The organism is Diaphorobacter caeni, from assembly GCF_015354245.1.
Classification (GTDB): domain Bacteria; phylum Pseudomonadota; class Gammaproteobacteria; order Burkholderiales; family Burkholderiaceae_C; genus Diaphorobacter_A; species Diaphorobacter_A caeni.
In genome coordinates this window covers 115343-343017 of the sequence record NZ_JADKYZ010000005.1, presented here as the reverse complement: position 1 = coordinate 343017, position 227675 = coordinate 115343, and the positions used below count along the sequence as shown (strand labels likewise).

Annotated in this window: 208 protein-coding genes, 1 pseudogene and 1 CRISPR repeat array (1 of these 210 cut by a window edge); of the genes and pseudogenes, 108 read left to right on the top strand and 101 right to left on the bottom strand. The window is 64.8% G+C overall.

The window, feature by feature from the left end:
• Window positions 1-59: 59 nt before the first annotated feature.
• From rpsG to ISG32_RS14785, 7 genes are all read right to left on the bottom strand, one after another.
• On the bottom strand, window positions 60-533 hold the full coding sequence (gene rpsG / locus ISG32_RS14815) for a 30S ribosomal protein S7 (RefSeq protein ID WP_194771791.1): 474 nt from the start codon (window positions 531-533) through the stop codon (window positions 60-62).
• Window positions 534-702: 169 nt separating this feature from the next.
• Window positions 703-1080 carry a 30S ribosomal protein S12 gene (rpsL, locus tag ISG32_RS14810; protein WP_003059441.1) on the bottom strand — a complete coding sequence of 126 codons (378 nt, stop codon included), beginning with the start codon at window positions 1078-1080 and terminating at the stop codon, window positions 703-705.
• 297 nt (window positions 1081-1377) lie between these two features.
• On the bottom strand, window positions 1378-2541 hold the full coding sequence (locus tag ISG32_RS14805; RefSeq protein ID WP_194771790.1) for a D-alanyl-D-alanine carboxypeptidase family protein: 1164 nt from the start codon (window positions 2539-2541) through the stop codon (window positions 1378-1380).
• A 76-nt stretch (window positions 2542-2617) separates the two neighbouring features.
• Complete coding sequence (locus tag ISG32_RS14800; RefSeq protein WP_194771789.1) at window positions 2618-3265, bottom strand: alpha/beta hydrolase; 648 nt, start codon at window positions 3263-3265, stop codon at window positions 2618-2620.
• Window positions 3266-3349: 84 nt separating this feature from the next.
• On the bottom strand, window positions 3350-3721 hold the full coding sequence (locus tag ISG32_RS14795) for a (2Fe-2S) ferredoxin domain-containing protein (RefSeq protein ID WP_194771788.1): 372 nt from the start codon (window positions 3719-3721) through the stop codon (window positions 3350-3352).
• A gap of 10 nt (window positions 3722-3731) precedes the next feature.
• Entirely contained in the window at window positions 3732-4829 is a 1098-nt protein-coding gene (locus ISG32_RS14790) for a VanZ family protein (protein WP_194771787.1), read from the bottom strand.
• 24 nt (window positions 4830-4853) lie between these two features.
• On the bottom strand, window positions 4854-5276 hold the full coding sequence (locus ISG32_RS14785; RefSeq protein ID WP_166309926.1) for a CopD family protein: 423 nt from the start codon (window positions 5274-5276) through the stop codon (window positions 4854-4856).
• Window positions 5277-5498: 222 nt separating this feature from the next.
• Between ISG32_RS14785 and loiP the strand changes: the two genes are divergently transcribed.
• The 3 genes from loiP (at window position 5499) to ISG32_RS14770 (ending at window position 8977) form a co-directional block, all read left to right on the top strand.
• The gene (gene loiP / locus ISG32_RS14780; protein WP_194771786.1) at window positions 5499-6269 is read left to right on the top strand and encodes a metalloprotease LoiP; all 771 of its coding nucleotides are present in this window, start codon (window positions 5499-5501) and stop codon (window positions 6267-6269) included.
• A gap of 371 nt (window positions 6270-6640) precedes the next feature.
• The gene (gene hemB, locus ISG32_RS14775; RefSeq protein WP_194771785.1) at window positions 6641-7651 is read left to right on the top strand and encodes a porphobilinogen synthase; all 1011 of its coding nucleotides are present in this window, start codon (window positions 6641-6643) and stop codon (window positions 7649-7651) included.
• 63 nt (window positions 7652-7714) lie between these two features.
• A complete protein-coding gene (locus tag ISG32_RS14770; RefSeq protein ID WP_194771784.1) occupies window positions 7715-8977 on the top strand; it encodes a magnesium transporter CorA family protein in 1263 nt (420 codons plus the stop codon).
• Window positions 8978-9012: 35 nt separating this feature from the next.
• On the opposite strand, the gene ISG32_RS14765 is transcribed toward ISG32_RS14770, so the two are convergent.
• Complete coding sequence (locus ISG32_RS14765) at window positions 9013-9705, bottom strand: dienelactone hydrolase family protein (RefSeq protein WP_194771783.1); 693 nt, start codon at window positions 9703-9705, stop codon at window positions 9013-9015.
• A gap of 155 nt (window positions 9706-9860) precedes the next feature.
• On the opposite strand from ISG32_RS14765, the gene ISG32_RS14760 reads away from it, so the two are divergent.
• The 6 genes from ISG32_RS14760 to ISG32_RS14735 all read left to right on the top strand — a co-directional run bounded on the left by ISG32_RS14760 (window position 9861) and on the right by ISG32_RS14735 (window position 15386).
• Entirely contained in the window at window positions 9861-10607 is a 747-nt protein-coding gene (locus ISG32_RS14760; protein WP_194771782.1) for an SDR family oxidoreductase, read from the top strand.
• Window positions 10607-11254 carry a MarC family protein gene (locus tag ISG32_RS14755; RefSeq protein WP_194771781.1) on the top strand — a complete coding sequence of 216 codons (648 nt, stop codon included), beginning with the start codon at window positions 10607-10609 and terminating at the stop codon, window positions 11252-11254. Before ISG32_RS14760 ends, ISG32_RS14755 begins: the two co-directional genes overlap by 1 nt.
• Window positions 11255-11273: 19 nt before the next feature.
• Window positions 11274-11978 (top strand): response regulator, encoded by a 705-nt coding sequence (locus tag ISG32_RS14750; protein ID WP_194771780.1) that lies wholly within the window; start codon window positions 11274-11276, stop codon window positions 11976-11978.
• Between the two features lie 6 nt (window positions 11979-11984).
• Window positions 11985-13424, top strand: a complete 1440-nt coding sequence (gene creC / locus ISG32_RS14745; protein ID WP_194771779.1) for a two-component system sensor histidine kinase CreC — start codon at window positions 11985-11987, stop codon at window positions 13422-13424.
• Window positions 13425-13644: 220 nt separating this feature from the next.
• Window positions 13645-15129, top strand: coding sequence for a cell envelope integrity protein CreD (gene creD / locus ISG32_RS14740; protein ID WP_194771778.1), 1485 nt, complete (start codon window positions 13645-13647; stop codon window positions 15127-15129).
• Window positions 15126-15386 (top strand): hypothetical protein, encoded by a 261-nt coding sequence (locus ISG32_RS14735; protein ID WP_228529829.1) that lies wholly within the window; start codon window positions 15126-15128, stop codon window positions 15384-15386. The genes creD and ISG32_RS14735 overlap by 4 nt, the downstream gene beginning before the upstream one ends.
• Window positions 15387-15389: 3 nt before the next feature.
• Here the strand turns inward: ISG32_RS14735 and ISG32_RS14730 are convergent, their stop codons facing one another.
• From ISG32_RS14730 to ISG32_RS14690, 9 genes are all read right to left on the bottom strand, one after another.
• Window positions 15390-15911 carry a hemerythrin domain-containing protein gene (locus tag ISG32_RS14730; protein ID WP_194771777.1) on the bottom strand — a complete coding sequence of 174 codons (522 nt, stop codon included), beginning with the start codon at window positions 15909-15911 and terminating at the stop codon, window positions 15390-15392.
• Between the two features lie 193 nt (window positions 15912-16104).
• On the bottom strand, window positions 16105-16914 hold the full coding sequence (gene map / locus ISG32_RS14725; protein WP_194771776.1) for a type I methionyl aminopeptidase: 810 nt from the start codon (window positions 16912-16914) through the stop codon (window positions 16105-16107).
• Window positions 16911-17153, bottom strand: a complete 243-nt coding sequence (locus tag ISG32_RS14720) for a ParD-like family protein (RefSeq protein ID WP_194771775.1) — start codon at window positions 17151-17153, stop codon at window positions 16911-16913. The genes map and ISG32_RS14720 overlap by 4 nt, the downstream gene beginning before the upstream one ends.
• Window positions 17154-17411: 258 nt before the next feature.
• Window positions 17412-18071, bottom strand: coding sequence for a phosphoadenosine phosphosulfate reductase domain-containing protein (locus ISG32_RS14715; RefSeq protein ID WP_194771774.1), 660 nt, complete (start codon window positions 18069-18071; stop codon window positions 17412-17414).
• Window positions 18072-18147: 76 nt separating this feature from the next.
• The gene (locus ISG32_RS14710) at window positions 18148-18831 is read right to left on the bottom strand and encodes an ABC-type transport auxiliary lipoprotein family protein (protein WP_228529828.1); all 684 of its coding nucleotides are present in this window, start codon (window positions 18829-18831) and stop codon (window positions 18148-18150) included.
• A gap of 23 nt (window positions 18832-18854) precedes the next feature.
• Window positions 18855-19847: an MlaD family protein gene (locus ISG32_RS14705; RefSeq protein WP_194771773.1), complete on the bottom strand. Its 993-nt coding sequence runs from the start codon at window positions 19845-19847 to the stop codon at window positions 18855-18857.
• Window positions 19847-20719 (bottom strand): ABC transporter ATP-binding protein, encoded by an 873-nt coding sequence (locus tag ISG32_RS14700; RefSeq protein ID WP_407645064.1) that lies wholly within the window; start codon window positions 20717-20719, stop codon window positions 19847-19849. Before ISG32_RS14700 ends, ISG32_RS14705 begins: the two co-directional genes overlap by 1 nt.
• A 27-nt stretch (window positions 20720-20746) precedes the next feature.
• Window positions 20747-21868: an MlaE family ABC transporter permease gene (locus tag ISG32_RS14695; RefSeq protein ID WP_194771771.1), complete on the bottom strand. Its 1122-nt coding sequence runs from the start codon at window positions 21866-21868 to the stop codon at window positions 20747-20749.
• Window positions 21869-22292: 424 nt separating this feature from the next.
• Window positions 22293-23555, bottom strand: coding sequence for a pyridoxal-phosphate-dependent aminotransferase family protein (locus ISG32_RS14690; protein WP_194771770.1), 1263 nt, complete (start codon window positions 23553-23555; stop codon window positions 22293-22295).
• Window positions 23556-23657: 102 nt separating this feature from the next.
• Here ISG32_RS14690 and ISG32_RS14685 point away from each other — a divergent pair, with 102 nt between their 5' ends.
• Window positions 23658-24416, top strand: a complete 759-nt coding sequence (locus ISG32_RS14685; RefSeq protein ID WP_407645060.1) for a GntR family transcriptional regulator — start codon at window positions 23658-23660, stop codon at window positions 24414-24416.
• A gap of 71 nt (window positions 24417-24487) precedes the next feature.
• Here the strand turns inward: ISG32_RS14685 and ISG32_RS14680 are convergent, their stop codons facing one another.
• The 3 genes from ISG32_RS14680 to ISG32_RS14670 form a co-directional block, all read right to left on the bottom strand.
• Window positions 24488-26011 carry a tripartite tricarboxylate transporter permease gene (locus ISG32_RS14680; RefSeq protein ID WP_194771769.1) on the bottom strand — a complete coding sequence of 508 codons (1524 nt, stop codon included), beginning with the start codon at window positions 26009-26011 and terminating at the stop codon, window positions 24488-24490.
• A gap of 222 nt (window positions 26012-26233) precedes the next feature.
• Window positions 26234-26752: a tripartite tricarboxylate transporter TctB family protein gene (locus ISG32_RS14675; protein WP_194771768.1), complete on the bottom strand. Its 519-nt coding sequence runs from the start codon at window positions 26750-26752 to the stop codon at window positions 26234-26236.
• A gap of 23 nt (window positions 26753-26775) precedes the next feature.
• Window positions 26776-27774: a Bug family tripartite tricarboxylate transporter substrate binding protein gene (locus ISG32_RS14670; RefSeq protein WP_194771767.1), complete on the bottom strand. Its 999-nt coding sequence runs from the start codon at window positions 27772-27774 to the stop codon at window positions 26776-26778.
• Between the two features lie 234 nt (window positions 27775-28008).
• Between ISG32_RS14670 and ISG32_RS14665 the strand changes: the two genes are divergently transcribed.
• Window positions 28009-31077 (top strand): FAD-binding and (Fe-S)-binding domain-containing protein, encoded by a 3069-nt coding sequence (locus ISG32_RS14665; protein ID WP_194771766.1) that lies wholly within the window; start codon window positions 28009-28011, stop codon window positions 31075-31077.
• Between the two features lie 156 nt (window positions 31078-31233).
• Window positions 31234-32904 carry a GMC family oxidoreductase gene (locus ISG32_RS14660; RefSeq protein WP_194771765.1) on the top strand — a complete coding sequence of 557 codons (1671 nt, stop codon included), beginning with the start codon at window positions 31234-31236 and terminating at the stop codon, window positions 32902-32904.
• Window positions 32905-32925: 21 nt separating this feature from the next.
• On the opposite strand, the gene ISG32_RS14655 is transcribed toward ISG32_RS14660, so the two are convergent.
• Genes ISG32_RS14655 through ISG32_RS14645 form a run of 3 tightly spaced genes read right to left on the bottom strand, consistent with a single transcriptional unit; the run spans window position 32926 to window position 34729 of the window.
• Window positions 32926-33114 (bottom strand): hypothetical protein, encoded by a 189-nt coding sequence (locus tag ISG32_RS14655; RefSeq protein ID WP_194771764.1) that lies wholly within the window; start codon window positions 33112-33114, stop codon window positions 32926-32928.
• Between the two features lie 9 nt (window positions 33115-33123).
• The gene (locus ISG32_RS14650) at window positions 33124-33429 is read right to left on the bottom strand and encodes a hypothetical protein (protein WP_194771763.1); all 306 of its coding nucleotides are present in this window, start codon (window positions 33427-33429) and stop codon (window positions 33124-33126) included.
• A 19-nt stretch (window positions 33430-33448) separates the two neighbouring features.
• A complete protein-coding gene (locus tag ISG32_RS14645; RefSeq protein WP_267254030.1) occupies window positions 33449-34729 on the bottom strand; it encodes an ammonium transporter in 1281 nt (426 codons plus the stop codon).
• A gap of 676 nt (window positions 34730-35405) precedes the next feature.
• Between ISG32_RS14645 and ISG32_RS14640 the strand changes: the two genes are divergently transcribed.
• The 6 genes from ISG32_RS14640 to ISG32_RS14615 all read left to right on the top strand — a co-directional run bounded on the left by ISG32_RS14640 (window position 35406) and on the right by ISG32_RS14615 (window position 40904).
• Complete coding sequence (locus ISG32_RS14640; protein WP_194771761.1) at window positions 35406-36164, top strand: sulfite exporter TauE/SafE family protein; 759 nt, start codon at window positions 35406-35408, stop codon at window positions 36162-36164.
• A 116-nt stretch (window positions 36165-36280) separates the two neighbouring features.
• A complete protein-coding gene (rocF, locus tag ISG32_RS14635) occupies window positions 36281-37198 on the top strand; it encodes an arginase (RefSeq protein WP_194771760.1) in 918 nt (305 codons plus the stop codon).
• Window positions 37199-37385: 187 nt separating this feature from the next.
• Window positions 37386-38150 (top strand): ABC transporter substrate-binding protein, encoded by a 765-nt coding sequence (locus ISG32_RS14630; RefSeq protein ID WP_194771759.1) that lies wholly within the window; start codon window positions 37386-37388, stop codon window positions 38148-38150.
• Window positions 38151-38214: 64 nt separating this feature from the next.
• Window positions 38215-38997 carry an amino acid ABC transporter permease gene (locus tag ISG32_RS14625; protein ID WP_194771758.1) on the top strand — a complete coding sequence of 261 codons (783 nt, stop codon included), beginning with the start codon at window positions 38215-38217 and terminating at the stop codon, window positions 38995-38997.
• Window positions 38994-39755, top strand: a complete 762-nt coding sequence (locus ISG32_RS14620) for an amino acid ABC transporter ATP-binding protein (protein ID WP_194771757.1) — start codon at window positions 38994-38996, stop codon at window positions 39753-39755. Before ISG32_RS14625 ends, ISG32_RS14620 begins: the two co-directional genes overlap by 4 nt.
• 252 nt (window positions 39756-40007) lie before the next feature.
• Window positions 40008-40904, top strand: coding sequence for a DMT family transporter (locus tag ISG32_RS14615; RefSeq protein ID WP_194771756.1), 897 nt, complete (start codon window positions 40008-40010; stop codon window positions 40902-40904).
• A 13-nt stretch (window positions 40905-40917) separates the two neighbouring features.
• Here the strand turns inward: ISG32_RS14615 and ISG32_RS14610 are convergent, their stop codons facing one another.
• From ISG32_RS14610 to ISG32_RS14590, 5 genes are read right to left on the bottom strand one after another with little or no spacing between them, the layout of a single operon-like run.
• Window positions 40918-41295 carry a hypothetical protein gene (locus ISG32_RS14610; RefSeq protein WP_194771755.1) on the bottom strand — a complete coding sequence of 126 codons (378 nt, stop codon included), beginning with the start codon at window positions 41293-41295 and terminating at the stop codon, window positions 40918-40920.
• 28 nt (window positions 41296-41323) lie between these two features.
• Window positions 41324-43279: a penicillin-binding protein 2 gene (gene mrdA / locus ISG32_RS14605; RefSeq protein ID WP_194771754.1), complete on the bottom strand. Its 1956-nt coding sequence runs from the start codon at window positions 43277-43279 to the stop codon at window positions 41324-41326.
• Between the two features lie 51 nt (window positions 43280-43330).
• The gene (gene mreD, locus ISG32_RS14600; protein WP_194771890.1) at window positions 43331-43849 is read right to left on the bottom strand and encodes a rod shape-determining protein MreD; all 519 of its coding nucleotides are present in this window, start codon (window positions 43847-43849) and stop codon (window positions 43331-43333) included.
• A 49-nt stretch (window positions 43850-43898) separates the two neighbouring features.
• A complete protein-coding gene (gene mreC / locus ISG32_RS14595) occupies window positions 43899-44870 on the bottom strand; it encodes a rod shape-determining protein MreC (RefSeq protein WP_194771753.1) in 972 nt (323 codons plus the stop codon).
• Window positions 44871-44926: 56 nt separating this feature from the next.
• Window positions 44927-45970, bottom strand: coding sequence for a rod shape-determining protein (locus tag ISG32_RS14590; RefSeq protein ID WP_194771752.1), 1044 nt, complete (start codon window positions 45968-45970; stop codon window positions 44927-44929).
• Window positions 45971-46466: 496 nt separating this feature from the next.
• On the opposite strand from ISG32_RS14590, the gene gatC reads away from it, so the two are divergent.
• From gatC to gatB, 3 genes are all read left to right on the top strand, one after another.
• Window positions 46467-46766, top strand: coding sequence for an Asp-tRNA(Asn)/Glu-tRNA(Gln) amidotransferase subunit GatC (gatC, locus tag ISG32_RS14585; protein WP_194771751.1), 300 nt, complete (start codon window positions 46467-46469; stop codon window positions 46764-46766).
• A 131-nt stretch (window positions 46767-46897) separates the two neighbouring features.
• Window positions 46898-48376 carry an Asp-tRNA(Asn)/Glu-tRNA(Gln) amidotransferase subunit GatA gene (gene gatA, locus ISG32_RS14580; RefSeq protein WP_194771750.1) on the top strand — a complete coding sequence of 493 codons (1479 nt, stop codon included), beginning with the start codon at window positions 46898-46900 and terminating at the stop codon, window positions 48374-48376.
• A 24-nt stretch (window positions 48377-48400) separates the two neighbouring features.
• The gene (gene gatB / locus ISG32_RS14575) at window positions 48401-49855 is read left to right on the top strand and encodes an Asp-tRNA(Asn)/Glu-tRNA(Gln) amidotransferase subunit GatB (RefSeq protein ID WP_194771749.1); all 1455 of its coding nucleotides are present in this window, start codon (window positions 48401-48403) and stop codon (window positions 49853-49855) included.
• Window positions 49856-49958: 103 nt separating this feature from the next.
• On the opposite strand, the gene ISG32_RS14570 is transcribed toward gatB, so the two are convergent.
• Entirely contained in the window at window positions 49959-51068 is a 1110-nt protein-coding gene (locus tag ISG32_RS14570) for a GGDEF domain-containing protein (protein ID WP_194771748.1), read from the bottom strand.
• A gap of 207 nt (window positions 51069-51275) precedes the next feature.
• Between ISG32_RS14570 and ISG32_RS14565 the strand changes: the two genes are divergently transcribed.
• From ISG32_RS14565 to ISG32_RS14550, 4 genes are all read left to right on the top strand, one after another.
• Entirely contained in the window at window positions 51276-51797 is a 522-nt protein-coding gene (locus ISG32_RS14565; RefSeq protein WP_194771747.1) for a YcxB family protein, read from the top strand.
• Window positions 51798-52342: 545 nt separating this feature from the next.
• Window positions 52343-53623: a SorA family sulfite dehydrogenase catalytic subunit gene (sorA, locus tag ISG32_RS14560; protein ID WP_194771746.1), complete on the top strand. Its 1281-nt coding sequence runs from the start codon at window positions 52343-52345 to the stop codon at window positions 53621-53623.
• Window positions 53624-53643: 20 nt separating this feature from the next.
• Entirely contained in the window at window positions 53644-54003 is a 360-nt protein-coding gene (sorB, locus tag ISG32_RS14555; RefSeq protein ID WP_194771745.1) for a SorB family sulfite dehydrogenase c-type cytochrome subunit, read from the top strand.
• A gap of 384 nt (window positions 54004-54387) precedes the next feature.
• The gene (locus ISG32_RS14550; RefSeq protein WP_194771744.1) at window positions 54388-56532 is read left to right on the top strand and encodes a putative bifunctional diguanylate cyclase/phosphodiesterase; all 2145 of its coding nucleotides are present in this window, start codon (window positions 54388-54390) and stop codon (window positions 56530-56532) included.
• A 77-nt stretch (window positions 56533-56609) separates the two neighbouring features.
• Here ISG32_RS14550 and ISG32_RS14545 read toward each other — a convergent pair whose 3' ends face one another.
• Together ISG32_RS14545 and pyrE are read right to left on the bottom strand one after the other, a co-directional pair.
• Window positions 56610-57242: a DUF4124 domain-containing protein gene (locus tag ISG32_RS14545; RefSeq protein ID WP_323745940.1), complete on the bottom strand. Its 633-nt coding sequence runs from the start codon at window positions 57240-57242 to the stop codon at window positions 56610-56612.
• Between the two features lie 99 nt (window positions 57243-57341).
• Window positions 57342-58043, bottom strand: coding sequence for an orotate phosphoribosyltransferase (gene pyrE, locus ISG32_RS14540; RefSeq protein ID WP_194771889.1), 702 nt, complete (start codon window positions 58041-58043; stop codon window positions 57342-57344).
• A 10-nt stretch (window positions 58044-58053) separates the two neighbouring features.
• Between pyrE and ISG32_RS14535 the strand changes: the two genes are divergently transcribed.
• Together ISG32_RS14535 and ISG32_RS14530 are read left to right on the top strand one after the other, a co-directional pair.
• Window positions 58054-58860, top strand: coding sequence for an exodeoxyribonuclease III (locus tag ISG32_RS14535; RefSeq protein WP_194771742.1), 807 nt, complete (start codon window positions 58054-58056; stop codon window positions 58858-58860).
• Between the two features lie 146 nt (window positions 58861-59006).
• On the top strand, window positions 59007-59846 hold the full coding sequence (locus tag ISG32_RS14530; protein ID WP_194771741.1) for an alpha/beta hydrolase: 840 nt from the start codon (window positions 59007-59009) through the stop codon (window positions 59844-59846).
• Between the two features lie 5 nt (window positions 59847-59851).
• On the opposite strand, the gene ISG32_RS14525 is transcribed toward ISG32_RS14530, so the two are convergent.
• From ISG32_RS14525 to ISG32_RS14510, 4 genes are all read right to left on the bottom strand, one after another.
• On the bottom strand, window positions 59852-60688 hold the full coding sequence (locus ISG32_RS14525; RefSeq protein ID WP_194771740.1) for a hypothetical protein: 837 nt from the start codon (window positions 60686-60688) through the stop codon (window positions 59852-59854).
• 163 nt (window positions 60689-60851) lie between these two features.
• Window positions 60852-61898, bottom strand: coding sequence for a phosphotransferase (locus ISG32_RS14520; RefSeq protein ID WP_194771739.1), 1047 nt, complete (start codon window positions 61896-61898; stop codon window positions 60852-60854).
• On the bottom strand, window positions 61895-62668 hold the full coding sequence (locus ISG32_RS14515) for an SDR family NAD(P)-dependent oxidoreductase (RefSeq protein WP_194771738.1): 774 nt from the start codon (window positions 62666-62668) through the stop codon (window positions 61895-61897). The genes ISG32_RS14520 and ISG32_RS14515 overlap by 4 nt, the downstream gene beginning before the upstream one ends.
• Window positions 62665-63852, bottom strand: coding sequence for an acyl-CoA dehydrogenase family protein (locus ISG32_RS14510; protein ID WP_194771737.1), 1188 nt, complete (start codon window positions 63850-63852; stop codon window positions 62665-62667). Before ISG32_RS14510 ends, ISG32_RS14515 begins: the two co-directional genes overlap by 4 nt.
• Window positions 63853-64076: 224 nt before the next feature.
• On the opposite strand from ISG32_RS14510, the gene ISG32_RS14505 reads away from it, so the two are divergent.
• Window positions 64077-64772, top strand: a complete 696-nt coding sequence (locus ISG32_RS14505) for a GntR family transcriptional regulator (RefSeq protein WP_194771736.1) — start codon at window positions 64077-64079, stop codon at window positions 64770-64772.
• On the opposite strand, the gene ISG32_RS14500 is transcribed toward ISG32_RS14505, so the two are convergent.
• A complete protein-coding gene (locus ISG32_RS14500) occupies window positions 64769-66175 on the bottom strand; it encodes an aminotransferase-like domain-containing protein (protein WP_194771735.1) in 1407 nt (468 codons plus the stop codon). The two genes, ISG32_RS14505 and ISG32_RS14500, sit on opposite strands and share 4 nt — an antisense overlap.
• Window positions 66176-66372: 197 nt before the next feature.
• Here ISG32_RS14500 and ISG32_RS14495 point away from each other — a divergent pair, with 197 nt between their 5' ends.
• The 5 genes from ISG32_RS14495 (at window position 66373) to ISG32_RS14475 (ending at window position 71896) form a co-directional block, all read left to right on the top strand.
• Complete coding sequence (locus ISG32_RS14495; RefSeq protein ID WP_194771734.1) at window positions 66373-67662, top strand: hydroxymethylglutaryl-CoA reductase, degradative; 1290 nt, start codon at window positions 66373-66375, stop codon at window positions 67660-67662.
• Between the two features lie 183 nt (window positions 67663-67845).
• Window positions 67846-68325 carry a hypothetical protein gene (locus ISG32_RS14490; RefSeq protein WP_194771733.1) on the top strand — a complete coding sequence of 160 codons (480 nt, stop codon included), beginning with the start codon at window positions 67846-67848 and terminating at the stop codon, window positions 68323-68325.
• 24 nt (window positions 68326-68349) lie between these two features.
• Window positions 68350-69732, top strand: coding sequence for a tripartite tricarboxylate transporter permease (locus ISG32_RS14485; protein ID WP_194771732.1), 1383 nt, complete (start codon window positions 68350-68352; stop codon window positions 69730-69732).
• Window positions 69733-69813: 81 nt separating this feature from the next.
• On the top strand, window positions 69814-70074 hold the full coding sequence (locus ISG32_RS14480; RefSeq protein ID WP_194771731.1) for a VF530 family protein: 261 nt from the start codon (window positions 69814-69816) through the stop codon (window positions 70072-70074).
• 283 nt (window positions 70075-70357) lie between these two features.
• Window positions 70358-71896: a reverse transcriptase family protein gene (locus tag ISG32_RS14475; protein ID WP_194771730.1), complete on the top strand. Its 1539-nt coding sequence runs from the start codon at window positions 70358-70360 to the stop codon at window positions 71894-71896.
• Between the two features lie 230 nt (window positions 71897-72126).
• On the opposite strand, the gene ISG32_RS14470 is transcribed toward ISG32_RS14475, so the two are convergent.
• The 3 genes from ISG32_RS14470 to ISG32_RS14460 are packed head-to-tail and all read right to left on the bottom strand — an operon-like array spanning window position 72127 to window position 76794.
• Window positions 72127-73419: a cytochrome c gene (locus tag ISG32_RS14470; protein ID WP_194771729.1), complete on the bottom strand. Its 1293-nt coding sequence runs from the start codon at window positions 73417-73419 to the stop codon at window positions 72127-72129.
• A complete protein-coding gene (locus ISG32_RS14465; RefSeq protein WP_194771728.1) occupies window positions 73412-73987 on the bottom strand; it encodes a (2Fe-2S)-binding protein in 576 nt (191 codons plus the stop codon). The genes ISG32_RS14470 and ISG32_RS14465 overlap by 8 nt, the downstream gene beginning before the upstream one ends.
• Window positions 73987-76794, bottom strand: coding sequence for a xanthine dehydrogenase family protein molybdopterin-binding subunit (locus ISG32_RS14460; protein ID WP_194771727.1), 2808 nt, complete (start codon window positions 76792-76794; stop codon window positions 73987-73989). The genes ISG32_RS14465 and ISG32_RS14460 overlap by 1 nt, the downstream gene beginning before the upstream one ends.
• Before the next feature lie 419 nt (window positions 76795-77213).
• Between ISG32_RS14460 and ISG32_RS14455 the strand changes: the two genes are divergently transcribed.
• Window positions 77214-77852: an MBL fold metallo-hydrolase gene (locus ISG32_RS14455; RefSeq protein ID WP_194771726.1), complete on the top strand. Its 639-nt coding sequence runs from the start codon at window positions 77214-77216 to the stop codon at window positions 77850-77852.
• A gap of 28 nt (window positions 77853-77880) precedes the next feature.
• Here ISG32_RS14455 and ISG32_RS14450 read toward each other — a convergent pair whose 3' ends face one another.
• The 3 genes from ISG32_RS14450 to ISG32_RS14440 form a co-directional block, all read right to left on the bottom strand.
• On the bottom strand, window positions 77881-78738 hold the full coding sequence (locus ISG32_RS14450) for a M48 family metallopeptidase (RefSeq protein ID WP_194771725.1): 858 nt from the start codon (window positions 78736-78738) through the stop codon (window positions 77881-77883).
• A gap of 52 nt (window positions 78739-78790) precedes the next feature.
• Window positions 78791-79783, bottom strand: a complete 993-nt coding sequence (locus tag ISG32_RS14445; RefSeq protein ID WP_194771724.1) for a DMT family transporter — start codon at window positions 79781-79783, stop codon at window positions 78791-78793.
• A 63-nt stretch (window positions 79784-79846) separates the two neighbouring features.
• On the bottom strand, window positions 79847-80542 hold the full coding sequence (locus tag ISG32_RS14440) for a helix-turn-helix domain-containing protein (RefSeq protein WP_194771723.1): 696 nt from the start codon (window positions 80540-80542) through the stop codon (window positions 79847-79849).
• A 96-nt stretch (window positions 80543-80638) separates the two neighbouring features.
• Between ISG32_RS14440 and ISG32_RS14435 the strand changes: the two genes are divergently transcribed.
• The 3 genes from ISG32_RS14435 (at window position 80639) to ISG32_RS14425 (ending at window position 84128) form a co-directional block, all read left to right on the top strand.
• Entirely contained in the window at window positions 80639-82018 is a 1380-nt protein-coding gene (locus ISG32_RS14435; protein WP_194771722.1) for an AmpG family muropeptide MFS transporter, read from the top strand.
• Window positions 82019-82163: 145 nt separating this feature from the next.
• Complete coding sequence (locus tag ISG32_RS14430; protein ID WP_194771721.1) at window positions 82164-82880, top strand: response regulator transcription factor; 717 nt, start codon at window positions 82164-82166, stop codon at window positions 82878-82880.
• A 9-nt stretch (window positions 82881-82889) separates the two neighbouring features.
• Window positions 82890-84128, top strand: coding sequence for an ATP-binding protein (locus tag ISG32_RS14425; RefSeq protein ID WP_194771720.1), 1239 nt, complete (start codon window positions 82890-82892; stop codon window positions 84126-84128).
• Window positions 84129-84289: 161 nt separating this feature from the next.
• Here ISG32_RS14425 and ISG32_RS14420 read toward each other — a convergent pair whose 3' ends face one another.
• Window positions 84290-85597: a YbfB/YjiJ family MFS transporter gene (locus ISG32_RS14420; RefSeq protein ID WP_407645059.1), complete on the bottom strand. Its 1308-nt coding sequence runs from the start codon at window positions 85595-85597 to the stop codon at window positions 84290-84292.
• Window positions 85598-85709: 112 nt separating this feature from the next.
• Between ISG32_RS14420 and ISG32_RS14415 the strand changes: the two genes are divergently transcribed.
• A complete protein-coding gene (locus tag ISG32_RS14415; RefSeq protein ID WP_194771718.1) occupies window positions 85710-86606 on the top strand; it encodes a LysR substrate-binding domain-containing protein in 897 nt (298 codons plus the stop codon).
• A gap of 19 nt (window positions 86607-86625) precedes the next feature.
• Window positions 86626-87702, top strand: coding sequence for an NAD(P)H-dependent flavin oxidoreductase (locus ISG32_RS14410; protein WP_194771717.1), 1077 nt, complete (start codon window positions 86626-86628; stop codon window positions 87700-87702).
• A 629-nt stretch (window positions 87703-88331) separates the two neighbouring features.
• Here ISG32_RS14410 and ISG32_RS14405 read toward each other — a convergent pair.
• The 11 genes from ISG32_RS14405 to ISG32_RS14355 form a co-directional block, all read right to left on the bottom strand.
• Entirely contained in the window at window positions 88332-89009 is a 678-nt protein-coding gene (locus ISG32_RS14405) for a hypothetical protein (RefSeq protein ID WP_228529826.1), read from the bottom strand.
• A gap of 110 nt (window positions 89010-89119) precedes the next feature.
• Window positions 89120-90091, bottom strand: coding sequence for a glycosyltransferase family 32 protein (locus tag ISG32_RS14400; RefSeq protein ID WP_194771715.1), 972 nt, complete (start codon window positions 90089-90091; stop codon window positions 89120-89122).
• Window positions 90088-91155 (bottom strand): glycosyltransferase family 2 protein, encoded by a 1068-nt coding sequence (locus ISG32_RS14395; RefSeq protein WP_194771714.1) that lies wholly within the window; start codon window positions 91153-91155, stop codon window positions 90088-90090. Before ISG32_RS14395 ends, ISG32_RS14400 begins: the two co-directional genes overlap by 4 nt.
• The gene (locus ISG32_RS14390; protein WP_194771713.1) at window positions 91152-92330 is read right to left on the bottom strand and encodes a glycosyltransferase family 4 protein; all 1179 of its coding nucleotides are present in this window, start codon (window positions 92328-92330) and stop codon (window positions 91152-91154) included. Before ISG32_RS14390 ends, ISG32_RS14395 begins: the two co-directional genes overlap by 4 nt.
• Before the next feature lie 172 nt (window positions 92331-92502).
• On the bottom strand, window positions 92503-93798 hold the full coding sequence (locus tag ISG32_RS14385) for an O-antigen ligase family protein (protein ID WP_228529825.1): 1296 nt from the start codon (window positions 93796-93798) through the stop codon (window positions 92503-92505).
• A 188-nt stretch (window positions 93799-93986) separates the two neighbouring features.
• Window positions 93987-94193, bottom strand: coding sequence for a zinc-finger domain-containing protein (locus tag ISG32_RS14380; RefSeq protein ID WP_166311083.1), 207 nt, complete (start codon window positions 94191-94193; stop codon window positions 93987-93989).
• Window positions 94194-94198: 5 nt separating this feature from the next.
• A complete protein-coding gene (locus ISG32_RS14375) occupies window positions 94199-95137 on the bottom strand; it encodes a branched-chain amino acid transaminase (RefSeq protein ID WP_194771712.1) in 939 nt (312 codons plus the stop codon).
• 43 nt (window positions 95138-95180) lie between these two features.
• On the bottom strand, window positions 95181-95627 hold the full coding sequence (locus ISG32_RS14370) for a glycerate kinase (protein ID WP_194771711.1): 447 nt from the start codon (window positions 95625-95627) through the stop codon (window positions 95181-95183).
• Window positions 95628-95857: 230 nt separating this feature from the next.
• Window positions 95858-96604 carry an SAM-dependent methyltransferase gene (locus ISG32_RS14365; RefSeq protein ID WP_194771710.1) on the bottom strand — a complete coding sequence of 249 codons (747 nt, stop codon included), beginning with the start codon at window positions 96602-96604 and terminating at the stop codon, window positions 95858-95860.
• Window positions 96605-96783: 179 nt separating this feature from the next.
• Window positions 96784-98172, bottom strand: coding sequence for a DNA repair protein RadA (gene radA / locus ISG32_RS14360; protein ID WP_194771709.1), 1389 nt, complete (start codon window positions 98170-98172; stop codon window positions 96784-96786).
• Between the two features lie 161 nt (window positions 98173-98333).
• A complete protein-coding gene (locus tag ISG32_RS14355) occupies window positions 98334-99083 on the bottom strand; it encodes a GntR family transcriptional regulator (RefSeq protein ID WP_194771708.1) in 750 nt (249 codons plus the stop codon).
• A 53-nt stretch (window positions 99084-99136) separates the two neighbouring features.
• Here ISG32_RS14355 and ISG32_RS14350 point away from each other — a divergent pair, with 53 nt between their 5' ends.
• From ISG32_RS14350 to hpaH, 11 genes are all read left to right on the top strand, one after another.
• Window positions 99137-100840, top strand: coding sequence for a thiamine pyrophosphate-binding protein (locus ISG32_RS14350; protein ID WP_407645058.1), 1704 nt, complete (start codon window positions 99137-99139; stop codon window positions 100838-100840).
• A gap of 63 nt (window positions 100841-100903) precedes the next feature.
• Complete coding sequence (locus tag ISG32_RS14345) at window positions 100904-101893, top strand: tripartite tricarboxylate transporter substrate binding protein (protein ID WP_407645057.1); 990 nt, start codon at window positions 100904-100906, stop codon at window positions 101891-101893.
• 13 nt (window positions 101894-101906) lie between these two features.
• A complete protein-coding gene (locus ISG32_RS14340) occupies window positions 101907-102686 on the top strand; it encodes a VOC family protein (protein ID WP_194771707.1) in 780 nt (259 codons plus the stop codon).
• A 180-nt stretch (window positions 102687-102866) separates the two neighbouring features.
• Window positions 102867-103298: a homoprotocatechuate degradation operon regulator HpaR gene (gene hpaR / locus ISG32_RS14335; protein ID WP_194771706.1), complete on the top strand. Its 432-nt coding sequence runs from the start codon at window positions 102867-102869 to the stop codon at window positions 103296-103298.
• Window positions 103295-103987, top strand: a complete 693-nt coding sequence (locus tag ISG32_RS14330; RefSeq protein ID WP_194771705.1) for a fumarylacetoacetate hydrolase family protein — start codon at window positions 103295-103297, stop codon at window positions 103985-103987. Before hpaR ends, ISG32_RS14330 begins: the two co-directional genes overlap by 4 nt.
• Window positions 103984-104745 (top strand): fumarylacetoacetate hydrolase family protein, encoded by a 762-nt coding sequence (locus ISG32_RS14325; protein ID WP_194771704.1) that lies wholly within the window; start codon window positions 103984-103986, stop codon window positions 104743-104745. Before ISG32_RS14330 ends, ISG32_RS14325 begins: the two co-directional genes overlap by 4 nt.
• A 37-nt stretch (window positions 104746-104782) precedes the next feature.
• Window positions 104783-106240 (top strand): 5-carboxymethyl-2-hydroxymuconate semialdehyde dehydrogenase, encoded by a 1458-nt coding sequence (hpaE, locus tag ISG32_RS14320; protein WP_194771703.1) that lies wholly within the window; start codon window positions 104783-104785, stop codon window positions 106238-106240.
• Between the two features lie 2 nt (window positions 106241-106242).
• Window positions 106243-106569 carry an aromatic ring-opening dioxygenase subunit LigA gene (locus ISG32_RS14315; protein ID WP_194771702.1) on the top strand — a complete coding sequence of 109 codons (327 nt, stop codon included), beginning with the start codon at window positions 106243-106245 and terminating at the stop codon, window positions 106567-106569.
• Complete coding sequence (locus ISG32_RS14310; RefSeq protein ID WP_194771701.1) at window positions 106566-107384, top strand: DODA-type extradiol aromatic ring-opening family dioxygenase; 819 nt, start codon at window positions 106566-106568, stop codon at window positions 107382-107384. Before ISG32_RS14315 ends, ISG32_RS14310 begins: the two co-directional genes overlap by 4 nt.
• Entirely contained in the window at window positions 107384-107821 is a 438-nt protein-coding gene (locus ISG32_RS14305; RefSeq protein WP_194771700.1) for a 5-carboxymethyl-2-hydroxymuconate isomerase, read from the top strand. The genes ISG32_RS14310 and ISG32_RS14305 overlap by 1 nt, the downstream gene beginning before the upstream one ends.
• Before the next feature lie 11 nt (window positions 107822-107832).
• Complete coding sequence (hpaH, locus tag ISG32_RS14300) at window positions 107833-108666, top strand: 2-oxo-hept-4-ene-1,7-dioate hydratase (protein WP_194771699.1); 834 nt, start codon at window positions 107833-107835, stop codon at window positions 108664-108666.
• A 9-nt stretch (window positions 108667-108675) separates the two neighbouring features.
• On the opposite strand, the gene ISG32_RS14295 is transcribed toward hpaH, so the two are convergent.
• From ISG32_RS14295 to ISG32_RS14280, 4 genes are all read right to left on the bottom strand, one after another.
• Window positions 108676-109428 (bottom strand): ABC transporter ATP-binding protein, encoded by a 753-nt coding sequence (locus tag ISG32_RS14295; protein WP_194771698.1) that lies wholly within the window; start codon window positions 109426-109428, stop codon window positions 108676-108678.
• A complete protein-coding gene (locus ISG32_RS14290) occupies window positions 109425-111260 on the bottom strand; it encodes a branched-chain amino acid ABC transporter ATP-binding protein/permease (protein WP_228529823.1) in 1836 nt (611 codons plus the stop codon). The genes ISG32_RS14295 and ISG32_RS14290 overlap by 4 nt, the downstream gene beginning before the upstream one ends.
• 11 nt (window positions 111261-111271) lie before the next feature.
• Complete coding sequence (locus ISG32_RS14285; RefSeq protein WP_194771696.1) at window positions 111272-112303, bottom strand: branched-chain amino acid ABC transporter permease; 1032 nt, start codon at window positions 112301-112303, stop codon at window positions 111272-111274.
• Window positions 112304-112484: 181 nt separating this feature from the next.
• The gene (locus tag ISG32_RS14280) at window positions 112485-113633 is read right to left on the bottom strand and encodes an ABC transporter substrate-binding protein (protein ID WP_194771695.1); all 1149 of its coding nucleotides are present in this window, start codon (window positions 113631-113633) and stop codon (window positions 112485-112487) included.
• A 346-nt stretch (window positions 113634-113979) separates the two neighbouring features.
• Here ISG32_RS14280 and ISG32_RS14275 point away from each other — a divergent pair, with 346 nt between their 5' ends.
• A complete protein-coding gene (locus ISG32_RS14275; protein ID WP_194771694.1) occupies window positions 113980-114594 on the top strand; it encodes a glutathione S-transferase family protein in 615 nt (204 codons plus the stop codon).
• A gap of 97 nt (window positions 114595-114691) precedes the next feature.
• Here the strand turns inward: ISG32_RS14275 and ISG32_RS14270 are convergent, their stop codons facing one another.
• From ISG32_RS14270 to alr, 3 genes are all read right to left on the bottom strand, one after another.
• Window positions 114692-115720 (bottom strand): cytochrome-c peroxidase, encoded by a 1029-nt coding sequence (locus ISG32_RS14270; protein ID WP_194771693.1) that lies wholly within the window; start codon window positions 115718-115720, stop codon window positions 114692-114694.
• 221 nt (window positions 115721-115941) lie between these two features.
• A complete protein-coding gene (locus tag ISG32_RS14265; protein WP_194771692.1) occupies window positions 115942-116682 on the bottom strand; it encodes a hypothetical protein in 741 nt (246 codons plus the stop codon).
• Between the two features lie 42 nt (window positions 116683-116724).
• The gene (gene alr, locus ISG32_RS14260; RefSeq protein WP_194771691.1) at window positions 116725-117819 is read right to left on the bottom strand and encodes an alanine racemase; all 1095 of its coding nucleotides are present in this window, start codon (window positions 117817-117819) and stop codon (window positions 116725-116727) included.
• Between the two features lie 268 nt (window positions 117820-118087).
• Here alr and lplT point away from each other — a divergent pair, with 268 nt between their 5' ends.
• The 3 genes from lplT (at window position 118088) to ISG32_RS14245 (ending at window position 120943) form a co-directional block, all read left to right on the top strand.
• Complete coding sequence (gene lplT / locus ISG32_RS14255; protein ID WP_194771690.1) at window positions 118088-119365, top strand: lysophospholipid transporter LplT; 1278 nt, start codon at window positions 118088-118090, stop codon at window positions 119363-119365.
• Window positions 119366-119516: 151 nt separating this feature from the next.
• Window positions 119517-120455 carry a DMT family transporter gene (locus ISG32_RS14250; protein WP_194771689.1) on the top strand — a complete coding sequence of 313 codons (939 nt, stop codon included), beginning with the start codon at window positions 119517-119519 and terminating at the stop codon, window positions 120453-120455.
• A complete protein-coding gene (locus ISG32_RS14245) occupies window positions 120452-120943 on the top strand; it encodes a glutathione peroxidase (protein ID WP_194771688.1) in 492 nt (163 codons plus the stop codon). Before ISG32_RS14250 ends, ISG32_RS14245 begins: the two co-directional genes overlap by 4 nt.
• A gap of 9 nt (window positions 120944-120952) precedes the next feature.
• Here the strand turns inward: ISG32_RS14245 and ISG32_RS14240 are convergent, their stop codons facing one another.
• The 3 genes from ISG32_RS14240 to ISG32_RS14230 form a co-directional block, all read right to left on the bottom strand.
• The gene (locus tag ISG32_RS14240) at window positions 120953-121642 is read right to left on the bottom strand and encodes a helix-turn-helix transcriptional regulator (RefSeq protein ID WP_194771687.1); all 690 of its coding nucleotides are present in this window, start codon (window positions 121640-121642) and stop codon (window positions 120953-120955) included.
• Window positions 121643-121677: 35 nt separating this feature from the next.
• Window positions 121678-122061, bottom strand: coding sequence for a VOC family protein (locus ISG32_RS14235; RefSeq protein ID WP_194771686.1), 384 nt, complete (start codon window positions 122059-122061; stop codon window positions 121678-121680).
• 312 nt (window positions 122062-122373) lie between these two features.
• Window positions 122374-123213, bottom strand: a complete 840-nt coding sequence (locus ISG32_RS14230) for a ProQ/FINO family protein (protein WP_194771685.1) — start codon at window positions 123211-123213, stop codon at window positions 122374-122376.
• A 180-nt stretch (window positions 123214-123393) separates the two neighbouring features.
• On the opposite strand from ISG32_RS14230, the gene ISG32_RS14225 reads away from it, so the two are divergent.
• Window positions 123394-125709, top strand: a complete 2316-nt coding sequence (locus tag ISG32_RS14225) for a molybdopterin-dependent oxidoreductase (protein ID WP_194771684.1) — start codon at window positions 123394-123396, stop codon at window positions 125707-125709.
• A gap of 212 nt (window positions 125710-125921) precedes the next feature.
• Here ISG32_RS14225 and glcF read toward each other — a convergent pair whose 3' ends face one another.
• From glcF to ISG32_RS14200, 5 genes are all read right to left on the bottom strand, one after another.
• Window positions 125922-127163, bottom strand: a complete 1242-nt coding sequence (gene glcF / locus ISG32_RS14220) for a glycolate oxidase subunit GlcF (protein ID WP_194771683.1) — start codon at window positions 127161-127163, stop codon at window positions 125922-125924.
• A 53-nt stretch (window positions 127164-127216) separates the two neighbouring features.
• Window positions 127217-128359 (bottom strand): glycolate oxidase subunit GlcE, encoded by a 1143-nt coding sequence (glcE, locus tag ISG32_RS14215; RefSeq protein ID WP_194771682.1) that lies wholly within the window; start codon window positions 128357-128359, stop codon window positions 127217-127219.
• Between the two features lie 120 nt (window positions 128360-128479).
• The gene (locus ISG32_RS14210) at window positions 128480-129025 is read right to left on the bottom strand and encodes a hypothetical protein (protein WP_194771681.1); all 546 of its coding nucleotides are present in this window, start codon (window positions 129023-129025) and stop codon (window positions 128480-128482) included.
• A 21-nt stretch (window positions 129026-129046) separates the two neighbouring features.
• A complete protein-coding gene (locus tag ISG32_RS14205) occupies window positions 129047-130021 on the bottom strand; it encodes an SMP-30/gluconolactonase/LRE family protein (RefSeq protein WP_194771680.1) in 975 nt (324 codons plus the stop codon).
• A 289-nt stretch (window positions 130022-130310) separates the two neighbouring features.
• Window positions 130311-131258 carry an IS481 family transposase gene (locus tag ISG32_RS14200; RefSeq protein WP_194771679.1) on the bottom strand — a complete coding sequence of 316 codons (948 nt, stop codon included), beginning with the start codon at window positions 131256-131258 and terminating at the stop codon, window positions 130311-130313.
• A 254-nt stretch (window positions 131259-131512) separates the two neighbouring features.
• Here ISG32_RS14200 and ISG32_RS14195 point away from each other — a divergent pair, with 254 nt between their 5' ends.
• Window positions 131513-132301, top strand: coding sequence for a hypothetical protein (locus ISG32_RS14195; RefSeq protein WP_194771678.1), 789 nt, complete (start codon window positions 131513-131515; stop codon window positions 132299-132301).
• Window positions 132302-132763: 462 nt separating this feature from the next.
• On the opposite strand, the gene amt is transcribed toward ISG32_RS14195, so the two are convergent.
• The 3 genes from amt to ISG32_RS14180 form a co-directional block, all read right to left on the bottom strand.
• Complete coding sequence (gene amt, locus ISG32_RS14190) at window positions 132764-134173, bottom strand: ammonium transporter (RefSeq protein WP_194771677.1); 1410 nt, start codon at window positions 134171-134173, stop codon at window positions 132764-132766.
• A 52-nt stretch (window positions 134174-134225) separates the two neighbouring features.
• Window positions 134226-134564: a P-II family nitrogen regulator gene (locus ISG32_RS14185; protein WP_166311021.1), complete on the bottom strand. Its 339-nt coding sequence runs from the start codon at window positions 134562-134564 to the stop codon at window positions 134226-134228.
• A 65-nt stretch (window positions 134565-134629) separates the two neighbouring features.
• On the bottom strand, window positions 134630-135358 hold the full coding sequence (locus ISG32_RS14180; protein WP_194771676.1) for a TorF family putative porin: 729 nt from the start codon (window positions 135356-135358) through the stop codon (window positions 134630-134632).
• Between the two features lie 222 nt (window positions 135359-135580).
• Between ISG32_RS14180 and ISG32_RS14175 the strand changes: the two genes are divergently transcribed.
• Window positions 135581-137140, top strand: a complete 1560-nt coding sequence (locus ISG32_RS14175; RefSeq protein WP_194771675.1) for a YifB family Mg chelatase-like AAA ATPase — start codon at window positions 135581-135583, stop codon at window positions 137138-137140.
• A gap of 77 nt (window positions 137141-137217) precedes the next feature.
• On the opposite strand, the gene ISG32_RS14170 is transcribed toward ISG32_RS14175, so the two are convergent.
• The 4 genes from ISG32_RS14170 to ISG32_RS14155 form a co-directional block, all read right to left on the bottom strand.
• The gene (locus ISG32_RS14170; protein ID WP_194771885.1) at window positions 137218-137955 is read right to left on the bottom strand and encodes an ABC transporter ATP-binding protein; all 738 of its coding nucleotides are present in this window, start codon (window positions 137953-137955) and stop codon (window positions 137218-137220) included.
• A 5-nt stretch (window positions 137956-137960) separates the two neighbouring features.
• Window positions 137961-138731, bottom strand: coding sequence for an ABC transporter ATP-binding protein (locus tag ISG32_RS14165; protein ID WP_194771674.1), 771 nt, complete (start codon window positions 138729-138731; stop codon window positions 137961-137963).
• A complete protein-coding gene (locus tag ISG32_RS14160; protein WP_194771673.1) occupies window positions 138728-140626 on the bottom strand; it encodes an ABC transporter permease in 1899 nt (632 codons plus the stop codon). Before ISG32_RS14160 ends, ISG32_RS14165 begins: the two co-directional genes overlap by 4 nt.
• A gap of 77 nt (window positions 140627-140703) precedes the next feature.
• The gene (locus tag ISG32_RS14155; protein ID WP_194771672.1) at window positions 140704-141246 is read right to left on the bottom strand and encodes a MarR family winged helix-turn-helix transcriptional regulator; all 543 of its coding nucleotides are present in this window, start codon (window positions 141244-141246) and stop codon (window positions 140704-140706) included.
• Window positions 141247-141377: 131 nt separating this feature from the next.
• Between ISG32_RS14155 and badH the strand changes: the two genes are divergently transcribed.
• The 4 genes from badH to aliA all read left to right on the top strand — a co-directional run bounded on the left by badH (window position 141378) and on the right by aliA (window position 145936).
• Window positions 141378-142145, top strand: coding sequence for a 2-hydroxycyclohexanecarboxyl-CoA dehydrogenase (gene badH, locus ISG32_RS14150; RefSeq protein WP_194771671.1), 768 nt, complete (start codon window positions 141378-141380; stop codon window positions 142143-142145).
• 28 nt (window positions 142146-142173) lie between these two features.
• Complete coding sequence (gene badI / locus ISG32_RS14145; RefSeq protein ID WP_194771670.1) at window positions 142174-142956, top strand: 2-ketocyclohexanecarboxyl-CoA hydrolase; 783 nt, start codon at window positions 142174-142176, stop codon at window positions 142954-142956.
• A gap of 36 nt (window positions 142957-142992) precedes the next feature.
• Window positions 142993-144141, top strand: coding sequence for a cyclohexanecarboxyl-CoA dehydrogenase (gene aliB, locus ISG32_RS14140; RefSeq protein ID WP_194771669.1), 1149 nt, complete (start codon window positions 142993-142995; stop codon window positions 144139-144141).
• 148 nt (window positions 144142-144289) lie between these two features.
• The gene (gene aliA / locus ISG32_RS14135) at window positions 144290-145936 is read left to right on the top strand and encodes a cyclohexanecarboxylate-CoA ligase (protein ID WP_194771668.1); all 1647 of its coding nucleotides are present in this window, start codon (window positions 144290-144292) and stop codon (window positions 145934-145936) included.
• A gap of 209 nt (window positions 145937-146145) precedes the next feature.
• Here the strand turns inward: aliA and ISG32_RS14130 are convergent, their stop codons facing one another.
• Entirely contained in the window at window positions 146146-147381 is a 1236-nt protein-coding gene (locus ISG32_RS14130) for an ABC transporter substrate-binding protein (RefSeq protein ID WP_194771667.1), read from the bottom strand.
• 213 nt (window positions 147382-147594) lie between these two features.
• Here ISG32_RS14130 and ISG32_RS14125 point away from each other — a divergent pair, with 213 nt between their 5' ends.
• Complete coding sequence (locus tag ISG32_RS14125; RefSeq protein ID WP_194771666.1) at window positions 147595-148368, top strand: ferredoxin--NADP reductase; 774 nt, start codon at window positions 147595-147597, stop codon at window positions 148366-148368.
• A gap of 182 nt (window positions 148369-148550) precedes the next feature.
• On the opposite strand, the gene ISG32_RS14120 is transcribed toward ISG32_RS14125, so the two are convergent.
• On the bottom strand, window positions 148551-148886 hold the full coding sequence (locus tag ISG32_RS14120) for a hypothetical protein (protein ID WP_194771665.1): 336 nt from the start codon (window positions 148884-148886) through the stop codon (window positions 148551-148553).
• Window positions 148887-149070: 184 nt separating this feature from the next.
• Window positions 149071-150048, bottom strand: a complete 978-nt coding sequence (locus ISG32_RS14115; RefSeq protein ID WP_194771664.1) for a YihY/virulence factor BrkB family protein — start codon at window positions 150046-150048, stop codon at window positions 149071-149073.
• A 101-nt stretch (window positions 150049-150149) separates the two neighbouring features.
• Between ISG32_RS14115 and ISG32_RS14110 the strand changes: the two genes are divergently transcribed.
• On the top strand, window positions 150150-150671 hold the full coding sequence (locus tag ISG32_RS14110) for a shikimate kinase (RefSeq protein ID WP_194771663.1): 522 nt from the start codon (window positions 150150-150152) through the stop codon (window positions 150669-150671).
• On the opposite strand, the gene ISG32_RS14105 is transcribed toward ISG32_RS14110, so the two are convergent.
• Window positions 150672-151334, bottom strand: coding sequence for a GntR family transcriptional regulator (locus tag ISG32_RS14105; RefSeq protein WP_194771662.1), 663 nt, complete (start codon window positions 151332-151334; stop codon window positions 150672-150674). It lies immediately after the preceding gene.
• Window positions 151335-151568: 234 nt separating this feature from the next.
• On the opposite strand from ISG32_RS14105, the gene ISG32_RS14100 reads away from it, so the two are divergent.
• The 3 genes from ISG32_RS14100 (at window position 151569) to ISG32_RS14090 (ending at window position 155375) form a co-directional block, all read left to right on the top strand.
• Entirely contained in the window at window positions 151569-152999 is a 1431-nt protein-coding gene (locus tag ISG32_RS14100; RefSeq protein ID WP_194771661.1) for an aldehyde dehydrogenase, read from the top strand.
• Window positions 153000-153250: 251 nt separating this feature from the next.
• Entirely contained in the window at window positions 153251-154156 is a 906-nt protein-coding gene (locus ISG32_RS14095; protein ID WP_194771660.1) for an NAD(P)-dependent oxidoreductase, read from the top strand.
• 241 nt (window positions 154157-154397) lie between these two features.
• A complete protein-coding gene (locus ISG32_RS14090; protein WP_228529821.1) occupies window positions 154398-155375 on the top strand; it encodes a Bug family tripartite tricarboxylate transporter substrate binding protein in 978 nt (325 codons plus the stop codon).
• A gap of 39 nt (window positions 155376-155414) precedes the next feature.
• Here the strand turns inward: ISG32_RS14090 and ISG32_RS14085 are convergent, their stop codons facing one another.
• The gene (locus ISG32_RS14085; protein ID WP_194771658.1) at window positions 155415-156314 is read right to left on the bottom strand and encodes a LysR family transcriptional regulator; all 900 of its coding nucleotides are present in this window, start codon (window positions 156312-156314) and stop codon (window positions 155415-155417) included.
• 210 nt (window positions 156315-156524) lie between these two features.
• On the opposite strand from ISG32_RS14085, the gene ISG32_RS14080 reads away from it, so the two are divergent.
• Window positions 156525-156959 (top strand): sel1 repeat family protein, encoded by a 435-nt coding sequence (locus ISG32_RS14080; protein ID WP_194771657.1) that lies wholly within the window; start codon window positions 156525-156527, stop codon window positions 156957-156959.
• Between the two features lie 200 nt (window positions 156960-157159).
• Entirely contained in the window at window positions 157160-159094 is a 1935-nt protein-coding gene (locus tag ISG32_RS14075; RefSeq protein WP_228529820.1) for a sensor histidine kinase, read from the top strand.
• Between the two features lie 20 nt (window positions 159095-159114).
• Here ISG32_RS14075 and ISG32_RS14070 read toward each other — a convergent pair whose 3' ends face one another.
• Both ISG32_RS14070 and ISG32_RS14065 read right to left on the bottom strand, forming a co-directional pair.
• Window positions 159115-159813: an LrgB family protein gene (locus ISG32_RS14070; RefSeq protein ID WP_194771656.1), complete on the bottom strand. Its 699-nt coding sequence runs from the start codon at window positions 159811-159813 to the stop codon at window positions 159115-159117.
• 5 nt (window positions 159814-159818) lie between these two features.
• A complete protein-coding gene (locus ISG32_RS14065) occupies window positions 159819-160286 on the bottom strand; it encodes a CidA/LrgA family protein (RefSeq protein WP_194771655.1) in 468 nt (155 codons plus the stop codon).
• Between the two features lie 84 nt (window positions 160287-160370).
• Between ISG32_RS14065 and ISG32_RS14060 the strand changes: the two genes are divergently transcribed.
• The 4 genes from ISG32_RS14060 (at window position 160371) to ISG32_RS14045 (ending at window position 164279) form a co-directional block, all read left to right on the top strand.
• A complete protein-coding gene (locus ISG32_RS14060) occupies window positions 160371-161270 on the top strand; it encodes a LysR family transcriptional regulator (protein WP_194771654.1) in 900 nt (299 codons plus the stop codon).
• A gap of 317 nt (window positions 161271-161587) precedes the next feature.
• Window positions 161588-162790: a helix-turn-helix transcriptional regulator gene (locus ISG32_RS14055; protein WP_194771653.1), complete on the top strand. Its 1203-nt coding sequence runs from the start codon at window positions 161588-161590 to the stop codon at window positions 162788-162790.
• 67 nt (window positions 162791-162857) lie between these two features.
• Complete coding sequence (locus ISG32_RS14050) at window positions 162858-163616, top strand: SDR family NAD(P)-dependent oxidoreductase (RefSeq protein WP_228529819.1); 759 nt, start codon at window positions 162858-162860, stop codon at window positions 163614-163616.
• A 6-nt stretch (window positions 163617-163622) separates the two neighbouring features.
• Complete coding sequence (locus ISG32_RS14045) at window positions 163623-164279, top strand: pseudouridine synthase (RefSeq protein ID WP_194771652.1); 657 nt, start codon at window positions 163623-163625, stop codon at window positions 164277-164279.
• A gap of 23 nt (window positions 164280-164302) precedes the next feature.
• On the opposite strand, the gene ISG32_RS14040 is transcribed toward ISG32_RS14045, so the two are convergent.
• On the bottom strand, window positions 164303-164569 hold the full coding sequence (locus tag ISG32_RS14040; RefSeq protein WP_194771651.1) for a hypothetical protein: 267 nt from the start codon (window positions 164567-164569) through the stop codon (window positions 164303-164305).
• A gap of 159 nt (window positions 164570-164728) precedes the next feature.
• On the opposite strand from ISG32_RS14040, the gene ISG32_RS14035 reads away from it, so the two are divergent.
• On the top strand, window positions 164729-165259 hold the full coding sequence (locus tag ISG32_RS14035; protein WP_194771650.1) for a DsbA family protein: 531 nt from the start codon (window positions 164729-164731) through the stop codon (window positions 165257-165259).
• Between the two features lie 4 nt (window positions 165260-165263).
• Here ISG32_RS14035 and ISG32_RS14030 read toward each other — a convergent pair whose 3' ends face one another.
• Complete coding sequence (locus ISG32_RS14030; protein WP_194771649.1) at window positions 165264-166847, bottom strand: DUF3482 domain-containing protein; 1584 nt, start codon at window positions 166845-166847, stop codon at window positions 165264-165266.
• 69 nt (window positions 166848-166916) lie between these two features.
• Window positions 166917-168398 carry a DUF2868 domain-containing protein gene (locus ISG32_RS14025; protein ID WP_194771648.1) on the bottom strand — a complete coding sequence of 494 codons (1482 nt, stop codon included), beginning with the start codon at window positions 168396-168398 and terminating at the stop codon, window positions 166917-166919.
• Window positions 168399-168695: 297 nt separating this feature from the next.
• Between ISG32_RS14025 and ISG32_RS14020 the strand changes: the two genes are divergently transcribed.
• From ISG32_RS14020 to ISG32_RS27895, 9 genes and pseudogenes are all read left to right on the top strand, one after another.
• A complete protein-coding gene (locus tag ISG32_RS14020; protein ID WP_194771647.1) occupies window positions 168696-169733 on the top strand; it encodes a LysR family transcriptional regulator in 1038 nt (345 codons plus the stop codon).
• Window positions 169730-171223, top strand: a complete 1494-nt coding sequence (locus ISG32_RS14015) for an NAD(P)-binding domain-containing protein (RefSeq protein ID WP_228529818.1) — start codon at window positions 169730-169732, stop codon at window positions 171221-171223. Before ISG32_RS14020 ends, ISG32_RS14015 begins: the two co-directional genes overlap by 4 nt.
• The gene (locus tag ISG32_RS14010) at window positions 171220-172194 is read left to right on the top strand and encodes an ABC transporter permease (RefSeq protein ID WP_194771646.1); all 975 of its coding nucleotides are present in this window, start codon (window positions 171220-171222) and stop codon (window positions 172192-172194) included. Before ISG32_RS14015 ends, ISG32_RS14010 begins: the two co-directional genes overlap by 4 nt.
• Window positions 172191-173117 carry an ABC transporter permease gene (locus ISG32_RS14005; RefSeq protein WP_194771645.1) on the top strand — a complete coding sequence of 309 codons (927 nt, stop codon included), beginning with the start codon at window positions 172191-172193 and terminating at the stop codon, window positions 173115-173117. The genes ISG32_RS14010 and ISG32_RS14005 overlap by 4 nt, the downstream gene beginning before the upstream one ends.
• Window positions 173114-174115: an ABC transporter ATP-binding protein gene (locus ISG32_RS14000; RefSeq protein ID WP_194771644.1), complete on the top strand. Its 1002-nt coding sequence runs from the start codon at window positions 173114-173116 to the stop codon at window positions 174113-174115. Before ISG32_RS14005 ends, ISG32_RS14000 begins: the two co-directional genes overlap by 4 nt.
• On the top strand, window positions 174112-175143 hold the full coding sequence (locus ISG32_RS13995; RefSeq protein ID WP_194771643.1) for an ABC transporter ATP-binding protein: 1032 nt from the start codon (window positions 174112-174114) through the stop codon (window positions 175141-175143). The genes ISG32_RS14000 and ISG32_RS13995 overlap by 4 nt, the downstream gene beginning before the upstream one ends.
• A 50-nt stretch (window positions 175144-175193) precedes the next feature.
• Window positions 175194-176762, top strand: coding sequence for an ABC transporter substrate-binding protein (locus tag ISG32_RS13990; RefSeq protein WP_194771642.1), 1569 nt, complete (start codon window positions 175194-175196; stop codon window positions 176760-176762).
• Window positions 176762-178075, top strand: coding sequence for an acyl-CoA thioester hydrolase/BAAT C-terminal domain-containing protein (locus ISG32_RS13985; protein ID WP_194771641.1), 1314 nt, complete (start codon window positions 176762-176764; stop codon window positions 178073-178075). The genes ISG32_RS13990 and ISG32_RS13985 overlap by 1 nt, the downstream gene beginning before the upstream one ends.
• A 21-nt stretch (window positions 178076-178096) precedes the next feature.
• A pseudogene (locus ISG32_RS27895) lies at window positions 178097-179244 on the top strand (CMD domain-containing protein).
• Between the two features lie 54 nt (window positions 179245-179298).
• Here ISG32_RS27895 and ISG32_RS13970 read toward each other — a convergent pair.
• On the bottom strand, window positions 179299-179913 hold the full coding sequence (locus ISG32_RS13970) for a LysE family translocator (protein WP_194771881.1): 615 nt from the start codon (window positions 179911-179913) through the stop codon (window positions 179299-179301).
• Window positions 179914-179982: 69 nt separating this feature from the next.
• On the opposite strand from ISG32_RS13970, the gene ISG32_RS13965 reads away from it, so the two are divergent.
• Entirely contained in the window at window positions 179983-180948 is a 966-nt protein-coding gene (locus tag ISG32_RS13965) for a LysR family transcriptional regulator (RefSeq protein WP_194771638.1), read from the top strand.
• Between the two features lie 7 nt (window positions 180949-180955).
• On the opposite strand, the gene ISG32_RS13960 is transcribed toward ISG32_RS13965, so the two are convergent.
• Entirely contained in the window at window positions 180956-181441 is a 486-nt protein-coding gene (locus tag ISG32_RS13960; protein ID WP_194771637.1) for an NUDIX hydrolase, read from the bottom strand.
• 170 nt (window positions 181442-181611) lie between these two features.
• Here ISG32_RS13960 and ISG32_RS13955 point away from each other — a divergent pair, with 170 nt between their 5' ends.
• On the top strand, window positions 181612-184092 hold the full coding sequence (locus tag ISG32_RS13955) for a penicillin acylase family protein (protein WP_194771636.1): 2481 nt from the start codon (window positions 181612-181614) through the stop codon (window positions 184090-184092).
• Between the two features lie 202 nt (window positions 184093-184294).
• Here ISG32_RS13955 and ISG32_RS13950 read toward each other — a convergent pair whose 3' ends face one another.
• The 4 genes from ISG32_RS13950 to ISG32_RS13935 all read right to left on the bottom strand — a co-directional run bounded on the left by ISG32_RS13950 (window position 184295) and on the right by ISG32_RS13935 (window position 187786).
• A complete protein-coding gene (locus ISG32_RS13950) occupies window positions 184295-184810 on the bottom strand; it encodes a GNAT family N-acetyltransferase (RefSeq protein ID WP_194771880.1) in 516 nt (171 codons plus the stop codon).
• Between the two features lie 2 nt (window positions 184811-184812).
• A complete protein-coding gene (locus ISG32_RS13945; RefSeq protein ID WP_194771635.1) occupies window positions 184813-185517 on the bottom strand; it encodes a riboflavin synthase subunit alpha in 705 nt (234 codons plus the stop codon).
• Between the two features lie 70 nt (window positions 185518-185587).
• Window positions 185588-186055 (bottom strand): bacteriohemerythrin, encoded by a 468-nt coding sequence (locus ISG32_RS13940; protein ID WP_194771634.1) that lies wholly within the window; start codon window positions 186053-186055, stop codon window positions 185588-185590.
• Between the two features lie 390 nt (window positions 186056-186445).
• Complete coding sequence (locus tag ISG32_RS13935; RefSeq protein WP_194771879.1) at window positions 186446-187786, bottom strand: esterase-like activity of phytase family protein; 1341 nt, start codon at window positions 187784-187786, stop codon at window positions 186446-186448.
• Between the two features lie 579 nt (window positions 187787-188365).
• Between ISG32_RS13935 and ISG32_RS27765 the strand changes: the two genes are divergently transcribed.
• Complete coding sequence (locus ISG32_RS27765) at window positions 188366-190954, top strand: hypothetical protein (RefSeq protein WP_194771633.1); 2589 nt, start codon at window positions 188366-188368, stop codon at window positions 190952-190954.
• 99 nt (window positions 190955-191053) lie between these two features.
• Here the strand turns inward: ISG32_RS27765 and ISG32_RS13925 are convergent, their stop codons facing one another.
• From ISG32_RS13925 to ISG32_RS13905, 5 genes are all read right to left on the bottom strand, one after another.
• Entirely contained in the window at window positions 191054-192769 is a 1716-nt protein-coding gene (locus tag ISG32_RS13925) for an FAD-dependent oxidoreductase (RefSeq protein WP_194771632.1), read from the bottom strand.
• A gap of 40 nt (window positions 192770-192809) precedes the next feature.
• A complete protein-coding gene (locus tag ISG32_RS13920; RefSeq protein WP_194771631.1) occupies window positions 192810-194378 on the bottom strand; it encodes a polyamine aminopropyltransferase in 1569 nt (522 codons plus the stop codon).
• Window positions 194379-194629: 251 nt separating this feature from the next.
• Window positions 194630-194851, bottom strand: coding sequence for a DUF350 domain-containing protein (locus ISG32_RS13915; protein ID WP_194771630.1), 222 nt, complete (start codon window positions 194849-194851; stop codon window positions 194630-194632).
• A gap of 41 nt (window positions 194852-194892) precedes the next feature.
• Entirely contained in the window at window positions 194893-196398 is a 1506-nt protein-coding gene (locus ISG32_RS13910) for a DUF4178 domain-containing protein (protein WP_194771629.1), read from the bottom strand.
• Between the two features lie 107 nt (window positions 196399-196505).
• A complete protein-coding gene (locus ISG32_RS13905) occupies window positions 196506-197567 on the bottom strand; it encodes an SPFH domain-containing protein (protein ID WP_194771628.1) in 1062 nt (353 codons plus the stop codon).
• A 215-nt stretch (window positions 197568-197782) separates the two neighbouring features.
• On the opposite strand from ISG32_RS13905, the gene ISG32_RS13900 reads away from it, so the two are divergent.
• Window positions 197783-198067, top strand: a complete 285-nt coding sequence (locus ISG32_RS13900) for a DUF2061 domain-containing protein (RefSeq protein WP_228529817.1) — start codon at window positions 197783-197785, stop codon at window positions 198065-198067.
• Window positions 198068-198192: 125 nt separating this feature from the next.
• Here ISG32_RS13900 and ISG32_RS13895 read toward each other — a convergent pair whose 3' ends face one another.
• On the bottom strand, window positions 198193-198939 hold the full coding sequence (locus ISG32_RS13895; RefSeq protein ID WP_194771627.1) for an IclR family transcriptional regulator: 747 nt from the start codon (window positions 198937-198939) through the stop codon (window positions 198193-198195).
• A gap of 309 nt (window positions 198940-199248) precedes the next feature.
• Between ISG32_RS13895 and ISG32_RS13890 the strand changes: the two genes are divergently transcribed.
• The 10 genes from ISG32_RS13890 to ISG32_RS13845 all read left to right on the top strand — a co-directional run bounded on the left by ISG32_RS13890 (window position 199249) and on the right by ISG32_RS13845 (window position 209301).
• Complete coding sequence (locus ISG32_RS13890) at window positions 199249-200250, top strand: Bug family tripartite tricarboxylate transporter substrate binding protein (RefSeq protein WP_323745938.1); 1002 nt, start codon at window positions 199249-199251, stop codon at window positions 200248-200250.
• A 112-nt stretch (window positions 200251-200362) separates the two neighbouring features.
• Window positions 200363-201910: an acyl-CoA carboxylase subunit beta gene (locus ISG32_RS13885; protein ID WP_194771626.1), complete on the top strand. Its 1548-nt coding sequence runs from the start codon at window positions 200363-200365 to the stop codon at window positions 201908-201910.
• Between the two features lie 10 nt (window positions 201911-201920).
• Window positions 201921-203318, top strand: a complete 1398-nt coding sequence (locus ISG32_RS13880) for an acetyl-CoA carboxylase biotin carboxylase subunit (RefSeq protein WP_194771625.1) — start codon at window positions 201921-201923, stop codon at window positions 203316-203318.
• A 41-nt stretch (window positions 203319-203359) separates the two neighbouring features.
• The gene (locus ISG32_RS13875) at window positions 203360-203575 is read left to right on the top strand and encodes an acetyl-CoA carboxylase biotin carboxyl carrier protein subunit (protein WP_194771624.1); all 216 of its coding nucleotides are present in this window, start codon (window positions 203360-203362) and stop codon (window positions 203573-203575) included.
• Entirely contained in the window at window positions 203572-205713 is a 2142-nt protein-coding gene (locus tag ISG32_RS13870; protein ID WP_194771623.1) for a 3-hydroxyacyl-CoA dehydrogenase NAD-binding domain-containing protein, read from the top strand. Before ISG32_RS13875 ends, ISG32_RS13870 begins: the two co-directional genes overlap by 4 nt.
• A complete protein-coding gene (locus ISG32_RS13865; protein ID WP_194771622.1) occupies window positions 205710-206120 on the top strand; it encodes a Zn-ribbon domain-containing OB-fold protein in 411 nt (136 codons plus the stop codon). Before ISG32_RS13870 ends, ISG32_RS13865 begins: the two co-directional genes overlap by 4 nt.
• On the top strand, window positions 206117-207289 hold the full coding sequence (locus ISG32_RS13860) for a thiolase (protein WP_194771621.1): 1173 nt from the start codon (window positions 206117-206119) through the stop codon (window positions 207287-207289). The genes ISG32_RS13865 and ISG32_RS13860 overlap by 4 nt, the downstream gene beginning before the upstream one ends.
• 28 nt (window positions 207290-207317) lie before the next feature.
• Window positions 207318-208016 (top strand): 3-oxoacid CoA-transferase subunit A, encoded by a 699-nt coding sequence (locus ISG32_RS13855; protein ID WP_194771620.1) that lies wholly within the window; start codon window positions 207318-207320, stop codon window positions 208014-208016.
• Window positions 208013-208663 (top strand): 3-oxoacid CoA-transferase subunit B, encoded by a 651-nt coding sequence (locus ISG32_RS13850; RefSeq protein ID WP_228529816.1) that lies wholly within the window; start codon window positions 208013-208015, stop codon window positions 208661-208663. Before ISG32_RS13855 ends, ISG32_RS13850 begins: the two co-directional genes overlap by 4 nt.
• A gap of 80 nt (window positions 208664-208743) precedes the next feature.
• Entirely contained in the window at window positions 208744-209301 is a 558-nt protein-coding gene (locus tag ISG32_RS13845) for a PAS and helix-turn-helix domain-containing protein (RefSeq protein WP_194771619.1), read from the top strand.
• A 33-nt stretch (window positions 209302-209334) separates the two neighbouring features.
• Here the strand turns inward: ISG32_RS13845 and ISG32_RS13840 are convergent, their stop codons facing one another.
• The 3 genes from ISG32_RS13840 to ISG32_RS13830 all read right to left on the bottom strand — a co-directional run bounded on the left by ISG32_RS13840 (window position 209335) and on the right by ISG32_RS13830 (window position 212085).
• Complete coding sequence (locus ISG32_RS13840) at window positions 209335-209883, bottom strand: TlpA family protein disulfide reductase (RefSeq protein WP_194771618.1); 549 nt, start codon at window positions 209881-209883, stop codon at window positions 209335-209337.
• A gap of 20 nt (window positions 209884-209903) precedes the next feature.
• Complete coding sequence (locus ISG32_RS13835) at window positions 209904-210998, bottom strand: transglutaminase-like domain-containing protein (RefSeq protein WP_194771617.1); 1095 nt, start codon at window positions 210996-210998, stop codon at window positions 209904-209906.
• Window positions 210999-211203: 205 nt separating this feature from the next.
• Window positions 211204-212085 carry a LysR family transcriptional regulator gene (locus ISG32_RS13830; RefSeq protein ID WP_228529839.1) on the bottom strand — a complete coding sequence of 294 codons (882 nt, stop codon included), beginning with the start codon at window positions 212083-212085 and terminating at the stop codon, window positions 211204-211206.
• 249 nt (window positions 212086-212334) lie between these two features.
• Here ISG32_RS13830 and ISG32_RS13825 point away from each other — a divergent pair, with 249 nt between their 5' ends.
• From ISG32_RS13825 to ISG32_RS13770, 12 genes are all read left to right on the top strand, one after another.
• Window positions 212335-213699, top strand: a complete 1365-nt coding sequence (locus tag ISG32_RS13825) for an aspartate aminotransferase family protein (RefSeq protein ID WP_194771615.1) — start codon at window positions 212335-212337, stop codon at window positions 213697-213699.
• 252 nt (window positions 213700-213951) lie between these two features.
• A complete protein-coding gene (locus tag ISG32_RS13820; RefSeq protein WP_194771614.1) occupies window positions 213952-215469 on the top strand; it encodes a CoA-acylating methylmalonate-semialdehyde dehydrogenase in 1518 nt (505 codons plus the stop codon).
• Window positions 215470-215648: 179 nt separating this feature from the next.
• Window positions 215649-215798: a hypothetical protein gene (locus ISG32_RS13815; protein ID WP_194771613.1), complete on the top strand. Its 150-nt coding sequence runs from the start codon at window positions 215649-215651 to the stop codon at window positions 215796-215798.
• A gap of 359 nt (window positions 215799-216157) precedes the next feature.
• On the top strand, window positions 216158-216571 hold the full coding sequence (locus tag ISG32_RS13810; RefSeq protein ID WP_194771612.1) for a hypothetical protein: 414 nt from the start codon (window positions 216158-216160) through the stop codon (window positions 216569-216571).
• Between the two features lie 20 nt (window positions 216572-216591).
• Window positions 216592-217068, top strand: a complete 477-nt coding sequence (locus ISG32_RS13805) for a helix-turn-helix domain-containing protein (protein ID WP_194771611.1) — start codon at window positions 216592-216594, stop codon at window positions 217066-217068.
• Window positions 217069-217086: 18 nt separating this feature from the next.
• Window positions 217087-217665 (top strand): RES family NAD+ phosphorylase, encoded by a 579-nt coding sequence (locus ISG32_RS13800; RefSeq protein ID WP_194771610.1) that lies wholly within the window; start codon window positions 217087-217089, stop codon window positions 217663-217665.
• Between the two features lie 544 nt (window positions 217666-218209).
• Window positions 218210-219526, top strand: coding sequence for a C4-dicarboxylate transporter DctA (locus tag ISG32_RS13795; RefSeq protein ID WP_194771609.1), 1317 nt, complete (start codon window positions 218210-218212; stop codon window positions 219524-219526).
• Window positions 219527-219548: 22 nt separating this feature from the next.
• Complete coding sequence (locus tag ISG32_RS13790) at window positions 219549-220244, top strand: GntR family transcriptional regulator (RefSeq protein WP_194771608.1); 696 nt, start codon at window positions 219549-219551, stop codon at window positions 220242-220244.
• 150 nt (window positions 220245-220394) lie between these two features.
• Complete coding sequence (trpB, locus tag ISG32_RS13785; RefSeq protein ID WP_194771607.1) at window positions 220395-221603, top strand: tryptophan synthase subunit beta; 1209 nt, start codon at window positions 220395-220397, stop codon at window positions 221601-221603.
• Between the two features lie 269 nt (window positions 221604-221872).
• On the top strand, window positions 221873-222430 hold the full coding sequence (locus ISG32_RS13780) for a peroxiredoxin family protein (RefSeq protein ID WP_194771606.1): 558 nt from the start codon (window positions 221873-221875) through the stop codon (window positions 222428-222430).
• A gap of 212 nt (window positions 222431-222642) precedes the next feature.
• On the top strand, window positions 222643-224007 hold the full coding sequence (locus ISG32_RS13775) for a glycerophosphodiester phosphodiesterase family protein (protein ID WP_194771605.1): 1365 nt from the start codon (window positions 222643-222645) through the stop codon (window positions 224005-224007).
• A 215-nt stretch (window positions 224008-224222) separates the two neighbouring features.
• On the top strand, window positions 224223-224882 hold the full coding sequence (locus ISG32_RS13770; RefSeq protein WP_228529815.1) for a HEPN domain-containing protein: 660 nt from the start codon (window positions 224223-224225) through the stop codon (window positions 224880-224882).
• Between the two features lie 11 nt (window positions 224883-224893).
• A CRISPR array of direct repeats spans window positions 224894-227675; the repeat unit is 36 nt; unit sequence GTTCCGACCAGTGCACATATCCCAGTGAACTAAACT; it runs 2333 nt beyond the window's last position.

Sequence of the window (227675 nt, the reverse complement as noted above, 5' to 3'; positions counted from 1 at the left end):
AAACACGGCGGCCTTTATGGCATCGGGAGATGACCCCCCGATGACTTCCGATCGAATAATTAGAAGCGGAAGTGGCTGAATGCCTTGTTGGCTTCGGCCATGCGGTGCACTTCGTCACGGCGCTTCATCGCGCCGCCACGGCCTTCGGTCGCCTCGACCAGCTCGTTGGCCAGACGCTGAGCCATGGACTTCTCACCACGCTTGCGAGCGGCTTCCTTGATCCAGCGCATCGACAGCGCCAGACGACGCACAGGGCGCACTTCCACTGGAACCTGGTAGTTCGCACCGCCAACGCGACGCGACTTCACTTCGACCATCGGCTTCACATTGTTGATGGCCGTGACGAACACTTCCAGAGGATCCTTTTCTGGAGACTTCTTGGCGATCAGGTCGAGAGCACCGTAAATGATGCGCTCTGCAACAGCCTTCTTGCCGCCTTCCATGATCACGTTCATGAATTTGGACAGCTCTACGTTGCCGAACTTTGGATCCGGCAGAATTTCACGTTTGGGGACTTCGCGACGACGTGGCATTTTTTCACCTCTATCTTTGCTTCAGTTGGCGTCTTTTCAGACACCGCGAGAGCCAAAACTGGACTCCCACTTACTCGACCCACACAAAACATTTGCGCTTCGGGTCACTACGCTCTATCTCGCGCCACGCGGGATACAGCACCTACTAATTCGTTCAAAAAACCAGGGCTTACTTGGCCTTTGGCTTCTTGGCACCGTACTTCGAACGGGCTTGCTTGCGATCCTTGACGCCTTGCAGGTCAAGCGAACCGCGCACGATGTGGTAACGCACACCTGGCAAGTCCTTCACACGGCCGCCGCGCACCAGCACGACGCTGTGCTCTTGCAGGTTGTGGCCTTCACCGCCGATGTACGAGATGACCTCGAAACCATTGGTCAGGCGAACCTTGGCAACCTTACGCAGAGCGGAGTTTGGCTTCTTAGGCGTCGTGGTGTACACGCGGGTGCACACGCCACGGCGCTGTGGGCAGTTTTCCATAGCAGGGCTCTTGGATTTAACAACTTCGACCGTGCGGCCCTGACGCACGAGTTGGTTAATGGTTGGCATTAAAAATGTCCCTAAACGTGAATTTGCTTCGTGAAAGCAAAAGGTTTATCCGCCCAGTTTCCCTCGTCAAAGGACTGAAAGCGAAAACGTGAATCCCTTCGGAATTTCCGAAAAGCCTTCTAATGTATCAGCTTGGCGATTTTCAAGCAATCGTTGTTGCATTTCACCCCCGCATCCCATTCGCTGCTGGCACCGCGAAAACAACAATGCCCACCGGTTTCGCGGTGGGCATAGGCTTGCAGGCTGCTTGCCCGCCTGTTCTCTTGCTCCTCCATCAGGAGCAAACAAGTCTCGGGGTCACTTGATCCACAGCCGGATCGCATCCCAGGCACGGCCGAAGATGCCTGCCTGCGGCACGTCTTCCAGAGCCTCCAGAGGCACGGAGCCGACCTGCTGATCACCCAGCATGACCTTGAGTGTACCGATCTTCTGGCCCTTGGTGAACGGGGCGATCAGTGGATCCTGACGCTCGATCTGCGTCGTCACCTTGCCGGCACTGCCCGATGGCACGGTGATCACGATGGCTTCCGGACGGCCGATCTTGATCTTGTTGAGCGTGCCCTTCCAGACGTCCGGCGTCGCTGCGGGAGCGCCGGCGTCGAACAGCTTGACGGAGTCGAACGCGGTGTAGCCCCAGTTCAGCAGTTTCTGCGATTCGTTGGCACGGGCGGATTCGCTGTTGGTGCCGAGCACGATGGAGATCAGGCGACGCTGGCCGACATTCGGAAAGTCGCGCTTGGACGTGGCCACCAGGCAATAACCGGCGGCGGCGGTATGACCGGTTTTCAGGCCATCGACGGTCGGGTCACGGAACAGCAGCGAGTTGCGGTTGTAGCTGTTGGACTCGGGCGTGCCGGGATAGCGGTAGTTCTTGGTCGAGTAGTAGTGCATGTACTCCGGGAAGTCCTTCATCAGCCGCTGCGAGAGCGTCGCCAGATCGCGCGCGGTGGTGAGGTGACCGGGGGCGGTCAGGCCTTCCGGGTTCATGTACTTGGTGTTGGCCATGCCAAGCGCCTTGGCCTGCTCGTTCATGAGGCGCACGAAGTTCTCTTCGCTGCCGCCCACGCCTTCGGCCAGCGCCATCGAGGCGTCGTTGCCGGACTGGATGATCATGCCGCTGATCAGGTCGTTGAACTTCACCTGCATCTTGGGGTCGATGAACATGCGCGAGCCGGGCATCTTCCAGGCCTTGACGCTCACCGGCAGGGTCTGCTCGAGGCTGACCTTCTTGGCGCGCAGCGCGTCGAACACCACGTAGGCCGTCATCAGCTTGGTGAGCGAAGCGGGCTCGATCTGCGCATCGATGTCCTTGGCGGCGAGCACCTGGCCGGCGGTCACGTCCACCAGCAGGTAATTGCGCGCGGCGATTTCCGGTGGTTGGGGGACCTGGGCCAGCGCCAGCGTGGGGACCAGCAGGGCAGCGCATGCGAGGTTTCGCATCGTGGACAGAACAGACTTCATGGGATCAGGCAATCGGAAACAAAAACAAAAACGAAATGGAGTGAGCCTGGCCCGCGGCAGGCACGGGCCGCAGTGCTCACAGCGCAGAAGCGGAACGCAGATGCCTCAGCACCAGCCCCTTGAGAAGCGGCAATTGTCCGTGAAAGAAATGACCGCCCCCGGGAACGACGGTAACCGGGAGTATCTGAGGCCGCGCCCAGTCCATGACCGAGGACAGCGACACGGTATCGTCCGCCTCTCCATGAACGATCAGCGAGCGCTCGTGAAGTTCCTGCGGAATCGGCGCCACCTTGAATCGGCTTGCGGCCGTGCCGACGAACACGATCTGCTCGATCCGGCGCGAAGTGGCCAGCTTTTCGACCGCGTGGCTGGTGACGAAGGAGCCGAACGAGAAACCGGACAGCGCAATCGGCCCTTCGGGCGCCACCTGTTCGATAACGGCCAGCAGATCGTCAAGCTCTCCCGCGCCGTTGTCGTGCACACCCTCGGTCGCGCCGACGCCGCGGAAATTGAAACGCACCGTCGTCCAGCCGCTTTGCACGAAGGCGCGCGCCAGCGTCTGCACGACCTTGTTGTCCATGGTGCCGCCGAACAGCGGATGCGGATGGGCGACGATGGCGATGCCGCGCGGCGCGGCATCCGCAGCCAGAACGGCCTGATCGCGCAGGGCTTCAATGGAGCCCATGGGGCCGGTCAATGTCAGGCGTTCGGTTTGAGCGTTCACGTCAAGCTACCGTTGAGAGAGGGCCACGCCGCGCGTTGGGCGTGACAAAACACAGAATCGGGGCGGGTGCGACGGGCGGCGCGGTCAGCGGCCGACATCGGGCGGGGTCAGAAGTCGCTCGACCACCTTGCCGTTCTTGAGATGCGATTCGACGATCTCGTCGATGTCGCTCTCGTCGACGTAGGTGTACCAGGTCTCTTCGGGGTAGACGACCGCGATCGGCCCACCTGCGCAGCGGTCCAGACAGCCCGCCTTGTTGACCCGCACCTTGCCGGGGCCCGCGAGGCCCGCGGCCTTGACGGCGGACTTGCAGCGGTCGAACGCGCCCTGTGCACCGTGGTGCGCGCAGCTCTCCTCGCCGTTCTGACGGTCGTTCAGGCAAAAGAAGATGTGACGCTGGTAGTAGCCAGCCTTGGAGCCCATCTTCGCGTCCGTTGTCTTGGTGCTGTCGGTCATGCGGGGAATTCTAGGCCTCATCACTGCGCCGCGACACTCTCATCACCACATACACCAGTGCAGCATAAGGCCAGATCCAGCCCAGCCATTGCGCCACGCCGTAGAAACGGATGAAGCGCCCCTGCTCCCAGGCCTGCAGCATCTGCGCGAAATAGGCGCTCGCGGGGGCCTGGTTGAGCAGATTCAGATGCAGCATCAGCGCCAGCAGCAGCAGCGCCGCGCAGACCCGGCGCGGCACGAGCACCAGTGCCATCGCCAGGGTGATTCCAAGGCCCATGCCGATACGCGTCGGCATGCTCTGCCATTCCCATGCATGGCTTGGTCCGTAGCTGAGCAGGAAGGTGAGCGCGGTGACCCCGACGCCCACCACCGCCGTCACGAGCGTGAAGATCGCACGCCGCGCCACGCCGCGAATGATGCAGTAACCCAGCAGGCAGGGAATCAGAATGCCCAGCATCACGGCCAGCAGCTCCCGCCCCGGCGACAGCGGCTCCAGCACGTCGTCGGTGACGGGCAGCCATTCGATGAAGGGCGTGTCGGAAAACCATTCCGTGAGCGCCATCTCGAGCCGCTCCCACATCTGCCCGAGCCCGAACGGCACCGACGCCGGAAACAGCAGCGCGATCGGCCACATCGCGAGCAGCACCAGCGCGCCGCGCGCCTGCGGCACGAACCAGCGCTCGCGAAAACGACTCCAGCGCGAGATCGCACCGAGCTTCTCCAGCAGCGCGGCGAGCAGCGCACCGATCAGCGTACCCGCCGCGTTGAGCACCAGATCCATGTTGGACGGCACGCGGCGCGGCAGGTAGATCTGGGTGAACTCCATGGCGAGCGACAGCAGCGTGCCCGCCAGAAACGCCACGGGCACTGCCGAGCGCGTCCAACCGGTGCGCAGCAGCGCCAGCGCCAGCAAAAAACCGAGCGGCGCATAGCCCGCGATGTTGGTGTTGACGTCAAACCAGGTCCAGTACGGCGGCGGAATTCGGGCGAACAGAAAGACCCGTGGATCCACGCCCTGCGAACGCCAGCCGTCGAACGGAAACAGGCTCGCAAAGACAATCAGCGCCGCATAGATCAGCGCAAGAGGCCAGGCGGATGTCTTGTGCATGTCCGTGAATGCCCGGCTGCGTCGTCAGAACGGCTTGAGCACCACCAGCAACACGGCACCGAGCAGCAGGAACACGGGCACCTCGTTGAACCAGCGGAACCATACATGCGAACGTGTCGACTGACCGCTCGCGATCTTGCGCAGCAGCACGGCACAGGCGTGGTGATAGCCGATCACCAGCAGCACGATGAACAGCTTGGCGTGCATCCAGCCCTGCCCCCGCCCGATGCCGTAACCCAGCCAGAGCCACAGCCCGAGGCCCAGCGCCGGAACGGCGATCATCGTGGTGAAACGCAACAGCTTGCGCGCCATGAGCAGCAGCCGCTCACGCTCGGCCAGCGAGCCGGGCGTGACCATCGCGAGATTCACAAAGATGCGCGGCAGATAGAACAGCCCCGCAAACCAACTGGCGATAAAGACGATGTGAAAGGCTTTGACCCAGAGCATTGGAGCAGTGTAAGCCAGCCCGGGTTTGCATTTGCACACTTTCAGATGCGAAAAGTCATGTCAGCAGCCGCCGGAACGCGCCCGCCATTGCCCCTCGGTGCCGCCCACGGCATTCAAGGCCTCACGGACGAAGCGATATCCGCGATAACAATTGGAAACCACAATGGAATAGACAACGGCTATGATTTATTACATCGATTCACATCAAGGCGGAGATAGCAGATGAAAAAACGTTTGATCACAGCACTGGCACTGACCAGCGGTCTGGCTCTCACGGGTTGCGACACCCTGAGTTCGGGCAACCTCGGCGGCATGATCGAAGGCGGCTCGTCGGCCATGAAGGCCATGAGCCTGTCGGATTCCGACATCGTCACGCTCTCCAACGAGTCGTGTGAAGCCATGGACGCGAAGAGCCAGATCGCGCCCGCCGGCAGCAAGTACACCCAGCGCCTGAATAAGGTGATCTCGGGCATGCCCGGCACCATCAATGGCAAGAAGGCCGTCTACAAAGTCTACATGACCAACGACGTGAACGCCTGGGCCATGGCCAACGGCTGCATCCGCGTCTACAGCGGTCTGATGGACCTGATGAACGACGACGAACTGCGCGGCGTGATCGGCCACGAAATCGGCCACGTCGGCCTCGGCCACAGCAAGGCCCGCATGCAGACCGCCTACGCCGCGTCGGCGGCCCGCACCATCGCCGCCAGCTCGGGCGGTGCCGTGGCGGCGCTGTCGCGCTCGCAGGCGGGTGATCTGGCCGAAAAGGTCATCAACGCCCAGTTCTCGCAATCGCAGGAATCGGCGGCTGATGATTACTCGTTCGACCTGCTGACCGAAAAGAAGATGAACCGCCAAGGCCTCGTGACCGCCTTCCAGAAGCTGGCCAAGCTGAGCGGCGGCAGCAGCGGCGCCAGCTCCATCATGAGCTCGCACCCACCATCCGAAGCACGCGCCAAGCGCATGCAGGATCGTCTGGACGGCAAGAAGTAAAAACGCCGAACTGACCGGAATTTGATTGCGGCGCATTCCTGACCGGGAATGTGCCGAAACCGTTGCACAGCACTACAGCCCTGTTTCGATTTCTACGGATTGGATTGAGCGAGGTAGTGACTCCTTTGGCGTCCCCAATTGCTTGGGGACGCCATTTTTTTGTTTTCGCTTTTGTTGTGCGAGGCTTTGGGCTTCGATGGCTGGTCTTGCCTTTGGCGTATTGGTATGGACCAGAGAGCTCAGCTCGCTTCATTGGTCTGCGGTTGAATGCGGGAGAAGAAGCCCTCTTTTGCCTTTGTTTTGAGTGCTGCTTTCCACAGGTCAAAACATCGTGCCGACACCCTCTACTCAATGTGGAGCACAATTTCGGCATGCATCTCTCCAATCCGACTCCATTTCCGATCAACCGTCCGCGCCGTCTGCGCCGCGACGCCTTCACCCGCAACCTGGTGCGCGAGAACGCGCTTTCGCCGCATGATCTGATCTATCCGGTGTTCGTGCATGAGGGCACGAACAAGCGCGTGGCTGTGCCGTCCATGCCGGGAGTGGATCGCCTGAGCCTGGATCTGCTTCTGCCCGTGGCCGAGGAGTGCGTGAAGCTCGGGATTCCGGTGCTGTCGCTGTTTCCCTCGATCGAGCCGGAACTCAAGACGCCCGACGGCAAGGAAGCGCTGAACCCCGACGGCCTGATTCCGCGCGTGGTGCGCAAGCTGAAGGCTGAGTTCCCCGATCTGGGCGTGCTCACCGACGTGGCGCTCGACCCCTACACCAGCCACGGCCAGGACGGTCTGCTGGACGAAACCGGCTACATCATCAACGACGACACGGTCGAGATCCTCGTCGGCCAGGCGCTGGCGCACGCCGACGCGGGCGTGGACATCGTCGCGCCCAGCGACATGATGGACGGCCGCATCGGCGCGATCCGCGAGGCGCTCGAGTCGCATGGCCACATCCACACCCGCATCATGGCCTACAGCGCCAAGTACGCAAGCGCGTTCTACGGCCCGTTCCGCGACGCGGTGAACACGCGCGGCGCGCTGGGCAAAGCCGACAAGAACGTCTACCAGATGGACCCCGGCAACTCCGACGAGGCGCTGCGCGAGGTGGCAATCGATCTGGCCGAAGGTGCGGACATGGTGATGGTCAAGCCCGGCATGCCGTATCTGGACATCGTTCGCCGCGTCAAGGACGAATTCCACGTGCCCACCTTCGCCTACCAGGTCAGCGGCGAATACGCCATGATCAAGGCCGCCGCCGCCAACGGCTGGCTGGACCACGACAAGGTGATGATGGAAGCGCTGCTGGCCTTCAAGCGCGCCGGTGCAGACGGCGTCCTGACCTATTTCGCGATTGACGCCGCGAAGCTGATGAAGAGCGCCTGAGTCAACACGGTCTTCAGGCGTGTTGTCGATCTCCACACGCTCTCAGCGCCTTCCCGGGCCACAATGGGGGCTGCGCATTTATTGCCGGAGCCCCCGTTGTCTGAACAGAATCCCGCAGCCTTCCGCGTTTTCCATGTCCGTCCCGGCATGCCCGCGCACGAGCTTTTCGAGTTGCCGACCGCAGCGCCGGAGGGCGGATTCTTCTGGATCGCCTGCACGCGCAGCTTTCTGAGCGAACACCTGCAGCGCGCCCAGACCACGGTGCAGGCCGTCACCGGACAACAGATCGTGGATCTGCACGTCTCCGACCTGCTCAACGCGCAGCTCCCCTCCCACTACGACTACACCTCGCAGTACGACATGCTGGTGTTCCGGCGGCTGGCGATGAACAGCAAGCAGACGACCGCCGTCCCGGCCGATCCTCACGACCGGCAGGGCGAAACACCCGGCCCCGCCACGCCGGCGCTGCGCCGCATCCGCACCAGCGCCGTGGGCTTCGTCGTTTTCGATCAGCTGCTGTTCTCGGTGCATCCGGACGACTGCACGGTGCGCGACGCCTATGCGACGCGGCTGCTGGCACTCCAGACGAATGGCGTGGCCAATGGAACAGCGCCGCCGCCCGTGGCCGACGCCCCCATCAGCAACCTGCCGCAGGAAACCCGGCAGCGCGACCTGCGCGCCGGCCCGATCACCGCGCCGCGCATGCCCACCAGCCCCGCCGACGTCATGCTGCGCGTGGTGAATCTCATCGTCGACGGGTATCTCGACCTGCGCCGCGAACTCTCGCGCCAGCTCGATCACTGGCAGGTCGAGCTGCTGCGCCCGAGGGCCCGGGGCATCAACTGGACCGCGCTGCTCGAATCGCGTCTGGCATTGCACCAGCTCGACGAAATCTGCGAAGACCAGCGCACCGCCGTGCAGGACTGGATCGACGCTCTGGAAGGCTGGCCGGTGCCGGAAACCTCCGTGGCCGTGCGCGAAGTCGAGCTGCTCAAGGTCCGCAGCCGGGACGTGCTGGAGCACATCGAGCGCGTGGTCCACCACGTGCGCCGCCTCGAGCAAAGCGCGGAGACGGCCGTGCAGATGCATTTTTCGCTGCAGAGCAACCGCACCAACGACATCATGCGCACGCTCACCGCGCTGACCGCCGTGTTCCTGCCGCTGAACCTGATCGCGGGCATCTTCGGCATGAACTTCGAGTTCATCCCGTTCCTGCACGTCAAACAGGGCTTCTGGTGGGCGATCAGCACCATGGCGCTGATCGCCCTCGGGCTCACGCTGCTGTTCTGGCGCAAGCGCTATCTGGCACGCACCGGACAAGGCTGAACGGGCGGCGCCGTGCCTGCCGACGCGAAAGCGCTTCAGCCAACGTGCTTGGCGAAGAACGCCTGCGTGCGCTCGTCGGCCAGCTTCGACGCCGCCGCATCGAACGAGCCGCGTTGATCGCAATTGAAACCGTGGTCGGCCGCGTACAGATGCACCTCGATCTCGGGGTGCGCCTGCTCGAGCGCCTTCACGCTGCCCACCGAAATGTGCGCATCCTTGTCGCCAAAGTGCGCAAGCAGCGGCACCTTGGGCTGGCGGGCGATTTCGGCGGGAGTGGTCACTCCGCCGCCGTAGTAGGGCACGGCTGCCGAAAGGCCGTTCAACGTGGCCGCCGCGCGCCACGTCAGCAGGCCGCCCCAGCAGAAGCCGAAGAGGCCGACCTTCTTGCCGCCCGATTCCTTGGCGGCGTAGTCAATGGCGGCCTGAATGTCAGGCATCACGCCCGGTGCCGGAAGCGCCTCGGTACGGGCCTTGAGGTCCATGCCGGCCTTCATGTCGTCGCCGGTATAGCCCAGTTCCACGTCCTTCTGCACGCGGGTGAAGGTGGCCGGCGCGACCACCAGATAGCCGCGCGCGGCCCAGCGGTCGGCAACCGAGCGGATGTGCGAGTTCACGCCGAAGATTTCCTGCAGCACCACCAGCGCCCCGCGCGGCGCGCCCTCGGGCTTGGCGACGTAGGCTGGAGCGGTAAAGCCATCGGCTGACGTGAGATTGGTGAAAGCGCCCATTTGGCAAGTCTCCGGATGATTGAAAAATAGGGGGGCGATGCGCGTGAGTCGATAAAACCACACATGCGACCGCACAAGCATGCAGCAGATGCGCCAGCCCTTGGGATTTGACGACAATCTGGCGGAACCGATATTGGCATAAACGGAGACTTGCTTTGAACAAGATCGCACTCATCACTGGCGGCAGTCGCGGCATTGGAGCGGCAACGGCGTTGCTCGCGGCAAGCCAGGGCTGGGCCGTGGCGATCAACTACGTGCGCCATGCCCACGCGGCCGAAGACCTCGCCCGCAAGATCCGCGGCGCGGGCGGTACGGCCATCACCATCCAGGCCGACGTCTCGGTCGAGGCCGACGTGATCACCATGTTCGACACGCTCGACCACGAACTCGGCCGCATCACCGCGCTGGTCAACAACGCGGGCGTGGTGGACCACGCCTCGCGCGTCGACCAGATGCTCGGCGACCGCCTGCGCCGCATGTTCAGCATCAACGTGCTGGGCAGCTTCTACTGCGCGCGCGAGGCGGTGCGCCGCATGAGCACCCAATACGGCGGCGAAGGCGGCAGCATCGTCAACGTCTCGAGCGCCGCGTCGCGTCTCGGCTCTCCCCATGAATATGTCGACTATGCGGCCGCCAAGGGCGCCATCGACGTGATGACCATCGGCCTTGCCAAGGAAGTGGCCGCCGAGGGCATTCGCGTGAACGCCGTGCGCCCCGGCTTCATCGAGACCGAGATCCATGCGAGCGGCGGTCGCCCCAACCGGGTGAACGACCTGATTCCCGGCGTTCCCATGGGGCGCGGCGGCACGCCCGAGGAAGTGGCCGAGAGCATCGTCTGGCTGATGTCCGACGCCTCGCCTTTCACCACCATGTCCTTCCTCGAAATCTCCGGGGGCCGCTGATGGATCTGAAACCGCTCATCTCGCTGCTGGCCATCGTCAATCCGCTGGCCATCGTGCCGTTCTTCATCCACTACACGCAGGGCTTCAGCGACGAGCAGAAACGCCAGACGGTGCGCACCGCCGCGTTCAGCACGTTCCTCGTGATCTCGGGCTGTGCGCTGCTGGGCCTGCAGGTGCTCGATTTTTTCAACATCTCGCTGCAGAGCTTCCAGGTCGGCGGCGGCATGCTGCTTTTGATCAGCGCGATCAACATGCTCAACGCGCGCCCTGCCGAAGACAAGCCGAACAGCGAGACGCTGGAAGCCGGCGCCGAAAAGGCCGCCATGGGCAACAGCATCGCCGTCGTGCCGCTGACGATCCCGCTGCTGACCGGCCCGGCCGCCATGTCCACCGTGGTGATCTACGCCAATCAGGCGCACACCATCTGGCAGCATGTGGTGCTGCTCGGCTACGGCCTGGTGCTCGCGGGCGCGGTGTGGGTCTGCTTCTCGCTCGCCGAGCCGATCTCGCGCGTGCTCGGCAAGACCGGCATCAACGTGATGACGCGACTCATGGGCCTGATCCTCGCCGCGCTGGCCGTGGAGGTCATGGCCGTCGGTCTGCAGAAGCTGTTCCCGATTCTGACCACCCGCTACCCGCCGCTGTGAAGCAAGATTGAACCGCCGCATGCCCGCACGACTCCTCCTCGTCGAAGACGATCCCGCGATTGCCCGCACCGTGATCTACACGCTGGAGCGCGAAGGCCTGCAGGTCAGCCACAGCCTGCTGCTGGGCGACGCGCGCGCGCAGCTCGTCGCCACGCGCTTCGATGCGCTGATCCTCGACGTCGGCCTGCCCGACGGCAACGGTCTCGAACTGCTGCGCGAGCTGCGCCAGCACCCGCAGCACCAGTCGACGCCGGTGCTGGTGCTGAGCGCCCATGGCGAAGAGATCGACCGCGTGCTCGGCCTCGAACTCGGCGCCGACGACTATGTCGCCAAACCGTTCAGCCCGCGCGAACTTGCGGCCCGCGTGAAGGGCCTGCTGCGCCGCGCCGCGCCGATTCCGCCCGCATCCGCGCCGCAGCCGGACGGGCGCGGCCCGTTCCATGACGACGCGGTCGGCCAGCGCATGCGCTTCAACGGTCAGCCGCTGGCGCTCACCCGGCGCGAATACCGGCTGCTGTCCACGCTGCTCGCCGGAGCCGGCCGCATCCACTCGCGCGACCACCTGCTCACCGCCGCCTGGGGCGACGACAGCGAGAGCACCGACCGCACCATCGACACCCACATCAAGACCCTGCGCGCCAAGCTGCGCGCGGTGGACGCGAGCTGCGACTACATCAGCACGCATCGCGGCATGGGCTATTCGCTCGAAGTGCCCAAGGGCTGATCCGCCATGCGCCTCGGCCTGCGCCTGCTGTTCGCTTTCTTTCTGATCAACGGCATCGCCGCGTTCTTCGTGCTGCGGGTGTTCACCGCCGAGATCAAGCCGAGCGTGCGCGAAGTGATGGAAGACATGATGGTGGACACCGCCAACATCCTCGCCGAACTCGCGAGCGAAGAAGTGGCGAGCGGGCACATGAGCCTCGCCAATCTGCGCACGCAGGACAGCACGTTCGCGCGCAGCGTCAAGCGCTATGCGATGCGGCCGGTGGACGCGAGCATCTGGGGGCTCTCCAAGCAGTCGCTGGACTACCGCATCTACGTGGTGGACGCGACCGGCCACGTGATCTTCGACAGCGAGGGCCGCGCCGAAGGCATGGACTACTCGCGCTGGCGCGACGTGGCGCTCACGCTGAAGGGCCAGTACGGCGCCCGCGCCTCGCGCGACGTGGCGGACGACGATTCGAGCGGCGTGATGTACGTGGCCGCGCCGATTCTCGTCAACGACCGGATCATCGGCGCGCTCACCGTCGCCAAGCCCACGCGCACGGTGCAGCGCTTCATCGAGCGCGCCGAGCGCAAGGTGCTCAAGGGCGGCGTGCTGCTGCTCTCGCTCTCGGCGCTGGTCGGCATCGCGATCACGCTGTGGATCGTCTGGCACGTGCGGCGGCTGCGCGACTACGCGCTGAGCGTGCAGGCGCCCACCAGCACCTCGAGCGCCACGCCGCCCGTGCCCGAAGTGCCGGGCGAACTGGGCGATCTCGCGCGCGCCATGGACCACATGCGCGAGCGGCTTGAAGGGCGCGACTACATCGAGGGCTATGTGCGCGCGCTCACGCACGAGCTCAAGAGCCCCGTGGCCGCCATTCGCGGCGCGGGCGAGCTGCTGCAGGACGATCTGCCGCCAGCCGACCGCGAACAGTTCGCGGCGCAGGTGGTCGAGCAGAGCGAGCGTCTGCAGCGCCTGATCGACCGGCTGCTGGAGCTCAGCAAGCTCGAGCAGCGCCAGCACGCCGATCCGGCCAAACCCGTGTCCCTGCATGGCTGCGCCGAGCACGCGCTCGCGCAATGCTCGGCCCGCGCACGTCAGCGCCGTGTTCAACTGGTTCTTTCAGGCGCAGGCGCGAGCGGCCCGTGGGAGGCCGATCTCGTCACCCTTGCCATCGGCAACCTGATCGACAACGCCATCGACTTTTCGCCCGAAGGCGGCACCGTGCGCATCGAGGTGCAGGGCAACCACGTCAGCGTCAGCGACGAAGGTTCCGGCGTGCCCGAGTACGCGCTGCCGCGCCTGGGCGAGCGCTTCTTCACCACCGCGCGGCCCGACGGCACGCGCAGCGGCTCGGGTCTCGGCCTCGCCATCGTGCGCCGCGTGCTCGACCTGCATGGCGGCGACTGGCAGCTCAGCAACCTGCATCCGGGCTTCCGCATCCGCCTGCAATTCGGGCATTGACCAAATACGCCCCCTGAGTCGCTTGGGGCCGCGCCAGTTTCATGCGCTGCAGGAAGCGCGACGCCTCACTGATCACTGGTCACTGGTCACTGGTCACTGGTCACTGGTCACTGATCCGTGATTGAGAGAGTGACTTCACCCTCGCTTCACAAACTTCATTTCGTCATCACGCCACGCGCAAAAACTGCGCTCCATGAAACACCCATCATGGAGCCATATCTTGAGATTCCCCCTCCTCACCAAACTGACGGCGCTGCTGCTCGTCATCGTGCTGTTGATGTTCGGTCTGTCGATGATCGAAGGCGTGGTGCGCGACCGCCAGTACTACCGCAGTGAAACCGAGCGCAGCGTGGTGCAGAGCCTCGCGGGTTCGCAGACGCTCGTTGGCCCGATCATCCACAGTTCCTGCGTCGAGAGCTGGGATGTGGTCAGCGGCACCGGCAAGGACCGCAGCGTGCAGGAGCATCGCCGCGAGTTCATGCTCACGGCCCTGCCGGAGAACCTCAAGGTGCGCACCGGCGCGGTGATGGAGGAGCGCGCACGCGGCCTGCACAAGGTGAACGCGTACACGCTCAAGGCCCACGTGACCGCCGAATGGCCGGGCCTGGCGCAGCTGCAGCCCCAGCGTTCGATGAAAGAGTCGCGCATGCAGTGCGGCGCGCCGATCCTGATGATGGGCGTGGGCGACGCGCGCGGCATCCGCACCGCGCAGATGGAACTCGACGGCAAGAGCGTTTCGCTCAAGCCCGGCACCTTCCACCCGATCTACACGCGCGGCCTACATGCCTCGCTGCCCGATTCCATCCGCAGCGACAAGGACCCCGTGAACGTCTCGCTCGACCTCGAACTGGTGGGCACGCGGAACGTCTCCTTCGTGCCGATCGCGGGCAACAACGACGTGCAGATGCAGAGCGGCTGGCCGCACCCCTCGTTCGCGGGCCGGTTTCTTCCGTCCGAGCGGGACGTGAGCGACGAGGGCTTCCAGGCCAACTGGCGCGTGTCGTCCCTCGCCACCACCGCGCAGCAGGACGTGCGCCTCGGTCGTCGCGTCTGCAATGCGGGAGCGGATCCGGAAGACCAGTACGGCGCACGCACCTACAGTCCCCAAGAGGCCGCTGTCGCAGCCAACGAGGTCTCGACGATTCCAACCCAGCCCGCCCCGGGCTGCGCCGACAGCTTCAGCGTCTCCTTCGTCGATCCGGTGAACCCCTATTCGCTGTCCGACCGGGCGATCAAATACGGCGTGCTGTTCATCGCCCTCACCTTCGTCGCCGTGGGTCTGTTCGAGCTGATGAAAAAGCTGCGCGTGCACCCGGTGCAGTACCTGCTCGTCGGCGCCGCGTTGTGCAGCTTCTTCCTGCTGCTGGTGAGCCTTTCCGAGCACCTGTCGTTTGGCCTGTCGTACGCGATGGCCTCGGGGGCCTGCGTGCTGCTGCTGGGCTACTACGCGAGCCACATCCTCGGGGGCTGGAAAATGGGCTTTCCGTTCGGTCTCGGCATCGCGCTGCTCTACGGCATGCTCTATGTGCTGCTGCAACTCGAGCAGACCGCGCTCGTCGTCGGTGCGATCGCGCTGTTCGTGGTGCTGGGTGCGGTGATGGTGCTGACGCGCAAGGTGAACTGGTACGAGCTCACGGCGCGCAACAACGGAAGCGGCAACAACAACAGCAACATCAACAAGCCACACGAAGGAGCCGCAGCATGATCACCCTCGCCCGCCCCGAGTGCAGCGGCCCATCGCTGTCGCATGACGAAGTCCAGCGCGTGCAGCGCTACCACGACCGCCTGACCCGGGCGCTTGCCGCGCGCGACCAGCAGTCGCTGCGACGCGCCAAGCAGCGCGTGCTGGCGGCCGCCTACGCCCCGAGGCGACGCATCGGCTCACCCGCGTTCCGCAACGCGCTGCGGCAGCTCTCGTGGCACATGGCGGCCATGCTGCTCACGCGGGACCGGGCCCGTTGACGATCAGTGAACGGCAGCGGCGTGCGCCTCATCGCGCTCTTGCGCTTCGTCCTCACCCGAGGAGCACGCGCCGCCGCAGCCATGGATGGGCTCGCTGGGCAGGAGATCCGGAGAGGTCACCTCGCCCGTGAGCGGGTTGTAGCCCACGCGGCGCAGGTGCAGCGCGAGCGCCGCGTCCATCATCTGCGTGTGCTGCACCACCCAGACCGCGAGCTCGCGGCCCATCTCGCGCAGCACGAACAGTTCGCCCTTTTCCGCACGCACCAGCCCCTCGCGCATCACCTGCAGCACCACCTTGTGCTGCACGCTGTGGCAGTTGCCCGAGGCAAAGTGCGTCGCCTCCATCCAGCGGTCTTCCTGGCCGAAGTGATGTTCCGTATGGGTGATCAGGTCCTCCCACACAGGAATCAGCTCGACGTCCTCCGCCGCGTCCACCGCCTGCAGCAGCTCGACGAATTCCCTGTGCGTGTCGTCCATCATCGGCAGGTCCAGCGCCAGCTCCTCGGACCATCTGAGAGTGCTCATTGCTTGTAGCTCCTTTTCGGTTGAGCCTGAAGCAAGCATCGCCATATGCCATGGATTTGTTTCAGGTGTTGCCGAAGGTTAGAAGCCCAAGAGTGCATACACTTTGATATACATCAGCGCCTGACGGCACCGACATGCAGGCCGCAAGCGACGGCTCCATCAGCCACCGCATTCGGAGCCGGCACGGCCTGGGTTAGATGGCCGGATAGCTGCCCGTGCCATCGGGCCACGGCGTGAGCACTTCAAACCCTGTCTCCGTCACCACCACCATGTGCTCCCACTGCGCGGAGAGCGACTTGTCATTGGTGATGACCGTCCAGCCGTCGCTGAGCTCGCGCGTGGCCGCCTTGCCCGCGTTGAGCATCGGCTCGATGGTGAAGATCATGCCCGGCTCGAGCACCAGCCCCTGGCCCTGCACGCCGTAGTGCAGCACCTGTGGGTCATCGTGATAGACCGTGCCGATGCCATGACCGCAGTACTCGCGCACCACGCCAAAGCGCTCGCGCTGCGCGATGCTCTGGATCGCATGGCCGATGTCGCCCAGCGTCGCGCCCGGCTTCACGGCACGGATGCCCGCAAGCAGCGCTTCGTACGTCGTCTCGACCAGCCGCCTCGCCTGATTGCCCGGCTGTCCCACGTAGTACATCCGGCTCGTGTCACCGATCCAGCCGCGCGGCGTGGTCACCGCCACATCCACATTGATGATGTCGCCATCCTTGAGGATCTCCGTCGCCGACGGAATGCCGTGGCACACGACGTGGTTCACCGACGTGCACACCGTCTTGGGAAACCCGCCATAGCCGATGTTCGTGGCCACGCACTGCAGCTCGTTCACGATGTAGTCGTGGCACAACCTGTCGAGATCATCCGTGCTCACGCCAGGCTGCACATGCGGCGTGAGCATCGCCAACACCTTCGCCGCCAGCCCCCCCGCCTCGCGCGACAGGTCAATCTCGTCCGCACCCCGAATCGGCACGGAGCGCACTTTTCCGCGACGACTCATGCCTTGCTCCCCACCAGACGCACTGGCGCTGCGGCGGCGCTCAGCCCCTCTTCGTCCGCCTTGCGCGCATGGGCCAGCAACAGCGCGCAGATGCCCGCGTAGTTGAGGTGTGGATGATTCTCCGCCAGCTGCCCCACGCGCAGCCAATGTTCGGCCTGTGCGTTGATGGAGCGGCTCATGGCTGAGCTGGAAAGACGGATCTGATCGTGCAGATCGTCGGAGATTTTGACGATTCCCATCCAGAAATTATACGATCCATATACAAACCATATATCCATCAAGGAAACCCACCGAGGCACGAGCGCAGCAAAGTGCCGAGCACACCTCTTCAGATCTGACTTCCGGCGGTTGTCCGAGCGGAGCGCGCAGCGCGAAGTCGAGTTCCGCCGGAGGACTTCAAAGCGCGTTTTTGATTACTTTTTGCGCGCCGAGCAAAAAGTGATTGCCCCGCCGGGGGCAGTCCCGGCCTCCGCCCTCCACCCCAAGACAACAGCGAATCAATGCGAAAGATGCAACCCGCACTCGCGGTTGTCTTCCCCCTTGGTAGGGTCCACGTAGTCAAAGTTGTTGGGCAGACCATGCTCGACGAGGTATTCATAGAGCTGCTTGGACGACCAGTGCAGCAGCGGCGCCACCTTGATCAGCCCATCCGGGTTGATGCTCACCGGCTCCATCGCGGCCCGCACCGCCGTGTCCGTCGCGCGCAATGCAGTGAACCAGACCTGCGGCGCCGTCTCCCGCAGCGCACGCGCAAATGGCTCCAGTTTCACCTCGGCGGTGAAGGCCTCGTGGCGCGGATCATCCAGCGCGGGCACCGGCCCATCCACCGCCTCGCGGTGTGCGCGTGAACGCAGCGGCAGGTAGATGCTCAGGTTCAGCCCGAGTTGCTTGGTGACTTCATCGGCGAACCGGTACGTCGCCTCGGTGTTGTAGCCGTTGTCCATCCAGATCACGCGCATGTCGGGCTGAGCCTTGGCGCACATGTGCAGAATCACCGCCTCGAACGGGCGGAAGTTCGTGGTGACGATGTTGATCTTGCCGAGGCCCACGGCCCAGTCGACGAGGCCCTGGGCATCGTGGCCAAGCGTGGCGTTGACGTGGGCGAGATCGATGCTGCCGTGATGGGGGTTGCTGCTGCTGTCTTGTGCTGGGCTCATGGTGCTCGGCTTCAGGTCAATTCAAAAAAACAAAAAACGCAAAAAACAAAGACTCAAATCGCGTTGGCGGCTCGGTTCAGCGCCCGGATTGTTCGACCCACTTGGCGATGTCTTCCGCCACCTGCGCCGCCGCATCGGCCAGCGCCTTGGCTCCGCCCGCTGCGTTCGGCGAGGCCGCAGGGCGCTGGGCCACGAACAGGCGCTGCGCGACCAGTTCGTCACCCGCCTTGAGCGAGTCGACGAGCGAGGCGCGCACGCGCACCAGACCGACGCTTTCGCGCTCGGAGCTGAACACCTGGCTGAACTCCTCGACCTCGGCACGCAGCACCGTCGGCGACTTGCCGCCCTTGACCTGCTGGTCGATGTTGGTGTCGCCATAGATCACGGCACGCTGCGGGCTCAGGCGGTCGCGCACGGCCTGCTGCATCAGCGTGGCCGGAGTCTGGCTCCAGCGCGCGAGCGTGTAGGGGTGCAGCAGTTGGCCGTTGGAATAGGCCAGACGATAGAACACCGCCGTGCGTCCGTCAGGCAGGCCGGTGGAGTTGAAATCGCTCAGCGCGATCGGCGGCAGAGTGAGCTTCTGCACGGCCTGATCGGAAGGCAATTGCTGCAGGCCGGGGCCGAAGTCATACACATCGGCGCGCTGCGGCGGCGTGGGCAGGATCGAGCCGCAACCAGTCACGGCCAGCACACCGAGCATCAGCACTGCTGCGGCCAGACCTTTCGTGGAACGCTTCGTCGGGAAGATGGCGGTGTTCATGAGCGGATGCCTCGTTCGTTGGTTCATTTCGTCGCCGCTGGTGCGGTGGGGGCCGGCGCGACGAAGCCGACTTCGCCTGGACCCGCGGAGCCCTTGCCGTTGCCGTAGATCAGCGACTGCGGGTTGTCGCTGATGTTGTCGGCCGTGCGGCCAAGGCGGTGCGCGGCGCGGCCCGTCTCTTCGGCGGCGCGGTTCAGGCGCGGCAGGGTCACGCGGCCGAAGCGATCGGCCGCTGCGGCCAGCGACTGCGCGCTGCTCGCGATTTCCTTGACCGGGCCGCCCTCCTGGCTCAGGCCCTGCACGGTCTTGCCGATGTCGTTGGCGGCCGCCGCGGCGCTGTTGCCAGCGGCGCGCAGCGAGGCCAACGTCTGCTGTGCGTCCTTGGCCAGAACCGGCATGGTGGCGAGCGCCGGATCCAGCTTGGTGGCCACCGTGTTGTCAAGGCGCTTGACCAGCACGTTCACATTGCCCGCCGCCTCGCCGAGCTGGGCGATGGCCGTGCTGAAATTCTTCTGGTTCTCTTCGCCCAGCAACGTGTTGAGCTTTCGCGTCGCCTCGTTCACCTGCACCATGATGTTGGGAATCTGCTCGGCGATCTGGCTGAACTGCGAGGACTGCAGCGGCAGGCGCGGAATGCCGTCTTCACCCGGCGCAATCGGCTCGATGGGCGCATCCGCGTCGTCGAGCTGCACATGGGCCAGACCCGTCACGCCCTGATAGCCGAGCGTCGCGAAAGTGGTGTTGCTGATCGGCGCGTTCTCGTTCACCGCGATGCGGATCAGCACGTTGCCGGTGGCCTCGCGGTCAAAGCCGACCGAGGTGACCTTGCCGACCGCCACGCCCTTGTAGCGCACGGCGGCCTGCGGCTGCAGACCCGTGACGCTTTCCTTGCTCGAGAGCTCGAAGACCTTGTAGTCGGTCTTGTCGCGCGAAAGCCAGAGACCGAGGCCGGCGAGCAGGGCCGCCACCACGATCACGAAGATGCCCGCAGCCAGTGCGTGAGACTTGTTTTCCATCAGCTTTCCTTGACCGGAAATCCAGCCAGCTCAGGAGGCAGCGCCTCCATGGCTCTGCGGCCGCGATCTCCGAGAAAAAAGTGGTGAATGAAGGGGTGGTCGAAATGCACCACCTCGGCCGGAGTGCCGGTGACGATCACGCGCTTTTCGGCAAGCACGGCGACCGTGGTCGAGAGCGCAAACAGCGAATCCAGATCGTGCGTGACCATGATGACGGTGAGTCCGAGCGTCGCGTGCAGTTCCTTGAGCAGCTCGCAGAACTCGTCCGAGCCGTTCGGGTCGAGCCCGGCCGTGGGCTCGTCGAGCAGCAGGAGCGGCGGATCCATGATCAGCGCGCGCGCCAGTGCCACGCGCTTGATCATGCCGCCCGAGAGGTCGGCAGGCATGCGCGTGGCGACTTCGGGCTTGAGGCCGGCCATCTGCAGCTTGACCAGCGCCGCGTCGTGAATCACGTCCTGCGGCAGCGTGCCCTGCTCCTTGAGCGCGAAGCCGATGTTGTCGAGCACGTTGAACGCCGAGAACAGCGCCCCGTGCTGGAACAGCATGCCGACGCGGCTGGTCGCCCCCTCGGTGGTGAGGTCGCTCGCCGGATGACCGAGCACGGTGACCGCGCCGGTCGTCGGCCGGGTGAGCCCCAGAATGTGGCGCAGCAGCACCGTCTTGCCCGTACCCGAGCCGCCCACGAGCGAGACGATCTCGCCCTTGCGCACCGTGAGGTCCAGGTCCTTGTGCACGGTGAAGGCGTCCGCGCCCTCGCCGAACACGGTCGAGAGATTCCTGATCTCCACCACCGCCGGCGCATCGAGCGGCGGCGGTGCGGGAGCATGCGACGGCGCCGGTGACGTCGGGGCTGGGGCCGCGCCGGCCATCATGGACTGTTTGGTCGATGCGTTCATCGCTCAGAACCCCACATTCTTGAACGCGATGGCGAACAGCGCGTCCACGATGATGACCATGGTGATCGCGCTCACCACCGAGGCCGTCGTGCCTTCGCCGAGGCTCTGCGTATTGGGCTCCACTGACAGGCCCCAGTGGCATCCGATCAGCGCGATGAACACGCCGAACACCACCGACTTCCCCATCGCCAGCCACAGGTTGGACACGTTCACCGCCGCAGGCAGGGCCTGCACGAAATACGCGGGCGAGATGTTCATCGCCAGGTCGGCGGCAAGCATGCCGCCCGCGAGCGCGGCGAGGGTGGTCCACAGCGCGACCAGCGGCATCGCGATGCCCAGCGCCAATGCGCGCGGCATGACAAGGCGAAAGCCATGCGGAATGCCCATCACGCGCAGCGCGTCGAGCTCTTCGGTCACCCGCATCACGCCGATCTGCGCGGTGATCGCCGAGCCTGATCGACCTGCCACGAGAATCGCGCCGAGCATCGGCCCGAGTTCGCGGATCAGCGAGATGCCGAGAATGTTGACGATGAACGCCTCCGCGCCGAACTGCCGCAGCTGCAGCGACATCAGATAGGCCAGCACCACGCCGATCAGAAACCCCACCAGCGCGGTGATCGGCAGCGCCGTCGCGCCCATGCGGTACAGATGCGCGGAGATGTCGCGCCACGGGCCCTTGCGCGGGTTCACGGCGAGCCGCCCGAGATCGAACACCAGTTGCCCGATCAGCGCGACCAGATCCTTGAAATGCACGAACGCGCCGAACAGCAACACGCCCAGATGGCACATCTGCGCATAGAGCCACGGCGTGGTTCTCGGCGGCGCCTCGACCTTGCTGAAGCGCTCGAGCTGCTCGAACACCTCCTGCTGCGCGGGCGTGAGCCGCCAGCTGGCAGGAGGCCGCTTGCCCCAATGGTTCCAGAGAATCTGCGCGCCCACGTGGTCAAGGCGCTCGATTTCCTGCAGATCCCATTCGGCCTCGCCGCCCGCGCTCTCGAGCTGCGCATCCAGCCGCTTCCACACCTGCCGGTCGGCAAAGGCCGCGGACACCCACTCCCCTTGCGCCTTGACGCTGGAGCGGTTGCCTCTTTCGGACAGTATCGAAGGCGGGTTGGTAATCTGCATGGCAATGTATTGGCGGCCAGATCCGACGGATCATGGCTCAAGGGAACCTCTGCACGAAAGTCACTGATTTTGCACTCTTGGCGGCCGCAGGGGCGCCTGCACGGCAAAACCCGTCAACCGAGCAGGCCCTGCCCGCCTCCGCCCTGCGCGCACCCGTCGCATCATTCCACAAAAAGAAAAGGCGCTTGCGCGCCTTTGCTCCCGAATGCTGTCGGACAAGTGCCTGTAAGAGCGTGTTTACGATCTTCACACGGTCTTGCAGGCGCGGCCTCGGGCGGTCTGCCGCGTTGCAAATCCTCGCAATAGCCCGAGCTATTGCTGCGGTTTGCGCCTTGCAGAGCATCCCGATCCGCATCCTGCAAGCCTCGCGCCAAGATCGCAAACACGTTCTTAGAGCGCATTTGCGCTCTAAAACTTCCCGAAACTATGCCACACGCAGCTTGGCTGCGCCGTCCGCCGAAGATAAAGATTGCGACGCGTCGGCGGCGAAGTGCTGCATGATCGCCTCGACTCCGCTGCCCGCGAGCTTCACGCCCGCCAGCTTGAGCCCCATTTCCACGCCGGCGACCATGGCAACCAGCGTGAGATCGTTGCTGTCGCCCAGATGCCCCAGACGGAACATGCGCCCGCGCAGCTTGCCCAGACCCTGACCGAGCGAGAGGTCGAAGCGGTCGTAGATCAGCTTGCGCACAGCGTCCGCATCCACGCCCTCGGGCAAGATCACGCCCGTCAGCACCGGCGAATACACGGCCGGGTCGGCGCACTGGATCGGCAGCCCCCAGGCGTTCACCGCCGCACGCACGCCCGCAGCCCAGCGCTGGTGGCGCGCGAACACCACGTCCATGCCCTGCCCGAGGATCATGTCCAGCGCCTCCGACAGGCCATACAGCAGGTTCGTGTTCGGCGTGTAGGGCCAGTAGCCGCCCTTGTTGATCTCGATGATCTCGTCCCAGGCCCAGAACGCCTTGGGCAGCTTCGCCGTCTTGGAGACCTCGACGGCCTTCGGCGACACCGCATTGAAACTGATGCCCGGCGGCAGCATCAGACCCTTCTGAGAGCCCGACACCGTCACGTCGATGCCCCAGGCATCGTGCTCCAGATCCGCGCAGGCCAGCCCCGAGATCGAGTCCACCATCAGCAGCGCAGGATGCCCCGCCGCGTCGATGGCCTTGCGCACCGCGAGGATGTCCGAGGTGACGCCGGTCGAGGTTTCGTTGTGCACCACGCACACCGCCTTGATCTTGCGCTCCGTGTCCTTGCGCAGCCGCGCCTCGATCATGTCGGCCTGCACGCCACGACGCCAGCCCGGCGCGTTCGGCAGATGCTTGTCGGTGCCCTCGTAGGTCAGCACCTCGGGCTTCAGTCCGAGCCGCGTCGCCATCTTGATCCACAGCGATGCAAAATGCCCCGTCTCGTACATCAGCACCTCGTCGCCGGGGCTCATCACGTTGGCGAGCGCGGCTTCCCAAGCGCCCGTTCCCGAGGCAGGATAGATCACCACCGGCTGTTTGGTCTTGAAGATCTTGCCGATGTCGCCCAGCACCTTCTTGCCCAGAGCACCGAACTCCGGACCGCGATGATCTATCGTCGGCAGGCTCATCGCCCTCAGAATGCGATCGGGCACGGGACTGGGTCCCGGAATTTGCAGAAAATGGCGGCCAGTGGGGTGAAAATCAAGTTGCAGCATGTCGTCTTCCTTTCAGGCTACATTTTGAATGCAAAATACAAAAACTGATGATCGTTAACCCTAGTCATTAGAACACGAAGCGTCAAAATTGAATTCATTTCCATGAACAACGCCAAACCGACGACCCCCATGACCAGCAAGACCGTGGACAACATCCCGCGCAAGGCGCTTCACGAACAGGTCGCCGACCGCCTGCGCCACATGCTGGTCGAAGGCGTGATCGAGCCCGGAGCCAAGCTCAACGAGCGCGAGATCTGCGAGGTGCTCAACGTCTCGCGCACGCCGCTGCGCGAGGCCATCAAGCTGCTCGCGGCCGAGGGCCTCGTGGAGCTGCTGCCCAACCGCGGCGCGGTCGCCGCGAGGCTCGACGAGAGCGACATCGTCAGCACCTTTGAAGTGCTGGCCACGCTCGAGGGCATGTCGGGCGAACTCGCCGCGCAGCGCATCACCGAAGACGAGCTCTCGGAAATCCAGGCCATGCACTACGAAATGATGGCCTGCTTCGCCCGCAAGAACCTCGCCGGGTACTACGACCTCAATGCCCGCATCCACGCCGCCATCAACGCGGCCGCCAAGAACCCGGTGCTCTCGCAGATTTACCGCAGCGTGAACACCCGCGCCCATCCCGTGCGGTTTCATACCAATCATGACGAGAGCAAATGGAAGCTCGCGGCCGCGGAGCATTCGGAGATGCTCGAAGCGCTCGCCGCACGTGACGGAGCCAAGCTCAAGCGGATTCTGGTGGGGCACCTGGACAACAAACGGGATGCAGTGCTGTCGCAGTTGAGGAAACAATCCGCCCCTCCCGCCGCACCCAAGGCCAAAAAGGCCAAGCCAGCAGAAGCCGCGCGCGATCTTTGAACATCGCGGGCCCCGTACAGGGCCCGCAGGAACAATCGATCCGAGGCCCATCGGGCCTCGGCGAACCGAGGTCAGGCCAGATCAGTGGCGGGCACCGACTTCTTCTCGCCCCTGAGCTTGGCCAGCACCGCACCGATCACCGGCCAGAACAGCAGAATCAACGCCAGCGTGATGATCGTCCCCGACAGCCCGTTGTGCCAGAACACGCCGATGTTGCCGTTGCTGCCCAGCATGCTCTGGCGGAAGGCGTCCTCCATGCGGTCGCCGAGCACGATGGCGAGCACCATCGGAGCGAGCGGATAGTCGAGCTTCTTGAACACGTAGCCGACCACGCCGAACAGCAGCATCATCCAGATGTCGGAGGCCGAGCCGTTCACCGTGAACGCGCCGATCGCGCAGACCATCAGAATCATCGGCGCGACGATGGAAAACGGGATGCGCAAAATCGCGGCGAACAGCGGCACGGTGGAGAGCACGATGATCAGCCCCGCGAGGTTGCCCATGTACATGCTGGCGATCAGGCCCCAGACGAAATCCTTCTGCTCGGTGAACAGCAACGGGCCGGGCTGCAGGCCCCAGATCATCAAACCACCCAGGAGCACGGCCGCCGTGGCCGAGCCGGGGATGCCCAGCGCGAGCATGGGCAGCAGCGCCGCCGTGCCTGCGGCATGCGCTGCGGTCTCTGGAGCGAGCACGCCCTCGGCCTCGCCCTTGCCGAAGTTGTCGCCCTTGCGAGAGAACTTCTTGGCAAGACCATAGCCCATGAAACTTGCGGCCACCGCGCCGCCCGGGGTCACGCCCATCCAGCAGCCGACAGCGGACGAGCGCAGCATGGTGAGCCAGTAGCGCGGCAGGCTCGCCCAGGTCTTCAGCACCACCTTGAGATCGATCTGCGCTTTCTTGCCTTTGAAGGCGAGCCCTTCTTCGATGGTGACAAGGATTTCGCTGATGCCGAAAAGGCCGATCACCACGACGAGAAAATCAAAGCCGCGCAGCAGCTCGCTGGAGCCGAACGTCATGCGCAATTCGCCGGAAATCGTGTCCATGCCGACGGCGGCGAGCAGCAGGCCCACGCCCATTGCGGCGACGATCTTGGCTTTGGATTCCTTGCCCATGCCGATGAAGCTGCAGAACGTGAGAAAGAACACCGCAAAGAATTCCGGCGGACCGAATTCGAGCGCGAACGACGCGACAAGTGGCGCAAGAAAGGTGATCAGCAGCACGCCCGAAATCGCGCCGATGAACGAGCCTGTGAACGCCAGCGTGAGCGCCTCGCCCGCCTTGCCCTGCTGGGCCATCGGGTAGCCGTCGAACGTGGTGGCGACCGACCACGCCTCGCCCGGTATGTTGAACAGCACCGAGGTGATCGCGCCGCCGAACAGCGCACCCCAGTAGATGCAGCTCAGCAGGATGATCGCCGAGGTGGGACTCATGCCGAAGGTCAGCGGCAGCAGAATGGCGACCCCGTTGGGGCCGCCGAGACCGGGAAGCACGCCGACGACGATGCCAAGCAGGATGCCCACCAGCATCAGCCCCATGTTGTTCCACGACAGCACGACGCTGAAGCCGTGCATCAGAGCGCCAAAGTCTTCCATTATCTGACTCCAACTTTCACGAAGCCTTCCGGCTTCGATTGGTCATTCGTTTTGAGGCGGCAATATCGCCCTTGATACTTTGTTGCGCAGCCTTGCCGTATGGACATACTGTCTGCGGCTGCGCGTCGCGTCTCAAGGGCGATCTTGCCGTTGTGGTGGGTGATCATGTGGCCGCCAACGCTTCAAAAAATGGCTGGCCACTTCGTGGCTTCTGTTGCGTTTTCAGTAACCCAGCCATGCTTCCAGGGGGCCCTTTGGCAACGGCACCTTGAACTGGATTTCAAACACCACGAACACGATCACGTTGGTGACCACGCCGAGCGCGACCGACTTCCACCATGGGTAGCCCCCTGCGAAGCGCATGAAGGCCGCGATGAACAGCGCGGAGGCGACATAGATGCCCAGCGTGCCGATCAGGGCGATGTAGATGGTGAGCGGCACCAGCACCTGGGCCACGCTCTTGAGCTGCGACCAGGTGACGAACAGCTCGTCACCCTTGTGCCGGAACGCCTGCCATGCCGCGCAGAGTGCGGCGATGGCGACGGCGATGCCGATGCGCATCGGGAAGTAGCCCGCCTGTGGCCCGGTGGACTCGTCCCAGCCCGCGCCGATGCGCTGGTTGTCCCAGATGACCAGCGCGGCCAGCACGAACAGGATGAGTGCCACGGCCCATTCGACCGAGCGCCTGCTGATGCCGCGCTCCGCGCCGTGGCCGTCCATCGTTTGACTTGAATCGGACATGCTGCGTCAACCTCTTGTCGCGATTACTTCATGAACCCGGCGGTCTTCATGATTTCGGCATGTCTTGCTTCGTCCTGCTTGAGAAAGTCGGCGAACTTCTGACCGACCATGAAATCCGGGCGCAGCGCGTTCTTTTCGAGGTATTCCTTGAACTCGGGCGTCTCCACGACCTTGGTGAGCAGGTCCTGATAGAACTTCGATTGATCCGCGCTCACGCCACCGGGCAGGAAAAAGCCGCGCAGCATGTTGTACGACACGTCGAGGCCCTGCTCCTTGCAGGTGGGGATGTCGGCCCAGCTCTGCGCATCGGTCACCTTGGTGGTGTAGCTGCTGCGCTTGTCGGAGAACAGGCAGAGCGCACGCACCTGACCCGCGCGCCACTGGGCGATGGATTCGCTCGGGTTGTTGGGGTTGGAATCGATGTGCTTGCCCACGAGCTGGGTGCTGGCCTCGCCACCGCCCTTGTAGGGGATGTAGGTGAACTTGGCGCCGCTCTTGTGCTCGACCTCGGCGGTGATCACCTGGTCTTCACGCTTGGAGCTGGTGCCGCCCATCTTGAACTTGCCGGGGTTCTTCTTCACGTCGGCGAGGTAGTCGGCCGAGGTCTTGTAGGGCGTCGTGGCATTCACCCACAGCACGAACTCGTCCTGCGCGACCATGCCGATGGGCGTGAGGTCCTTCCAGTTGAACGGCAGGCCCGTGGCCATCGGCACGGTGAAGATGCCGGTCGACGCGACCAGCACCTTGTGCGCGTCCTTGGCCGCGCCCTTCACGTCAAGAATGCCTTCTGCGCCCGAAGCGCCCGCCTTGTTCTGGATGACGATGGGCACCTTCACCAGCTCGTGCTTGGTAATGGCGGCCTGGATCACCCGCGCCATCTGGTCGGACGCGCCGCCCGGCGAGAACGGCACGACGAATTCGATGGCCTTGGTGGGCGCCCAGTCGGCATGTGCGGCTCCGGCGAGCGCCAGCAGAGAGATTGCGGCGGCGGCTACGGCGCGGACGGGTTTGTTTGCGGGCATGGTGAGTGTCTCCTTCATCTCTTGGGGGTGAGTGGCTCTGTTCGGCCATTGATGTTTATCGCAGTTACTGCAGTTTTGCATTCAAAAGACAAACACGAATCATGGATTTCCCTGAAACACAGGAGAAATCCGTGACAAATAATGAATGCAAAATTGAAAACGTCGCTGATTTCGGCTCGAGCGGACAAAAACCGCACCTTGGCGAGCCCCGCAGCGCCTCACCTGAAAGCCCCCATGCAGATCGATCCACAGCACCGCCTCGCCCCCGCCGGCACCGTTCTTCCGCCCAACGAGGTCTGCCAGCAGCTTGAGCGGCGCCTGCGCGCGGAAACCGAGGCCGAGGTGATGTTCGACGCCGCGTCGCGCGGGCGCTATGCGACGGATGCGTCGATCTACCAGATCATGCCGGTGGGCGTGATGGTGCCGAAGTCAGAGCGCGACATCACGACCGCGCTCGACATCGCGCGCGAGCTCAAGGTGCCCGTGCTGCCGCGCGGCGGCGGCACCAGCCAGTGCGGCCAGACCACCGGCGCGGCGCTGGTGATGGACAACACCAAGCATTTCCGCAAGGTGCTCGACGTGGATGTGGCGCAGCGCACGGCCACCGTCGAACCCGGCATCGTGCTCGACCATCTCAACGCGCAGCTCAAGGCCCACGGGCTCTGGTATCCCGTCGACGTGTCGACCAGCGCGCAGGCCACGCTCGGCGGCATGGCGGGCAACAACTCCTGCGGCTCGCGCTCGATCGCCTACGGGAACATGGTGCACAACGTGGTCGGCGCAAGCGCCTGGCTGTCCAATGGCGATCTGCTGAACTTCGGGCCGGTGTCGCAACTGGGCGCAAGGGAGGCCCAGCTCGCGGACTTCGTGCGCTCGCTCGCACAGCAGCATCAGGCCGAGATCGAGGCACGCTGGCCCAAGGTGATGCGCCGCGTGGCGGGCTACAACCTCGACATCTTCCACAACCAGAACGAGAAGCCGTACACCGACGACGGATCGGTGAACCTCGCGCATCTGCTGATCGGCTCGGAAGGCACGCTGGCCTACACCAAGAGCCTCACGCTCAGACTCTCCGAGCTGCCGAAGTCCAAGGTGCTCGGCGTGATCAACTTCGAATCGTTCCACCGCGCGATGGACTCGGCGCAGCACATCGTCAAGCTCGGCCCCTGCGCGGTCGAGCTGGTGGATCGCACGATGATCGACCTCGCGCTGAGCAATCCGGCCTTCCGCCCGACCATGGAAACCGCGCTGATCAACGGCACGCCCGCGGCGATCCTGCTCGTGGAATTCGCGGGTGCGAACAAGGCCGAGCTGCTGCCCAAGCTCAAGCAACTGGTCGAGCTGATGGGCGACCTTGGCCTGCCCGGCACCGTGGTGGAAATGTCCGACGACGCGCCGCAGAAGAACCTCTGGGAGGTGCGCAAGGCAGGCCTCAACATCATGATGAGCCTGAAGGGCGACGGCAAGCCGGTGAGCTTCATCGAAGACTGCGCCGTGCCGCTCGAGCACCTGGCCGAATACACCGACGGGCTCACCGAAGTCTTCGCCAAGCATGGCACGCGCGGCACCTGGTATGCGCACGCCTCGGTGGGCACGCTGCATGTGCGGCCGATTCTGGACATGCGCGTCGACGGCACCGAGGGCGGCGCGGCCAAGATGCGCGCCATCGGCGAAGAGGCGGCGGAACTCGTGCGCAAGTACAAGGGCGCGTTCAGCGGCGAGCACGGCGACGGTCTGTGCCGTGGCGAGTGGATCGAATGGCAGTTCGGCCCCGCGATCAACGAGGCCTTCCGCGCGATCAAGCAACAGATGGACCCGCTCAATCTGTTCAACCCCGGCAAGATCATCGACACGCCGCGCATGGACGACGGCACGCTGTTCCGCTTCGCCCCGCCCAGCAGCGGCAAGCCGTACAAGCGCATTCCGATCCAGCCCGCACTCGACTGGTCGGCATGGAACGTGAACGCCGATCCCGTCACCGAGGAGGTGAGCGCGCCCGGCACCGGCGGTGACGTGACCGGCGGCTTCGCCAAGGCCGTGGAGATGTGCAACAACAACGGCACCTGCCGCAAGTTTGACGCGGGCACCATGTGCCCGAGCTACCGCGTCACGCGCGACGAGCAGCACCTCACGCGCGGACGCGCCAACACGCTGCGGCTCGCGCTCTCGGGCCAGTTGGGCCCCGATGCCTTCACCAGCGAGGAAATGCACGAGACCATGGACCTGTGCGTGGGCTGCAAGGGCTGCAAGCGCGACTGCCCGACCGGCGTGGACATGGCGAAGATGAAGATCGAGTTCCTGTCGCAATACAAGGCCCGGCACGGCCACACGCTCAAGGACAAATTGATCGCAAAGCTGCCCGACTACGCCGCGTCGGCCAGCCAGCTCTCCTGGCTCATGAACCTGCGCAACACCGTGCCCGGCGCGGCCTGGCTCGGCGAGAAGGTGCTGGGCCTGTCCGCCAAGCGCAGTCTGCCCGCATGGCGCAGCGACACGTTCTGGCGCAAGCGGGACGAGAACCGCACGCTGTTCTCCGACCTCGAATCCACGCTCGCCGCCGCCCGCTCGCACCAGAAGGCGGCCGTGCTGTTCGTCGACACCTTCAACGGCACCTTTGAAACCGAAAACGCACTCGCCGCCGCACGCGTGCTCAAGGCCGCAGGCTACGTGATCCACACCGTCGAAAAAGGCAACGGCAGCCACCACTGCTGCGGCCGCACCTATCTCGCAAGCGGCATGGTCGACGAGGCCCGCGAGCGTGCCGGCGCGCTCATCGACGCGCTGCTGCCGCTCGCGCAGGCCGGCGTCGCGGTGGTCGGCCTCGAGCCCTCGTGCCTGCTCACGCTGCGCGACGAAGCGCTGGTGCTCGGTCTGGGCGACAAGGCCGTGACAGTCTCCAAGCAGGCGCTGCTGTTCGAGGAATTCATCGCCAAGGAAATCAAGGCCGGCCGCTTCGCGCTCAAGCTGCGCCCTGCGGGGCAGCAGATCCTGCTGCACGGCCACTGCCACCAGAAGGCGTTCGGCGCTGTCACGCCGATCATGGAGGTGCTCAAGCTGATCCCGGAAACCAAGGCCGAGCTCATCGAAAGCAGCTGCTGCGGCATGGCCGGCAGCTTCGGCTACGAGGCCAAGCACCACGAGGTCTCCATGCAGATGGCGGAGGCCGCGCTGCTGCCCGCGATCCGCAAGCAGCCCGACGCCATCGTCGTCGCCGATGGCACCAGCTGCCGCCATCAGATCGCCGACGGCGCACAGCGCGAGGCCGTGCATGTGGCGCGGCTGCTGGACTCGCTGATGGTGTGAGAAAACTTCAATAAATCGCTAGCAAGCGCTGATTGCATGAACCTTACGCCACAAATTTCATAGCGATTCAGCGCTTCCCCTCTCGACACCCGGATGCCGTTGCGCACAATGACCGCAAGAGACACAAAACCGGTCAGGCAAGGCATTCGGGCATCCATGAGCGACAACACAGAATTCGACTACATCATCATCGGCGGCGGCACCGCTGGCGCGCTGCTCTCCAACCGCCTGAGCGCGGACAAGCAAAAGAGCGTGCTGCTGATCGAGGCCGGACGGCGCGATGACTACCACTGGATCCACATTCCGGTCGGCTATCTCTACTGCATCGGCAATCCCCGCACCGACTGGCTCTACAACACAGAACCCGATCCGGGCCTCAACGGCCGCACGCTGCGCTACCCGCGCGGCAAGACGCTGGGGGGCTGCTCGAGCATCAACGGCATGATCTACATGCGCGGCCAGGCACGTGACTACGAGCACTGGGCCGACGTCACCGGCGACGACGACTGGCGCTGGGACAGCGTGCTCTCGGCCTTCCGCCGCCATGAAGACCACTGGCGCCTTGACGATCCCGCCAAGGCCAGCGATGCCTTCAAGCAGCTGCACGGCAGCAAGAGCACAGGCGGCTCGGGCGAATGGCGCGTGGAAAAGCAGCGCCTGCGCTGGGACGTGCTCGACGCCTTCGCCAAGGCCGCGACCGAGGCGGGCGTGCCCGCGACGGATGACTTCAATCGCGGCGACAACGAGGGCGTGGGCTACTTCGAGGTCAACCAGAAATCCGGCTGGCGCTGGAACACGGCCAAGGCCTTTCTGCGCCCCACCTGCTACGGCCGCCCGAACTTCGAGATGTGGACCAATGCGCACGCCGCAAAGCTCATCGTCGAGCCCCAAGCCGATGGCAGCAAGCGCTGCACCGGCGTGCAGGTGTGGACCGGCAAGGAGATGATCACCGTGAAGGCGCACAAGGAGGTGATCCTGAGCGCGGGCGCGGTGAACTCGCCGCAGCTGCTGCAGCTCTCGGGCATCGGCCCTGCGGCGCTGCTGCAGCAGCACGGCATCGACGTGGTGCACGAGCTGCCGGGCGTCGGCGCCAACCTGCAGGACCATCTGCAGATCCGCGCGGTCTACAAGGTCAAGAACGTGCCCACGCTCAACGTGCTGGCCAGCAGTCTGGCTGGCAAGGCGAAGATCGGTCTCGAATACGCGCTCAAGCGCAGCGGCCCGATGAGCATGGCTCCCTCGCAGCTCGGCGCGTTCACCCGCAGCAGCGCGGAGCATCGGCACCCCAACATCCAGTACCACGTGCAGCCGCTGTCGCTCGACGCGTTCGGCGAGCCGCTGCACAGCTTCCCCGCCTTCACCGCGAGCGTCTGCAATCTGAACCCGACGAGCCGGGGCTCGGTGACGATCAAGAACGCCGATTTCAGGACGGCTCCGGCCATCGCGCCCAACTACCTCTCGACCGACGAAGACCGCAAGGTCGCCGCCGACAGCCTGCGCGTGACGCGCCGCATCTGCGCGCAGCCGGCGCTCGCCAAGTACGCACCGGAAGAATGGAAACCCGGCCCGCAGTACCAGACCGATGAAGACCTCGCGCGGCTGGCGGGCGACATCGCCACCACCATCTTCCACCCCGTCGGCACCACCCGCATGGGCCGCGCCGACGACCCGATGGCCGTGCTCGACTCGCACCTGCGCGTGCGCGGCATCGCGGGACTGCGCGTGGTGGACGCCGGCGCGATGCCCACCATCACCAGCGGCAACACCAACTCGCCGACGCTGATGCTCGCTGAAAAGGCAGCGGAGTGGATCCGCAAGGGAGGCTGAACGCCGCCTGCGAATCTCCGCTCAGGGCTTGTTCAGCGATCCGCTCACCACGCCCGCGCGGTCCACAATGCGCTGCACCGACGTGCGAAGGTGATCGCCGGTCTCTCTGACCTTGCCCGAGGAATCCATGGCCATGGACCAGCCCACGCTCGCGCCATCGTTGTAGGCGGGGGTGAAGCGATACTCCCCCACCCCGTCCGTGCAGCGCACGGTTCCCTGTCAACGCAGCGAACCGACGTACTTCTTCGCCTCCCCCCTCTGCCTGAGCAGGTCCGACGCACGCTGCACCAGCGGCACGCGCTGCTCGCGCTGGAGATGATCGAGCCAGGCCCGCTCCAGCCTGCCCGCCCAATCCAGCAGATCGGCCACCGAGTTGCGCTCGGCATGTTGACGCGCAAAGGCGATGACGGCCTCTGCATATTCGGCGTTCACCGCCATCCACTCGGTATCGGTCACCCTGCCGGTGTTTCTGCGCAGCAGCACATGCAGATGCGCGGCGATGGCCACAAGATCAGCTTCGGGCATGTCGGGTTCTCCTTCAGATTCACGTGTTCGCGCGCTCTCCGTGCAGCGCGATGTCCAGGCCCACGAGTTCGGCCTCGTCGTCCACGCGCAGGCCGATCAGCGCGTTCACCAGCCAGAACAGCAGCGCCGTGACGATCACCGTGAAGACGCCCACGGCCAGCACGCTGATGGCCTGGATGGACACGCTCCCCGGGACGCCCGCGATGTCCGCATCGGCAAACACGCCGGTGAGCAGTGCGCCCACGATGCCTCCAACGCCGTGCACGCCGAACACATCGAGCGAATCGTCCGCACCGAGCATGCGCTTCAGCCGGGTCGCGCCCCAGTAGCAGGCGACTCCGGCGATCCCTCCCATCAACAGCGCGGAACGGGGAGTGACGAACCCGGCCGCGGGCGTGATCGCCACCAGTCCGGCCACCAGCCCCGAGCACAAACCCAGCAGGGTGACCTTGCTGCGCACAAGGTACTCGGCCAGCGCCCAGCCCAGCGCCCCCGCGCAGGCCGCAATGTGCGTCACCGACAGCGCCAGCGCCGCGCGCCCATCGGCCGCAAGCGACGAGCCCGCGTTGAAGCCGAACCAGCCGATCCACAGCAGCGCCGCGCCCACCATCGTGAAACCCAGATTGCCTGGCTCGAGCGGCTCGCGTCCATAGCCACGACGCGGCCCGAGCATCCAGGCGCAGACCAGCCCCGCCAGCCCCGCGTTCACATGCACCACGGTGCCGCCCGCAAAATCCAGCGCCCCCATCTTCGCGAGCCAGCCGCCCGGCTCCCAGACCCAGTGCGCAATCGGCGAATAGACGACGAGACTCCACAGCCCCACGAACACCAGCATTCCCCCGAAACGCATGCGCTCCACCCACGCGCCCACCAGCAGCGAGGCGGTGATCACCGCAAACGCCAGCTGGAACATCGCGAACGCGGCTTCCGGAACGTGTGGCGCAAGATGGCTTACGGCCACCTTCTGCTGCACGGCGCTGAAATCCAGACCCGCAAACCAGAACCGCTGATCCGAACCGATCCAGCCATTGCCGGGCGTGAACGCCAGCGAGTAGCCCCAGGTGAACCAGAGAACGCTCACCACCGCCGCAATGCCGATCACGCTCGCCATGGTGTTGAGCACGTTCTTGCGCCGCACCATCCCCGAATAGAACAGTGCGATCCCCGGCAGCGTCATCAGCAGCACCAGAATCGTCGCCGTCATCAGCCACGCGGTATCCACCGCACTGATGTCCTGCACACCCGTGAGAGAAGGCCGACTGATCGTGGCCGCCGCAGCCCCTGCCGACCACGTACCCAAAACACAAGCCGCGAAACTCACCAAAGCCGGGCGTGCAACGCCAAATTTCTTGCGCTCCGTCATAGCTCTCCGCGTATCAATGACTACTATATGTAACCACTGACGCACGAGTCATGCCAATGACATCTCCTCGGCGCTGCCACAAAAAGGGGCGACGCCTGTAGTCCTGCGCTCCAAAATAGGGTGGGGAAATCACCAATGCACTATCAATGTGCAACGATTACAGTCACCTTACTCGAAAGCGCGCCTCGGCACGCAGCGAGGGGACCGAGGAGACGCCACAACTCAAACAACATATTCAAAATATTCCGAGCGTCCCCACAAGATGCCAACTTTCCCAAAAGCGCCGCTACTGCGGCGCTTTTTTTTCGCCACGAGCGAAGCGAAGTGCCGAACACACCTCTTCCCAACTGATTTCCGGCGGTTGTCCGAGCGAAGCGCGCAGCGCGCAGTCGAGTTCTGCCGGAGGTATTGAAGGCGCATTTTTGATTACTTTTTGGGCAAGACCAAAAAGTGATTGCCCCGCCGGGGGCAGTCCCGGCCTCTGCCCTCTACCCCAGAGCAGAAGAAATCCAAATACCAGCCCCTACCCCCGCCCTCCCCCCCGCAAGCGGGAGAGGGAGCAATACAGAAGCCAGGCCGCGCAGTCTCACCCCCGGTGAGACAATCCACCCCCATGGAATGGATCATCATCTCAGTAGCCTCCGTCCTCGCAGGCTTCGTGGACGCCATCGTCGGCGGCGGCGGCCTGATACTCGTCCCCGCTCTCTTCGCCACGTTCCCCACGGCCCCGCCGGCCACCCTGCTCGGCACCAACAAGAGCGGCTCCGTCTGGGGCACGGCCATCGCCACCTGGCAATACAGCCGCAAGGTGCAGATCCGCTGGCGCGCCATGCTGCCCGCGGCGGCGGCGGCGGTGATCGGCTCGTTCCTCGGGGCCTGGGCCGTCACGCTGATTTCGGGTGACTTCCTGCGCAAGCTGCTGCCGTTCGTGCTGATCTGCCTGCTGCTCTACACGCTCGCCAAAAAAGACCTGGGACGCCACCACACGCCGCTCTACGACGGCAACCGGGAAGTGGCCATCGCGTGCGCGATCGGGCTGACCATCGGCGCATACGACGGTTTCTTCGGGCCGGGCACGGGCAGCTTCTTCATCTTCATGTTCGTGCGCCTGCTCGGCTACGACTTTTTGAACGCATCCGCCTCGGCCAAGCTCATGAACCTCGCGAGCAACTCCTCGGCGCTGGTGCTGTTCGCCCTGAAGGGCCACATCTGGTGGCACTACGCGCTGATGCTCGCGGTCTGCAACGTGATCGGCAGCGTGGCAGGCACGCATCTGGCGCTCAAGCATGGAGCGGGCTTCGTGCGAGGGATCTTCATTCTGGTGGTCTCCGCGCTGATCCTGAAAACCGGCTACGACGCCTTCCTGCGCTGATGGCAACAACGGGTGCGGCGCGCCTGCAAACGGCGCGCGCTTCGCTTACATTCTGCTCGCGGCAGGCAGGGCTATATTCGCCGACAAAGACCACCGGTCCGCAAGGGAGCAGGAACATGCGAGGCATCACGTTGATTGGTGCGCCCACCGATGTGGGCGCGAGCGTTCTGGGGGCCAGCATGGGGCCCGAGGCGCTGCGGATTGCAGGCATCACCCAGGCCCTTCGGGGGCGTGATCTCAAGGTGCTGGATTTCGGCAATCTGGTCGGCCCGGGCAATCCACAGGCCCCGGCGCAGGATGGCTTTCGGCACTTGAACGAGGTCATCACGTGGAACAAGACGCTCTTCGCCGCGACGCTGGACACGCTGACCGCCGGGCGGCTGCCGCTGTTGATGGGCGGTGACCATTGCCTCGCCATCGGCTCGATCAGCGCCGTCGCCCAGCACTGCCGCGCGCGGGCCAAGCGCCTCAAGGTGCTGTGGTTCGACGCCCATGCCGACTCCAACACCCCGGAGACCAGCCCCAGCGGCAATCTGCACGGCATGCCCGTGGCCTGCCTGCTGGGCCATGGACCGGCGGCGCTCACCCGTCTGGCGGAAGCCTCTCCCGCCCTGAAGCCGAGCGAGATCACCCTGATCGGCATCCGCAGCGTGGACGCGAGCGAAAAGCACTTCGTGAACGAGCACCACATCGACGTCTACGACATGCGCACCATCGACGAGATGGGCATGCGAGCGGTGATGCAGTCGGCGCTCGCGGACGTGGATGACAACACCCATCTGCACGTGAGCTTCGACATGGATTTTCTCGATCCGGGCGTCGCCCCCGGCGTGGGCACGCCGGTGCGCGGCGGGCCGACCTACCGCGAGACCCAGCTGTGCATGGAAATGCTGGCGGACAGCGGCGCGCTGGCGTCGGTCGATCTGGTGGAGCTCAACCCGGCGCTCGACATCCGCAACCAGACGGCCGAGCTCGCGGTCGAATTGCTCGAAAGCCTCTTTGGCAAGTCAACGTTGATGCGCGAAAAACGTTGATTTTGTTGTCTTCATGCGCATTCGGGTTAATCCCCGCACATGACGACCACAGGAAGACCCCGTTTTTTTATAATGTGGCTGCTTTGTGACACCGCCCCATTACGAGAGGGGGGTCGAATGAATGGTTCCGGCTTGTGATCTGCAATGCCGGATTTTTTGTACCTGATGCGATCCCGCAGGAACACACATGAAGAAGATCTTTGCAACCGTCGCCACCGCCGTGGCTCTGTGCGCCGCCGTTTCCGTGCAAGCGCGCCCGTTTGACGCCATCCAGAAGGCCGGCAGCATCAACATGGGCTCGGAAGGCCAGTACGCGCCGTTCAACTTCTTCAAGGGCAAGACCCTCACCGGCTACGAAATCGACGTCGCCGAAGCCGTGGCGAAGAAGATGGGCCTGAAGTACGAATGGAAGGCCGTCGGCTTCGACGCGCTGCTCACCGGGCTGGCGCAAGACCGCTGGGATCTGGTGATCGCCTCGCACGGCATCACCCCCGAGCGCGAAAAGGCCGTGACCTTCACCGTGCCGCACTACTGCTCGGGCGGCCAGATCGTGTCGCTCTCGCCATCCATCAAGACCGCCGCCGATCTGGCTGGCAAGGTGGTGGCCGTGCAGACCGGCACCAGCTATCTGGATCACGTGAAGAAGGTTCCCGGCGTGAAGGAAGTGAAGAATTTCCCGACCGACGAAGCCGCCCGCGCTGCGCTCGGCTCCAAGCGCGTCGACGCATGGGTGACCGACCGTTTCGTGGCCAAGGAAATGCTCTCCAAGACGCCCAAGGCCGGTTTCATCACTGGCGACATGCTGTTCATCGAACAAGTGGCGGCCGCTGTCTCCAAGGGCAATACCGGTCTGGCCGACGCCTACAACAAGGCTTTCAACGAGCTGAAGGCCGACGGCACGATCGGCAAGATCTCGCAGAAGTACTTCCAGGAAGACGTGACCTGCAAGTAAGCCGGCCACGTTGATTCTTCACCCCCACCACTGACGCCGGGCCCCGCGCCCGGCGACGTATCTCATGCTTCTTGCACTCTGGCCCGCACATTGGAGCCGCAACCAACGCAGCAATGCGACGCTGGTTGCGGCTTTGGTGTTGATGGTGCTGGTCCTCGCACTGCTCGGCCAGTTCCTCTCGTTCTTTCCCGAGCCCATCGGCTCCAATGCCGCCTTCTTCGCTGAAGGCGCGCTGACCACTCTGTATCTCACGCTGGTGAGCGGCGTCGTCGGCCTCATTCTCGGTACCGGCTCCGCGCTCGCGCGCACCTCTCGCCATGCCTGGCTGCGCTGGATTGCCGGTATCTACATCTGGGCGATCCGCGGCACCCCGCTGCTCGTGCAGATTCTGTTTGTCTACTTCGCCCTGCCGGTGCTGGTGCCCGGTCTGAACCTGCCCGACTTCGCCGCCGCCGTGGTCGCGCTTGGCCTGAACGTGGGTGCCTACAACTCCGAAGCGATCCGCGCCGGATTGCTGGCCGTACCGCGCGGCCAGACGGAAGCCGCACGCGCGCTCGGTCTGCCCAAGAGCCGGGTGTTCTTCGACGTGGTGTTTCCGCAGGCCTTCAAGATTTCGCTGCCGCCGCTGGTGAGCAACTTCGTGGCGCTGCTCAAGGATTCATCGCTGGCCTACGCGATCGGCGTGGTGGAACTCACCAACGTGGGCAATCGCATCCAGTCGGCCACATTCCAGCCGGTGCAGACACTGGTCACCGTGGCCATCACCTACCTGATTCTCACGACGCTGGTCACCCAGGTGGCCGCCGCCATCGAGTACCGCTTCGACGTGGAGGGCCGCGTCAAATGAGCGACTCCGAAAAGAACCCGCAGAAGTGCTACATCGTCGTGGACAAGGTGTGCAAGTCGTTCGGCTCGCACCAGGTGCTCAAGGACGTGTCCACTGCCTTCAACACCGGCGAAGTCACCGTGATCATCGGCGCATCGGGCTCGGGCAAGAGCACGCTGCTGCGCGCGCTCAACCGGCTGGAGCCGCATGACAGCGGCACCATCACGATCGACGGCAAACCCGTGACCGACGATGAACGCACGCTGCAGGCGCAGCGCTGCGAAGTGGGCATGGTGTTCCAGCAGTTCAACCTGTTCGGCAACATGACGGTGCTGGACAACATCTCCCTGGCCCCACGCCGCATCCGCGGCCTCTCGCGCGAACAGGCCAACGCCAAGGCGATGGCGCTGCTCACCCGCGTGGGCCTCAAGGACCACGCGCACAAGTACCCGTGGCAGCTCTCCGGCGGTCAGCAGCAGCGCGTGGCGATCGCCCGCGCGCTGGCGATGGAGCCCAAGGTGATGCTGTTCGACGAGCCCACCTCCGCACTCGACCCCGAAATGGTTCAGGAAGTGCTCGACGTGATGCGCGAACTCGCCAAGGGCGGCATGACGATGATCATCGTGACCCACGAAATGGGCTTCGCCCGCGAAGTCGCCGACCGCGTGATGTTCTTCGACCAGGGCCGCATCGCCGCCGAAGCGCCACCCGCAGAGTTCTTCGGCAACCCCGCCAATGACCGCATCCGGGCTTTCATCGGCCGCATGACGAAACATTGAGCCCTCGGCGACAATGGACCTGTGAGCCGGTATTCAAGCGCCCGCAGCGCAGCGGACGCTTGAAACACCAGCCCCAGTGACGAGACAGGTCCTCAGGCTAGGCGCGAAGCCGCAGACAGTACTTCGGTACGGCAAGGCTTCGCAACGACGCATGAGGGCCTGTATCGTCATCCCAAAACGAAGACTCTTCAAACCCCGCAACATCACCCATTCGTCGAAGCACCTGCACGCCCGACGAACAAACCAATTTCTATGCGCTCCGAACGTCGTGGGCTGGTGGCCCTTTTGATTGTCACTGTGGTGTGGGGAACTACGTTTCCTGCGATGAAACTGCTCTCGGGCCACCTCGACGCCCTGCAGATCATCTGGGCCCGCTTCGCCATCGCGCTGGCCGTGCTGCTCCCCCTCTGGCACGGCATGCGCAGCAACGAGCGCCGCTGGGGCATCGCCCTCGGCGCGCTGCTCTTCATCGCGTTCTGGCTGCAGATCGAGGGACTTGCGCGCACCACCAGCAACCGCAACGCCTTCGTCACCGGCCTCAACGTGCTGGTGGTGCCGATTCTCGCGATGCTGGTGCTCGGCAAGCGCTACGGCCTTGCGCTGTGGGCAGCCTGCGGCATGGCGCTCGTCGGCATGACGCTGATGTTCCACGAGAACGATCCCTGGAATCTCGGCGACACGCTCACGCTCGCCAGCACTTTCTTCTACGCGGTCTACATCCTCGCGCTGGAAGAATGCGCGCGCCGCACCGCCAGGCAGCCGCTGCGCGCCACGCGCATGGCGGCGGCGCAGGCGGCGGTGATGTTCGTGGCCGCCAGCATTCTGGTGGTCCTGCGTCACGGTGACATCGAGAGCGCGCTCGGCCCGCTGCTGGATCTGCCGACCTCCTCGTGGATCGCCCTCGCCTACCTCGGCGTCTTCGCCAGCGTGATGGTCGTGACCCTCCAGGCCTGGGGCCAGCAGCGCGTGGACGCCATGCGCAGCGCCATCATCTACGGTCTCGAGCCGGTGTTCGCCGCCACCATGGGCTGGTTCCTGATCGGCGAGAGCCTCGGCCTCAACGGGCTGCTGGGCGCGGCGCTGATCGTCGGCGCTCTGATCGTGAGCCAGCTCCAGCCCCCCAAGGACGTCGCAGCGACCACGGCCTGACCCGCCCCTGTTTTCACAGATTCCCGCGCGTGCTCTCGGGCGGGATTGCGTCTGACGCTTCAGGCCGCCGATACCGCTGCCAATCGCGCAAATGGAACTGCTCGACATAGATCGACACCAGCGCGAACGCCACCCAGCAGCCGATCAGCGCCACCATCGCCCATTGGGGTGATGACATGCCGTCCTTCAGCAGAAAAGCGCCTGCCAGCGCCAGCACCAGCCACGTCTGCCAGCGCTCGGCGGGATGCGGATTGTGCTGCAGCGTTCCGCCGCAGTCCGGACACAATGAAACCGCCTTGCCAGGCAGAAACCGGCGCTCACCTGGCGCGGGTGCGGAACGGATCAGCCGGCGCTTGAGCGAAATGCCGCAGTGGGGGCAGTCGTGGAGCATGGTCAATGATGCCTGCGCCGGTCGCCACTCAAGGCACGGGCGGCTCGTTGGTCTGGATCGGAATGTCTTCGACCCGGCGCGGCGTGCCCGTCGGCGCGGTCGCCTGCCCCCTGGACACGGCCGCGAGGTCTGACTCGCTGGGGTACTGGCCCATGAGCCAGTAGTCGAACACGCGTCGCACGATGGGGCCTGCGGCGGCGGCGCCGAAGCCCGCGTTTTCCACGATCACCGCGACGGCGATGCGTGGCTCCTCCAGCGGCGCGAAGGCGGAGAACAGCGAATGGTCGCGCTTGTGTTCTTCGAGCAGGCGCGCGTTGTATTTGACGTTCTGCCCCATGCTCACGGCCTGTGCCGTGCCGGTCTTGCCGCCCGAGGTGTACTGCGCGCTCGCGAACAGGCGTGCGCCCGTGCCGACCTTGTTCACGAGGCCCAGCGACTTGTGGATGATCTCGATGTTCTTGTGGTCATAGCCGAGCGACACGCCGGGCGGCTGCACGATTTCGGTGATCTGGCCGGTGACCGAGTCCTTGGTCGCCTTGGCGATGTGCGGCGTGTAGCGGGTGCCGCCATTGGCGAGCGTGGCCTCGGCCGCAGCGAGCTGCAGGATGGTGAAGTTGTTGTAGCCCTGGCCGATGCCCAGCGACACCGTCTCGCCCGAGTACCAGCGCTTCATTTCCGGGCGCTTGTAGGTGTTGCGCTTCCACTCGGTGCTCGGCAGCGTGCCGCGCACTTCACCGTTGAGATCGACGCCGGTGATCTGGCCGAAGCCCAGCGGTTTCATGAAGTCGTGGATCATGTCCACGCCCATGTCGACGGCGAGCGAATAGAAATACGTGTTGCTCGAATGCTGTATGGCGCGGTACATGTCCACGCCGCCGAGCCCGCCCTCGTGGCTGCGGAAGGTGCGGCCGCCGTAGTTGAAGAAGCCGGGGTCGTTGTAGACCTGCGTGGGCGAGCGCTTGTTGAGCTGCAGAGCGGCCAGCCCCATGAAGGGCTTGTAGGTCGAGCCCGGAGGGTAGGTGCCGCGCAGGGCGCGGTTGAGCAGCGGCTTGTTGATCGACTCGTTGAGCGCGGCCCAGTTCTCCTGGTCGATGCCTTCAACGAACAGGTTGGGATCGAACGTGGGCTTGCTCACCAGCGCGAGAATTTCGCCGTTGCGCGGATCCATGGCGACCAGCGCGCCACGGCGATCGCCGAACATGTCCTCGACCAGTTTCTGCAGCTTGATGTCCACCGAGAGCATCACTGTGTCGCCAGGCGTCGCGGCGTAGCTTGCGAGGCGGCGGATGGCGTGGCCGCCGGCCGAGGTCTCGAGCCGCTCCACGCCGGTGTGGCCATGCAGCGTCTTTTCATACGAGGACTCGACCCCGAGCTTGCCGATGTAGTCGGTGCCACGGTAGTTGGCCGCGTCGTCGGAATCCTCGATGCGCTCCTTCTCGCGCTGGTTGATGCGGCCGATGTAGCCGATCAGGTGCGCGCCGGTGTCTCCCAGCGGGTAGTTGCGGAACAGGCGTGCCTTGATGTCCACGCCGGGGAAGCGAAAGCGCTGCGCCGCGAAGCGCGCGACTTCCTCGTCGGTCAGGCGGGTGCGGATCGGAATCGACTCGAAGCTCTTGGAGTCCTCCATGAGGCGCTTGAACTTGCGACGGTCCCGCGCGCCGATCTCGACGATCTGACCGAGCTCGTCGATGGTGTCTTCCAGATTGCGCACCTTGGCGCGCGTGATTTCCAGCGTGTAGGCCGAATAGTTGGACGCCAGCAGCACGCCGTTGCGGTCAAGAATCAGGCCGCGATTGGGCACGATGGGAACGACCGCCGTGCGGTTGCTCTCGGCCTGCTCGGCCAGATCGTCGTGGCGCACGACCTGCAGCACGACGAGGCGCGCCACGATCAGGCAGAACGCCAGCATCACCACGAAGCCGATGACGATCACCCGCAACTTGAAGCGGGAGACATCGGCCTCCACATTCCGCAGTTCAGTCATGATGAGCGTCGCAGTCCATAGAGGGCCAACGGGAAATGCCGCGCAGCCGCGTCACAGCGGACGGTTCTCGTCCGGATCCGGCGGGCGGCGCTGCGGAGCCAGCAGAATCCACGAAGCGATCGGCCACAGCACCGCTTCCAGCGCAGGTGCGATCAGACCTTCGACCCCCGGCAAAGTTCCGCCCGAGATCACCCGCAGCAGCAGCTCGATGGCGTGGGCGCCAAGGAACAGCGGCACCATCTGAAGCGCCTGCAGCCACACATTGAACCACAACATGCGGCGGCTGGACATCTGCGCCGCGAACATCAGCAGGCAGTAGACCAGCGCGTGCTGGCCCATGAGCGCCGACTGGCTCACGTCCATGCACAGACCGAGAATGAAGGCCACGCTCATGCCCACGCGCTGCGGCTGGTGAATGCCCCAGAACGCGAGCAGCACCATGAGCCAGTCGGGCGTCCACACGACGCGCCCGAGCGGCAGAATATTGATGGCGAGCCCGATGATGAAGCTCGCCACGATGAACACCGGACTGACCGGAAGCAGCAGCTGCTGGCCCTTGGGCATCATGATGGACGGCCCTCCAAAAGCCACGCGGGCGATGGCGACATCAGGTTCCGCTTCATGGACGGCCCCCCGCTGCGGGACGGCCCGGCAGGTCCTTGGACTTGGTCGGCTTGTCCACCTTGCCGGACTTCGGTGCGGGCACCTCGGCCTCGACCTCGGCGCGCACACCGTCCGTGAGCGGCTGCAGCACCGTCACGTACTGCGCGCCCGTCATCTGTGCGAGCGGCTCGCAGTAGATGCGCGAGAACGAGGAATCGGCACGCTTCTCGACCTTGATGACCTTGGCCACCGGCAGACCCGCCTGATAGACGCCGTCCATGCCGCTGGTGCTGAGCATGTCGCCCTCCTGCACATCGGCGTTGCTCGGCATGAAGCGCAGCTCCATGCCGCCGCCGTGCATCATCACCGGATCGCCGTAAGCCACGCCGCGCGTGCCCGTGCGCATGTTGCGCACCGGAATCGCCTGGTCACGGTCGATCAGCAGAGTGACTTCGGAGGACAGCGGAAACACCCGCGTGACCTGCCCCAGCACGCCCGAGGCGTCGATCACCGGAGAGCCCGGCTGCACGCCCGCCACCTGACCGCGGTCGATCACCACGCGGCGCGTGTACGGATCGGCCGCGTCGTAGATCACCTGCGCCGCCATGCCCGGCGCCTTGACGCGGTCACGCAGCTCAAGCTGCTTGCGCAACTGGGCATTTTCCTGAAGCAGCAGCTCGACCTGATTGGCCTGCTGGGACATGGCCGCCATGCGCGACTGCGCCTCGTCGCGGCCCTGCTGCGCGTCTTCAAGCGACTGGAAATAGCCCGCGCCGCCGCGAGCGAACTCGACCGGCTTGAGCATCAGCCACTGGATGGGCATGAGCACCGTGCCGATGGCCTTGCGCACCGGCTCGGTGACGTGAAAACGCGCATCCGCCACCATCAAAAACAGCGCCAAGGCGCTGTAGAGGGTCAGGCGAGCGAGGGGGGAGGGGCCATGCTTGAAAAGCGATGGCGCCTTTCGGTCGAGTGTGCCTAGTGGCATGACCTGCTCCGTGCTCCTGCGCTTTCAGCCACCGCCACGCTCGTCCGCTCTTTCGATCACTCGTTGGTGAAGATGCCGCCGTGGCGATCCATGCGCTCCAGCGCAATGCCGCAGCCGCGCACCACGCAGGTCAGCGGCTCTTCGGCGACCAGCACCGGCAGGCCGGTTTCCTCGGCCAGCAGACGGTCGAGGTCGCGCAGCAGCGCGCCGCCACCGGTCAGCATCATGCCGCGCTCGGCGATGTCCGCGCCCAGCTCGGGAGGGGTCTGCTCCAGCGCGTTCTTCACGGCGGAGACGATCTGGTTGAGCGGCTCGGTCAGCGCTTCCAGCACTTCGTTGCTGGAGATGGTGAAGCTGCGCGGCACGCCTTCGGAGAGGTTGCGGCCCTTGACTTCCATCTCCTTGACTTCGGAGCCAGGGAACGCGGAGCCGATCTGCTTCTTGATCGCTTCGGCAGTGGGTTCGCCGATCAGCATGCCGTAGTTGCGACGGATGTAGTTGATGATGGCTTCGTCGAACTTGTCGCCGCCCACGCGCACGGAGCCCTTGTAGACCATGCCGCCCAGCGAGATCACGCCCACTTCGGTGGTGCCGCCGCCGATGTCGACGACCATGGAGCCCGATGCCTCGGACACCGGCAGACCCGCGCCGATGCCGGCGGCCATGGGTTCTTCGATCAGATCGACGCTGGTGGCGCCGGCCGCTTCGGCCGCGTCGCGGATGGCGCGGCGCTCAACTTGTGTGGAGCCGCAGGGCACGCAGATGATGATGCGGGGGCTGGGAGTCAGCACCGAGCGCGGATGCACCATCTTGATGAACTGCTTGATCATGTTCTCGGTGATCACGAAGTCCGCGATCACGCCGTCCTTCATCGGGCGGATGGCCTCGATGTTGCCGGGCACCTTGCCGAGCATGGCCTTGGCCTCGCGACCCACGGCCTGAATCACTTTCTTGCCATGCGGTCCGCCTTCGTGGCGGATGGCGACCACGGAAGGTTCGTCGAGGACAATGCCCTTGTCACGGGCGAAGATCAGGGTGTTGGCAGTGCCCAGATCGATGGCGAGGTCGGTGGAGAAGTACCGACGGAAAGCTCCGAACATTCAAGAATCCTCTCAGGCACGGCAAGCACATCGGCGTGTCGTCGCCAGGAAATACGGGGTGGATATTGGCCTTTTTCGCACAATGACCAACAGTGCGGAGGGTATTGCGGCAAAGCCGGAATAATACCGCAACACCTGTGAATAACTTCTGTCAAAACTGCTCCGAACCGAGGTTTACACACAGTTTCTTTGCAGATGTTGGGCCCTGTAGTTGTCATCAATTGTGTCAAACAACTACCAAACACACTCCGCGGGACTAACCGGCCCGTCCATGCGCGAAAGCAAGGACTCTCCGAATGGACCGAGGAGTTCCCACGCTTTCGCGGGGTTTGCGGGTTTGCCCAGTGCGCCAAAACGGCCTTGGCAGACATGGCTGCGGGTCTCGCCCGCAAAGGCGGGATAATAGACAACTTCCCCTACACGCATCCGTCGTCTGGCCTTTGCGCACCGCAGCCTGACCTCCCGATGCACGGGTCGACTTCCCTCACAGATTTCTATGGCACTGACACACGAAGACATTGCCCGCATTGCCAATCTGGCGCGGCTGGAACTCAACGCAACCGAGAGTGAGCGCATGCTCACTGGACTCAATCAGTTCTTCGACGTGGTCGAGCAGATCTCCGCCGTGGACACCTCGGGCGTGACCCCGCTGTCCCACCCCGTCGCGGCGATCCAGGCCATCGAGCTGCGCCTGCGCGATGACGTGGTGAGCGAGCCCAACAACCGCGAAGCCAATCAGAAGAGCGCTCCCGCCGTGGAAAACGGCTACTTCCTCGTGCCCAAGGTGATCGAGTAACGCCGCCTGCGTCACTCGCGCCATTCGCCCGGACCCTTTCCGATTCCGGCGCGGCGCGGCAGACCGCCCACAAGCACAGCAACAAACAGCGTCCTGCCCGCCCGCCACTCACCCGAACGAGATTCTCAAGCATGAGTACATCCACCACTGATCTGCACGACCTGAGCCTCGCGCAACTGGCCGCCAGGCTCAAGGCCCGCGAGGTTTCCTCCGTCGAGGCCGCGCAGCACTTCCTCGCCCGCGCCAAGGCACAGAGCGATCTGGGCGCATTCGTCCACATCAACGAGGACGTGACCCTCGCCCAGGCCAAGGCCGCCGACGCGGCGATTGCCGCCGGCAGCACGGCCAAGCTCGCAGGTGTGCCGATCGCGCACAAGGACCTGTTCGTCACCAAGGAATTCCCGACCACCGCCGGCTCGAAGATGCTCACCGGCTACCAGTCGCCCTTCGACGCGACGATGGTGGCCAAACTGGCAGAAGCGGGCTGCGTCACGCTTGGCAAGCTCAACATGGACGAATTCGCCATGGGCTCGGCCAACGAGAATTCCGCCATCGGCAAGGTGCTGAACCCGTGGGACAAGACGCGCGTTCCGGGCGGCTCCTCGGGCGGCTCGGCGGCGGCGATCGCTGCACGTCTGGCGCCCGGCGCCACCGGCACCGACACCGGTGGCTCGATCCGCCAGCCCGCATCGTTCTGCGGCGTCACCGGCATCAAGCCCACGTATGGCCGCGCCAGCCGCTACGGCATGATCGCGTTCGCCTCCAGCCTCGACCAAGCGGGCCCGATGGCCCGCACCGCCAAAGACTGCGCGCTGATGCTCTCCGCCATGTGCGGCCCGGACGCTGACCGCGACTCCACCAGCCTGGATACGCCCGCCGAAGATTTCACGCTCAAGCTGAACGACTCGCTCGCCGGTCTGCGCATCGGCATCCCCAAGGAATTCTTCGGCGATGGCCTGTCCGCCGACGTGCGCGCCGCCATTGACGGAACGCTCAAGGAATACGAAAAGCTGGGCGCCAAGCTGGTGCCGATCAGCCTGCCGCGCACCGAGCTGTCGATTCCGGTGTACTACATCATCGCGCCCGCCGAAGCCTCATCCAACCTGAGCCGCTTCGACGGCGTGAAGTTCGGCCACCGCGCCAAGGAATACACCGACCTGCTCGACATGTACAAGAAGACCCGCGCCGAAGGCTTCGGCGACGAGGTCAAGCGCCGCATCATGATCGGCACCTACGTGCTGAGCCATGGCTACTACGACGCGTACTACCTGCAGGCGCAGAAGATCCGCCGCATGATCGCCGACGATTTCCAGGCCGCGTTCAAGGAATGCGACCTCATCGCCGGCCCCACCGCGCCGACCGTGGCATGGGCTCTGGGCGGCAAGAGCGACCCGCTCGCAGCCTACCTCGCCGACATCTACACCCTGCCCGCCTCGCTGGCCGGTCTTCCCGGCATGAGCGTGCCCGCCGGTTTCGGCGAAGGTGGCATGCCCGTGGGCCTGCAGCTCATCGGCAATTACTTCGGTGAAGCGCGCCTGCTGAATGCGGCGCACCAACTGCAGCAAGCCACGGATTTCCATCTGCGCCAGCCTGCGGCCGCCGCACAGTAAATCAGCAGGAAGGACTACAAGAACATGACCGAAAAGACCATCAAGCTGATCAACGGCTACGAAGTGGTGATTGGCTTTGAAACCCACTCCCAGCTCGCCGCGCAATCCAAGATCTTCAGCCGCGCCAGCACCGCCTTCGGTGCGGAGCCCAATACGCAGGCCTGCCCCGTGGACTTGGCGCTGCCCGGTACGCTGCCGGTGATGAACAAGAAAGCCGTGGAATGCGCGATCAAGCTGGGCCTGGCGCTCGGCTCGCACATTGCGCCCGTCAGCATCTTCGCGCGCAAGAACTATTTCTACCCCGATCTGCCCAAGGGCTACCAGATCAGCCAGTTCGAGATTCCCGTGGTGCAAGGCGGCTCGGTGAGCTTCTTCGTCGGTGACGAAAAGAAGACCGTGCGCCTCGTGCGCGCGCACTTGGAAGAAGACGCGGGCAAGTCGGTGCACGACGAATTCATTGGCCAATCCGGTATCGACCTGAACCGCGCGGGCACGCCGCTGCTGGAGATCGTGACCGAGCCGGACATGAGCAGCACCGAAGAGGCCGTGGCCTACGCCAAGGAGCTGCACAAGATCGTCACCTGGATCGGCATCTGCGACGGCAACATGCAAGAAGGCTCGTTCCGCTGCGACGCCAACGTCTCCGTGCGCAAGCCCGGCCAGCCGCTGGGCACACGCCGCGAGATCAAGAATCTGAACTCGTTCAAGAACATGCAGATCGCGATCGACTACGAGATCCGCTGGCAAATCGAAGAAATCGAAGACGGCCGCAAGATTCAGCAGGCCACCGTGCTGTTCAACCCCGACACGGGCGAAACCCGCGCCATGCGCACCAAGGAAGACAGCGCCGATTACCGCTACTTCCCCGACCCCGATCTGCCGCCGCTGCATGTCGCAGCCGAGTGGATCGAGCGCGTGAAGGCCGACATGCCCGAGCTGCCCCGCCACCGCGCCGACCGCTTCGTCGAGCAATACGGCCTGCCCGAATACGACGCCACCACGCTCACGCAGAGCCAGGGCATGGCCGACTATTTCGAAGTGGCCGCCAAGGTGTGCGAGCAGCCCAAGCTGGCATCCAATTGGGTGATGGGCGAAATCTCGCGCCGCCTGAACATGGAGGAAATCTCCATCGATCAGGTGAAGGTGAGCGCCGAGCAACTGGGCGCGCTCATCAAGCGCATTCAGGATGGCACGATCAGCAACAACGCTGCCAAGCAGGTGTTTGAAGTGCTGTGGACCGGCGAAGGCTCGGACGTGGACGCCGTGATCGAAGCCAAGGGCCTCAAGCAGATGAACGACACGGGCGCGCTCGAAAAAATCATCGACGAAGTGATCGCCGCCAACCCCGCGAACGTCGAGCAGTACCGCGCAGGCAAGGACAAGGCGTTCAACGCGCTGGTCGGCCAGGTGATGAAGGCTTCGAAGGGCAAGGCCAACCCTGGCCAGGTGAATGAACTGCTGAAGGCAAAGCTGGCCTGACGCCACTCCATTCGACATCTCCAAAGGCCTCGTCACGAGGCCTTTTTCATGGGCGCTGCGAATTGCGCTTCGCTGCCAGCATCCATGTGCCGGGGCTCCCGGATCACCCGAACGCCGCCACCTGATTGCGCCCCGCGCGCTTGGCCTCGTACATGGCCTTGTCGGCCAGTGGCTGGATCTGGTGGATGGTGGCAGCGGCGGCGGTGGCGTCGGCACTCGACCACATGAGGCCGATGCTGGCCGTCACGTGCAGCGAGTGGCCATCGAAGCGCATCTCCTGTTCTTCGATGCTGGCGCGGATGCGCTCCGCCACCGCATGGCAGCCCTCCAGCGTGGGGTCCGTCAGGAAAATGGAGAACTCCTCGCCCCCCACACGACCGAGCAGATCGCTTTCGCGCAGACAGTCGCGCAGGATCCGGGCGACCTGCACGAGCACATCGTCGCCCGTGGCGTGGCCGTAGTTGTCGTTGACGGACTTGAAATGGTCCAGATCGACGAACAGCACGGCGTAATTCATCCGGTGGCGACGGCACAGGGCCAGTTGCCGGTTGCACTGCTCGTAGAACGCTGCTGCGTTGAGGGTGCTGGTCAGGCCGTCGTGCGTGGACAGCCACAGCAGGCGCTCGTTGTAATAGGCCATTCGGCTGAAGAAATGGTCGAAGCGCGCAACATAGATATGCCCCAGTACGGCACTGCCCCCCAAGGTGAACCACAGGGTGAGCACCGCGTTCGGGAAGGCCGTCAGATCGATGCGGGACAGCAGGAAATGCGATGAGGCGAGGGCCACCACGAAGGCCAGCCAGCCCCAGCGCCTGCCGGTCATCATGAACACGCCGACGATCAGCAGCATCGACCACATCGGCAGCAGCGGGTCTGGCGGCAGGAACATTCCGCCGATGCAGAGGGTCAGCCAGAACAGTGCGGCCGTGAGCAGGCTGCCGAGCTGCACACGCCGGGGATGGCGCCTGAGCCACTGCCACAGCAGCAGGTTGGCAACGATGGCGCAGAACCAGCAGGTGACGACGTAGACCAGAAAGTCGGCGCCCTGCGAAGTGATGCAGAACACCGCGATGAGCGCGGCATTGAACACCACCGATGAGAGTGCAATGGAAATCAGAAAGCGATGCTGAAATGCCAGCAGGCCCTCGTCTTCGGCATGGACGGAGTCGCCGTAGAGAAATCGCTGCAGAGTTGCTCGGGAGGCACTGGGCATGGACGGTGGAATGGGCGTACTTTCGGTTGCGCCAGACCCCTCTCGTGACCGGCAAGTCCCGGCCTTTGCTGGCCCGATGATTGGATCAGAAAGTCAGGAGAGACATAAATATGTAATCAAATAATCAACAAAGCATTGATAGCAATCACCTACTTTAAAGATAAATCGATATCGATCCCTATCATCCTCTCCCAGCCATAATGGGCCATGCCAGTGATCACCTATCAAATTACCGAGAACGATTACGCCACCGCTCAGCGGCTCTTCGCGCAATGCGGCTCACGCGCGGGCCACTTTGTGAAGTTCGCCATCGTGGGCATTGGAGCGCTGCTGTTCGGCATGGGCCTGTACCTGAAGCATTGGGGGCTGATTCTGGGCAGCTTTGTGTATGCGGCGATGCCATGGTGGATCGGCCGTCTGATCGGCGAGCCGCTGGCGCGGCGCCAGTACAGGCGCTACCCGGCCATGCACATGCCGCAGACTCTGTCACTGCTGGACGATGAAAGCGGCGCGCTGCTCACCTCAAGCCTCGGCGAATCCCGCGTGGCCTGGAACCTGATCATCCATTGGGGCGAGAACGACAGCTATCTGCTGCTCTTCCTGCAGCCGCGCATGTACTTCATCGTGCCCAAGCGCGCAGACCCTGAACAGCTGGTGATCGGGCGGCTGCGCACGCTGCTGCGCGAGCGGGTGGGCGAACCACGGCATACGACGGACAAGCAACGCTGAGTCGACGGCGCCGAACGGCACGTCCGTGCGGAGAGCCCGCACGCACATCCGCACCGAGCCCCAAAAAGAAGAGAGTGCCGCTGTCGCGCCCCGCGTCAGGCGGAGCGGGCGCATGGGCCGCAGCAGCACTGCAATTCAAACCGTCACCTCTCCCCAGGACACCCAATGCGCCTGCGGCTGCTCCCGGTCGCTCGTATCGATGAGATACGCGACCACGCATAAGACAATTTAAATCACAACACTGATTGTAGAAAACTATTCATCGAATAGCCGTATCAAAGGGTTACGTCGTGGGTTGTTGACCGTCTGCGCTGCACAGGAGGCGGCATGAAATCAAGCGATTGGCTCAATAACGCCTACCTAGATTTTCCAAATTCATCCATGTTCCAAGTCAATAACTGCATGCTATCTTGCACGAGTCGGGTGCGGCAAACGGCGTGAGCAGTGCGTTTGCGGCCCGGCGAGGTCCGTGAAGCGGTCGCGACCCGAAGTCGCACGCTGATCGTCCAATCCACAAAAAATCATTCCAACAACGGAGACCCGCGATGAATCCATCCGACCGACCGCGCGCCATTTCCCGCAGCGACTCCAGCCCGCGATCCAGCCGCCGCACCCTGCTCAAGACGCTGGGCGCGGCAGGGGCAGGTGCCGGACTGCTGAACACCACCCTGCGCGCCTGGGCCGCCGACGCACCCGCCCCCAAGACGACGCGCCTGCCGTTCGCCAATGGCGAGCGCGAAATGGTGACTTTCCCCCAGAAGCGCCCGCTGATCCTGCAGACCAGCCGTCCGCCGCAACTCGAGACGCCCTTCGAAGTGTTCAACGAAGGACTGCTCACGCCCAATGACGCGTTCTTCGTGCGCTATCACTGGAGCGGCATTCCCACCGACATCAAGGCCGAGGATTTCCGCGTGAAGGTCAGCGGCCTGGTGGACACCCCGCTGGATCTGTCGCTCGAGGCGCTCAAGCAACTGGGCGATCCCGTCAGCCTCGTGGCCGCGCACCAGTGCTCGGGCAACAGCCGGGGCTTCTTCGAGCCGCGCGCCAACGGCGGCCAGCTCGGTCATGGCGCCATGGGCAATGCCAAGTGGACGGGCGTTCCGCTCAAGCGCGTGCTCGAGAAGGCCGGCGTGAAGAAGGGTGCTGTGCAGGTGAGCTTCAACGGCATGGACAAGCCGCCCATCGACGGCGGTCCGGACTTCGTGAAAGCGCTGGACATCGACCACGCGCTCGACGGCGAGGTGCTGCTGGCCTGGGCGATGAACGACAAGGATCTGCCCATGCTCAACGGCTACCCGCTGCGCCTCGTCGTGCCGGGCTACTACGGCACCTACTGGGTCAAGCATGTGAATGACATCCAGGTGCTCGACAAGGTGTTCGACGGCTTCTGGATGGCGACGGCCTATCGCATCCCCGCCAACCCTTGCGCCTGCACTCCCGCAGGCAAGGGGCCGACCAAGACCGTGCCGATCAACCGCTTCAACACGCGGTCGTTCATCACCAGCGTGCAGGACGGTGCGAAGCTCAAGGCGGGCAGAGAAATCGTGCTGCGCGGCATCGCGTTTGACGGCGGCCAGGGCATCGCCGAGGTGTCCGTATCCACGGATGGCGGCAAGACATGGCAGTCGGCCACGCTAGGGGAGGAGCTGAGCCGGTACTCGTTCCGCGAATGGAAGGCTGCGTTCAAGCCGGCGAAGAAAGGGACCTACGAACTCAAGGTGCGCGCCGTGAACCGCGCCGGACAGGGCCAGCCGCTCGAGGCGCTCTGGAATCCCGCAGGCTACATGCGCAACGTGGTGGAAACCGTCCGCGTGACGGCGGCGTAAGAGAGCAGGAGCAGTACATCATGAACACATCCAGCCGACTGAAAAACCTCTTCCGTGCCACCGCCCTGCTCGCCTCCGTCTGCGGCACCGCGCTCCCCGCGCTGGCGCTCGAGATCGACCTGCCCGCCGAAACCGCGCTCTACCAGCAGAGCGACATGCCGGGCTACACGCTGACGCTGCAGAACTGCCTGATGTGCCATTCGGCCCAGTACGTGCAGTACCAGCCGAAGACCTCACCACGTAGCTATTGGGAAGCAACTGTCAAAAAAATGAAACATCCGTTCGGCGCCCCCTTCCCCGAAGGCGACATTCCGGCGATGGTCGACTACCTCACCAAGACCTACGGAGCGGAAAGCTCCGCCGCGAATTCGGGCAAATGACTCCCGCCGATCCGGAGAGTCCGCGACTCCCCCCGGAGTCGCGCTGAAGGCCGCCGGGCTTGATCCGGCGGCCTTTTCGCCTTTCAGGCACGCCATGCGCGCGAGCCCATTCGCCACGCTGAATCATCATCTCCTGGTCCTCGGGAGGCACTTTCGGCTCGACCAAGGATCAACCTCACCTATATTTACCGCCTGGTTAAAAGTAAGGTGTATTTACGAATTGACGGATGCGAGGGGGTCAGCAGCCTCGATCAATTGTTTACAAAAACAATTAACATCGATTGCCCAATAGTAGAATTCAACTTAACATTCTGCACGTCCGAGCTGTGAATGCCACTTTCCCGACTCCAGTCCACCCAACTTCTCGCAACGGAAAGCCATCAAATGGGCCAGCCAACTCAACTCAAGTCAGTCACCGGAGGGAAGAAGACCGCGCGCGTTGCCTCGCAACCCTCGGCGGCTGCCAACGAGAAACTGGCGAATCTCATGCACCGCACCATGGACTGTCTGCCGCATCTGATCTGGGTGGCGGGCGACGGGAGTCAGCCCGCCTGGGCCAATGCGGCGTGGCGCGACTACACGGGCAGCGAGTCATCCAACTGGCTGGACGCGGTGCACCCCGAGAGCACGGCACGGCTGGCGGCCCTCTGGGACAAGACGCTCGAGACGCAGACTGGTTTTCAGGAAGAGCTACGCATGCGCGCGGCCGATGGCCGCTTCCGCTGGTTTCTGGTCTCGGCGCTGCACCACGAAGGGCAGCGCCACTGGTATTTGAGCGCCACCGACATCCATGACCGCGTGCTGGCGCGCGAGGCACTGGTGCGCAGCCTCGGCATGCAGGAGAAGATGCTCGACGCAAGCGTGGACTGCATCAAGATCGTCAACCCCGACGGCACGCTCGCCCACATGAACCTCTCGGGCTGCAAGGCGCTCGGCGTGTCGCCCGAATCCGGCTTCGGCATGAAATGGCTGGAGCTGCTCCCGCCCGAGATCCACGCCGCCGGCCTGCGCGCCTTCCGCCAGGCGCTGCGCGGCAGCAATGCGCGCTTTTCAGGCAAGAGCGTGGTGCCCGGCAAGCCGCCGCAGTACTGGGACAACATCCTCACCCCGGTGCTTGACGACAACGGCAAGACCATGAGCATTCTCTGCGTCTCGCGCGACGTGACGCTGCAGCAGCTCGCCGAGGAGCGCCTGCGCAGGGCCAACGAGGTCGATGAACTGACCGATCTGCCCAACCGCCGCGCCTTTCAGGAAGAGCTGCGCCCCGCCCTGCTGCACGCCCGCGAGAAGGGCAGCGGGGCCCTGCTGATGTTGATCGATCTCGATCACTTCAAGCACCTCAACGACACGCTCGGCCACGCTGCGGGCGACCATCTGCTGCAGGTGATGGCACGGCGCATCCAGGGCTGCCTGCCCGATTCCACCTTCGTGGCGCGCATCGGCGGCGACGAGTTCGCCATCGTCGTGCAGGACGTGAAGGACGACGAGGCCGCGATGCGCGTCGCCCACCGCGTGATGCTGCAGCTCGATCCACCGATCCACTACGCGAGCAAGCGCATCAACGGCAGCATGAGCATCGGCTGCGCACTCTACCCGCGCGACGCGCGTGACCCGATGGTGCTGATGAGCAATGCCGACGCCGCACTCAACGACATCAAGGTCAACGGCCGGGGCGGCGTGCGCATCTTCAACGCCGACATCATGCGCCCCCTCGAAGAAGCGGCCGTGCAGATGGACCAGGCGCGCCGCATCCTGCGCGACGGCACCGTGCGCGCGTACTACCAGCCCAAAGTGCGCCTGCTGGACCGCAAGCTCATGGGTGTCGAGGCACTGCTGCGCTCGCAGGACGTCGAGCACGGCGGACTGCAGATGCCCGGCACCGTGCAGGCGGCCTTTCTCAACTATGACCTGGCCACCCGCATCGCCGACGCGCTGCGCGCCAAGGTGCTGGCCGACATCCTCAACTGGCAGCGTGCCGGTCTGCCGCTCGTGCCGGTGTCGCTCAACGCAGCGCCGGTGGAGTTCATGCGCGACAACTACGCCGAGCGGCTGCTCAAGCAGATCGAGAAGGCGGGGGTGGACCCGGCGCTGATCGAGCTCGAAGTGACCGAGCAGACCCTCGATGAACGCGGCGCGCAGTACGTGACGCGCGCGCTGCTGCAGCTCAAACAGGCGGGCATCCGGGTTGCGCTCGACGATTTCGGCACCGGCCATTCGTCGCTCACCCGGCTGCGCAACTTCCCGGTGGACTGCCTCAAGATCGACGCGAATCTGGTGGGCAACTTCGGCAGCGACCCTGCGATCACCGCGGTGGTCAACGCGATTGGCCGCATCGGCGCGGATCTGTCGCTGGAACTGGTGGCCGAAGGCATCGAGACCGAAAAGCAATGCCAGTCACTGCTGGCCGCAGGCTTCGAGATCGGTCAGGGGCATCTGTTCAGCCGCGCGGTCAACGCCGACGCGATCAGCACGATGCTGGCCTCCGAAGGCTTGATCTGGGAGCCCGTGCGGGCTTCCGCAGCCGCCTGAATCGAAAAAACGCTCCGAGTCGCTTCGCGGCTGCGCCCGCCCGGGCTGCGCCGGTTGCGAGCAACATAGTGCTCTGATCAGCGAGAAGCGGCCGCCGACGCGGGCTTGGCTGCCGAAACGCTGCCCGTCGCCGCGCGCTCGGCCGCCCACAGCTCCTTGAGCTGTACCAGTTCGGTGTCGAAGCGCTGCTGCACCTTGCGCTTTTCGTCCTGCTGCGTGGCGATGTAGCGCTGCTGCTCGGCGATGTCCTCTTCGTTGTCCGCAATGCGCCGCTGCACCTTGGCCGGGGCCTTCTTGGGATCGTTCTGGTAGAACTCGAGCTCGGTGTTGATCGCCGCGCGGTCGGAGCGCAGCTGTTCGATGCGCTTGTAGGCGATCTGGATCAGGTCGTTGAACACCGCCAACGCGGTGACGCGCTCGGCATTGTGCGTGGCCTCGTCGGGGTAGCGCGTGATCAGGGCGCGCTCGCGGCGGCGCTGGTCGGCCACCTTGGCCTTCTGTTCGGCGTCCGCACGGCGCTGCGCGTCCAGCTGCGTGCGTTCGTTCTCGGTCAGCGTGGGGCCGATGCGGCGGCGTTCGGTGCCGGTCTTGTCGAGCACACGCTGCTCGCGGTCAATGCATTCGGGGATGGGACGGTCTGCGGTGATGCGTCGGCCATTTTTGTCAACACAGGAGTAAACGGCGTTCTGCGCGGCCACGGGAGCGACCACGCAAAGCACGCCGACGACAGCCAGAACGCCTCGGAAAAGTTGACTTGCAGCCGCTTTCAATCCGTCCCCTTCATCATCATCGCCTCGGTTGACAGGTGATCAATGGTCGCCGACGCCGTACCGCTCCCGGTAGGCCAGAACCCGCTCGTGATGCGCCTTCATCTCGTCGCCGCCACCACTTGCCGCCAGATATTGCAATAAGTCTGCCAACTTTGCGATGGTGCAGACTTGCATTCCCAACTCGCCGCGCACGTACTGCACGGCACTATGGTCCACGTCGTGGCCATTCTCTGTGGCTTTTTCCTGGCGGTCCAGCGCAATCGCGATGGCGTGTGGCGTGGCGCCTGCGGCCTTGATCAGCGCGATCGATTCGCGTGCGGCGGTGCCCGCAGACATCACGTCGTCGATGATCAGCACGCGGCCCTTGAGCGGCGCGCCCACGAGGGTGCCGCCCTCGCCGTGGTCCTTGGCTTCCTTGCGGTTGTAGGCGAAGGGCACGTTGCGGCCCTGCCGCGCGAGCTCGACGGCCACCGTGGCCGCCAGCGGAATGCCCTTGTAGGCGGGACCAAAGACCATGTCGAACTCCATGCCACTGGCCAGAATGGCTTTTGCATAGAATTCTGCGAGACGGCCCATTTTTGCGCCATCATCGAACAGCCCCGCATTGAAGAAGTAGGGGCTCATCCGCCCGGCCTTGGTTTTGAATTCTCCAAAGCGCAAAACGCCGGATTCCACCGCAAATTGCACGAAATCCAGCGCCAGCCGGGTCTGTTCTGCCGTTTGATCGCTCTTGCTCACCATGAATTCTTCCTTGTTCAAATTAACCAGTCTCAACCTCAACGGCATTCGCTCCGCCGCGTCCAAGGGCGTGGTGGAGTGGCTGGAGGAAACTCGTCCGGATTGTATTTGCGTACAGGAAATCAAGGCTCAGGCTGCTGATATTGCCGACAAGTTCGAGTCGATTGGCGAGCTCAAGGGCCACTTCCATTTCGCCGAGAAGAAGGGCTACTCGGGCGTGGGCGTCTACACCCGCCACGAGCCCAGCGACGTGGTGATCGGCTACGGTTCGGGCGAGTTCGATGCCGAAGGCCGCTTCGTCGAAACCCGTTTCGACACGCCCAAGCGCAAGTTCTCGATCATCAGCGCGTATTTCCCAAGCGGCTCCTCGGGCGACCTGCGCCAACAAGCGAAGTTCCGGTTTCTGGCCGAGTTCCATCTGACGCTGATGAAGCTGAAGACCGAGCGCGACTTCATTCTCTGCGGTGACGTGAACATCGCCCACCAGCAGATCGACCTGAAAAACTGGCGCAGCAACCAGAAGAACAGCGGCTTTCTGCCTGAAGAACGCGAGTGGATGACAAAGTTGTTGCACACAACTGACCCGGCCGGCGGACTGGTGGACGTGTATCGTCAGCTCCAGCCCGACGCCACCGACACTTGTTACACATGGTGGAGCAATCGCGGCCAGGCCTATGCGAACAATGTGGGCTGGCGTCTGGACTACCATCTGGCGACTCCGGCCATCGCGGCGCTCGCGAGAACGGAGTCCATCTATAAAGAACAGAAATTTTCAGACCACGCGCCGATCACGATCGGCTACGACTTCAACCTGAAATGAAGGGCAACGGCGATAATGATTGAGATTCATTCTCAATCATCGACCGCTTTGTGATTTCCGAACATTTGTCGCGCCGCAGCGTTCTGACCAGCGCCCTGGCGCTCAGTGCGTGCAACTCCACGAGCATCGTGCAAGGCAACGCCACCATGACCGACTCCAGCGATCTGCGCAATGCACCCGCCGTCAGCCTGCCGCGTAGCCACCAGATGGACGTGCGCGATGCAGCCAGCGGCCATCTCTACCGCATTTTCGTGCAAGTGCCCGACGCGCCCGCGCCGCCGGGCGGCTATCCCGTGCTTTATGTGCTGGACGGCAATGCCACGTTTCTGATGGCGGCCCAGCTTGCCCGCAACAACGGCAACCGGCCCGGCGCGCTGCGGCCCGATCCGCTGATCGTCGTCGGCGTGGGGTATGCCACCAACGCATCCATGGATCAAAACGCCCGCAAGCGCGACTACACGCCGCCGCCTGCCACCGAAGACGGCACGGGCGATGCGGAAGTGTTTCTGGATTTTTTGCAAAAACAATTGCTGCCTATGGTCGAGCGCGCATGGCCGGTGGACGTATCGCGCCGCACGCTGTTCGGCCATTCGCTGGGCGGCTTGCTCACGGTGCACGCACTGATCACGCGACCCGGTCTGTTCACAAGGCACGCGGCGGCCAGCCCGTCGTTGTGGTGGAACGGCCAGCACGAAGTGCCGTTGGTCGATGCATGGATTGCCGCCGGTGCCGCGCCTTCGGTGCAATTGCAATTGCGTGTGGGCTCCAAGGAGCGCGCACGCAAGAGCACCGATCCGCTTCGCGCAGCCAAGGCTGCAGAGCGCCAGATGAATCCGCTGGTCGAATCGCTTGCCGAAAAGCTGCTCGCGCTGCACAACCCGCAGATCGTGGTGGACAGCCAAGAGATTCCCGGCGCCGATCACGGAGGCGTGGTGCTGCCCGCGCTGATCGACGCCATTGCTTTTGCCGCCAAGCGCGGGCTTTGACGCACTCAGCAGCCGCTCGCGTCTTTCACGCCCGAGAGCCGCTGCAAGTTCAGCACCTGCACTCCGTCATTGCCGGACAACGTGGCGGTGGCGCGAGTGCAGTCGGAAAACTTCACGCTGACTTGGCCCCAGCGGGCCATTTGGTTGACAGGATTCGCAAACGTGCCCGCCGTGATCATGCCCAGTGCAATGGTGTATTCGGTGTTGGGGACGATGGTGCCGCCCAGTGCATCCATTGAAATCGTCCAGAGCGGACCGCCTTGGGCATTGCGTCCGTAGTAAGTGAAGATGAGGCCGTTGTCTCCACCCAGAATGTTGAAGCCGGTGCTGTCGTACGCGGGGTCATACCACAGGCCAGAGAGTGATTTCCAACTTAACGGACTCGTACCGCCTGCTCCGGAAGGTGTCGCCGAATAGTGGCCCGAATAGGTCGTACCACCAAGCCCTCGGAACAAATACTGGCCGTTAATGCCGCCCGCTTCATAACTCCCATCAACGCTGATGTAGTTGTTGGAATCGATGTTTCTGCAGTCGAACAACGGCGGATCGACGGAAAAGACACCGCCCGTACCCGTGACCGTGCCTTTTCCCGTGTCGCTCGCCATGCGGCATGTGACCGCGCCATAGGAATCAACGGTGATGTTGATCGTGCCGTGGTCAGCACCGAGATATGTGCCGGAATAGCTGCCCGCCGGAAACTCTGCATGAGCCAAGGGCGACATAGTCAGAGCTACGCCACCGCACAGTACAGCACGCTTCAAAAAGCCAGATAAATGCATGAAACCTCCCAGGATTGCATCGGTATAAATTGGACAAGCGTCGGACTCGGTCCATGAAGCCAAGCTCAACCTCATGAGCACCAGCCAAACGATTATCAATAACTACCAATTTTCCAAAAGCGATTTAATGCTTCAATTTGTACCCGTTTCGCGCATGCTGCGCAGGCCGCTGCCAAGCCCATGAATCCACTGAAAGTAAGTACTCAGCAGCAGCATTGGCGCCACGCTACCGCGCACTGAACCTCTGCGCCGCCTCCCAACCCAAATCCGCCAACGGCCCGGCCTTGCGCCCGGTCTCCACAGCGTCGTCCGCCGTCGCGTTGCCATCGGCCGCGCGCTGGGCGATGCCGTGCAGGATCGCGGCCATGCGGAACAGGTTGTAGGCGATGTAGAAATCCCAGTGCCCCGCCGCGTCGCGGCCCGTGGCGTCGCCGTACCACTTCACGTACTGCTCTTCTGACGGAATGCCGAGCTTGGCGAGATCGAGCCCGCCAATACCGCGCCACAGATCATGCGGAATGCGCCAGCCCATGCACTGGTAGGCCAGATCGGCCAACGGGTGGCCGAGCGTCGACAGCTCCCAGTCAAGCACGCCGATCACGCGCGGCTCGGTGGGGTGGAAGATCAGGTTATCAAGCCGGTAGTCGCCGTGCACCAGCGTGGTTTCGTCGCCTTCGGGCAGGTTGGCGGGCAGCCAGTCCATGAGCTTGTTCATAGACTCATTGACCGGCAGCGTCGACTCCTTGCACTGGCGCGTCCAGCGCGCGATCTGGCGGCTGACGTAGTTGCCTTCCTTGCCGTAATCGCCCAGCCCCACGGTCTTGTAATCCACCGCGTGCAGCGCCGCGATCACACGGCTCATCTCGCGGTAGATCGCCAGGCGCTCGGCGTTGGCCATGCCGGGCAGGCCCTGGTCCATGAACACGCGACCGTCAAGAAACTCCATCACGTAGAACGGCGTACCGATCAGGTCCGCGTCCTCGCAGTAGTCGAGCATGCGCGGCACCGGCACGCCGGTGTCGGCCAGCGCCTTCATCACGCGGAACTCGCGGTCGATGGCGTGCGCCGAGGCGATCAGCGTTCCCGGCGGCTTCTTGCGCAGCACGTAGTTGCGTCCCTTGCCCGCATCGATGCGGAAGGTCGGATTCGACTGCCCGCCCGCGAGCACGCGCACCTCGAGCGGATGCTGTGCATCGGCCAGCCCCTTGCTCTGCAGGTACGCGGCCAACGCATCGATGGGCAGATTCACTGCGGCGTTGTTCTGTGCACTCATAGTCCGCTCACCAGGTGGCCGCCATCCACGGCGACTGCGGAGCCCGACATCGCCGCGCCCGCATCGGACGCGAGCAGCAGCAGGGGGCCGTCGAGATCGCCCAGCTCGCTGAAGCGGCGGCTCGGAATGCGCATGCGCAGCTTCTCGCCCAGCTCGCTCGTGAGAAAGTCGCGGTTCAGATCGGTGACCACATAGCCCGGCAGCAGCGCGTTCACGCGGATGCCGTAGCGCGCCAGTTCCAGCGCCATCGCCTTCGTGGCCTGGATCACGCCGGCCTTGGAGATCGCATACGGCGCGACTCCGCCGCCCACGCGCTCGCCGAGGATCGAGGCCACGTTGACGATGGCACCGCCCTTCTTGGCGGCCACCATGCGGCGCGCGGCCTCGGTCGCGACCAGCCAGTTGCCCTTGAGGTTGGTGTCGATCACGCTGTCGAAATCTTCCTCGGTCTGATCGAGCAGCGCGCGCGTCACGGTGACGCCCGCGTTGTTGACGATCACGTCGGGAACGGCCCATTCGCCGATGGCGTCAAAGCAGCTTTTCACGCTGGCGCCGTTGCTCACGTCGAGCGAAAACGCGCGCGCTTCGCCGCCGCCCTTCACGATGCCGTCGACCACCGACTGCAGCTTGTCCGCGCGCCGCGCGGCCACCGCCACCTTCGCGCCGTTGGCAGCGAGCATCTGCGCGAAATGCGTTCCAAGACCGCTGGATGCGCCCGTCACCAGCACGAGCTTGCCCTTGAGGCTGAACTTGTCGCTGGCCGTGCTCATGCCGATGCCTCCGCCGCCGCCTTCTCTGCCATGTGCACCAGCTTGCGCGCCATGCTCCAGCGGTGCACCTCGCTCGGGCCGTCATAGATGCGGAAGGCGCGCATGTCGCTGAAGATGCGCATCACCGGCGTCTCGCCCGTCACGCCCTGTCCGCCGAGCATCTGCACGCAGCGGTCCACCACGCGCCATTCGGCCTCGGAGCAGATCACCTTGGCGCGGCTCGACTCGTAGTTGCCCTTCTCGCCTTGGTCGAGCAACCACGCCGTGTGCCAGATGTTCAGGCGCGCGGTGTGCAGATCCATGTCGTTGTCGGCCAGCATGAAGCCCACGCCTTCGTGCTCGGCCAGCGGCTTGCCGAAGGCCTGGCGCCTGCGGGTGTACTCAAGCGCGATCTCGTGCGCGCGGCGTGCCTGGCCGAGCCAGCGCATGCAGTGCGTGAGGCGCGCGGGCGCCAGACGCACCTGCGCATAGCGAAAGCCCTTGCCGATCTCGCCGAGCACGTCGCTCTCGGGCACGCGCAGATTGTTGAAGCGCAGCACGCCATGGCCACCGGTGAAGCACGAGTCCATCGCGTCCATGCTGCGCTCGAGCACGATCTCGGGACGGTCCATGTCGGAGAGGAACATCGTCGCCGAGCCGTCCTCCATGCGCGCCATGATGATCACGTAGTCCGCGCCTTCGGCCCCGGTGATGAACCACTTCGTGCCGTTGATCACGTAGTCGCTGCCGTCCTTGACCGCCGTGGTCGCGAGCATCGACGGATCGGCACCCGCGCCCGGCGAGGGCTCGGTCATCGCAAAGCAGGAACGGAGCTTGCCCTCGACCTGCGGGCGCAACCAGCGCTCCTTCTGCGCCTCGGTCGCGACCTCTTCCATCAGGTGGATGTTGCCTTCATCGGGCGCGTGGATGTTCATCGCCGTCGGGCCGAGCCAGGAATAGCCGGCTTCCTCGAACACCACCGCCTTTTCGACGTGCGTGAGCCCCATGCCGCCGAGCTTCTTGGACGCATGCGGCGTGAGCAGCCCGGCGTCGCGGGCGAGGCCCACCAGCTCGCGGCGCAGTTCCTCGCTCGGGCCGTGCGCGGACTGGCGCGGATCGCGCTCCAGCGGAATCACCTGCTCGGCGATGAAGCGCCGCGTTCTGTCACGCAGCGCGCGCAACTCGGGGGAAAGCGAAAAGTCCATGAGTTCTCCTCGGGAAACGGTGGGCCGGCATCCTTGGTCGTTGATGACAAAACCGTGGATTGTTCAACAATATTGAAGCACAATCTCCAACAAGTCACTATCGTGTTGGCGACAACCCCGCGCATCGGACAAAACCCTGCCGCGTCGGGTTCTGGCATATTCACTCTCCGCTGCGGACTGCCATCAGGCGCCGCCCACCTCACCATTTTCGGCACGAGCATCCCATGGCGCGCACCCAGACCGAGCAAGCAGACGAGCAGACGAGCCCACCGGAAAGCCGCGGCGGCAGCGCCTCCGGCAGCGTCTTCTACGGCATCATGAAGGGGCTCGAAACCCAGTCCTTCGTGCCCGGCCAGCGGCTCGTGGAAGTGGATCTTGCCGCGCAATACGGCGTGAGCCGCAATTCCGTGCGCGAAGCCCTGCAGCGCCTGGCCGCCGAAGGCGTGATCGAGCTCTCTCGCAACAAGGGCGCGGCGATCCGCTCGCTCACGCTGAAGCAGACGCATGAAGTGCTCGACGTGGCCGAGCGCATGACCGGCCTGCTCGCCAGAAGCGCCGCGCAGGGCATCGCCGACGGCCAGTCGCCCGAGCCCATCACGCAGGCCCTGCGCGAACTCGTTCTCGCTGACCAGACCAACGACGGCGAAGCCTTCGCGCGCGCCCGCCGCAGCCTCTACCGCGCCTTTCTCGTCGCCAGCGACAGTCAGGAAATGCGCCGCCTGTTCCCATCGATCCAGATGCCCATCGTCTACGCCCAGCACCGCCCGGCCACGCTGCAGAAGGTGCGCATGCGCGACTACCAGACCATGAGCGACGCCATCCTCGCGGGCAACGCGGCGGCGGCGGACAAGGCGGGGATGGCGCACGTGCAGAACGTGCGGGCGGCGATAGTTCGCCAGCACGAAGCGCGCACGGCCTAGGCTTTCGTGCGCCCCAGCAACTCCCGCACCGCCTTCTGAAACCTCGGATCCAGCATCGCCGGCACGTTGCAGCGCGACCAGGCCGAGGGTGCCGATGAATCGAGATGGAACACCCGCCCCGGCGCCATCTTCACGCCGTGGGGCAGCAGCGCTTCGGCGAACTGCAGCGAATCCTCGACGCCCGGAAACTTCACCCACAGATACAGCGTCTGCGCGTTGCGCGCGAAGACCTCGCAGCCCTGCGCATCGAGCCACTGCTGGGCCTCTTCGGTGGCGGCACCGAGCTTCTGGCGCAGCTTGACGAGGTGGCGCTCGTAGCGGCCCTCGCGCAGCATCACGTCGACCATGCGCTCGCAGTATTCCGAACCGCTCACGTGGATCAGCGCCTTCAGGTCGGCCAGATCGTTGGCGAGCGCGGCGCTGCAGGCGATGTAGCCGACGCGCAGCGCGGCCGAGAAGGATTTGGAGAAACTGCCCACGTAGATCGTGCGCTCGAGCTGGTCGAGCGTCGACAGCCGCACGGCGGAGGTGGGCTTGAAATCGGCGAACGGGTCGTCCTCGACGATCACCAGATTGTGGCGTTCGGCGAGCTGCAGCAGGCGATACGCCTTGGGCACGCTGAGGTCCGAGCCCGTGGGGTTGTGCGCGAGCGACTGGGTGAAGAACAGGCGCGGGCGCTCGTTGATGAGGATGCGTTCGAGCGCCGCGAGATCCGGCCCATCCGTCTCGCGCGGCACGCCGATCACGCGCGCTCCGGCGAGCTTGAGCTTGCCGAACAGCAGGTAATAGCCGGGCTCGTCCACCAGCACCGTCGCGCCGGGCGGCACGAAGTAGCGGATCACCAGATCGAGCGCATCGTTCGCGCCGTGCGTGAGCACCAGCTGGTTGGGCTGCACGGCCAGACCCAGCACGCCGAGCTTGCGCACCAGACTCTCGCGCAGCGGCGTGTAGCCAAAGCGGTTGCCGTAGCGAAACAGCGAGCCCAGCCCCGTGCGCACCACCTTCTGGTAGTAGCGGTCCATGCGCATGTCGGCCAGCCATTCGATGGGCGGGAAACCGTCGCCCACGGCCGCCACCTCGGGCTGGGTGATGAGCTGCTCGCGCGCGAGCCACACGGTGTCCATCGCACGGCCAAGCTGGCCGCCGTCTTCGTCCACCGCGCGGGGCTTGCGCAGCTGCTGCGACACGTAGAAGCCCGATCCCCGGCGCGGCTCGACCATGCCGCGCGAAACCAGCAGGTCGAACGCCGACACCACGGTGTTCTTGGCGTAGCGGTGCAGCTGCGCCAGCTCGCGCAGCGACGGCAGCTTGTCGCCGGGCTGGTAGACCCCATCGGTGATCTGCTGGCCGATCAGGTCCGCCAGTTTGTCCGCAATCGGTGCGGAGCGCCGTGCCTCGCTCATGGGTGTGTGTCTCCGTCCATGGGGTGAATTCTCGCGTCGTGGTGGCCCGCCACTCTGGTTTTGCACCGAAATGCTGCACTGCAGCGAGACTGTTTGTGCAAACTGTACCTTTTTATGAAGGTACAGTTTCAATACAGTCGGCTCAACTGTTTGAAACCGCCCCCTTTTGGGGCAGTGACTATCTGGAATTTTCACCCATGGCCATCGACTCCCGCCTCCCCAATTTCCGCGCCCTGAACCCCGCCCAACGCTGGGACCATGTGGCCAAGGCCTGCAACCTGAGCGCCGAAGAGCATGCGCTGATCGCCAACCCCGGCGCGCTGCCGATGACGCTGGCCGACGGCATGATCGAAAACGTGATCGGCACGTTCGAGCTGCCCATGGGCGTGGCCGGCAACTTCCAGATCAACGGCCGCGACGTGCTCGTGCCACTGGCCGTGGAAGAGCCTTCCATCATCGCCGCCGCGTCGTACATGGCCAAGCTCGCCCGTGAAGACGGCGGCTTCCAGACGTCGAGCACCCTGCCGCTGATGCGCGCCCAGGTGCAGATCCTCGGCGTGAGCGACCCCTATGGCGCGCGCATCGCGCTGTTCAAGGCACGCGATGAAATCCTCGCGCTCGCCAACAGCCGCGACAAGGTGCTGATCGGCCTCGGCGGCGGCTGCAAGGACATCGAGGTCCACGTGTTCCCGAGCACGCCGCGCGGCCCGATGGTGGTGATGCACCTGATCGTCGACGTGCGCGACGCGATGGGTGCCAACACCGTCAACACCATGGCCGAATCGGTGTCGCCGCTGATCGAGAAGCTCACCGGCGGCTCGGTGCGCCTGCGCATCCTCTCGAACCTGGCCGACCTGCGTCTGGCGCGTGCCCGCGTGCGCGTCACCGCCCAGACGCTGGCCACCAAGGAGCGCAGCGGCGAAGAGATCATCGAGGGCATCCTCGACGCCTACACCTTCGCGGCCGTCGATCCCTACCGCGCGGCCACGCACAACAAGGGCATCATGAACGGCATCGACCCCGTCATCGTCGCCACCGGCAACGACTGGCGCGCGGTGGAAGCCGGCGCGCACGCCTACGCCTGCCGCAATGGCCACTACACCTCGCTCACCACCTGGGAGAAGGACAACACTGGCGCGCTGGTCGGCACGATCGAGCTGCCCATGCCCGTGGGCCTCGTGGGCGGCGCGACCAAGACGCACCCGCTCGCACGTCTGGCGCTCAAGATCATGGACGTGAAGTCGGCGCAGGAGCTCGGCGAGATCGCCGCCGCCGTCGGCCTCGCGCAGAACATGGGCGCGCTGCGCGCCCTCGCCACCGAAGGCATCCAGCGCGGCCACATGGCCCTGCACGCACGCAACATCGCGCTGGTCGCGGGCGCGGTGGGTGAAGAGGTCGAGCAGGTCGCCAAGCGCCTGGCCGCCGAGCACGACGTGCGCACCGACCGCGCGCTGGAAGTGCTGGCCGAGCTGCGCGCCAAAGGCTGATCCACCAGCGGATCCGCGCGAGCGCATCCGTCCATGAGGTGAGCGACCTGCCTGTTCGGGCGGCGCTCGCTCGCCTTTTCCGTTCCTTTCATTCCCCCAGGGATCGCACGTGCAGGGCGCCAGCCCGGCGCACGCATCGGCCTTGGGGCACAGGGCATCGCCATGCCCGCAGGAGACAAACACATGACACCCAATCCACAGTCCGAGCGTCACGAGCGCTGGCAACTGGCCGAAGTCTGGGGCGACACGGTCGACCTCAAGCACCTCGTCTGGGCCATCGTCATCGGCATCGGCATCAGCGTGGCGGGCTACTTTCTCGCGTCGCGCTGGCTGATGTCGATCGTCGAATCCAAGCAGCTCGCCCAGGCCTACGCCATGCTCGCGGGCCTGGCCGGATGCATTCTGGCGGGCGTGATCTGCGCGCGCCTGTTCCCGCCCAAGCGCGAGGTGACCGAGCTCGACATCTCCACCGACCCCGCGTGGCGCGCCGAAGTGCTGGCCGAGCTGGAAAAGCAGCCCGGCGGCCTTGGCACCGTGGCCGATCTGCCGCCCGCCGTGGTCAGCGAGCTCAAGGAGCTCAAGCTCTACGAGCTGTTCGCGGCGTCCGACACCACCTCCACTTCTTCCTCCTCGTCCAACGGCTCCCGTTCGGCGCCCCATTGATCGCATAGCGGAGTACCGACACAGATGGATCCCGTCCTCATTGAACAAATCGGCGTCGCCGCCGCCATGGGCCTGATCGGCGCCGTGGTCTTCGCGGCCATCGGCCTCGTCTCGGGCACCGATGAAACCACCACGCTCGCGCCGCTCACGCTGCTGGTCGTGCTGCTGGGCGTGCCGCCCGCAGGCGTCTTCACCTTCTTCCTGGCTGGCGCCGTCGCCAAGCACATGACGCACGCGGTGCCGACCGCGCTGCTCGGCATTCCGGGCGACACGCTCGCCACGCCGCTGCTGCAGGACGCCGACCTGCTGCGCAAGCTCGGCGTGCCGCACATCGCGCTGCGCAAGATGATCTCCGGCGCCATCATCGCCGCCTTCGTCGCCGTGCCGCTGGCCGTGCTGTTCGCCGTGATGCTCGCGCCGTTCGGCCAGGCCATCACCAAGACCGCGCCGTGGATCTTCCTGTGCGCCGCGCTGCTGATCGCCTACTTCTCCAAGGGCCGCTGGGCCGCCGTCGCGCTGCTGATTCCGTTCGTCGTCGTGATCATCGCGCTGCAGACGCTGACCGCCAAGTACGACACCAAGCTCAGCATCAGCTACTTCCTCGGCATCGCCATCGGCCCGCTGATCGCCGACCTGTTCACCGTGATGTCCCCACAGGGCCGCGAGCGCATGAAGCGCGACAAGGTGCGCCAGTTCAATCTCGCGCCTGACGTCAAGGGCTGGTCGGGCTACTTCCCCAACCCGTTCAAGGTGATCGACAAGGTGCAGACGCGCTGGACGCTGATCACCGCCGGCATCTCGAGCGCCACCTTCGTGTTCAGCCCGGTCGCGATGACCGTGGTGCTCGGTGAGCTGGTCGGCTCGCGCATCAAGCACGCCTACCACCGCCTGACCACCGTGCTGGCCGCCCGCAACGGCGTGACCGAAGCCACCTACATCGCCGAGGCGCTGATCCCGCTGATCGCCTTCGGCCTGCCGCTGAGCCCCGTGGCCGCCGGCCCCGCCGCGCCGCTGTTCAACGCGCCCCCACGCTTCACCGTGGACGCCGCCACCGGACAGACGCACAACCTGCACAACCTGATGAACCACTGGGAGTTCCTCGGCTACGGCCTGCTCGCCGTGGCGCTGGCCGCGCTCGTGTCGTATCCGTTCGCGATGAACTACGCCCGCCGCGCCGCGATGTTCGTCTCGCGCAAGGTCAGCCACGAAGCCATCATCGCCACCTTCGTCGGCCTGATCATCGTGATCAGCGTCTGGGAAGGCGCACTGCTCGGCCTGCTGGTGATCCTGACCATGGGCCTCATGGGCGGCCTGCTGTCGCGCAACTTCGGCTTCAACACCGGCGTGCAGTTCATGGGCTACTACACGGCCGTGCTGAGCGTGCCTGCGCTGATCAAGCTGTTCTGAGTCGTCCGGCTCGACACCCGGTCCTCCAGGCCGATTCCACAGAGGCGGAATCGGCCTTTTTTCTTGGATGACAATGGCGCCATGACCACTCCCGAAACGCCCCGCTCCCGCGACCCCCTGCACGGCATCACCCTCGAACGCATGGTGACCGAACTGGCCGACTACTTCGGCTGGGCCGAGCTGGGCGAGCGCATTCCGGTGCGCTGCTTCAATCTCGACCCGAGCGTGTCGTCGAGCCTCAAGTTCCTGCGCAAGACGCCCTGGGCGCGCGAGAAGGTGGAGGGTCTGTATCTGTTCATGCTGCGCGATCAGAAGCGCGCTGCGCGCTCTCAGGACGACTGAAGGCAGGGGCGTTTTCGCCCCCGGGCAGGTTCCCGCTATCATGCGTCTGGCCCTGCTCTGCCAAGCGTTGCCGCATTGGCTCCACCCGCGTTCATGCAACGCATGTGGTTTCGTCAATACGGGCCGTGGGGCATCCCCATGGTTGCTTTCAAAATGGACTTCACCGGGCGCGAACTTCCCGCGGATTCATCTCGCAACCTGTTCGCGCAAGACCTGCAGGTTGGCAGTCCGCAGGGCCTTTTTCATCGCGTTTTCATCGCATTTTTCATCGCATTGAAAAGGAGTGCGTCTGAAGGCTGCCAACCACGTTCGACATGCGGCACTCGCCGTGGCCCACGCCTGGCTCGCGGACAGCGATGCCGAGGGTGGTCGGCTCGGGCATGCGTTGATGGCGCGCGCGCAGAGCTCTCTCGGGCTTGCGCCGCAGGACCAGCCCGATTGGTTGCGCGCGTGGAGCCTGCGGCTGCAGAACCTGCCCGATCCGATGTGGGCGCGGCTGGATGTGTGGCGACTTGCCTCCACCCTGTGCGGTGAGACCAGCCTTGGCGCGGCCTGCTATCCCGAGCGACGCATGGCGGGGCTCACCGATGAGAACGCGACCTTGCCCGATCCGGCGGCCTCGTGGAACTGGGGCGAAGAGGGCGAAGAGGATGTAGTCGATTGGCTAGATGACGAGCATCCAGCCCGTGCCGAAACGGATTTCGAGATCTGGGTGGAACGGTCACATCGCAGGGTCCGCCGCTGGTTGCTGCGGCCCGCCCGCATGCAGGTCGCGACGATGGCGCTGCACGATCTGGAACTGCCCACCTGGCCCGACAGCGCCCTGCTCGCAGAGGCGCTTGCCATCAGCGTCGACGATCTGGCCTGGCTCGCGCGGCCCGCATGGCAGCTCGCACCGCGCGATCAGCCGCACAAGGCCCTTTCCGCCAGCCACTATCGCCACCGTCTCATTCCCAAGGCACGCGGCGGCCTGCGCCTGCTGGAGGTGCCCAAGCAGCGACTCGCGGCAGCGCAGCAGCAGATACGCGTGCAGCTGCTCGAGCGCATTCCCGTCCACGAAGCCGCGCACGGCTTTGCCCGGGGCCGCAGCGTGTTGACCCACGCCGCCACGCATGCGGGACAGCCTTTCGTCTGCGCATTCGATCTGCAGGATTTTTTCCACAGCATCACCGCAGCGCAGATTCGCGCGCTCTGGCGCACTCTGGGCTACCCCGCAGGCATCGCCACCGAGTTGACGGCACTGACGACCACCGTCACACCGGCGCCGGTGCGCGAGCGGCTGCTGGAAGACGCGAGCGTGACGCGCACACAGGCCAGGCGCCTGGCCTTGCCGCATCTGGCACAGGGCGCGTCGTCGTCGCCCGCGCTCGCCAATCTGTGCGCGTTCCAGCTGGACCTGCGCCTGTCCGCGCTGGCCGAGCGCTTTGGCGCGCGCTACTCCCGCTATGCGGACGATCTCGTGTTCTCCGGCCCCGCATCGCTGCAGCGGCATTTCGCCGCGCTGCATGGCTGGGTACGCGGCATCGCGGAGGATGAGGGCTTTGCCCTCCATCCTGAAAAGACCCGGCGCATGCCCCGCCATGCCCGCCAGCGCATCACCGGCGTCGTCGTCAACGACCAACCCAATCTGGCGCGGCACGACTACGATCTGCTGCGCGCGGAGCTGCACCAGCTGTCATTGCAAAAAGAAGCCGTCTCCGATGAAGTCCTCGCCAGTCTGCGCGGCCGGGTGGCATGGGCCTGCCAGCTCGTCACGCCTGCGCGCCAGGAAAAGCTGAAAGCCCTTCTGATCCGGTGCTCGGCGGGCTCCCAAACTCCCTGAATTTCCATTCCAAGGACGCACCCATGACATCGCAACCACCCCGCGTCCCCTGCCACCCCAGGGCTATGAGCTTGAGGTGATCGAGGTGATCGAGGTGATCGAGAAGATCGACATCGAATGCGTGACGATCAGTGGCGATGCATGAAAAAAGCCCCGACCGCTTCGGCATGCCGAAGGCGGTTGGGGCTTTGGGATGATGAGCGCAGTCGTGCGTTGCTGCCTGACTTGCTTTACTTGCTGTGCTCGATGGTCTTGATGTTGTCTGCCACGTCGGCAGCCGTCACGTTGCCGGGCTGGCCGCCCCAGGTCTGGCGCATGTAGTTGACGAGGTCCGCCATGTCTTCGTTGCCAAGCTTGTCGGCGAAGCCGGGCATGGTCTGCATGCGTTCGCCGTGGGCCAGGTCACGTTCGGCCACGCCTTCGCGGATCACGCGGATCAGGTTGATCGGCGTGTGGAACATGGCCGTGGTGTTGGTGCTCATGGGCACGGACGAATGCGGCTGGCCGTCGCCCTGCGCGCCGTGGCAGCCCGCACACAGGCCGAGGTACAGGTTCTCGCCCTTCACGTTGATCTGGGCTTCCGCGGCCTTGACCTTGGGGCCCGGCATGTCCTGGTTCTGCGTCAGATAGGCGGCCATGGCACGCACGTCCTTTTCGGCCATGCGCGAGGTGGAGTGATCCAGCACCGAGGCCATACGGAACGTCATCACGCCTTGCGGAGCGACGCCGGTGCGGAAGAACTTGACGAGATCTTCCTTGTTCCAGCCGCGGTCCTTCAGCGCCTCGGGCGTCAGCGCGGGCGCGTAGGCACCCTCGATGATGCTGCCTTCCAGATAGCGCGAAGTGTCCATCGCGAAGGTGAGCTTGCTGCGTGGGCTGTGGCATTCGGCGCAGTGGCCGAGCGTGTCCACCAGGTACTTTCCGCGCAGCAGTTCGTCGCCCGAAGAAAGATCGAACTCCTTGGCCGCCGGGCGATTGATCACGTTCCACATCGCCACGGCGGGGCGGATGTTGAAGGGGAACTGCATCTCGCCGGGCTTGCTGGCCAGCTCCACCGGGGCCTGCTTCATCATCCAGACCCACAGCGCATCCGTGTCGCCACGGGTGATCTGGTGGTAGCTGGCGTAGGGCATGGCCGGGTACAGCACCTTGCGGCCGGGCGAGATGCCCGTGGCGACGGCGCGATACAGGTCGTCGGCCGACCAGTTGCCGATGCCGTGTTCCTTGGAGGGCGAGATGTTGCTGCCGTAGAGCGTGCCCATCGGGGTGACCATGGGAACGCCGCCGGCCAGTTCGGCGCCGGTCTTCGGCGAGCTGTGGCAGGCCGCGCAGTCGCCCGCGCGAAAGACCTGTTCGCCGCGCGCATAAAGCTCGTCGAACTGCTTGGCGTCGAGCTTGGCGAAGTCCACCGTGGCCGGTGGAATGTCGCCGCTTGCGCTGCCGTACAGGTACAGGCCACCGACGACCACGATGCCCGCGACGACCACCGCGCCGAGGCCTTTGATCCAGGTGCGCTTAGCCATTGTTGACTACCTCCTTGGTGCGCGTGCCCGTGGTCAGGCCCGGCGTCTTCAGGATCACGTCGCGCACGGCGTGGTAGTAGCGCACGTAGCCGGTGCAGCGGCAGATGTGGGCTTCGAGCTGGTCCTCGATGGCCTTCTCCACCTCGTCTGCGGGCACGGGGTGCTTTTCGAGCCGCTCCATCAGCGCGGTGGCCGAGTTCACGAAGCCCGGAGTGCAGTAGCCGCACTGGAAGGAGTAGTGCTCCAGAAACGCCTTCTGCACGGGCGATGGGTGCACCACGCCCTTGTCGTCCACCGACGCGATGCCTTCCACGGTGCGGATGGTCTTGCCGTTGAGCCAGGTGACGCCGGTCACGCAGGCGGGCACGGTGATCGCGCCCTTCTCCGGGTCGTCCACGATGATGGTGCAGGCACGGCACACGCCCTGTCCGCAGCCCAGACGGGTGCCGTTCATGCCCGCGTATTCCTGCAGGAACTCGATCATCATCAAGTCCTTGGGAACGTCGACGGGGCCGATTTTTTTGCGGTTGATGGTGGCGCTGAATTGAATACGGTCCTGGTCCTGCATCACAGTACCTCTCTGATTTTTTCGGGGGTCAATGGGGTGGCATAGAAACGCTTGCCGGTGGCGTTGGCCACGGCGTTCACGCAGGCGGCGATGACCGGAATCATCACCACCTCGGCCATGCCCTTGGGTGGGTCGGTGCGCGACAGCGGCGGCAGCACATTGCCTTGCGCGGTCCACACGGCCACTTCGCTCGCCCGTGGCACGTGATAGCGGTTGAGCCCCCATTGGCCATTGCCCGGACCGGTGGCGTCGCGCGGCAGGTCTTCATACAGCGCGTGGCCGATGCCCATGACCACGCCCCCCTGGATCTGTCCCGAGACCAGCTCCGGCACGATCTGCGTGCCGCATTCCAGCCACGTCTTGTGCGAGAGGATGTTCACCTTGCCGGTGCCGCTGGACACGGCCAGCTCCACCATCGTGGCGCAGGGCGCGTAGTACACGGTGCCCGCATTGGTGCGCTGCACGGGCGGGAAGTAGACCTTGTCGCGTGGCACGAACGCATAGCCGCCATGCGTCATCGCGGCCTTCTTGGCGTCGCTTGCGCCCTGCCCGTACTTGACCGACAGCGCATCGATGAACGGCTGGAACTTCACGCCCTCGACGGTGAAGTCGGCCTTGGCCCAGGCCCAGCGGTTGAACGCGTGCACGCACACACCGGTGACCATGCCCTTCTCGTGCGCGTGGGCAGCAAGGCGCGCGAAGCTCAGCGGCTCCATGCCTTCCGCGACCAGCATGCCGTCACGCCATTCGAGCATGTCTTCGGTGGTGGCGCTGGGCAGCAGCTGACCGCCGCCCGCCTTGCTCGACCAGATCGACTGTGCGGCCGGCCACAGGCACAGCTTGAGCAGCAGCTGCGCGGCCTGCTGCGTGGCGTGGCGGAAGTAGTACGCCGAGTTGGAGGCCGACACGGGCGAGACCATGCGCGGCACCCAGAACGGATTGCGTGCCAGCTCGTCTTCCTTGGCCTGGGGCGTGGTGTAGGGCTCGTCCTTGCTCTCGAGCGGCATGTTGTCCCAGTGATTGACGGCGAAGTCCACATCGTCGGCCGGGCGGCCAAGTATGGGCTCGACGGCCACCATCTGCGAGGTCGTGCTGCCGGTGCCGATTTCGTTGGCGATGTGGCGCATCTTGAGGCGGCCTTCCGGCGTGATCTCCAGCTCGGCGATCGAGGCCTCGGCACCCGTGCCGAAGTCCTTTTGCACCGCACCGAAACCGACGCCGTACCGCATGCCGGGGTTGGCCGCCTCGTAGTCGGCCTTGCGCTTTTCGCGCTCGGTCCACAGCGGGTCCTTGGCGGCGATGTCCAGAATCTCGCCGATGCGCAGATGCCCCGAGGGCGACGCGCCCTGGGTGTTCTTCATGCTGCTCTTGAGCACGTTGCGGCGGCGCAGCTCGATCGCGTCCAGACCGATTTCCGCAGCGATCTCATCGACCAGCATCTCGGTATAGGCCATGGACTGCACCGAGCCGTAGCCGCGCATGGAGCCCGAGGTCACGCCCACGCTCGGGTTGACCACCACCGACAGATCGCTCTGCGGGAAGTAGTAGATGGACTGCGCCGCCGTGACGGCCACGGTGCCCACGGAGGGGCTGAAGTTGGTCACCCCGCCGCCGTCGCCCACCATGTGGCAGGTCAGCGACTGGAACTTGCCTTCCTTGTCCACCGAGATGGCGGTTTCCACATCGAACGGATGGCGCTTGAGCGCGAACTGGAAATGCTTCCAGCGATCGAGCGCAAGGCGCACCGGACGGCCCTCGGCGTACAGCGACGCCAGCGCCACGTAGAACGGGAAGGGCTGGTGCTCCTTCTGACCGTAGCCCACGGTGTAGGAGCTGATGTAGTCCAGCTTGTTGAGCGGCAGACGGCTGTCCTTGACCATGTGCATCACATGCTCGGCCGTGCCGTACGGGGCCTGCGCAGCGCCCACCATGTGCAGCTCGCCGGTCGTGCGGTCGTACCAGGCCAGACCGTTTTCCATCTCCATCGCCATGTGTTCGATGGACTGGCTGTAGTACTTGCGGGCGAAGGCGCGCAGCCCTTCTCCCGGCTCTTTCATCTCGGACTGGATGCGGGCCGATTCGCCCATCAGCGCGCCGAACGCCGGGTGCGATGCGTCAGGCCAGTGCACGCCCTTTTCATCGACGGGCGGCCAGACGACGGTTTGCTTCATGGGCGAGAACTTGTCTTCGCCATAGGCGTCGTCGCCCTGCACGCGCACGTAGCGCGCCGCCACGTAGGGGGCGCGGGCGGGCTGCGCCATCTCCGCGCCGAAACGGAAGATCGCGTCGTTGAAGCGCAAGCGCTTGTTGGCGACGCGGAATTTCTCGTAGTCGTGCCAGATGCCGATGGCGACCGGGTGGCCCAGCATCGGCGAGAGCTCGCCCTTCTTGACGAAGAATTCGCCGTAGAAGCCCGGATCGGGCATGCGCAGCCCGTCGGCGGCAATGCTTTGCGCGTCCAGCAGCACGTCGGGCTTGAAGTCCTCGCCCAGCACGGAGAGATCCAGACCTTCGTAGATGCGGTCGGCGCGCGGGAGGTGGATCGTCAGCGCGTAGGACTGCTGCTCGGGCCATCCCTGCATGTCCTTGGCGCGCAGGTCGATGGCAAAGACCTTTTGTCCCATGACCTTGGCCAGGCCGTCGCGACGGTAGTTGAGTTTGCTGCCGCTGATCCAGTGGGTTTCCTGGCCACCGGCGGGGGTGATGAGTTCGGCGAGCGCATCTTTGACCGGGCGCACGCTGGCGATCACGCCCATGGCCGCAGCGGCTTTCAGAAAACTGCGTCGATTGAAGTCCAGTTTGGACACGGTTCCAGCTCCTTGAAGCAATGCGCGCGCGCACAGCAGGATGCTGGCGTTTCACATCGCTAGATGACTATGGGTTCCCGAGCGTTCTGCACGCTCAGGAGTCAAAAAGCAGGTGATAACGACAACCGGTTTGCGTCAGCTCACACGCCGACAACACAAAGGCAAGGCCGTCCGCCACGCTTTGGTCTTTTGCAAGACGAATCAGAGCAAAGTATAGGCAGCCAGTGAACATTTACTTATCGTCATGGCTATTCCTTACTTGATTAGTTAGGAAATTTATATGCAGCAATGCACGATGAGCCCCGATGTGCCAGAAGACACGTCGATTCAAAAGTTGGATACATTGGCGGCACTTGCGAAAAATTGCATCCGATTCCCCACATCGGGCCCATTCGAGGCCCATTTGACCCGCTCGCCCCATGCTTCAGTACCTCACCGTCCCCGTCACCCAGTTCCAGCAGAATTCGTCCATCGTCTGGTGCGATGTCACCAAGGACGCCGCCATCGTCGACCCCGGAGGCGATCTCGATGTGCTGCTCGCCGAAGTGGACAAGCTCGGCCTGAACCTCAAGGCGCTGTGGCTCACGCATGCGCACATCGACCATGCGGGCGGCACGGGCGAGCTGTCGCAGAAGCTCGGGCTGCCGATCATCGGGCCCGAGGAAGGCGACCAGTTCTGGATCGACGGCCTGCCGCAGCAAAGCCAGATGTTCGGCTTTCCGCCCGCGCTGCCGTTCACTCCCACGCGCTGGCTGCATGACGGCGACACGGTGCAGATCGGCAACGAGACGCTCAACGTGCGCCACTGCCCCGGCCACACGCCCGGCCATGTGGTGTTCCACGCGCCGCAGATCGACCGCGCCTTCGTCGGCGATGTGCTGTTCGCGGGCAGCATCGGGCGCACGGATTTTCCCAAGGGCAACCACCAGCAGCTGATCGACTCGATCACGCAACGCCTGTGGCCGATGGGCGATCAGACGGTGTTCATTCCGGGACACGGACCGGAGAGCACCTTTGGCCGCGAACGCAAAACCAACCCCTACGTCGGCAACACCTGAGAGCGTGTTTGCGCTCTGAAGCGCCGGACTACTTCTGTCCGCGCCGGGCCGCGTCGTACAGGCCCTGCACGCGCGCGACGTTTTCCCTGAGTTCCTTGATGCGGTTCGGGCCGCTCGGGTGGGTGGAGAGGAACTGCATGCCTTGCTGGCCGGTCGCCTTGCCCATCTTTTCCCAGAGCGTGATGGAGGCCTGCGGGTCGTAGCCTGCGCGGGCGGCAAGCTCGAGGCCGACGAGGTCGGCGTCGGTCTCGTCGGAGCGGCTGAACTTCAGCGTGAGCAGCTGCGAGCCGAGCCCCGCTGCCGCGCGTCCCACGTCGCCCAGACCGAGCAGCGCAGCGCCCAGCGAGATGCCGATGTTGGTGGCCTGGGTCTTGGCCAGGCGCGCGCGGGAATGCTCGCGCAGCGCGTGCGCCATCTCGTGGCCCATGACCATGGCGACCTCGGCGTCGGTCAGCTTGAGCTGGTCGAGGATGCCGGTGAAGAATGCGATCTTGCCGCCGGGCATGCAGAAGGCGTTGATCTGCTTGCTGCCGATGAGGTTGACCTCCCACTTCCAGCCCTTGGCCCGCTCGTTCCACGGATAGGTGAACGGAATCAGCTGCCTGGCGATGCCGTGCAGTCGCACCAGCTGCGGGTTGTCAGGCCCCGCAAGCGCCCTCTTGGCCTTGGCCTGCGCGAGCATCTCGTCGTACTGCTGCGTGGCCGCGCTCTCCAGCGTCTCGGCAGGCACGAGCTTGCGCATGGACGACGCATCGCCCACATCGACCTGTGCGAGCACCGGCGACGCGCTCGCTGCGGCTGCCGTGAGCAGAAAGGCGCGGCGCGCACTCCACAGCGAACCATGGGGCATGGCGCAGGAGCAGGAGGTGAAGACGGTGTGTTTCATGGCAGTTGGCAACGGCGGCGAACGAACATGCGCGCAGTCTACCCGCGCGGCTTCAGTTTTTCCTGTCGGCGCGCACCGCCAGCAGCTCGGCACGGATCACCACGACGAGCCCCATCAGCACCGCCAGCAGCCCCAGCCACGACACCAGCGGCTGGTGCTCGCCCACCACCCATACCGCCAACAGAAATGCGGCCACGGGCTCGATGAGCGTGAGCGTCACTCCGGTCGGCCCCGAGATGCCGCGCAGGCCATTCGAGAACAGCACATAGGCCACGCCCGACACCACCAGTCCCAGATAGACGATCACCAGCAGCGACGCGGCGCTCAGCACCGGCGGCCCGGCCAGCAGCAGCGCGGCAGGAACGGCCAGCATCGCCGCGCCGGTGAACACATAGAAGTTGACCAGCTGCGTGGGCGCGTGCGCCACGAGCCGCTTGTTGACGAGCGCATAGCTCGCGTACGACAGCCCCGCGAGCAGACACAAAAGCAGGCCGAACCACGAGATCCCGGCCGTCGCCGCGCCGCCCTTGCTCAGCACCATCGCCACGCCGCCGCCCACGCTCACCGCCGTGCCCAGCCACCACAGGCCCGACAGCGGCGTGCGCAGCACCAGCGCCTGGATCAGCCCGGCCCAGATGGGGCTGCTGCCGATCGCCACGGCCGTGCCCACCGCCACGCCCGCGAGCTTCACGCCTGCGTAAAAGCTGATGCTGTAGCCCGCGACGCCCGCCGAGGCGATCACGAACCAGCCGACTTTGAGGCCCATGCGCGATGGCGCGGGCAGCAGCGGCAGCCCCCGGCTCGCGATGCGTTGTCTCGACACAACCAGCACCAGTGCAAAGAACACGCTCGCCACCGCCAACTGCGCCGCCCCCACCCAGAACGGTGACAACCCGCCCGCGCCCAGGCTCTGCACCGTGCCGGTCGTTCCCCAGAGCAGCGAAGCGGCGGACACCAGCGCGACGCCGAGCAGCGACGAGACATGTCCAGCGGAATGCGGACGGGCGGGCGTGGTGGAGGAAGAAGCTGTGGCGGATTGCGTCATGCGCCCATCTTGCCGTTTGCGCGGCGCGCAATTGTCGAGAAACGCTTGCGCTGCGTGCTGGAGTCAGCCCTTGCGCAGATCGCGCGCGCCGACGTTTCTGTCGCGGCGCAGCGCGAACGCCAGCGCGCTGGCGCTACGGTAGCCCAGTCGCAGCGCGGTGTTCTCCAGCGATTCGCCGCGAGCGAGTGCCGTCTGCGCCGCATCCAGCCGCAGATCGCGCAGCCATTGCTGGGGCGTCCGGCCGGTCAGCTCCTGCCAGCGCACATGAAAGCGCTGCGGACTCAGATGCACCAGCGCGGCCATGCGGCGGGTGTTCCAGTCCTCGTGCAGGCTGCTCGTCACCTGCAGGCTGACGGTCTGCAGATCCAGTTCGCGGCGCGAGAGCACGCGCGGGGCATCGAGCAGCGCCGCCAGATGCGCGCTCGCGTCCGCCTCGAGCGCCGGCGGCCTGCCGCGCAAACGTGCCGGCACGGAAAAGCGGCGCGTGCGCCCGGTGCTTCCCGAATCCGGCGCATCGATCACCACCAGCCGCGCGCCGGGCGCGGCGAGAAAGCCGTGTTCCACGCCCGCCGGCACGACCATGCCGCAGGCCGTGTCGACAAAGGCCGCGCGCCCCGCCACCTCCAGCTCCATGCGGCCGTGCAGCGCGTAGAGCACCTGCGCATGGTCGTGCGCGTGCGCCGTGTGTTCGCCGCTGTATTGGCGGATCGACGCGACGGGCTGGGTGAGCGCAGCGAAGCTGTGGGCAGGGTGGGCCATGGAGCGCATGGTAGCGCCAGTGCCGGGGGACTGTCCGCATAATGTGCGCATTCGCTTTTGCATGCGCCTTCGCGCGGCCGCTCCAAAGACCCCTGCATGTCCGACTCCACCCTCTCCGATGCCCCTTCCAAACGCCCGTGGCGCGAATCGCTGCTGGTCTATCTGCAGCCCGAGAGCCTGCGCATGCTCTCGCTCGGGTTTGCTGCCGGGCTGCCGCTGATGCTGGTGCTCGGCACCCTGTCGTTTCGCCTGCGCGAGGCGGGCATTGACCGGGGCACCATCGGGCACCTGAGCTGGGTGGGCCTGGCCTACGGCTTCAAATGGATCTGGGCGCCCATCGTCGACCGCGTGCCGCTGCCGGGCCTCACCCGCGCGCTCGGGCGGCGGCGCAGCTGGCTGCTGCTCGCGCAGATCGGCGTGATGTGCGGCCTCGCGGGCATGGCGCTGGCCAATCCGCAGACCGCCCTGCAGCCGATGGTGGTGTGGGCGCTGCTCACCGCTTTCGCCTCGGCCACGCAGGACATCGCGCTCGATGCCTACCGCATCGAATCCGCGCCCGAAAAGGAGCAGCCCGCGCTCGCCGCGAGCTACCAGACCGGCTACCGCCTCGCGATGATCTGGTCCGGCGCGGGCGTGCTGTGGCTGGCCGCGCGCGCCGAACTCGCGGGCGCGGCGGGCAGCTACCAGAACGATGCCTGGCAGACCGCCTACCTCGTGATGGCCGCCTCCATGCTGGCGGGCATCGTCACGGTGCTGTTCTCGCCCGAGCCCAAGCGGGTGGAACTGCCCCCCGCCCGCAACGCCGCCGAATGGCTGCAGAGCACGCTGATCGAGCCGTTCGCGGATTTCTTTCGCCGCTACAAATGGCACGCCGCCGTGATCCTCGCGCTGATCGCGGTCTACCGCATCAGCGACGTGGTCATGGGCATCATGGCCAATCCGTTCTACGTGGACACCGGTTTCACCAAGGAAGAAGTGGCCACCGTCACCAAGGTCTACGGCGTGATCATGACGCTGGTCGGCGCCTTCGTCGGCGGCAGCCTGTCGATGCGTTTCGGCGTGATGCGCATCCTCATGCTCGGCGCGATCCTCAGCGCCTTCACCAACCTGCTGTTCGCCTGGCTCGCGGGCTACGGCCACAGCGTGCCCGCGTTGATCGCCGTGGTCTCGGCCGACAACCTCGCCTCTGGCATCGCCTCGGCCGCGTTCGTGGGCTACCTGTCGAGCCTCACCAACATCAGCTACTCGGCCTCGCAGTACGCGCTGTTTTCCTCGCTCATGCTGCTGCTGCCCAAGTTCATTGCGGGCTTCTCGGGCGACTACGTGAACGCGCACGGCTACGCCAACTTCTTCGTCAGCACGGCGGCGCTGGGCCTGCCCGTGCTGCTGCTGGTGTGGGCGGCCGGTCATGTGAAGAAGAGCGCTTCACATCCACGGACATCGCGGGCGAGTGATCCCTCACACCCCGCCGGCTGAGAAATGACGGACCAGGAGTGCTTTACCTTTCTTTACGGAAACCGTGAACAGGCGCAGCACTCCTCATGCACCATTTCCATCAGTTCACGTATCGCTGCAGTCCTTGCAGACCGAATCTCCCCGAACCCCAAGAACAACACAAGCCATGCCTCACAACCTGCTGATGATCGAAGATGACGCCCGGCTCGCCCAGATGGTGAGCGAGTATCTGGGCCAGTCCGGCCTGCAAGTCACGCACTGCGGCGACGGCACGAGCGGCCTGGCGCAGCTGACGGGGCCGGACGCGGGCGCGCTGCCCGATCTGGTGATTCTCGACCTGATGCTGCCCGACATGGACGGCCTCGAGATCTGCCGCCGCATCCGCGCCCTGCCCGCGCCCGCGTCGCAGGTGCCGGTGCTGATGCTGACCGCCAAGGGCGACCCGATGGACCGCGTGATCGGCCTCGAGATCGGCGCCGACGACTATCTGCCCAAGCCCTTCGAGCCGCGCGAGCTGCTCGCGCGCATCCGCGCCATCCTGCGCCGCCGCGAGACCGGCACGCAACCGGCGACGACCTCGCTGCGTTTCGGCTCGCTCGAGATCGACCGCGACGCGCGCACCGTGACCGTGAACGGCCAGCTCGCCGACCTGACCTCCTACCAGTTCGATCTGCTGGTGACGATCGCCGAACGCGCGGGCCGGGTGCTCACGCGCGACCAGATCATGGAGGCCGTGCGCGGCCGCGAGCTCGAGGCGTTCGACCGCTCCATCGACGTGCACATGGGCCGCATCCGCGCGGCCATCGAGGCCGACCCCAAGAATCCGCGCCGCATTCTGACGGTGCGCGGCGTGGGCTACGTTTTCGCCAAACAGCAGGATTGATTGTTTGCCATGTCGCTGATCAGCCCGTTCTCCCGTCGGCTCTATCTGCGCATCTGGCTCGCGGTGGTCGGCGGCGTGCTGGTCTTCGCTTTCGCGGTGGGCCTGGCGTGGCGCTGGGCGGCGGAGCACAACGCGCAGAACCTGCAGCAGCCACCAGCGCGCGAGATCGTGATCACGGACGCCAGCGGCAAGCCGGTGCTGCAGGGCCTGGCCACGCGCGAGCGGCGCGAGCCCGGCGAGCCGTCGGATTACAGCATCGAGACCGAGTCGGGCGACAAGCTGCAGATGCAGCTGTCCGCACGCGGGCCACGACCCGACGGACGCGGCGGCCCGCCACGCGACGTCGCGTTCTGGCTGCGCCCGCCGTTCGGGTTCATCTGGATGCTCGCGGCCGTGGGCATTGCCGTCACCATCGGGGTGTTCCCCATCATCCGCAAACTGCTGCAGCGGCTCGAGAACCTGCAGCGCAGCGTCAAGCGCTTTGGCGAGGGCGATCTCAAGGTGCGGGTGCGCACGCAGGGACATGACGAGGTGGCCGATCTGGCGCGTCAGTTCAACGCCGCCGCCTCGCGCATCGAGACGCTGGTGGATTCGCACAAGTCGCTGCTCGCCAACGCCTCGCACGAGCTGCGCTCGCCGCTCACCCGCATCCGCATGGGCATGGAGCTGATGCAGGACGGCGTGCCCTCGCCCGCCTCGCGCGCCGAGATCCTTCGCAACATCACCGAGCTCGACCAGCTCGTCGACGAGATCCTGCTGGCCAGCCGCCTCGACGCGGGCGCCACCAACATCGGCACGCTGGAGCCGGTCGATCTGCTGGGCCTGTCGGCCGAGGAATGCATGCGCGTCGATGCCGAACTCAACGCGCACACCGACGGACTGGCGGCCACGGATCTTGACGTGCAGGGCATCTCCAAACTCCTGCGCCGCGCGGTGCGCAATCTGCTGGAAAACGCGCGCCGCTACAGCCTCGGTGAGATCACGCTGGACCTCTCTCGCGAGGGAGATCACGCGGTGATTCGCGTGAGCGATCATGGGCCGGGAGTGCCTGTAGATCAGCGGGAGCGGATCTTCGAGCCGTTCTACCGCCTGCCTGGGGCGAGTGAGCGATCTGGTGGGGTGGGGTTGGGGTTGGCTCTGGTGCGCTCTATTGCCGAGCGGCACCATGGGAGCGTGCATTGCGAGGGGCGGGCCGACGGTGCGTCGGGGGCTTGTTTTGTGTTGCGGCTGCCTGTGGGGCTGGTTTGATTTTTTGCTTTTGTTTTGTCGTTGAGGGCGGAGGCCGGGACTGCCCCCGGCGGGGCAATCACTTTTTGGTCTTGCCCAAAAAGTAATCAAAAATGCGCTTGGAAGTCCTCCGGCGGAACTCGACTTCGCGCTACGCGCTCCGCTCGGACAACCGCCGGAAGTCAGTTGGGGGGAGGGGTGTTCGGCACTTTGCTGCGCTCGTGCCTTGGCCAAAGCCACATCGATGCGGCATACATGGCTGCGCCCATGACGAGCGACATCGCCGCAAGTGCCAGGCCGTGTTCAAAACCCTTTCCGCTGTCCGTGTGGTGCAGCAGCCAGCTCACCAGGGGCGGGCCTGCGATCTGGCCCAGTCCGTAGAGCACGCTGACGAGGGCCACGAAGCTGTCCGCCGATGTCGGCCAGAGTCTTCTGGCTTCCTGCAGGCCGAAGAAGGTGATCACGGTGAATGGCAGGCCGAGGAGCACGCTGCCCAGAGCGAATCCGAATGTGGTGGGCAAAAGCAGGCCCAGCGCGATGCCGCTGGCCTGCACGAGGTAGGCGACGATGAGCAGCCAGCGGCGGTCCCATTGGGGTTTGGCGCGGGTGCTCAGGACCGTGCCGACGACGGCTCCCAGACCTGCGATGGGCCAGAACAGGTCGGCCCAGATGGAGTTGCCGGGGAGCACGGTGCGGGCGATGACGGGCAGAAACGTGGCGGAGACGATGTAGCCGAGGCCGGCGAGGCCATAGGCAAGCGCATGCAGCACGCGGGCAGGAATAGGCGCTGCGGGCTCTGACGGGGTGCTCTGGCTGGCGGCCTGGGCTGCGCCTTCTGGCTTGGGCAGCGCCGCGCGGCCTGCGATCCGGGGCCAGATGGGGATGCACAGCAGCAGGGCGAGCACGGCGAAGAGCAGCCAGCCGCTGGTGGCTTTCCAATGCAGGGCAACCATGCCGCTGGCGATGACGCCGGTCAGCAGGATGCCGAGGCCGGGCCCCGCGAAGATCAGCGCGGCGAGTTCGGGACGGCCGAGCGCGGCCAGCCGCACCATGCACCACGAGGCGATGCCGAGCAGCGTGATCGCGCTGCAGACGCCCGCGCCGAACCGCAGCGCGGTCCACAGGGTGGGCGAGACCACGGGCAGCGCCATGGCGACGGTGAAGATCGCCGTGAAGGCGATGCCGAGCTTGGCGAGCACCGCCGGGTGGAGCACGGCGTAGGCGCGCGGCGCGAGCCACGGCAGGGCCATGCCGAAGAGCGCGCCCGCAAGGTAGCCGAGGTAATTGGCGGTGGCAAGCCAGCTGCCTTGGGCGAGCGTAAGGGTGCCGTCGTGCAGCATCATCGGCAGCAGCGGCGTGAATGCGAAGCGGCCGATGCCCATGGCGATCGCGAGGCAGGCCATGCCTGCGAAGGCGATGGGCCATGGCTTCATCGAACCACTGGGCCGGACGGCGGAGGTGTCGACGGTCGCGTTATCCAAGGGGTTCAAGGGAATGGCCTTCATTTGAATTTTGTTTAAATCTCGTTTCGAGATTAAAATTTCCAAAATCATCTCATAAAAGGATTTTCTTTGCCAACCCCATTGCATTCACGGGCACACCATGGACCTGCTTGCGCTTGAGATCTTCTGCGTCGTGGCCGAGGAGCACAGTGTCACCCGGGCCGCCGAGCGGCTGGGGCGCGTGCAATCCAACGTCACCACGCGCATCCAGCAGCTGGAGGAGCAACTGGGCACGGCGCTGTTCCTGCGCGAGGGACGGCGCATGCTGCTCACGCCCGCCGGGGAGACCCTGCTCGGCTATGCACAAAAGCTGCTCGCGCTGGCCGAGGAGGCGCGCCAGGCCGTCGCGCCCGAGCACCCCACGGGGCGGCTGCGGCTCGGCGCGATGGAGAGCACTTCGCTCGTGCGCCTGCCTCAGCCCCTCGCCCAATTGCATGCCGCCTGGCCCGATCTGCGGCTGGAGCTGCGCACCGCGCCGTCGCGCCAGCTGATCGAGCAACTGCTCGCGCACGAGATCGACGCCGCCCTCGTCGCCTGGCCGCCGCCGGACATCGACGCCGACGCGCTGGCGCTGGATCGCACGCCGGTCTACGACGAGTCTCTGCTGCTCGCCCTGCCCGGCACGCACCCGCCCGTCGCATCGCCCGAGGATCTGCAGCTGCACACGATCGCCGCGTTCACCAGAGGCTGCACCTACCGCCAGATCGGCGAGGACTGGATGCGCAGCGGCCACCAAAAGAACCCACGCCAGCAGCCGCAGGTGATGGAACTGGCCTCCTATCCCGCGATCCTCGCCTGCGTGGCCGCCGGCAGCTGCGCGGGCGTCGTGCCCAAGGCGCTGCTCGAACAGCTGCGCACCCCGCCCGCGCTGCAATGGGTGCCGCTCGCGCACTGCACGACCATGCTGGTCACGAGGCAGGGCTACGACACGCCGGCCTTCACCGCGCTGAAGACGCAGCTTCTGGCCAGCGCCCATGCCCTGAACCCGCATTCATGATTTCAAGGAGCGTTTTTCCATGACCGCAACATCCACCCCGTCGCTGCTGCTGACCAAGCGCCTGAACCTCGAGCACCCGATCATTCAGGGCCCGATGACAGGCTCCGACACCCCGGCGCTTGCCGCAGCGGTGTCCAAGGCCGGAGCGCTCGGCATGCTCGGCTGCGGCATGCGCTCCCCCGCCGCCATGGAAGAAGCCGCCAACGCGGTGCGCCAGGCCACGGACCGCCCGTTCGGCATGAACCTCTTCGTGCAGAAGACGCCCACGCCCGACCCTGCCATCGTGAAGCAGGCCATGGACCGCCTCGCGCCGCTGTACGCCGAATTCGGCCTCACCCCCAGCGTGCCCGCGCAATGGTGCGAAGACTTCGACGCCCAGCTCGAAGCCCTCATCGCACAAAAACCCGCCGTCGCGAGCTTCACTTTCGGCATCCTTTCCAGGCCCCAGGTCGAGCGCCTGCACGCCGCCGGCAGCTACGTGATCGGCACGGCCACCACAGTCGCCGAAGCCGAAGCCTGGCAGAACGTCGGCGCCGACGCGGTGGTCGCGTCCGGCATGGAAGCCGGCGGCCATCGCGGCACCTTTCTCGGCGACTTCCAGTCCAGCATGATCGGCACCCTGCCCCTCGTCGCCGAATGCGCGGCCAGGCTGACGACCATCCCCGTGATCGCGGCCGGCGGCATCATGAACGGCCGCAGCATCGCCGCCTCCCTGACACTCGGCGCGCAAGCCGTGCAGATGGGCACGGCGTTCCTCGCCTGCCCCGAATCAGGCATCGGTGCAGCCTACCGCGACGCGATGGCGCAGGCCACGGCAGTGGACACACGCTGCACCCGAACGATCTCCGGGCGGTATGCGCGGGGCATCGTCAACCCGCTGATGTCGCGGCTTGCTGACTTTGAAGACGCGGTTCCCGACTACCCCGTGCAGAACGCGCTGACGGGGGCATTGCGCAAGGCTTGCGGTGCTGCGGGGCGGGCGGATTATCTTTCTTTGTGGGCTGGGCAGGGGGTGGGGGCGGCGCGTGTTCTTCCCGCCTCGGAATTGGTGGGGGTTCTTGTTGATGAGCTGCGGGCTGCGTTGCTTGGGCGCTGATTTGCTTCATCGCTGAATCGCCGCATCGCTGAATTCTTTTGCTTGGCTTGGTGTTGTCGGGGCTTTGATTTCAGAGGCCGGGAGTTCCGCCCGGCGGCGGAGTACCTTTTTGGTCTTGCCCAAAAAGGCACCAAAAATGCGTTTTTCAATACCCGCGGCAGAACTCGCTTTGCGCTGCGCGCGCCGCTCGGACAACCGCCGCGAGCTAGAGTTTTCATAAGAGGTGTGTTCGGCACTTCGCTTCGCTCGTGCCGGGCATCTCGCGACTTCGCGAGATGTTGGGGTGCTAGCGCTGCGGGATTTTTGATTTGCTTGCGGGATCAACGTCGTTCAAAAGAGCAGCGGGCATGGGTCACCCAACCCAACTCCACAAACACCCCGGCACAAGCGAAGCGATGTGCCGCAACCACCTCTTCCAGTCTGACTTCCGGCGGTTGTCCGAGCGGAGCGCGCAGCGCAAAGCGAGTTCCGCCGGAGGTATTGAAAAGCGCGTTTTTGATTACTTTTTGCGCGCAAGCAAAAAGTGATTGCCCCGCCGGGGGCAGTCCCGGCCTCCGCCCTAAACCAAAGAGCAAAGGCAAAAAATTCGACAAAAAGCGTCAGTCGGGACGCCCTCCCCGACAAAGCCCCTAATCCCACCACCGCGTCTTCTCCCGCGTATGCCGCTTCTTGAACCGCAAATACACGTTCTCATTGGCATCCCGCTGCAACCGGTCAAAAATCTCCATCACCACCGCACCAAGAGGATGCAGCTTGCACACATCCTCCAGCCGCCACCGCATGTTGCGCAAGGTGTCGTCGGTCCCCGGAATGAAACCCGAGACGCCATCGAACAGCCCGACCCGATGCGTCCATAGTTCGTCGAGAGCGGCCTGCCTGTCGGGTGTTTCGCCGTTGACGCCCAGAATGAAGCGCTCCGTCTCGCCGAGCTTGACCGTGTTGGCGAGCAGCGGGCCGTTCATCGCGATGGCGCGCAGAACCGGGTCGGTGTCGAGGTCGATGAACGTGTCGCAGGCGGAGAGCAGCCAGCGCATGTCGAGATGCCCGCTCAGAAAGTCGCGCTCGGCCATCCACATGCGCTTGAAGCGGTCGTAGTTCGCGGCCACGTCGGCCTCGCGGCGGATCAGCACGATGAGCATGGCGTGCTGATACAGCAGTTCGGACTGGCCGATGAATTCGCGACGCACCTTGGCCAAGTGTTCGTCGAGGTTGACCGATGCGCCGTGCGCGTATTTCGCGTCTTCGCCCTCACTCTGGATGATGCTCTCGCGCAGTTTCTCGAAGCCCTGCGCGTCGAGTTGCTGCACATGCTCATCCGCACCGAAACGCCGACGGTGACGCGAGAAGGAGAACCATTTTTCAAATGCTGATTTGCGGCGATGGATCATGGTGTGTATGTGTCTCTTCTGACGTGACGTCAAAGGCCCAGATAGTGACCCAAAATGCTGTCGGGGCGCACCAGTCGATGCTGCGCGTACAGGTCCAGCCGCTTGCGGTCGGGCTTGCGCAGTTTGACCATGGTCGGCATCACCCTGGCTCTGGGGCGCATCATGAGCAGCACCTTGAAGAGACCTCGGCTCCAGCGCGCTGCCACATGGTAATAAAACGGGCCGTCCTCCGCACGCGCAAGCGCCAGTCGGTAACCGCCGCGCTTGCGCATCACGTACTGGATGGCGAGGTGCATGGTCAGATATTCGGGCGAAAAGATGCGCTGGCGCAGTTGGTCGTAGACGCCCTCTTCCCGCAGCGTCGCAATGTAGGCATCGTTGCTGCCGGGAACCACGCGCGTGGTGAATTCGTCCTGCAGATCGACGATGAACGGGCTGGCGGGCGGCGCGGCCATGAACCAGTTTTCGACCACGGGATAGGCAGCGTCCGCAGTGAACTGATCGAGATAAAAGCCCACGTAGTCGCTCTCTGTGCGGGCCTGTTCGTCGATCACCCAATCGAGGGAGGTAGTGAGAATCGTGCTCGCGTCGAGCCAGATGCCGCCATGGCGCTTGAGCAGTTCGGCGCGCACCCAGTCGGCGCGCTTAGGTGCGCTCGCCTGCTGCAGCGACGGCGGTATGGCGTCCAGATACTGCAGCACGCTTTCTTCGTCGAGGATACGGATGTCGAACTGCGGGCACATGCTGTGCCAGTTGGCAAAGCAGCGCTCGATGAGCTCGGGTCGGGAGGCACCGGTCCAGAAGGCCCAGATGATGCGGGGAATGCCCTGAGTGTTCGGCGCAGGCCTGTCTCCCGAGGCGAACGGAATCTCGATCCGCTCGAACGGCTTGGCGACATGGTCGCGCACCGGCTTGTTGCGCAGGCGCTCCCAGCCATAGATCAGGCGGGCCAGCAGCAGCTCGCCCTTGTCGCGCGAGGCCATTTTCGGCGGCTGGCTCATGCGGCCTCGCTCACCTTCAGCCAGCGCCGGAGCTTGGCTCTGCGCAGCCACCATCCGCGCGCGCCATAGGCCTTGCACAGTGCTTCCGGCGAGAGTGGCGACGCGGCCAGAAAATTCGCCCGGATGCGCCGAATGGCGTCGCGCTTTTGCGGGTTGGCCTCGTCCATGGCGTCCACGAAGCGCATCGAGCCGATGAAATTGCGCGCGTTCTGATGCGCAAGCGCCAACTGCAAGCCCGCGTGATTCGCGCAGCCGCTGGCCTGCAGCGCGAGATGGAATTCCTTGAGCGCCATCGACTGGTCCAGCGCCTTGCTCAGATTCGGATTGGCCAGCACGCTGGTGCTGCGCTGGCGGTAGGCGATCCACGGCTCGTCGGCGTAGTAAAAGCTCGCGGCGCGCAGCATCACGAGCGGCATGCTGGTCATGTCCTCATAGCATTGCCCGACGGGAAAATGCAGGTCGCGCCCCCACAGCGTACGCCGCGTGATCTTGGACCAGGCGTGCAGTTCACCGGGCATCAGCACGTCGACGAGCGCGCCGCAGCGGTCCGTCAACAGCATGCGCGCCGCGCCCGCGAAGGTGCGGCGATGGCGCTCTCCGCGCAGGCGGTGCTTGAGCCTGGGCTGCTCGCGCCAGACCGCGAAGTCGCAGAGCACCACGTCGGGCGAATGTGCCGTGATGATACCGTGCAGCGCCGCCATGCTGCCCGGCAGGATCTTGTCATCGGAATCGAGAAACCAAAGATGCTCGCCGCGCGCCACATCCAGCATCGCATTGCGTGTCGCGCTCAGGCCCCGGTTGCGCTCGTTCTCCATCAGCGTGCACCGCCCCGGCCAGCGTGCAGCGAGCCGCCGCATGAGCGCGCCGGTGCCGTCGGTCGAGCAGTCGTTGCACACCAGCACCTCCACGCCCGGCAGATTCGCGGTCTGCTCCATCACCGATGCGAGGCACTCTTCGAGATAGGGCTCGACGTTGTAGGCCGGCACCAGCACGCTGAGCCATGGCGACGGAATCGACGGGATCGACGGGGGTTGCGGTTGGGGGTGAAGTTGCTGCTGCGTCATATCTGCGAAAAATCCTGAGTGCCGCGCTGCCCCGCCATGATCCGTGAGAACAGTGCTTCGTAGCGCGAGATCATGCGCTCGAGCGTGTAGCGCGTGGTGGCGTCTTCGCGTCCCTGAAGCGCAAGGCGCTCGCCGACTTCGGGCTGGGTCAGCACGCGCTGCAAGGCATCGGCGAGCGACTCGGCGCTCTCGTGCTCGACCAGCAGGCCGTTGCGGTCGTGCTCGATCACCTCCTGCACGCCCGGCGCGCGCGTGCCGATGGCCGTACAGCCGGCCGCCATACCTTCGATGAGCGACAGCGGCATGCCTTCGTAATGCGTGGAGAGCAGGCAGATCCGGTGTGCCATGAGCAGGCCGGGGACATTCTTGTGGTGACCCAGAAACTCCACCTGATCGTCGAGCCCGAGTTCCGCGCTGAGCTTGCGCGCTGCCTTCTGCGCGCTGGCCTTGCCGCCGCCCGCGAGCTTGACGGGAGGCGCAAGGCCACGCGTTTTCAGCAACGCGATGGCTTGGAGCAGCGTGGAGTGGTCCTTCTGCCGCGCAAAGCGTGCGGCCATGACGATGCCGGGAACGCGTTCGCGCCAAGGATGCGTGGGTGCCGTGGCGAAGGGCTCGGTGCGGATGCCGTTGGAGATGGCGAGCGTGCGGTCGGCGGGCGTGCCCTTGCCGAGCAGCACCTGCTTGACGCCCTCGGAGCAGCCGACGATGGCGTCGGTGCGCTGCGACAGCCACAGCATCTGCCTGGTGCGCGACCATGTATAGCGCTCGCGCGAGTTGTGCTCGACATGCACGAGATGCGGCACCTTCGCGAGCAGACCCGCGTAGCGACCCCAGAGATGCTCGCTGAAGCCGTGGGCGACCAGAATGTCGGGTTGGAAGCGCTCGCAGACCTTCACGAGCTGCCGAACGGTGGCGAGATGCGCCCAGCCCGCGACCAGCTCCACGGGAATGCCTTCGGCGACGAGCGCATCCACGCGTGCCTGTTCGGTCTGCGGCTTGCGCCTGAGCACCAGCAGCGGCTCGAACTGTGTGCCCGCAAGGTGACCGCGCACGAGATCGAGGGCGACCTGCGTCGCACCCGAGAAGCCGCCCGTGACGAAATGCAGCACCCGCGGCCGCCCGGATGCGCGATCCGTGGGCTCAGACGGTGGGCGGGCATCCGTGAACTTTGACATGGCAGCGAGTGTAAAGGAAGCCCCGCGACGCCCCAGACGCAGCGCCGGAGTCTTTCAGAGCGTGTTTGCGATCTCAGCGCGAGGCTTGCAGGATGTGGATCGGGATGAGTTGCAAGACGCAAACCGCCCGAGCCCGCGCCTGCAAGACCGTGTGGAGATCGTCCACACGCTCTCAATCCTTGGCGGCCGGCTCTCCTCGCGCCGTGCGTTCCAGTCCGATCAGCATGGACCACAGCAGGATCAGGCTGAACAGATAGAACATGATGCCGCTGTTGTGGGCGAAGAACACCTGCGTGAAACCGAAGCCGATGAACAGCACAGGCACGGCGACGCCGCACATGCGCACCGCCAGCACCATGCGCCTGAGCGGCGGATTGCCGCCGGCATCCAGCATGGCCATGCGCTCGCGCGTGGGCCAGAACATCCAGATCGGCAGCAGATAGAACCACAGCAACACGCCCGTGCCGACGAAGCCGGTCTTCACGAACACGTCGAGCACCTCGTTGTGCACGAACTTGTATTCGACGATGGCCGACTGGTAATGGCCCTCGGCCACGCGCTTTTGCTTCTCGGTGGTATAGCCCGCCACGCCCCAGCCAAGCAGCGGCTTTTCCATGCCGGCGTCGATGGCGAAGCGCCAGTGCTCAAGGCGCTGGCCCACCGAGGTGTTGGCGTCGCGCTTGGTGTCATAGACCTTGATCTCCGAGGTCATCTCGTCCCAGCGCGCGCTCAGCATCTCGCGGTTGATCACCGACATCAGCCCGACCGCGATCATCAGCCCCACCACCACGCGCCAGAACAGCCGAGCGCGGTAGCGGTACAGCAGCCCCAGGCCGAACGGCAGCACCACCAGCACCGCCAGCCAGCCGCCGCGCGAGGCGGACAGCACCGAGGCATCGAGCCCCGCGACGATGGCGACCACGGCCAGAATCTTCTCGCCCCAGTGCAGCTGCTTGTGGATGGCCGCCAGGAACACCGCAAGCAGCACGGCCAGCAGCAGCGCCAGATTGCCGTATTGAATGGCGTTGGTGCGGCCGGTGGCACGCCACTCGCCAAGGCCATGGACCTGCCAGATGGCAATGGCCCCCGCACCGATGCAGCCGACGATCAGCCCCCAGACGAACGCCCGGGGACGCGGCGGAAACACCGTCGCGTAGAGCAGACACGGAATCGCGAGAATGAATTTGGACGGACGGTCCCACTGCCCCATTCGCTCGGCCGGATCGGCCAGCGCCACCCACAGCAGCGCCATGGCGAACATGCAGACCGCAAACCACCAGGTGAGCGAGCGCTGCGGCGCGAGCACCCAGCGCTTGAGCGAGAAGATGGCGCCCACCAACAGCAGCACCGCGCCATAGGAATAGCCGGACGACAGCCAGAGCGCGAGGCCGGGAACGGCGAACGCGGCGGCTGAATTCAGCCGGACCGGCCACGACAGCGCGGCCAGATTTCCAGAAGCAAATGTCAAGATGAAGGACTCGTGTTGTACCGCAGTGGATGCAGAACGCAGTTTGTCCCACAAGCGGGGGCCGTCGCCAAGCGTGCAAACGTCAATTCACAGCCATGACGGCAAGCACCCGCTGCGCGCGTCGAATGCCTCGACGGCGCGGCGGACGCTGATCCCTGCAGAACGATCAATCCGCGAACGCCGCGAGATCAGTGGCCGGCGCTGACCACTTCGCCCGCTTTCAGGCGATACACCGTGCCGCAGTATGGGCACTTGCCTTCGCCGTGATGGGCGACATCGAGATAGACCTTGGGGTGCGAATTCCAAAGCTTCATGTCGGCCTTGGGATTGGGGCAGTACACACCGCCTTGCGCGTTCAGGTCCTTGGCCAGAAGTTCAACAACAGCTTGGGTCATCTCGATTACACCTTCGTCAGCCAGTGGGCGTATTGGGGGTTGCGGCCGTTGACGATGTCAAAGAACGCCGTCTGGATCTTCTCGGTCAGCGGACCACGGCTGCCGCAGCCGATTTCCACGCGGTCGAGTTCGCGGATCGGGGTGATTTCCGCAGCGGTGCCGCTGAAGAAGGCCTCGTCGGCGATGTAGACCTCGTCGCGCGTGATGCGCTTTTGCACCACTTCAATGCCCAGATCCTTGCAGATCGCGAACACGGTGTTGCGGGTGATGCCATTCAGGGCACCGGCCGACAGGTCGGGCGTGTAGACCACGCCGTTCTTGATGATGAAGACGTTCTCGCCGGAGCCTTCGGAGACGAAGCCCGACGCGTCGAGCAGCAGTGCCTCGTCGTAGCCGTCATCGGTCGCTTCCATGTTGGCGAGGATCGAGTTCGTGTAGTTGCTCGATGCCTTGGCCTGCGTCATCGTGATGTTCACGTGATGGCGCGTGTAGCTCGACGTCTTCACGCGGATGCCGCGCTTCATGCCGTCTTCGCCGAGGTAGGCGCCCCAGGCCCAGGCCGCCACGATCATGTGGATCTTGTTGCCCTTGGGCGAGACGCCCAGCTTCTCGGAGCCAATCCAGGTCAGCGGACGCAGATAGCAGGATTCCAGCTTGTTCTCGCGCACGACGGCCTTCTGGGCCTCGTTCACTTCTTCCTTCGTGAACGGCAGCTTCATGCGCAGGATCTTGGCGCTGTTGAAGAGGCGGTCGGTGTGGTCTTCCAGGCGGAAAATGGCAGTGCCCTGCTCCGTCTTGTACGCGCGCACGCCTTCGAAAGCGCCGCAGCCATAGTGCAGCGAGTGCGTCAGCACGTGGATCTTGGCGTCACGCCAGTCCAGCATTTCACCGTCCATCCAGATCTTGCCGTCACGGTCGGCCATCGAGGGAACTACGGGGCTCATGGTCATCCTTTTTGAATTGCTCTGAGTCGCAAAACCCAACATTTTACGATTGGGCGGATGATTTGGCTTCCATATCCACAGCCGGAGCCTTTTCAGCAGGCGTTTCGGGGCGCTTCAATTCCCAGCGCACCAGTCGACCATTGACGAATTCGCAGGTCACGAACGACTGCGTCCCGTCGGTCCAGCGGTAGATTTCCGGGTCCGTCCCCTCGGGCGTCTGCAGCTCGCCGAGCGAACGCGTCATCGCCACCACATGCAGCAGATTCACCCCTGGGCGCAGCTTGGCGTTGAGCATGACCGCACTGCCGACATAGCCAATCGGGCTCTTGTTGGCCTTCTGCATGACGTTCATGAGCCGCGTGTAGTGCAAGAGCGCCCACATCACCAGACCACCCGAAACGGTGATCGGCCCCTGCCAGCCCCACGCGTTGTACGAGGCGATGAACAGGCAGGCGATACCGATCGGAATGAGATATTTGCGGAAATTCATGGGGCGCATTGTCGTATGAACTGACCAATTCCCCCCTGTGGATGCTGCGTAGTGCCCGTGGATCGACTGGTAGCTCCATGAATATTCCGCGTCAGCGTGAAGCGGTTATCGCGGTTCTACGCCCGCAAGCCGTCGCGCGCAGCCCCGGCATCGCCAACCGCGTGGCGCACCGGGCGAGCAGTGAAGGCTGGGACGCAGCCATTTGGAACACTGCTCGAGTTCGAGAGGAACTAGCGCGCCTTCAACGCAAACGTGCCCCAACCGAGGAGTTCGCGCCGATAGGTCACGTAGCGCTCGGGTTCCGTATAGAGCTCTTCGCGCACCTCGCCCGCCATCTCGTCATCGGGATTTTCGTCCAGCCAGCGGCGCATGGTGAACCATCTGGCGGCTTCATACCGATCCCAGCTGTCCTGGTCGGCGAGCATCATTTCCACGGTATCAAAACCCAGTTTTGCAAACAGTTTCAGTAACGACGGCAGTGTAAGGAAATCCTCAATGGCATTCGCAAGGCAGCCGCGCGCTTCGTACTGCGACGTCGGCATCACTCGCCAATAAGGCTCGCCAATCAACAGCATTCCACCGGGGCGAACGCTCTTTTTCAGCAGTTCGATCGTGCCCTGCAAGCCACCGCCAATCCATGTTGCGCCAACGCAAGCGGCCACGTCGACCCGCTCGGCGGCCACATATCCCGCAGCTTCGCCATGAATGAACTCGACCTGCGAAGCGACGCCCAGTTCCACCGCACGCTGTTTGGCCTGCGCGCTGAAGAGGCTGCTGAGATCGACGCCCGTACCCCGGATGCCATGATCGCGCGCCCAAGTGCAGAGCATTTCACCCGAACCGCAGCCGAGATCAAGCACGCTGGTGTTTTTCTCCATGCGCAGCGCTGTGCCCAGCGCGGCCATTTTTTCAGCGGTCAGCGGATTGTGGATGCGATGCGCACTTTCGGAGATATTGAAGATTCGTGGAATGTCCACTTTGAAAGCTCCTCGGAGAATTGCATGCAGGCCAGATCGACCCATGCGCCACGCAAAGAGGTGGCCCGAGCCAATCTAGGCAAGTTCATGCCCGAGGGAACATCAATACATCAATGAAAAGCGAATAATTCCACCTGCTCGGGATGAGCAGTGCACAGGCGTTGCGCAAAAACCGCACATCATCCCAAACCGCGGACAATATTCATCGCCTCCTCCACCCGCTCGACCGCGTGGATTTCCAGCCCTTCGATGGGCTTTTTCGGCGCATTCGCCTTGGGCACGATGGCGACAGTAAAACCGAGCTTGGCGGCTTCTTTCAGACGCTCCTGGCCGCGCGGCGCGGGGCGCACTTCGCCGGCCAGGCCCACTTCGCCGAAGGCAATGAAACCCTTGGGCAGGGCCTTGCCGCGCAGGCTGCTGGTGATGGACAGCATCACGGCCAGATCGGCTGCGGGCTCGCTGATGCGCACGCCGCCAACCGCGTTGACGAACACGTCCTGATCGGCGCAGGCCACGCCCGCGTGGCGGTGCAGCACGGCGAGCAGCATGGCGAGGCGGTCGCGGTCGAGGCCGACCGAGAGGCGGCGCGGGGCGGGGCCGGAGGAGTCGACGAGCGCCTGGATTTCGACCAACATCGGGCGCGTGCCCTCCAGCGTGACGAGCACGCAGCTGCCGGGCACGGGCTCGCTGTGCTGCGAGAGAAAGATCGCGCTCGGGTTGGTCACGCCCTTGAGGCCTTTTTCGGTCATCGCGAAGACGCCGATTTCGTTGACCGCGCCAAAGCGGTTCTTGATCGCGCGAACGAGGCGGAAGCTCGAGTGCGTATCGCCCTCGAAATAGAGCACGGTGTCGACCATGTGTTCTAGCACGCGCGGGCCGGCGAGCGCGCCTTCCTTGGTGACGTGCCCGACGAGGATCACCGCGATGCCGGTGGACTTGGCCGCACGCGTGAGGTGGGCCGCGCATTCGCGCACCTGCGCGACGGAGCCGGGCGCGCTGGTGAGCTGGTCGGAATACACCGTCTGGATCGAGTCGATCACCACCACGGCCGGCTGCGTGGACTCCATCGTCGCGAGGATTTTTTCGAGCTGGATTTCCGCCAGCACGTTCACCTGACTGTGGTCCAGCCCGAGGCGCCGCGAGCGCAGCGCCACCTGCGCGCCGCTTTCCTCGCCGGTCACATAGAGCGTAGGCATGCCGGTGCGGTGCAGCGCGTCCATGGCCTGCAGCAGCAGCGTGGATTTGCCGATGCCCGGATCGCCGCCGATCAGCACCACGCCGCCCTCGACGATGCCGCCGCCGAGCACGCGGTCCAGCTCCTCGATGCCGCTCGGCGTGCGCGCCACGTCCTGCGCCTCGATGGCCGCGAGGGGCGTGACGGGCTGGGCCTGCGCGAGGCCAGAATAGCTCCCGGCGCTCATGCGGTTCTTGCTGGCTCCGGCGTTGCCGCCCTCGACCACGGTCTCGACCAAGGTATTCCAGGCACCGCACGATGGACATTTGCCCAGCCAGCGCGGGCTGGTGCCGCCGCATTCGGTACAGGTGAAGATTGCCTTGTCTTTGGCCATGGAAGCTGCGCTTGAAGAACGTGAATGAATACTGGCTAAATATACAGCAGAGACGCCGATCGTGATCATCGACGGTCGTGACCCATGACGCTGTGCGCTTCCCGCCGCGCTGGCTGCATCCCCCTCCCGCGTGGCGAGAAAAGGGGAAGGCGCGAAGCACCTCAGGGGGCGCTGTTTCTCAGTTCTTCGCCCAGAAAGATCCGCGCCAGCCCCTGCGTGACGGCCTCGATGATCTGCTCGCGGCGCAGCGCGATGTGCTCGTCCATGAGCCGCGCCGCCGTCTGGCTGTCGCGCCGCTCGATGGCGTCGGCGATCGCGCCATGCTCCTTCTGCGTGGAGTCGCGGCCGACCTTTTCCATGTCGATCCAGCGGATGAAGCGCACGCGCTCGTTGAGGTTGCCGAGCATGCGGGCGAGTTCGCCGTTGCCGGACATGGCGGCGATGCGGTTGTGGAAAGCCTCGTCGAGTTCCACCAGTTCGCGCACGGCGGTGCCCGGAGCGGCCGCGCGGCTCTTGTCGAGAAAGGCCTGCATCTCGGCGATCTGCTCGGGACTTGCGCGTTCGACCGCATAGCGCAGGCACTCGCGCTCCACCGCCATGCGGGCTTCGTACAGATCGAGCACGTCCTGCACCTGCAGCGGCGTGCGCATGTAGCCGCGCGTGCAGGGTTCGAGAAAGCCTTCGGTCACGAGCCGCGCGAGCGCTTCGCGCACGGGGGTGCGGCTCACGCCGAGGCGTGCGGCGAGTTCGATCTCGCTCAGCCGCTCTCCGGGCTTGAGCTGGTAGCTGATGGCCATGTCGCGCAGCGTCTGGAAGACATCGCTGCCGCGCTCGCGACGCACGCGCGAGATGGCGTCGACGTGCGGTTTCTTGACCGATTTGATCGCTTTAGGGGTTTTCGCCGTAGGCATGTTTTAAGTATACTGAAATGGATTCTTAACGTAACTACCCAAGGAGATCGGCAATGAGCACAACGCCCATGAATGGTGCAGACGCAATGGTACGGATGTTGCAACACAACGGCGTGAAGCATATTTTCGGTCTCTGTGGCGACACCAGTCTGCCGTTCTACGACGCGATGGCGCGGCTGGATCATGGCATGGACCACATCCTCACGCGCGACGAGCGCAGCGCCGCCTATATGGCCGACGGCTATGCCCGCGTGACCGGCAAGGTGGGCGTGTGCGAGGGCCCGAGCGGCGGCGGCGCGACCTATCTGCTGCCGGGGCTGGTGGAAGCCAACGAATCGTCGATCCCGGTGCTCGGCATCACCACCGACGTGTCGGTGGGCGCGCGCGGCAAGTTTCCGCTGACCGAGCTCGACCAGAAGGCGCTCTACAAGCCGCTGACCAAGTGGAACACCACCATCGACCGCGTCGACCAGATTCCGCATGCCATGCGCAGCGCCTTCCGTGCGATGACCACGGGACGCCCCGGCGCGGCCCACATCTGCCTGCCGTATGACCTGCAGAAGCACGAGCTGCCCAACCCGCAGGACGTGTGGGCGCAGCCCGGCCATGACCACTATCCCGCCACGCGCAGCGCGCCCGATCCGGCCGCCATCGAAGATGCGGCGGCACGTCTGGTGGCGGCGAAGTCGCCGGTGCTGATCTGCGGCGGCGGCGTGGTGATCTCGGGCGCGAGCGCGGCGCTCGACGCCCTCGCCACGCGCCTGAACGCGCCGGTGTGCCTGACGGTGAGCGGCCAGGGCAGCCTGGCCGACACCCATCCGCTGAACGCGGGCGTCGTCGGCACCAATGGCGGCGTCCCCTCTACACGCGAGGTCGTTGCGCAGGCCGATCTGGTGCTGTTCATCGGCTGCCGCGCGGGCTCGACCACGACGGAGCACGGCCAATTGCCGGGCCGTGGCGTGACGATTCTGCACATCGACGTGGATGCGATGACCATCGGCACCAACTACCTGACCGACGTGGCGATGGTGGGCGATGCGCGTCTGTCGCTCGAGGCGCTGGACGCCGCCGTGCAGAAGATCATCGGCCAGCGCCCGGCGGGCACCTCCGACGGCCGCGCGCTGGCGGCGCAGGCGCGTCTTGAAAAGCTCGCGTTCTTCAACCCGCTCGCGCAATCGGCGGAGTTGCCGATCCGCCCCGAGCGCGTGCTCGCCACGCTCAACAAGCTGCTGCCCAAGCGCGCGATCGCCGTGGCCGATCCGGGCACGCCCTGCCCGTATTTCTCGGCCTATTTCGATGCGCCGCAGGAAGGCCGCCACTTCATCACCAACCGCGCGCACGGTGCGCTCGGCTATTCGATGTCCGCCGCGTTCGGCGCGCAGGTCGGCGCGCCCGATTCGGTGGTGGTGTCGGCCATGGGCGACGGCAGCTTCGGCTTCACCTGCGGCGAGCTCGAGACCATCGTGCGCCGCAACGTGCCGCTCAAGATGATCGTGTTCTCGAACTCGGTCTACGGCTGGATCAAGGCCAGCCAGAAGACGGGCTACGGCGAGCGCTACTTCTCGGTCGATTTCAACCGCACCAATCACGCCCGCGTGGCCGAGGCCTTCGGCGTGAAGGCCTGGACGGTGCAGGACCCGAGCGATCTCGAAGGCGCGCTCAAGGCCGCGCTCGCGCATGACGGCCCGGCGCTCGTCGACATCTTCTCGCAGCCGCTGCAGGACACCGCAGTCCCCGTGAGCCAATGGATGGGTTGATCTCCAACCAAAACACCGCATACTGATTCGATTCGACCACCGACTTTTCCCGAGGAGCACTGAATGATGAAGAGAGGCCCCGTTCTCACCCGCCGCCAGGCCGTCGCGCTGGGCGCCGCCAGCGCAGCCACCGGCTTTTCCGGCCTGAGCTTTGCCGAAGAAGCCGCCATACGCCTGCAGGTCACGTTCCCGCCGGGAGGCAGCACGGACATCGCCTCGCGCATCATTCAGCCGCGCCTGTCGGAGCTGGCCGGGCGTCCGGTGATCGTCGAAAACCGTCCCGGCGCGGCCAGCCAGATCGCGACGCAGTATGTCGCCAAGTCCGCGCCCGACGGCAACACGCTGCTGGTGAGCTTCGACACGCACGCGATCAACCCCATCGCCAAGTCCAGGCTGCCCTACGACACCTTCAAGGACTTTGTCGGCGTGACGCTGGCCGTGCGCTTTCCGCTGGTCATCGGCGCGAACGCGCAGGCGGTGCAGGGCAAGGACCTGCGCGATTTCCTGAAGGAAGCCAATGCCAATCCGGGCAAGTTCAGCTACGCGTCGACCGGCGTGGGCTCGATGAACCATCTGGTGATGGAGGACATCAAGCGCCGCTCGGGCACCTTCGTGCTGCACGTGCCGTTCGGTGGCGGCGGACCGGCCGTGCAGGCGGTCCTCGGCAACGTCACCACGCTCACGCTGCTGAGCTACGCGGCGCTGCGCGGGCAGATCAGCGCGGGCAAGATCAAGCCGCTGGCCGTCACCGGCGCCAAGCGCCTGCCCGAGCTGCCCGATGTGCCGACCGTGGCCGAGTGCGGGTTTCCGGGGTTCGAAGCGTACTCGTGGATCGGCATCTTCGCGCCCGCGGCCACGCCGGGCGCGACCGTGCAGCGGCTGACCAAGGAATTCCAGGGCGCGCTGCAGACGCCGGACGTGCACGGCAAGCTCACGGCTGCGGGCTTCGAGGTGATCGGCAGCGACGGTCCGGGACTGGACCGCCACACGCATCAGGAATACGAGCGCTGGCGCAAGTTCGTGCAGGAGACCAAACTCAAGCTCGAAGAGTGAGAGACTCCGGTCAATGAACCTCTCTCTCGATCACGTCGTCATCGCCGTCGACGACCTCTCCCGCTCCATCGAACAGTACCGCGCGCTGGGTTTCACCGTCCAGCCGGGTGGCGACCACCAGGGTCGCAGCTCGCACAACGCGCTCATCCTGCTGGCCGACGGCTCCTATCTGGAGCTCAAGGCCTGGCGCTCGCCCGCGCCCGAGGAGCGCTGGTGGGCCACGCTCGACAAAAGCGGCGAGGGCCTCCTCGACTTCGCGCTGCTGTCCGCCGACCCGGTGGGCGAGCTGGCGGCTGCGCGCGCTCGCGGCCTCGATACCCTGCGCGGCCCGGTGCCCGGAGAGCGCCTGCGCCCCGACGGCCAGCAGGTGCGATGGACCACCGCGCGCCACGACACGGGCGATGTGCCGTTTCTCTGCGGCGACATCACCCCCCGCAATCTGCGGGTGCCCGACGATGCGGCGCTGCTGCAACACGCCAACGGCGCCACCGGCGTGGCCCGGATCACCGTGGCGGTGCAGGATCTCGACGCCACGCTGGCGCGCTGGAGCGCCCTGCTCGGCCCGGATTTCACGCTGCCCGCCATCAACGACGACGCGCAGCTCGGCATCCGCAGCGTGCGCATCGCGCTGACCGGCTTCGACGTCGTCTTGCAAGGACTCACTTCGGAGAACGGCAACATGGCGCTGGCCAAGCACCTCGCCCTGCGCGGCGAGGGCGCGCATGAAGTGGTGCTGCGCGGCACCTCGGGCCACTGGGCCAGCCCGGCCTCGGAACACGGCCTGCGCGCCTGACGGCAGCGGCCCATGGGCCGCTGTTTCCCGCACCGTCTTTTCTGCTCGCCTTTTCTGCCCATCTCCTCGGTGTCTCCGGCCGAGCGGCGATGACTGCTCGCTTCCCCGTATTTTCCCTAGGCACGAATAGGTCAAAAATCATTTGCACAAACTCATGCATTTATTTAACCTGTTAAATAAATGACCTCTTCACTCAAACATCGCAATCTGCCCAGTCTGCTCCTGCAGGCGCGTGAGTCGATCATGGGCCACACGCGGCCGCATCTTCGCAAGAACGGACTGTCGGATCAGCAATGGCGCGTGCTGCGTGCGCTGGGGGATGGTCAGCAGCTGGAAACCGGTCAGGTCGCCAAGGACGCCTATCTCCTCGGCCCGAGCCTCACCGGCGTGCTCACCCGCATGGAGCGCGACGGGCTCATCCAGCGCAACAAGGATCCCGCCGACCAGCGTCGCACCGTCGTGTCGGCCACCGAACAGGGGCTGGAGCTGGTCAAACGGCTGTCGCGCGAGATCGCGCAGCACTACGCGGATCTGGAAGTCACCTACGGCAAGGGCAAGCTGCTGGAGCTCTACAAGCTGCTCGACGAACTGATCGCGCTGGAGCGGCAATGAGCCATGCCCCGGACGCCCGCCACGGCACGGTGTACGGCGCGCTGCTCAACGAGCGCGCCACACTGGTCCGCATGGCGCGGCAGTTCGGCGAGGCGCCCTACAAGGCGCCGCCGCAGGCTCCGGTTCTCTACATCAAGCCGCGCAACACCCATGCGGGCGACGGCGCGGCCGTGCCCATTCCGCGCACGCCCGGCGTGGTGCGGGTGGACGCCACCCTCGGCCTCGTGATCGGCCGCACCGCCTGGCAGGTCACACCCGACGAGGCGATGTCGCACGTGAGCGGCTATGTGATCGCCAGCGACCTCACGCTGCCGTACGAGAACCACTACCGCCCCGCGATCCGCCAGCGCTGCCGCGACCTGTTCTGCCCGATGAGTGCAGCGCTCACGGCCCCGCCACGATTCATGGTGTCCGAAGCCACGCTCGACCTGCAGATCCGCGACGCCCGCGGCCATGTGTCCGCCAACTGGCGACGCGGCTTTGCCGACCTGGTGCGCAGCGCGCCCCGGCTGCTGTCGGACGTCTCCGCCTTCATGACGCTCACGCCCGGCGACGTGCTGCTGCTCGGCCCCGGCGAGGACTCGCCGGAGGCGCATCCGGGCGACACGGTGCAGATCAGCGTGCCCGGACTCGGCCAGCTGCGTCACACGCTGATCGCCGAAGCCGCCCCGCAAGGAACCCACGCATGAAGCACGCCCGCGTGATCCACAAAGGCCGGACGCTGTCGGTCACCGAAAGCGCCGACGGTCTGCTGCAGTTGCCCAACGGCCGCACGCTCACCGAATCCGAGGTGACCTGGCTTGCGCCCATGGAGTTCGGCACCATCTTCGCGCTCGGCCTGAACTACGCCGACCATGCCAAGGAGATCCAGTTCGCCAAGGCGCCCGAGGAGCCGCTGGTGTTCCTCAAGGGACCGAATGCGCTGGTCGGTCATCGCGGCGTCTCGTACCGGCCGGCCGATGTGAGCTACATGCATTTCGAATGCGAGCTGGGCGTCGTCATCGGCCTGCCCTGCCGCAACGTGCGCCGCGAGGACGCCTACCGCCATGTCGCCGGTTACTGCACCGTCAACGACTACGCGATCCGCGACTATCTCGAGAACTACAGCCGTCCCAACCTGCGCGTGAAGAACCGCGACGGCTGCACGCCCGTGGGGCCGTGGTTCGTCGACGCCTGCGACATTGCCGACCCGATGAACCTGCAGCTGCGCAGCTGGGTGAACGGCGAACTCAAGCAGAACGCCAACACCCGCGACATGGTGCACGACATCCCCGCGCTGATCGCGCACCTCTCGAGCTTCATGACGCTCTCGCCCGGTGATCTGATCCTCACCGGCACGCCCGACGGCGTGGCCGACTGCAAGGTGGGCGACGAAGTCGTCACCGAAATCGGCGGCGTGGGCCGCCTCGTCAACACCATCGTCGGCGAACCCCAGCCACCGCTCTGAACCCACGCCACGCCGCCACCGAACCTGGAGAATCCGCATGCGCATCGATCATCTGATCAACGGAAAAAGTGTTTCGGGAGCGCGGTATTTCGAGACCATCAACCCCGCCACGCAAGAAATGCTCGCCGAGGTGGCCGAGGGCGGCGAGAGCCATGTCGACGCCGCCGTGCAAGCCGCCAAGGACGCCTTTCCGAAATGGGCGAACACGCCCGCCGCCGACCGCGCGAAGATCATCCGCAGACTTGGCGACCTGATCGCGCAGAACGTGCCCGAGATCGCGCAGACCGAGACCAACGACTGCGGCCAGGTCATCGCGCAGACCGGCAAGCAACTCGTGCCGCGCTCGGCCGACAATTTCTACTACTTCGCCGAAATGTGCACCCGTGTGGACGGCCACACCTATCCCACGCCCACGCACCTGAACTACACGCTCTTTCATCCCGTGGGCGTGTGCGCGCTGATCTCGCCGTGGAACGTGCCGTTCATGACCTCCACCTGGAAGGTCGCACCCTGCCTTGCATTCGGCAACACCGCCGTGCTCAAGATGAGCGAGCTCTCGCCGATGAGCGCCGCGCGCCTCGGTGAACTGGCGCTCGAGGCGGGCGTGCCGCCGGGCGTGCTCAACCTCGTGCACGGCTACGGCACGGAGGCGGGCGAGCCGCTGGTCAGGCACCGCGACGTGCGCGCCGTGTCGTTCACCGGATCCACGGCCACCGGCAACCGCATCGTGCAGGCGGCGGGCCTCAAGAAATTCAGCATGGAGCTTGGCGGCAAGAGCCCGTTCGTGATCTTCGACGATGCCGACTTCGAGCGCGCGCTCGACGCGGCGGTGTTCATGATCTTCTCCAACAACGGCGAGCGCTGCACCGCAGGCAGCCGCATCCTCGTGCAGCAGGGCATCTACGCGAAGTTCGTCGATCGCTTCGTCGAACGAGCCAGAAAGATCAGCGTCGGCGATCCGCTCGATGAGAAAACCATCGTCGGCCCGATGATCAGCAAGACGCATCTCGCCAAGGTGCGCCACTACATCGAGCTCGGCCAGAAGGAAGGCGCGAGCATGCTCTGCGGCGGACTCGATGCGCCCGAGCTGCCCGCGCGCGTGAAGCAGGGCAACTACGTCGTGCCCACCGTGTTCGCCGACGTGGACAACCGCATGCGGATCGCGCAGGAGGAGATCTTCGGCCCCGTCGCCTGCATCATTCCATTCAAGGATGAAGCCGACGCCATCGCGCTCGCCAACGACATCCAGTACGGCCTCTCCAGCTATGTCTGGACCGAGAGCGTGGGCCGCGCCCACCGCGTGGCCGCCGCCATCGAGGCCGGCATGTGCTTCGTCAACAGCCAGAACGTGCGCGATCTGCGTCAGCCGTTCGGCGGCACCAAGGCCTCGGGCACGGGACGCGAAGGCGGGACCTGGAGCTACGAAGTCTTCTGCGAACCGAAGAACGTGGCGGTCTCGCTCGGCAGCCACCACATCCCGCACTGGGGCGTGTGATCATGAGCCTGTACGCGATGCAGAAGTTCTTCTTTCACCTGAACCGCGAGCCCAGGGTGCAGCAGCGTTACCGGGTTGACCGCGCGTCGCTGCTCGCCGAATATGCGCTCGATGACGAGGAGCGCGCGGCCATCGACAGCGGTGACATCGGCAAGCTCTACGTGCTCGGCTGCAACGGCCAGCTGCTCATGCACTTCGCGCCGATGCTCGGCCTCTCCTGGCCCGAGTACCTGCAGGCCATGCGCGACGGCATCCAGAAACACGGTCCCGTGCGCCGTGGCATCTACGCCATGACCACAGGCGTAGACCACAAGGTGGCCGGACTATGAGCCTCGTCTTCGCCGGAGTCTGCAGCCACGCCCCCGGCATCACCAGCCGCGCCCATCTCGCCGATCCACAGGTCAAGGACGCGGTGCATGCCGCCATGAACCGGCTCGGCGAACAGCTGCGCGCCGCAACGCCGGACGCGGTCATCGTCGTCGCGGCCGAGCACTTCGCCAACTTCTTCATGAACAACATGCCCTCGTTCGCCATCGGCATCGCGGATGCGTACGAAGGCCCCATCGAGGACCCGGCATGGCTGGGCATCGCACGGCGCGAGGTTCCCGGCGACGCCGCGCTCTCGCTGCGCCTCGTCACCGAGGTCATGCAGACCGTCGATGTGGCTTATGCCGAAGAGTGGAAGTTCGACCACGGCATCATGGTGCCGCTGCATTTTCTGACGCCCGAATTCGCGACGAAGATCATCCCCGTGAACATCAACTGCCAGGGCCCGCCGCTCGCTCCGCTGCACCGCGCATGGGCCTTCGGCGAGGCGCTGCGCCGTGCCTGCGACAGGGCGCCCGAGCGCATCGCGATCATCGGCACGGGCGGCATCTCGCACTGGCCGGCCACGCCCGATTCGGGCAAGATCAACGCCGACTGGGACCGCGAATTCATGGGCCGCTGGGCCCGCAACGACAAGGCCGCAATGCTCTCCTACACCGATGCGCAGACCTACGCCGACGGCGGTCAGGGCGGCTTCGAGATCCGCACCTTCATCGCCATCGCCGCCGCCGCGCGCGGCCAGGGAAACGTGCAGTTCTGCGAGCCGGTGCCGATCTTCGCGGTGAGCTGCACCACCGCCACCATGGAGGTGATCTGATGCCGCACATCGTCATGAACTACAGCGCCAATCTCGACGCGCTTGCCGACATGCAGATGCTCTGCAACGCGCTGGCCGACACGCTGCTGTCCCAGCGCGCCGAAGACGGCACGCAGGTGTTTCCCACCGGCGGCGTGCGCGTGTTCGCCTATCCGGCCACGCACTGCGCGATCGCCGATGGCGGCGCGGCCGCGATGGATGCGGGCGGCAATCCCGAATACGGCTTCGTCTACATCAACCTGCGCATGGGCCGCGGCCGCTCCACGCTGGTCCACACCAAGGTCGGTGACGCGCTGCTTGCGACCGCAAGCGCGCATTTCGACGCACTGTTCCGTACCATCCACCTGGGCCTGACCGTGCAGGTCGACGAAAGCCAGGGCCAGGTCTACGACGGCAAGCGCAGCAGCCTGCACCCGCTGTTCCTGAAGCATTCCTGAGCGCGCGCAACATGTTCACCGACACGCTCCTCAATCAGCTCGCCTGCGAACTCGACGCCAGCGAGCGCACGCGCCAGCAGATCGAGCATTTCTCCAAGCGCTTCCCCGGCATGAGCGTGGAGGACGGCTACCGCGTCGCGCGTCGCTGGGTGGAGCTGCAGATCGCGCGCGGGCGCAAGGTGATCGGCCACAAGATCGGCCTGACCTCGCGCGCCATGCAGCAGTCCAGCCAGATCGACGAGCCCGACTACGGCACGCTGCTCGACCACATGCTCTACACCGCGCACGAGGGCGCGGTGCTCGACATTCCCGCGCTCAACTTCATCGCGCCGCGCGTGGAAGTTGAACTCGCGTTCGTGCTCAAGTCACCGCTGCGTGGCGCGGGCCTTCCGGGTGGCCGGGAGATCACGCAGCAGGACGTGCTCGCCGCGACCGACTACGTCACGCCCGCCATCGAGATCATCGACTCGCGCATCGAACAGTTCGACCGCCACACGCACGCCGCGCGCAAGGTCCACGACACCATCAGCGACAACGCGGCCAACGCGGGCGTGGTGATCGGCGCGCGCCGCGCTGCCCCGCAGGACCTTGATCTCGCGTGGTGCGGCGCCATCCTGCAGGTCAACGACATGGTCGAGGAAACGGGTCTGGCCGCCGGCGTGCAGGGCCATCCGGCGATTGGCGTGGCGTGGCTCGCCAACAAGCTCGCGGCCTGGGGCGAGTCGCTCGAAGCCGGCGAGATCGTGCTCGCCGGATCGTTCACCAGACCCGTGCCCGCAAAGCCCGGCGATGCGTTCGTCGCCGACTACGGCAGGCTCGGCACGCTGCGCTTCCGTTTCATCTGACTCAGCCGCTCAGGCATGGGCACCGGCTGCACCCAAGTAAGTGTCGATGATGCGCTGGTCGTGCAGCAGATCCCGCGCCGCGCCGCTCAACGCCACGTTGCCCGATTCGAGCACATAGGCACGATCCGCCACCTTGAGCGCGGCGCGCGCGTTCTGCTCCACGAGCAGCACCGACACGCCGTGATCGCGCAGAGACGCCACCACCTGCAGCACCTCGCGCACGATCCTGGGCGCAAGCCCCAGTGACGGCTCGTCGAGCATCAACAGGCGTGGCCGTGCCATCAGCGCGCGGCCGATGGCGAGCATCTGGCGCTCGCCGCCCGACAGCGTCGATGCGAGCTGCGTCGCACGCTCCTCGAGCCGTGGAAAGATCGCGAACACTTCCCGCATGCGCTGGCTCTGGTCGCGCTGGCCTTTTCTCCACAGTGAAAATCCACCGAGCAGCAGGTTGTCCCTGACCGACATTTCACCAAAGAGCTCGCGCTTTTCCGGCACCAGCGCGACCGATTTCGCCACCATTTTTTCGACCGTGCAGCGCTTGATCGGCACACCGTCGAAAGTGATCTCGCCACGCGAAGGCAGCAGCCCCATGGCTGCGCAGAGCAGCGTGGTCTTGCCCGCGCCGTTGGGGCCGATGACGGTGACGATCTCGCCCTGACGCACCTCGATGTCGATCCGGTGCACCGCTTCGACCGGACCATAGGACACGCTGAAGTCACGCAGCCCAAGCAGCACCGGCTGTTCGCGAAGGTCATGGTTCATCGCGCCACCTCTATCTCTTCCTCGTCATCACCGCCCAGATAGGCGCGCAGCACGCGCTCGTTGCGCTGCACCTCAGCGGGCGTGCCGGATGCGATCACGCTGCCGAACTCAAGCACGGTGACGCGATCCGCGAGATTCATCACAAAGCCCATGTCGTGCTCCACCACCAGAATGCCAAGCCCCTGCGCGCGCAGTTGCCTGAGCAGATCGGCGAGCGCCTGCTTCTCGAGATGCCGCAGGCCCGCGGCAGGTTCATCGAGCAGCAGCACCGCCGGATGGCTGGCGAGCGCACGCGCGATCTCGACGATGCGCTGCTGACCGAGCGGCAGCGAAGCGGCAGGCTGGTCGGCCAGATCGCCCAATCCGCAGCGCTCGATCTGCGCGCGCGCATCGGCGAGCAGCGCAGATTCTTCCTTGCGGTCGAGCCTCAGCATCGAGCTGATCCAGCCGCGGTGCGCGCGCTGGTGCGCGCCCAGCGCCACGTTCTCGAGCACCGAGCGCTCGCCGAGGATGCGCACATGCTGAAAAGTGCGCGCCAGTCCCAGCGTCGCGAAGCGGCGCGAGGGCGCGTCGCCCATGATCTGGCCCATGAAGCGCACCTCGCCGTCGCTTGCGGAGTCCACACCGGAGATCATGTTGAAGAAGGTGCTCTTGCCCGCACCGTTCGGGCCGATCAGCGCATGCACCTCGCCCGCGCGCAGGTCCATCGTCACATCGTTGTTGGCCACCAGACCACCGAAGCGCTTGGTGACATGCGACGCCGCCATCAGCACGTCACCCGCCTCGGGCATGGCGCGCTGGTCCAGCGTGGTAGCGTCGGCCGCCGGGAGCTTCTGCGGCGAGCGTGCGATGAAGCCCGCCGTCAGCCGCTGCAGCGTGGGCCACAGGCCGTTGGCAAAGCGCTGCAGCACCAGCACCATGAGCAGGCCGAAGACGATCATCTCGAAGTTGCCCGCCGTGCCGAACAGCATCGGCAGAATGTCCTGCAGCTTTTCCTTGAGCAGCGTGATGACGGCCGCGCCGAGCACCGCCCCCCACAGATGCCCCGCACCGCCGACCACGGCCATGAACAGGTATTCGATCCCGATGTTGAGATTGAACGGCGCCGGACTCACGAAGCGCTGCATGTGGGCGTAGAGCCAGCCGGAGAGCGTCGCGAGCAGCGCGGCCAGCACGAAGAGCTTGGTGCGGTAGTGGGCCGTGTTCACGCCCACCGATTCGGCCATGATGCGCCCGCGCTTGAGCGCGCGGATCGCGCGGCCCTCGCGCGAGTCGAGCAGGTTGTGCATGAGCCACAGCGCGATGAGCAGCACCGCCCAGATCAGCACGCCCATGGTGCGCGGCGTGTCGAGCGACAGCCCGCCGATCACCAGCGGCGGAATGCCGCGCAGGCCCGTCTGTCCGCCGAGAAACTGCATGTTGCCGAACAGGTAATACAGGCTCAAGCCCCATGCGATGGTGCACAGCGGCAGATAGTGGCCCTGCAGCTTGGCAGTGATCGTGCCCAGAATCCACGCGACCATGAACGCGATGACGAGGCCGAACAGCAGGCCGACCCACGGCAGCGCCGCACCGCCGACCGACGCGCCAAGCCACCGAGTGACTTCGGGTGAGGTGCAGATGAAGGCGGTGGCATACGCCCCCACGCCGACGAAGGCGGCCTGGCCGAACGAGGTCATGCCGCCCACTCCGGTGAGCAGCACCAACCCGACCGCGACCAGCGCGTACAGGCCGATGTAGCCCATGATCACCTGCGTAAAGTCGGGCAGGAAATGCCACGACAGCGCGAGCGCCGCAATCGCGAGCGCTGTCACGGTGCGCGTGGTCAACATGCCGCGCCTCATCATTCCTCGTCCTCCTCGACATGGCGGCTGCTGCGCGAGCGCCACCAGAGCACGGGAATGATCAACGTGAAGACCAGCACTTCTTTGTACGCACTCGCCCAGAACGACGAGAACGCCTCGAGCTGACCGACCAGCAGCGCACCGGCCAGCGCCACCGGATAGCTCGCCAGCCCCGCGATGATCGCCGCCACGAAGCCCTTCAATCCGATGAGAAAGCCGGTGTCGTAGTACACCGTGGTGAGCGGCGCGATCAACAGCCCCGACACCGCGCCGATCAGCGCCGCGAGCGCGAAGCTCGCGTCACCGGCCAGCGCCGTGGGCACGCCCATGAGCCGCGCGCCGACTCGGTTGATCGCGGTGGCGCGCAGCGCCTTGCCGATCATCGATCCGCCGAAGAACGCGTAGAGCGCGCCGACCAGCACCAGCGCCACGCCGATCACCACCAGCGACTGGCCGGAGACCGTCATCTCGCCGAGCTGAAACTGCGCCTCGGAAAACGCCGGTGTGCGCGATCCTTCCGCACCGAAGAACAGCAGCCCGAGCCCGACCATCACGCCATGCATCGCGACCGAGACGATGAGCAGCAGCAGCACCGTCGCATCGGCAATCGGCCGATAGACCAGCCGGTACATCAGCGGGCCGAGCGGCGTGATGATGCACAGCGTGGTGAGGGCCTGCAACAGCAGCGATGTGGGCTTGAGCACGAGCGCGAGCACCGCCGCCACGAGCGGCATCGCCACGCTCCACAGGAACGAAGCGCCCCAGTTCACCAGCTCGCCGCGCGACACGCGCCACAGGTCCACCGCCAGCGACAACAGCGCGACGGCGACCAGCAGCCACAGCGTGCTCGGCACCTTGCCGCCCTGCATCATCGCCATGGTGAGCGCACCGAACGCGACGAACTCGCCCTGCGGAATGAACACGATGCGCGTGATGGAGAACACCAGCACCAGCGCCACCGCCATCAGGCCGTAGATGGCGCCGTTGACTATGCCGTCCTGCCCCAGCAGCAAGGCAATCTGTAGATCCATGTTCGATCACCTTTGCCGCAGCGGGCAAGTGCGTTGAATTCAAGCGGAAAACGCTCGCCCATACGACCGCACGCCCTGCCCCTCAGAAGGCCGCGGAGCAGGCCATACCAATGGACGCCGTGGAACCGGCTTTGCCGGGCCACTGGCGTCGTCCCCCTTCAGGGGGAACGCGCGAAGCGCCTCAGGGGGTGTACTTCCACCCCCCGTTTTCGATCCTGACCATCACCACCCCATGCTGGATGCCGACGTGATCGGTCGGCGTCATCGTGAACACGCCATGCGCGCCGGCGATGTCCTTGACGTTTTCCAGCGCGTCACGCAGAGCCACGCGGAAGGCCTCGGTGCCGGGCTGGGCCTTCTTGAGCGCCTCGGGCACGGCGGCGGAGAGCACCTGCGCCGAGTCCCAGACATGCGCCCCGAAGGTCGCGGCCGAGCCCTTGCCGTACTTGGCCTCGTAGGCATCGACATAGGCCACGGCGGACTTCTTGGCCGGATGGCCGTCGGGCAACTGATGGGCCACCAGCACCGGGCCTGCGGGCAGCATCGTGCCCTCCAGATCCTTGCCGCCCACGCGCAGGAAGTCGGCATTCGCGACGCCGTGAGTCTGGTAATACTTGCCCTTGAAACCACGTTCCTTGAGCGTCTTCTCGGGCAGCGCAGCCGGTGTGCCCGAGCCGCCGACCAGCACCGCATCCGGCTTGGCCGCCATGATCTTGAGCGCCTGACCGGTCACCGAAGTGTCGGTGCGCGAAAAGGCCTCGGTCGCCACCAGCTTGATGCCCTTGGCCTCGGTGGCCTTCTTGAATTCCTGCAGCCAGCCTTCACCGTAGGCATCGTTGAAGCCGATGTAGGCCGCCGTCTTGATGCCCGCTTTGGCCATGTGATCGACGATGGCGCCGGCCATCATCGCGTCGTTCTGCGGCGTCTTGAAGACCCAGGCCTTCTTGGCGTCCATCGGCGAGACGATGCGGGCCGAAGCGCCCAGCGTCATCATCGGCGTCTTGTTCTCCGCGACCACGTCGATCATCGCGAGCGAATTGGGCGTGGTGCTCGAGCCGATGATCACGTCGGCCTTGCTCTCGCTGATCAGCTTGCGGGTATTGGCGACGGCTGCCGTCGTGTCGGAGGCATCGTCGAGAATGATGTAGTTGACCTTCTGCCCGCCCATCGTCGTGGGCAGCAGCGCGAAAGTGTTCTTCTCCGGAATGCCGAGCGAGGCCGCCGGTCCGGTGGTGGAAACCACCACCCCCACGTTGATGTCGGCCCACACCGAGCTGCAGGCTGCAGCCAGCACGGCAGTGACGAGTCCCAGTTTTGCCAAGCGCTTCATTCCGGTCTCCTGTTTGAAAATTCGGCTGCGGTCCAGGACGGGTGTCGCAGAAGTCCGGAAAGGCAGTGACAACAATTTAACTTGTTAAATAAATTTTGCCTACTGGTCTGAACACCGTTTGAAGTGCTCGTTTTCACTAGTGCGCACTCTCACGGACAGGCATTGCGCAGTCTCGCACACATCAAACCTTTGTGACTTATATTTAAGCTGCGATCACCCGCATCGACAGCACCGTCGCGCAAGCGCCACAACGCAAGAAGTTGGCGCGCTTTCCGCGATCCGGCACGGCGAGTCGCCGCTGCACACCGATCATCCATTGCCATCGACGGACACACAGAGACACTCCATGACCCAGTCGCTCACTCTCTACTACACCCCCGGCACCTGCGCCCAGGCCGTGCGCATCGCGCTCGAAGAAGCCGGCGCCGCCTATGACCTCCGCCGCGTGGACTTCGCGAACCAGCAGCAGCGCTCGCCCGAGTACCTCGCCGTCAACCCCAAGGGCCGCGTGCCCGCGCTGGTGACCGAGCACGGCACCCTCACCGAGGCACCCGCCCTGCTGGCCTACATCGCCCAGCGCTTTGCCGACGCCAGGCTCGCGCCCACCGATGCATTCGGCTTTGCGCGCATGCAGGAGTTCAACAGCTTCCTCGCCTCGACGGTGCACATCAACCACGCCCACCGTCCGCGCGCCGCGCGCTGGGCCGACGACGCCGATGCCCAGGCGGCGATGCAGCGCAAGGTTCCGGCCAACATGACCGAGAATTTTCAGTACATCGAGGCCAACTATCTCAAGGGTCCGTGGGTGCTGGGCGAGGAATACAGCGTCTGCGACGGCTATCTGTTCACCGTGGCCGGATGGCTCAAGGGCGACAGCGTCGACATGGCGCAGTTCAAGAATGTGAATGACCACTTCCGCCGCATGAAGGAACGTGCGGCGGTACAGCGCGCTCTGGCATAAGCAAAACAAACGCCGCAAAAGAAAAACCGGGGTCTTTCGACCCCGGTTTTCCGCGTATCACCTCTGCCCGGCAGTTGCACCGGGCAGACGTAATTTATCACTCAAATGGGTGCGGACGCTTGGTTTTGTCGCTTGATGGGGGCAAAACAGGCATCGTGAACCGTGGCTGGTCCCCCGTGAGCGTCTTCAAAAACGCCACAATGTCCTCATTCTCCGCTTGGGTAAAGGTCTTGCCGAGCTGAATGCGACCCATGGTGTCCACCGCCTGCGAAAGCGTGTCCGCCGCGCCGTCGTGGAAATAGGGGTATGTCAGCTCCACGTTGCGCAGCGTCGGCACCTTGAAGTTGAAGCGCTCGGCATCGTTGCCGGTCACCGCAGAACGGCCCTCCGCAGGGTTCTCTGTCTTGTAGGGCTCGACCAGACCCATCTTCTGGAACGAGGTGCCGCCGACATTCACGCCGTTGTGGCAGGCCACGCAGCCCGAATTCTTGAACAGCTGGTAGCCGCGCAGTTCCTGGGCGTTGATGGCCTTCTTGTTGCCCTTGAGCCACTTGTCGAACGGCGCGTTGGGCGTGACAAGCGTTTCCTCGAAGGCGGCGATGGCGGCGGTCACTTCATCGATGCTGATCCGGTCGTTGCCGAAAACCTGCTTGAATTCCGCCACGTACTGCGGAATCGAGCGCAGCATGTCCACGGTCAGATCATGCGAGAAGGCCATTTCCTTGGGATTGGCGATGGGCCCGCCGGCCTGCTCCTTGAGGTCCTTGGCGCGGCCGTCCCAGAACTGGGCGAGGTTCAGGCTGGAGTTGAGCACCGTGGGCGAATTGATCGGCCCCTTCTGCCACTTGTCGCCAATCGAGGTCTTGAGGTTGTCCGAGCCGCCCATGCCGAGGTTGTGGCACGAGTTGCACGAGATGAAGCCCGAGCGCGAGAGACGCGGGTCAAAGAACAGCTTCTTGCCCAGTTCCACCTTGGCGGGGCTGGTGACCTTGGCTGCGGGAATCGGCTGGATCGGCTCCTGCTGCGCCTGCGCGGCGCTCGCCGCGCCACTGACCAGCAGCAGCGTGGCAAGACTCACCGCGCCGAGCGCGCGATGGAGGAGAGGGCTGTGGAATGATTTTTTCATGGGGACTCCGTTCATTGCATGGCTGACAGACAGCGAACCCATGACGGGCGGTGCGAGCCCCTGTGTATTCTTGTCGTGCTTCAAGGACAGGCAACCCCGGTTCGCTGTATGCCCATTCTTCTGGAGTCCCGGTTACATCTGGTTGATGTTGGGCAAGCGATTCGGCTTTTGCTGCCGATTATTTGGGGCGATAGCCGATTGCATCAAACTCATCGCATGCGTCAATGGCCCCGCCACAACCGCACGGCGTGGGGCAGCGATTGCGCTTCGGGCAGATAGTGGTCGATGACCCAGCCAAGCGCCACGGCGCAGACCAGCGCGCCGAGCAGCGGCTTCCAAGTGAGGCGCACGGCCGCGGTGATCCAGCCAGCACGCTCGGCGCCCATGAGCGCGCGGGCCGTGGCCACCGAAAAAGCCAATTCCACAGCCACCGCGAGCAGCACTTCCGAGCCGAAGTACAGCCACATCAGCGCCCCGGCCCCGGTGACCAACGCGACCACGGCAACGAAGATGGCGACGACCGGCACGACGACGATGGCACCCTCGTCGGCTGCGCCCAGCCCGTCCAACGCTCCCGACGCCACGTCGCCCAGACCATTGCCGTCGAAACGCGGCGTGACGGCATCGGCGATGTCGAGCGCGTCGCCTATGTCGACGTCAGTGCCCTCGTGCTCTTCCCTGATGAGAATCCACTTGGACCATTCGTGCAGCACCAGCAGATAGACCAGATAGCCCGAGCCCAGCGTGACCAGATAGCGCAGCGCGAGCGAGCCGTCGCCAAGCAGCATCCACTGAAAGCGCGACATCGCCCACATGAAGCTCATCATGAAGAGGCCGATCACCCAGCCATGCAGCGTGAGCGAATTGCGGCGTTTCAGACTCTGCTGGAAATCCTCGCGACACGGCACGCGCATGCGGCGCCAGTTGGAGCTGCGGGATGGGCTTTGGTCGAATGAGGCCATATGCGAGCGCATCCTATCCGATGCGCTCGCGGGGGCAAAGCCTCAATCTACAACCACTGGCACACGCGGCGCGACAGCGCACATCAGCTCGTAGCCGACCGTGCCCGCCGCCTGCGCGACCTCGTCGATGGGCAGCACCGTGCCGTTCGCGGCCTTGCCCCAGAAGGTGACCTCCGAGCCGATGCGCGCCCCCGGCACGTCGGTGATGTCGACGGTCAGCATGTCCATGCTGACGCGGCCCACGAGCTGCGTGCGCACGCCGTTGACCAGCACGGGCGTGCCGGTGCTGCAGTGGCGCGGATAGCCATCGGCATAGCCGCAGGTCGCCACGCCGATGGTCATCGGCCCTTCGGCGGTGAAGGTCGAGCCGTAGCCCACGGTGTCGCCCTTCTGCAGATGCTGCACGCCGATCAGCTTGCCCGAGAGCGTCATGGTCGGCTGCAGGTCCCAGTCGGCGATGGTGCGCTGCGGATAGTCCGGCGCGCTGCCGTAGAGCACGATGCCCGCGCGCGCCCAGTCGCCGCGCACTTCGGACTCGCTGCCGCGCAGCAGCGTCGCGGCGCTGTTGCTCATGGTGCGCTCGCCCGGCAGGTCCTGCGTGGTCTCGAGGAACACCTTCAACTGATGGTTGATGCCGCGCGGGCCGTCCGCGTCGCTGAAATGGGTGATGAAGCCGATCTCGTCGACCTGCGGCAGCGCGTTCAGACGTGCCCAGGCGCTGCGGTAGCGCTCGGGCGTGAAGCCGAGACGGTTCATGCCGGAGTTCATCTTGAGGAAGACGCGGTGGGGCGCCTGCGTCTTGTGCGCGGCCAGCCAGTCGATCTGTTCGTCGCAGTGCACGGCGTGCCAGATGCCCAGGCGCGAGCAGATCTCCAGATCGCGCGGCTCGAAGACGCCCTCCAGCAGCAGGATCGGGCCACGCCAGCCCAGCTGGCGGATGCGCTCGGCCTCGGCGAGGTCGAGCAGCGCGAATCCGTCGGCCGCGCGCAGGGCGTCAAAGACCCGCTCGATGCCATGACCATAGGCGTTGGCCTTGACCACGGCCCAGACCTTCGCGTCCACCGCCGCCTGACGCGCTCGCGCCAGATTGTGTTGCACTGCAGCAGTGTGAATGGTCGCTTGTATGGGACGGGGCATGACGGTGTTTGTACGGAGCCAAAGGTGGTCATTCTGTCATCGCTAGACTTTGTCTGCGTGATATAACCGCCCGTCACACAGCAGACTGTTCGGATATTTTTCCCAGCATCAGTTTGGCTGATAGTTCAAGCCGGGGCCTGTTTTCACCGAATTTGCAAGATGAGTTTCACTCGACACAGCCCAGGCGCAACGCGCCAGACTGCATCCCCATGCAGTTCCATCTCCCAAGTCGCGGATCGCGACGCCGCCTGAGTTCCCACCCAAGACGATGAAGCGCGGTTTCTACACCATCATGTCGGCGCAGTTTTTCAGCTCGCTGGCCGACAATGCCCTGTTCGTGGCCGCCGTGGAGCTGCTGCGCACCAGCGGCGCACCCGAATGGCAGCGCGCGGCCCTCGTGCCCATGTTCGCACTGTTCTATGTGGTGCTCGCGCCGTTCGTGGGCGCGTTCGCGGACTCCATGCCCAAGGGCAAGGTCATGTTCATCAGCAACGCGATCAAGGTCGTGGGCTGTCTGATGATGCTGTTCGGCCACCATCCGCTGCTCGCCTATGCGGTCGTCGGACTGGGCGCGGCGGCGTACTCCCCGGCCAAGTACGGCATCCTGACCGAGCTGCTGCCCGCCTCCCAACTGGTGCGCGCCAACGGCTGGATCGAAGGCCTGACGATCGCCTCCATCATCCTCGGCGTGCTGCTGGGCGGCCAGCTGGTCGGCCCGCATCTGTCGGGCGTGCTGCTGGACTTCGACATGCCGGGCGTCGACCTCGGCATCGACCTGCCGGCCGAGGCTGCCATCCTGTCGCTGGTGCCGATCTACGCGCTCGCCGCCTGGTTCAACCTGCGCATCCCCCGCACCAGCGCCGAACTGCGCCCCATGCCGCGCAATCCGCTGGAGCTGCTGCCCGACTTCTGGAGCTGCAACAACCGCCTGTGGAAAGACAAGCTCGGCCAGATCTCGCTGTCCACCACCACGCTGTTCTGGGGCGTCTCGGGCAACCTGCGATACATCGTTCTGGCCTGGAGCGCCGCTGCGCTCGGCTACAGCACCACCCAGGCCTCGGCGCTCGTGGGCGTGGTCGCCATCGGCACGGCCGCCGGTGCCGTGCTCGCCTCGGTGCAGATGAAGCTCGAGGGCGCGACCAAGGTGATTCCTCTGGGCATCGCCATGGGCCTGCTGGTGATCCTCATGAACGTCATCGACACGCTGTGGATGGCGATTCCCTTCCTCATCATCCTCGGCGGACTCGGCGGCTTCCTCGTCGTGCCGATGAACGCGCTGCTGCAGCATCGCGGCGCCAACCTCATGGGTTCGGGCCGCTCCATCGCCGTGCAGAACTTCAACGAGCAGGCCTGCATCCTGGCGCTCGGCGCGTTCTACAGCCTGTCCACCAAGTTCGGCCTCTCGGCCTTCGGCGCGATCACCGTGTTCGGCATCGTCGTCGCGGGCACCATGTGGCTGATTGGCCGCTGGCACAAGCGCAACTGCAAGGACCACCCCGAAGAAGTCAACCGGCTGCTCGAAATCGCAAAACGCGATTGCCATTGATCCCCGCTCCGCTTTCCGGTGACCGGAAAGCGGGCAGGGTCGCACCTGCAGCAATCCTGCCGAGGCGGCGTTCTGCAGGCAAGATGGGCGCTTTCGCTCACCGGCACATCCACGCCCCACGCCCCTCGTCCGCGCACCCACCCCCGATACCATGCATTCGTCGCCGCTTCCGGTTTTCGCCCTGCTGTTCAACGCGCTCGTCTGGGGCCTGACGTGGTGGCCGTTCCGGCACATGAACGAGGCCGGACTGCATCCGCTGTGGGCCACGGCGGTCATGTACATCATGGTGCTGATCGGCCTGCTCGCGTTCCGCCCCGGCATCCTCAGGCAACTGGCCGCACATCCGGGCCTGTGGATGCTGGCGCTGAGTTCCGGGCTGAACAACGTCGCGTTCAACTGGGCCATCACCATCGGCGACGTGGTGCGCGTGATCCTGCTGTTCTATCTCATGCCCGCATGGGCCATCCTGCTGGCCTGGAAGGTCCTCGGCGAGCGCCCCACGCCCACCGCCATCGCGCGCCTGCTGCTCGCGTTCGCGGGCGTGTTTCTCGTCATCTGGCCCAAGGAGGGCGGCTTTGCCCGCCTCTTCGCAGCGCTCTCGCTCGCCGACTGGCTGGCGCTGTTCGGCGGCTTCATGTTCGCGTTCACCAATGTCACGCTGCGCCGCATGAGCGCCACGCCCGGTCAGGCCCGCATGTTCGCGATGTTCGGCGGCTGCACGCTGATGGCCCTGCTCGCGGCCTTCGTCGGCGGCCGCATGGGACTCGTGCCCGCTTTCCCCGCTCCCAACGCCACGTGGATGGTCACCGCCGTGCTGCTCGCGGCCGTGCTGTTCATCGGCAACTGGGCGCTGCAATACGGCGCGTCGCGGCTCGCGGCCTCGGTGACCGCCGTCGTCATGCTCAGCGAGGTGGCGTTCGCGAGCGTCTCGTCCGTCCTGCTGGGCGCCGCACAACTCGACACTCGCAGCATCGTCGGCGGTGCGCTGATCCTGCTCGCCGCCGCATGGTCGGCATGGCCGCGGTCTGCCCAATCCACCGCCAAAGCGGCACAATCATCGGATTCACCACAGCGCCGCATCACACCATGACCAGCCTCTACGACTTCCAGGCCGCGCGCATCGACGGCCAGCCCCTGCGTCTGTCGGACTACCGCGGTCAGGTGCTGTTGATCGTGAACACCGCAAGCGCCTGCGGCTTCACGCCGCAGTTCGCGGGGCTGGAAGATCTGCACAAAAAATACGCGGCGCGCGGCCTCGTGCTGCTCGGCTTTCCGTGCAACCAGTTCGGCAAGCAGGACCCCGGCAGCAACATCAACATCGGCGCGTTCTGCGAGAAGAACTACGGCGTGGATTTCACGATGATGTCCAAGGTCGACGTGAACGGACCCAACGCGATTCCGCTCTACGACTGGCTCAAGAAAGAAGCGCCCGGCGTGCTCGGCACCAAGAGCATCAAGTGGAATTTCACCAAGTTCCTCATCGCCCGCGACGGCCGCGTGCTCAGGCGCTACGCGCCCAAGACCAGGCCGCAGGAACTCGACGCCGACATCGAGGCCGCGCTCGCCTCGGCGGCCTGACACGCGGATTCAGCCACCGCCCTCGCACTGCACGCGCCGCATCAGATCGGCCAGCATTTTTCCAGACTCCTGCGGATAGCTCTCGTCCAGCACATCACAGGCGCTGATGCGGTCAACGCGGAACGTGCGGAAGTCCTCGCGCAGCTCGCACCACGCGGACAGCGTCCACACCTTGCCCCAGTAAAGACACGCGAGCGGCCGCACGCGCCGTTCACTGGGCCTGTCTTCCAGATCGAGATACATCAGCCGCACGACTCGCTGCCGCTGCACCGCGTCGCGCAGCGCCTTGAGCGTGTCCTGCGTGCGCTCGTTGAGTCCCGTGCCCGGCGCAAACAGCGCCTGCGCCTCGGCCGCCACGCGCGCAGCAGGCGGCAGCACCGAAAGCATCTTGCCGAGCGCGCTCTCCACATCGCGCGCCAATGCACCGTCGATCCACGCCTCAGCCACGCGCGAAGCGATGACCAACGCATTCGCCTCGGCCTGGGTGAACATCAGCGGCGGCAGCTCGAAGCCCGAGCCCAGGCGGTAACCCACGCCCGCCTCGCCCTCAATGGGCACGCCCTGATGCTGCAGATCGGCCACATCGCGGTAGACGGTGCGCAGCGACACCTCCAGCCGCTGCGCGAGAAACGCGGCCGTGGACAAGCGCCGCCCACGGATGAGCTGCACAAGCTGAAAGAGTCGGTCGGCACGGCGCATGCGCTGATATTAAGCTGCGCTCGAGCTACCTCGCATCAGCGCGACTTGGCATGCAGCCCGATGGTGTTGCCCTCGGTGTCGCGCACGTGGGCGATGAAGCCGATGTCCTTGGGCAATTCGACGCATTCGTCGAGCACCTGACCACCTGCCTTCGCCGCGCGCGCCAACGCGGCCTCGACGCTGGGCTCGCAATCGAGATAGATGCGCACGCCCTTGTCGTTGGAAGGCTGGATCGCCCCCGCACCCACCAGACAACCACCCGTCGCGGCGCAGTCGGCAGCGAAGATGACCATCGGCACTCCGCCACAGTCGTCTTGATGCATCTTGCGCCCGAGCATGGCCTCATAAAAGACCTGCGCGCGCGGCAGATCGGTGCAGGGAATTTCGAACCAGTTGATGGCGGTTTGAACAGCGGTCATGTGGATCTCCTGAGCTTCAGAAAGTTGAACAGGACTCCATGCTGACGACCTGCTGCTGACACCGTAGTGTCAGCAGACTGGCATCAGCTCCAAAAGCTCATTGCGAGCATCCGGCGGCGATGTCAGGAGCGCAGTGAGCGCTCGAATCAGCAGCCACAATGACGGGATGGCACCTCAGGCTAGACGTGAAGGCGCGGACAGTACGTCGGTACGGCAAGCCTTCGCAACGACGCATGAGAGGCCGTATCGTCACCCCGAAAGGAAGACTGCCAAAGCACGCACCGTCATGTCACCCAACCAGCCCGGACGAAATCAAGCCCCGCTTTTCAGACGACGGGCACGGTCCAGCTGCTGGGCGACTTGTCGTGCCTGCATGCCATACATGTCGGCAAACGCCTCGACGCTGGTCGCTCCGCTCATCTCGTAGGCGCGCAGCAGCGCCTCGTCCTTGGCGCTGCGGGCCGCCACTTCGGCGAGGGCTTCGTCGAGCAGCGCGTTGGTCGCCTCGTCGCGGCCGCGCACCAGTTCCAGATAGGCTTCGCGCGTGAGGCCCGAGGCTTCAAAGGCGATTTCCATGCGGCGGCGCAGCTTCTGCGTGAGATCCTCGCCTTCGCGCGGCTTCTTGCGGCGGAACACTTCGACGAGCGCGTGGAACACATGCTCGGGCGCCATCTGTTCAACCACCTGGCCCGCCAGATCGTGGCGCGGCTGGCCCTGCGAGACGGCCTGCAGATAACGACCGGAACGCGTGTGGATGCCCAGCGCGAGCTTCAGGTCGGCAGGTGCGAACACGCCGGGCTGCGCGGCTTCCAGATCCTGGAAGATGCCGCGCTTGAGCGGCTTCGGGTTCTCGCCGAACAGCTGGGGATAGAGCTGCTGCAGTTGCAGCAGAGCGGGATTCTGGCGACGCGGCGCGGTCTGCGCGGGCTTGTTCTGGCCCGCTTCGCTGGCCTTGGCCTGAGGCTTGGCCTCTGCGCCATCGCCTGCGGGTCGGGCCTTGTTGTGGCGACGACCGCCGCGCTTGCGACGCGGGGCACCCGTGCCCGATTCACGCGATTCGGACTGAGGATTCTGTGGCGCGCCGTTGTCGTTATTTTGCACACCGGCATCCGTCGCGGCAGACTTTTCGGCTTCAGTCACTGGAGAGTTCATTTGCAATCAATCGCGCAGCCCACACGGCCGCGCCTCAGTCAAAAACACTCCATCATGCCATTTTCAGTAAACCCACCGGCGTTTTTGGCCTGAAACACCGGCCAATCTGCAGAAATTGCCGATCCGTCCTATGCTGTGCACCGACTTTTGCGAAGAATGCAACAAGGAGCCACGCAGCCCATGCAGCCCAGCGAGACAACACCGGCCCGCCCGGAAATGAAGCCCCACAGCGCCCACTGGGGCGCGTTCTCCGCCGCGTGGGACGGCCGCGAGCTCAAGGTCCGGCCCCATCCGCGCGACCCGGACCCCAACCCGATCATCGACAACCTCATCGACGCGCTGCGCCACCCGGTGCGCATCGCGCGGCCCATGGTGCGCAGGGGCTGGCTCGAAAACGGCCCCGGCCCCGACGCGCGGCGCGGCAGCGATGACCATGTCGAAATGGACTGGGACGAGGTGCTGGACCGCCTCGCGAGCGAACTGCGGCGCGTGCAGCAAACGCACGGCTGCGAGGCGATCTTCGGCGGCTCGTATGGCTGGTCGAGCGCCGGTCGCTTTCACCACGCGCAAAGCCAGGTCCACCGCTTTCTGAACACCGCGCTCGGCGGCTATGTGCGCTCGGTCAACACCTACAGCGCGGGCGCGGCCGCGCCGCTGCTGCCGCACGTGATCGGCACGATGGAGCAGATCGCCCGCCAGAACGTGACGCTCGAGCAGCTCGCCGAGCACACCGAGATCGTGCTCTCGTTCGGCGGCATGGCGCTGAAGAATTCGCGCGTCGCATCCGGCGGCGTGAGCCAGCACAAGGAACGCGGCGCGATGGAGGCCGCAGCCCAGCGCGGGTGCCGCTTCATCAACATCAGCCCGCTGCGCGACGACCTGCCCGACGAAATCAACGCCGAATGGATCGCGCCCGTGCCGATGACCGACACCGCGCTGATGCTCGCCATCGTCCACCAGCTCTGGCAGGACGACACGCTCGACCGCGACTTCATCGCGCGTTATTGCGATGGCTGGAACACCTTTGAGGACTACCTGCTCGGCCGCAGCGACGGTGTCGTCAAAAGCTGCGCATGGGCCGCGCGCATCTGCGATGTGCCCGAGCGGCGCATCACCGAACTCGCCCGCTCGCTCGTCGGCAAGCGCGTGCTCATCACCGTCTCGCATTCGCTGCAGCGCTCCGAACACGGCGAACAGCCCGTGTGGATGGGCGCGGTGCTCGCCGCAGCGCTGGGCCAGCTCGGCCTGCCCGGCGGCGGCTACAACTACGCGCTTGGCACGCTCGCACACTACGGCAGGCGCAACAACGCCTGGCCCGTCGCCCCGCTCCCGCAGGGCAGCAACAGCGTCAAGGCCTTCATCCCCGTCGCGCGCATCGCCGACATGCTGCTGCACCCCGGCGAGCCGTTCGACTACGACGGCCAGCGCATGACGTATCCGCACATCCGCCTCGCCTACTGGGCGGGAGGCAATCCCTTCCACCACCACCAGGACCTGCGCCGCCTCTCGCGCGCCTTCCAGACGCTGGACACCTTCATCGTCAACGAAAGCGTCTGGACCGCCACCGCGCGCCACGCCGACATCGTCCTGCCCACCACGCTCACCCTCGAGCGTGACGACATCGGCGCCACCTCCACGGATCCTCTCGTGATCGCGATGAAGCGCATCGCCGAGCCCTTCGGCGAATCGCGCGACGATTACGCGATCTTCAGCGACCTCGCCGAGCGCCTCGGCAAACGCGAAGCCTTCACCGAAGGCCGCGACACCCGCCAATGGCTGGCCCACCTCTACGAACACGCCCGCCGAGGCATCGAAAAAACGGGCCCGCAATCCGCGCCGAGCTTCGAAGAATTCTGGGACCAGGGCGAACTCCTGATCCCCCAGCTCCCCGACGACGGCGGCCTGCTGCGCGCCTTCCGCAACGACCCGGAGGGCACGCCCCTGCCCACGCCCAGTGGCAAGGTGCAAATATCGTCTCCCATCATCGCGAGCTTCGGCTACCCGGACTGCCCCGGCCACCCCGCGCACCTGCCGCCACAGCACGCGCCCACCGAAGAGCACCCGCTCTGGCTCATCGCCAACCAGCCCTACACCAAGCTCCACAGCCAGCTCGACTTCGGCCGCTACAGCATGGACAACAAACGCCAGGGCCGCGAAATCTGCCGCCTGCACCCGGACACAGCCGCTGCGCGCGGCATCAAGGAAGGCGACATCATCCAACTGCACAACGAGCTGGGAGCCTGCCTCGCCAGCGCCCACCTGAGCGAAGAGGTCCGCAAAGACGTCGTCCAACTCCCCACGGGCGCCTGGTACGACCCCAGACCCGACGCAAGACATGGCGTGATCTGCGTGCACGGCAACCCCAACATCGTCGCCAGAGACTTGGGAACATCCGCACTGGGACAGGGCTGCGCAGGTCAGATCAGCACCGTGCAAGTGGAGCGATATGACGCCCCCCTCCCACCCATCAGAGCCTTCGACCCACCAGCGACCTGAAAACAGGCACGAGCGCAGCGAAGTGCCGACCGCCCCTCTTCCCATCTGACTTCCGGCGGTTGTCCGAGCGAAGTGACGAAGGAACGCAGCGAGTTCCGCCGGAGGTATTGAAAGCGCGTTTTGGGTTACCTTTTGCGCGCAAGCAAAAGGTGACTCCGCCGCCGGGCGGAACTCCCGGCCTCCACCCTCCAAAAGAGCAGTGAGGGGTCAGCTCAAAGAGCCTCGTCCAACACCTCAACCCAGTGCCGCACAGCCACCCCCGTCCCAGCCTGCAAATGCGTAATGCACCCCACATTGCTGGACAGAATCACCGCAGGCTTCTCGCCGCCACACGCTTCATCCAACGCCGCGAGCTTGCGCTCGCGCAGTTGCTTGGACAGCTCCGGCTGCAGGATCGAATAGGTCCCTGCGGAGCCGCAGCACAGGTGCGATTCGGTGCGTGACACCAGCATCTGAAACCCCAGCTTGGCCAGATCACGCTCGACCACGCCCTTGAGCTTCTGCGCATGCTGCAGCGTGCACGGCGGGTGATACGCGAGCTTGCCCTTGAGCTTCACGCGGCCCTCGAGCTTCTCGGCCAGCTCGGGCAACATCGCGGGCAGCAGCTCGCTCAGATCGCGCGCGATGGCGCTGATGCGCTTGGCCTTCTCGGCATAGTCCTTGTCGCTCTTCAACGCATGTGCGTAGTCCTTGACCATGGCACTGCAGCCCGAGGCGTTCACCACGATGTGCTCCACCTGGCCCGACGACACCATGGGCCACCACGCGTCGATGTTGGCGCGCATCTGCGCACGGCCGCCATCCTGATCGTTCAGGTGAAACTTCACCGCGCCGCAACAGCCCGCGTTGCCCGCAACCACGGTCTGTATGCCGGCGGCATCGAGCACGCGCGCCGTCGCGTAGTTGATGTTGGGGAGCATCGAAGGCTGCACGCAGCCCGCGAGCAGCAGCACCTTGCGCGCATGCTCGCGCGTGGGCCAGACGCCGTGCTCCGTTTTGGGCGGCACCTTGGCCTGGATGCTTTCGGGCAGCAGGCCGCGCACCGCCTGGCCGATTTTCATCGCGGGCGCAAACAGCGGCGACGGAATGCCTTCCTTCAGGGCCCAGCGCTTCAAGCGCTCAGCCGCCGGACGCGGCACTTTTTCATCGACCACCTGCCGACCGATATCGAGCAGATGCCCGTACTGCACGCCGCTTGGGCAGGTGCTCTCGCAGTTGCGGCAGGTCAGGCAGCGGTCCAGGTGCTCCTGCGTGGCGCGCGTGGGCTCCTTGCCTTCGAGCACCTGTTTGATCAGATAGATGCGTCCACGCGGGCCGTCGAGCTCGTCTCCGAGCGTCTGATACGTGGGGCAGGTCGCGGTGCAGAAACCGCAGTGCACGCACTTGCGCAGAATGGCCTCGGCCTCCTGCCCGTGCGGAGTATTCTTGTATTCGGGAGCTAGCTGTGTTTGCATGGCTTGCTTCGCTGATTCGGTCTGTCGTGGTCTGTGGTCTGAGGACGGTGGCTTCAGCCGCCGATGCCCATGCGATGGGGTTGGACGAAGACGCCCGCCGGATCGAAGGCCTCCTTGAGCCGTCGGCTGATGGCCAGCAGGGCGGCATCCTGCTTTGGCGACTTGCTCTCCAGACGCGGCTCCGTGCCCACTCGGAACAGGGCCGCGTGGCCGCCCGCCGCGTGCGCTGCAGCCTGCAGCGCATCGCCCGCGTCCGCAGGCGCATGCACCCAGCGCAGCCCGCCCTGCCATTCGATGAGCGGCGCCGCCACGCCCTGCGGCAAGGCCAGCACCGGCGCCGTCTGCGGAACGGACAGGCGCCACAAAGCGTGCTCCGAATGCGCCGCGCCATCGACGAACCACGGCAGCCGGTGATCGCGGCACGCATCCCAGTCGGCGGCCACATCCGCGCCGTCGTGGCGTTCGCCGCCCATGCTCACGCACGCGGCTTCCACGGCCGCTCGCGCGCCGCGCAGTCGCACAAAGAGCTGGCCACGCCCACCGTCCTGCACCCAGCAGCTCGCGTTGAGCGGCAGCGGCTGCCCGCCCCAGGCATGCAGCCGCGCGAGCGCGCTGGCCTGATCGCATTCGAAGGTCAGCGTCGTCTCGGCCACCGGCACCGGCAGCACCTTGAGACTGACCTCGGTGATCACGCCCAGCGTGCCCCACGAGCCCGCCATCAGGCGCGACACGTCGTAGCCCGCGACGTTCTTCATCACCTGCCCGCCAAAGCGCAGCAGCTCGCCCTTGCCGTTGATGATCTCGATGCCGAGCACATAGTCGCGCACGGCCCCCACGCTCGCGCGCGCCGGGCCCGACAGACCGCAAGCGACCATGCCGCCCACCGTGCCACTCGCCGCACCACCCACGGCAAAGCGTGGCGGTTCAAACGGCAGGCACTGGCCGCGCGATGCGAGCAACGCCTCCAGCTCGGCCAACGGCGTGCCCGCGCGAACGGTCACCACCAGCTCGCTGGGTTCGTAATCGACCACGCCGACATACGCACGCATGTCCAGCGGGTCCGCACGGCCAGTCGCCTGCGGAGTGCCGCCCACGAAGTCCTTGGTGCCACCGCCGCAGATGCGCAGGGCGTGGCCCGAGCGTGCGCTCTCGCGCACACGTTCGATGATCGGGGAAAGAAGCGCTGCAGATTCCATGCGGGGATGGTAGCGCCCAAGCCCGGCAATGGCCACGCCGGACTTGTGATTTTTTTGAACGGCGGATGTGAGCGATTTGGCGGTCCGCCCGCCAACCCAAGGCCTCGGTGCCTCGGTGCCTCAGCGCCGTGCGCGACGCAGGTCCTCGCGCAGCATGTTGAGCGCCAGATCGAGTTCCTTCATGAAGTAGCTGCGCGTCATCTTGCCCCGCGCCTGCCCGCGCTCCTGCGCGACGTAGACCGGCAGCGCCGCTGTCTCGCTCGCGGCCACGGCCACCTCACCTGCTTTCTCCGCCTTCTCCACCTTTTCACGCAACAGATGAATGGTGACGAAGGTACCGGCCCGCCTGGCCTCCCCCGTTGCCGCGCCCAACTGGATCAGCACCGTCGCCGCCGCGCCGCGGTCGCCCGGCGTCAGCGCCGAGTCATCGACCACCCGCACGCCCACATCCCGCAAGTAGACCGCAGTGCGTCGCGCAATCAACGCGGGAGTCACCCCGGCGGCAGTGGCAGTCTCGTCCAGCTCGGGATCGAGCAGCACCACCGCTTTGAGCCCTCGCAGCGCCTGCACATCCCGGTTCGTGATGTCCGCCTCGGCCCACACGGATGCCGCTCCCGCCGCCAACACCACCGCCAGAAAACCCTTCAACCACCTGAAAGCCCGCATGTCCACCTCCCAAAAATCCGCTCAACCACCGATCTCACACCACTGTACCGGCAGCCCCTGCGCATCCGCCGCATTCACGGCGCGGTACAGCATCTGCCCCGAAGCGGGCAGCCGTGCGATCTCCTGCGCCGAACGCCCTTGCCTCGCGGAAGCAACAAACAGCCGAGTATCGTCGCAAGCGCCGCCCAGACACGGCATGGTCGGACATTGCACGGGCGTCGCCAGCTCGGCGAGCAGCGCACCGTCGGGCGAGAAACACAGCACCCGCGCCCCTTCATACATCGCGCACCAGTAGTTGCCCCTGGCATCCACCGTGGCTCCGTCCGGCCTTCCGCCATAACCCGCCATGCCCGGCTGCCATCCCGCGGGCTTGTGCCCAAACGCCTGGAATTCACGCGGAGCCCCCACCGGCTCCAGCCGCGCATCACAGTCCCACACCCGGATCGCATGCGCGGGCGTATCGCTCCAGTACATGCGCGAGCCATCGGGCGACCACGCCAGCCCATTGGCAGTGGCCACGCCATTGAGCATCAAGCGAACGGACAATTCGAAGGCCGAGCGCAGATCCACGCAATACAAGCCCGCCACCGGCTGACGCGGCCCACTGGCAGGCTCGTGCACCGTGCCCACCCAGAACCGCCCCAGCGCATCGCACTTGCCATCATTCGCCCGCTGAGTCGTGGCATCGATCGGCAGCCGCGCCACCTCCCGCAACGCCCCACCCCAGTCTGCCGCATGGCAGACCCGGTCCCGCAGCGCCACCACCAGCCCCGCAGCCACACCCTTCACCCGCGCTGGCGCAATGCAGCCCGGCTCGGAGGGCATGTCCCACCGCTCGACCACCGCATCCCCCGGCCGCCAGCGCAACAACGCCCGCCCAGCGATATCGACCCAGTACAGCCGAGACTCCAACGGATGCCAGAACGGCGATTCGCCCAACGCCGACACTGAGCCTGGCACGGCATTCCATGAATCAAAGGAAAGAGGAATGTTCATGCAAGCATTATTTCCCACCCACCGGGCAAAGCTGTGAAATAACGGCAGGAGTGAAATGAAGCGCTTGCCAGCTCTTCTCTTCAGGTCACTTTTTCGGCAAGCGGTTTGAACGGTGCGGCGGAGCTGCAAAGTCGTTTTGAAGGGTCTCTTGGTGAATCAAGGATGTATAGACCTAGTTGGTGTGATTGGGCGATGCAACGTGACTGTCCAGACGTGACTGAACTTTTGCTATTGAGCTTCGCCTGTCGGTCAGGGACTGACAGCTACAGTCCAACTGACAGGCGCTTGTTTAGATGTAGTTTCTCAACACGTTGTTCCCCTCAATGCCAAGGCGTGTGATGGGAGGTTGATGCTCCGTAGCCGAGTGTGGTCGATGGAAGTTGTAATGATGCATCCATGGCAGCAGTTCGCTACTGCGGTGCTCTGAGCTGGGGTAGGCGAAGGCATAGGCCCATTCGCGCAGCAGCGTCTGGATAAAGCGCTCGGCCTTGCCATTGGTTCTGGGGGTGTAGGGGCGAGTTCGCACATGTTTGATGCCCAGGCGGCGCAGCAGCCTGGTAAAGCGCCTGGACTTGTAGGCCGAGCCGTTGTCGCTCATCACCCACTGGATCTTCACCCCCAGGCTTTTGTAATAACGCAGAGCCGCCAGCATGAAGGTGCAGGCGCTCTTGGCCGTCTCGTCGGCCTGCATCTGACTAAAGCCTACGCGCGAGTGATCATCTATGGCCACGTGTAGCGCCTGCCAGCCAGCGCGCGGTGTGCTCTGCGTGCGATCCCCGGTCACGCGATGTCCTGGCTTGTCAAAGCGAGCGAGCTTCTTGGTGTCGATGTGCAGCAATTCACCGGGAGATGCGCGCTCGTAACGGCGCACAGGCACCGTCTGCTGCAGTGGCGGCAGGCGCGCCACACCTGCGCCCTTGCAGGCTCGTGCCACAGTGCTTTTGGACAGGCCCACGCGCTCGGCAATGCATTCGTAGCTCAGCCGCTGGGTGCGCCGCAGGGCCACTGCCCGCTCGATCTTGCGTGCATCGCTGCGCCAGGGGCAATGCTTGGGACGAGAGCTGCGCTCAAGCAAGCCCAAAGCCCCTTCGATGGCCCAGCGGCGCTGCCATTTGCGGGCGGTACGTTCACTGACTCCTGCGGCTGCAGCAGCAGCTCTAAGCCCGATCTGAGTGATCTGGCGTACCAGATGCGCTCGACCTCGGGGCGTCAATGAGGCATTCTTGTGGCTGTTCATTCGAGGAGTCCTGAAGAAAGTTGGCCGGCTTGAGAACCTCCATCTTCCTTCACCTCGGGTGAACAACCTCTTGGGAAACTACATTTAGATACAAAAGGATGAGTACGCAACAGTGCGATCATCCGAAATCATTCGTTGTCGACATCTCAAAATGTCGTTGTTAGAATTTCATTTCGACAGTCAGTACTCCTGATTCGCAAGCGTTAATTTCCAAGTGCTCGTGTTTTTGAAATGTTTGTTCGGAGCTTTAATCAATGAATAAAGTACGAATTACAAAATTCACATTATTGATTTTAACGTCCGCAATCTTCGGAGCTTGTGGTGGTGGCAGCAATAACCCGAATCCGCCGGAGGGAAATACCGGCTTTGTGATCGGCGGAACCGTCACTGGCCTTGTGAGCGATAAGCAAATCGTTCTACAGAACAATGAAGAAGATGAACTCAAGGTTGTCCAGAACGGTAATTTCGCATTCAACAAAATCGTATTTCCTGGAGCAAATTATTCGGTCGCTGTGAAGGCTCAACCAGACGGATTGAATTGCACAGTCGATGCCGGCTCAGGCAAAGCAACCGCCGATATTGAAAATATTAAAGTGGCATGCACTCCCTCACAGGGAATAGACATTGCGCAAATTGCAGGCAACTGGGATTTGCGCGCTTCTTGCCGCACTTTTTGGAAAGGCGCATTCTATGCGCATGACACCCTTGACATTGGCATAGAAGGGAACTCGACAATTATAAAAGAAGGAGTTCGCGTCTACGAATATGACGACTGCAAGACTAAATTCTTGTTCGCCATCCAAAGTTCTGGCCCATCAACGGCTACAACACGATCCGCCTTCGTGCATGAAGGCATACCTATATTTCGTTTGTCTCTCCTTTCAGATGGATACGGTACAAGATTGCGAGTTTATTGGATGCCTCATCAGCAGAAAAATCTATGCTGGATGGAAGACGGCCTAGAGAAAACTGATGAAGCGGTCGGCAAGATGATTGTGAGCCTCCTTAACTCTCCCTCACAGTGTTACTCTCGACCAGAGTAAAAAATTTTACCGACTGACAAAATGGGGATTTGAAAAAGATTGATCTGTGCATCTTTGCGTGATCTCCGCGTGAAGCCTTGGTTCAATGTCTCCATAAACCATCGGAATGATTCGATTTTCGGGCAGTGGATTTTCACCATTGGCATTGCCACATTGGGTCGTTCAGCGCCTTTCGCAGTCCCACACCACAGCACGCAATCTGTAGGACACCCTACGAGAGCCACGCAAGCGCGAAGTTGAATTTCGTCGCAGGACTTCAAAGCGCGTTTTGATTCCTTTTTTGCACCCCAAGCAAAAAGTGAATGCTCCCGCCGGAGCAATCCGGCCTCTGTCCTCAACGTCCAGACAAAAAGAAGGCCCGCAGACTGCGGGCCCAATGGTCGGAGGAGAACAACTCGCCTATCTAGAATTTTGAAGGCAGGGACTTCATGCCACCACACGAATTCCCCGCCAGCCCCACGCTCAACGGTGATAAGCCGTTTCGCCGTGCGAAGTGATGTCCAGACCTTCGCGCTCCGCCTCTTCGCTGACACGCAGACCCACGAGCAGATCGGCCGCCTTGTACGCGATGAACGCCACCACGCCGGACCACACGATGGTGAAGATCACGCTCTTGACCTGCACCCACACTTGGTGACCCATCGCGAAGTCCGCAGGCTGCACGCCGCCGAGGCTGGGCGCAGCGAACACGCCGGTCAGGATCGCGCCGACGATGCCGCCCACGCCGTGCACGCCGAAGGCATCGAACGCGTCGTCGACCTTGAGCAGGCGCTTGAGGCCACCCACGCCCCACAGGCAGACGATGCCGCAGATCAGACCGATCACGATGGAGCCCATCGGGCCGACGAAACCGGCGGCAGGCGTCACGCCCACCAGGCCCGCCACCGCGCCGGATGCGGCACCCAGCATGGAGGCCTTGCCCTTGTGCAGCGCTTCACCGGCAATCCAGGACAGCGTCGCGGCGGCGGTGGCCAGCACCGTGTTCACGAAGGCCAGACCGGCAACGGCGTTGGCGGCACCGGCGGAACCGGCGTTGAAGCCGAACCAGCCCACCCACAGCAGCGATGCGCCCACCATGGTCAGCGTCAGGGAGTGAGGCGTGAACGCTTCCTTGCCGAAGCCCACGCGCTTGCCCACCATGTAGGCACCGACCAGACCGGCGATACCGGCGTTGATGTGCACCACGGTGCCGCCGGCGAAGTCCAGCGCGCCGTCGGCCGCCAGCAGGCCGCCGCCCCAGACGATGTGCGCCATGGGCAGGTAGCTGAAGGTGAACCAGATGGCCGAGAAGATCAGCACGGCAGCGAACTTGGCGCGTTCGGCGAACGCACCCACGATCAGCGCCACGGTGATGGCGGCGAAGGTGCCCTGGAACGCCATGAACACATATTCGGGAATCGTCGTCAACGCGCCGAAGGTCTCGAGGTTCACGCCCTTGAGGAACAGCTTGTCGAAGCCGCCGATGAACTTGCCCTCACCCGAGAACACCAGGCTGTAGCCATAGACGGCCCACAGGATGGAGACCAGCGAGAAGATCACGAACACCTGCATCAGCACGGACAGCATGTTCTTGGAGCGGCCGAGACCGCCGTAGAACAGCGCCAGGCCCGGAATGATCATCAGGATCACGAGCAGCGTGGAGGTCAGCATCCAGGCGGTGTCGCCCGAATCGATCTTGGGCGCAGGAGCTGCGGCGGCCTCAGCAGCCGGGGCTGCTGTAGCAGCAGGCGCTGCAGCGGCGGAGATGTCGGCGGGCGCCGCTGCGGTGGCTGCCACCGGCTCGGACGCCACGGGAGTCGCCTGGGCCAGCGCGGCTGAACCACCGGCCAGCAGGCTGAACCCCAGAAGGAATGAAGCAAGCAATTTTTTCATGGCGAAACTTCTTGGTGAATCTGTATAGGGATGGGCTTGGGGGCCAGGCCGCTCAGAGCGCCTCGTTGCCGGTCTCGCCGGTGCGGATGCGGATGACCTGCTCGAGGGGCGAGACAAAGATCTTCCCGTCACCGATCTTCCCGGTGCGGGCTGCCGCCTCGATGGCCTCGATGGCGCGCTCCACGATGGCGTCGTCGAGCGCCGCTTCGATCTTCACCTTGGGCAAGAAATCGACGACGTATTCAGCGCCGCGGTACAGCTCCGTGTGTCCCTTTTGACGACCGAAGCCTTTCACCTCGGTCACCGTGATGCCCTGCACGCCGATTTCGGAGAGCGCCTCGCGCACCTCATCGAGCTTGAAGGGTTTGATGATTGCAGTCACCATTTTCATTTGCGGATCCTCCGAACAGGGCGCGCCGGGCGCCCACTGACTGAATGAATTGAAACGTGGATGGGTTACAGGGTCTTGGTGATCGAGACGATCAGACGCGCCTTGTTCGCGTCACCGAAGTAGCCCTTCTTGGTCGCGCCCTGGATGGCTCCGTTGAGCACCAGACCTGAGCCGAAGTCATACGCCGCGCCCACGCTGTAGTCGACATAGTTGGGCACGCCCAGATCCTTGATGTCGCTGGCGAATCGGGTGTAGCCCACGGCGGCCTTGAGCGTGGTGTTCGGCGCGATCTCCTGAGCAAGCGCCACGTTCAGGTAGCCGGTGTTGCGGCCCTTGTTGTCCGAAGACTTGGCACCGGCCCAGCCAAAGTAGTCCTTGGAGACCGTATGCGAGTACTTCACGGTCACCGGGCCGAAGGTGCCTGCGCCGTACAGCTCGGTGGTGTTGCCGATGCTGTTGCCCGGGTAGGCATAGGTCAGCGCGCCCACGTCCCAGTCCAGACCGGCTGCCTTGAACTTGTAGCCGCCGTAGAAGTCCATTTCGATGGAGTTGCCCGAGAGCCAGTCCACGCTGGAATTCCAGTTGCCGATGTAAAAGCCGCTCTCGCCGAACGTGTAGTCGAAGCCGCCCTGGATCGCGGGATTCACGGCCTTGATGCGGTTGACGTCCTGATCCTGCCCACGGAACTTGTAGTTGGTCGTCAGCGCCACGTTGGCGGTGAGCTGCGCGCTGGCCAGAACGGGAGCGGCAGCGACGAGGGCAACGAGCAGAGACTTCAGGGAAACACGGTGCATGGGGGTCCTCCGGGAAAGTACAAGCTGTGAAATGGGTAGTTACACCCTCCAAAGCACGGACCGTGCCACCACAAAAACCGCGTGTTTGTTGAGGTATCCGGCGTGAAAAAGTTGACCGCAACCAGCTGTGCACGCGATCTCCCCGCCGGATGCACCACATTGGTGCCAAAGTAGGCGGCTTTGCGCGGTGCACCGCGCACCTCATCGGGGAGAACCGTCAGCATGAGTCTCGCTTTAGTGCAAAGCCGCGCCCTCACGGGTCTGCAGGCCATGCCGGTCACCGTCGAGGTGCATCTGGCCAACGGGCTTCCGAGCTTCACGCTCGTGGGCCTGGCCGACGTCGAGGTGAAGGAGGCGCGCGAGCGGGTGCGCTCGGCGCTGCAGAACTCGGGGCTCGAATTCCCGGGCAACAAGAAGATCACCGTAAACCTCGCGCCCGCCGATCTGCCCAAGGATTCGGGGCGCTTCGATCTGCCGATCGCCATGGGCATCCTCGCGGCCAGCGGCCAGATCGACGGCAGCCGCTTTGCGGGCTACGAGTTCGCGGGCGAGCTGTCGCTCTCGGGCGCGCTCAGGCCGGTGCGCGGAGCGCTCGCCACGGGCCTGGCGATCCGCGCGCAATCGTCCCAAGCGCCTGACCTGCGCCAGGTGCTGCCGCCGGGCAGCGCCGAAGAGGCCGCTCTCGTGCCCGATGCGCAGATCTACCGCGCAGCGCATCTGCTCGACGTCGTCCAGCACTTTCTGCCCGCCGATGCACACACACGCGCCGACGGTGATGCCGATGCCGACACCCCCGCGATGCAGCTCATGCGCCCGCGCGACACCGCGCCGCAGGAAACCGGCCCCGACCTCGCCGACGTGAAGGGCCAGATCGCCGCCAAGCGCGCCATGGAGATCGCAGCGGCCGGAATGCACGGCATGCTGTTCGTCGGCCCTCCGGGATCGGGCAAGTCCATGCTGGCGCAGCGCTTTGCCGGCCTGCTGCCGCCGATGTCGCTCGAGCAGGCGCTGGAGAGCGCCGCCATCGCGAGCCTCGCGGGCCGGTTCACCCCCGAGGAATGGATGCGGCGGCGCACCAGCCATCCGCACCACACCTGCAGCGCCGTCGCGCTGGTGGGCGGGGGATCGCCGCCCCGGCCCGGCGAAATTTCGCTGGCGCACGAGGGCGTGCTGTTTCTGGACGAGTTTCCCGAGTTCAGCCGCAACGCGCTCGAGGCGCTGCGCGAGCCGCTCGAGACCGGCACCATCACCATCGCGCGCGCGGCGCAGCGTGCCGAATTTCCGGCGCGCTTCACGTTGGTGGCGGCGATGAATCCCTGCCCCTGCGGCTATCTCGGCTCGCAGCAACGCCACTGCCGCTGTTCGCCCGAGCAGATCGCGCGTTATCAGGCCAAGCTCAGCGGCCCGCTGCTCGACCGCATCGACCTGCACGTGGAAGTGCCCGCCCTGCCGCCCGAGGAGCTGATCAACGCGCCCGCTGGCGAGAGCACCGCCGCGATGCGCGAGCGCATCACGCAGGCGGCGGCCCGCGCTTTTGCGCGCCAGGGCTGCGCCAACCAGCGGCTGCAGGGCCGCGACATCGACCGGCATGCGCAGCTCGACGAGGCCGCCGCGCGCTTTCTGCAGACGGCCGCCACGCGCCTCGGCTGGTCGGCGCGCAGCACGCACCGTGCACTGAAGGTGGCGCGCACGATTGCCGATCTGGCGGGCAGCGACCGGATCAGCGCCGCCCACATCGCCGAAGCGATGCAGTACCGGCGTGGGCTCTCGTCCATGAAATGACGCTCACGCCGCACGAGTGATGTCGGCCGTTTCTTCAGACGCTTTCAGCCCCGAAGGGATGAGCCCGGTGGCGTGCATCAAACTCCCAGATACTGCCTGCGCACCTGCGCATCCGAGGCCAGTTCCTGCATCGTCGACTGGTGCACGATCTGGCCTTTTTCAAGGATGAACGCGCGGTCGGCAACGACCTGCGCGAAGGGCAGGTTCTGCTCGCTGAGCAGAATGCCCACGCCCTGCCGCTTGAGCTCGAGAATAGAGCGCGCCATCTGCTCGACGATCAGCGGAGCGACGCCTTCCGAGGGCTCGTCGAGCAGCACCAGATACGGCTGACCCATGAGCGTGCGCGCGACGGTCAGCATCTGCTGCTCGCCACCGCTCATCGCGCCACCGGGACGGTCGGGCATCTCGCCGAGATTGGGAAAAAGCTGAAACAGCGACTCGGGCGTCCAGCGCACCACGGGCGTACCGTCGGGCCACTGGCGCGGCTTCTGGCGGCCGACCTCGAGGTTCTCAAGCACCGTGAGCTCGGTGAAAATGCGCCGGTCTTCGGGCACAAATCCAAGCCCGCGCTGCGCGATCTGGTGCGAAGCCTTGCGCGAAATGTCCTCGCCCATGAAACGGATCACGCCTTCGCGCCTGTCCACCAGCGCGGCGATCGCCTTGAGCGTCGTCGACTTGCCCGCGCCGTTGCGCCCCATGAGCGCGACCACCTCGCCACGACGCACGGACAGCGCCACGTCAAACAGGATCTGCGCCGCGCCGTACCAGGCATTGAGGCCACTCACGTCGAGCAACAGATCTGCGGAGTTCTTCATCTCGCTCATGCGTTCTTCTCCAGCACCAGACCGGTTCCCAGATAGGCCTGCTGCACGCGCTCGTCGTCGCGGATCTGCTGCGGCGTACCTTCCGCCAGCAGCTTGCCGCGCACCAGCACCGCCACGCGGTCGGCCTGGCCGAACACCACGTCCATGCTGTGCTCGGTGAACAGCACGCCCATCTGCCGCTCCTGCGCGATGCGGCGCGTGAGCTGCATGAGCGCCACCCGCTCGGCGGGCGCCATGCCGGCGGTGGGCTCGTCCATCAGCAGCAGCTTCGGGGTATGCGCCAGCGCCATGGCCAGCTCCACGCGCTTCACGTCGCCGTAGGCAAGCTCGCTGCAGGCCCGATCGGCCTGCTCGGCCATGCCCACGCTGTCCAGCAAGGCCAGCGCATCGGCGCGGCGATGCGATCCGGCGCGCGGCCAGAACTGCCAGATGCGCCGGTCGGCCGACAACAGCGCCATCTGCACGTTCTCGATGACGGTGAACGATGCGAAGGTCTGCGCGATCTGGAAGGTGCGCCCCACGCCCTTGCGCCAGATCTGGCGCGGCGCCAGGCCCGCGATGTTCTCGCCGCCGAGCAGCACGTGGCCACTGTCGGGCGCGAGCTGGCCGCCCACCATGTTGAAGGTCGTGGTCTTGCCCGCGCCATTCGGCCCGATCAGCGCAAGCAGTTCACCCGCGCGCACCGAGAACGACACCTCGCGCACCGCCTTCACGCCGCCAAAGGATTTGGAGAGCTGCTCGATCTGCAGCAATGCGACACCGCTCATGCGCGCACCTCCTTGCGAGCTGCAAAACGAGCGAACAGCGCCTGCGCGAATCCCGCAATGCCCTGCGGAAACAGCAGCACCAGCGCCAGCATGATCACGCCAAGCAGGCCGCGCCAGTACTCGGTGTTGCGCGCCACGGTGTCATGCAGCCAGGTGAACGCCGCAGCGCCCACCACCGGCCCGGCCAACGTCTGCACGCCGCCGAGCAGCACCATCACGAGCGCATCGACCGACTTGGTGACCGAGAGCGCATCGGGCGCGACGCTGCCCTTGGAAAACACGAACAGCGCACCCGCCAGCCCCGCAAACAATCCCGCGATCACGAACGCCGCCCACTGCACGCGCCGCACGTCAATGCCGATGGCGTCGGCGCGCAAGGCCGAATCACGCCCCGCGCGCAGCGCAAACCCGAGCGGCGAAAACAGCATGCGGCGCAGCACATAAACGCCCGCTGCGCACACGGCAAGCGCCAGCCAGTAGAACACCGCACCATGCGCCGCCCATTCCGACGGCCACACTCCGGTGAGCCCGTTGCTGCCGCCGGTGAAGTCGTCCCACTGGAACACGATGGCCCAGCTGATCTGCGCGAACGCAAGCGTGAGCATGGTGAGGTACACACCGGAGAGCCGCACGCAGAACCAGCCATAGAGCAATGCGCCCGCAGCCGCCACCAGCGGGCCGAGCACCAGAGCCGCCTCCATCGGCAAATCAAGCTGGCGCACCAGCAGCGCGGCGCCATACGCGCCCAGACCAAAATACGCCGCATGGCCAAACGAATGCATGCCGCCCGGTCCAAGAATGAAATGCAGGCTCGCCGCGAACAGCGCGGCAATCGCCATGTCGGTAACCAGCACGACCGCATAGCTCTCCTGCCCCGCCACGAGCGGCAGGCCGAACAGCATCAGCAGCAACGCGATCCATGCGGCCGTCGCGCCATGCCCCGCCATGCGCAGCGGCGCTTCGATGGCCGTCGCATTGCGCGCCAGCGACTGCGGCTTGCCCATCAGCCCCCAAGGACGCCAGACCAGCACCGCGGCCATCACCAGAAACTCGACCACCAGCGTGAGCTTGGAAAAAGAAATCTCCACCCCGCCGATCTCCTGCAGCCCCAGCCAGATGCACACCGCCTTGAGCTCGGCGATCACCAGCGCAGCGACGAACGCTCCCGGAATGCTGCCCATGCCACCGACCACCACCACCACGAACGCCGCGCCGATGGTCAGCATGTCCATCTCCAGACTCGCCGGCTCGCGCGGCAACTGCAGCGCACCACCCAGCCCCGCGAGCAACGTGCCGAGCGCAAACACCGCCGTGAAGAGCCACGCCTGGTTCACCCCGAGCGCGCCCACCATCTCGCGATCCTGTGTCGCGGCGCGCACCAGCGTGCCGAAGCGCGTTTTGGTGAGCAGCACATGCAGCGCCAGCAGCACCAGTGGGCCCACCGCGATCAGCAGCAGGTCATAGCTCGGGAACTGCCGCCCGAGAATCTCCACCGCGCCATCCAGCCCCTCGGCACGCGGCCCGAACAGCTCCTCCGGCCCCCAGATCCACAGCGCCGCATCCTTGATCACCAGCACCAGCGCAAACGTCGCCAGCAACTGGAACAGCTGCGGCGCGCCATAGATGCGCCGCAGCAGCAGGATCTCGGTGAGCGCCCCGAGCACTCCGCACGCGAGCGGCGCCAGCAGCAGCGCCGGCCAGAACCCGATGTGCGGCGCAAGCACATCCACGCTCGAATAGGCGATGAACGCCCCCAGCATGAAGAACGAGCCATGCGCGAAATTGATGCAGCGCGTGACCCCGAAGATCAGCGACAGCCCCACGGACACCAGAAACAGCGACGACGCGCTGGCGAGGCCATTGAGCAGCTGCGCAAGCAGGCCGGATGCGCTCATTCTGTGAAGCTCCTGCTACGGTTCACTGGGCGATGTCCTTGGGTTGCGTGGGGGATGGGATGTGCGAAGCCACGATGTTACTTGGCCTGCGCAGTGTCATTGGCCTCGGTGTCGTCGTCCGTTCCGCTGCTCCGGTCAATGGTCTGCATGTTGTCGAGCAGCTTGAGCAGATAGTGCAGCAGATGCGTGCGATCACCCACCGAGAACTCGGCCAGCGCCTGATCGTAGTAACGCTGGATATTGGCCTGCGCCTCCTCGCGCCAGATGCGCCCGCCGGTCACCGTCATCCGCACCAGACGCGAGCGGCGGTCCTGCGGATCGGCCACCAGCTCCACATGACCATCACGCTCCATGCGTCCGACGAGGCCCGAGAGATTCTGCCGACTCACCATCAGATAGCGCGCCAACTCCCCGACGCCCATGCCGCGCTCGGCATCGCGCCGCGAAAGCGCCCCCAGCACCGCCCACTGCTGAGTGGTCAGCCCCTGCTCCTCCACCGCTCTGCTGCCGGTTTTATGCAACATGTTTGCACATTGATAGAGCTTAAAGAAAATCCTGTTGGCCAACTCACGGGCCACTGCTTGCGTCTTATCTGATGTTGTTTCTTTAGGTTTATCCATGGCAACTCGTTTCAATTCAGGAATTGTCGACGCGGTCCTGCAGGTCTAATATATATGACAACATATTTACTTAAATGGCCAACCAAATATGCAACCAACACCATGGCTGCACCCACACTTGAGGAACTCAGATGCAAGGACTGAAAGACAAAACCATCATTGTGACGGGCGGCGGCGGCGGCATCGGCGGCGCGGCCTGCGAACGTCTCGCCAAAGAAGGCGCCAAAGTGGCGGTGCTTGACCGCGACCTTGGCGCCGCCGAGAAGACGCTGGAGCGCATTCTGCAAAGCGGCGGCAAAGGGATTGCGCTTGCCTGCGACATCACCGACCGCAGCGCCGTCGATGCAGCGCTGCAGGCTGTCGAACAGCGTCTCGGCCCGGTCGATGTGCTGGTGAACAACGCGGGATGGGACATCTTCAAGCCCTTCACCCAGACCAATGCCCAGGAATGGGAACGGTTGATCGCCATCAACCTCGTCGGCGCGCTGCACATGCACCACGCCGTGCTGCCCGGCATGGTTGCACGCAAGGCGGGGCGCATCGTCAACGTCGCCTCCGACGCGGCGCGCGTGGGCTCATCGGGCGAGGCGGTATACGCCGCCTGCAAGGGCGGGCTGGTGTCGTTCTCCAAGACCATCGCGCGCGAGCATGCGCGCCACGGCATCACCGTGAACGTGGTCTGCCCGGGGCCGACGGAAACCGCATTGTTCGCCAACTTTGCCGATGCCGCGCCCAATCCCGACAAGCTGCGCGAGTCCTTCACGCGCGCCATTCCGCTCGGCCGCCTTGGCCTCGCGCAAGACCTGGTCGGCGCCATCAGCTTCTTCGCCAGCGACGACTCCGCGTTCATCACCGGGCAGGTGCTCAGCGTCTCGGGCGGCCTGACCATGAACGGCTGATTCACTCATCCACCAACGGAGAACCTCCATGAATTTCGAAGACATTCTTTACGAAGTGCGCAACGGCGTGGCCTGGATCACCATCAATCGCCCCGACAAGATGAACGCGTTTCGCGGAACCACCTGCGATGAGCTCATCAAGGCGTTGAACAAGGCGGGCTACGACCGTTCGGTCGGCTGCATCGTGCTCGCCGGCGCGGGCGAAAAAGCGTTCTGCACCGGCGGCGACCAATCCGCCCACGATGGCAACTACGACGGGCGCGGCACCATCGGCCTGCCCATGGAAGAGCTGCACACCGCGCTGCGCGACGTGCCCAAACCGGTGATCGCGCGCGTGCAGGGCTATGCCATTGGTGGCGGCAATGTGCTGTGCACGATCTGCGACCTGACGATCTGCTCCGAAAAAGCGGTGTTCGGCCAGGTGGGGCCGAAGATGGGCTCGGTCGACCCCGGATACGGCACGGCCTTTCTCGCCCGCGTCGTCGGCGAGAAGAAGGCGCGCGAGATCTGGTATCTCAACCGCCGGTACAGCGGCCAGGAAGCGGTGGCCATGGGTTTGGCAAACCTCTGCGTGCCGCCCGACAAGCTCGACGAGACCGTACAGCAATGGGCCGAGGAAATCTGCGAGCGCAGCCCCACGGCCATCGCGATCGCCAAGCGCAGTTTCAACATGGACACCGCACATCAGGCCGGCATTGCAGGCATGGGCATGTATGCGCTCAAGCTCTATTACGACACCGACGAGTCGCGCGAGGGCGTGGCGGCGCTCAAGGAAAAACGCAAGCCCGAATTCCGCAAGCACGCCAAGTGACGCCGCAACCACCCTTTTCACTCAGCCGAGGTCGTGATGAATCCGTATCTCAACGAAGATCTGCAGACACTTGCCGAGCACGCCAGGCGCTTTGCCACCGGCCGGGTCGCCCCTGGTTTCCTGGAGCGTGACCGCACGCGCGTGCTCGACCGCGGGCTGATGCGCGAGATGGGGCAAATGGGCTTCATCGCCCCGGAGCTGCCCGAAGCCATCGGCGGCCAGGGCATGGGATGTCTTGCCGCCGGAGTCATTCACGAGACGATTGCGGCCGCGGACCTGTCGATCAGCTACATCAACCTGCTGGCCTCGCTCAACGGGCAGATTCTCGCGGAACATGGACAGCCGCACGTGGCGCGGCCCTGGCTGGAGCGACTCACCCAAGGCGATGCACTGATCGCCATCGCGCTGACCGAGCCGCGCGGCGGATCGGACGCCGCCAACCTGCGGCTGCGTGTGGAGCGCATGGGCGACGAGTACGTGATCAACGGCGAGAAGACCTCGATCTCCGCCGCCGACCAGGCCGACGCCGTCATCGTTTTCGGCCGCACCGGCAGCATCGAATCCGGCGCGCATGGCGTGACCGCGCTGCTCGTTCCCTGCGACGCGCCGGGCCTCACCCGCAGCCGCTTCGACTGCCACGGCCAGCGCGCCATTGGTCGCGGCTCCCTGTTCTTCGAGAACGTCCGCGTCCCCGTCGATCACCGGCTTGGCGACGAGAACAAGGGCTTTGTGCAGGTCATGCAGGGCTTTGATTTCTCGCGCGCACTGATCGGCCTGCAGGTACTGAGCGTGGCACGTGCTTCACTCGACGAAAGCTGGGAATACGCGGCGCAGCGCGAGGCCTTCGGCCAGCCACTCAGCGCGTTCCAGGGCGTCAGCCATCCGCTGGCGGACTTCGATACACAAGTGACCGCAGCGCGCCTGCTGTGCCTGCAGTCGTTATGGCTCAAGGACCACAACCTGCCTCACAGCGTCGAGGCAGCCATGTGCAAATGGTGGGCGCCCAAGCTCGCCTATGACGCGATCCACCAGTGCCTGCTCACGCACGGGCATGGCGGGTACGACCGCGGAGTCATCGAGCAGCGCCTGCGAGACGTGCTCGGCTTCCAGATTGGCGATGGCACGGCGCAGATCATGAAGACCATCATCTCCCGCACGCGAGCGGGCAGAAAAGCCGTTGGGTAACTGTGGATCACCCCTGAGGCGCTTTGCACCTTCCCCCTTGCGCGGCGGCCCTCGCCTGGGCCGCGCCCGGTGAACGCGCCATGAACAACCAACGTATTCGTTTTCGATTGCGACAGCGTTCCCTGTATTCACAAAGAGGAGACAAGCCATGGAGTTCGATGCCGTTTTGTTGCCCCGCCGCCGTGCCCGCATGCTGGAGCAAAAGCTCTGGCACGAGCGCACGATCAACGATGCGCTGGACGCCTGCGCCACCGCGCACGCGGACAAGCTGGCGCTCACGGCGCTGCGGGTGGAGACCGGCGAGCGCACACAGTTCAGCTATCGCGAACTTGCGCGCATGGCGGATCGCATTGCGGTGGGGCTGCACAGACTCGGCGTGCGCAAGGGCGATGTGGTCGCTGGCCAATTGCCCAACTGGTGGCAATTCACGCTCATCCATCTGGCCTGCTCGCGCATCGGCGCGGTGATGAATCCGCTCATGCACATCTTCCGCGAGCGCGAACTGTCATTCATGCTCGCGCACGGCGCCGCCAAGGTGTTCATCGTACCGAGACAGTTTCGCGGCCACGATTTCGAGTCGATGGCCAACGGACTCAAGGCCCAATTGCCGCTGCTGCGACACATCGTGGTGGTCGATGGTCAGGGCGAGAACAGTTTCGACGCGCTGCTCGCCGCGCCGCCATGGGAGCGAGAACCTGATGCGCCGGCCATTCTCACCGGTTCGCGTCCGGCGCCCGACGATGTCACCCAGCTCATCTACACCTCGGGCACGACGGGCGAGCCCAAGGGCGTGCAGCACACGGCCAATACGCTGATCTCCAACATCATCCCTTATGCGGACCGCCTGCATCTGGGCGCCGACGACATGGTGCTGATGGCCTCGCCCATGGCGCACCAGACCGGCTTCATGTACGGCCTGATGATGCCCATCCTGCTGCAGGCAAGCGCCGTGCTCCAGGACATCTGGGACGCGCCGAAAGCCATCGCCCTCATCCGCGAGCAAGGCGTGACGTTCACCATGGCCTCGACGCCGTTCCTCAGCGATCTCTCCAAGGCGGTCGTGGCCGACGGTGGCGGCATTCCAAGTCTGCGAACCTTCCTGAGCGCCGGCGCTCCCTTGCCCGGCGCACTCGTGGAACAGGCAAGAAGCGCGCTCGGCGCCAAGATCATCTCTGCATGGGGCATGACGGAAAACGGCGCCGTCACCACCACGCTTCCCGAAGACGACGACCAGCGCGCGGTGCAGACCGACGGCCGCCCCCTTCCCGGCGTCGAAATCCGCATCGTGGACATCGATGACACCTGCTTGCCAGCAGGCCAGGAAGGCAAGCTCATGCTGCGCTCGTGCTCCAACTTCGGCGGCTATCTGAAGCGCCCGCACCTCAACGCCACCGACGCCGACGACTGGTTCGACACCGGCGATCTGGCCCGCATGGATGCTGAAGGCTACATTCGCATCACCGGCCGCAGCAAGGACGTGATCATTCGCGGCGGCGAAAACATTCCCGTGGTCGAGATCGAATCACTGCTCTACCGCCACCCTGACATCCAGCACGCAGCCATCGTCGCCTACGCCGACGCACGCCTCGGCGAACGAGCCTGCGCCGTCGTTGTACCGCGCGAAGGCGCAACGCTGAACCTGGAAGACCTGCGCATCTTTTTGCAAAACGAACGCGTGGCGCTGCAATACATTCCCGAGCGCCTGCACATCGTCACGCAAATGCCGGCGACTCCCTCAGGAAAGATCCAGAAGTTCAAACTCAGAGAATGGATCCAAGGCCAAAACGCGACCTGACCCCGGCACGAGCGCAGCGACGTGCCGCCAACACCTCTTCAAAACTGATTTCCGGCGGTTGTCCGAGCGGAGCGACGCAGTCGCGCAGCGAGTTCCGCCGGAGGACTTCAAAGCGCGGTTTTGATTACTTTTTGCGCGCAAGCAAAAAGTGATTGCCCCGCCGGGGGCAGTCCCGGCCTCCGCCCTCACCACTCCAGCAGGCACAAAAATCAGTTAGCCGCAGCAGGCCGCAACTTCTTCACTTCGTCATCCGAAGGCTGAAAGTCCTTCCCATCCGCATAGTGATAGTTCACCAGCACACCCCGCCCCAGCTTGGCGTCGTAGGCCGTCTTCCCGATGTAGGCCCCCATCGTCGACTGATGATCCTGCGCGCGATAGGTGATGCGACCGAACGGCGTATCCACCTCCAGCCCCTTGAACGCCTCCACCAGCTTGGCGGTCTCTCCGCTGCCCCCGGTCTTGCGCAGACCTGCGGCGATGGACTGGATCGCGTTGTAGCCGACGATGGTGCCCAGACGCGGATAGTCCTTGTACTTGGCCTGGTAGGCCTTGAGGAAGGCCGTGTGCTCGGGAGTGGCGATCGAATACCAGGGGTAGCCGGTCACCGTCCAGCCGACGGGTGCCTCTTTTTTGAGCGGATCGAGGTATTCCGGCTCGGCGGTGAGCAGGCCCACCACCTCACGGCCCTTGAACAGACCGCGCGTGTTGCCTTCTCGCACGAACTTACCCATATCGGTCGCGAAAAGCACGTTGAAGATCGCATCCGGCTTGGAGTCCGCCAGCGCCTGCACGACGCTGCCCGCATCGATCTTGCCCAGTGCCGGGGCCTGTTCGGCGACGAATTCGATGTCCGGTTGCTTTTCCTTCATGAGCTTCTTGAAGGTGGCGACCGCAGATTGTCCGTATTCGTAGTTTGGATAGACAATTGCCCAGCGTTTCTTGTTGAGCTTGACGGCCTCGGGCACGAGCATGCTGACCTGCATGTAGGTCGAGGCGCGCAGGCGGTAGGTATAGGCATTGCCGTCGGCCCAGACGATCTTGTCGGTCAGCGGCTCGGAGGCAAGGAAGAAGCGCTGCTTCTGCTTGGCGTAGTCGGTGAGCGCCAGCCCCACGTGGGACAGAAAGCTGCCGGTGAGCACGTCGATCTTCTCGCGCGCATAGAGCTCTTCAGCGGCGCGCACCGCATCCGCCGGGTTGCCGTTGTCGTCGCGGACGATGAGCTGCAGCTTCTTGCCGGCCACGCCACCGGCCTTGTTGACCTGCTCCACGGCCAGCTCCATGCCCTTTCTGTAGGGCTCGAGGAAGGCGGGCTGGGCCTTGTAGCTATTGATTTCACCGATCTTGATGACCTCGGCGGCATAGGAATGCGATGCCAGCACACAGGCCGCGAGCGGAAGCGACACCCGCCATTTCGACCATTTTTGCAAGCTATTGACCGTAGTCATCGTCATTCTCCTTATCACTAATTGATCTCAAAACAAGGCCTTGCAATGTACCCGGAAGTTGGTATTTATCCGAAAATAACGTTGTAATCAGTCCGCGAGGTCCACTGCCAAGAGCCAGGCAACCAGTTTTACCCAAGCTCTCAGTTTCCAAGCGTGTTTTTATCGGCAGGCATCGTTTTTTTCCTGCCCCTGTTTATTCGCTATCCAACGAACATGAGTGCATTTCTCGAAGAAACCGTCCTCTCGGTACACCACTGGACGGACCGCCTTTTCTCCTTCACCACCACCCGCGACACGTCGCTGCGTTTCTCCAACGGCCATTTCACCATGATCGGCCTGAAGGTGGACGGCAAGAATCTGCTGCGCGCCTACTCCATCGCCAGCCCGAACTACGAAGAGCACCTCGAGTTCCTGTCGATCAAGGTGCCCAACGGCCCGCTCACGTCGAAGCTGCAGAACATCAAGGTCGGTGACACCGTCATCGTCGGCAAGAAGCCCACCGGCACGCTGCTGATCGACTACCTGCTGCCCGGCAAGAACCTGTACCTGATCGGCACCGGCACCGGCCTCGCCCCCTGGCTGGCCGTGGCGCGCGATCCTGAGACCTACGAGCAGTACGAAAAGGTGGTGGTGGTGCACGGCGTGCGTCACGCCAACGAACTGGCCTATCAGGACCTGTTCGAGAAGGAACTGCCCCAGCACGAATTCCTCGGCGACATCGTCCGCGACAAGCTGATCTACTACCCCACGGTGACCCGTGAGGAGTTCCGCAACCACGGCCGCATCTCCACGCAGATCAATGAAGGCAAGTTCCCCCAGAACATCGGCCTGCCCGATCTGAACCCCGAAACCGACCGCGTCATGCTCTGCGGCAGCCCGGCCATGCTGTCCGAACTGAAGGAACTGCTCGAGAAGCGCGGTTTCAAGGAAGGCAACACCACCACGCCCGGCGACTTCGTGATCGAACGCGCGTTCGTCGAGAAATAAGCCGACCCGCCGCTCCAACAAAAAGCGCCGCAAATACGGCGCTTTTTTCATTGGGCACGGACTCCGCATTCAAGCAGCGGGCAAACGAAGCGTGCAGAACGCCGGAACCAACCGCCCCATGTCCGCGCCTCCAGTCGATTGGTTCATCGGCGCGAGGGACAGCGCCACAACACAGCAAAGGCCTAACGAACGGTCAGCTTGACGGAGCCCACAGGAGAGATGCCGAGGCCCGAGGCGGAATTCTGTGCGATGCCGCTGCCGGTATAGCGCTCCGGTGCCTGCATGCCCTGCGCAGCGGCAGGCGCGGCATGGAGCCCTCTGCGGATGGACTCCTTGGCGGCGGTGACGGACGCGGTGGCACCGGCCGCATGGGCGGTTCCCACGCCCGGCATCATCATCCAAGCGCCCGCCAGCGCGCCCATGCACGCGACCAGCCCGACGATGGCCACCCAGAGCCAGCGTGTGGACACGCCGGCCGACATGGGAGGCGCCACCGGCGCGGTCGACTTCAAATCCATGGGCAATTGCAAGAAACAGATCCTGAGAAAATTCAAATACTTACTTCCCTGCCACCCCGTAGAGGCAACAAACAAGCAACTGGGGGCAGAGGTTAATGGGCAAACATGACAGTTTGGGCAGTAGTCGCAGTAAGTGACGTAAGCAGCTGTGTACGCCTTTTCCCCGGCTTTGCGTCTAGGGAAACTACGAGGCCATCGGCTCATCCAAGGTGGACGCGGCGGTGCTGCTACTGTTTTTCCGCCTCCGCCCGTCTTCCCCTTCTTTTTTTTCTTCTTCTTCCTCTTCCTGCAAGGCCCGCGCCACGCTGGCCGCGAACAATAAAACGGCGGCGGAGAAGTACATCCACATCAACAGCACCACCAGCGAACCGGCCGCGCCGTAGGCCGACACCACGGCGGCCGTCGACAGGTAGAAGGCCAGCGCCTGCTTGCCACCGGTGAACAGAATCGCGCCCACGAACGCGCCGATCCACAGAAACCGCAGTCGCGGCGCGGCGGGGCCACCGATGCGCATCATGCCGACGAACAGCGCCATCGCCACGCCAAAGGCGACCAGCTCGTTGACCAGCTGCAGCAGCATGCCCGAGCCGAACGGCAACCACGCGCTCGCCCAGGTCGCGATGATCTTGATGGCGGTGGAGACGACCAGCGAGATCAGCAGCAGAAAGCCGATCGCCATCACGTAGGCCAGCCCCCGCAGACGCAGCGAGGCCATGTTCCACCAGGCCGGTTTCTCCGTCTTGGGCGGCTCCTTTCCGGCGTACCAGAGGCGATGCAGCGAGTTCTGCAGCTCCACGAAAACGCCGGACGCACCCGAGAGCAGCAGCACGAAACCCGCAATCGAGGCGAACCAGCCCTCGGACGGATTGCGCGCGCTCGACAGCGCCATGCGCACCACCTCCGCGCCGCGCTCGCCGACCACGCCGCTGACCTGCGCGAGCAGGTTGGACTCCAGATACGACTGGTCGATCCACCAGCTCAGCACACCCACCAGCACCAGGAGCAGCGGCGCCAGACTCAGCATGCCGTAGAACGACATCGCCGCGCTCATGCGCAATCCATCGGCATCCAGCCACAGGCCCACCGCGCGGATCAGCGGCGAGGCGACCGCCATGCACTGCTTGCCCCAATCGATCACGCGCTGCTTGAAAGAAGAACTCATGCACGCATTGTGGCCGCGTCCACTTGCACTCACATGTCAGAGCAGGCCGACAAGGCCTATAAACTCGCAACATCAGACAAGAACAGGACCTCTCTTTCACCATGCGCAAGCGCTGCTCGTTGGTCGGCATGCCCGGCTCCGGAAAATCCACGGTTGGACGCCAGCTCGCGCGCCGTCTGAATGTGCCCTTCATCGATCTCGACCAGCGTCTGGAGGAAGTGCTCGGCTCCACGATCCGCCAGTACTTCGAGGAACAGGGCGAAGAGGCGTTCCGCGATCGCGAGGCCCAGCTGCTGGCCGAGCTGACCGGCGCGCCCGGCGACATGATCCTCTCGACCGGCGGCGGTGCCGTGCTGCGCGAGGACAACCGCAGCCATCTGCTCGCCGGTGGCGGCAGCGTGATGTATCTGCGCGCCTCGCCCGACGAGATCTTCAAGCGCATCCGCCATGACAAGACCCGCCCGCTGCTGCAGGTGGCCAATCCGCTGCAGCGTCTGCGCGATCTCTATGCGGTGCGCGATCCGCTGTACCGCGCGGCGTCGCACTACGTCATCGAGACGGGACGCCCCACGGTGAACACGCTGGTCAACATGATCGTGATGCAGCTCGAAATGGACCCGTAATCAACGCGACAGGTACTTGCCCTCGTAGATGCGCCGCGCCTGCACCATGTGGCCGAGCGCGAGCGAGAGAAGCGCTTCGCGGTCGCAGCGCTCGATGGCCGCGACCATCTGTCCATGCTCCTCGCAGGCGCGCGACAGCGCCGACTGGTCGGTGATGGCATAGGCCCGCGCCGGAAAGCTCAGCCAGTCGTGCAGGCGGATCGACTCCTCGATGTAGGGGTTGTCGCAGAGCCCAAAGAACAACCGATGGAACGCCATGTTGGCGCGGTGGATCGCGATCAGGTCACCCGATTGCGTGGCCTCGGCGTGCGCCTGGGCGGCGGCATGCACGGCCGCAAGACGCGCCTCGGCCACCGGCAGCGGCATGGCCTCGACCGCGGCGCGGTGCAGCACCGAGCGGAAGTGGTAGAGCGCCTCCAGGCTCGCGGCGTCAAAGCGGCGGATGCGCGCGCCGATGTGCGGCGGCTTGACCACCACCCCAAGGCGCTGCAGCTCCACGAGCGCCGCACGCACCACATGGCGCTTGGCGTCGTAGTCCTCCATCAGATGGTCCTCGATCAGCCGCGTGCTCGGCAGGATGATGCCGCGGATGATGTCGGTCTCGATGGCCTCGATCACGGCTGCCACGGGCGGTGGCAGCTCGGCATGTGGGAAGACACCCAAGTCGTTTTTCGAAGGATTTCGGGACATAGAACCTGATCACGGTTGCGGCTGCGGGCTGCGTGCGCCCTGCCGATGCAAGGGCCGAAGGTCCGCAAGTGACTGCTGCACGGGCGGATTTCCGGTCGACGCTTTTATCAATAATTTCATCACAAAAATCGGCGACAACGTGCCTGTTGAACTTCGTGAAAACGCTCTCTAGACTGCATCTGCTTTCAAGAATTTTCCAGGACAGTCATGGCTTCCAGCAACACCGAACTCATCAGCACCAACCCCGCCACCGGCGAAGAGATCGCGCGCGTCGCGATCACCTCCATGCAGGAGCTGGACGCGGCCGTCGAGCGCGCCTGGCAGGCCTTTCACCACTCGGGCTGGAAAGAGCTGCTGCCGCACAAGCGGGCTCTCGTGCTCAACAAGATCGCCGACGGCCTCGTCGCCGAAAAGGAATCGCTCGCGCGCCTGCAGATGGCCGACAACGGCAAGCCGCTTGGCGAATGCCGCGGCATGGTGGAATCGGCCATCGGCACGTTCCGCTACTACGCTGGCGTCTGCGAAACGCTGGAAACCGACGTCACGCCGTCGCGCGGAGATTATGTCTCTTTCACGGTGCTGGAGCCGTTCGGGGTGATTGCGGCGATCACGCCGTGGAACTCGCCGATCATGAACGACGCGACCAAGGTCGCTCCCGCGCTCGCCGCTGGCAACGCCGTGCTGCTCAAGCCCTCGGAAGACTCGCCGCTGCTCGGCCCCGAGCTGGCCCGCATCGCGCTCGCCGCCGGCCTGCCCAAGGACCTGCTGCAGGTCGTGCAGGGCCGTGGCGCGGACGTGGGCGCCGCGCTGGTCGCACATCCCGGCGTGCGCATGGTCTCGTTCACCGGCGGCACCACCTCGGGCCGCGCGATTGCCCGCGTGGCCGGTGACAAGCTGATCCCCACTGCGCTCGAACTCGGCGGCAAGTCGCCACACGTGGTGTTCGCCGACGCCGACCGCGAACACGCCGTGGCCGCCGTCGTCGCGGGCATCTTCGGCTCGGCGGGCCAGTCCTGCGTGGCCGGCTCGCGCCTGTTCATCGAAGAGCGCATCTACGACGAGGTCCTCGCGCAGGTCGTCGCCCGCGCCAAGACCATCCGCGTGGCCGCGCCCGATGCCGACGGCGTCGAGATGGGTCCGCTCGCCTCGTTCCACCATCGCGAACGCGTGGTCCGCTTCGTGGACCGTGCCCGCGAGGAAGGCGGCCGCATCCTCTGCGGCGGCGAAGTGCCCACGGGCGGCGTGTTCGACCAGGGCGCCTACTACCCGCCCACCGTGATCGACGGCCTCGGCTACGACGCGGTCTCGTGTCAGGAAGAAGCCTTCGGCCCGGTGCTCGTGGCCCTGCCCTTCAAGGATGAGGCCGACCTGATCGCCAAGGCCAACGGCACGGCCTTCGGCCTCGCCTGCGGCATCTGGACCGAGAGCTTCAAGAAGGCCTGGCGCATCGGCCGCGCGCTCGAAGCGGGCTCCGTGTGGATCAACACCTACAAGCAGTCGGTGACGAGCACGCCGTTCGGCGGCTTCAAGAACAGCGGCATCGGACGGGAAAAGGGCATCGATGGCATGAAGCTCTATGCACAGGTGAAGAGCATGTATTTCGGCCTCCACGAACAACCACTGGCCGTCGCAAAGTAAGCACGAGCAGTAGGCACGAGCGAAGCGAAGTGCCGAACACACCTTTTCAAAACTGACTTCCGGCGGTTGCCCGAGCGGAGTGACGAAGGAACGCAGCGAGTTCCGCCGGATGACTTCAAGGCGCATTTTTGATTACTTTTTGAGCAAGACCAAAAAGTGATTGCCCCGCCGGGGGCAGTCCCGGCCTCCGCCCTCACCGCCCCGGCAGAAGCAAAAAAAGCCGCTTCACTCACAACACCATTCAAGACAAGATGACACAACCAACCAACAACCCAGTCGCCATCTACGGCCTAGGCAACATGGGCTTCCCACTGGCCGAACGCGTGGGCGCCCAATTCGCCACGCAGGTGTTTGACCTCGACGCCGCGGCGCTCGCCCGCGCCAAGGAAAAATTCGGCGGCGTCGCGATCACCTCGCCCGAAGACCTGAAGAACACGACCGTCGTCGTGCTGTGCCTGCCCAACCCGACCATCTCGCTGGCCGTGCTCGCGCAGATCGCGCCGCAGCTGCCGCGCGGCGCCGTGGTGCTCGAGACCAGCACGGTCAACCCCGAGCACATCCACGCCGAACAGAAGGTGCTCGCACCGTTCGGCATCGACGTGGTGGACGCCTCCATCATGGCCGGCGTCGGCCAGATGGTCGCGGGCTCGGCCTCGCTCGCGCTCGGCGGTGACGAGCAGGCGATTGCACGCGCACAGGGCGTGCTCGACGCCATCGCCACCAAGCAGGTCTACTTCGGCGCACTCGGCGCAGGTGCCGCAGCCAAGGTGATCAACAACGCCGTCGCCCACGCCGTGATGGTCGTGGTGGCCGAAGCCGGCGCCATGGCCACCGCCTCGGGCGTGGATTGCCAGAAGCTCATCACCCTGCTCTCCGATGCACAGATGGGCCTGCACCGCCCGCTCACCTACCGCTACGCCGACCGCATCGTCAACGGCGACTACGCAGGCGGCATGCCGCTGGACGCCGCCCGCAAGGACTCCGTCCTCGCCCTGCAACTCGCGCAGACGCTGGGCGTGCCGCTGTTCGCCATTCAGGGCTCGCACAGCGTCTACGACATGGGCGTGGCCGCAGGCCACGGCCGCGATGACTATGCCGCCGTAGCCAAGCTCTGGGCCGACTGGGGATGCCCGACCGTGCCAGCAAAAAAGGCATAAGAACGACCGCCAAGTGGGTTGGAGATTTCAACAGCGGGCCTTCAAAGTGAACCTGCCGCCGGAACCCACAACCACAACGGCGAGACAGGGCTTGAGACGAGGCGTCGCCGACGCAGACAGTACTTCCGTACGGCAAGGTGGCGCAACGAAGGATCAAGCCCTGTATCGCCGCCCAACAACGACCAACCCATCGAAGCCGCAAGGCTTCGTCACACCAATAACCAAGGGGAACAAAATGTCCATGTCCTTCAAGAACTTCACCCGCCGAGCAATGACTTTGGCCGTTGGCGCGCTGGCCATTGGCGCCGCCACCAGCTCCTGGGCCGCATGGCCCACTGACAGGCCCATCGAGCTGGTCGTCGGCTTCGCCGCTGGCGGCGGCACCGACATCACGGCCCGCACGGTCGCCCAGTTCCTCACCACCAAGACCGGCGCGCGCGTCGTCGTGGTCAACAAGGCGGGCGCCTCGGGCGAGATCGGTCTGGCCTACGTCGCCAAGGCCAAGCCCGACGGCTACACCCTCGGCATGACCAACATGCCCGGCCTCGTGACGCTGCCCATCGAGCGCCTCGGCAAGGGCCAGTTCAACAATGGCGATTTCGCCTACATCGCCAACATCGTGCGCGACCCGAGCGCGTTCAGCGTGCTCGCTTCGAGCAAGTACAAGAACCTGAACGACCTGATCGCCGACGCCAAGGCGCGTCCCGGCGAGATCACCTACGGCTCGACCGGCGTGGGCACGGACGATCACCTCGCGATGGTGCTGTTCCAGCGCCTGACCGGCGCGAAGTTCAACCACATCCCCTACAACGGCGCGGGCCCGCTGCGCACGGCCGTGCTCGGCGATCAGGTGGTGATCGGCGGCATGAATCTGGGCGAGGTGATGCCTTTCCGCGAGAAGGTGCGCATCCTCGGCCAGGCCAGCCCCGATCGCGCCAAGCTCGCACCCGACGTGCCGAGCTTCAAGGAGCAGGGCGTGAATCTGGTGTTCAACTCCGAGCGCGGCATCGTCGCTCCCAAGGGCATTCCTGACGACGTGAAGACCAAGCTCACCGAAGCCCTGCGCGACATCGCCAAGGACCCCGAGTTCCAGAAGCAGATGAGCAACCAGTTCACCGAGATGGACTACCTCGAGGGCGATGCGTGGAAGGCGCGACTTGACAAGCAGACCGAAGGCTTCAAGACCATCTGGGCCGAGTCGCCCTGGTCCGACAAGTAAATCGCGTCGCTCGGATCGACGAAGCGACAGCTCGACCGGTCACTGCGTGGCGCCCAGATGCGTGAGCAGACTGCGCATCGACGGCGACAGCCGTGACCAGTCGCGCCAGCACAGGCACAGGTGGCGCTGCGCCCAGGCATCCGTCAACGGGATGATCCTGAAGGGATGCTGGCGCCTGTAGCGCCGCGCCACGCCGATCGGCAGAATGCCCACGCCGATGCCGTGCGAGACCATTTCACAGACGCCCCCGAACGTCTTCATGCGGATGCGCAGCGCGATGTCGCGCCCCGCGCGGCTGGCGTGCTCCGCAATGTGCTCCTGCAGCGCACTGCCGCTCGTCAGGCCCACGAACTGCTCGCCGAGCACTTCGTTGAAGGCCAGCGACCTGCGGCCCTCCTTCGCGAGCCGGTGCTCGGCGGGCGCAATCAGCACCAGATGATCCTTGACGAGCGGCTGCAGCTGCAGATCCAGCCCCTGCGTCTGCACCACGTCGGAGACGATGCCCGCCTCAATCAGCCCGCTCGAGATGCCATGCGAAATCTCGGTGCTGGTGCGCTCTTTAAGATCCACCCGCAGCCGGGGCCGGGTCGCCAGCCACGGTGCGAGCTGGCGCGGCAGATACTCCGTCAACGCCACCGTGCTCGCGTAGAACACCAGCGTGCCGCGCGAGCCGCGCGCGAAATCGCTGAGCTCGCTCCTGAGCAGCTCCTGCTGCTGCAGAATGCGCCGAGCATGGTGCGCAAGCGCCTCGCCTGCCTCGGTGGTGATCACGCCGCGCGGCCTGCGTTCGAGCAGTTGCACGCCCGCGTCTTCCTCGATGCTGCGCAGCCGCTCGCTGGCGGAAGCCAGCGCGAGATGCGCGCGCGCCGCGCCCTGCGTGATGCTGCCCGCGTCCACCACGCAGAGAAACAGGCGAAGGTCGGACAGATCAAGTCGCATGGGTCGGGCTCTTTCGGATCGGTGGATCGGTGAGTCGGTGAGTCGGTGAGTCGGTGAAACGGTGACGCGGCAAGGACAGGGCAACGCCTTCGGCTGAACCGAAGGCTCGCGGCAAACAACCGCATTGTGCCAAGCGCGCTGCATCGATTCAATCCAGCCCCATGGACAGCCATTTCGCGACTGTTCCATGAAAGGAAAGAGGAACCCGCCATGCAAGCTTCCCCACTCAAATCCCACCCCACCGGATCGCATCTGGCGCTGCTGGCCCTGTGCACCGCGCTCGCGCTGGCGCGGGGCGTCTCGGTCATCGGCGACGCACAGGCTGCCGACCTGACGAGCCCGCCGACGCACTCGCCCGAGCAGGTCTACCAGATGGCGCTGGAAGCGCGCACCGAGCGCGACTACCCCGCCATGCTGCGCCTGCTGCGCGAAGCCGGTGAGGCGGGCGAGGTCCGCGCGCAGGAGCTGCTCGCGAGCGTGCTGCTCGCCGACCCGGGCCTCCACGGCAATGCGATCGCCACCGATCCCTGCGAGGCCCGCCGCTGGGCGCTCCGTGCGGCTGCGCAGGGCAGCGAAGTGGGCAAGCACCAACGAGCGCTGATCCATGGAATGCGCGATGCCTCCAGAAGCTGCGCGGCGGGCTGAGTGCCTGCCAACCCAAATGGTCGGTGGTTTCAAATAGCTGCAATACCTACGCAAATTCACCCATTTGGGTGATATGCAAGTCGCGCCGCTTGGCCTAGCATCGGCAGCACTCCGAATTGCCCATGCTCCGCCGTGAACACCCGAACGCCCGATCCCGCATCCTCTGACGACCATTTCGCGCCCAGCGCAGGAGCGGGGCATTGACGCGCTGGCTGCGTTGTTTCATGGCCCTGTGCCTGATGGTGCTGGCCGGTGGGCTGACACCCGCGTCGGCGGCGCAGCACGCGCCGGGCGCCTGCACGCCGCGCATCTTGGAAGTGCAGGCGGCCAAGGCTCCGGGTGATGGCGGCATCCGTCCCTCCGACGGCTGGGAGAAGGCCAAGGTGCCCGACTCGATGAACCGCCGCTGGCCCGGCTACGACGGCTCGGCCTGGTATCGCGTCGACTTTGACGCCTCCGCCTGCAGCGTGCCGGTGGCGCTCGGCATTGACGGCATCGGCGTTGCGGGCGCGGTGTACATCAACGACGATCTGCTGTGGCGCGACCCGTCGCTCGTCGAGCCGCTGTCGCGCAGCTGGAACGTGCCGCGATGGTGGGTGCTGCCCGCGGCGTCGCTGCACGCCGGAGTGAATTCGGTATGGCTGCACGTGGTGGGCCTTGCCGCCGTTGGCTCCGGGCCGGGTGCGCTGCGCCTGGGCGACGAAGCCAGCGTGCGTGCGCAGTTCGAACACGCGCAATGGCACCAGCGCACCATCTACGCCATCAACGCCGTGCTCTGCGGCATGGCGGGCCTGCTGTTTCTCCTGGTCTGGCTGCTGCGCCGCAAGGAGCCCGCCTACGGTTGGTTCGCGCTGATGTCACTGGCCTGGCTTGCCTACCTCAGCACCTACCTCGCCGCCTCGCCCTGGCCGTTTGCCGATTCGATCATGCGCTCGCGCGCGTCGATGGTGGCGCTCATCGTCTACGTGCTCGCCGCCTGCCTGTTCACCTTCCGCTACGGCGACCAGCGTCTGCGCTGGGCGGAGCGTGCGCTCTGGGTGCTTGCCGCCGTCGGCTCGGCGGCCTCACTGCTCGCGCCGCGTGCAGATGCCTCCGCCTGGTGGGGCGTGATCTGGCAGGTGGCGATGACGGTGTTTCTGCTCAATGCGCTGCAGTTCCAGTGGCATGTCTGGCGCGGCCCGCGCGAGCGGCCACGTCGGCGCCGCGACATGCTGCTGGCGCTGGTCTGGCTGGTGTTCGTGGTCGTCGCGCTGCACGACCTAAGCGGCATGCTCGGCTTCTGGGAGGTCGCGCGCAACTGGGCGGCGCTGAGCGGCCCCCTGATCATCGCGCTCATCATGCTGGTGCTGGGCACGCAGTTGGTGCAGGAGATGCGCGGCGTGGAGCGTTTCAATCGCGCGCTGGCCGACGGCATCGCCAACGCCCGCACGGAACTCGCCCAGGCCAACGAGCGCGAGCACGCTCAGGCGCTGCACAACGTGACGCTGCAGGAGCGCATGGGCATTGCGCACGATCTGCACAACGGGCTCGGCGCGAGCCTGGTGCGCGGAATGGCGATGGTGGAGCAGGCCAGCGAGCCGCTGCCCAACGAACGCGTGCTCTCCATTCTGAAGACGCTGCGCGATGACCTGCGCCAGATGATCGACTACAGCGCCAGCGGCGGCGCAGACACCGCCGTGCCCGACACGCCCGTGCAATGGATCGCGCCGCTGCGCCACCGCTTCACCCGCATCTTCGATGAGCTAGAAGTGGACAGCAGCTGGCAGGTCGCACCGCAGTGGCTGGACCCCGCACTGCGCCCGAGCGTGCTGCAAAGCCTCAACCTCTCGCGCCTGGTCGAAGACGCCCTCTCCAACGTCATCAAGCACAGCCGCGCCACCCGCGTGCGCGTGCGCTGCGAACAGCCGGACGCCACGCGCTTCGTCGTCTGCGTGGAGGACAACGGCGTCGGTTTCGACGTCACCAGCATGCAGCAGCAGCGCACCAGCGTCGGCATGCGCAGCATGACCGCCCGCGCCGCACACATCGCCGGCACGCTGACGATCGAATCCGGCACCTGCGGAACCCAGGTCGCCGTGGAAATCACGCTGCACAACAAGCCCTCCGACAGCGCCTTCGCACGGCTCTCCAGCTGACGAAGCGATCAGGGTCACGCTCAGAAAAGCAACAGCTTCACCCAGGGCGCGGCCAGCACATTGACGGCCCCGGCGATCATCATCACCAGAGACGCGACCACCGCAGGCGCTTCACCGCCCCATTGGCGGGCCTTGGCGACACCCGCGCCGTGGGCCGCACCGCCGAAGATCGAACCGGCGGCGAGCTTGCTGCGCACGCGGGGCAGCAGGCGCAGAACGGTCTCGCCCATGAGCATGCCGCTCACGCCGGTGAGCAGCACGAAGAGCGCCGCCAGATCGGTGGAGCCGCCGAGCACCTTTTCCGCCTCGATGGCGAACGGGGTGGTGATGCTGCGCACGGCCAGGCCCTTCTGCAGCTCCTCCGAGAGGCCGAACCACTGGGCGAACAGCACGGTGGTGCCGACCGAGACGACGCTCGCCACGACCACGCCGGTGGCGATCGACATCCAGTGCTTCTTCATCATCTGGCGGTTCTCATACAGCGGCAGCGCGAACGCCACCGTCGTGGGACCGAGCAGCCAGACCAGCCAGTGGGTCTGGGCGATGTATTGCGGATAGCTCACATGCGTGGCCAGCGCGAGCGCGATCAGCACGATGGGCGTCGCCACGATGGGCATGAGCAGCGGATGCGGATGGCTGCGGTAGACGCGCTTGTTGGCCCAGTAGCAGCCCACGGTGGCCAGCAGCGACAGCAGACCGATCATTTCATTGGACAACATGGAATTCACTCCTTGGGCGACCCCAGGTGCGCGTCACGGGTGGAGCGGCGACGCGCGAACCACAGTTCAAGCCGATAGACACGGTCCACCGCAAGCGCGGTGACGACCATCACGCAGGCCGTGCTGGCGACGATCACGGCCAGAATCCGCAGGCCCTGATGGCGCACCAGATCGCCGTATTCGGTGATCACCAGCATCGCGGGCACGAAGAACAGCAGCATCTCTGCGAGCAGCCAATGGGTGCCGCCTTGGAGCCACTGCACTTTGACGAGACCGGTGAACAGCCCCACCGCCAGCAGCCCGAAGCCGATCAGACCGGCCGGCATGCTCCAGCCAAAGCGCTGGCGCACCAGGTCCATGGCGGCCCAGATGCCGCTGAGCAGCATGATCTGCAGCACGATGCGTGCGCCCTGCCGGAGCGCAGCCCACCACGCGGGCGCGTGGGCCAGAGCGTTGGAGGTTTTGGAAGTCATGCCCAGAGTCTAGGGTTTTCACTTACATTCGTAAAATGACTTATTCTTATTTTTTCCATTCTCTTTTAGAATAGCTATCCCGCCATGGACCTGCGAGCCCTGCGCTACTTCATCGAAGTCGTCCGCCAGAACGGCTTCACCCGCGCCGCCAGCGCGCTGCACGTGACCCAGCCGACCATCAGCAAGATGGTCAAGGCGCTGGAAGACGAGCTCGGCGGCCCGCTGCTGCTGCGCGAGGGCCGCAGCGTGCGGCTCACGGACGCGGGCAAGGTGGTCTATGGGCACGGCCTCGCGCTGCTCGACGAGGCCAGCCGCCTGCGCCAGGAGGTGGCCGAAGTCGACGGCATCGCGCGCGGCGAACTGAGCGTGGGCATCATGCCGACGGCGGGGCACTACATGGCTCCGGTGGTCGCGCTGTTCCAGAAGCGCCATCCGGGCGTGGCCCTGCAGGTGGACGAACAGGGCGCCAGCGCGCAGAGGCAGGCGCTGCTCGACGGCCAGCTCGACATGGCGCTCGGCCTGCTGAGCGGACCCGACCCCGAGCTGCAGACCACGACCATCGCCCGCCAGACGACGCGCGTGGTCATGGCGGCGCACCGGGTGGACGATGCGAACGCGCCGCTTGCCTGGCGCGATCTGCAGGGCGAACCCTTCGTGCTCTACACGCCCGGCTTCAAGCTGCACCAGGCGGTGCTCGAGCACTGCGCACTTGCGGGTTTCGAGCCGCACATCCGCATGCAGTCGCGCTACTGGGACTTCATCGGCGACCTGGTCGCGCAGGACGTGGGCATCGCCGTGATGTTCGAGCACGTGATCGCCCGCTACGACCCGACGCGCGTGGCAAGCCGTCCGCTGGTCGATCCCGCGCTCAGCTGGGACGTGGCGCTGATGTGGCGCCCCGGCTATCTCTCACGCGCGGCGCGGGCGTGGCTGGAATGCGTGCGGGAGATCTATCCCGCGTCGTCCATGGCCGCGCTGCAATGACGGCCGCGCCGCCTTTTTTCTTTCTGGGTCGCGTGCGCCACCGCGCTCCTCGGGCCAGGGGCTGGCACCCGTCGCCCATGACGACGGGCAGCCTCTCGACCGATCGCGCGGTGGCGCACGCCGCATCGCACCTCCACGTTGCGATCGACCACTCCTCCCGACTCCCCACTATGTTGTCTGTCGTTTTTACGTCCTTGGCCCTCATCCGGCATCACCCAATTGGGTTATTCGAAACACTTGATTACACTGAATGAAGCGTTCAGGAAGCAACGCGCCATTCAGACAACGACCCGCCGTTGGAGAGGAGTTTCACAGAGATGTCGCAAACTGAGGAACATGGCCTGGTGCCGCTGATCGGATCCATCTACGAGGCCTCCATGGCACCGGAGAAATGGCCCGATTTTCTGGCGCGCTTCGCCGCGACCTTCCAGTCCGAGCAGGCGCTGATGTGGGCCCATGACTTCAACGACCAATCGGCTGACCTCATCAGCGGTCCGACATCCATTGGATGCACGCTCGGTGTCGACGATTTCTTTCTCGACGGCTATACCCGGCATTTCTGTCACTGCAATGTGTGGCTGGAAAACGAGCATCTGCACCACGAAGGCCACATCGTCAACTCCAGCCGGTTGAGTCCCGACGGCAGGCTGCCGTCCACCGAATGGTTCGGTGACTGGCTGAAGCCGCAGGACCTGTTCTATTCGTTCGCGGCCGTGGTCGAAAAGCGCAACCACCGCTCGTTCAACGTCACCGCGCTGAGGGCCAAGTCGCATGGCCCCTACACCCCCTATGAAGAGCAGCAACTGCGCACGCTGATGCCGCACCTGCAGACGGCCTTTGCGCTGCATCGCAGGCTGCACCGCGCCGAAGCGCTGGCGCAGGCGTCGCTGGGACTGCTGGACCGACTTCCGCTGGGCATCGTGCTGCTGGATGCGAAGGCCCAGGTGCTGCACGCCAACGCGCGGGCGCACGCGCTCGCGCGGGAATCGGGACTCCTTCAGATCAAGGGCCAATTTCTGGGCGAGGAAGAATTGCATGCCCTCCGGCCGGCGGACGATCTGCGGCTGCAGGCCAGCATGCGCCGCGCCGTCTCCACCGGGCTGGGAGTGCCGATACAGGCCGGTCAGGGCATGCGGCTGCAGGGCCTGATGCACGATCTGCACTTGCTCATCAGCCCCCTGCCCCACCACACTGAGCCGTTCGGAGCGCGCGCCGCGGCGGCCGTGTTCATCAGCGACCCCACGGCCGTGCTGCATGAACTCGATGCGGTGCTCCGCACCTGCTACGGGCTGAGCATGGCGGAGTCGCTGCTGGCCCAGGCGCTGGTCAATGGTCTGAGCGTGCGGGAGTACGCCGAAGAACGCGACCTGTCGGTCCACACCGTGCGCGTGCAGCTCAAATCGATCACCAGCAAGGTGGGCGTGAGGCGACAGACGGAGCTGGTCCGCACCATTCTCAACGGGCCGGCCATGCTGCAGTGGAGCGCCGCGGCACGTCCAAACTCCACGCAGACCCGGTGAGAACCGGCCGATGTCGCGACCACGGCCTCCATAATCCACCCTTGCCCACGCACAATCCTCACCCTCCATGGACCTGCTCAAAGACCACACCGTTTTCATCACCGGCGCCGGCCAGGGCATTGGCAAGGCCGTGGCGCTGGGCATCGCGGGCATGGGCGCGCAGGTGTTCGCAAGTGACGTGAACGAGGACGCCGCCGCCGAGACTGCCGCGCTGATCCGCGAGAGCGGCGCCAGCGCACGCGGCCTGCAGCTCGACGTGACCGATGGCGCGGCCTGCACAAGCATGGCCGAGCTGGTCGCCAAGGAGATGCCGCATGGCCACCGGCTGCTGCTGGTGAACAACGCGGGCGTGCGGCCCCGTCACGCCTTCGACAGCGAGGACCGCGACAGTGAATGGCAGCGCACGCTGGACATCAACCTCGGCGGCACGCGCAACATGATCCACGCGTTCCAGGCGCTGCTCGCCTCCACCGGCGGCAGCGTGGTGAACATGGGCTCGATTGCGGCGTCGCGCGCGGCGGCCGGCTCCATCGCCTATTCCACCTCCAAGGCCGCCGTGGAGATGCTCACCAAGGTGATGGCGCTGGAACTCGCGCCCCAGGGCATCCGCGTGAACGCGGTGTCGCCGGGCGTGATGCTCACCGCGATGACCGAGTCGACCCGCAAGGACCCCAAGCACGTGGAGTACATCATGCGCCGCGTGCCGCTCAAGCGCTACGGCGATCCGGCCGAGCTGGCCGGGCCGATCGCGTTCCTGGGCTCCCCGCTCGCCAGCTACATCACCGGCACCGTGCTGCGGGTGGACGGCGGCTATCTGATTTCCTGAGCCAAGATGAACGCACCGAGAAGAAACACGCTCCACAAACCCACGCTGCGCAAGCCCGAGCTGCGCCAGCGCAACGCAGGATTCGAGCGCGAGCCCCGCGCCAAGAGCAACGAACCCACGCGCCTGCTGTGCTTTCACAAGCCCTACGGCGTGCTCAGCCAGTTCACGCCCGAGGGCCGCTGGCGCGGGCTCAAGGACTTCATCGACGTGCCGGACGTGTACGTCGCGGGCCGGCTCGACGCCGACAGCGAAGGCCTGCTGCTGCTGACCAACGACGGTCTGCTGCAAGCGCATATCTCCAGCCCCAAGTTCAAGATGGACAAGACCTACCTGATCCAGGTCGAAGGCATCCCCGACGAGGCCGCGCTGCAGCGCCTGCGCGATGGCGTGCAGCTCAATGACGGCCTGACGCTGCCTGCGCAGGCGCGCCGCATCGACACGCCTGAATGGCTGGGCCAGCGCGATCCGCCGATCCGCGTGCGCCAGAACATTCCGGATTGCTGGATCGAACTCATCATCCGCGAGGGCCGCAACCGCCAGGTGCGGCGCATGACCGCCGCCATCGGCCACCCCACGCTGCGGCTCGCGCGCGTGGCCATCGGCCCGTATGCGCTGCAGGGCATCGAACGTGGCCAATGGGTGGATGCACCGCCGCCGATCTGAGCGCGTGTTTGCGATCTCCGGGATCAGGCGGACGACAGGTACCAGGCGCCAAACACCAGCAGCCCCAGCACGACCAGCGCCGCGAGCCCAAGCAGCTGCAGCGACTCCAGATAGAGACAGCGCTTGCCGTTGCGCTCGTAGCTGAAGCCCGCCCCAGCGCCTCTGGGCTGAGAGCGCATGCGGCGCGCGTCTTCCCATTCGTACCCCGGCAGACACACCGCCGCCACCGCCTTGCCCAGCCCGAGCAGGAACACCTCGCCCACCCATTGGCCGATGACGTCTCCCAGCATGCCGCGCCTCCCTTCGAGTGAATTTCCTCCAAACGCTTGAGTGCGCAACAGTGCGTACTCAAGGCATCGGCTGACACGATTTCTCCACAGCCGCTCTATCGTAGCAGCAAGGATTTTTTTCTCGTCATCCACCCCGATCTTCGTTCAGGAGCTTCACCCATGTCCCAGCTTCACCCCGACGTCAGCAGTCGCGACCACATCAGCGGCGACACCCGTGCGCCCATCGTGCTGGTCGAATATGGCGACTACCAGTGCCCCTATTGCGGTGCGGCGGCCGCCATCGTCCAGCGCATCCAGAAGCGCTTCGGCAACGAACTGTGCTTCGTGTTCCGCAACTTCCCGCTGTCCATGCACCCCGAGGCGCAGAACGCGGCCGTGGTGGCCGAGTTCGCGGCCCGGCATGGCAAATTCTGGGAAGCGCATGACGCGCTCTACGCCAACCAGCGCTCGCTGGGCGGCCCGTTCTACGTGCAGCTGGTGAAGTCGCTCGGCCTGTCGGAGTCGGACCTCGAGCAGGCACTCAGAAACGACGAGTTCGAAGAACGCATCCGCGACGACATCGCGAGCGGCGAACGCAGCGGCGTGACCGGCACGCCCGCGTTCTACGTGAACGGTGAAAAGTTCGATGCGCCGGGCGGCTTTCAGGTTCTCGAGGCGGTGATCGAGGAACTGCTGCGCCCCACGCGCTGACCGCTCATTGCGCGAGCGTCGGATACAGCGTCTGCAGCACCTGCGCGAGCGTGCGCTGGAGCAGCAGTTCGGTCGCCTGAAGCTCCGCCCGCTGGGCCGATGACAGCGGGGCGTCCGACCCTGCCGCCCCTGCAGCTCCCGCCGCATCGACGGCGGACGGCTCCGGCGACAGCGCACGCAGCTTCGCCCAGAGGCTTCGCCATTCCTCGGCGTGCTGCTGCACCGCTGCCTGCACTGCGGCGCTCCACTGCTGGGGCGCCGATGGTGCGGTGTAGCGGCCACGCCCGCGCCCGAAATGCGAGATCACGATGTACTTGAGCAGCGCCTGCGCGGCCATGGCGGTGAGGTAGTCGTCGGAGAGTCGAAAGCGCTGCGACTCCTGATCGAACATCTTGTTCGCGCCCCAGGCCGCGCCCGCGAAGGTGACCGCGCCGACCAGCGCGCCGAGAATCGCGCCGGTGCCCAGCGTCAGCCCGCCCGTCACCAGATCCGCACCGATGCCCGTGGCCGCGCCGGCGGTGACCGCGCCCCAGAGGCTGGCGGCCTGCGCGTCGTGCGGCGTGCTGATCTGCAGATCGGTCTTGAGCTGCTGCTGGATCTGGCTGGCCGCATCGCCGTCGAGCTGGTGCAGCTGCAGCAGCCGCTGCGTGGCGCGCACGTCGATCTTCTGCAGCGCCGCGAGCAGCCGCTTCATGGCCTCGCGCGCCTCGGGCGGCACATCCTCCTGCGCGGTCTTGCCGAGCTTCTGCGAGAGCTTGCCGATGGTGCTGATCGCGCGGTCCCAGAGCTTGCCGGAGGACCCCTGATCCGCGGTTTCCTCCACCTGAGCCGACTGCATCAGCTGCGCGGCCAGCGCCGCGATGCTGGCCGATTCACGCTCGCGCTGGCGCTGTTCGCGATCGGCCAGAATGCGTTCGTAGGCCGGCAACTTGTCGGCGGGCAGCAGCGGCGCAATGCTCTGCAGCATGCGCCGCTCGTGCCACCAGCTGCGGGTGAACGCATCGAGCACGAGCACATCGTGCACCGTCTCGCTGAACGGCTGCACCGCCGTCCGCCAGCGCTCCAGATCGGCGGAGGTCTGCTCGGGCGTGGTGTCGCTGCCGATCTGGTTGAGCAGAATGATCACGGGCTTGCGCATCCACGCGAGGATGCGCATCTCGGCCTCCCAGTAGCCCGCATCGGCCGGGTCCTCGGCGGCATTGACCAGATAGAGCATCACGTCCGCATGGTCCCGCGCCGCCACCAGCGCGCGCTGGCTCATGTAGAACGGCTTGTCGCGCCAGCGGTCCCACACGTTGGAGAGAAACCAGCCGAGCGGATTGCCCTGCTGCTTGAGGCGTTCATACAGCCGCACCGAATCGCCGAAGCCCGGCGTGTCCCACAGCCAGAGCTGATCGCCCTGCGCCGTGGTCTGCAGCAGATAGCGCTGCGACTGGCTGGTCACATGCGCGGCGTCCTGAACCTCGCCCACATCGTCGGCCAGCAACGTGCGCGTGAGCGTGGTCTTGCCGATGTTGGTGTGCGAGAGCAGGCACCATTGGATCTGCTGGGTGCTGGAGGCGGACTCTGGGATGTGGGTATCAGGCATGGCCAATGATCGCTTGGAATGGCTGCGGTTTACAACTCGCGGGCGGCACGGAGAGAAGTTCTGGCACCCCTACGGCACCCACACCGCCGCCAGCCCCGCGTTTCGCACAAACTCCCCCCACAGCTCGCGCCGCTCCTGCACCCGCTTGGGCGCTCCGGTGTTGCGCTCGGCGAAATCCTGCGTCCACAGCCAGATCGCGGCGTTCTGGCCCCAGCGTTCGCGGGCGGTCTGCAGCAGTTCGCCGTGGATTTCTGCCTCGGGCGTCGCCGCCATGTTGATGAGCAGGACGGCCGCCGCATCCACGCCCTTGCCCGCCACCGACGCGGCGGAGGGCAGCTTGGCACCGTAGGCGAGCGCGTGCTCGATCACCAGATGCGCGCCCGCGCCGTACTGCGAGGCGACGAATGCGTCGAGGGTCTTGCGGCGCTCGGGCGTGATCTCGAAGCTGTAGGGCAGCACATGCAGCGTGACGGCGAGCCCGCCGAAATCGCGCTGCAGATTCTGGAAATACGGCTGGGTGAGCGGCAATGGCACATTGCGGTTCAGCCACGCAAGGCGCAGCCCCTGCCAGAGCGCGCACAGCAGGCGCGGCGCGATCACCAGCAGGCCCAGCAGCGCGGTGTAGGCGATCACCCATTGCTGGCCGCGCGAGAGATGGGACATGCGGTCGGCCACGGTGGGCGCCGCGACGCTGCTGCTGACCCAGCCGCGCAGCGATTCGATGTCGGCCAGCGACCAGGGCGCGGCGCCAAGCAGCCACTGCACCGGCGCGAAGACGCCGTTGAGCAGCTGCTGCACCATGGGCGCCGAGAGAAATGTGCTCTCCCACCCCACCTGATATTCGTTCGTCAGCCCCGTGGCCCAGAGCGACGCGAGCGCGCCCACTGCCATCATCGCCGCGCCGAGGTGCAGCCACAGCAGCCACTGCGCATGCCGCGCCCTGGCGCTGAGCAGCCACCAGTTGCGCTCGAAGGCCAGCGCCATTCTGCGCAGACCGCCGCCGCCCGCCACCGGCAGGCGCGCGCGCAGCTTGCCACGCCAGCCGCCCACCGCGTCCACAGGTGCAGACGAGGCATTGGCAGGCTGGAGCACCACGGGCGCGGCATGGCCCGAGCGCAGCAGCGAGCGCACCCAGCTCACCAGCATCCACAGATAGACCAGCAGATTCCACAGCACGATGCCAAGCAGTGACGGCGCGAGCAGGTCCACGCGGTGCGGATCGGTGAAGCGGTGCAGACAGAAGCCGAGCACCAGCGCGCCGACCAGCACCGCGAACGGCACCCAGCGGGCGATGCCGGGCGCCTGCTTCCAGACCTGGCGAACGTCCTCGGGCAACTGGCTGGCCGCGATGATGCGCTGGGCACGCTGTTCAATGAAGTTCAGAAACTGCGCGCGGCTGGCCGAGCCGCCTCTGGAGTCGGGACTGCCGATCGCATGCAGCGTGTCGTGCGTGATGGCCGCGCAGCGCGCGGCATCGGGCAGCGCTTCGTTGGGCGCTGCGGTTTCGATGGCATGGGCCAGAAGAATGTCGCGGGCGGAGCTGGATCGCATCGCCGGATGTTACCCGCTGCGCCGCTCGCCCGTCGGGCCGGGAACGCGGCCCGACCGTGCGCTGGATACCCCTACGGGCAGGCTGGCTTGCGCCCATGTCACACGGAGCAATAGACAGCCAACTTGCGCCATATACACACCATCCAAAGACAACGGCACACAAAATGCATCAACTTCCATATCCGACACACGCCGTTCGCCCGCCAAATCCACAAGGGTTTTTACTTATGCGTTTTTATTATTTGCGAATCACATTCTCAATATCTCAGAATGCGCATTGAGCATAGTCAAAACACGATGGAACTCCGACAACTGGAAGCCTTTGCCGCGGTCATGTCCACGGGCAGCGTCACCGCGGCCGGACGTGCGCTGGGCCGTTCCCAGCCGGCCGTCACGCGCCTCGTGCAGGAGCTCGAAGCGGAGATCGGCTACCCCCTGTTCAGCCGCAACGGCCCGCGCGTATCGCCCACCGAGCAGGCGTTTCTGCTGTTCGAGGACGTGGAGCACGCGCTGCAGAGCCTGCAGCAGATCCGCCGCCGCGCCAAGGAGATAGAGCACGGCCTCAAGCGCCCGCTGCATCTGCTGGCCACGTCGGCGCTGGCCTCCGGGCTGATTCCGGCGGCGCTCGCACGGCTCGAAGCCTCGGGCAACGACGCCGCCGCATCGCAGATCCATCTGCGCAGCGCCTCGCCCGAGCGCGTGGCGCACGGCGTGCTCACCGGCTCCGCGCAGCTTGGCGTGACCAGTCTGCCGCTCGAGCACCGGGGTCTGCAGGTGCACTGGATCGCCGAGGCGCCCTGCGTGGCCGTGCTGCCCGAGGACGATCCGCTGGCTGCCCGCGATGTCGTGCCGCTCGCCGAACTCGCAAAGCGCCGCCTGATCACCATGGCCAACCCGTACCGCTTGCTCGGCCGGCTCGACGGCGCGTTCGCGGCCGCCTCCGGCGCCACCGACCACGCCAACGCGCCTCCGTTCATCAAGACGAACTCCAGCGTCAACGCCATGGCCGCCGTGCGCGCGGGGCTCGGCGTTTCCGTGCTCGAGCCGGTGACCGCGCTCGGCCTGCCGCTCGACGGTCTGGCCGTGCGTGCGCTGGATACCCACATTCCGTTTCTGTTCGGCGCGGTCTCCCAGCAGACCGCGCCCTTCACTCCCGCCATGGATGCGCTGTGCAGCGCGCTCGCCGATGCCGCCGCCGCGCTGCTGCCCGGCTTCGTGCTGCATGACGCGAGCCGGCACGCAGAACTGCTGCTGCAGCACGCGCTGTCGGCCACGCCCACGGGCCATGCCGCTGCGCATCCGTTTTCCGAACAAGAAGAAGAGAACCCACAATGACTCAACCCACAACTGCGCCCACCATGGTGCCCACCACGGCCACACCACCGCAGGGCCTTGACGCGCTGGAAGCCCGCGTGCGCCAGGACCTCGTCTGGCTCGACCTGCCCGCCAAGAACTGGCTGCCCACCACCGAAGTGGATGGTGAGGCGGTGCTGCCCGTGGCCGTGATCGGCGGCGGCATGGGCGGCATGGCCGCATCGGCCGCGCTGCGCTTTCTCGGCGTGGAAGCGCCGATCTTCGACCGCGCCCCCGCCGGTTTCGAGGGCCCCTGGGCCACCACCGCGCGCATGGAAACGCTGCGCTCGCCCAAGACGCTCACCGGCCCCGCGCTCGGCAAGCCCGCGCTGACCTTCCGCGCCTGGTTCGAATCACAGTTCGGCACCGAAGAATGGGATGCGCTCGACAAGATCCCGCGCCTGCAGTGGATGGACTATCTGCGCTGGTACCGCAAGGTGCTGGCGCTCGACGTGCGCAACGAGCACACGCTGCTGGCCGTGCACCCGCGCGCCGACGGCGTGGTGCAGCTCGACCTGCGGACGCCCGAGGGCGCACGCACTGTGCTCGCCCGCCATGTGGTGCTGGCCACGGGCCGCGATGGTCTGGGTGGTCCCTGGGTGCCGCCCATTTCCGAGAAGCTGCCGCGCAGCGTGTGGGCGCACTCGTCCGACGAGATGGACTACGCGACGCTCGCGGGCAAGCGCGTGGGCGTGGTCGGCGCGGGCGCGTCGGCCATGGACAGCGCGGCGACGGCGCTCGAGAGCGGCGCGGCCAGCGTCGATCTGCTGATCCGCCGCACTGACATTCCACGCGTCAACAAGGGCAAGGGCGCAGGCAGCCCCGGCCTGACCCACGGCCATCAGAGCCTGTCCGACGAATGGAAGTGGAAGATCCGCCACTACATCAACGTGCAGCAAGTGCCGCCTCCTCGCGGCAGCACGCTGCGGGTGTCGCGCCATGAAAACGCGCGCTTCAATCTGGGCACCTCGATTCTCGATCTCGAATGGGTGAACGACGAAATCCGCGTGACCACCAACAAGGGCGTGTTCAAGCTCGATTTCCTGATCTTCTCGACCGGCTTTCGCATCGACTGGAGTCAGCGCCCCGAGTTCGCGGCGCTCGCGCCGTTCGCGCGTTCGTGGAAGGACCGCTTCACCCATCCCGCAGGCGAGGACGACCAGGAACTCGCCGATTCGCCCGACCTCGGCCCCGCGTTCGAGCTGCAGGAAAAGACACCCGGCGCCTGCCCCGGTCTCTCGCGCGTGCATGTGTTCTCCTACCCCGCCGCGCTCTCGCAAGGCACGATCTCGGGCGACATCCCGGCCGTGAGCGTGGGCGCGCAGCGCATCGCCCAGGGCATCGCCAGCACGCTCTACGCAGAAGACATCGACTGGCATTTCGGCAATCTGCAGACCTTCGAGGAACCCGAGGTCTTCGGCGACGAGTGGACGCCCGCAGCGCCCCCCGTGCAAGAGGAAGTGCCATCATGATCGGCTGGCTGCTGCGCCGCCTGGCGCAGGCGATTCTCGTCGTGCTGCTGATGACGATGATCGTCTTCGTGGGCCTGCACGCCATCGGCAATCCGGTGGACATTCTGATCGGCCAGGACGTGGACCAGGTCGAGCGCGCGCGCATCATCGCCGAGCTCGGGCTCGACCAGCCGCTGTGGCGCCAGTACCTCGGCTTTCTGAACGGCGCGCTGCACGGCAATCTGGGCAACAGCTTCGTCTACAACGTGCCCGCCATCGAGCTGATCTTCCAGCGCCTGCCCGCCACGCTGGAGCTCGCCGTCGCGGCGCTGCTGCTGGCCGTACTGCTGGGCGTGCCGCTCGGCCTGTACGCCGGGCTCTATCCCGACAGCTGGTTCTCCAAATCCATCATGGCCGGCAGCATCGTGGGCTTCTCGCTGCCCACGTTCTGGGTCGGCCTCATGCTGATCATGACCTTCAGTGTCTCGCTCGGCCTGCTGCCCGCGAGCGGCCGCGGCGACACGGTGCAGGTGCTGGGATCGCAGTGGTCCTTCCTCACCGCCAATGGCCTGAAGCACATGCTGCTTCCGGCGATCAATCTGTCGCTGTTCAAGATCTCGCTGGTGATCCGCCTCACGCGCGCCGGCGTGCGCGAGGTGCTGCCGCTCGATTTCGTGAAGTTCGCGCGCGCCAAGGGCCTGTCGCCTTTGCGCGTGATCGGCGTGCACGTGCTGCGCAACACCATGATCCCGCTGGTCACCGTGCTCGGCCTTGAACTCGGCTCGACCATCGCGTTCGCCGTGGTCACCGAAAGCATCTTCTCGTGGCCCGGCGCGGGCAAGCTGATTCTGGACAGCATCAACGCGCTCGACCGGCCCGTGATCGTGTCCTATCTCGTCGTCGTGGTGTGCCTGTTCGTCACGCTCAATCTCATCGTGGACATCCTCTACAAGGTGCTCGATCCACGCGTGCGTCTGGAGGGTGCAGCATGAGCCAGCCCATCACCAATGCAAGTTCCGCCGCCGCGGCTCCCGTCAAGCAGGAGTCGCCCTGGCGCGAGCATCTGCGAGACTTCTTCGCCTCGCGCCTGGCGCTGTTCGGCCTCGTCGTCGCCGCGCTGCTGATTCTGGCCGCGCTGTTCGCGCCGTGGATCACGCCGCAGAACCCGTATGACCTGATGCAGCTGGACGTGATGGACGCGCGCCTCACGCCCGGCACCATGAACGGGCTCGACACCTTCCGCTACGTGCTCGGCACCGACGGACAGGGCCGCGACCTGTACTCGGCCATTCTCTATGGTCTGCGCATCAGCCTGATCGTCGGCGTCGGCTCGGCGCTGATCGCGGGCGTGATCGGCACGCTGCTCGGCCTGCTCGCCGCCTATGCGGGCGGCAAGACGGATGCGCTGATCATGCGCCTCGTCGACCTGATCCTCTCGTTCCCGTCGATCCTCGTGGCGATGATGATCCTCGCGTGGCTGGGCAAGGGCGTGGGCAACGTGGTGCTCACGCTCGTCATTCTGGAATGGGCCTACTACGCGCGCACCGCACGCGGCCAGGCGCTGGTCGAACGCCGCAAGGAATACGTCGAGGCCGCGCACTGCCAAGGCATTCCGAACTGGCGCATCATGGTCAAGCACATCCTGCCGAACTGCCTGCCGCCGCTGATCGTCATCGGCACGCTGCAGATCGCGCGTGCCATCACGCTGGAAGCCACGCTGAGCTTTCTCGGCCTCGGCGTGCCGGTCACCGAGCCATCGCTCGGCCTGCTGATCTCCAACGGCTACCAGTACATGCTCTCGGGCGAGTACTGGATCAGCTTCTATCCCGGCATCGCGCTGCTCGTCACCATCGTGGCGATCAACCTCGTGGGCGACCGCCTGCGCGACGTGCTGAACCCAAGGAACGTGAAATGAACGGCACGACCAATCCCTCGGTGCCGACCCTCGAGGTGCGCCATCTGCGCACCGAATTCGACACCCGCGCCGGTGTGCTCAAGGCGGTCGACGATGTCTCGTTCACCATCGGACGCGGCCGCATTCTGGGCCTCGTCGGCGAATCGGGCTCGGGCAAGTCGGTGACCGGCTTCTCCATCATGGGCCTCGTCGATGCGCCCGGCCGCGTGGCCGGTGGCGAGATCCTGTTCCAGGGCCGCGACCTCACGAAGATGCCGCCGCGCGAACTGCGCACGCTGCAGGGCAACCGCATCGCGATGATCTTCCAGGATCCGATGATGACGCTGAACCCCGTGCTGCGCGTGGACACGCAGATGATCGAGGCGGTGCAGGCGCACGCCAAGGTCAGCAAGGCGGAAGCCCGCGAGCGCTCGCGCGAGACGCTCGGCATGATGGGCATTCCCAGCCCCGAGGAGCGCCTCAACGCCTATCCGCACCAGCTCTCGGGCGGCATGCGCCAGCGCGTGGCGATTGCCATCGCGATGCTGCACCGGCCCGACCTGATCATCGCCGACGAGCCCACCACGGCGCTGGACGTGACGATCCAGGCGCAGATTCTTTCCGAGGTGCAGAAGCTCGCACGCCAGCACGGCACCTCGCTCATCTGGATCACGCACGACCTCTCGGTGGTTGCCGGTCTGGCCGATGAAGTGGCCGTGATGTACGCGGGCCGCATCGTCGAGCACGGCAGCGTGGACGCGGTGCTCGACCACCCCATGCACCCCTACACCGCGGGCCTCATCGGCAGCCTGCCGGGCAACAACAGGCGTGGCGAGCGGCTCAGGCAGATTCCCGGCATGACGCCGAACCTGCTGCATCTGCCCGCCGGTTGCGCCTTCGCGGCGCGCTGCGCGCGTGCGGACGGCGCGTGCACTGCCCCGCCCGAGCTGACCGAGCCGCGGCCGGGCAGGCAGCTGCGCTGCTTCCATCCCCTCATTGAAGAAGGAGCGCACGCATGAGCCTTCCACAGGACAAGCTGGACTTCGCGCCCGTCATTGAACTCAAGGGCGTGAGCAAGCGCTTTGGCGAACAGAAACCGGGCCTCGTGAGCCGGGCGCTGCAGAGCGTGGGCCTTGAAAAGCCAGCGCCGATCACGCGCGCCGTCGACCGGGTCGATCTGCTGGTGAAGCCGGGAGAGGTCGTTGGTCTCGTCGGCGAATCGGGCTGCGGCAAATCGACGCTCGGCCGCATCGCGACCGGCCTGCTCGCGCCATCGGATGGCGAGGTGCTGATCAACGGCCGCCATTTCGCCGACATGACCCCGCAGGAAAAGCACGCCGCACGCCTGTCGGTGCAGATGATTTTTCAGAACCCGTACGCGAGCCTGAATCCGCGCCTGCGCGTGGACGAGATCGTCGGCGAGGCCGCACGCATCCACGGCCTCGTGGACAGCGCGGGCTTTGACGACTATGTCTGCGCGCAGCTCGAGCGCGCCGGACTCGACCCCGCGCTGCGCAGCCGCTATCCGCACCAGTTCAGCGGCGGCCAGCGCCAGCGCATCGGCATTGCTCGCGCGCTCGCGGTGCAGCCGTCGATGCTGGTCTGCGACGAGGCGGTGGCCGCGCTCGACGTGTCGATCCAGGCGCAGATCCTGAACCTGTTCATGGACCTGCGCGAAGAGCTCAACCTCACCTACCTCTTCATCAGCCACGACCTCGGCGTGGTCGAGCATCTCTCCGACCGCGTGGTGGTGATGTACCTCGGCCGCGTGATCGAGTCCGCGCCGGTCGAAGAACTGTTCGCGCACCCCAACCATCCCTACACCCAGGCGCTGCTCGCCGAAGTGCCGAACATGGGTGCGCGCCACAAGACCTACACGGCGATCAAGGGCGAAATTCCCAGCCCGCTCAACCCACCGGGCGGCTGCCACTTTCATCCGCGATGTCCGCACGCCATGCCGCGCTGCACGGTGGAAGCACCGCAGCTCAAGGGCATCGCCATCCAGCATGTGAGCGCCTGCCATCTCAACGACGGCGGCGCCGCGTGAGACGCATTCATTCCCCTCATTCAGAACATACGAACCTCAAGGAGTCAGCCATGAACAAAGTCCTTCTCTCCACCCTCACCGCCGCGCTGCTGTCGGCCGGCATGGCCGCGCATGCGGAGAACCTGAGCATCGGCTTCGCCGACCCGCTGTCCTCGCTCGACCCGCAGCTCAACAACCACGCGGGTGACCGTTCGGTGGCGCTGCATTTCTGGGACCTGCTCATCGAGAACAAGTGGAACAAGCTGCAGCCGGGCCTCGCCGAAAGCTGGAAGAACCTCGACCCCACGACCTGGGAATTCAAGCTGCGCAAGGACGTGAAGTGGCAGGACGGCAAGCCCTTCACCGCCGATGACCTGATCTACTCGTACACGCGCGGCAAGGGCGTGCCGGGCAGCGTCGCGACCTACGCGGGCTACCTGCGCACCATCGAATCGATGACCGCCAAGGACGCGCACACGCTGATCGTCAAGACCAACACGCCCAATCCCGATCTGCCGCTGAACCTCGCGTCGGTGCATGTGGTGAGCAAGCACGTGGGCGAGAAGTCCTCCACCGAAGACTACAACTCGGGCAAGGCCATGGTCGGCACCGGCCCCTACAAGTTCGTCTCGTACACGCCGGGCGACCGCGTGATCATGGAGCGCAACGACGCGTACTGGGGCCAGAAGCAGATCTGGGAGAAGGTCAACTACCGCTACATCAACAACGCCGCAGCCCGCACCGCAGCGCTGCTCGCGGGTGACGTGGACGTGATCGACAAGGTGTCGGTGTCCGACCTCGCCAAGCTCAAGAGCGCGTCCAACGTGAGCGTCTATCCCTACGACGGCCTGCGCGTGATGCTGCTGCAGCCGAGCTTCAGCGCCGCGCCCAGCCAGTTCGTCACCGACAACGCGGGCAAGCCGCTCGCCAAGAACCCGCTGCTCGACCAGCGCGTGCGCCAGGCGTTGAACCTCGCGATCAACCGCGACGCGATCACCAAGCGCATCCTGCAGGACGCCGCGACCGAGGCCAACCAGTGGATGCCCAAGGGCACCTTCGGCTACAACCCCGACGTGAAGAACATTCCGTTCGACGCCGCCAAGGCCAAGAAGCTGCTGGCCGATGCCGGTTTCCCCGAGGGCTTCAAGCTGACCATGCACGTGCCCAACGACCGCTATCCGCAGGGCCCCGAAACCGCGCAGGCCGTCGCCCAGTTCTGGACGCGCATCGGCGTGAAGACGCAGGTGGAAGTCGTGCCATGGGCCGTGTACTCTGGCCGCGCCAACAAGAACGAATACGCGATGAGCATGCTCGCCTGGGGCAACGGCACGGGCGAGGCCAGCTACGCGCTGGTGAACGTGCTCGCGACCGTGGACACCAAGAAGGGCCTGGGCGCGTCGAACTGGAGCCGCTACAGCAACGCCGCCGTGGACAAGGCGCTGGCCGAATCCACCGCCGAGTTCGACCCCGCCAAGCGCGAAGCCATCCTGCGCCAGTCGGCGAAGGTGGTCTCGGATGACGCGGGCATCATTCCGCTGTTCCACTACAAGAACATCTGGGCCACCAAGAAGGGTCTGAAGGTCACGCCGATGACCAGCGACCGCACGGCCGCGATGATGGTCACCAAGGTGGCCAAGTGATGAGCGCGCTGCAGATCACGGTCACGCCCGCCGATGGGCTGATCGACGAACCGCGGCGCATCGTGGTGAGCGGCGCAGAGCCCGGCGAGCGCATCGAGATCACCGCAGAGACCGTGCGCAGCGGCGTGACGTGGCAGAGCCATGCATGCTTTCGCGCCGGCCCCGACGGCAGCATCGACCTCACGCAGGACGCGGCAGTTGAAGGCAGCTACGACGGCGTCGACGGCATGGGGCTGATCTGGTCGCAGTCGCCCGTCAACTCCAAGAGCCGCGAGCTGTTCAACCAGCCCGTGACCGATGCGCTCGTCACCACGCTCAGCGCGCGCGGCAAGGACGGCACGCAGCCGCCCGCCACCGCCACGCTCACGCAGCGCCTGGCAGCCGAGGGCGTGACGCGCCGCGAGGTGCGCGAGGACGGCCTCGTCGGCACGCTCTACCTGCCTGCGGGCGAGGGGCCACATCCTGCGGTGATGATCCTCAACGGATCTGGCGGCGGCTTCAACGAGCCGCGCGCGGCGCTCTACGCATCGCGCGGCTTCGCGGCGCTGACGCTCGCCTACTTCAAGGCCCCAGGCCTGTCGGACTACATCTCCAACACGCCGCTGGAATACTTCCAGAAGGGCCTGCGGTGGATCCGCCAGCATGTGCAGCCAAAGAACGGCTTCGTCGCGGTGAGCGGCCAATCGCGCGGCGGCGAGCTGGTGCTGCTGCTCGGCGCGACCTTCCCCAAGGAAGTCAACGCCGTCGTCGGCTACGTGCCAAGCGCCTACGTACACAGCGGCCAGAACGCCTGCGACCCGGCCGTCGGACGCGAAGGCCCGACCTGGCTGCTCGATGGAAAGCCGCTGCGCCACTGGTGGGAAGGCAATCGCACCGCGAGCTGGAAGCCGTTCGACGAAGGCCCCGCGCCGCATCGCCACGACCGCGCGATGCGCACCGCGCTGCTGGACCCCGAGGCCATCGCCAAGGCGCGCATTCCGGTGGAGAACATCGAAGGTCCGGTGATGCTGCTCTCGGGCACGGACGACGGCTCATGGCCTGCGGATGTGTTCTCGCAGATCGTGCGCGACAAGCTCGCCGAAGTGAAGCACCCGCACGACGTGCAGTGGCTGAATTTCGAGGATGCAGGTCACTCGATCCTGTTCCCGTATGTGCCGACCACGCAGCATGTGTATGCGCATCCGGTCTCTGGCATGGTCAGCACCAGCGGCGGCAATCCCAAGGACAACGCGCGCGCCGATGCCGAGTCATGGCCCGCCGTGCAGCGCTTTCTGCGCAACGCCGTTGCAGCGCACGCAGATCGCAACAACTGAATCAACCCAAGGAACCTCTGCATGGCAGACCAACCTACCTATGACGTGGCGAACGATCTCATCGATCGCATCGTCGGCCTGAAACCGGGCAGCCGCACCTACGAAGTGCGCCATCAGCGCGAGAAGGTCGCGGTGGCCACCCAGGGCAGCTACGACGCGCTGTTCGACGCTTCGCTCGACGCGGACATCTCGCTCACCGAGCGCCTGCTGGTCGCGCTCTACGCATGCCGCCTCACGCCCGCGCCCGAGCTCGCGACGCACTACAGCGAGCGCCTGCTCGCCGTGGGCTGCGATGCGGCGCTCGTCGAGATCGCCGACCGCGGCGAGCCCAAGGACGTGGCCGACACGCGTCTCGCCGCGATGCTGCAGTTCACGCGCACGCTGATCGAAGACCCCGTGGAAGGCGACAAGGCCGCGCTGCTCGCGCTGCCCGCCGCCGGCATCAGCACGCCCGCTGTGGTCGCGCTGTCGCAGCTGATCGCATTCCTGTCGTACCAAGTTCGTCTCATCGCCGGTCTCCAAGCGATGAAGGCATCCGAGGAGGCCCACGCATGAGCACGCCCGCCGTTTTCAAACCCGCCAAGCTGATCCAGTCGCACGGCTTCACCAACGAGTCGCTCGAATGGGATGCCTGGCTTGACGTCGTGGAACTCGACAAGGCCACGCCCGCGCAGATCGCCGTGCTGGAGGAAAGCCATCCCAAGGCCAAGACCAGCGACTACTACCTGTTTCTCGTGCACCAGCCCGAGATCCTGCGCCAGCGCTCGACCGCGTTCAACGCCATCATGTACGCGCCCGGCGGCCTCTCGCGCGCCGAACGCGAACTGGGGGCGACCGTGGTCTCGCGCATCAATGGCTGCGTGTACTGCGCGTCGGTGCACGCGCAGCGCTTCGAGCAGCTCGCCAAGCGCGCCGACGTGATCGAGCAGGTGTTCGACGAGCCACGCACGGCCGGAACCACGGCGCGTGAAAAGGCGATCGGCGAGTTCTCGGTGAAGATCACCGAAAAACCCGCCGAACTGGCCGCCGCCGACATCGACGCGCTGAAGGCCCAAGGCCTGAACGACGGCGAGGTGCTCGACCTGCTGCACTCCGACGCGATCTTCGCGTGGGCCAACCGCCTGATGCTGAATCTGGGCGAGCCGATCTTCCCGGAAGCGTCAGCATAAGAACGTGTTTGCATCGGTGAGATTGCCCGGCGCTTCGGTGCCGGTCGGTCTGCCTCATGCGTTGCGCGAGACCGCCAGCGCCAGCCCGAGGCTCACGAGCACGGCGCCGAATACGCGGTCGATCCAGTGCCGCACCGCGAGCAGCCGCTCGCGCACCGATGCGGCGGAGAAGCAGCGGGCCACCACCGCGAACCACAGCAGGTGCGCCACCGAAATGAACGCGCCATAGGCCAGCTGCACGCCGAACGGTGTGGCGGGCTGCACCACCTGCATGAACAGGCTCACGACGAACACCGTGGTCTTGGGGTTCAGCGCGTTGGTGAGAAACCCGGTGCGCAGCGCCGCCCAGTCCGACGGTGGCTGGGTGGATGTCTGCCGCAACTCCGAGCCCGGTTGGGCACGCAGCATCTGCACGCCAAGGTAGATCAGATACAGCGCGCCGAGCAGCTTCACGGCGTTGAACAGCGGCAGCGACTGCTTCATGAGCAGCCCCACGCCGAGCAGCGTGTAGCTCACATGCACCCAGACTCCCAGAGCGATGCCGAGCGCAGTGAGCACGCCCGCGCGCCGCGACAGCATCAGCGCGTTGCGCGAGACCATCGCGAAATCCGGCCCCGGGCTGATCACCGCCAGCGTGGTGATGGTGACTACGGTGAACCATTCGTTCATCATCGCGCAACTCTTCTCTCGTTCATGTGACGGCTGGATCGTATGAGCGACAGGGAGCACAATCAAACGATGAATTCTGACCATGATGGTGAGTTGAACTCACCCATTGCAGCGCAGCGCATGCCGTCACTCAACGCGCTCAGATGCTTTGAGGCAGCGGCGCGGCTCGAACATTTCGGGCGCGCCGCTGATGAGCTGCATCTCACGCATGGCGCGATCAGCCGGTCTGTCCGGGCGCTTGAGGAGGATCTCGGCGTCGCGCTGTTTGAGCGCCGCAGTCGGCGCGTTTTCCTCACCGATGCGGGACGCGATCTGGCGACCGCCGTACGGGAGGGCATGGAGCGCATGCGCAGCGCATGCCAGCGACTGCGCGCGAGCGCAACCGATGGGCAGCGCCTCACGCTGTCATGTGAGCCGACGCTGCTCATGCGCTGGCTGCTGCCTCGCTGGCCGGTGTTTCTGCGCCAACTGGCCAAGTCGCATCCGCACGCCCAGGTGCACCTCGTCGCGGGCGGCGGGAGCTTCTCGTTCGGCGGAGGAATCGATCTCGCGATACGCCGCGACGATTTCGCATGGCCGCCCACCATGCATGCGGATGTGCTGTTCGTCGAACGTATCGGCCCGGTCTGCCGCACCGAGCAGGTGGCGCGCTGGTTCACCCAGAAGCAGCTGCTGCGCACCAACGCGGCGCTGCTGCACACGCGCACCCGGCCGGACGCATGGCGCACCTGGTCGCGGATCAGCGGGCAGGCGCTTCCATCACAGACCAGAGCGCATGCAAATTCGCGGATGAATTCGCAGGTATACGAGCACTTCTATTTCAGCCTGCAGGCCGCCATTGCGGGACTTGGCGTCGCCATCGGGCCGGAGGAGTTGGTGAGGGACGATCTGCAAAGCGGCGTGCTCAGCGCACCACTCGGCTTTGTTGAAGACGGCTCGCGCTACTGCCTGCTCGCGCCCGCGGCGGCGGTGCCGGACAGCGTGCACGCACTGCTGCTGGCCTGGCTGCTCAAGCAACCCCGCCAAGCCAGATGATCGAACATCAGAGGGGCGACTTGTAGACGCTGTCGTGCGTGTTCACCATCGACAGCGGATAGCGCTGGCCGTTCAGATAGTCCTCGATGTTCTGGACCACGAACGGGCTGCGGTGCCGCGCCCGGGTGGCCTTGATCTCTTCGAGCGTCATCCACACCGCGCGCACGATGCCGTCATCCAATGAGCGCCATTCATGGTGAGCGCTTACTCTCCCGCAGAACGCGAAGCGCATGTAGGTGATGTCGTCGCCGGTGCGGGTGCGCACGAAGCGGTTCATGTAGATGCCGACGAGCGCTTCGGGCACGAAGTCGTAGCCCGTCTCCTCCAGCACCTCGCGCACGCAGGCCTGCACGGGCGATTCGCCGGGGTCGAGATGGCCGGCGGGATTGTTCAGGCGCAGACCATCGGCGGTGTCCTCTTCAATCAACAAGAAATGACCGTCTCGTTCGATGACGGCTGCTGCGGTAACGTTGGGCTTCCAGCGATTTGGCATGCGCGCATTATGGCCGGGGCAATTTACAAGCCCCGGAGGCCGCTATGGAAACACACACTTGATAACAAATTGCCGCGCAAACCCGTATTTCTTGCCGACGGCGCGCATCGGAGCATGGATTTTTCCCCAAGTCGCCCGGCAGACGGCGACGCCACACCAAGGAGACTCCCATGCAGCGCCATTCCGCGCCCTCTTTTCCCCCTTTTCCCCTGCGCTCGCCGCGTCTGGCCGCCGTGCTGGCAGTGGTCCTCACTGTCACGGGTTGTAGCTCGATCTCGACCTCCAGCAGCTCCCGCCAGGCCAAGCTGACGGCGCTTGAGAAGCCCGCCGAAGTGCTGATCGACCAATGGGGCGTGCCACACATCTATGCCGCATCCACGTACGACGCCTTCGTCGCCCAGGGCTACATGGCCGCGCGTGACCGGCTGTGGCAGATGGATCTGTGGCGCAAGCGCGGGCTCGGTGAGATGGCTGCGGATTTCGGCGCCTCGTGGGTGGACAGCGACAAGGCCGCGCGCGCCGTGCTGTTCCGCGGCGACATGTACCGCGAGTGGCTGGCCTACGGCTCCGATTCGAAGCGCGTGGCGGAGGCGTTCGTCTCCGGAGTGAACGCCTACGTTGCCGAGGTCAGAGCCGACCCCGCGCTGCTGCCCGAGGAGTTCAAACTGCTCGGCTATCAGCCCGCGCAATGGACGCCCGAGGACATCGTGCGCATCCGCCACCATGGCCTGACGCTCAATTTCACCAGCGAGGTGGACCGCGCCCAGGCCTTCTGCGACGGCAAGGCCAACGGCGCGCGCGTCGACTGGCTGCGCCGCGAACTGGTGCCCGACGTGAAGCCCCAGGTGCCCGACGGCCTCAACGTCTGCGGCCTGCCGGGCAAGGAGCTGAAGGCGGCCTATGCGCTCGCCACGGCAAGCCCCAAGTTCACCAAGGACAACGTCAAGGTGCTCGCCGCGAACACCACGCCGGAGCGGCTGCTGGACCTCTCCGCCTCCACCTTGAACGTGGCCGACGCCAACACGCTCGCCAGCTACGGCAGCAACAACTGGACCATCGCGCCGTCGATGACGAAGACCGGCCGCCCCATCCTCGCCAACGATCCGCACCGCGCGCATGGCGCGCCGAGCCTGCGCTACATCTCCCACATCTCGGCACCGGGCATGGACGTGATCGGCGCGGGCGAGCCGTTTCTGCCGGGCATCTCCATCGGCCACAACGGCCGCATCGCGTTCGGTCTGACGCGCTTCTACATGGACCAGGAGGACCTCTACGTCTACGAGACCTTCCGCACCAACGAGCGCGAATACAAGTACCAGGGCCGCTGGGAACCGATGACCAAGGTGACCGAGCTCATCGTCGTCAAGGGCGAGAACGCGCCGCGCAAGGTCGACAACTGGTACACCCGCCACGGCCCGGTGCTGGTCACCACCAAGGGCCGTGCCTATGCGCTGCGCGCCGCGTGGCTGGACTACGGCATGGCGCCGTACTTCGGTTCGATGGACTACATGCGTGCCCAGAATTTCGACCAGTTCCGCGCCGCGATGAACCGCTGGGGCGCACCCGGCGAAAACCAGGTCTACGCGGACAGCAGCGGCAACATCGGCTGGATTCCCGGCGGCCTCACGCCCATCCGCAACAACTGGGACGGCCTGATGCCCGTGCCCGGTGACGGCCGCTATGAATGGTCGGGCTACCGCAACGGCGACGAGCTGCCATGGGAGTACAACCCGAAGCGCGGCTACGTGGTCACCGCCAACGAGAACAACGTGCCGCCCGAGCATCCGCTCTACCAGAAAGGCATTGGCTACGAATGGAGCGATTCGGCGCGCGCGCAGCGCCTGCACGGCCTGTTCGAGCAGGCCGCCAAGGACGGCAGAAAGCTCACCGTGGCCGACTCCGAAGCCTGGCAGACCGACATCGTCGCCGTGCCCGCGCAGCGCCTGCTCAAGCTGCTCGCGCCGCTGGAGAGCGACGACGGCCAGATCGCCGAGGGCCTTGCGCTGCTCAAGAACTGGAACGGCACCATGTCGCCGGGCAGCCCCGCCGCCGCTCTGTACGAAGTCTGGAGCAGCGCGACGCTCAAGAAGGCGGTGAGTGAAAAGCTGCTCGCTCCGAACGAGCGCGCCTTCGCCAAGGACACCAGCGCCACCCGCATGATCGCCGTGCTCGAAAATCCGCAAGGCTGGATGAGCCCGGCAGACCGCGACAAGCTGCTGCTCTCGTCCATTGCGCCCGCCATGCAGTGGATGCAGGAAAAGCAGGGCGCCGACGCGCTCAAATGGAGCTGGGGCACGCTGCACCAGGCCAACTTCGTTCACCCGCTCGCGGCAGTGGTGGACGACGCCACCAAGCAGCGCCTGAACGTCGGCGCAGGCGGCGTGGGCGGTTCCTGGGCCACGCCCATGGCGACGAGCTACAACCCCGCAACCTACCAGCTCACCTCGGGCGCCTCGTTCCGCATGGTCGTCGACGTGGGCCAATGGGACGCCTCACGCGTGGTCAACACCCCCGGCCAATCGGGCAACCCGTCCAGCCCCCACTACCGCGACCTCGCCAGCACCTGGGCCGAAGGCAAGTACTTTCCCCTGACCTATTCGCGCGATGCGGTGGAGAAAGTCACCAAAGAAAGAATCACGCTGACGCCGTAAGACAGCACTGAACTCTACGCAATCGGGCGTCTCTTCAAACGACGAACAGCGAAGAGTTCAGAGCGCTCAATCTCTCCCCACAACGGCAAGACAGCCCTTGAGACGCGACGCAGAGCCGCAGACAGTATGTCGATACGGCAAGGCTCTGCAACAAAGTATCAAGGGCTGTATTGCCGCCCTCAAACGATCAGCTACTCGAAGCCTAAGGCTTCGTAAAACCCAACTCGCAAAGCATATAAACCGCATCATCGCCGTAGCTGGCGAGACGTTGCTGCTGTTGAGGATCGGTCAAGGGGTGCAGCGCGTATCCCTGCCGCGCCCAATAGAACTGCGAACCCTGCACGGACACCAATCCGGAATACGGCAGCTGCGCATCGCGTGCGATCTCCCGCATGCGCAGCAGCAGAAGATGCGCCAGCCCCTGCCCCACATACTCGGGATGCACGGCCATGTCATGCAGATACAGCGTATCGGGCTCGCTCACCGCATCAAAGTCCCCATGCAGGGGCGTGACCTTGCCGATGCGGCTGCGATAAGCGGCGAGGTAAGCACACACAACGCCTTCACTTTTGAGCACCAGCGAGCAATTGGCCGCGCTCGCGATGCGCCGCGAAAACACATCCGCGCCCTCGACATAAGCATCGCCATAACAGGCACGCTGCACCCGCAGCAAGCCCTGCAAATCATCAGGCTGCAGCGGGCGCACAGCCCCGTCCATCATCACTTGGGCAACTGGGGCGACTGGATGAAATCCTCGAGCGACAGGCCCTTTTCCTTGAGAATCGCCTCCAGCACCGGCTGCAGCCGGCCGAGGCTTTCCTGCACGGTCTCGCGCACGGTGTCGACCACCACCTGCGTGCTGCGCTCGATCTCGATGTTGAGCGCATCGCCCGCCTTCTTCGCGGCGAACACCGTGGCGCGCAGCGTCTCGGGGATCAGCCAGACCTCGAACCAGCCTTCCTGCCGGTTCACCTCGGCCACGGTCAGGCTCGCGCCGTGGATCGCGATATAGCCCTTGGCGAACACATAGCGGCGAAACGCCTCGGGCACGGCGACGCGCCAGACCACGTTGTTCTCCAGATGCCTCACCTCGGCGAGCGTCGCGCGAAAATCGATGTGGCCCGACAGCGGGTGTCCGCCAATCTCGGCGCCATCCTTGGCCGCGCGCTCCACGTTCACCCGGTCGCCTTGGCCATAGCTGCCGAGCGTGGTGATGTTCAGGCTCTGCAGCATCACGTCGAAATTGGCGCGCGTCGGCGACACCAGCTCGGTCACCGTCAGGCACACGCCATCGGTCGCCACGCTCGCGCCGATCTCGAGGTCCTTGCAGAACCCCTCGGGAAACTCCAGCGTGAACGTGCGCAGCCCAGCGCGATCTTCGATGGCGGCGATGCCCGCCGTGGCTTGAACAATACCGGTGAACATGGGGGGAGAGAAAAAATGAAAAAAGAGGTGCTGACCCAGCCGAAACTTCGATTCTGCCACCCCTGAGGATTCAGCCGCCGCTGCCGGACATTGGCAGCGCCTCGCTCTTCAGGCTGCTGATGTTGCGCTTGATGATCACCGGTTTGCCGCCCAGGCGGCTCTTGTTGACCCAGTGCACCAGCGCGGAATCCAGATGCTGCGAGTGCTTGGGAAACCAGTTCACCAGCTCCGCGATCAGATCACGGCACAGCGCCACATTGCCCATCGTCAGCTCCGCCTCGACCTCCAGCGCCGACTTCAGCACCGCCGCATGCTCGTCCATATGGCACTGGCGCGGCGGAAACTCGGTCTCCACCATCATCCGGTCCTCCGACTCGAAATGGCGACGCAGATGCGCGAGCAGCGGCACATAAAGCGCCGGCAGATCCTCATCGCTCGCCAGCTGCGCGGCCCGCGCCACCGTGACGAATTCCTCGTGCATCGCGTCCACCGCCGGATGCCCCAGCAGCAGATCGTCTTCCCATTCAATCGTGGTCATGTGGGAGTCTCCAATTTGTAGTGATTCCAGCCGCAACCTGTACGGCCCATCCTCAAATTGTAGAGTTCCCCACACCCAGACAGCGAGCCAACGAAGCGAAGCGAGCGCCCAACCCCACCACCACAACGGCAATGCGGCCCCTCAGGCGCGACGCAAAGCCGCAGACAGTACGCCTGTACGGCAAGGCTTTGCAACAAAGCATGAGGGGCTGCATTGCCGCCCCCAAACGACCCACCATCGCCGCCACCGGCGGCGTAAAAACAAAAAAAGACCCCCACAGACCAAGATCTGTGGGGGCCAAGTTGCTCTCTACCTTTGCGCTCGCTGCAGCACGATCCTCTGCCACCTCTGCAGCGCCCGCTTCGAGTTGTCTTTCAACTCCAGAAGGAATCACTTCGCGCGCAGAAACTCTCCCACTTCCAGCAAGACCAGTTCGTTGTCATCCTGCTGGTTCGGATCGCGGCTCGAGCTGTAGGGCAGGTTGTTGTCGTTGCCCACCACGATGTGGTTCGCGTCCACCACGTCCACATCCTCGATCGTGAAGAACGGGAATTTCAGCACGCCGTCCGTGAGCGGCTTCTTCGCGAGCCTGTTCGGGTCCTGCAGATGGAGCAGATCGATGTAGCCGATCTTGCGCAGCTCGCCGCCCGCGTTCGCGTCGGTCAGCTCGACCTTGTAGACACGCTTGAACTTGGCCACATCGTCAAAGCAGTCCTTGCGCTTCTCCCCTTGTGGGCAGGCCTTGTCGGCCGTTCCCTCGCCGTTGTCGCGCTCGATGATCAGACCCGTGCTCTCGTCGATCATGTTGAAGTCGCCGATTGCGTGGTGGTTCGCCTCGAGCAGATATTTCCAGTGACGGCCGGTCCATTGTTCCGACTTCACGTCGAACTCCAGCACACGCAGATACTGCTTGCCATCGACGTTCTCGTACGCCTTGCCGTCCTCGTTCCACAGCGGACCTTCGAGCAGCGCATAAAGCTTGCTGCCATCCTTGGACGCGGCCATGCCCTCGTAGCCCTTGGAGCGCTTGACCTGGAAGGCCGCCATCTTCGCGTCCGGCGCGCCGGGAGCGACGACGCCGGGCGCATCGGGCGAGCGCACGAGCTTGCCGTCGACCTTGGTCTCGAACACGCCGAGCACCTTGCCGTTCAGATCGGCCTTGATCAGAAACGGACCGAATTCCTCGCCGATCCACAGCGCGCCACCGGCGAACTGAAAGCTCTCGGGATCGAAATCCGAGCCCGTCAGATAGCGCTGCTTCGTGCCTTCCTGAACGATGCGAAACGGCACCTTCTTGTCCGGGTCATGCAGGAAAACCGTCTTCAGGCGGTTGAACTGGCCGCTCTTGAAGTCCACCTTGTAGTGGTTCAGGTAGAGCATGAAGTCCGGCGAATTCGCCTTGGCGCCTGCGCCGTTGTCAGTCAGGATCCAGAACGAGCCATCGGCCATGCGCTTGATGCCCGAGTGCCCCTGCAGCGGCTGGCCCTTGAAGGGCAGCGACACGCCCGTCGGGCGGCCGTTGGACTGCCCTTCCACGCTGCCCGCCTTCTCGACGCGACCGGCGGTGGTGAACTTGCCGCTCATCTGCAGATCGGCCGGAGCATCCTTGGGAGCGGGCACGAAGGACTGCGCGGGCAGCACCGCATGGCCGGCGAGGGTGGCGTTGAAGGCTTGGGGCGACGGTTGCTGCGCATTCGCCGCGGTGGCTGCGCCGAGGGTGGACAAGGCCATCAAGGCGCAGGCCGCGACGGCGATCTTGGTGTGGTGCATCGACATGTTTCTCCGAAAGATTGGGCGAAACGATGCCAGCGGCCGATGACAGGCCTGTGAACGCATCAGGAACGGCAGGGCGCAATCCGGTGTTCGGCAGGAGCAACTCTCGCAAGCACACCCTCAGGTGCCGTACCGGATTGTCGATAGCCGAATAACCTGATATCGATTCAAAAAAATCCTCCCTATGGCAAACCCTTTCAATCGAACCATTTCGCGTTCCAGATTTGCCCATCTCGCGCCATCTACTCAACCAATCGCATAAATGTTGCAAAAATGCAACTTTACATCACCCGAATTCACGATCAGAAATGCACGAAAATGACGCCATTGCTCAGTTCTGATCAACGATTCACAATTAATAATAATTCAGTAACAAAATAAATAGCCCACACCTATTGTCGGTTACAGCCTCTCACAACAAAGGCCCCACCTAGGATCACTGTCAACGCCATTGCCCCGTCGACCCGGTGCACGGATCAGCCCGATCCGAGCATGGAGTTCATGGGGCCCCCCATCCGCCTGACAGAGCATCCAACCGTGCACAACCATCAACAGCCACACTCAGCAAACAAGCGGCGCCTGATCGCCGCCTGCGCGATTGCCGCCTGCACCGCAGCACCCGCAGCCTTCGCGCAGAACGTCATTTTTCTCGACACCTTCGGCGCCTCCACCACACGCACCACGTCGCCCTACGTGCCGCAGGCGTACATGCCCGCTATCGATCTCCCGGCGACGTCCAAGACATTCAGTCACGGCAGCACGTTCTACAAGTTCGCGAACCTGGGCAGCACCGACAGCTTCGACAAGTTCAATCGCGACAACATCGACAACGGCTACTACGCCGTGGGCAATCCGGACAACCTCAGGACCGGCGCGTCGTTCGCCAATGAAGGCTGGTACCAGTTCCAGAACACTGCGGCACCCGGCGGGGATTACACCGGCACGAATGGCGGCACGACCGCCGGAGTCGGTGCCGTTCTCGCGGTGAATGCGGGCGAGATCCAGAACGAGTACTACCGAAGAGCCGCCTCCCTCACTCCCGGTGCGACCTACCGCCTGAGCGCGGCCTTCTACATCACCAACAGCAGCGCGTCTTCGCGTTTCGAGGTCCAGCACGGCGCGACCGGCGAACTGCTCGCCAAATCGGATGCGTTCGGCAGCAACGGCATCGGCGCGAACTATTTGGCCTCGAAGATCTGGCACGTCAAGGAACTGACCTTCACCGTACCCGCGACCTGCGCCAGCAATGCGAACTACAGCATCGCCCTGCGCAACCTCGCGCAGTCCAATTCAGACAATGACTTCTACGTCGATGACATCCAGTTGGTCGAGCTCAGCGGCCCTGCCGCAGGCGCGTCGACACTGACCTGCCCCACCGCGGCAGTCCCGAGCATCGCCGCCATCGATGACGGCACCTGGACCATCCATGCGGGCGAGTCTTCCTCCGACAGCGTACGTACCAACGACACGCTCACGCAGGCCGATGGAACGGTCACGCCCATCACCAGCAGCAACACCAGCATTCGCCAGACCACGACCGTCACCGGCCTGACCCTGCGCGAGGACGGCTACATCGACGTCGCGAGCGGTACGCCCGCAGGCACCTACTCGGTGCCGTACGAAATCTGCATCAAACCGGAAACCAAGCCCTGGCCCACCTGCGCCACGGCCGAGGCCACGATCACGGTCCCGAGCACACCCGCGCCCGTTCGCACGCCGGAGCTGGTCGCCACGCCCGACGACTACACCTCCACGCCCACCGCACCGGGCGGCAAGACACCCAGCGTGATCACCAACGACAGCAGCGACGGCACACAGCTCACCCCCTCCGACGTGGGCGGCAAGGTCACCGTCAAACTGGTGGGCGCAGACCCCGACGACTTCAAGATGGACCCGACCGACGGCACCATCACCGTGGGCACCGGCGTTCCACCCGGCACCTATACACTGACCTACGAGGTGTGCGCCAAAGACGACTCCACCAACTGCAAGACCACGACAGTGACCATTCTGGTTCAGCCGCTGATCGATGCGACGGACGATGACTTCTCGGCCGCCCCCACGCCACCGGGCGGCAAGACGCCGTCCGTGCTGGGCAACGACACGCTCGACGGCATGGGCAACCCCTCGCCGCAGTCCGACGTCAGCGTGAGCGCCAAGCCGGGCAGCCCGCCGCCCACTGGCTTCCTGATCAATCCGGACGGCACGATCAGCGTCGACCCTTCGGTGCCGTCAGGCGACTACAGCGTGCCCTACCGCATCTGCGCGGTCAGCGATGCCACGCTGTGCGATGACGCGGTGGTAACGATCAAGGTTGCCCCATCGGTGCCCGCCAACCCGCCGGTCATCGTCGCCACCACGGACGACTTCACGACCGTGCCCACTGCACCGGGCAAGTCCACGCCATCGGTGCTCGGCAACGACACGCTCAACAGCTCCGGCAATCCCACGCCCGGGACCGAAGTCATCGTGAGCAACGATCCCACCATCGCGCCCCCCACAGGCTTCAGCATCGAACCCGATGGAACGATCACCGTCGACCCATCGGTGACGCCGGGCGACTACAGCGTGCCCTATCAGATCTGCGTGGCCAACACGTTGACCCCCTGCTCGACGGCCGTTGCCAACATCAAAGTGGGAACGTCGACTCCTGCCACGCCTCCGATCACGACACCCGTGAACCCATCGGTCCCGCCCACGATCTCGGCAAGCGATGACGATTTCAGCGTCACGCCCATCCAGCCCGGTCAGTCCACGACTTCTGTGCTCGGCAACGACACGCTCAACGGCAGCAGCAACCCCGTACCCAAGACCGACGTGATCGTGAGCAACCATCCCGATCCACTGAAGGCACCGCCCTCAGGCTTCACGATCAACCCGGACGGCACGATCTCCGTGGATTCCAGCGTCAAGTCGGGCTTCTATGACGTGCCGTATCAAATCTGCGCCGCCTCCGCACCCACCGTCTGCGCCACCGCCATGGTGACCGTGCAGGTGAGCGCGACGACCGTGACCACGCCGACACCCGGCACCGCGCACAGCGTGCCCAGCCTGGGCACCTGGGCCCTGCTCATGCTGTCCACACTGATCGGCGCGTTCACGCTGCGTCGCCGCGAGCAGCGCTGAATCCGGCCACGGATTGCTGAACAAAAAAGAGGTCATCGCTGAAGAGCGATGACCTCTTTTTCATTGCAGCGCACACGCTCCGTGCTCCTGACCCGCGATTCAAGCGCCTCGCAACCGCGTCGCCGCCAGCGCACCCGCGCCAAAGCCGCGCGTGAAGGCCTCTTCGAACACGGAATAGCCCGACCAGTCCGCATGCGCGAAGCTCAGGCGGCCGCTGACGGGCGTGGGGGTGAGCGGCACCTTCTCGCCGTTCGACAAGGCCAGCCGCCGACCCTGAATCCCCGCCATGCCGATGCGGCCGAGCAGTGCCTGACCGCCCGGCACGGGGACGGACATGGCGTGGCCGTAGCGGGTGATTTCCATGCGCGTGGCACGCTGCGCGAGATCGGGGTGCGCGCTGGAGAGCGAGGCGATGATCGGGTCGCGCCAGTGGGTCCATGGTTGCTCCACCAGGAGCTTGCGGGCGTCGGGCAGATCGCCGAGCGCCTGGTAGTAGCTCAGCACGGTGGGCGCGGGGCGCGGGTCGAGCCGCTGGTGGCCGGCATCGACATAGCCGAGCCCACCGGGCACGGCGTCGGCATAGAGCACGTTGTCCCATGAGGGCGCGGCGCCCGCGCGGTCTTCCAGCGGCGCATCGATGTGGATGTTGGCCACGAGCCAAGGGGCCCATTGCATGCGCGTCGCGGCCTGCTGCAGAAAATCCGGAGCGGACTGGACCACGCGTGCAGCCAGAAAGATCGGCAGCGCCACGACGCAGTGCGCGGCCACCCAGCGCTCGATGCGATCCGACTCGGCGACATGCACATCGACCTCCACCGCATGACCGGTCTGCGCGATGCGGATCACGCTGTGGCCGGTGCGCAGTTGCCCCCTGACGGCCAGCGGCGCGGCGAGCTGCTGGCTGAGCCAGCCGTTGCCCTGTGGCCAGGTGAGCACGGCATCGCGCTCGTCTTCGCCGATCACCTCTTGGCTTGGCGCATGAAAGCCATGGCGGCTTGCAAAGTAGGCGATGCCCGACCACGCGGACACCCGCGCCGCACCCGCGCCGTAGTCGTCGCGGCAGGCGTAGTCGAGATACCAGCGCAGATGCGGATCGTCGAGACCGTGCGACGCAAGCCACCCGGCAAAAGTGATCGCGTCCAGCGCCGCATGCGCCGCGGGCAGGCCGCCGTGGCGCATCCACGTCTTCATGGTCGGCATGGTGAACGCGGCCACGCGTGACTGCGCCGCCACCAGTTCGGAAAAACGCCGGTACTGCGCCAGCGTGCCGGCTCCGACCTCATGCATCGGCAGCAGGCCGTCCTGCCATTGGCCGTTGAAGAACAATCGCTCCTGCGGGCTGTGGCACAGGCTCATCTCGTCGTATTGCCAGCGGCCCGCAACGCGCTTGCGCAGGCCCAGTTCCTCGAGATAGTCCTGCACCTCGCTGGCGTCGTCGCCGGGCACGGGCAGATAGTGCGCACCCAGCGGGCACTCGATGCCCTTGATGCTGCCGCCCTTGCTGTTGCCTCCGGGCCGGTCCTCCAGTTCGAGCAGCGCGAAGTCATCGACACCCGCCAGACGCAGCGCGCGCGCCGCCGACAGCCCCGCGATGCCGCCGCCCGCGATCACCACGCCGGTGCGGTGGGTCACGCTCGGCGCGAGCGCGTCGCCGCCGCGCTTCAGGCGATCACGCAGCGCATGGCCGCGATCGATGTTCACCCCGGTGAAGCCACCCTCGAGTTCCCGGACCGGCGCCTCGCAACCGGCCAGCAACGAGCCCCCGGCCAGCGCCGCGCCAGAGAGCATGAACTGGCGGCGAGAGTATGGCGACATCAGCGGCGCCTCCCATCGGTGTGCATGGTGCGCATGGTCGTCAATGGCCCACCTGGCCCCACTCCTCTTCATAGGTGTGCACCAGTACCTGATTGGAAAGTCGATTCACCTGCGCGGGCACGCGCGCCATGTCGAGCGGGAAATCGAACATCAGCGGCGTGGTCTCCACCGACAGGAATCTCAGTCCCTCAGGCAGCTTCTCGGGAATTCGCCACGGCCTGCGGCTCGCGATCACGAAACCCCATTCCCCAAAGCTCGGCACATGTGCGTGGTAAGGCAAGGCCCTCAGGCCCACCGATTCGATGGTCTCCACCACGGTCCAGAAACTCCTGCGCGCGATCAGCGGCGAGGTGGTCTGGATCACCGCGTAGCCGCTGGCCGCCAGCCGCTGCTCGAGCAGCGCGTAGAAGCTGTTGGTGAACAGCTTGCCGATCGCGAAATTGGTGGGATCGGGGAAGTCCACGATGATCACGTCGAACGTGTCGGTGTCCGCCTGCAGCCACTGGAACGCATCGGTGTTGATGGTCTTCACGCGCGGGTCTTCGAGCGCATGTTGATTGAGCTTGGTGAGCATCGGGTGCTTGCTGAACAGGTCGGTCATCGCCGGGTCCAGCTCCACAAGCGTGACCGATTCGACGCTGGGATATTTCAGCACCTCGCGCACGGCCATGCCATCGCCGCCACCCAGCACCGCCACGCGCTTGGGCGCAAGGTGCGCGGCCATCACGGGGTGCACCAGCGCTTCGTGATAACGGTATTCGTCGCGCTCGGCAAATTGCAGATTGCCATTCAGATAGAGCCGATAACCGGGCTTGCCGTGCGTGACCACGATGCGCTGATACGGCGAAGCGCTTGAAAGCACGATGCGGTCCTGATAGAACTTGTCCTCGGCAAACTTGGTGATGTGATCAGCGCCGATCAAGCCCGCCAACAGCGCGGCAAGCACCAGCGCACAGGCCATCGCGTGCGCGCGAAAACGGCGCAATTCCTTGCGAAACAGCCACAGAGCCCACACGGCCACCGCCGCGTTCATGAAGCCGAACAGCAGCCCCGTGCGCACCAGCCCAAGCTGCGGCACCAGCAGCAAAGGAAACGCGAGCGACACCGCGAGCGCACCCAGATAGTCGAACGTGAGCACCTGCGAGACGAGGTCCTTGAGCTGCACGTTGCGCTTGAGAATCCGCATCACCAGCGGAATCTCCAGCCCCACGAGCGTGCCCACCAGCATCACCATGCCATAGAGCAGCACGCGGAACGCGCCCGGCACATAGGCGTTGGCGAGAAACAGCGTCGCGGGCAGCGCGCCGCCCACCAGCGCCACCATCAACTCGATGCGCAGAAAGTGCGCGGGCAGCTGGCGCTCGAAATACCGCGACAGCCACGAGCCCACGCCCATCGCGAACAGGTAGGTGCCGATGATGGTCGAGAACTGCAGCACCGAATCGCCGAGCACATACGACGCCAGCGCCCCCGCCGCCAACTCATAGAGCAGACCGCAGGCCGCGATGACGAAGACGCTCGCCAGCAGCGCCACGTCGATGGGCCGCGCGCGGCTCGCGCCGGAATCTTCTGGTTCGGGGATGGTGACGGGATCGCTGCTGGAAGTCATGAACGAGAGATCATCACGCGAAGAAGACTGAAAAAGAAAAAGAAAAGCAGAAGATCACAGAAGGGAAATCATCAACGGCAGCAGCCTGTGAAGCGCGCGCACCACTCGAACGGCCACCCCAACGCCAAGACAGCCCCTCAGGCCAGGCGTGAAGCCGCAGACAGTACTCTCGTACGGCAAGGCTTCAACAACGACGCATGAGGGGCTGTATTGGCGCCTCCGAACGACCAAAGAACCCAGCCCAAAAAAGATCAATGGATCGCAGCAGCGACGATGATGGAGATGCCGAGACACATGGCGGCCACGACCATGGCGAGCGCCTTGTTGTGCTTCTCGACGATCTCCGCCCACAGGTCATACGGCGTGAGCTTGTCGACGATGACGAAGCTCACCCAGAAAATCACCACCCCCATCAGCGCATAGACCAGCGATCCCAGCAGCGCCGAAGGCTTCAGGTACTCAAAGAACATCATGTCAAATCTCCCCAGAATTCAAATCATTCACTTGGCGTGCATCACTTGTGCCCGCCACCCGACGAATACCCACCATACGAGCCGCCCGAGCTGCGATAGCCGCCGCCGCTGCCCGACGAACTGCTGCAGGTGCTCATGAGGATCAGGATCACGAAGAACACCACCAGAATCAGGATCACCGTGCCGCAGCCGATGCCGCTTGCCGACACCGCCGGCGCCGCATCCTCGCGCTTGAACTTGGCGAACTGATCGGTCATCTTGAACGCCTCGGCGACCACGCGGGCATCCATGCGTTCGCCGTGTGACCAGGTCACCTCGCCCTTGCCTTCCTCGCGCGAGAGGATGGCCTTGCCGCTCGAGCTCTCGAAGTCGCTGTTGAACGTCTTCTGGCCACGCTGCACGGGCCAGTAGAACTCGCCGAGCACGTAGTTGGTCTCGGCGTTGTAGCTGTACTGCAGCGCGTACTGGGTGCCGAGATAGCTGGTGCTCTGCGCCCCCTTGTTGTACTTGGGCGCACCCGTCGTGGGGCGCACCATGCTCCAGCCGTCGGTCGAATCCACCAGAAAGATGAAGCCGCGCTTGCGGTGGTAGAGCAGGTACTCGTCCCAGCCGAACCATTCGTCATCGCCCGGCTCCACGCCCATGCGGTGCTGAAAGCCCACCACCTGCCACTTCGCGCCCTCGAACTCGCCGATGCGGCCCAGCGCGATCAACGGCTCCACGGGCTCGTCCTGGGCCGCCGCGTGCATCTCGCCGCCGATGCCGCTGGTCAGATCGATGATGCTCTTGCACGACGGACAGGTGCAGGACTTGGTCGAATCGAGCGCCACCTTCACCGTCGCGCCGCAGCTCGGGCAGTTGAACTGGCGCGCCTTTTCGTCCTTGGCAGACGCACCGTCCTTGAGGCCCTTCATGTTCAGCGCTTCGAGCTTGACGGCAAAGCCGCGCTGGATCTGCGGCGGCTCGGTGCCGTAGTCGATCGAGAGCACCTCGCCATCGTCGCTGCGCAGCTCGACCACGGTGAACGGCTTGCCGAGCGGCGCGAGCCTGGGCAGCTCGCCCTGGGCCGCGACGAGCGACGCCGTGAGATTGCTGCTGACGCTGAACTGCTTGCCGCCGACCGCCGTCGTCATGCCCACACGGAAGCGGTCCGCCGCAGGTACTTCCCGCCCAAGCGGCGCGCCGCGCGTGAACACGAAGTTGCCGTTGTCCTCGCTGAGCGTCGCCAGATTGCCGTCGGGCAGGAAGGCGTTCCATTCGTTCCAGCTGCCCTGCTCGCCCTTGTATTGCGCGCGGCCGACCAGCATGAACGGAACGTCCTTGCCATCGAGCGGCATCCTGCCCGACGCGCCAAGCTGCAGCGGCGAGTAGTCGTCGAACACCTCGGCCATCTTGCCGATGCGCTTCAAGACCTCGCCATCGCGCACCACGGTGCTCTGGCAATACGGGCAGACGGCGTAGATCGACTGCGCGCTCTTGAATTCGACAGGCGCGCCGCAGCCGGGACACGGCGCAGTGTACGAACGCTGGGTGGCGCTATCGGCCATAGATCAGATCATGTGCTGATGTGGGGACATGGACATCCGCCGCGGCCTTCCTCACCAGAGGCGATGGCGGATGTGACGAAGAAAAAAGGGCCAGCAAGGCTGCCAGATCAGACCAGCTTCTTGAGCAGTTCCGTCTTCTTCGCGTCGAACTCTTCCTGCGTGAGAATGCCCTTGGACTTGAGCTCGCCGAGCTTCTCGAGCGTCGCCATCACTTCCTCCGGCTTCATCGCTGCCGCTGCCGCTGCCGCAGCAGCAGCGGGGGCCGCCTGAGACGCCTGCGCCGCAGCACCGCCCTGCAGCCCCTGCTGCAGATTCTGCGCGAGCACCTGGCCGAGCGCCACGCCCGCGCCCAGCCCCATCGCGTCGCCCGCAATGCCGCCGCCCTGCCCCGCGCTTTCCGCGAATTTGGGGATGGACTGCGCCGTCTGGTACTGCATGAACTTGCCCATGTCGTTGCCGACCATGCCCATGCCGATCTTCTGGTCGAGGATCTTCTGCAGCTCTTCGGGCAGCGACACGTTCTGCACGGTCATGCCCTCGAGCTTCAGGCCGATCTTTTCAAGCGCGGGCGTGAGGTCCTTGGCGAGCGCATCGGCAAAGATCATCTGGTTGGCCGCCAGATCGAGGAAGGGCACGCCGCTTGCGGCAATCGCCGTGCTGATGTGCTGCAGGATGATGCCGCGCAGCTGGCCGTCAACATCGTCGACGGTGTAGACATCGCGCGTGCCGGAGATCTCGGTGTGGAACAGCTTGGGATCGGCCACGCGGTAGGCGTAGTTGCCGAACGCGCGCAGGCGCACCATGCCGAAATCCGTGTCGCGGATGGTGATCGGCTGCGGCGTGCCCCACTTCTGGTCGATCTGCTGGCGCGTGCTGAAGAAGTACACATCGCTCTTGAAGGGCGACTCGAACAGCTTGTCCCAGTTCTTCAGGTAGGTCAGCACCGGCAGCGTCTGGGTGGTCAGCTTGTAGGTGCCGGGCATGAAGACGTCTGCCACCTTGCCCTCGTTCACGAACATCGCCAGTTGCGACTCGCGCACGACCAGCGTCGCGCCGTTCTGGATTTCCATGTCGCGCATGGGATAGCGCCAGGCAAGCGTTCCATCGTTCTCCTCAGTCCATTGAATGATGTCAATAAACTGTTTCTTGATGAAGTCCATGAGTGCCATGAAAACGCTCCCGCTCGGTGAAGTGAAGTGGTTGTCTTTGTTCGCGGTCAGCGAACCTGCGCATCATAGCGACAACGCCAACCGCTCCACGCGCGATACATGCGGTTACGCTCCACGCCTATCGGCGCGTTCAAGACTTTCGATTGGCCTTGTCTAATGAGAATAAATATCATTAACACATTCTCGATAGACAGACCGCACTGAAAGATTGCTCCATGACCCGCCTGATCCAAGCCGCCCGCCAGAACCGCCTGACCCTCATGAAGACCGGCAGCTACTACCTCATCCACATCTGCGTGGCCGCAATGGTGGCCTACGCCGTCACCGGCAACCTCATCGCCTCGCTCACGCTGAGCCTGCTCGAGCCCACCGTGCAGGCCGTGGCCTTCTTCTTCCATGAAAAGGGATGGGAACGCGCCTTGCAGCGACGCGAACTCGACCAGCGGCATGCCGATGCCGCCACGGACCAAGGCATGAGCGCCGCCGCTGCGGGAGCCTGAGATGGGCCCCATGAGCCCCTCACCCACCTTGCGCCGTGCCTTCTGGCGCTGGCTTCAGCGGCAATGGCAGGACATGGCTGCCGTGCATTGATCCATGCAATGACCATGCATCGACGGCTGGCTGATCAGGCCGTCACGGCCTCAGTCGCCTTCAGCGGCCATTTGCCGCCGAGATTCTGAGTCGCTTCCTGCGCGGCCTTGAGCATCAGCGACTTCATGCGCGACACGGCCATCTCCGAGAAACGCTCGAGAGGCCCCGACACCGACATCGCCCCCACCAGCGAGGCCGACGGCCCGAACACCGGCGCCGCGATCGCGCCGCACAGCGGATCACGCTCCCCGAACGAGGTGAACAGCAGATCCTCGGCCGTAAGCGGCGTCGCGGGCAGCCCCTGACCGAACGTCGTCAGCACCTTGCCCGCCGCCCCGCGCGCAATCGGCAGCAAGTCCCCCGCGCGAATGCGGTCCAGCGTCGAATGGTTGGAATCGATGCGCATCAGGCACAGGCGGTGCTCGTCATCGTGGCGCACGTAGAACGACGGGCTTTCCGTGCCCTGGTTCACCAGCCATACGAGCTGTGGGTGGATGGCGCCCTGCAGGCCGTTGGTCTGCTCGAAGGAGCGCCCGAACACGAAGGCCAGCGGCCCGAGCGCATAGCGCTTGTCGGTGCGATGCACGACCAGCCCCGCCTTCTCCAGCGACGACAGCAGCCGCAGCAGCGTGCTCTTGTACATGCCCGTGCGCTGCGACAGCTCGGTCAGCGTGAGCGCACTGCCCGCATTGGCCAGCGAGGTGGCGATCACCAGCGCGCGATCAACGGCCGCGACGCCGTCGTTTTTTTCAGAAGAGTCGCTCGAGAGAACCTTGGACATGGAAAAGCTGCATTCCGGTTAGTGACGGGTGAGCTGCGATTGTGACGGACAAGCGGCCGCCCGCCGCCCACGCGTTGAAGTTTCGGCCAACAGAATGAATTTTCCTTTTTTCACCCTGCCCAAGCACGCCATTGTGAAACGCCAGAGCGAGCGCGCCAAGACGCACGCATGACAAATGCAGCGATGCAGGGATAACACCTACCGTCAGCAATTGACTTGAAAGGGGTTCTCCTGAAAACTATAAAAAAGAATTCAAGTTTCGTTAGACAGAACTTTCAGAAACGGCCATCCTGGCCAGGAGACAAGGCAGTGAACAGCACCAAACGCATCTTTCTGACCGCCATCGCTGGCGCGGCAACCGCGTTCATCACCATGGGCAGCGCATCGGCGCAGCAGGCCGGCGGCGGCTATCCCGCCAAGCCGATCCGCTTCGTCGTGGGTTTCAGCGCGGGCAATTCCATCGATTCGGTCGCACGCATCATTGCGCAGCACATCACCAACAAGACCGGCCAGTCCGTGGTGGTGGAAAACAAGACCGGCGCCAACGGCATGCTCGCCGCGGCCGACGTCGCCAAGGCCACGCCCGACGGCTACACGGTGCTGATCAGCAATTCCAGCACCATCACCGTGAACCCATCGCTCTACAAGAAAATGGCGTACGACGCGAAAAAGGACTTCGCGCCGGTCTCGCTGATGGTCTCGGTGCCCTTCATCCTCACCGTCAATCCGCAGAACGAACCCATCGGCACCGCGCCCAACCTCAAGGCCATGCTCGACCTCGCCAAGGCCAAGCCCGGGGCGTACTCCTACGGCTCCGCCGGCGTGGGCAATCTCACGCAGCTGAGCTACGAGCTGCTCAACGGCATGGCGGGCGTGAAGATGACGCACGTGGCCTATCGCGGCACGGCGCCCGCGCAGGTGGCGGTGCTCGCCAAGGAGGTCGATTCGACCTTCGACAACCCGTCCTCGGTTCCCAAGATCAAGGCCGGCCAGCTGCGTGCGATGGCCGTCACCTCGGCCCAGCGCTGGCATGAACTGCCCGACGTGCCGACGATTGCGGAGGCGGGCTATCCCGGCTTCGACATCTCGTTCTGGGTGGGCGCGCTCGCCCCGGCCGGAACACCGGCCCCGGTGGTCAAGACGCTGTCCGACCTGATCGCCACGGCGGTGCAGGACCCCGAAGTCAAGGCCAAGCTCATGCAGCAGGGCAACATCCGCATGCTCGCGCCCGCGCAGTTCGAGGCCCAGATCGACAGCGAAACCAAGCAGTACGCCGACATCATCCGCAAATCCAACATCACGCTGGACTGATTCGGCCCGCCTCGCCTTTCTCGCCGTCCACACAAGGCCCCATGGGGGCCCTGGAACGTCAATCAACACACGCGCAGCACAAGCCTGCACATAGATATCTGGAGCACAACAGGTGGCCTGGGAAAAAGAACTCGACGAACTCGCCCGCAGAACCGAAATGTCGCAACGCATGGGCGGAGCGGAAAAGCTCAAGCGCCATCGCGATGCGGGCAAGCTGCCGGTGCGCGAGCGCATCGCGGCACTGGTCGATGAAGGCTCGTTCCGCGAGGTCGGCGGCCTCGCGGGCAGCGGCGCCTATGACGACAACGGCGAGCTGACCGACTTCACGCCATCCAACCTGCTCATGGGCCGTGCGCGCATCGCGGGACGCCCCGCCGTGGTGATGGGCGACGACTTCACCGTGCGCGGCGGCGCCAACGACGGCGCCGTGGGCGACAAGATGATCGTGGCCGAGCAGATGGCGCACGACCTGCGCATTCCGCTGGTGCGGCTGGTGGACGGCACGGGCGGCGGCGGCTCGGTCAAGAACATCGAGCTCAAGGGCCACACGCTGCTGCCCAAGCTGAAATCCTGGCCCTACATCGCCCGCAATCTCGCGACCGTCCCGGTGGTGGGTCTGGGTCTCGGCTCGGTCGCCGGGCTCGGTGCGGCGCGCGTCTCGGCCAGCCACTATTCGGTGATGGTCAAGGACACGGCGCAGCTCTTCGTCGCGGGCCCGCCCGTGGTCGCGCGCACCGGCCAGACCATCGACAAGAACGACCTCGGCGGCAGCCAGATCCACACGCGCAACGGCGTGGTCGATGACGAAGCCGTGTCCGAGGCTGACGCATTCGAGCGCGCGCGCCGCTTTCTCTCGTATCTGCCCTCGTCGATCTACGAGCTGCCTCCGCGCGCCGAATCGGGCCGCGACGCCGCAGCCGACCAGAAGGCGCTGCGCAAGGCGATTCCCGAAAACACGCGCTCGGTCTACAAGATCCGCACCATCGTCGAGACGCTGGTGGACACCGGCAGCTTCATGGAAATCGGCCGCCACTGGGGCAAGGCGATCGCCGCAGGTCTTGCGCGCATCGACGGCTGGCCGGTCGTCGTCGTCGCGAGCGACCCCTACCACTACGGCGGCGCCTGGGATCGCCAGACCGCCGAGAAATACATGCGCATGGTCGATCTGGCCGAGCAGTTCCATCTGCCGGTGGTGAATCTGGTCGACGTGCCGGGCTTCCGCATCGGGCTCGAGGCCGAGAAGGAAGGCGTGATGCGCGCGGGCGTGCGCGCGCTCACCGCCATCGCGCAAAGCACCGTGCCCTGGTGCACCATCATCATCCGCAAGGCCTTCGGCGTGGCGGGCGGCGGGCACCAGAACGCGGACCGTTTCAACTTCCGCTACGCATGGCCGTCCGCGCAATGGGGGTCGCTGCCCATCGAGGGCGGTCTGGAAGTCGCGTACAAGGCCGACATCGAGGCATCGGACGACCCCGAAGCCACGCGCGCCAAGATCGAAAAGCGGGTGCGCGGACTCACGTCACCCTACCGCAGCGCCGAGGCGTTCGTGGTCGAGGACATCATCGATCCGGCCCACACCCGCGCCGCGCTCGTCGAGTTCGCCACCATCGCCGCGCCGCTGCGCCAGGCGGGCCGGGCAAGCTTCGGCTTCCGTCCTTGAGGGCCGTGCGATGAGATCTCCCCACACCGTTCGCCGCATCCTCGTCGCCAACCGCGGGGCGGTCGCCGCGCGCGTGATCCGCGCCGCACACAAGCTGGGTCTCGAGGCCGTCGCCGTGCACTCCACCGCCGATGCCGACCTGCCCTATCTGAAGGACGCCGACGCCACCGTCTGCATCGGCGAAGGCCCTGCGCTGCAGAGCTATCTGAACCAGGACGCCGTGCTGCGCGCCGCCAAGGAATGCGGCGCCGACGCCATCCACCCGGGCTACGGCTTTCTGTCGGAGAACGCCCAGTTCGCCGAGACGGTCGAGGCTGCAGGGCTGTGCTTCATCGGCCCGTCGCCGCGCTGGATCCGCGAGCTCGGCCACAAGACCGCCGCACGCGCCCTCATGCAGCAGCACGGCATGCCGATGACGCAGAGCAGCGCGCTGCTGCCGGACGACGCGGACGCGGTCACCGCCATCGCCGACGCGATGGGCTACCCGCTGATGCTCAAGCCCGCCAACGGTGGCGGCGGCATCGGCATGGTGCCCGTGCGCCATCGCGACGAGGTGGCGGGCGCGCTGCGCCAGGCGCAGTCCACGGCCGCCAAGGCCTTCGGCAACGCGCAGCTCTATTTCGAGACGCTGATCGACAAGCCGCGCCACATCGAGTTCCAGTTCCTCGCCGACCGCCATGGCCGTGCGCGCTGCCTCCACGAGCGCGACTGCTCGGTGCAGCGACGCAACCAGAAGGTGGTCGAAGAGGCCACGGCGCCCGGCATCGCGCGCGATGAAGTCGAGCGCATGGCGCGCCGCCTCGAAACCATCCTCAGCGGCATCGGCTATGACGTGATCGGCACCGTGGAGATGCTCTACACGCCCGCGACCGGATTCACCTTTCTCGAGGTGAACACCCGTCTGCAGGTGGAGCATGCGGTGACCGAGGAGGTGACCGGCATCGACATCGTCGCCGCGCAGATCCGCCTTGCTGCGGGCGAACCGCTCGCGCAGGTGCTGCCCGAGCGGATCGGATGCAGCGGCCACGCCATCGAGGCCCGCATCTATGCCGAAGATCCCGTGCGCTTCTTCCCCTCACCCGGCGTGATGAACCGCTTCCAGCCGCCCGCGGGCGAAGGCCTGCGCGTGGAAACCGGCTACGGCGAAGGCGCGCGCACCTCCACTTTCTACGACCCGATGATAGCCAAGGTGATCGCCCACGCGCCCGACCGCGCCGCCGCCATCGCCAAACTGCGCGGCGCGCTCGAATCGTTCCACGTGAACGGCGTGAAAACCAATATTCCCTTTGTGCTGCGCATTCTCGATGATGAGGATTTCGCCGCAGGGCGACTGCACACGCAGCTTGGCGCGGCCATCGCCGCAAAAGCCTCGGTCGCCCCAACACAGGCCGCGCCCGTCGCTGCCTGAACAACCGCTTCAACGAACCCATTCACCCGACAGGACCCGCCATGCCCACCACCATTTCCTCTCCTCTCTCCGGCCGCGTCGTGAGCCTCTGCGTCGAGCCGCAATCCTCCGTCGCTTCGGGCGACGCCGTGCTCATCGTCGAATCGATGAAGATGGAAATTCCCGTCGAAGCCGAAAGCGCGGGCACCGTTGCGCGCTTTCTCGTGGCCGAGGGCGACGAAGTGACGGAAGGCCAAGCACTCGTGGAGCTGCAATGAGCGGCGCAGACAACACCACGGCAGCGCCCGGCGCCACCCCCTTCGCACGCCATGGTCGCGTGGCCGTCATCACCTGGTCGAACCCGCCCGTCAACGGCATCTCGTTCGCGTTGCGCCAGCAGGTGAGCGCGGGGCTCGACGCGGCCGTAGCCGATGCGGACATCGACGCCATCGTCGTGATGGGCGATGGCCGCATGTTCTCGGGCGGCGCGGACATCCGCGAATTCAACACACCCAAAAGCACGTCGGAACCCACGACGCCGCAGCTCATCTGGCGCATCGAACATCTCTCCAAACCCGTCGTCGCCGCCATCCACGGGTCGGCGCTCGGCGGTGGGCTGGAGATGGCGCTCGGCTGCCACTGGCGCGTGGCGCTGTCCGATGCGAACGTGGCGCTGCCCGAAGTGAAGCTCGGCCTGCTGCCGGGCGGCGGCGGCACGCAGCGGCTGCCGCGCCTCATCGGCGTGGAGAAGGCGCTGGACTGGATCGTCTCCGGCAAGACCGTCAAGGCACCGGCCGCGCTGGCCGCAGGCATGCTGGATGCGGTGTTCGACGACCACCTGCTCGACAACGCCGTCGCCTTCGCTTCCAAGCTCTCCCCCGCGACCGCGCTGCGCGCCACCGGAGCGCTCGCGGAGAACGTGCCCGCCAATGCCGCCGAACTCTTCGAGCAGGCCCGCGCCAGCGCCCGCAAGACGGCGCGCGGCATGGACGCGCCGCTGCAGTGCATCGCCTGCGTGGAAGAGTCCACGAAGAGCTCGCTCGAAGACGGCTTGAAGTTCGAGCGCGCGCGTTTCATGGAGCTGGTCAACGGCACGCAGTCCAAGGCGATCCGCCATCTGTTCTTCGCCGAGCGCGAGGCCGCCAAGCCACCACGCGATGCGCAGGATGCGCCGCTGCGCACCGTGCAGCGCGTGGGCGTGATCGGCGCGGGCACCATGGGAGGCGGCATCTCGATGGCGTTCGCCAACGCGGGCTATCCGGTCACGCTGGTCGAGGTCACCGACGCGAATCTGCAGAAGGGTCTTGCCACCATCCGCCGCAACTACGAGGCCACCGTGAGCAAGGGCAAGCTCGACGCCAAGGACATGCAGACCCGCGTGGACCGCATCCACGGCACGACCGACATGTCCCAGCTCGCCGACGTCGATCTGGTGATCGAGGCGGCCTTCGAGGACATGGCCGTCAAGCACGATCTGTTCAAGCAGCTCGACGCCATCTGCAAGCCCGGCGCGATCCTCGCGACCAACACCTCGCGCCTCGACATCAACGCCATCGCCGCCGTCACCCAACGTCCGCAGGATGTGGTCGGGCTGCATTTCTTCAGCCCCGCCAACGTGATGAAGCTGCTCGAGATCGTGCGCGGCGATGCCACCGCGCCCGACGTGCTGGCCACCGTGCTGCATGTGGCCAAGCGCATCGGCAAGATTCCGGCCGTGGTCGGCGTATGCGATGGCTTCGTCGGCAACCGCATGGTCAGCCCGTACACGCGTGAAGCGCACTTCCTGCTCGAGGAAGGCGCGACGCCGCAGCAGGTCGATCAGGCGCTCGAGCGCTTCGGCCTCGCGATGGGGCCGCTGCGCATGGGCGACATGGCGGGTCTGGACATCAGCTGGGCCGCGCGCAAGCGCCTCGCGCCGACGCGCCCCAAGCACATCCGCTACTGCAAGATCGCCGACCGGCTCTGCGAATCGGGCCGCCTCGGCCAGAAGACCGGCGAAGGCTTCTATCGCTATGAAGCCGGCAGTCGCGCGCCTCTGCCCGATCCCAAGGTCGAGGAAATCATCCAGGCCTGCGCCGCCGAGTCGGGCATCACGCGCCGCGCCATCACCGACGAGGAGGTGGTCGAGCGCACGATGTACGCGCTGGTCAACGAGGCCGCGCGCATTCTCGAAGACGGCATCGCGCAGCGCGGCAGCGACATCGACGTGATCTACGTGAACGGCTACGGCTTCCCCGCAGGTCGCGGCGGCCCGCTGTTCCATGCCGACACCGTGGGCCTGCCCAAGGTGCTGGAGCGCATCCGCGAGTTCCACCAGACCCACGGCGAGCTGTGGACGCCCGCGCCGCTGCTCGAAAAGCTGGTGGCCGAAGGCAAGCCGATCTCCTCGTACGAAGTTCACACCTCCAAAACATGACGAACGAGCACACCACCCACGGGCCCGACGCGGCCTTTCAGGACCATCTCGCGCGCGGCGAGTTCCGCATCCAGCAATGCGGCGGCTGCGCGCGCCACATCTTCTATCCGCGCGTGCTGTGTCCGCATTGCGGCAGCACGCAGCTGACATGGAAGGCCGCCAGCGGCGCCGGAACCGTCTACGCCTGCGGCGTGGTGATGGGCAAGCCCGGCACCGACACCGACTACGCCGTCGTGCTCATCGACCTCGCCGAAGGCGTGCGCATGATGAGCCATGTGGTCGACTGCGATCCGCACACGGTGACGATCGGCATGCCGGTCACCGCGCGCATCATGGACAAGGAAGGAAGCCCGCTCGTGGTGTTTGCACCGTCCCAGAAACAGACGCAGAACGGAGGCACGCATTGAGTCTTCAGCACATGCGCGGCAAGTCCGCCATCGTCGGCGTGGGCCAGGCCGGCATCGGCGAGGCCCATGGCTTCACAGCGATGGAAATCCTCGCCCAGGCCGCGACCAAGGCAGTGGCCGATGCGGGCCTCACCATGCAGGACATCGACGGCCTCGCCACCTGCAGTTCGGCGGCAAGCATGTGGGCGATGCCCACGGCCGAATATCTGGGCCTGCGCCCCAAGTTCATCGACAGCACCATGCTGGGCGGATCGAGCTTCATCGCGCATCTGATGCCCGCGATGCTGGCGCTCGAGAGCGGCCAGTGCAACGCCGTGCTGGTCTGCTACGGCAGCACGCAGAAGACCGGCACGTTCTCACGCAAGGCGATGTCGGAGGCGTTCAAGCTGGTCGATCCGCTGCCCTACGAGCACCCCTACCAGCCGATGCTGCCGCCCACGGCCTATGCGCTTGCGGCCTCGCGCCACATGCACGAGTTCGGCACCACGCGCGAGCAGCTCGCCGAGGTGGCCGTGGCCGCGCGCCGCTGGGCGCAGCTCAACCCGGAAGCGTATGCGCGCGATCCGCTGAGCATCGACGACGTGCTCAACGCCCGCATGATCTCCACACCATTGACCGTGCGCGACTGCTGCCTCGTCACCGACGGCGCGGGCGCGTTCGTGCTCATGCGCGCGGACCGCGCCAAGGCGCAGAAGCAAAAGCCCGTCTACGTGCTCGGCAACGCCACGGCCGTGTGGAACCGGCAGATCTCGTGCATGGAGAACCTCACCGTCACTTCGGCGAGCGAATCGGGCCAGCGCGCGTTCGAGATGGCGGGCCTCAAGCCAAGCGACGTGGACGTGGTGGGCCTGTATGACGCGTTCACCATCAACACGCTGCTGTTCCTTGAAGACCTCGGTTTCTGCAAGAAGGGCGAGGCTGGCGCGTTCGTGCAGAATGGCGGCATCGCGCCCGGCGGACACCTGCCGGTCAACACCAACGGGGGCGGACTCTCGTGCGTGCATCCGGGCATGTACGGCATCTTCCTCGTCATCGAGGCCGTGCGACAGCTGCGCGGAGAATGCGGCGAACGCCAGGTGAAGGACGCGAAGATCGCGCTCGCGCATGGCAACGGCGGCACGCTGTCGAGCCAGTCCACGGCCCTCTTCGGACTGGAGGAGACGCTGTGACGCACCGCATTTTCACGGGAGGCACGGCATGCTGAACAAGGTCGTCGATTCACTGCAGGCCGCCGTGCAGGGCGTGCCCGATGGCGCGGTCATCATGATCGGCGGCTTCGGCATCTCGGGCGTGCCGACCGAGCTGGTCTGCGCGTTGCTCGATCAGGGCGCGCGCGAGCTCACCATCGTCAACAACAACGCGGGCAACGGCAAATACGGCCTGAGCCAGCTCATCGAAGCCGGCCGCGTGCGCCGCATGGTGTGCTCGTTCGCACGCAACTCCAATCCCAAGATTCCCAACGCCGACGCTTTCGCCGAGTGGTATCGCGCGGGCAAGATCGAGCTCGAATGCGTGCCGCAGGGCACCATGGCCGAGCGCATGCGCGCGGCGGGCTCGGGGCTCGGTCCGTTCTTCACGCCCACGTCCTACGGCACCACGCTCGCGGCGGGCAAGGAGACGCGCGTGATCGACGGCGTCGGCTACGTGCTCGAGAATCCGCTGCACGGCGACTTCGCGTTCGTGAAGGCGCGCGCTGCGGACCCCTGGGGCAATCTCATGTTCCGCAATGCCGAGCGCAATTTCGGTCCGGTGATGTGCATGGCCGCGAAGAACGCCGTCGCGCAGGTCGACGAGATCGTGCCGCTGGGCGGCTTCGTGCCCGAGAACGTGATGCTGCCCGGCATCTTCGTGCAGCGCGTGGTCAAGATACCGGTCACGCAAGGAGTCCCATCATGAGCGCCACTTTTCAACGCCTGAGCCGCGAGGAGATGGCGCGCGCCGTCGCCATGGACATCCCCGACGGCAGCTACGTGAACCTCGGTATCGGCATTCCAACGCTGATCTCCAAATGCCTTCCAGAAGGCCGCGACGTGATCCTGCACAGCGAGAACGGCATCCTCGGCATGGGCCCCGGCCCCAAGGACGGCACGGTCGATCCGAGCCTGCTCAACGCCAGCAAGGAGCCCGTCTCGCTGCTGGCGGGCGCGTCCATCTGCGACCACAGCATGTCGTTCGCGATGATGCGCGGCGGACACATCGACGTCTCGGTGCTCGGAGCCTTCCAGGTGGCGAGCAACGGTGATCTCGCCAACTGGGACACCGGCGCGCCCGATGCGATTCCCGCCGTCGGCGGCGCGATGGATCTCGTGGCGGGAGCCAAGAAAGTCATCGTGGTGATGGAGCACACGACCAAGGACGGAAAGCCCAAGATCGTCGAGGCCTGCACCTATCCGCTGACCGGCGCGGGCGTGGTCAACCGCATCTACACCGACTGCGCTGTGATCGACGTGACCCAGGACGGACTCGTCGTGCGGTCCATGGTCCCGGGCCTCGATTTCCAGACGCTGCAGGCAATGACGGGAGCGCCGCTGCACAAAGCCTGAAAAAGTCGGACGCGGCGGGGTAACATGCGGGCGGCATTTCCATTCCCCCACGCACCGCATCCCGCCCTCTTCTTCTGGCCATGGCCGACAGCGCAATCGATCATCAGCTTCTGGTCTTTGACCTCGCGCCCGTCGGCCTGCTGGTGGCGCAGCATCGGCAGATCCGCTCGTACAACCAGAGCTTCTGCGACATCTTCGGCTATCCGCCCGAGACGCTGCTCGGGCAGTCGCTTGCGGTGCTCTATCCGTCGGCTTCGGAGTTCGAGGACACGGGCTCGCGCGCGTTGGCGCTGATGCGCGAGACCGGCAACTACGCCGATGACCGCATCATGCGCAAGCAGGACGGCACGCTGTTCTGGTGCCATGTGGCGGGCCGCACGGCCGATCGCACGGACCCGTTCGCGCTCTCGGTCTGGGTGTTCGAGGACATGTCGGCCGAGCGCCCGGTGACCACGCCGCTGACGGCGCGCGAGCGGCAGATCGCGCGCTCGTTGGTGTCGGGCAAGTCGAGCAAGCAGATCGCCGCCGATCTGGGCATCAGCTTTCGCACCGTGGAGGCGCATCGCGGGCGCTTGTTCACCAAGTTCGACGTGTCGAGCACGGCCGAGCTGATCGCGCGGCTCGTGGGGCGCATCTGAATCGTCTGAGTCATGCGCTGAGCGCAAGCGCGCTCAACCCTCGATGACCTGCTGCAGCTTGGACTGCGCGTCCCACGCGGTCCAGTCGAGTTCGCCGATGTGCCAGAAGCGCACGCGGCCCTTGGCGTCGATGATGAAGCTCGTGGGCAGCGCGCGCCCGCCCCACGCGGCCAGTTGCTTCTGGCTGCGGTCGAGCAGCACGTCGCCGGTGAACGGAACGGCTTGGAGAAACTGCGCGATGCGCGCGGGCATCTCGCCGTGGTTCACCGCCAGCACGCGCAGCTTCTTGTCGCTGTAGAGATCGAGCAGCATGCTGAACGTGGGCATCTCGAGGCGGCACGGGCCGCAGTAGGACGCCCAGAAATTCAGGATCAGCGGCTCACCGACGTAGTCCTGCAGCGTGACCTTGCGGCCTTCCATGGTGAGGGCCGAGAGCGCGGGCGCTGCGCCGCGCGTCCACGGCATGAGCTTGCCCTGGGAGGGCTCGTCGCCGCCCGCAGCGCGCACGCCACCGGCGGCGGCCATCAGGGCGGCACCGCCCAGCAGTTGCAGGCTCTTGCGCCGGTCGATACCTTGTTCCATGGAATGCTCCGCGGCGATCATCACGCCAGCTTGCGCGACGTGATGCGGTACGCGAAGTGGGCGGGATCGAGGCTGTCGAGACGGCCGTTGGCGGATTCGCCGTTGGGGTACATGAAGAAGCCCGCGGTCAGTTCCGAGCCGGGGAAGCGCACGTCGGCGGCCGTGTTGTAGGCCATCCAGTTGCCTTCCCATGCGCCGAACAGCATGGCGCGCGCGGCGCGCACCTTGGGGTCGTCCTTGGGCAGGCCGCCGGGTTGCTCTTCGAGCGCGACCTTGGCGACGTCGGCCGGGTCGACCGGAATCCAGCCGTAGCCGTCCGCATAGAACTGCGCGCGGCAGTGCTGGGCCTTGGAGATGTCGCCGGCCTTGCCGAGGCTCTTGAAGCCGCGCTCGGAGGTGTCCACACGCACGCCGTAGACGTCGCGCGCGGGCACGCCGCTCGCGCGCAGCAGTGCGGTGTAGAGACCGTTCAGATCGGCGCACTTGCCGGAAATCTTGCCCGAGTTGAGCATGTAGGTGACGTCGCCCGTGCCGCAACCGGCGACCGCACCGTCACGCGAGGCGTTGACCACCATCCATTCGTAGATCGCGCGGGCCTTGCCGATGGCGTCTTTGGGATGACCGGCCTCGGCCAGAATTTTGTCGGACGTCTGCTTGACGATGCCGCCAAGCGGCGCCAGCGAGGTGGGCTGCAGATATTCGCGCAGCGCCGAAGCGGGCAGCCTGCGCGCCGTGCCGGCGGCGCCGAGATCCACCGACGGATCGCGCAGGGCGATGCGGGTGGTGAGCTTCACGGTCTGCGGCGCTTCGGTGTTCTTCCAGTGCACTGCCACCATGCGCGCATCCGAACGCGGCATCGATAACAGTTCGGCCTTGGTGGCGCCGGGTGCATCGAACTTCACGTCCAGCGTGCGCTGGTAGCCGTCGAGCTGCGCCATGGGCACGGGCACCCACACGCGCGCCTCGCCGGTCTTCTCGCCCACGTTCACCTCGGTGGTGATCTCGTACTCGCGCCAGCCTTCGCCCTTCGCAGGCGCAGCAGCAAAGGCGCTCACGCCGAAGGTTCCGGACGATGCGGCAATGGAGGAAACAAGAAGGAATTGGCGGCGTTGCATGGAATGGGGGCTCGCAAAGGGAGTGGACGGGAATGAGAGAAAACGCATCCCTTGCAGGCACTGGATACCTGAATACTGAAAACGCGCGCATGTGCGCTCTGAATCGGCGGACACGGCAAGCGAAACTGCAGGACCTGCAAGAGTCCGGGAATCCTATCACCCACCGGTTTCTGACGGGGCAGCATGGACTTGCGGCGCGCAAGCGTCACCGGTGCGCGTCCACCAGGCATTGGGTGAACGCCGCCGCCGCGCGGCTCGGCTGAGGTGACTTGCGCGTGAGGCTCACGAACTCGCAGTGGTAGTGCAGCTCCGCCGGGCGCACCGGCTGCATGCGGCCCTCCGCCTCGAAGGCGCGGGCGTAGTGGTCTGGCAAGAAGCCGAGGTAACGACCCGAGAGAATCAGCGTGGCGATCGACTCCTGATCGAAGCCGGTCGCCGCGCGAGAGAGACGTGCCTGGTGCGTCAGCTCCATGTTGGGCGAGTGATATCCGAGTCCCGCGAACGGGTGCTCGCGCACGCCGTCCCAGTCGAGCGCATCGTGGTCGGCGCCGAACAGCGCATGCCCCTTCCCGCAGTACAGCAGCATGTGCTCGTCGAACAGGCGGTGGTAGTGCAGGCTGTGCGAGCTGCGGTGCTCGGGGATGATGCCGATCTGGAAGGTGCCATCCATCACGCCGCGCTCGATCTCGTTGATCGATCCCACATGCAGCTGCAGATGCACATCGGGCGCGAGCTGGTTGAACGCGCCGATGGCCTCGCCGATGCGCGCTGCCGGGTTGCTCGCGGTCTTGTCGAAGATGGCGACGGCGAGCTGGCCGCCCATGCGCGCGTGGATGTCGTCGATGGAGTCGCGAAAGCCGCGCACCGATGCCAGCAGGCGCTGCGTTTCCTCGTACACCCGCTGGCCCTCGGCCGTGAGCGCGAAGCCCGCGCGGCCCCGGCGGCACAGCGTGAGCCCGAGGCGCATCTCCAGATCCTTCACGTGGCGGCTCACCGTGCTGGTGCCGATGTTGAGCTCCAGCTCCGCCGCCGACATGCCGCCGCAGTCCACCACGGCCTTGAACACCTGCAGCAGGCGCAGATCCATGTCGCTGATCTGGCCCAGCACGGCCCGGCTGCGCGTGGCCTGCGGCGTGGCCTTGGCGCGCTTTTTGACAGGGGTTTTCGTGCGTTCCGCAGTGGTTTTCTTTACTTGCATAAATCCTCAAGTAAACAGTGATATTGCGTTATTTACCGGATTATCACGCCATCCAACAATGCCCCCACGCCTCCACGCTGGTAGAGGCGATTTTTCTCAATCCAATCAACGCTTTGCCCGACCCTGCTGGAGACGCACATGAGCATCACCACCACCCCTGACACCCACGCCGCATCCCAAGCCGTACGCACCGACGCCGCCTGGCTGGACGCGCACTGGATGCCGTTCACGGGCAACCGCAATTTCAAGGCCAATCCGCGCATGGTGGTCGGTGCCGAAGGCGCCTATCTGCGTGACGACAAGGGCCGCAAGATTTTTGACGGTCTCTCGGGTCTGTGGTGCACGGGCCTGGGCCATGGCCGCCGCGAGATCGCCGAAGCCATCGGCAAGGCCGCGCTGCAGCTGGACTACGCGCCGGCCTTCCAGTTCGGCCACCCCGCCTCGTTCGAACTCGCCAACAAGATCAAGGACCTGACCCCCAAGGGCCTCGACTACGTGTTCTTCACCGGCTCGGGCTCCGAAGCCGCCGACACCTCGCTCAAGATGGCGCGCGCCTACTGGCGCCTGAAGGGTCAGGCCAGCAAGACCGTGCTGATCGGCCGCGAGAAGGGCTACCACGGCGTGAACTTCGGCGGCATCTCGGTGGGCGGCATCGGCGGCAACCGCAAGATGTACGGCCAGGGCATCGCGGCCGACCACATTCCGCACACGCAACCTCCTGCGGGCACGTTCCAGAAGGGCATGGCCGAGGAAGGTGGCCGCGCGCTGGCCGACAAGCTGCTCGACGTGATCGCGCTGCATGACGCCAGCAACATCGCCGCCGTCATCATCGAGCCGTTCGCCGGTTCCGCAGGCGTGGTGATTCCACCCAAGGGCTATCTCGACCGCATCCGCGAGATCTGCACGCAGAACAACATCCTGCTGATTTTTGATGAAGTCATCACCGGCTTTGGCCGCTGCGGCACGATGACCGGCTCCGACGCCTTCGGCGTGGTGCCCGACATCATGAACTTCGCCAAGCAGGTGACCAACGGCGCACAGCCGCTCGGCGGCTGCGTCGCCACCAAGGACATCTACGACACCTTCATGGCAGCGGGCGGCCCCGAGTACATGCTCGAGTTCGCGCACGGCTACACCTACTCGGCCCACCCGATCGCCTGCGCCGCCGGCATCGCCGCGCTCGACCTGCTGGAGAAGGAAGACGGCCCCGGCCGCGTCAAGGCCCTGGCCCCCTACTTCGAGAACGCGGTGCATGGCCTCAAGGGCGTCAAGCACATCGCCGACATCCGCAACTACGGCCTCGCCGCAGGCATCTCCATCGAGCACGCTCCGGGCGAGCCCGCCAAGCGCCCCTACGAGATCGCGATGAAGATGTGGGAGCTCGGCTTCTACGTGCGCTACGGCGCCGACACCATCCAGCTCGCGCCACCGTTCATCAGCGAACGCGCAGAAATCGACCGCCTGATCAACGCCCTCGGCGAGACCATCCAGTCGGTTGCCTGAGAACTTGAAATTTCCCAAGGAGCTACCGCCACCGACCCCGGCGGTAGCCTCCATTTTTTGGTTTTCAAACGGCAGGCTTCGCAGCGCAATAAGCGCCCGAACCCACCATCACAATGACGAGACAGGCCCTCAGGCTAGGCGCGAAGCCGCAGACAGTACTCATGTACGGCAAGGCTTCTGCAACAACGCATGAGGGCCTGTATCGTCACCCAAAAACGAATCACTGAACAAACACCCAATACGGACAACCATATGAACAACGACAAGAACGTCACTTCTACCGTGGGCCACCTCATTGACGGCAAGATCGTTGCCGATACGGCCCGCACGCAACCGGTCTTCAACCCGGCCACGGGCCAGTCCACCACCAACGTCTCTCTGGCCAGCAAGGCCACGGTTGAAGAAGCCATCGCCTCGGCCGAGAAGGCCTTCCCCGCCTGGCGCAACACGCCCCCACTCAAGCGCGCCCGCGTGATGAGCAAGCTCAAAGTGCTGCTCGAAGAAAACGCCGACAAGATCGCCGCGCTGATCACCGCCGAACACGGCAAGGTGCTGGCCGATGCGCACGGCGAGCTGCAGCGCGGCATTGAAAACGTGGAATACGCGAGCTACGCGCCCGAGCTGCTCAAGGGCGAGCACAGCCGCAACGTCGGCCCCGGCATCGACAGCTGGAGCGAGTTCCAGGCGCTGGGCGTGACGGCCGGCATCACGCCGTTCAACTTCCCCGCCATGGTTCCGCTGTGGATGTGGCCCATGGCCGTGGCCTGCGGCAACACCTTCGTGCTCAAGCCGTCCGAGCGTGATCCGTCGAGCACCCTGTTCGTCGCGCAACTGGCGCTCGAAGCTGGTCTGCCACCGGGCGTGCTGAACGTCGTCAACGGCGACAAGGTGGCCGTGGACACATTGCTGCAGGACCCGCGCGTGAAGGCCGTGAGCTTCGTGGGCTCCACACCGATCGCCGAATACATCTACGCCGAAGGCTGCAAGCACGGCAAGCGCGTGCAGGCCCTCGGCGGCGCGAAGAACCACGCCATCGTCATGCCCGACGCCGACATCCCCAACGCCGTCAACGCGCTGATGGGCGCGGCCTACGGCAGCTGCGGCGAGCGCTGCATGGCCATTCCGCTGGTCGTGGCCATCGGCGACGAAACGGCCGACGCCGTGATCGACAGCCTCAAGGTCGAGATCGACAAGATGAAGGTAGGCCCCGGCACCGACAACGGCAACGACATGGGCCCGCTGGTCACCAAGCAGCACTTCGAGAAGGTCAAGGCCTATGTGGATTCCGGCGTGGCCGAAGGCGCCAAGCTGGTGGTCGATGGCCGTGGCGTGAAGGTCCCCGGTCATGAAGACGGCTACTTCCTCGGCGCCTGCCTGTTCGACGACGTCAAGCCCGGCATGAAGATCTACCAGGAAGAAATCTTCGGCCCCGTGCTCGGCGTGGTGCGCGCCAAGAACCTGCAGGAAGCGATGAAGCTCATCGACGACCACGAATACGGCAACGGCACCTGCATCTTCACCCGCGACGGTGAGGCTGCCCGCTACTTCACCGACCACATTCAGGTCGGCATGGTCGGCGTGAACGTCCCCCTGCCCGTGCCCGTCGCCTACCACTCGTTTGGTGGCTGGAAGCGCTCGCTGTTCGGCGACCTGCACGCCTACGGCCCCGACGCCGTGCGCTTCTACACCAAGCGCAAGACCATCACGCAGCGCTGGCCCTCGGCCGGCGTACGCGAAGGCACGATGTTCAGCTTCCCCAGTTCTCGATAACACCCCCTGAGGCGCTTCGCGCCTTCCCCTTCTCTGTGCGTTGCGCAGCAACGCGGAAGGGGGACGCAGCCAGCGCGGCGTGATGGTGGGGCGGCCCTTGCGCGGCTGCTCTCGCCTGGGGCTCGCGCATTGGATGCGCTGCGACCACGGCTCGACTCAACCCTCGCAGGCCGTAGGCCATGAAGGGCCGCAACGCCCGCTTTGCAAGGCGCGTGCTTCATTGTGAAGTGCGCGCCTTTTTCTTTGCTTGCCTTGCTGTATCCGGTGCGGTTGTCGATTTTTATTCAACCGGATCGGCGCTACTCAAACCAATCAAGCCATCGGCTTGACGTGTGCAGTCAGACTCTGCGTTGATTGCACACTTGCCTTGCGATTTTCGGCGTTTTTCCACATTGAAGATGGGATTGCTGCTCACGCCACGCTCGGAGTCTTTTGCACTTCAAAAATTGCTTACGGAAAAATCACTCAGTGCTTGATCCGGATAGATCAGCAACCAGGCCCGGTTTCGACCCGCTGCTGTCGCTCGTGCCTCGGCTGCCGGCGTCCGCTGTCCAGCGATTGCGGTCAGTCTGCTCTCTCCAATCTTCTCAACTTAACGAGATTGACGATCTTCGCAAAGTTTGCGACAATGGGCTCGCCTCAACAACCGACGCTAGCCGTCATCACCCATCAATTTGCAGTTCACACCATGACAGCCGAAGCACTATCACCACCCAATCCTATGCAGTCGCTGCGTGAGCGATTGATTCAAGAGGGTTCTATTGTTCCTAGCCATGAAAATGCAGCTAATTCGCAAAATTCTATTAGTGAATTGGTTGATGCTATTAAGGGGAAGCTAGAAAAAGTTTTTTCCGTTCTTTTGGAAGCTGGGAAAAAATTTTCTGCGCTTGAAAAATATATTCAGGCATTTGCAGATAGATTTTCCGGATTTGACTTAATCTCAAGATCTGGCTGCAGCTATTTTAGTTTGCTTGGTTTTTTGAACTTGCATCGAATCCTTGAGGTTTTGGTTAAACACCAAGACAAGAGAATTGGAAGTTTTCTTTTTGTGAGAGCAGGGTTCTTCTTTGCGTTCAAAGAAAATATGAAGAATACGCCATGAATATGGCCGCAGGAAATTAAATGCTAGCTAACTCACTAACTGATCTTTCTGCTCGGTATAAGGCAGATACCAAGGATAAAACAGCGGATAAGGCTGATCCGTATGCCACTGCAGCACAGTCTGCTGCGGTGTTACGCTCAGGTGCGGAGTTCCGTAAAAACCGGATTGCCGCGGCTGACATGCTGACGACTGAAGAGGCTGCAGAGCTGACTGGCGTTTCGCGTGTAACGATTAATGCTTGGATTAAGCAAAACCGTTGCATTGGCATTGCTAACCTGCGCCGTGGTTTCAAACTGCCTAGGTGGCAATTTGAGCCGCAAGTCTTTGAGTTGATTCGGCCTCTGTTTGATGCACTGGACACTACGGATAGCTGGAGCGTGCTGGCATTCCTTGAAAACTCTCAAGAGGCGCTTGACCGCCGCACACCTTTGGTGGCGTTGGAACAGGGTGAATCTGCAGAGCGTATCTTGCAACTGGCCATGGCAGAAGGACATTGATAAATATGTTCTTCAAAAATGACAATCTCGGCGAAGCAGGTTCCAAAAATTGAATTGCCCGCAGGGCAGGTTTTTCATCGCGTGCAACGTAATGTTGTGCACAAGGGTAGTGTCAAAATCAATCGCATGATTCTGCCTCCGGCAGGTATCAAAGCAGGGCGGTTTTGTCTGGCAACTGGGGTGACGGCGTATCTGGCAGATAGCATAGAGACGGCGTTGTATGAGGCAGTTTTCAGGCGTGAACTTAAAACCTTCGTTGCTTTGGAGGATTTGCGGTTGAAAGCATTGGGTACTTTTACATCCAAGAAGCCGTTGCGGCTGGTGGATTTGAGAGGATTTGAGGAGCAGTACCCAGTGTTGCAGTCACAGCGGATTCAGCATACGCAATCGTTTGCCGAGGAGTGCTTTGGCGAATGCTATGACGGCATCTTGTACGCCTCAGCGCAGCATCCGCACCACGAATGTGTGTGCTTGTTTGAGACAGGTGCCAAGAAGCTGGGCTTTGTGCAGGCTTGGCCTCTGGTGAAACCGGGCACTGACATCCTGCACCGTGCAGTGGTTGAGGCTGCACGACGGTCTGGAATGGAGATTACCTGACGTTAAGAAACCCGCTGATGCGAAATGCCAGCCAGTTTAGCCACTGACTGGCATTTTTCTTCGGATTTTTGCTTTGAGTTCTTTTCACAGCTCTGGGCTGTGGCAGCAACACAAACGAGTGCGCTTGCTGCAGAAGCAGTCTGCGGTAAACGACTGCGATCAGTCTTAAGCAGGCAGCCGTCCCTCCACTTCGAAAGTCAGCTCCTGGCCGTTTCGACACCGTCGCAGCCTCCCCATCTAGCATGCCTGCTGCATTCAAGCCCGCTCACGGGCTCCGCACCCAAAATGGTGAATGTCGGAACAGATCCGTTGGCACTCCCTGCTTCATTGTGAAGAATTCCCGGTCCAGCGCGAGCTGACGGCGGTGGCGCATGCACCGAATAGGTGCCGAGCGTCCGTTCAATCCTCTCCGAATCGCACGAAGATTCCTTTTTCTACTGGAAAACCCGCTGTTGGCACGCTTTTGGCTTGTCTACATTCTTGTATTCAAGAAAAAACATATCTTGCATACAAGACCAGATCAGCCAAAAGGAGAGAAGCCATCATGGGACGTTTCGCCAAATCACTATTCGGACAGGTGCTCATCGCACTGGTCATCGGGGTACTTGTCGGGCTGTTCTCGCCCGAGTTCGCGGTCAAGCTCAAGCCGCTGGGGGACGGGTTCATCAAACTCATCAAGATGATCATCCCGGTGCTGGTGTTCTGCGTGGTGGTGCATGGCATCGCGGGCGCGGGCGATCTCAGGCGCGTGGGGCGCGTGGGCATCAAGGCGCTGGTGTATTTCGAGGTGCTCACCACCATCGCGCTGGTGATGGGTCTGGTGCTGGCCTTCGTGTTCCAGCCCGGCGCGGGCATGAACGTCGACGTGAAGGCGCTCGACGCATCGGCCATGAGCGCCTATGCGACCAACGCCGACAAGCTGACCTCGGGCGGCTTCGTGGACTTTCTCATGAAGCTCATCCCGACCACCGTGGTCAACGCCTTCGCGACGGGCGACGTGCTGCAGGTGCTGCTGTTCGCGGTGCTGTTCGGCTGCGCGCTGTCGATGCTGGGTGAGCGCGGCAAGCCGGTGGCGGTGGTGATCGACACGACCTCGCTGGTGCTGTTCAAGATCATGGCCATCATCATCAAGCTCGCGCCGCTGGGCGTGCTCGGCGCGATCGCCTTCACCGTGGGCAAATATGGCATCGGCTCGCTCAAGCAGCTGGGCATGCTGGTGCTGCTGTTCTATGCGGCCGTGGCGGTGTTCGTGTTCGTGGTGCTGGGCTTCGTGATGCGCGTCTCGGGCTTCAGCCTGATCAAGCTGCTGCGCTATCTGCGCGAAGAACTGATGGTGGTGTTCGCCACCACTTCGTCCGACAGCGTGCTGCCCCAGATCATGGCCAAGCTGCGCAACATGGGCATCCGCGACTCGACCGTGGGCCTCGTGATTCCCACCGGCTACTCGTTCAATCTGGACGCGTTCTCCATCTACATCACGCTGGCCGCCGTGTTCATCGCCCAGGCCACGAACACGCCGATCACGATGACCGACCTGCTCACCATCCTGGCGATTTCGCTGGTCACCTCCAAGGGCGCGCACGGCGTGCCGGGCTCGGCCATCGTGGTGCTGGCGGCGACGCTGCACGCCATTCCGGCGATCCCGGCCATCGGCCTGGTGCTGGTGCTGTCCATCGACTGGTTCATCGGCATCGCCCGCGCGCTCGGCAACCTGATCGGCAACTGCGTGGCAACCGTGGCCGTGGCCGCGTGGGAAGGCGACATCGACCGTGACCGCGCCCATGCGGTGCTCGATGGAAAGGCGCTGCCGATGGACGAGACGATCGCGGAAAACGGTACAGTCACCAGCGCGCAACATTGATCGACTCAACCCCAAACCACCAATGACTCCCGCCTCCCCCCTGCACATTGCCGAACGCATCGTCGAAGCCGTACTGGCGCAAAAGCTGGCGCCCGGCGACCGGCTGGGGGAGCAGGAGCTGGCGGACAACTTCGCCGTGAGCCGCACCGTCGTGCGCGAAGCCATGGTGCAGCTGCAGGCGCGCGGCTTCGTGCAGGTGCAGCCGCGCAAGGGCTGGTTCATCGTCCAGCCGTCGGCCGAGGAGGCGCGCGACGCGTTTTCTGCGCGGCGCATCATTGAATCGGGCATCGTGCAGGAAGCGGGCCGGCCGATGCAGTCGGTCATCGGCAATCTGCGCAAGCACATCGCGCACGAGAAGAACGCCATCGACAAGGCCGACGCCGCCACGCGCGCGTTCCTACTCGCGGATTTCCATGTCTGCCTGGCCGAGCAGATGGGCCACAAGCTGCTGGCCGACACGCTGCGCGACCTGACCGCGCGCACCACGCTCGCCGCCACGCTCTACCAGTCCACCCACAACGCGAGCCAGTCGTGCGCGGAGCACGAGCGCATCGTGCAGGCGCTCGAAGCGGGCGACACCGAAGCCGCCAAGCGGCTGCTGATCGAGCACATCGGCTCGGTGGAGCAGTCGCTCGCCTTCGCGCCCGACACCCCGCCCGAAGCCGAGACCGCCAGCCGCCTGCGCAACGCGCTCACGCCTGTCCGCCGGGTGGGCTGAATTCGCGTTTTCACGGGTGCCCTGCGGCGCAAAACACGCCGCCGCTATGGTATGAATAAGGGCTTGGCGCAAGACCTGCCGGATGTGCAGGATCTGCTTGCGCCCGTTCCTTTCACTCCTTTCACCACACCCGCCCCGGAAGAGACCACCATGACCAACAAGCTTGACGCCGCCTTCATGCCCGATGCCAACGGATTCTTCGGTGCCTATGGCGGCCAGCTCGTGCCGCCGCACCTGAAGAAAGCCATGGACGACATCGCGTCGGCCTACGACGAGATCGTGCAGCGCAAGGACTTTCAGGACGAGCTGCAGCACCTGTTCCAGGACTACGTGGGCCGCCCCAGCCCCGTGTTTCACGCCAGGCGTCTGTCGGAGCAGCTGGGCGGCGCGCAGATCCACTTGAAGCGCGAGGACCTGAACCACACCGGCGCGCACAAGATCAACCACTGCCTCGGCGAGGCGCTGCTCGCCAAGTTCATGGGCAAGACCAAGGTGATCGCCGAGACCGGCGCGGGCCAGCACGGCGTGGCGCTGGCGACGGCCTGCGCGCTGGTCGGCATCCCCTGCGAGATCCACATGGGCCAGGTGGACATCGAAAAGGAACACCCCAACGTCACCAAGATGCGCATCCTCGGCTGCAATCTGGTGGCCGTCACGCGCGGTCAGGCGACGCTGAAGGACGCCGTGGACAGCGCCTTCGAGGAGTATCTGAAAGACCCCGTCAACACCATCTACGCCATCGGCTCGGTGGTCGGCCCGCATCCGTTTCCGAAGATGGTGCGCGATTTTCAGTCCATCGTCGGCCGCGAGGCGCGCGAGCAGTTCCAGACCAAGTACGGCAAGCTGCCCGACTACGTGAGCGCCTGCGTGGGCGGTGGCTCCAACGCCATGGGCATCTTCACCGCCTTCCTCAACGACGAGGGCGTCAAGCTCGTCGGCGTGGAGCCCGCCGGTGAAGGCGTGGACAAGCCCGGCAAGCACGCCGCCACGCTCTCGGTCGGCAAGCCCGGCGAGATCCACGGCATGAAGTGCTACGTGCTCGAAAACGCCGACGGCACGCCCGCCGCCGTGCACTCCATCGCCTCGGGCCTGGACTACCCCGGCGTCGGCCCGCAGCACAGCTATCTGAAGGACATCGGCCGCGTCGACTACCAGAGCGTGGACGATCAGGAAACGCTGAACGCCTTCATGACGCTCTCGCGGGTGGAGGGCATCATCCCCGCGCTGGAAAGCTCGCACGCGGTCGCCTGGGCCATGCGCGTGGCACCCACGCTGGGCAAGGACGTGAACATCCTCGTGAACCTCTCCGGTCGCGGTGACAAGGATGCGGACTACGTCGCCAAGAAACTGGGGCTCTGAGAACGTGCTCAAGCTCTGGGTCGCTGCGCGTTCTGGCGGAGCCAGTTACATGCGCTGCGCAAGACGCCATGGGTGATTGTTTCCCTTTTCCCGATCCGCACCTCACCACAAAGGAGCCTCGTGCTCCTTTTTTCATTGCCGAACACGTCTCCCCCCTCCCCTGAACGGGGTAGTAACTTTTGTTACCGCAGCAACGCTTCGATCCCGCGATTGCTGCACCCTGCGCTGCTGCCTACACTCGTTTTTCACACGTTGAGAGGAGACGCATCATGCGCAAACAAAAGCAAAGTCAGACGCATATCTACCTGGGATTGCTGGTGTTCGTGGTCTGCTGGATCCTGTCCAGCGCGGCCCATGCGTGGCAGCCCGAAGTGGGTGAAAAGCCCAATCCCATGGAGCAGCTGGAGATGGTCAACGGCCAGCCCGTGAACCTCGCCAGCTATGCGGGCAAGCCGCTGGTCATCTACTTCGGCGCGGACTGGTGCGCCCCCTGCGTCGCCAATGGCCGGCCCGCCGTGATCGACGCCTTCAACAAGTACCGCAACAAGGGCCTGCAGGTGCTGTTCGTGGATCTGGACGATCCGTTCAAGCTCCGTGGCAAGAAGATCAATGAATCCCGGGAGCTCGGCATTCCCATCGCCATGCGCGCCGCGCCCACCGGTGATCAGGCGAAACTGCGCAACTTCGACTTCGGCGGCTTCGGGCGCATCCAGGTGGTGCCCACCGCCATCCTGCTGGACGGCAGCGGCAAGGTCGTCGCCAAGATCGAGCAGGGCACCAAGCTGCGCGACGAGCTCGATGGCGCGGTGGCGCCACTGGTGCGCTGAGCGCGCGTTTCTTCAGACGCCTTCCCCGCATCAGGGGGTGCACCGCATCCCGTTCGCAGGATGCGCCTCCTTGCGCATGGAAAACCCGGTCGTGGCTGTCACGGTTCTTTCACGACAGCGCTCGAACATGGCGAACAGGCAACGCCGCCCGTGACACAGCCGAACGTCGACGGGTGCGCTGCCGGACTCTTCAACCCTTCTGGTGACATGTCATGAAAAAGCCCATTCCAACATTCCGGCTTGCTTCCTTTGCCGCGGCCGCGTGCGCCGCACTCACCCTCACCGCCTGCGGCGGCGGCGATGACAGCCCCTACAAGACCCTGCACGGCGACGCGCCGCAGATCATTGCGCACCGCGGCCTCTCGGGCTACTACCCCGAGCAGACCCGCATGGCCTACGAAAAGGCCGTCGACGCCGGTGCCGACATGATCGAGCTGGACATGCACCTCACCCGCGACTGCCAGCTCGTCGCGCGCCACAACGCCTGGCTCAGCGACAGCACCAACATCGCCGAAGTCGCCAAGACCAACGCGGCGGTCGCCAGCCGCAAGCGCACCACCAAGGGCGTTCTGGTCGACGTGAAATACCCCGCCATCGCCGCCAACGGCCCCGCGCAGTATCTCTCCGACCAGCTGGACCCGAACGATCCCAAGTCCGTGCTCAAGCCCCTCGTCGTCGATGGCGAGGACCACACCGACGACTGGTCGATCAGCGACTTCACCATGGCCGAGCTGCGCGAATGGATCGCCGGCACCACGCTCGACAACCGCAGCGAGCGCCCCACCGAATGGAACGGCAAGCTGCCGATCATCAGCGCGCAGGACGTGATCGACATCGCCGTGGCCAAGGGCAAGGCCCAAAAGCGCACCATCCCCGTCTACGCCGAAACCAAGAACCCCTACTGGAACAACCAGCAGGCGATCGCCAACGGCTGCGGCAAGCCCGGCAGCTCGCCGCTTGAAGACGCCGTCATCGCGCTGCTCGAGAAGAACAAGCTCAACACCAAAGACTCGCCGATCTACATCCAGAGCTTCGACCCCGCCAGCCTCAAGTACCTGCGCAAGGCCGGCATGAAGGCCAAGGGCGTGCAGCTCATCGACGGCAACGACATCAACTACCGGGACGGCTCGATGGTCTTCATCACCAGCGATGAGTGGACCTTCATCAGCGGCCGCCCCTACAGCTGGACCCTCGCGGGAGACGCGCGCACCTTCGCCGCCATGCTCACCCCCGCAGGCCTCGCCGAGATCAAGACTTACGCCGACGGCATCGGCCCCTGGAAGCCCGAAGTGCTCGCCCACTCCGTCGTTCCTTACAAGGAGGGCGCGGGCCTCAAGGACGTGAACACCCTCAAGGACACCGGCCTCATCGCCAACGCCCACAAGGCCGGCCTCGTGGTGCACAGCTTCACCTTCCGCAACGAACCCGGCCGCCTCGCGGGCATCTACAAGGGCGACCCCGTCAACGAATTCCTCGCCTACTTCCGCCTCGGCATCGACGGCGTGTTCACCGACTTCGCGAACACCGGCGTGGCCGCGCGCAAGGCGTACGACAAGGAACTGGGTCTGATCCCCTGATTCACCGGCTCCTTGATTTCCTGATTCCGATCTGACGCGACACGGCAGGCCATCGGCCGACCGTCGTCGCGAAGCACATCACCTGCAAGGTGTTCGGGCAGAGGCCACCCGAACACCTTTTTCCCTTGCGATCCCCCATTGCACTGCGGCATACCGGAATTGACACATACACTTACATACCGGATCCACGACCGCATCACCAAAGGGGACGACAGATGAGTTGCTACGCCATGCTCAAGGAACACCACCGCGCCGTGCGCGACGGCATGCCCAAGGCGCTGAACATGCGCATCCATCGCGCGCTCAGTTGGCTGAACCGCGCGGAACAATGCGAGGACGACCCCGATGGCCGCTTCATCTTCCTGTGGATCGCCTTCAACTCGGCCTACGCGCAGGAGCTGCCGCGCGAACAGCGACTGAGCACCCAGCTGACCTTCACCGATTTTCTGAACCGCCTGCACCGGCAGGATGCCGAGAAGCATCTGGACTGGCTGGTCTGGAAGGAGTTCAGCGGCCCCATCCGCGTGCTGCTCGGCAACCCCTACGTCTTCGAGTCCTTCTGGGCCTATCACCGCGGCCACATCACCGAGGACTCCTGGAAGGAGCGCTTCGAAAACGGCAAGCAACGCGCCAACAAGCTCCTGTCCAACGGCAACACCCCCGACCTGCTCACACTGGTGCTGCAGCGCATCTACACGGTGCGCAACCAACTCATGCACGGCGGCGCGACATGGAACGGCTCCGTCAACCGCCAACAACTGCAGGACTGCTGCAACATCATGGGAAAACTCGTCCCCGTGATCATCGCCATCATGCTCGGCAGCACGGAAACGGAATGGGGCGAGACCTGCTATCCGGTGGTGGAGATGGCGTGAGCGAACGGAGATTTCTGAGCGGTGCACATTTCCCAGTGAACTAAACTAAGCGCCTCGCTGATGTGATGTTTGCTTATGTTCCGACCAGTGCACATATCCCAGTGAACTAAACTATGTGAAGGACTACGCCAAGCGCTTCACGCGTTCCGACCAGTGCACATATCCCAGTGAACTAAACTATGTGAAGGACTACGCCAAGCGCTTCACGCGTTCCGACCAGTGCACATATCCCAGTGAACTAAACTGTCGGCAGGCTTGTTACGGTGATAGGTCTTGTTCCGACCAGTGCACATATCCCAGTGAACTAAACTCATCAGTGGCTTTGTGATTGAGGGCTGCTGTTCCGACCAGTGCACATATCCCAGTGAACTAAACTTGTGTGTATCCGCACAGAAAGGACTTGATAGTTCCGACCAGTGCACATATCCCAGTGAACTAAACTCGACGGATTGAGCATCAGGTTCTCGATGAAGTTCCGACCAGTGCACATATCCCAGTGAACTAAACTCACCCTGACTGGTTCCTGATCGGTCCACGAGTTCCGACCAGTGCACATATCCCAGTGAACTAAACTTGCTCGAAGCCCACCGCGATCTGGTCTGCAGTTCCGACCAGTGCACATATCCCAGTGAACTAAACTCTTGGGGGTTTCGACAGGGGCGCAAACACAGTTCCGACCAGTGCACATATCCCAGTGAACTAAACTGTGCAAAACTGGCTTCAAAAAAGGCCCGGAGTTCCGACCAGTGCACATATCCCAGTGAACTAAACTGTCGCTCTTGCGCTTCCACCCGAAGGTGCAGTTCCGACCAGTGCACATATCCCAGTGAACTAAACTCGCTCTGCGTGCCACGGGCCAGTAACCCCCGTTCCGACCAGTGCACATATCCCAGTGAACTAAACTGTGACGCCCTGATCTTCGATGCAGTCGTGAGTTCCGACCAGTGCACATATCCCAGTGAACTAAACTTCCCCCAAAGGGCTTCGATTATGTGAGCGGGTTCCGACCAGTGCACATATCCCAGTGAACTAAACTCGCGTGGGCTGAGGGCCACGGGTATGACCGGTTCCGACCAGTGCACATATCCCAGTGAACTAAACTGAGTGAGGTCAAGGCGATGAAGCTCCGCAAGTTCCGACCAGTGCACATATCCCAGTGAACTAAACTAGGCTCACAAACACTGAACCCCGGAGATACGTTCCGACCAGTGCACATATCCCAGTGAACTAAACTGCTCTCGTCCTCGTTGTCCACCTCTTCGTCGTTCCGACCAGTGCACATATCCCAGTGAACTAAACTGCCATCGCCGGGAACGTTTGCAGCGTCTGCGTTCCGACCAGTGCACATATCCCAGTGAACTAAACTCTTACCGTTCACCGTGGGGTGCCCGAGTGGGTTCCGACCAGTGCACATATCCCAGTGAACTAAACTCGCTGCCGCCCCAGTACCACGGCGCATCCTGTTCCGACCAGTGCACATATCCCAGTGAACTAAACTCGCTGCCGCCCCAGTACCACGGCGCATCCTGTTCCGACCAGTGCACATATCCCAGTGAACTAAACTCTTTTTGAGGCGTTCCATTACTGATTCTTTGTTCCGACCAGTGCACATATCCCAGTGAACTAAACTGCATGCCGCCAAGCAGGTGCGCGCCGTGGCGTTCCGACCAGTGCACATATCCCAGTGAACTAAACTTGATGGTCAAGGACTACGGAAGGCAGGACCGTTCCGACCAGTGCACATATCCCAGTGAACTAAACTCGGGCGGCACCACACCTGCGTGATGTTTGAGTTCCGACCAGTGCACATATCCCAGTGAACTAAACTCGTACGCTACATGCCAAGGCCAGACGATGGGTTCCGACCAGTGCACATATCCCAGTGAACTAAACTCCCAGACGGCAAGACCTACAACGGGGTCGCGTTCCGACCAGTGCACATATCCCAGTGAACTAAACTCTCGGCCTTCGCGCCGACCGCGCCGATGTCGCTCCGACCAGTGCACATATCCCAGTGAACTAAACTGACGAAGCGCTGGTCGCCTGAGGTGATGTAGTTCCGACCAGTGCACATATCCCAGTGAACTAAACTGAACACGCATCACGCCGACTTGCAGCATGAGTTCCGACCAGTGCACATATCCCAGTGAACTAAACTCTCATCAGCCATGCATCCAGTTCGATGCGCGTTCCGACCAGTGCACATATCCCAGTGAACTAAACTTCACCTGGTACTGTTTGCCGCCCATGGTGTGTTCCGACCAGTGCACATATCCCAGTGAACTAAACTGCCGTCAGCAATCGCAGGTAAGACGTTGCGGTTCCGACCAGTGCACATATCCCAGTGAACTAAACTGGCGCAAGCCTTCTGGGCGGCCCACCAGCAGTTCCGACCAGTGCACATATCCCAGTGAACTAAACTCGTAGACGGCGATTTCACGCGCATCTATGAGTTCCGACCAGTGCACATATCCCAGTGAACTAAACTTCGTTGCCGCTGTGACAACGCGAACCTCAAGTTCCGACCAGTGCACATATCCCAGTGAACTAAACTGCTGAGATGGGCTCGATCAACAACTTCTCGTTCCGACCAGTGCACATATCCCAGTGAACTAAACTTTCCAGCGGCTGTAGATCTTGCCGCTGCGCGTTCCGACCAGTGCACATATCCCAGTGAACTAAACTCAAGTCGGCGAGGAATTGCTTGCTGGTCTTGTTCCGACCAGTGCACATATCCCAGTGAACTAAACTACCAGGGATTTTTCACCATGCGTTTGTCATGTTCCGACCAGT

What these genes read in the sequence shown, in the direction of transcription:
- rpsG (WP_194771791.1), bottom strand. Translation starts at nt 533, where the DNA reads ATGCCACGTCGTCGCGAAGTCCCCAAACGTGAAATTCTGCCGGATCCA.
- rpsL (WP_003059441.1), bottom strand. Translation starts at nt 1,080, where the DNA reads ATGCCAACCATTAACCAACTCGTGCGTCAGGGCCGCACGGTCGAAGTT.
- ISG32_RS14805 (WP_194771790.1), bottom strand. Translation starts at nt 2,541, where the DNA reads ATGAAGTCTGTTCTGTCCACGATGCGAAACCTCGCATGCGCTGCCCTG.
- ISG32_RS14795 (WP_194771788.1), bottom strand. Translation starts at nt 3,721, where the DNA reads ATGACCGACAGCACCAAGACAACGGACGCGAAGATGGGCTCCAAGGCT.
- ISG32_RS14790 (WP_194771787.1), bottom strand. Translation starts at nt 4,829, where the DNA reads ATGCACAAGACATCCGCCTGGCCTCTTGCGCTGATCTATGCGGCGCTG.
- ISG32_RS14785 (WP_166309926.1), bottom strand. Translation starts at nt 5,276, where the DNA reads ATGCTCTGGGTCAAAGCCTTTCACATCGTCTTTATCGCCAGTTGGTTT.
- loiP (WP_194771786.1), top strand. Translation starts at nt 5,499, where the DNA reads ATGAAAAAACGTTTGATCACAGCACTGGCACTGACCAGCGGTCTGGCT.
- hemB (WP_194771785.1), top strand. Translation starts at nt 6,641, where the DNA reads ATGCATCTCTCCAATCCGACTCCATTTCCGATCAACCGTCCGCGCCGT.
- ISG32_RS14770 (WP_194771784.1), top strand. Translation starts at nt 7,715, where the DNA reads ATGGGGGCTGCGCATTTATTGCCGGAGCCCCCGTTGTCTGAACAGAAT.
- ISG32_RS14765 (WP_194771783.1), bottom strand. Translation starts at nt 9,705, where the DNA reads ATGGGCGCTTTCACCAATCTCACGTCAGCCGATGGCTTTACCGCTCCA.
- ISG32_RS14755 (WP_194771781.1), top strand. Translation starts at nt 10,607, where the DNA reads ATGGATCTGAAACCGCTCATCTCGCTGCTGGCCATCGTCAATCCGCTG.
- ISG32_RS14750 (WP_194771780.1), top strand. Translation starts at nt 11,274, where the DNA reads ATGCCCGCACGACTCCTCCTCGTCGAAGACGATCCCGCGATTGCCCGC.
- creC (WP_194771779.1), top strand. Translation starts at nt 11,985, where the DNA reads ATGCGCCTCGGCCTGCGCCTGCTGTTCGCTTTCTTTCTGATCAACGGC.
- ISG32_RS14735 (WP_228529829.1), top strand. Translation starts at nt 15,126, where the DNA reads ATGATCACCCTCGCCCGCCCCGAGTGCAGCGGCCCATCGCTGTCGCAT.
- ISG32_RS14730 (WP_194771777.1), bottom strand. Translation starts at nt 15,911, where the DNA reads ATGAGCACTCTCAGATGGTCCGAGGAGCTGGCGCTGGACCTGCCGATG.
- map (WP_194771776.1), bottom strand. Translation starts at nt 16,914, where the DNA reads ATGAGTCGTCGCGGAAAAGTGCGCTCCGTGCCGATTCGGGGTGCGGAC.
- ISG32_RS14720 (WP_194771775.1), bottom strand. Translation starts at nt 17,153, where the DNA reads ATGGGAATCGTCAAAATCTCCGACGATCTGCACGATCAGATCCGTCTT.
- ISG32_RS14715 (WP_194771774.1), bottom strand. Translation starts at nt 18,071, where the DNA reads ATGAGCCCAGCACAAGACAGCAGCAGCAACCCCCATCACGGCAGCATC.
- ISG32_RS14710 (WP_228529828.1), bottom strand. Translation starts at nt 18,831, where the DNA reads ATGAACACCGCCATCTTCCCGACGAAGCGTTCCACGAAAGGTCTGGCC.
- ISG32_RS14705 (WP_194771773.1), bottom strand. Translation starts at nt 19,847, where the DNA reads ATGGAAAACAAGTCTCACGCACTGGCTGCGGGCATCTTCGTGATCGTG.
- ISG32_RS14700 (WP_407645064.1), bottom strand. Translation starts at nt 20,719, where the DNA reads ATGATGGCCGGCGCGGCCCCAGCCCCGACGTCACCGGCGCCGTCGCAT.
- ISG32_RS14695 (WP_194771771.1), bottom strand. Translation starts at nt 21,868, where the DNA reads ATGCAGATTACCAACCCGCCTTCGATACTGTCCGAAAGAGGCAACCGC.
- ISG32_RS14690 (WP_194771770.1), bottom strand. Translation starts at nt 23,555, where the DNA reads ATGCTGCAACTTGATTTTCACCCCACTGGCCGCCATTTTCTGCAAATT.
- ISG32_RS14685 (WP_407645060.1), top strand. Translation starts at nt 23,658, where the DNA reads ATGAACAACGCCAAACCGACGACCCCCATGACCAGCAAGACCGTGGAC.
- ISG32_RS14680 (WP_194771769.1), bottom strand. Translation starts at nt 26,011, where the DNA reads ATGGAAGACTTTGGCGCTCTGATGCACGGCTTCAGCGTCGTGCTGTCG.
- ISG32_RS14675 (WP_194771768.1), bottom strand. Translation starts at nt 26,752, where the DNA reads ATGTCCGATTCAAGTCAAACGATGGACGGCCACGGCGCGGAGCGCGGC.
- ISG32_RS14670 (WP_194771767.1), bottom strand. Translation starts at nt 27,774, where the DNA reads ATGCCCGCAAACAAACCCGTCCGCGCCGTAGCCGCCGCCGCAATCTCT.
- ISG32_RS14665 (WP_194771766.1), top strand. Translation starts at nt 28,009, where the DNA reads ATGCAGATCGATCCACAGCACCGCCTCGCCCCCGCCGGCACCGTTCTT.
- ISG32_RS14660 (WP_194771765.1), top strand. Translation starts at nt 31,234, where the DNA reads ATGAGCGACAACACAGAATTCGACTACATCATCATCGGCGGCGGCACC.
- ISG32_RS14650 (WP_194771763.1), bottom strand. Translation starts at nt 33,429, where the DNA reads ATGCCCGAAGCTGATCTTGTGGCCATCGCCGCGCATCTGCATGTGCTG.
- ISG32_RS14640 (WP_194771761.1), top strand. Translation starts at nt 35,406, where the DNA reads ATGGAATGGATCATCATCTCAGTAGCCTCCGTCCTCGCAGGCTTCGTG.
- rocF (WP_194771760.1), top strand. Translation starts at nt 36,281, where the DNA reads ATGCGAGGCATCACGTTGATTGGTGCGCCCACCGATGTGGGCGCGAGC.
- ISG32_RS14630 (WP_194771759.1), top strand. Translation starts at nt 37,386, where the DNA reads ATGAAGAAGATCTTTGCAACCGTCGCCACCGCCGTGGCTCTGTGCGCC.
- ISG32_RS14625 (WP_194771758.1), top strand. Translation starts at nt 38,215, where the DNA reads ATGCTTCTTGCACTCTGGCCCGCACATTGGAGCCGCAACCAACGCAGC.
- ISG32_RS14620 (WP_194771757.1), top strand. Translation starts at nt 38,994, where the DNA reads ATGAGCGACTCCGAAAAGAACCCGCAGAAGTGCTACATCGTCGTGGAC.
- ISG32_RS14615 (WP_194771756.1), top strand. Translation starts at nt 40,008, where the DNA reads ATGCGCTCCGAACGTCGTGGGCTGGTGGCCCTTTTGATTGTCACTGTG.
- ISG32_RS14610 (WP_194771755.1), bottom strand. Translation starts at nt 41,295, where the DNA reads ATGCTCCACGACTGCCCCCACTGCGGCATTTCGCTCAAGCGCCGGCTG.
- mrdA (WP_194771754.1), bottom strand. Translation starts at nt 43,279, where the DNA reads ATGACTGAACTGCGGAATGTGGAGGCCGATGTCTCCCGCTTCAAGTTG.
- mreC (WP_194771753.1), bottom strand. Translation starts at nt 44,870, where the DNA reads ATGCCACTAGGCACACTCGACCGAAAGGCGCCATCGCTTTTCAAGCAT.
- ISG32_RS14590 (WP_194771752.1), bottom strand. Translation starts at nt 45,970, where the DNA reads ATGTTCGGAGCTTTCCGTCGGTACTTCTCCACCGACCTCGCCATCGAT.
- gatC (WP_194771751.1), top strand. Translation starts at nt 46,467, where the DNA reads ATGGCACTGACACACGAAGACATTGCCCGCATTGCCAATCTGGCGCGG.
- gatA (WP_194771750.1), top strand. Translation starts at nt 46,898, where the DNA reads ATGAGTACATCCACCACTGATCTGCACGACCTGAGCCTCGCGCAACTG.
- gatB (WP_194771749.1), top strand. Translation starts at nt 48,401, where the DNA reads ATGACCGAAAAGACCATCAAGCTGATCAACGGCTACGAAGTGGTGATT.
- ISG32_RS14570 (WP_194771748.1), bottom strand. Translation starts at nt 51,068, where the DNA reads ATGCCCAGTGCCTCCCGAGCAACTCTGCAGCGATTTCTCTACGGCGAC.
- ISG32_RS14565 (WP_194771747.1), top strand. Translation starts at nt 51,276, where the DNA reads ATGCCAGTGATCACCTATCAAATTACCGAGAACGATTACGCCACCGCT.
- sorA (WP_194771746.1), top strand. Translation starts at nt 52,343, where the DNA reads ATGAATCCATCCGACCGACCGCGCGCCATTTCCCGCAGCGACTCCAGC.
- sorB (WP_194771745.1), top strand. Translation starts at nt 53,644, where the DNA reads ATGAACACATCCAGCCGACTGAAAAACCTCTTCCGTGCCACCGCCCTG.
- ISG32_RS14550 (WP_194771744.1), top strand. Translation starts at nt 54,388, where the DNA reads ATGGGCCAGCCAACTCAACTCAAGTCAGTCACCGGAGGGAAGAAGACC.
- pyrE (WP_194771889.1), bottom strand. Translation starts at nt 58,043, where the DNA reads ATGGTGAGCAAGAGCGATCAAACGGCAGAACAGACCCGGCTGGCGCTG.
- ISG32_RS14530 (WP_194771741.1), top strand. Translation starts at nt 59,007, where the DNA reads ATGACCGACTCCAGCGATCTGCGCAATGCACCCGCCGTCAGCCTGCCG.
- ISG32_RS14520 (WP_194771739.1), bottom strand. Translation starts at nt 61,898, where the DNA reads ATGAGTGCACAGAACAACGCCGCAGTGAATCTGCCCATCGATGCGTTG.
- ISG32_RS14515 (WP_194771738.1), bottom strand. Translation starts at nt 62,668, where the DNA reads ATGAGCACGGCCAGCGACAAGTTCAGCCTCAAGGGCAAGCTCGTGCTG.
- ISG32_RS14510 (WP_194771737.1), bottom strand. Translation starts at nt 63,852, where the DNA reads ATGGACTTTTCGCTTTCCCCCGAGTTGCGCGCGCTGCGTGACAGAACG.
- ISG32_RS14505 (WP_194771736.1), top strand. Translation starts at nt 64,077, where the DNA reads ATGGCGCGCACCCAGACCGAGCAAGCAGACGAGCAGACGAGCCCACCG.
- ISG32_RS14500 (WP_194771735.1), bottom strand. Translation starts at nt 66,175, where the DNA reads ATGAGCGAGGCACGGCGCTCCGCACCGATTGCGGACAAACTGGCGGAC.
- ISG32_RS14495 (WP_194771734.1), top strand. Translation starts at nt 66,373, where the DNA reads ATGGCCATCGACTCCCGCCTCCCCAATTTCCGCGCCCTGAACCCCGCC.
- ISG32_RS14490 (WP_194771733.1), top strand. Translation starts at nt 67,846, where the DNA reads ATGACACCCAATCCACAGTCCGAGCGTCACGAGCGCTGGCAACTGGCC.
- ISG32_RS14485 (WP_194771732.1), top strand. Translation starts at nt 68,350, where the DNA reads ATGGATCCCGTCCTCATTGAACAAATCGGCGTCGCCGCCGCCATGGGC.
- ISG32_RS14480 (WP_194771731.1), top strand. Translation starts at nt 69,814, where the DNA reads ATGACCACTCCCGAAACGCCCCGCTCCCGCGACCCCCTGCACGGCATC.
- ISG32_RS14470 (WP_194771729.1), bottom strand. Translation starts at nt 73,419, where the DNA reads ATGGCTAAGCGCACCTGGATCAAAGGCCTCGGCGCGGTGGTCGTCGCG.
- ISG32_RS14465 (WP_194771728.1), bottom strand. Translation starts at nt 73,987, where the DNA reads ATGCAGGACCAGGACCGTATTCAATTCAGCGCCACCATCAACCGCAAA.
- ISG32_RS14455 (WP_194771726.1), top strand. Translation starts at nt 77,214, where the DNA reads ATGCTTCAGTACCTCACCGTCCCCGTCACCCAGTTCCAGCAGAATTCG.
- ISG32_RS14450 (WP_194771725.1), bottom strand. Translation starts at nt 78,738, where the DNA reads ATGAAACACACCGTCTTCACCTCCTGCTCCTGCGCCATGCCCCATGGT.
- ISG32_RS14445 (WP_194771724.1), bottom strand. Translation starts at nt 79,783, where the DNA reads ATGACGCAATCCGCCACAGCTTCTTCCTCCACCACGCCCGCCCGTCCG.
- ISG32_RS14440 (WP_194771723.1), bottom strand. Translation starts at nt 80,542, where the DNA reads ATGGCCCACCCTGCCCACAGCTTCGCTGCGCTCACCCAGCCCGTCGCG.
- ISG32_RS14435 (WP_194771722.1), top strand. Translation starts at nt 80,639, where the DNA reads ATGTCCGACTCCACCCTCTCCGATGCCCCTTCCAAACGCCCGTGGCGC.
- ISG32_RS14430 (WP_194771721.1), top strand. Translation starts at nt 82,164, where the DNA reads ATGCCTCACAACCTGCTGATGATCGAAGATGACGCCCGGCTCGCCCAG.
- ISG32_RS14425 (WP_194771720.1), top strand. Translation starts at nt 82,890, where the DNA reads ATGTCGCTGATCAGCCCGTTCTCCCGTCGGCTCTATCTGCGCATCTGG.
- ISG32_RS14415 (WP_194771718.1), top strand. Translation starts at nt 85,710, where the DNA reads ATGGACCTGCTTGCGCTTGAGATCTTCTGCGTCGTGGCCGAGGAGCAC.
- ISG32_RS14410 (WP_194771717.1), top strand. Translation starts at nt 86,626, where the DNA reads ATGACCGCAACATCCACCCCGTCGCTGCTGCTGACCAAGCGCCTGAAC.
- ISG32_RS14400 (WP_194771715.1), bottom strand. Translation starts at nt 90,091, where the DNA reads ATGAGCCAGCCGCCGAAAATGGCCTCGCGCGACAAGGGCGAGCTGCTG.
- ISG32_RS14395 (WP_194771714.1), bottom strand. Translation starts at nt 91,155, where the DNA reads ATGACGCAGCAGCAACTTCACCCCCAACCGCAACCCCCGTCGATCCCG.
- ISG32_RS14390 (WP_194771713.1), bottom strand. Translation starts at nt 92,330, where the DNA reads ATGTCAAAGTTCACGGATGCCCGCCCACCGTCTGAGCCCACGGATCGC.
- ISG32_RS14380 (WP_166311083.1), bottom strand. Translation starts at nt 94,193, where the DNA reads ATGACCCAAGCTGTTGTTGAACTTCTGGCCAAGGACCTGAACGCGCAA.
- ISG32_RS14375 (WP_194771712.1), bottom strand. Translation starts at nt 95,137, where the DNA reads ATGAGCCCCGTAGTTCCCTCGATGGCCGACCGTGACGGCAAGATCTGG.
- ISG32_RS14370 (WP_194771711.1), bottom strand. Translation starts at nt 95,627, where the DNA reads ATGAATTTCCGCAAATATCTCATTCCGATCGGTATCGCCTGCCTGTTC.
- radA (WP_194771709.1), bottom strand. Translation starts at nt 98,172, where the DNA reads ATGGCCAAAGACAAGGCAATCTTCACCTGTACCGAATGCGGCGGCACC.
- ISG32_RS14355 (WP_194771708.1), bottom strand. Translation starts at nt 99,083, where the DNA reads ATGCCTACGGCGAAAACCCCTAAAGCGATCAAATCGGTCAAGAAACCG.
- ISG32_RS14350 (WP_407645058.1), top strand. Translation starts at nt 99,137, where the DNA reads ATGAGCACAACGCCCATGAATGGTGCAGACGCAATGGTACGGATGTTG.
- ISG32_RS14345 (WP_407645057.1), top strand. Translation starts at nt 100,904, where the DNA reads ATGATGAAGAGAGGCCCCGTTCTCACCCGCCGCCAGGCCGTCGCGCTG.
- ISG32_RS14340 (WP_194771707.1), top strand. Translation starts at nt 101,907, where the DNA reads ATGAACCTCTCTCTCGATCACGTCGTCATCGCCGTCGACGACCTCTCC.
- hpaR (WP_194771706.1), top strand. Translation starts at nt 102,867, where the DNA reads ATGACCTCTTCACTCAAACATCGCAATCTGCCCAGTCTGCTCCTGCAG.
- ISG32_RS14330 (WP_194771705.1), top strand. Translation starts at nt 103,295, where the DNA reads ATGAGCCATGCCCCGGACGCCCGCCACGGCACGGTGTACGGCGCGCTG.
- ISG32_RS14325 (WP_194771704.1), top strand. Translation starts at nt 103,984, where the DNA reads ATGAAGCACGCCCGCGTGATCCACAAAGGCCGGACGCTGTCGGTCACC.
- hpaE (WP_194771703.1), top strand. Translation starts at nt 104,783, where the DNA reads ATGCGCATCGATCATCTGATCAACGGAAAAAGTGTTTCGGGAGCGCGG.
- ISG32_RS14315 (WP_194771702.1), top strand. Translation starts at nt 106,243, where the DNA reads ATGAGCCTGTACGCGATGCAGAAGTTCTTCTTTCACCTGAACCGCGAG.
- ISG32_RS14310 (WP_194771701.1), top strand. Translation starts at nt 106,566, where the DNA reads ATGAGCCTCGTCTTCGCCGGAGTCTGCAGCCACGCCCCCGGCATCACC.
- ISG32_RS14305 (WP_194771700.1), top strand. Translation starts at nt 107,384, where the DNA reads ATGCCGCACATCGTCATGAACTACAGCGCCAATCTCGACGCGCTTGCC.
- hpaH (WP_194771699.1), top strand. Translation starts at nt 107,833, where the DNA reads ATGTTCACCGACACGCTCCTCAATCAGCTCGCCTGCGAACTCGACGCC.
- ISG32_RS14295 (WP_194771698.1), bottom strand. Translation starts at nt 109,428, where the DNA reads ATGAACCATGACCTTCGCGAACAGCCGGTGCTGCTTGGGCTGCGTGAC.
- ISG32_RS14290 (WP_228529823.1), bottom strand. Translation starts at nt 111,260, where the DNA reads ATGTTGACCACGCGCACCGTGACAGCGCTCGCGATTGCGGCGCTCGCG.
- ISG32_RS14285 (WP_194771696.1), bottom strand. Translation starts at nt 112,303, where the DNA reads ATGGATCTACAGATTGCCTTGCTGCTGGGGCAGGACGGCATAGTCAAC.
- ISG32_RS14280 (WP_194771695.1), bottom strand. Translation starts at nt 113,633, where the DNA reads ATGAAGCGCTTGGCAAAACTGGGACTCGTCACTGCCGTGCTGGCTGCA.
- ISG32_RS14275 (WP_194771694.1), top strand. Translation starts at nt 113,980, where the DNA reads ATGACCCAGTCGCTCACTCTCTACTACACCCCCGGCACCTGCGCCCAG.
- ISG32_RS14270 (WP_194771693.1), bottom strand. Translation starts at nt 115,720, where the DNA reads ATGAAAAAATCATTCCACAGCCCTCTCCTCCATCGCGCGCTCGGCGCG.
- ISG32_RS14265 (WP_194771692.1), bottom strand. Translation starts at nt 116,682, where the DNA reads ATGGCCTCATTCGACCAAAGCCCATCCCGCAGCTCCAACTGGCGCCGC.
- alr (WP_194771691.1), bottom strand. Translation starts at nt 117,819, where the DNA reads ATGCCCCGTCCCATACAAGCGACCATTCACACTGCTGCAGTGCAACAC.
- lplT (WP_194771690.1), top strand. Translation starts at nt 118,088, where the DNA reads ATGAAGCGCGGTTTCTACACCATCATGTCGGCGCAGTTTTTCAGCTCG.
- ISG32_RS14250 (WP_194771689.1), top strand. Translation starts at nt 119,517, where the DNA reads ATGCATTCGTCGCCGCTTCCGGTTTTCGCCCTGCTGTTCAACGCGCTC.
- ISG32_RS14245 (WP_194771688.1), top strand. Translation starts at nt 120,452, where the DNA reads ATGACCAGCCTCTACGACTTCCAGGCCGCGCGCATCGACGGCCAGCCC.
- ISG32_RS14240 (WP_194771687.1), bottom strand. Translation starts at nt 121,642, where the DNA reads ATGCGCCGTGCCGACCGACTCTTTCAGCTTGTGCAGCTCATCCGTGGG.
- ISG32_RS14235 (WP_194771686.1), bottom strand. Translation starts at nt 122,061, where the DNA reads ATGACCGCTGTTCAAACCGCCATCAACTGGTTCGAAATTCCCTGCACC.
- ISG32_RS14230 (WP_194771685.1), bottom strand. Translation starts at nt 123,213, where the DNA reads ATGAACTCTCCAGTGACTGAAGCCGAAAAGTCTGCCGCGACGGATGCC.
- ISG32_RS14225 (WP_194771684.1), top strand. Translation starts at nt 123,394, where the DNA reads ATGCAGCCCAGCGAGACAACACCGGCCCGCCCGGAAATGAAGCCCCAC.
- glcF (WP_194771683.1), bottom strand. Translation starts at nt 127,163, where the DNA reads ATGCAAACACAGCTAGCTCCCGAATACAAGAATACTCCGCACGGGCAG.
- glcE (WP_194771682.1), bottom strand. Translation starts at nt 128,359, where the DNA reads ATGGAATCTGCAGCGCTTCTTTCCCCGATCATCGAACGTGTGCGCGAG.
- ISG32_RS14210 (WP_194771681.1), bottom strand. Translation starts at nt 129,025, where the DNA reads ATGCGGGCTTTCAGGTGGTTGAAGGGTTTTCTGGCGGTGGTGTTGGCG.
- ISG32_RS14205 (WP_194771680.1), bottom strand. Translation starts at nt 130,021, where the DNA reads ATGAACATTCCTCTTTCCTTTGATTCATGGAATGCCGTGCCAGGCTCA.
- ISG32_RS14200 (WP_194771679.1), bottom strand. Translation starts at nt 131,258, where the DNA reads ATGAACAGCCACAAGAATGCCTCATTGACGCCCCGAGGTCGAGCGCAT.
- ISG32_RS14195 (WP_194771678.1), top strand. Translation starts at nt 131,513, where the DNA reads ATGAATAAAGTACGAATTACAAAATTCACATTATTGATTTTAACGTCC.
- amt (WP_194771677.1), bottom strand. Translation starts at nt 134,173, where the DNA reads ATGAAAAAATTGCTTGCTTCATTCCTTCTGGGGTTCAGCCTGCTGGCC.
- ISG32_RS14185 (WP_166311021.1), bottom strand. Translation starts at nt 134,564, where the DNA reads ATGAAAATGGTGACTGCAATCATCAAACCCTTCAAGCTCGATGAGGTG.
- ISG32_RS14180 (WP_194771676.1), bottom strand. Translation starts at nt 135,358, where the DNA reads ATGCACCGTGTTTCCCTGAAGTCTCTGCTCGTTGCCCTCGTCGCTGCC.
- ISG32_RS14175 (WP_194771675.1), top strand. Translation starts at nt 135,581, where the DNA reads ATGAGTCTCGCTTTAGTGCAAAGCCGCGCCCTCACGGGTCTGCAGGCC.
- ISG32_RS14170 (WP_194771885.1), bottom strand. Translation starts at nt 137,955, where the DNA reads ATGAAGAACTCCGCAGATCTGTTGCTCGACGTGAGTGGCCTCAATGCC.
- ISG32_RS14165 (WP_194771674.1), bottom strand. Translation starts at nt 138,731, where the DNA reads ATGAGCGGTGTCGCATTGCTGCAGATCGAGCAGCTCTCCAAATCCTTT.
- ISG32_RS14160 (WP_194771673.1), bottom strand. Translation starts at nt 140,626, where the DNA reads ATGAGCGCATCCGGCCTGCTTGCGCAGCTGCTCAATGGCCTCGCCAGC.
- ISG32_RS14155 (WP_194771672.1), bottom strand. Translation starts at nt 141,246, where the DNA reads ATGGATAAACCTAAAGAAACAACATCAGATAAGACGCAAGCAGTGGCC.
- badH (WP_194771671.1), top strand. Translation starts at nt 141,378, where the DNA reads ATGCAAGGACTGAAAGACAAAACCATCATTGTGACGGGCGGCGGCGGC.
- badI (WP_194771670.1), top strand. Translation starts at nt 142,174, where the DNA reads ATGAATTTCGAAGACATTCTTTACGAAGTGCGCAACGGCGTGGCCTGG.
- aliB (WP_194771669.1), top strand. Translation starts at nt 142,993, where the DNA reads ATGAATCCGTATCTCAACGAAGATCTGCAGACACTTGCCGAGCACGCC.
- aliA (WP_194771668.1), top strand. Translation starts at nt 144,290, where the DNA reads ATGGAGTTCGATGCCGTTTTGTTGCCCCGCCGCCGTGCCCGCATGCTG.
- ISG32_RS14130 (WP_194771667.1), bottom strand. Translation starts at nt 147,381, where the DNA reads ATGACTACGGTCAATAGCTTGCAAAAATGGTCGAAATGGCGGGTGTCG.
- ISG32_RS14125 (WP_194771666.1), top strand. Translation starts at nt 147,595, where the DNA reads ATGAGTGCATTTCTCGAAGAAACCGTCCTCTCGGTACACCACTGGACG.
- ISG32_RS14120 (WP_194771665.1), bottom strand. Translation starts at nt 148,886, where the DNA reads ATGGATTTGAAGTCGACCGCGCCGGTGGCGCCTCCCATGTCGGCCGGC.
- ISG32_RS14115 (WP_194771664.1), bottom strand. Translation starts at nt 150,048, where the DNA reads ATGAGTTCTTCTTTCAAGCAGCGCGTGATCGATTGGGGCAAGCAGTGC.
- ISG32_RS14110 (WP_194771663.1), top strand. Translation starts at nt 150,150, where the DNA reads ATGCGCAAGCGCTGCTCGTTGGTCGGCATGCCCGGCTCCGGAAAATCC.
- ISG32_RS14100 (WP_194771661.1), top strand. Translation starts at nt 151,569, where the DNA reads ATGGCTTCCAGCAACACCGAACTCATCAGCACCAACCCCGCCACCGGC.
- ISG32_RS14095 (WP_194771660.1), top strand. Translation starts at nt 153,251, where the DNA reads ATGACACAACCAACCAACAACCCAGTCGCCATCTACGGCCTAGGCAAC.
- ISG32_RS14090 (WP_228529821.1), top strand. Translation starts at nt 154,398, where the DNA reads ATGTCCTTCAAGAACTTCACCCGCCGAGCAATGACTTTGGCCGTTGGC.
- ISG32_RS14085 (WP_194771658.1), bottom strand. Translation starts at nt 156,314, where the DNA reads ATGCGACTTGATCTGTCCGACCTTCGCCTGTTTCTCTGCGTGGTGGAC.
- ISG32_RS14080 (WP_194771657.1), top strand. Translation starts at nt 156,525, where the DNA reads ATGCAAGCTTCCCCACTCAAATCCCACCCCACCGGATCGCATCTGGCG.
- ISG32_RS14070 (WP_194771656.1), bottom strand. Translation starts at nt 159,813, where the DNA reads ATGTTGTCCAATGAAATGATCGGTCTGCTGTCGCTGCTGGCCACCGTG.
- ISG32_RS14065 (WP_194771655.1), bottom strand. Translation starts at nt 160,286, where the DNA reads ATGACTTCCAAAACCTCCAACGCTCTGGCCCACGCGCCCGCGTGGTGG.
- ISG32_RS14060 (WP_194771654.1), top strand. Translation starts at nt 160,371, where the DNA reads ATGGACCTGCGAGCCCTGCGCTACTTCATCGAAGTCGTCCGCCAGAAC.
- ISG32_RS14055 (WP_194771653.1), top strand. Translation starts at nt 161,588, where the DNA reads ATGTCGCAAACTGAGGAACATGGCCTGGTGCCGCTGATCGGATCCATC.
- ISG32_RS14050 (WP_228529819.1), top strand. Translation starts at nt 162,858, where the DNA reads ATGGACCTGCTCAAAGACCACACCGTTTTCATCACCGGCGCCGGCCAG.
- ISG32_RS14045 (WP_194771652.1), top strand. Translation starts at nt 163,623, where the DNA reads ATGAACGCACCGAGAAGAAACACGCTCCACAAACCCACGCTGCGCAAG.
- ISG32_RS14040 (WP_194771651.1), bottom strand. Translation starts at nt 164,569, where the DNA reads ATGCTGGGAGACGTCATCGGCCAATGGGTGGGCGAGGTGTTCCTGCTC.
- ISG32_RS14035 (WP_194771650.1), top strand. Translation starts at nt 164,729, where the DNA reads ATGTCCCAGCTTCACCCCGACGTCAGCAGTCGCGACCACATCAGCGGC.
- ISG32_RS14030 (WP_194771649.1), bottom strand. Translation starts at nt 166,847, where the DNA reads ATGCCTGATACCCACATCCCAGAGTCCGCCTCCAGCACCCAGCAGATC.
- ISG32_RS14025 (WP_194771648.1), bottom strand. Translation starts at nt 168,398, where the DNA reads ATGCGATCCAGCTCCGCCCGCGACATTCTTCTGGCCCATGCCATCGAA.
- ISG32_RS14020 (WP_194771647.1), top strand. Translation starts at nt 168,696, where the DNA reads ATGGAACTCCGACAACTGGAAGCCTTTGCCGCGGTCATGTCCACGGGC.
- ISG32_RS14015 (WP_228529818.1), top strand. Translation starts at nt 169,730, where the DNA reads ATGACTCAACCCACAACTGCGCCCACCATGGTGCCCACCACGGCCACA.
- ISG32_RS14010 (WP_194771646.1), top strand. Translation starts at nt 171,220, where the DNA reads ATGATCGGCTGGCTGCTGCGCCGCCTGGCGCAGGCGATTCTCGTCGTG.
- ISG32_RS14005 (WP_194771645.1), top strand. Translation starts at nt 172,191, where the DNA reads ATGAGCCAGCCCATCACCAATGCAAGTTCCGCCGCCGCGGCTCCCGTC.
- ISG32_RS14000 (WP_194771644.1), top strand. Translation starts at nt 173,114, where the DNA reads ATGAACGGCACGACCAATCCCTCGGTGCCGACCCTCGAGGTGCGCCAT.
- ISG32_RS13995 (WP_194771643.1), top strand. Translation starts at nt 174,112, where the DNA reads ATGAGCCTTCCACAGGACAAGCTGGACTTCGCGCCCGTCATTGAACTC.
- ISG32_RS13990 (WP_194771642.1), top strand. Translation starts at nt 175,194, where the DNA reads ATGAACAAAGTCCTTCTCTCCACCCTCACCGCCGCGCTGCTGTCGGCC.
- ISG32_RS13985 (WP_194771641.1), top strand. Translation starts at nt 176,762, where the DNA reads ATGAGCGCGCTGCAGATCACGGTCACGCCCGCCGATGGGCTGATCGAC.
- ISG32_RS13970 (WP_194771881.1), bottom strand. Translation starts at nt 179,913, where the DNA reads ATGAACGAATGGTTCACCGTAGTCACCATCACCACGCTGGCGGTGATC.
- ISG32_RS13965 (WP_194771638.1), top strand. Translation starts at nt 179,983, where the DNA reads ATGAATTCTGACCATGATGGTGAGTTGAACTCACCCATTGCAGCGCAG.
- ISG32_RS13960 (WP_194771637.1), bottom strand. Translation starts at nt 181,441, where the DNA reads ATGCCAAATCGCTGGAAGCCCAACGTTACCGCAGCAGCCGTCATCGAA.
- ISG32_RS13955 (WP_194771636.1), top strand. Translation starts at nt 181,612, where the DNA reads ATGCAGCGCCATTCCGCGCCCTCTTTTCCCCCTTTTCCCCTGCGCTCG.
- ISG32_RS13950 (WP_194771880.1), bottom strand. Translation starts at nt 184,810, where the DNA reads ATGGACGGGGCTGTGCGCCCGCTGCAGCCTGATGATTTGCAGGGCTTG.
- ISG32_RS13945 (WP_194771635.1), bottom strand. Translation starts at nt 185,517, where the DNA reads ATGTTCACCGGTATTGTTCAAGCCACGGCGGGCATCGCCGCCATCGAA.
- ISG32_RS13940 (WP_194771634.1), bottom strand. Translation starts at nt 186,055, where the DNA reads ATGACCACGATTGAATGGGAAGACGATCTGCTGCTGGGGCATCCGGCG.
- ISG32_RS13935 (WP_194771879.1), bottom strand. Translation starts at nt 187,786, where the DNA reads ATGGCCTTGTCCACCCTCGGCGCAGCCACCGCGGCGAATGCGCAGCAA.
- ISG32_RS13925 (WP_194771632.1), bottom strand. Translation starts at nt 192,769, where the DNA reads ATGTCGCCATACTCTCGCCGCCAGTTCATGCTCTCTGGCGCGGCGCTG.
- ISG32_RS13920 (WP_194771631.1), bottom strand. Translation starts at nt 194,378, where the DNA reads ATGACTTCCAGCAGCGATCCCGTCACCATCCCCGAACCAGAAGATTCC.
- ISG32_RS13915 (WP_194771630.1), bottom strand. Translation starts at nt 194,851, where the DNA reads ATGATGTTCTTTGAGTACCTGAAGCCTTCGGCGCTGCTGGGATCGCTG.
- ISG32_RS13910 (WP_194771629.1), bottom strand. Translation starts at nt 196,398, where the DNA reads ATGGCCGATAGCGCCACCCAGCGTTCGTACACTGCGCCGTGTCCCGGC.
- ISG32_RS13905 (WP_194771628.1), bottom strand. Translation starts at nt 197,567, where the DNA reads ATGGCACTCATGGACTTCATCAAGAAACAGTTTATTGACATCATTCAA.
- ISG32_RS13900 (WP_228529817.1), top strand. Translation starts at nt 197,783, where the DNA reads ATGACCCGCCTGATCCAAGCCGCCCGCCAGAACCGCCTGACCCTCATG.
- ISG32_RS13895 (WP_194771627.1), bottom strand. Translation starts at nt 198,939, where the DNA reads ATGTCCAAGGTTCTCTCGAGCGACTCTTCTGAAAAAAACGACGGCGTC.
- ISG32_RS13880 (WP_194771625.1), top strand. Translation starts at nt 201,921, where the DNA reads ATGAGATCTCCCCACACCGTTCGCCGCATCCTCGTCGCCAACCGCGGG.
- ISG32_RS13875 (WP_194771624.1), top strand. Translation starts at nt 203,360, where the DNA reads ATGCCCACCACCATTTCCTCTCCTCTCTCCGGCCGCGTCGTGAGCCTC.
- ISG32_RS13870 (WP_194771623.1), top strand. Translation starts at nt 203,572, where the DNA reads ATGAGCGGCGCAGACAACACCACGGCAGCGCCCGGCGCCACCCCCTTC.
- ISG32_RS13865 (WP_194771622.1), top strand. Translation starts at nt 205,710, where the DNA reads ATGACGAACGAGCACACCACCCACGGGCCCGACGCGGCCTTTCAGGAC.
- ISG32_RS13855 (WP_194771620.1), top strand. Translation starts at nt 207,318, where the DNA reads ATGCTGAACAAGGTCGTCGATTCACTGCAGGCCGCCGTGCAGGGCGTG.
- ISG32_RS13850 (WP_228529816.1), top strand. Translation starts at nt 208,013, where the DNA reads ATGAGCGCCACTTTTCAACGCCTGAGCCGCGAGGAGATGGCGCGCGCC.
- ISG32_RS13845 (WP_194771619.1), top strand. Translation starts at nt 208,744, where the DNA reads ATGGCCGACAGCGCAATCGATCATCAGCTTCTGGTCTTTGACCTCGCG.
- ISG32_RS13840 (WP_194771618.1), bottom strand. Translation starts at nt 209,883, where the DNA reads ATGGAACAAGGTATCGACCGGCGCAAGAGCCTGCAACTGCTGGGCGGT.
- ISG32_RS13835 (WP_194771617.1), bottom strand. Translation starts at nt 210,998, where the DNA reads ATGCAACGCCGCCAATTCCTTCTTGTTTCCTCCATTGCCGCATCGTCC.
- ISG32_RS13830 (WP_228529839.1), bottom strand. Translation starts at nt 212,085, where the DNA reads ATGGATCTGCGCCTGCTGCAGGTGTTCAAGGCCGTGGTGGACTGCGGC.
- ISG32_RS13825 (WP_194771615.1), top strand. Translation starts at nt 212,335, where the DNA reads ATGAGCATCACCACCACCCCTGACACCCACGCCGCATCCCAAGCCGTA.
- ISG32_RS13820 (WP_194771614.1), top strand. Translation starts at nt 213,952, where the DNA reads ATGAACAACGACAAGAACGTCACTTCTACCGTGGGCCACCTCATTGAC.
- ISG32_RS13815 (WP_194771613.1), top strand. Translation starts at nt 215,649, where the DNA reads ATGAAGGGCCGCAACGCCCGCTTTGCAAGGCGCGTGCTTCATTGTGAA.
- ISG32_RS13810 (WP_194771612.1), top strand. Translation starts at nt 216,158, where the DNA reads ATGACAGCCGAAGCACTATCACCACCCAATCCTATGCAGTCGCTGCGT.
- ISG32_RS13805 (WP_194771611.1), top strand. Translation starts at nt 216,592, where the DNA reads ATGCTAGCTAACTCACTAACTGATCTTTCTGCTCGGTATAAGGCAGAT.
- ISG32_RS13800 (WP_194771610.1), top strand. Translation starts at nt 217,087, where the DNA reads ATGACAATCTCGGCGAAGCAGGTTCCAAAAATTGAATTGCCCGCAGGG.
- ISG32_RS13795 (WP_194771609.1), top strand. Translation starts at nt 218,210, where the DNA reads ATGGGACGTTTCGCCAAATCACTATTCGGACAGGTGCTCATCGCACTG.
- ISG32_RS13790 (WP_194771608.1), top strand. Translation starts at nt 219,549, where the DNA reads ATGACTCCCGCCTCCCCCCTGCACATTGCCGAACGCATCGTCGAAGCC.
- trpB (WP_194771607.1), top strand. Translation starts at nt 220,395, where the DNA reads ATGACCAACAAGCTTGACGCCGCCTTCATGCCCGATGCCAACGGATTC.
- ISG32_RS13780 (WP_194771606.1), top strand. Translation starts at nt 221,873, where the DNA reads ATGCGCAAACAAAAGCAAAGTCAGACGCATATCTACCTGGGATTGCTG.
- ISG32_RS13775 (WP_194771605.1), top strand. Translation starts at nt 222,643, where the DNA reads ATGAAAAAGCCCATTCCAACATTCCGGCTTGCTTCCTTTGCCGCGGCC.
- ISG32_RS13770 (WP_228529815.1), top strand. Translation starts at nt 224,223, where the DNA reads ATGAGTTGCTACGCCATGCTCAAGGAACACCACCGCGCCGTGCGCGAC.